At 74.6% G+C, this 225,727-nt stretch carries 197 protein-coding genes and 3 pseudogenes (1 of these 200 cut by a window edge); 85 read left to right on the forward strand and 115 right to left on the reverse strand.

The window, feature by feature from the left end; translation table 11 throughout:
- The first annotated feature begins 108 nt into the window (after nt 1-108).
- The 4 genes from CP977_RS02130 to CP977_RS02145 all read left to right on the forward strand — a co-directional run bounded on the left by CP977_RS02130 (nt 109) and on the right by CP977_RS02145 (nt 3,349).
- Nucleotides 109-1,365: an extracellular solute-binding protein gene (locus CP977_RS02130; protein ID WP_109186265.1), complete on the forward strand. Its 1,257-nt coding sequence runs from the start codon at nt 109-111 to the stop codon at nt 1,363-1,365.
- Nucleotides 1,366-1,414: 49 nt separating this feature from the next.
- Nucleotides 1,415-1,816 carry a PIN domain-containing protein gene (locus tag CP977_RS02135; protein WP_062761072.1) on the forward strand — a complete coding sequence of 134 codons (402 nt, stop codon included), beginning with the start codon at nt 1,415-1,417 and terminating at the stop codon, nt 1,814-1,816.
- A 118-nt stretch (nt 1,817-1,934) separates the two neighbouring features.
- Nucleotides 1,935-3,128: a cytochrome P450 gene (locus CP977_RS02140; protein WP_152369505.1), complete on the forward strand. Its 1,194-nt coding sequence runs from the start codon at nt 1,935-1,937 to the stop codon at nt 3,126-3,128.
- A gap of 5 nt (nt 3,129-3,133) precedes the next feature.
- Nucleotides 3,134-3,349, forward strand: a complete 216-nt coding sequence (locus tag CP977_RS02145) for a ferredoxin (RefSeq protein WP_183953300.1) — start codon at nt 3,134-3,136, stop codon at nt 3,347-3,349.
- A gap of 176 nt (nt 3,350-3,525) precedes the next feature.
- On the opposite strand, the gene CP977_RS02150 is transcribed toward CP977_RS02145, so the two are convergent.
- From CP977_RS02150 to CP977_RS02160, 3 genes are all read right to left on the reverse strand, one after another.
- On the reverse strand, nt 3,526-3,900 hold the full coding sequence (locus CP977_RS02150; RefSeq protein WP_062761078.1) for a hypothetical protein: 375 nt from the start codon (nt 3,898-3,900) through the stop codon (nt 3,526-3,528).
- Nucleotides 3,901-4,071: 171 nt separating this feature from the next.
- Nucleotides 4,072-4,407, reverse strand: a complete 336-nt coding sequence (locus CP977_RS02155; protein ID WP_053643944.1) for an ArsR/SmtB family transcription factor — start codon at nt 4,405-4,407, stop codon at nt 4,072-4,074.
- Between the two features lie 245 nt (nt 4,408-4,652).
- On the reverse strand, nt 4,653-5,198 hold the full coding sequence (locus CP977_RS02160) for an EF-hand domain-containing protein (protein WP_109186268.1): 546 nt from the start codon (nt 5,196-5,198) through the stop codon (nt 4,653-4,655).
- A 277-nt stretch (nt 5,199-5,475) separates the two neighbouring features.
- On the opposite strand from CP977_RS02160, the gene CP977_RS02165 reads away from it, so the two are divergent.
- The 4 genes from CP977_RS02165 to CP977_RS02180 all read left to right on the forward strand — a co-directional run bounded on the left by CP977_RS02165 (nt 5,476) and on the right by CP977_RS02180 (nt 10,266).
- Complete coding sequence (locus CP977_RS02165; RefSeq protein ID WP_152369506.1) at nt 5,476-6,984, forward strand: hypothetical protein; 1,509 nt, start codon at nt 5,476-5,478, stop codon at nt 6,982-6,984.
- A gap of 107 nt (nt 6,985-7,091) precedes the next feature.
- Entirely contained in the window at nt 7,092-8,369 is a 1,278-nt protein-coding gene (locus tag CP977_RS02170; RefSeq protein ID WP_152369507.1) for an AAA family ATPase, read from the forward strand.
- Between the two features lie 176 nt (nt 8,370-8,545).
- Nucleotides 8,546-9,751 (forward strand): vWA domain-containing protein, encoded by a 1,206-nt coding sequence (locus CP977_RS02175; RefSeq protein WP_062761087.1) that lies wholly within the window; start codon nt 8,546-8,548, stop codon nt 9,749-9,751.
- A gap of 143 nt (nt 9,752-9,894) precedes the next feature.
- Complete coding sequence (locus tag CP977_RS02180; protein ID WP_221331370.1) at nt 9,895-10,266, forward strand: ClpX C4-type zinc finger protein; 372 nt, start codon at nt 9,895-9,897, stop codon at nt 10,264-10,266.
- Nucleotides 10,267-10,302: 36 nt separating this feature from the next.
- On the opposite strand, the gene CP977_RS02185 is transcribed toward CP977_RS02180, so the two are convergent.
- The 11 genes from CP977_RS02185 to CP977_RS02235 form a co-directional block, all read right to left on the reverse strand.
- Complete coding sequence (locus tag CP977_RS02185) at nt 10,303-10,911, reverse strand: hypothetical protein (RefSeq protein WP_152369508.1); 609 nt, start codon at nt 10,909-10,911, stop codon at nt 10,303-10,305.
- Nucleotides 10,912-10,987: 76 nt separating this feature from the next.
- The gene (locus CP977_RS02190; protein ID WP_062761091.1) at nt 10,988-11,749 is read right to left on the reverse strand and encodes a bestrophin-like domain; all 762 of its coding nucleotides are present in this window, start codon (nt 11,747-11,749) and stop codon (nt 10,988-10,990) included.
- A 1,012-nt stretch (nt 11,750-12,761) separates the two neighbouring features.
- Nucleotides 12,762-13,574 (reverse strand): universal stress protein, encoded by an 813-nt coding sequence (locus CP977_RS02195; protein ID WP_079131649.1) that lies wholly within the window; start codon nt 13,572-13,574, stop codon nt 12,762-12,764.
- A 109-nt stretch (nt 13,575-13,683) separates the two neighbouring features.
- Complete coding sequence (abc-f, locus tag CP977_RS02200; protein WP_152369509.1) at nt 13,684-15,342, reverse strand: ribosomal protection-like ABC-F family protein; 1,659 nt, start codon at nt 15,340-15,342, stop codon at nt 13,684-13,686.
- Between the two features lie 186 nt (nt 15,343-15,528).
- The gene (locus CP977_RS02205; protein WP_152369510.1) at nt 15,529-16,743 is read right to left on the reverse strand and encodes a serine hydrolase domain-containing protein; all 1,215 of its coding nucleotides are present in this window, start codon (nt 16,741-16,743) and stop codon (nt 15,529-15,531) included.
- 211 nt (nt 16,744-16,954) lie between these two features.
- The gene (locus CP977_RS02210) at nt 16,955-17,383 is read right to left on the reverse strand and encodes a subtilase-type protease inhibitor (protein WP_062761099.1); all 429 of its coding nucleotides are present in this window, start codon (nt 17,381-17,383) and stop codon (nt 16,955-16,957) included.
- A 481-nt stretch (nt 17,384-17,864) separates the two neighbouring features.
- Complete coding sequence (locus CP977_RS02215; protein WP_152369511.1) at nt 17,865-18,956, reverse strand: serine hydrolase domain-containing protein; 1,092 nt, start codon at nt 18,954-18,956, stop codon at nt 17,865-17,867.
- On the reverse strand, nt 18,953-19,852 hold the full coding sequence (locus CP977_RS02220) for a DUF6895 family protein (protein WP_062761280.1): 900 nt from the start codon (nt 19,850-19,852) through the stop codon (nt 18,953-18,955). Before CP977_RS02220 ends, CP977_RS02215 begins: the two co-directional genes overlap by 4 nt.
- Nucleotides 19,853-19,947: 95 nt before the next feature.
- On the reverse strand, nt 19,948-21,042 hold the full coding sequence (locus tag CP977_RS02225) for a DUF6895 family protein (protein ID WP_183953294.1): 1,095 nt from the start codon (nt 21,040-21,042) through the stop codon (nt 19,948-19,950).
- Entirely contained in the window at nt 21,039-21,854 is an 816-nt protein-coding gene (locus CP977_RS02230; protein ID WP_109186277.1) for a hypothetical protein, read from the reverse strand. Before CP977_RS02230 ends, CP977_RS02225 begins: the two co-directional genes overlap by 4 nt.
- A complete protein-coding gene (locus tag CP977_RS02235; RefSeq protein WP_062761103.1) occupies nt 21,854-22,039 on the reverse strand; it encodes a hypothetical protein in 186 nt (61 codons plus the stop codon). The genes CP977_RS02230 and CP977_RS02235 overlap by 1 nt, the downstream gene beginning before the upstream one ends.
- 85 nt (nt 22,040-22,124) lie before the next feature.
- Here CP977_RS02235 and CP977_RS02240 point away from each other — a divergent pair.
- Nucleotides 22,125-22,558 (forward strand): annotated as a pseudogene (locus tag CP977_RS02240) (SRPBCC family protein).
- Nucleotides 22,559-22,738: 180 nt separating this feature from the next.
- On the opposite strand, the gene CP977_RS02245 reads toward CP977_RS02240, so the two are convergent.
- The gene (locus CP977_RS02245; protein WP_167309047.1) at nt 22,739-22,996 is read right to left on the reverse strand and encodes a DUF5133 domain-containing protein; all 258 of its coding nucleotides are present in this window, start codon (nt 22,994-22,996) and stop codon (nt 22,739-22,741) included.
- A 145-nt stretch (nt 22,997-23,141) separates the two neighbouring features.
- Between CP977_RS02245 and CP977_RS02250 the strand changes: the two genes are divergently transcribed.
- The gene (locus CP977_RS02250; RefSeq protein ID WP_109186279.1) at nt 23,142-24,383 is read left to right on the forward strand and encodes a glycosyltransferase; all 1,242 of its coding nucleotides are present in this window, start codon (nt 23,142-23,144) and stop codon (nt 24,381-24,383) included.
- Between the two features lie 250 nt (nt 24,384-24,633).
- Nucleotides 24,634-25,293: a DedA family protein gene (locus CP977_RS02255; RefSeq protein WP_062761108.1), complete on the forward strand. Its 660-nt coding sequence runs from the start codon at nt 24,634-24,636 to the stop codon at nt 25,291-25,293.
- A 125-nt stretch (nt 25,294-25,418) separates the two neighbouring features.
- Here CP977_RS02255 and CP977_RS02260 read toward each other — a convergent pair whose 3' ends face one another.
- The 7 genes from CP977_RS02260 to CP977_RS02290 form a co-directional block, all read right to left on the reverse strand.
- Complete coding sequence (locus CP977_RS02260; RefSeq protein ID WP_152369513.1) at nt 25,419-27,284, reverse strand: glycoside hydrolase family 18 chitinase; 1,866 nt, start codon at nt 27,282-27,284, stop codon at nt 25,419-25,421.
- A 267-nt stretch (nt 27,285-27,551) separates the two neighbouring features.
- On the reverse strand, nt 27,552-28,346 hold the full coding sequence (locus CP977_RS02265; RefSeq protein WP_152369514.1) for a helix-turn-helix transcriptional regulator: 795 nt from the start codon (nt 28,344-28,346) through the stop codon (nt 27,552-27,554).
- A gap of 305 nt (nt 28,347-28,651) precedes the next feature.
- Nucleotides 28,652-29,050, reverse strand: a complete 399-nt coding sequence (locus CP977_RS02270; RefSeq protein ID WP_079131652.1) for a WhiB family transcriptional regulator — start codon at nt 29,048-29,050, stop codon at nt 28,652-28,654.
- Between the two features lie 53 nt (nt 29,051-29,103).
- On the reverse strand, nt 29,104-29,448 hold the full coding sequence (locus tag CP977_RS02275; RefSeq protein ID WP_062761118.1) for a DUF3140 domain-containing protein: 345 nt from the start codon (nt 29,446-29,448) through the stop codon (nt 29,104-29,106).
- Complete coding sequence (locus CP977_RS02280; RefSeq protein ID WP_062761120.1) at nt 29,448-29,675, reverse strand: hypervirulence associated TUDOR domain-containing protein; 228 nt, start codon at nt 29,673-29,675, stop codon at nt 29,448-29,450. The genes CP977_RS02275 and CP977_RS02280 overlap by 1 nt, the downstream gene beginning before the upstream one ends.
- A 217-nt stretch (nt 29,676-29,892) precedes the next feature.
- On the reverse strand, nt 29,893-30,345 hold the full coding sequence (locus tag CP977_RS02285) for an SRPBCC family protein (protein WP_062761123.1): 453 nt from the start codon (nt 30,343-30,345) through the stop codon (nt 29,893-29,895).
- Nucleotides 30,346-30,470: 125 nt separating this feature from the next.
- Nucleotides 30,471-31,076, reverse strand: coding sequence for a hypothetical protein (locus CP977_RS02290; RefSeq protein WP_062761125.1), 606 nt, complete (start codon nt 31,074-31,076; stop codon nt 30,471-30,473).
- 190 nt (nt 31,077-31,266) lie between these two features.
- Here CP977_RS02290 and CP977_RS02295 point away from each other — a divergent pair, with 190 nt between their 5' ends.
- Together CP977_RS02295 and CP977_RS02300 are read left to right on the forward strand one after the other, a co-directional pair.
- Nucleotides 31,267-31,779 (forward strand): TspO/MBR family protein, encoded by a 513-nt coding sequence (locus tag CP977_RS02295; RefSeq protein WP_062761127.1) that lies wholly within the window; start codon nt 31,267-31,269, stop codon nt 31,777-31,779.
- Between the two features lie 153 nt (nt 31,780-31,932).
- Nucleotides 31,933-32,157: an EF-hand domain-containing protein gene (locus tag CP977_RS02300; RefSeq protein ID WP_062761129.1), complete on the forward strand. Its 225-nt coding sequence runs from the start codon at nt 31,933-31,935 to the stop codon at nt 32,155-32,157.
- 28 nt (nt 32,158-32,185) lie between these two features.
- Here CP977_RS02300 and CP977_RS02305 read toward each other — a convergent pair whose 3' ends face one another.
- Both CP977_RS02305 and CP977_RS02310 read right to left on the reverse strand, forming a co-directional pair.
- Complete coding sequence (locus tag CP977_RS02305; RefSeq protein ID WP_062761131.1) at nt 32,186-32,494, reverse strand: hypothetical protein; 309 nt, start codon at nt 32,492-32,494, stop codon at nt 32,186-32,188.
- Nucleotides 32,495-32,612: 118 nt separating this feature from the next.
- Nucleotides 32,613-32,906 (reverse strand): hypothetical protein, encoded by a 294-nt coding sequence (locus CP977_RS02310; RefSeq protein ID WP_062761133.1) that lies wholly within the window; start codon nt 32,904-32,906, stop codon nt 32,613-32,615.
- A gap of 200 nt (nt 32,907-33,106) precedes the next feature.
- Here CP977_RS02310 and CP977_RS02315 point away from each other — a divergent pair, with 200 nt between their 5' ends.
- From CP977_RS02315 to CP977_RS02325, 3 genes are all read left to right on the forward strand, one after another.
- A complete protein-coding gene (locus CP977_RS02315; protein ID WP_062761135.1) occupies nt 33,107-33,418 on the forward strand; it encodes a hypothetical protein in 312 nt (103 codons plus the stop codon).
- Between the two features lie 137 nt (nt 33,419-33,555).
- Nucleotides 33,556-34,596 (forward strand): vWA domain-containing protein, encoded by a 1,041-nt coding sequence (locus CP977_RS02320; RefSeq protein WP_062761137.1) that lies wholly within the window; start codon nt 33,556-33,558, stop codon nt 34,594-34,596.
- 232 nt (nt 34,597-34,828) lie between these two features.
- Nucleotides 34,829-36,016, forward strand: coding sequence for a phospholipase D-like domain-containing protein (locus CP977_RS02325; RefSeq protein WP_152369515.1), 1,188 nt, complete (start codon nt 34,829-34,831; stop codon nt 36,014-36,016).
- Nucleotides 36,017-36,181: 165 nt separating this feature from the next.
- Here the strand turns inward: CP977_RS02325 and CP977_RS02330 are convergent, their stop codons facing one another.
- From CP977_RS02330 to CP977_RS02345, 4 genes are all read right to left on the reverse strand, one after another.
- Nucleotides 36,182-36,664 carry an ATP-binding protein gene (locus tag CP977_RS02330; protein WP_229991502.1) on the reverse strand — a complete coding sequence of 161 codons (483 nt, stop codon included), beginning with the start codon at nt 36,662-36,664 and terminating at the stop codon, nt 36,182-36,184.
- A 210-nt stretch (nt 36,665-36,874) separates the two neighbouring features.
- Nucleotides 36,875-37,288: an STAS domain-containing protein gene (locus tag CP977_RS02335; RefSeq protein ID WP_152369516.1), complete on the reverse strand. Its 414-nt coding sequence runs from the start codon at nt 37,286-37,288 to the stop codon at nt 36,875-36,877.
- Between the two features lie 326 nt (nt 37,289-37,614).
- Nucleotides 37,615-38,628: a polyphosphate kinase 2 gene (gene ppk2 / locus CP977_RS02340; protein WP_152369517.1), complete on the reverse strand. Its 1,014-nt coding sequence runs from the start codon at nt 38,626-38,628 to the stop codon at nt 37,615-37,617.
- A 128-nt stretch (nt 38,629-38,756) separates the two neighbouring features.
- Nucleotides 38,757-39,611, reverse strand: a complete 855-nt coding sequence (locus CP977_RS02345) for a DMT family transporter (RefSeq protein WP_152369518.1) — start codon at nt 39,609-39,611, stop codon at nt 38,757-38,759.
- A gap of 166 nt (nt 39,612-39,777) precedes the next feature.
- On the opposite strand from CP977_RS02345, the gene CP977_RS02350 reads away from it, so the two are divergent.
- The 5 genes from CP977_RS02350 (at nt 39,778) to CP977_RS02370 (ending at nt 45,621) form a co-directional block, all read left to right on the forward strand.
- A complete protein-coding gene (locus CP977_RS02350) occupies nt 39,778-40,926 on the forward strand; it encodes an AI-2E family transporter (protein ID WP_152369519.1) in 1,149 nt (382 codons plus the stop codon).
- A gap of 288 nt (nt 40,927-41,214) precedes the next feature.
- Nucleotides 41,215-41,967 (forward strand): D-Ala-D-Ala carboxypeptidase family metallohydrolase, encoded by a 753-nt coding sequence (locus CP977_RS02355; RefSeq protein ID WP_062761151.1) that lies wholly within the window; start codon nt 41,215-41,217, stop codon nt 41,965-41,967.
- Between the two features lie 116 nt (nt 41,968-42,083).
- Nucleotides 42,084-43,820 (forward strand): bifunctional phosphatase PAP2/diacylglycerol kinase family protein, encoded by a 1,737-nt coding sequence (locus CP977_RS02360; RefSeq protein WP_152369520.1) that lies wholly within the window; start codon nt 42,084-42,086, stop codon nt 43,818-43,820.
- A complete protein-coding gene (locus CP977_RS02365; RefSeq protein ID WP_062761153.1) occupies nt 43,786-44,763 on the forward strand; it encodes a YihY/virulence factor BrkB family protein in 978 nt (325 codons plus the stop codon). Before CP977_RS02360 ends, CP977_RS02365 begins: the two co-directional genes overlap by 35 nt.
- Before the next feature lie 51 nt (nt 44,764-44,814).
- Nucleotides 44,815-45,621, forward strand: a complete 807-nt coding sequence (locus CP977_RS02370; protein ID WP_062761155.1) for a phosphatase PAP2 family protein — start codon at nt 44,815-44,817, stop codon at nt 45,619-45,621.
- 70 nt (nt 45,622-45,691) lie between these two features.
- Here the strand turns inward: CP977_RS02370 and CP977_RS02375 are convergent, their stop codons facing one another.
- Together CP977_RS02375 and CP977_RS02380 are read right to left on the reverse strand one after the other, a co-directional pair.
- Nucleotides 45,692-45,916 (reverse strand): hypothetical protein, encoded by a 225-nt coding sequence (locus CP977_RS02375; RefSeq protein ID WP_062761157.1) that lies wholly within the window; start codon nt 45,914-45,916, stop codon nt 45,692-45,694.
- A 94-nt stretch (nt 45,917-46,010) separates the two neighbouring features.
- Entirely contained in the window at nt 46,011-46,412 is a 402-nt protein-coding gene (locus CP977_RS02380) for a hypothetical protein (protein ID WP_109186287.1), read from the reverse strand.
- A gap of 99 nt (nt 46,413-46,511) precedes the next feature.
- Here CP977_RS02380 and CP977_RS02385 point away from each other — a divergent pair, with 99 nt between their 5' ends.
- Nucleotides 46,512-47,495 carry a GlxA family transcriptional regulator gene (locus tag CP977_RS02385; RefSeq protein WP_183953295.1) on the forward strand — a complete coding sequence of 328 codons (984 nt, stop codon included), beginning with the start codon at nt 46,512-46,514 and terminating at the stop codon, nt 47,493-47,495.
- A gap of 41 nt (nt 47,496-47,536) precedes the next feature.
- Here the strand turns inward: CP977_RS02385 and CP977_RS02390 are convergent, their stop codons facing one another.
- From CP977_RS02390 to CP977_RS02400, 3 genes are all read right to left on the reverse strand, one after another.
- Nucleotides 47,537-48,040 (reverse strand): hypothetical protein, encoded by a 504-nt coding sequence (locus tag CP977_RS02390; RefSeq protein WP_062761161.1) that lies wholly within the window; start codon nt 48,038-48,040, stop codon nt 47,537-47,539.
- Nucleotides 48,037-48,858 (reverse strand): alpha/beta fold hydrolase, encoded by an 822-nt coding sequence (locus tag CP977_RS02395; protein WP_062761163.1) that lies wholly within the window; start codon nt 48,856-48,858, stop codon nt 48,037-48,039. The genes CP977_RS02390 and CP977_RS02395 overlap by 4 nt, the downstream gene beginning before the upstream one ends.
- A 94-nt stretch (nt 48,859-48,952) precedes the next feature.
- The gene (locus CP977_RS02400; protein WP_063915327.1) at nt 48,953-50,050 is read right to left on the reverse strand and encodes a DUF1152 domain-containing protein; all 1,098 of its coding nucleotides are present in this window, start codon (nt 50,048-50,050) and stop codon (nt 48,953-48,955) included.
- Between the two features lie 264 nt (nt 50,051-50,314).
- On the opposite strand from CP977_RS02400, the gene CP977_RS02405 reads away from it, so the two are divergent.
- Nucleotides 50,315-51,700, forward strand: coding sequence for an STM4012 family radical SAM protein (locus CP977_RS02405; protein WP_062761165.1), 1,386 nt, complete (start codon nt 50,315-50,317; stop codon nt 51,698-51,700).
- Nucleotides 51,701-51,715: 15 nt separating this feature from the next.
- Here CP977_RS02405 and CP977_RS02410 read toward each other — a convergent pair whose 3' ends face one another.
- Nucleotides 51,716-52,612: a DMT family transporter gene (locus CP977_RS02410; protein ID WP_063915315.1), complete on the reverse strand. Its 897-nt coding sequence runs from the start codon at nt 52,610-52,612 to the stop codon at nt 51,716-51,718.
- 175 nt (nt 52,613-52,787) lie between these two features.
- Nucleotides 52,788-53,555 carry an SDR family NAD(P)-dependent oxidoreductase gene (locus CP977_RS02415; protein WP_062761169.1) on the reverse strand — a complete coding sequence of 256 codons (768 nt, stop codon included), beginning with the start codon at nt 53,553-53,555 and terminating at the stop codon, nt 52,788-52,790.
- Between the two features lie 291 nt (nt 53,556-53,846).
- Between CP977_RS02415 and CP977_RS02420 the strand changes: the two genes are divergently transcribed.
- Nucleotides 53,847-54,404 carry a hypothetical protein gene (locus CP977_RS02420; RefSeq protein WP_062761172.1) on the forward strand — a complete coding sequence of 186 codons (558 nt, stop codon included), beginning with the start codon at nt 53,847-53,849 and terminating at the stop codon, nt 54,402-54,404.
- A gap of 16 nt (nt 54,405-54,420) precedes the next feature.
- Nucleotides 54,421-54,963, forward strand: a complete 543-nt coding sequence (locus CP977_RS34420; RefSeq protein WP_183953296.1) for a hypothetical protein — start codon at nt 54,421-54,423, stop codon at nt 54,961-54,963.
- Between the two features lie 42 nt (nt 54,964-55,005).
- On the opposite strand, the gene CP977_RS02430 is transcribed toward CP977_RS34420, so the two are convergent.
- Genes CP977_RS02430 through CP977_RS02440 form a run of 3 tightly spaced genes read right to left on the reverse strand, consistent with a single transcriptional unit; the run spans nt 55,006 to nt 56,831 of the window.
- Nucleotides 55,006-56,136, reverse strand: coding sequence for an ABC-2 transporter permease (locus tag CP977_RS02430; RefSeq protein WP_062761293.1), 1,131 nt, complete (start codon nt 56,134-56,136; stop codon nt 55,006-55,008).
- Between the two features lie 14 nt (nt 56,137-56,150).
- Nucleotides 56,151-56,561, reverse strand: coding sequence for an SRPBCC family protein (locus CP977_RS02435; RefSeq protein WP_167308999.1), 411 nt, complete (start codon nt 56,559-56,561; stop codon nt 56,151-56,153).
- A 15-nt stretch (nt 56,562-56,576) separates the two neighbouring features.
- A complete protein-coding gene (locus CP977_RS02440) occupies nt 56,577-56,831 on the reverse strand; it encodes an HU family DNA-binding protein (protein ID WP_062761176.1) in 255 nt (84 codons plus the stop codon).
- A gap of 135 nt (nt 56,832-56,966) precedes the next feature.
- Between CP977_RS02440 and CP977_RS02445 the strand changes: the two genes are divergently transcribed.
- Nucleotides 56,967-57,482 (forward strand): 2'-5' RNA ligase family protein, encoded by a 516-nt coding sequence (locus tag CP977_RS02445; protein ID WP_152369521.1) that lies wholly within the window; start codon nt 56,967-56,969, stop codon nt 57,480-57,482.
- Between the two features lie 43 nt (nt 57,483-57,525).
- Here CP977_RS02445 and CP977_RS02450 read toward each other — a convergent pair whose 3' ends face one another.
- The 3 genes from CP977_RS02450 to CP977_RS02460 form a co-directional block, all read right to left on the reverse strand.
- Nucleotides 57,526-65,067 carry a non-ribosomal peptide synthetase gene (locus CP977_RS02450; protein ID WP_152369522.1) on the reverse strand — a complete coding sequence of 2,514 codons (7,542 nt, stop codon included), beginning with the start codon at nt 65,065-65,067 and terminating at the stop codon, nt 57,526-57,528.
- Nucleotides 65,064-79,664: a non-ribosomal peptide synthetase gene (locus CP977_RS02455; protein WP_152369523.1), complete on the reverse strand. Its 14,601-nt coding sequence runs from the start codon at nt 79,662-79,664 to the stop codon at nt 65,064-65,066. Before CP977_RS02455 ends, CP977_RS02450 begins: the two co-directional genes overlap by 4 nt.
- Before the next feature lie 423 nt (nt 79,665-80,087).
- Nucleotides 80,088-80,306: an MbtH family protein gene (locus CP977_RS02460; RefSeq protein ID WP_062757166.1), complete on the reverse strand. Its 219-nt coding sequence runs from the start codon at nt 80,304-80,306 to the stop codon at nt 80,088-80,090.
- A gap of 743 nt (nt 80,307-81,049) precedes the next feature.
- On the opposite strand from CP977_RS02460, the gene CP977_RS02465 reads away from it, so the two are divergent.
- Nucleotides 81,050-81,472 (forward strand): SsgA family sporulation/cell division regulator, encoded by a 423-nt coding sequence (locus CP977_RS02465; RefSeq protein ID WP_062757167.1) that lies wholly within the window; start codon nt 81,050-81,052, stop codon nt 81,470-81,472.
- Between the two features lie 46 nt (nt 81,473-81,518).
- The gene (locus CP977_RS02470) at nt 81,519-82,475 is read left to right on the forward strand and encodes an oxygenase MpaB family protein (protein WP_104860618.1); all 957 of its coding nucleotides are present in this window, start codon (nt 81,519-81,521) and stop codon (nt 82,473-82,475) included.
- Here the strand turns inward: CP977_RS02470 and CP977_RS02475 are convergent.
- A complete protein-coding gene (locus CP977_RS02475; protein WP_062757168.1) occupies nt 82,444-82,794 on the reverse strand; it encodes a hypothetical protein in 351 nt (116 codons plus the stop codon). The genes CP977_RS02470 and CP977_RS02475 overlap by 32 nt on opposite strands.
- Before the next feature lie 101 nt (nt 82,795-82,895).
- On the reverse strand, nt 82,896-83,999 hold the full coding sequence (locus CP977_RS02480; RefSeq protein ID WP_079131355.1) for a serine/threonine-protein kinase: 1,104 nt from the start codon (nt 83,997-83,999) through the stop codon (nt 82,896-82,898).
- A gap of 362 nt (nt 84,000-84,361) precedes the next feature.
- Here CP977_RS02480 and CP977_RS02485 point away from each other — a divergent pair, with 362 nt between their 5' ends.
- Nucleotides 84,362-85,597 (forward strand): NAD(P)/FAD-dependent oxidoreductase, encoded by a 1,236-nt coding sequence (locus CP977_RS02485; RefSeq protein WP_152369524.1) that lies wholly within the window; start codon nt 84,362-84,364, stop codon nt 85,595-85,597.
- A gap of 87 nt (nt 85,598-85,684) precedes the next feature.
- Here the strand turns inward: CP977_RS02485 and CP977_RS02490 are convergent, their stop codons facing one another.
- Nucleotides 85,685-86,275, reverse strand: coding sequence for a lytic polysaccharide monooxygenase auxiliary activity family 9 protein (locus CP977_RS02490; RefSeq protein WP_062757170.1), 591 nt, complete (start codon nt 86,273-86,275; stop codon nt 85,685-85,687).
- Between the two features lie 375 nt (nt 86,276-86,650).
- Between CP977_RS02490 and CP977_RS02495 the strand changes: the two genes are divergently transcribed.
- Nucleotides 86,651-90,931 (forward strand): DEAD/DEAH box helicase, encoded by a 4,281-nt coding sequence (locus CP977_RS02495; protein WP_152369525.1) that lies wholly within the window; start codon nt 86,651-86,653, stop codon nt 90,929-90,931.
- Nucleotides 90,932-91,027: 96 nt separating this feature from the next.
- Nucleotides 91,028-91,294: a DUF4235 domain-containing protein gene (locus CP977_RS02500; RefSeq protein WP_062757172.1), complete on the forward strand. Its 267-nt coding sequence runs from the start codon at nt 91,028-91,030 to the stop codon at nt 91,292-91,294.
- Nucleotides 91,295-91,369: 75 nt separating this feature from the next.
- Here the strand turns inward: CP977_RS02500 and CP977_RS02505 are convergent, their stop codons facing one another.
- Nucleotides 91,370-92,467: a glutamate--cysteine ligase gene (locus CP977_RS02505; RefSeq protein WP_109186301.1), complete on the reverse strand. Its 1,098-nt coding sequence runs from the start codon at nt 92,465-92,467 to the stop codon at nt 91,370-91,372.
- A 246-nt stretch (nt 92,468-92,713) separates the two neighbouring features.
- Between CP977_RS02505 and CP977_RS02510 the strand changes: the two genes are divergently transcribed.
- The gene (locus CP977_RS02510; RefSeq protein WP_152369526.1) at nt 92,714-93,742 is read left to right on the forward strand and encodes a S66 family peptidase; all 1,029 of its coding nucleotides are present in this window, start codon (nt 92,714-92,716) and stop codon (nt 93,740-93,742) included.
- 25 nt (nt 93,743-93,767) lie between these two features.
- On the opposite strand, the gene CP977_RS02515 is transcribed toward CP977_RS02510, so the two are convergent.
- Nucleotides 93,768-94,448 carry a DUF4230 domain-containing protein gene (locus CP977_RS02515; protein WP_062757175.1) on the reverse strand — a complete coding sequence of 227 codons (681 nt, stop codon included), beginning with the start codon at nt 94,446-94,448 and terminating at the stop codon, nt 93,768-93,770.
- 175 nt (nt 94,449-94,623) lie between these two features.
- Here CP977_RS02515 and CP977_RS02520 point away from each other — a divergent pair, with 175 nt between their 5' ends.
- A complete protein-coding gene (locus CP977_RS02520) occupies nt 94,624-95,235 on the forward strand; it encodes a VanZ family protein (RefSeq protein WP_229991501.1) in 612 nt (203 codons plus the stop codon).
- A gap of 10 nt (nt 95,236-95,245) precedes the next feature.
- Nucleotides 95,246-95,725: an HIT family protein gene (locus CP977_RS02525; protein WP_062757176.1), complete on the forward strand. Its 480-nt coding sequence runs from the start codon at nt 95,246-95,248 to the stop codon at nt 95,723-95,725.
- Between the two features lie 52 nt (nt 95,726-95,777).
- On the opposite strand, the gene CP977_RS02530 is transcribed toward CP977_RS02525, so the two are convergent.
- Nucleotides 95,778-96,635 (reverse strand): maleylpyruvate isomerase N-terminal domain-containing protein, encoded by an 858-nt coding sequence (locus tag CP977_RS02530; protein ID WP_152369527.1) that lies wholly within the window; start codon nt 96,633-96,635, stop codon nt 95,778-95,780.
- A 249-nt stretch (nt 96,636-96,884) separates the two neighbouring features.
- Here CP977_RS02530 and CP977_RS02535 point away from each other — a divergent pair, with 249 nt between their 5' ends.
- Both CP977_RS02535 and CP977_RS02540 read left to right on the forward strand, forming a co-directional pair.
- Nucleotides 96,885-97,955 carry a hypothetical protein gene (locus CP977_RS02535; RefSeq protein WP_152369528.1) on the forward strand — a complete coding sequence of 357 codons (1,071 nt, stop codon included), beginning with the start codon at nt 96,885-96,887 and terminating at the stop codon, nt 97,953-97,955.
- Nucleotides 97,956-98,183: 228 nt separating this feature from the next.
- The gene (locus CP977_RS02540) at nt 98,184-100,574 is read left to right on the forward strand and encodes a SpoIIE family protein phosphatase (protein WP_229991500.1); all 2,391 of its coding nucleotides are present in this window, start codon (nt 98,184-98,186) and stop codon (nt 100,572-100,574) included.
- A 21-nt stretch (nt 100,575-100,595) separates the two neighbouring features.
- On the opposite strand, the gene CP977_RS02545 is transcribed toward CP977_RS02540, so the two are convergent.
- The 6 genes from CP977_RS02545 to CP977_RS02570 all read right to left on the reverse strand — a co-directional run bounded on the left by CP977_RS02545 (nt 100,596) and on the right by CP977_RS02570 (nt 107,819).
- On the reverse strand, nt 100,596-101,690 hold the full coding sequence (locus CP977_RS02545; RefSeq protein ID WP_079131357.1) for an FUSC family protein: 1,095 nt from the start codon (nt 101,688-101,690) through the stop codon (nt 100,596-100,598).
- A gap of 51 nt (nt 101,691-101,741) precedes the next feature.
- Nucleotides 101,742-103,172 (reverse strand): glucose-6-phosphate dehydrogenase, encoded by a 1,431-nt coding sequence (gene zwf, locus CP977_RS02550; RefSeq protein WP_152369530.1) that lies wholly within the window; start codon nt 103,170-103,172, stop codon nt 101,742-101,744.
- Nucleotides 103,169-104,659, reverse strand: coding sequence for a sugar porter family MFS transporter (locus CP977_RS02555; RefSeq protein ID WP_062757181.1), 1,491 nt, complete (start codon nt 104,657-104,659; stop codon nt 103,169-103,171). Before CP977_RS02555 ends, zwf begins: the two co-directional genes overlap by 4 nt.
- A 153-nt stretch (nt 104,660-104,812) precedes the next feature.
- The gene (locus CP977_RS02560; RefSeq protein ID WP_062757182.1) at nt 104,813-105,184 is read right to left on the reverse strand and encodes a serine protease inhibitor; all 372 of its coding nucleotides are present in this window, start codon (nt 105,182-105,184) and stop codon (nt 104,813-104,815) included.
- 119 nt (nt 105,185-105,303) lie between these two features.
- Nucleotides 105,304-106,323: a metallophosphoesterase family protein gene (locus CP977_RS02565; RefSeq protein ID WP_062757183.1), complete on the reverse strand. Its 1,020-nt coding sequence runs from the start codon at nt 106,321-106,323 to the stop codon at nt 105,304-105,306.
- 215 nt (nt 106,324-106,538) lie between these two features.
- Entirely contained in the window at nt 106,539-107,819 is a 1,281-nt protein-coding gene (locus tag CP977_RS02570; RefSeq protein ID WP_152369531.1) for an MFS transporter, read from the reverse strand.
- Nucleotides 107,820-107,857: 38 nt separating this feature from the next.
- Here CP977_RS02570 and CP977_RS02575 point away from each other — a divergent pair, with 38 nt between their 5' ends.
- The gene (locus CP977_RS02575; RefSeq protein ID WP_152369532.1) at nt 107,858-108,457 is read left to right on the forward strand and encodes a CGNR zinc finger domain-containing protein; all 600 of its coding nucleotides are present in this window, start codon (nt 107,858-107,860) and stop codon (nt 108,455-108,457) included.
- 44 nt (nt 108,458-108,501) lie between these two features.
- Here CP977_RS02575 and CP977_RS02580 read toward each other — a convergent pair whose 3' ends face one another.
- Complete coding sequence (locus CP977_RS02580; protein WP_109186312.1) at nt 108,502-108,774, reverse strand: hypothetical protein; 273 nt, start codon at nt 108,772-108,774, stop codon at nt 108,502-108,504.
- A 264-nt stretch (nt 108,775-109,038) separates the two neighbouring features.
- Here CP977_RS02580 and CP977_RS02585 point away from each other — a divergent pair, with 264 nt between their 5' ends.
- Both CP977_RS02585 and CP977_RS02590 read left to right on the forward strand, forming a co-directional pair.
- The gene (locus CP977_RS02585; RefSeq protein WP_062757187.1) at nt 109,039-110,094 is read left to right on the forward strand and encodes a mechanosensitive ion channel family protein; all 1,056 of its coding nucleotides are present in this window, start codon (nt 109,039-109,041) and stop codon (nt 110,092-110,094) included.
- A 128-nt stretch (nt 110,095-110,222) separates the two neighbouring features.
- Complete coding sequence (locus tag CP977_RS02590) at nt 110,223-110,510, forward strand: hypothetical protein (protein WP_152369533.1); 288 nt, start codon at nt 110,223-110,225, stop codon at nt 110,508-110,510.
- On the opposite strand, the gene CP977_RS02595 is transcribed toward CP977_RS02590, so the two are convergent.
- From CP977_RS02595 to CP977_RS35645, 4 genes and pseudogenes are all read right to left on the reverse strand, one after another.
- On the reverse strand, nt 110,507-112,462 hold the full coding sequence (locus CP977_RS02595) for a bifunctional serine/threonine protein kinase/MFS transporter (protein WP_222987485.1): 1,956 nt from the start codon (nt 112,460-112,462) through the stop codon (nt 110,507-110,509). The two genes, CP977_RS02590 and CP977_RS02595, sit on opposite strands and share 4 nt — an antisense overlap.
- Nucleotides 112,463-112,726: 264 nt before the next feature.
- On the reverse strand, nt 112,727-115,393 hold the full coding sequence (gene alaS, locus CP977_RS02600) for an alanine--tRNA ligase (RefSeq protein WP_152369535.1): 2,667 nt from the start codon (nt 115,391-115,393) through the stop codon (nt 112,727-112,729).
- A gap of 114 nt (nt 115,394-115,507) precedes the next feature.
- On the reverse strand, nt 115,508-115,672 hold the full coding sequence (locus CP977_RS35640) for a hypothetical protein (RefSeq protein WP_443728937.1): 165 nt from the start codon (nt 115,670-115,672) through the stop codon (nt 115,508-115,510).
- A gap of 20 nt (nt 115,673-115,692) precedes the next feature.
- A pseudogene (locus CP977_RS35645) lies at nt 115,693-115,980 on the reverse strand (tRNA (adenosine(37)-N6)-threonylcarbamoyltransferase complex transferase subunit TsaD); the annotation flags it as partial.
- Between the two features lie 252 nt (nt 115,981-116,232).
- Between CP977_RS35645 and CP977_RS02610 the strand changes: the two are divergent.
- Together CP977_RS02610 and CP977_RS02615 are read left to right on the forward strand one after the other, a co-directional pair.
- Nucleotides 116,233-117,222, forward strand: coding sequence for an MBL fold metallo-hydrolase (locus tag CP977_RS02610; protein WP_152369536.1), 990 nt, complete (start codon nt 116,233-116,235; stop codon nt 117,220-117,222).
- A gap of 334 nt (nt 117,223-117,556) precedes the next feature.
- A complete protein-coding gene (locus CP977_RS02615) occupies nt 117,557-118,393 on the forward strand; it encodes a YqjF family protein (RefSeq protein ID WP_062757193.1) in 837 nt (278 codons plus the stop codon).
- 156 nt (nt 118,394-118,549) lie between these two features.
- On the opposite strand, the gene ligA is transcribed toward CP977_RS02615, so the two are convergent.
- Entirely contained in the window at nt 118,550-120,616 is a 2,067-nt protein-coding gene (gene ligA / locus CP977_RS02620) for an NAD-dependent DNA ligase LigA (RefSeq protein WP_152369537.1), read from the reverse strand.
- Nucleotides 120,617-120,906: 290 nt separating this feature from the next.
- On the opposite strand from ligA, the gene CP977_RS02625 reads away from it, so the two are divergent.
- The 3 genes from CP977_RS02625 to thpR all read left to right on the forward strand — a co-directional run bounded on the left by CP977_RS02625 (nt 120,907) and on the right by thpR (nt 124,125).
- On the forward strand, nt 120,907-121,785 hold the full coding sequence (locus tag CP977_RS02625) for a peptidoglycan-binding domain-containing protein (protein WP_152369538.1): 879 nt from the start codon (nt 120,907-120,909) through the stop codon (nt 121,783-121,785).
- Between the two features lie 55 nt (nt 121,786-121,840).
- Nucleotides 121,841-123,271: a choice-of-anchor A family protein gene (locus CP977_RS02630; RefSeq protein WP_152369539.1), complete on the forward strand. Its 1,431-nt coding sequence runs from the start codon at nt 121,841-121,843 to the stop codon at nt 123,269-123,271.
- 299 nt (nt 123,272-123,570) lie between these two features.
- Complete coding sequence (gene thpR / locus CP977_RS02635) at nt 123,571-124,125, forward strand: RNA 2',3'-cyclic phosphodiesterase (protein ID WP_062759107.1); 555 nt, start codon at nt 123,571-123,573, stop codon at nt 124,123-124,125.
- 10 nt (nt 124,126-124,135) lie between these two features.
- Here the strand turns inward: thpR and CP977_RS34425 are convergent, their stop codons facing one another.
- The 6 genes from CP977_RS34425 to CP977_RS02665 all read right to left on the reverse strand — a co-directional run bounded on the left by CP977_RS34425 (nt 124,136) and on the right by CP977_RS02665 (nt 132,217).
- A complete protein-coding gene (locus CP977_RS34425) occupies nt 124,136-124,630 on the reverse strand; it encodes a hypothetical protein (protein ID WP_104860617.1) in 495 nt (164 codons plus the stop codon).
- A 139-nt stretch (nt 124,631-124,769) separates the two neighbouring features.
- Entirely contained in the window at nt 124,770-127,742 is a 2,973-nt protein-coding gene (locus CP977_RS02645) for a DUF5682 family protein (protein ID WP_152369540.1), read from the reverse strand.
- Nucleotides 127,739-128,860, reverse strand: coding sequence for an ATP-binding protein (locus CP977_RS02650; RefSeq protein WP_152369541.1), 1,122 nt, complete (start codon nt 128,858-128,860; stop codon nt 127,739-127,741). The genes CP977_RS02645 and CP977_RS02650 overlap by 4 nt, the downstream gene beginning before the upstream one ends.
- Nucleotides 128,861-128,919: 59 nt before the next feature.
- Complete coding sequence (locus CP977_RS02655) at nt 128,920-130,314, reverse strand: VWA domain-containing protein (RefSeq protein WP_152369542.1); 1,395 nt, start codon at nt 130,312-130,314, stop codon at nt 128,920-128,922.
- Nucleotides 130,311-131,744 carry a hypothetical protein gene (locus CP977_RS02660; RefSeq protein WP_152371483.1) on the reverse strand — a complete coding sequence of 478 codons (1,434 nt, stop codon included), beginning with the start codon at nt 131,742-131,744 and terminating at the stop codon, nt 130,311-130,313. Before CP977_RS02660 ends, CP977_RS02655 begins: the two co-directional genes overlap by 4 nt.
- Nucleotides 131,714-132,217, reverse strand: coding sequence for a hypothetical protein (locus CP977_RS02665; protein ID WP_079131361.1), 504 nt, complete (start codon nt 132,215-132,217; stop codon nt 131,714-131,716). Before CP977_RS02665 ends, CP977_RS02660 begins: the two co-directional genes overlap by 31 nt.
- Before the next feature lie 230 nt (nt 132,218-132,447).
- Between CP977_RS02665 and CP977_RS02670 the strand changes: the two genes are divergently transcribed.
- On the forward strand, nt 132,448-132,750 hold the full coding sequence (locus CP977_RS02670; protein WP_062757200.1) for a hypothetical protein: 303 nt from the start codon (nt 132,448-132,450) through the stop codon (nt 132,748-132,750).
- 63 nt (nt 132,751-132,813) lie between these two features.
- Here CP977_RS02670 and CP977_RS02675 read toward each other — a convergent pair whose 3' ends face one another.
- Genes CP977_RS02675 through CP977_RS02695 form a run of 5 tightly spaced genes read right to left on the reverse strand, consistent with a single transcriptional unit; the run spans nt 132,814 to nt 135,202 of the window.
- Nucleotides 132,814-133,320, reverse strand: a complete 507-nt coding sequence (locus tag CP977_RS02675) for a GNAT family N-acetyltransferase (protein ID WP_062757201.1) — start codon at nt 133,318-133,320, stop codon at nt 132,814-132,816.
- A gap of 14 nt (nt 133,321-133,334) precedes the next feature.
- A complete protein-coding gene (locus CP977_RS02680; RefSeq protein WP_229991499.1) occupies nt 133,335-133,688 on the reverse strand; it encodes a DUF3817 domain-containing protein in 354 nt (117 codons plus the stop codon).
- Nucleotides 133,689-133,690: 2 nt separating this feature from the next.
- Entirely contained in the window at nt 133,691-134,155 is a 465-nt protein-coding gene (locus CP977_RS02685; protein ID WP_062757202.1) for a hypothetical protein, read from the reverse strand.
- Nucleotides 134,152-134,469 (reverse strand): hypothetical protein, encoded by a 318-nt coding sequence (locus CP977_RS02690; protein WP_062757203.1) that lies wholly within the window; start codon nt 134,467-134,469, stop codon nt 134,152-134,154. The genes CP977_RS02685 and CP977_RS02690 overlap by 4 nt, the downstream gene beginning before the upstream one ends.
- A 43-nt stretch (nt 134,470-134,512) precedes the next feature.
- Nucleotides 134,513-135,202, reverse strand: a complete 690-nt coding sequence (locus tag CP977_RS02695; RefSeq protein ID WP_152369543.1) for a DJ-1/PfpI family protein — start codon at nt 135,200-135,202, stop codon at nt 134,513-134,515.
- Between the two features lie 207 nt (nt 135,203-135,409).
- Between CP977_RS02695 and CP977_RS02700 the strand changes: the two genes are divergently transcribed.
- Entirely contained in the window at nt 135,410-136,348 is a 939-nt protein-coding gene (locus tag CP977_RS02700; RefSeq protein WP_152369544.1) for a GlxA family transcriptional regulator, read from the forward strand.
- A 66-nt stretch (nt 136,349-136,414) separates the two neighbouring features.
- Here the strand turns inward: CP977_RS02700 and CP977_RS02705 are convergent, their stop codons facing one another.
- Nucleotides 136,415-136,948, reverse strand: a complete 534-nt coding sequence (locus CP977_RS02705) for a GNAT family N-acetyltransferase (protein WP_062757206.1) — start codon at nt 136,946-136,948, stop codon at nt 136,415-136,417.
- A gap of 118 nt (nt 136,949-137,066) precedes the next feature.
- Between CP977_RS02705 and CP977_RS02710 the strand changes: the two genes are divergently transcribed.
- From CP977_RS02710 to CP977_RS02730, 5 genes are all read left to right on the forward strand, one after another.
- Nucleotides 137,067-137,405 (forward strand): thioredoxin family protein, encoded by a 339-nt coding sequence (locus tag CP977_RS02710; protein ID WP_109186331.1) that lies wholly within the window; start codon nt 137,067-137,069, stop codon nt 137,403-137,405.
- Between the two features lie 559 nt (nt 137,406-137,964).
- Nucleotides 137,965-139,173, forward strand: a complete 1,209-nt coding sequence (locus CP977_RS02715) for an MFS transporter (RefSeq protein ID WP_062757208.1) — start codon at nt 137,965-137,967, stop codon at nt 139,171-139,173.
- Between the two features lie 38 nt (nt 139,174-139,211).
- A complete protein-coding gene (locus CP977_RS02720; RefSeq protein WP_152369545.1) occupies nt 139,212-140,042 on the forward strand; it encodes an aldo/keto reductase in 831 nt (276 codons plus the stop codon).
- Between the two features lie 214 nt (nt 140,043-140,256).
- Nucleotides 140,257-141,135, forward strand: coding sequence for a bis(hydroxyethyl) terephthalate hydrolase (bdeA, locus tag CP977_RS02725; RefSeq protein ID WP_062757210.1), 879 nt, complete (start codon nt 140,257-140,259; stop codon nt 141,133-141,135).
- 115 nt (nt 141,136-141,250) lie between these two features.
- Nucleotides 141,251-143,926, forward strand: coding sequence for a helix-turn-helix transcriptional regulator (locus tag CP977_RS02730; protein WP_109186333.1), 2,676 nt, complete (start codon nt 141,251-141,253; stop codon nt 143,924-143,926).
- On the opposite strand, the gene CP977_RS02735 is transcribed toward CP977_RS02730, so the two are convergent.
- Nucleotides 143,857-144,534 (reverse strand): HAD family hydrolase, encoded by a 678-nt coding sequence (locus CP977_RS02735; protein ID WP_062757212.1) that lies wholly within the window; start codon nt 144,532-144,534, stop codon nt 143,857-143,859. The two genes, CP977_RS02730 and CP977_RS02735, sit on opposite strands and share 70 nt — an antisense overlap.
- Before the next feature lie 317 nt (nt 144,535-144,851).
- Here CP977_RS02735 and CP977_RS02740 point away from each other — a divergent pair, with 317 nt between their 5' ends.
- The gene (locus tag CP977_RS02740; protein ID WP_062757213.1) at nt 144,852-146,126 is read left to right on the forward strand and encodes an FUSC family protein; all 1,275 of its coding nucleotides are present in this window, start codon (nt 144,852-144,854) and stop codon (nt 146,124-146,126) included.
- 19 nt (nt 146,127-146,145) lie between these two features.
- Here the strand turns inward: CP977_RS02740 and CP977_RS02745 are convergent, their stop codons facing one another.
- Entirely contained in the window at nt 146,146-147,321 is a 1,176-nt protein-coding gene (locus CP977_RS02745) for an alpha-hydroxy-acid oxidizing protein (RefSeq protein ID WP_062757214.1), read from the reverse strand.
- 152 nt (nt 147,322-147,473) lie between these two features.
- Here CP977_RS02745 and CP977_RS02750 point away from each other — a divergent pair, with 152 nt between their 5' ends.
- Nucleotides 147,474-148,235, forward strand: a complete 762-nt coding sequence (locus CP977_RS02750) for a class I SAM-dependent methyltransferase (protein WP_152369546.1) — start codon at nt 147,474-147,476, stop codon at nt 148,233-148,235.
- 16 nt (nt 148,236-148,251) lie between these two features.
- Here CP977_RS02750 and CP977_RS02755 read toward each other — a convergent pair whose 3' ends face one another.
- Together CP977_RS02755 and CP977_RS02760 are read right to left on the reverse strand one after the other, a co-directional pair.
- Nucleotides 148,252-149,454 carry a PP2C family protein-serine/threonine phosphatase gene (locus CP977_RS02755; RefSeq protein ID WP_062757216.1) on the reverse strand — a complete coding sequence of 401 codons (1,203 nt, stop codon included), beginning with the start codon at nt 149,452-149,454 and terminating at the stop codon, nt 148,252-148,254.
- The gene (locus tag CP977_RS02760; RefSeq protein WP_152369547.1) at nt 149,451-151,046 is read right to left on the reverse strand and encodes a sensor histidine kinase; all 1,596 of its coding nucleotides are present in this window, start codon (nt 151,044-151,046) and stop codon (nt 149,451-149,453) included. Before CP977_RS02760 ends, CP977_RS02755 begins: the two co-directional genes overlap by 4 nt.
- A 106-nt stretch (nt 151,047-151,152) precedes the next feature.
- Between CP977_RS02760 and CP977_RS02765 the strand changes: the two genes are divergently transcribed.
- The gene (locus CP977_RS02765) at nt 151,153-151,923 is read left to right on the forward strand and encodes a response regulator (RefSeq protein WP_079131363.1); all 771 of its coding nucleotides are present in this window, start codon (nt 151,153-151,155) and stop codon (nt 151,921-151,923) included.
- A 38-nt stretch (nt 151,924-151,961) separates the two neighbouring features.
- On the opposite strand, the gene CP977_RS02770 is transcribed toward CP977_RS02765, so the two are convergent.
- The 3 genes from CP977_RS02770 to CP977_RS02780 form a co-directional block, all read right to left on the reverse strand.
- Nucleotides 151,962-152,402 carry an ATP-binding protein gene (locus CP977_RS02770; RefSeq protein ID WP_062759119.1) on the reverse strand — a complete coding sequence of 147 codons (441 nt, stop codon included), beginning with the start codon at nt 152,400-152,402 and terminating at the stop codon, nt 151,962-151,964.
- A gap of 92 nt (nt 152,403-152,494) precedes the next feature.
- The gene (locus CP977_RS02775; RefSeq protein WP_229991498.1) at nt 152,495-154,480 is read right to left on the reverse strand and encodes a CASTOR/POLLUX-related putative ion channel; all 1,986 of its coding nucleotides are present in this window, start codon (nt 154,478-154,480) and stop codon (nt 152,495-152,497) included.
- A gap of 84 nt (nt 154,481-154,564) precedes the next feature.
- Nucleotides 154,565-155,332 (reverse strand): NPP1 family protein, encoded by a 768-nt coding sequence (locus CP977_RS02780; RefSeq protein WP_062757218.1) that lies wholly within the window; start codon nt 155,330-155,332, stop codon nt 154,565-154,567.
- 300 nt (nt 155,333-155,632) lie between these two features.
- Here CP977_RS02780 and mgt point away from each other — a divergent pair, with 300 nt between their 5' ends.
- A complete protein-coding gene (mgt, locus tag CP977_RS02785; protein WP_229991497.1) occupies nt 155,633-156,829 on the forward strand; it encodes a macrolide-inactivating glycosyltransferase in 1,197 nt (398 codons plus the stop codon).
- 7 nt (nt 156,830-156,836) lie between these two features.
- Here the strand turns inward: mgt and CP977_RS02790 are convergent, their stop codons facing one another.
- The 3 genes from CP977_RS02790 to CP977_RS02800 form a co-directional block, all read right to left on the reverse strand.
- The gene (locus CP977_RS02790) at nt 156,837-157,235 is read right to left on the reverse strand and encodes a DUF6193 family natural product biosynthesis protein (RefSeq protein WP_221331371.1); all 399 of its coding nucleotides are present in this window, start codon (nt 157,233-157,235) and stop codon (nt 156,837-156,839) included.
- Nucleotides 157,236-157,289: 54 nt separating this feature from the next.
- Nucleotides 157,290-159,581, reverse strand: a complete 2,292-nt coding sequence (gene secD / locus CP977_RS02795) for a protein translocase subunit SecD (protein ID WP_109186337.1) — start codon at nt 159,579-159,581, stop codon at nt 157,290-157,292.
- Nucleotides 159,582-159,725: 144 nt separating this feature from the next.
- Nucleotides 159,726-160,139: a hypothetical protein gene (locus CP977_RS02800; RefSeq protein WP_109186338.1), complete on the reverse strand. Its 414-nt coding sequence runs from the start codon at nt 160,137-160,139 to the stop codon at nt 159,726-159,728.
- 208 nt (nt 160,140-160,347) lie between these two features.
- Between CP977_RS02800 and CP977_RS02805 the strand changes: the two genes are divergently transcribed.
- Nucleotides 160,348-161,004, forward strand: coding sequence for a lysophospholipid acyltransferase family protein (locus CP977_RS02805; protein WP_152369548.1), 657 nt, complete (start codon nt 160,348-160,350; stop codon nt 161,002-161,004).
- A gap of 328 nt (nt 161,005-161,332) precedes the next feature.
- On the opposite strand, the gene CP977_RS02815 is transcribed toward CP977_RS02805, so the two are convergent.
- The 6 genes from CP977_RS02815 to CP977_RS02840 form a co-directional block, all read right to left on the reverse strand.
- A complete protein-coding gene (locus tag CP977_RS02815) occupies nt 161,333-162,256 on the reverse strand; it encodes a glutaminase (RefSeq protein ID WP_062757223.1) in 924 nt (307 codons plus the stop codon).
- Nucleotides 162,253-163,338, reverse strand: a complete 1,086-nt coding sequence (locus CP977_RS02820) for an enoyl-CoA hydratase/isomerase family protein (RefSeq protein ID WP_062757224.1) — start codon at nt 163,336-163,338, stop codon at nt 162,253-162,255. Before CP977_RS02820 ends, CP977_RS02815 begins: the two co-directional genes overlap by 4 nt.
- 102 nt (nt 163,339-163,440) lie before the next feature.
- Nucleotides 163,441-164,124, reverse strand: coding sequence for a GNAT family N-acetyltransferase (locus CP977_RS02825; protein ID WP_152369550.1), 684 nt, complete (start codon nt 164,122-164,124; stop codon nt 163,441-163,443).
- A gap of 287 nt (nt 164,125-164,411) precedes the next feature.
- Entirely contained in the window at nt 164,412-165,116 is a 705-nt protein-coding gene (locus tag CP977_RS02830; protein ID WP_062757226.1) for a ribonuclease H family protein, read from the reverse strand.
- Nucleotides 165,117-165,170: 54 nt separating this feature from the next.
- On the reverse strand, nt 165,171-166,088 hold the full coding sequence (locus tag CP977_RS02835) for a phosphatase domain-containing protein (protein WP_229991496.1): 918 nt from the start codon (nt 166,086-166,088) through the stop codon (nt 165,171-165,173).
- Between the two features lie 2 nt (nt 166,089-166,090).
- Nucleotides 166,091-167,299 (reverse strand): RNA ligase, encoded by a 1,209-nt coding sequence (locus tag CP977_RS02840; RefSeq protein WP_062757227.1) that lies wholly within the window; start codon nt 167,297-167,299, stop codon nt 166,091-166,093.
- 193 nt (nt 167,300-167,492) lie between these two features.
- Between CP977_RS02840 and CP977_RS02845 the strand changes: the two genes are divergently transcribed.
- Together CP977_RS02845 and CP977_RS02850 are read left to right on the forward strand one after the other, a co-directional pair.
- Complete coding sequence (locus CP977_RS02845; RefSeq protein ID WP_062757228.1) at nt 167,493-167,810, forward strand: hypothetical protein; 318 nt, start codon at nt 167,493-167,495, stop codon at nt 167,808-167,810.
- Nucleotides 167,811-167,964: 154 nt separating this feature from the next.
- Nucleotides 167,965-168,546 (forward strand): dienelactone hydrolase family protein, encoded by a 582-nt coding sequence (locus tag CP977_RS02850; protein ID WP_062757229.1) that lies wholly within the window; start codon nt 167,965-167,967, stop codon nt 168,544-168,546.
- Between the two features lie 21 nt (nt 168,547-168,567).
- Here the strand turns inward: CP977_RS02850 and CP977_RS02855 are convergent, their stop codons facing one another.
- Nucleotides 168,568-168,999, reverse strand: a complete 432-nt coding sequence (locus CP977_RS02855) for a protein-tyrosine phosphatase family protein (protein ID WP_062759128.1) — start codon at nt 168,997-168,999, stop codon at nt 168,568-168,570.
- Between the two features lie 232 nt (nt 169,000-169,231).
- Here CP977_RS02855 and CP977_RS02860 point away from each other — a divergent pair, with 232 nt between their 5' ends.
- Both CP977_RS02860 and CP977_RS02865 read left to right on the forward strand, forming a co-directional pair.
- The gene (locus CP977_RS02860) at nt 169,232-170,386 is read left to right on the forward strand and encodes a YncE family protein (RefSeq protein WP_152369551.1); all 1,155 of its coding nucleotides are present in this window, start codon (nt 169,232-169,234) and stop codon (nt 170,384-170,386) included.
- A gap of 258 nt (nt 170,387-170,644) precedes the next feature.
- Entirely contained in the window at nt 170,645-172,024 is a 1,380-nt protein-coding gene (locus CP977_RS02865) for an NAD(P)/FAD-dependent oxidoreductase (protein ID WP_062757231.1), read from the forward strand.
- 75 nt (nt 172,025-172,099) lie between these two features.
- Here CP977_RS02865 and CP977_RS02870 read toward each other — a convergent pair whose 3' ends face one another.
- Complete coding sequence (locus tag CP977_RS02870; RefSeq protein WP_109186345.1) at nt 172,100-172,870, reverse strand: L,D-transpeptidase family protein; 771 nt, start codon at nt 172,868-172,870, stop codon at nt 172,100-172,102.
- 194 nt (nt 172,871-173,064) lie between these two features.
- On the opposite strand from CP977_RS02870, the gene CP977_RS02875 reads away from it, so the two are divergent.
- Nucleotides 173,065-173,505 carry a GNAT family N-acetyltransferase gene (locus tag CP977_RS02875; RefSeq protein ID WP_062757233.1) on the forward strand — a complete coding sequence of 147 codons (441 nt, stop codon included), beginning with the start codon at nt 173,065-173,067 and terminating at the stop codon, nt 173,503-173,505.
- A gap of 85 nt (nt 173,506-173,590) precedes the next feature.
- Here the strand turns inward: CP977_RS02875 and CP977_RS02880 are convergent, their stop codons facing one another.
- A complete protein-coding gene (locus CP977_RS02880; protein ID WP_062757234.1) occupies nt 173,591-174,691 on the reverse strand; it encodes an asparaginase in 1,101 nt (366 codons plus the stop codon).
- 165 nt (nt 174,692-174,856) lie between these two features.
- Between CP977_RS02880 and CP977_RS02885 the strand changes: the two genes are divergently transcribed.
- The 6 genes from CP977_RS02885 to thpD all read left to right on the forward strand — a co-directional run bounded on the left by CP977_RS02885 (nt 174,857) and on the right by thpD (nt 179,962).
- Entirely contained in the window at nt 174,857-175,321 is a 465-nt protein-coding gene (locus tag CP977_RS02885) for an Lrp/AsnC family transcriptional regulator (RefSeq protein WP_062757235.1), read from the forward strand.
- A gap of 199 nt (nt 175,322-175,520) precedes the next feature.
- A complete protein-coding gene (locus CP977_RS02890; RefSeq protein WP_062757236.1) occupies nt 175,521-176,324 on the forward strand; it encodes an endonuclease I family protein in 804 nt (267 codons plus the stop codon).
- A gap of 310 nt (nt 176,325-176,634) precedes the next feature.
- On the forward strand, nt 176,635-177,177 hold the full coding sequence (ectA, locus tag CP977_RS02895) for a diaminobutyrate acetyltransferase (protein WP_062757237.1): 543 nt from the start codon (nt 176,635-176,637) through the stop codon (nt 177,175-177,177).
- Nucleotides 177,178-177,268: 91 nt separating this feature from the next.
- The gene (gene ectB, locus CP977_RS02900) at nt 177,269-178,540 is read left to right on the forward strand and encodes a diaminobutyrate--2-oxoglutarate transaminase (protein WP_152369552.1); all 1,272 of its coding nucleotides are present in this window, start codon (nt 177,269-177,271) and stop codon (nt 178,538-178,540) included.
- 36 nt (nt 178,541-178,576) lie between these two features.
- Complete coding sequence (locus CP977_RS02905) at nt 178,577-179,014, forward strand: ectoine synthase (RefSeq protein WP_062757239.1); 438 nt, start codon at nt 178,577-178,579, stop codon at nt 179,012-179,014.
- Nucleotides 179,015-179,077: 63 nt separating this feature from the next.
- Complete coding sequence (thpD, locus tag CP977_RS02910; RefSeq protein ID WP_062757240.1) at nt 179,078-179,962, forward strand: ectoine hydroxylase; 885 nt, start codon at nt 179,078-179,080, stop codon at nt 179,960-179,962.
- A gap of 80 nt (nt 179,963-180,042) precedes the next feature.
- On the opposite strand, the gene CP977_RS02915 is transcribed toward thpD, so the two are convergent.
- Complete coding sequence (locus CP977_RS02915; RefSeq protein ID WP_109186646.1) at nt 180,043-180,891, reverse strand: RNA polymerase sigma factor SigF; 849 nt, start codon at nt 180,889-180,891, stop codon at nt 180,043-180,045.
- 204 nt (nt 180,892-181,095) lie between these two features.
- On the opposite strand from CP977_RS02915, the gene CP977_RS02920 reads away from it, so the two are divergent.
- A complete protein-coding gene (locus CP977_RS02920; RefSeq protein ID WP_152369553.1) occupies nt 181,096-181,527 on the forward strand; it encodes an ATP-binding protein in 432 nt (143 codons plus the stop codon).
- A 120-nt stretch (nt 181,528-181,647) separates the two neighbouring features.
- Here the strand turns inward: CP977_RS02920 and CP977_RS02925 are convergent, their stop codons facing one another.
- From CP977_RS02925 to CP977_RS02935, 3 genes are all read right to left on the reverse strand, one after another.
- Entirely contained in the window at nt 181,648-181,872 is a 225-nt protein-coding gene (locus tag CP977_RS02925) for a DUF6458 family protein (protein ID WP_030208016.1), read from the reverse strand.
- Nucleotides 181,873-181,965: 93 nt separating this feature from the next.
- Nucleotides 181,966-183,495, reverse strand: coding sequence for a SulP family inorganic anion transporter (locus tag CP977_RS02930; protein ID WP_152369554.1), 1,530 nt, complete (start codon nt 183,493-183,495; stop codon nt 181,966-181,968).
- A 622-nt stretch (nt 183,496-184,117) separates the two neighbouring features.
- Complete coding sequence (locus tag CP977_RS02935) at nt 184,118-184,741, reverse strand: HPP family protein (protein ID WP_079131365.1); 624 nt, start codon at nt 184,739-184,741, stop codon at nt 184,118-184,120.
- 185 nt (nt 184,742-184,926) lie between these two features.
- Between CP977_RS02935 and CP977_RS02940 the strand changes: the two genes are divergently transcribed.
- From CP977_RS02940 to CP977_RS34700, 6 genes and pseudogenes are all read left to right on the forward strand, one after another.
- Nucleotides 184,927-185,769: an N-formylglutamate amidohydrolase gene (locus tag CP977_RS02940; protein ID WP_062757243.1), complete on the forward strand. Its 843-nt coding sequence runs from the start codon at nt 184,927-184,929 to the stop codon at nt 185,767-185,769.
- Nucleotides 185,770-185,841: 72 nt separating this feature from the next.
- On the forward strand, nt 185,842-186,144 hold the full coding sequence (locus CP977_RS34695; RefSeq protein ID WP_221331372.1) for a DUF6296 family protein: 303 nt from the start codon (nt 185,842-185,844) through the stop codon (nt 186,142-186,144).
- Between the two features lie 86 nt (nt 186,145-186,230).
- Nucleotides 186,231-187,505, forward strand: a complete 1,275-nt coding sequence (locus CP977_RS02950; RefSeq protein WP_062757244.1) for a VWA domain-containing protein — start codon at nt 186,231-186,233, stop codon at nt 187,503-187,505.
- Nucleotides 187,505-188,338: a hypothetical protein gene (locus CP977_RS02955; protein ID WP_109186353.1), complete on the forward strand. Its 834-nt coding sequence runs from the start codon at nt 187,505-187,507 to the stop codon at nt 188,336-188,338. The genes CP977_RS02950 and CP977_RS02955 overlap by 1 nt, the downstream gene beginning before the upstream one ends.
- 184 nt (nt 188,339-188,522) lie before the next feature.
- On the forward strand, nt 188,523-189,422 hold the full coding sequence (locus CP977_RS02960) for a DUF2382 domain-containing protein (RefSeq protein WP_062757246.1): 900 nt from the start codon (nt 188,523-188,525) through the stop codon (nt 189,420-189,422).
- Between the two features lie 340 nt (nt 189,423-189,762).
- A pseudogene (locus tag CP977_RS34700) lies at nt 189,763-189,894 on the forward strand (SAM-dependent methyltransferase); the annotation flags it as partial.
- 141 nt (nt 189,895-190,035) lie between these two features.
- Here the strand turns inward: CP977_RS34700 and CP977_RS33970 are convergent.
- Both CP977_RS33970 and CP977_RS33975 read right to left on the reverse strand, forming a co-directional pair.
- The gene (locus tag CP977_RS33970; protein WP_063915219.1) at nt 190,036-190,509 is read right to left on the reverse strand and encodes a hypothetical protein; all 474 of its coding nucleotides are present in this window, start codon (nt 190,507-190,509) and stop codon (nt 190,036-190,038) included.
- Between the two features lie 70 nt (nt 190,510-190,579).
- Complete coding sequence (locus tag CP977_RS33975; protein WP_167308988.1) at nt 190,580-191,038, reverse strand: hypothetical protein; 459 nt, start codon at nt 191,036-191,038, stop codon at nt 190,580-190,582.
- A 145-nt stretch (nt 191,039-191,183) separates the two neighbouring features.
- On the opposite strand from CP977_RS33975, the gene CP977_RS02970 reads away from it, so the two are divergent.
- Nucleotides 191,184-191,621: an OsmC family protein gene (locus CP977_RS02970; RefSeq protein ID WP_062757248.1), complete on the forward strand. Its 438-nt coding sequence runs from the start codon at nt 191,184-191,186 to the stop codon at nt 191,619-191,621.
- A gap of 82 nt (nt 191,622-191,703) precedes the next feature.
- Here CP977_RS02970 and CP977_RS02975 read toward each other — a convergent pair whose 3' ends face one another.
- A complete protein-coding gene (locus tag CP977_RS02975; protein WP_152369555.1) occupies nt 191,704-192,405 on the reverse strand; it encodes an RraA family protein in 702 nt (233 codons plus the stop codon).
- A gap of 209 nt (nt 192,406-192,614) precedes the next feature.
- Here CP977_RS02975 and CP977_RS02980 point away from each other — a divergent pair, with 209 nt between their 5' ends.
- Both CP977_RS02980 and CP977_RS02985 read left to right on the forward strand, forming a co-directional pair.
- Nucleotides 192,615-194,120 (forward strand): APC family permease, encoded by a 1,506-nt coding sequence (locus CP977_RS02980; RefSeq protein WP_152369556.1) that lies wholly within the window; start codon nt 192,615-192,617, stop codon nt 194,118-194,120.
- A 1-nt stretch (nt 194,121) separates the two neighbouring features.
- Entirely contained in the window at nt 194,122-194,538 is a 417-nt protein-coding gene (locus CP977_RS02985) for a universal stress protein (RefSeq protein WP_152369557.1), read from the forward strand.
- 42 nt (nt 194,539-194,580) lie between these two features.
- Here the strand turns inward: CP977_RS02985 and CP977_RS02990 are convergent, their stop codons facing one another.
- Nucleotides 194,581-195,828 carry an MFS transporter gene (locus tag CP977_RS02990; RefSeq protein WP_062757252.1) on the reverse strand — a complete coding sequence of 416 codons (1,248 nt, stop codon included), beginning with the start codon at nt 195,826-195,828 and terminating at the stop codon, nt 194,581-194,583.
- 147 nt (nt 195,829-195,975) lie between these two features.
- Between CP977_RS02990 and CP977_RS02995 the strand changes: the two genes are divergently transcribed.
- Entirely contained in the window at nt 195,976-196,344 is a 369-nt protein-coding gene (locus CP977_RS02995) for a hypothetical protein (RefSeq protein ID WP_062757253.1), read from the forward strand.
- Between the two features lie 25 nt (nt 196,345-196,369).
- On the opposite strand, the gene CP977_RS03000 is transcribed toward CP977_RS02995, so the two are convergent.
- The 8 genes from CP977_RS03000 to CP977_RS03030 form a co-directional block, all read right to left on the reverse strand.
- Nucleotides 196,370-198,706: an arylsulfatase gene (locus CP977_RS03000; protein WP_152369558.1), complete on the reverse strand. Its 2,337-nt coding sequence runs from the start codon at nt 198,704-198,706 to the stop codon at nt 196,370-196,372.
- Nucleotides 198,703-199,638: a formylglycine-generating enzyme family protein gene (locus CP977_RS03005; protein WP_229991495.1), complete on the reverse strand. Its 936-nt coding sequence runs from the start codon at nt 199,636-199,638 to the stop codon at nt 198,703-198,705. The genes CP977_RS03000 and CP977_RS03005 overlap by 4 nt, the downstream gene beginning before the upstream one ends.
- Entirely contained in the window at nt 199,635-201,557 is a 1,923-nt protein-coding gene (locus CP977_RS03010) for an ABC transporter ATP-binding protein (RefSeq protein ID WP_104860615.1), read from the reverse strand. Before CP977_RS03010 ends, CP977_RS03005 begins: the two co-directional genes overlap by 4 nt.
- A complete protein-coding gene (locus tag CP977_RS03015) occupies nt 201,554-202,411 on the reverse strand; it encodes an ABC transporter permease (protein WP_062759136.1) in 858 nt (285 codons plus the stop codon). Before CP977_RS03015 ends, CP977_RS03010 begins: the two co-directional genes overlap by 4 nt.
- Nucleotides 202,412-202,416: 5 nt before the next feature.
- Complete coding sequence (locus tag CP977_RS03020; protein WP_152369559.1) at nt 202,417-203,361, reverse strand: ABC transporter permease; 945 nt, start codon at nt 203,359-203,361, stop codon at nt 202,417-202,419.
- Between the two features lies 1 nt (nt 203,362).
- Nucleotides 203,363-204,961: an ABC transporter substrate-binding protein gene (locus CP977_RS03025; protein WP_152369560.1), complete on the reverse strand. Its 1,599-nt coding sequence runs from the start codon at nt 204,959-204,961 to the stop codon at nt 203,363-203,365.
- 372 nt (nt 204,962-205,333) lie between these two features.
- On the reverse strand, nt 205,334-205,405 hold the full coding sequence (locus tag CP977_RS35460; RefSeq protein WP_313896399.1) for a putative leader peptide: 72 nt from the start codon (nt 205,403-205,405) through the stop codon (nt 205,334-205,336).
- A 76-nt stretch (nt 205,406-205,481) separates the two neighbouring features.
- The gene (locus CP977_RS03030) at nt 205,482-206,714 is read right to left on the reverse strand and encodes an ROK family transcriptional regulator (RefSeq protein ID WP_152369561.1); all 1,233 of its coding nucleotides are present in this window, start codon (nt 206,712-206,714) and stop codon (nt 205,482-205,484) included.
- A gap of 523 nt (nt 206,715-207,237) precedes the next feature.
- On the opposite strand from CP977_RS03030, the gene CP977_RS03035 reads away from it, so the two are divergent.
- Entirely contained in the window at nt 207,238-208,221 is a 984-nt protein-coding gene (locus CP977_RS03035) for a TauD/TfdA dioxygenase family protein (protein WP_152369562.1), read from the forward strand.
- Between the two features lie 85 nt (nt 208,222-208,306).
- Here the strand turns inward: CP977_RS03035 and CP977_RS03040 are convergent, their stop codons facing one another.
- The gene (locus CP977_RS03040) at nt 208,307-208,672 is read right to left on the reverse strand and encodes a cupin domain-containing protein (RefSeq protein WP_062757259.1); all 366 of its coding nucleotides are present in this window, start codon (nt 208,670-208,672) and stop codon (nt 208,307-208,309) included.
- Nucleotides 208,673-209,012: 340 nt separating this feature from the next.
- Between CP977_RS03040 and CP977_RS03045 the strand changes: the two genes are divergently transcribed.
- Both CP977_RS03045 and CP977_RS03050 read left to right on the forward strand, forming a co-directional pair.
- Complete coding sequence (locus tag CP977_RS03045; RefSeq protein ID WP_229991494.1) at nt 209,013-209,378, forward strand: SPW repeat protein; 366 nt, start codon at nt 209,013-209,015, stop codon at nt 209,376-209,378.
- Between the two features lie 211 nt (nt 209,379-209,589).
- Entirely contained in the window at nt 209,590-209,946 is a 357-nt protein-coding gene (locus CP977_RS03050; RefSeq protein ID WP_062757261.1) for a DUF805 domain-containing protein, read from the forward strand.
- Between the two features lie 70 nt (nt 209,947-210,016).
- Here the strand turns inward: CP977_RS03050 and CP977_RS03055 are convergent, their stop codons facing one another.
- The 3 genes from CP977_RS03055 to CP977_RS03065 form a co-directional block, all read right to left on the reverse strand.
- Nucleotides 210,017-210,940: a carbohydrate kinase family protein gene (locus CP977_RS03055; RefSeq protein WP_152369563.1), complete on the reverse strand. Its 924-nt coding sequence runs from the start codon at nt 210,938-210,940 to the stop codon at nt 210,017-210,019.
- 129 nt (nt 210,941-211,069) lie between these two features.
- Nucleotides 211,070-211,597, reverse strand: a complete 528-nt coding sequence (locus CP977_RS03060; protein ID WP_062757263.1) for a GNAT family N-acetyltransferase — start codon at nt 211,595-211,597, stop codon at nt 211,070-211,072.
- A gap of 55 nt (nt 211,598-211,652) precedes the next feature.
- Complete coding sequence (locus tag CP977_RS03065) at nt 211,653-213,419, reverse strand: NlpC/P60 family protein (RefSeq protein WP_152369564.1); 1,767 nt, start codon at nt 213,417-213,419, stop codon at nt 211,653-211,655.
- 355 nt (nt 213,420-213,774) lie between these two features.
- Here CP977_RS03065 and CP977_RS03070 point away from each other — a divergent pair, with 355 nt between their 5' ends.
- A complete protein-coding gene (locus tag CP977_RS03070; protein WP_109186365.1) occupies nt 213,775-215,253 on the forward strand; it encodes a PP2C family protein-serine/threonine phosphatase in 1,479 nt (492 codons plus the stop codon).
- 52 nt (nt 215,254-215,305) lie between these two features.
- Here CP977_RS03070 and CP977_RS03075 read toward each other — a convergent pair whose 3' ends face one another.
- A complete protein-coding gene (locus tag CP977_RS03075; protein ID WP_062757265.1) occupies nt 215,306-216,799 on the reverse strand; it encodes a DNA-binding protein NsdB in 1,494 nt (497 codons plus the stop codon).
- Between the two features lie 235 nt (nt 216,800-217,034).
- Here CP977_RS03075 and CP977_RS03080 point away from each other — a divergent pair, with 235 nt between their 5' ends.
- The 3 genes from CP977_RS03080 (at nt 217,035) to CP977_RS03090 (ending at nt 222,787) form a co-directional block, all read left to right on the forward strand.
- Nucleotides 217,035-218,162 carry an aminoglycoside phosphotransferase family protein gene (locus tag CP977_RS03080; RefSeq protein WP_062757266.1) on the forward strand — a complete coding sequence of 376 codons (1,128 nt, stop codon included), beginning with the start codon at nt 217,035-217,037 and terminating at the stop codon, nt 218,160-218,162.
- A 348-nt stretch (nt 218,163-218,510) separates the two neighbouring features.
- Entirely contained in the window at nt 218,511-220,430 is a 1,920-nt protein-coding gene (locus CP977_RS03085; RefSeq protein WP_152369565.1) for an N-acetylmuramoyl-L-alanine amidase, read from the forward strand.
- 161 nt (nt 220,431-220,591) lie between these two features.
- Complete coding sequence (locus CP977_RS03090; protein ID WP_152369566.1) at nt 220,592-222,787, forward strand: terpene synthase family protein; 2,196 nt, start codon at nt 220,592-220,594, stop codon at nt 222,785-222,787.
- A 50-nt stretch (nt 222,788-222,837) separates the two neighbouring features.
- Here CP977_RS03090 and CP977_RS03095 read toward each other — a convergent pair whose 3' ends face one another.
- The 4 genes from CP977_RS03095 to CP977_RS03110 all read right to left on the reverse strand — a co-directional run.
- Complete coding sequence (locus tag CP977_RS03095) at nt 222,838-223,203, reverse strand: RNA-binding S4 domain-containing protein (protein WP_152369567.1); 366 nt, start codon at nt 223,201-223,203, stop codon at nt 222,838-222,840.
- Between the two features lie 19 nt (nt 223,204-223,222).
- A complete protein-coding gene (locus tag CP977_RS03100; protein ID WP_062757270.1) occupies nt 223,223-223,723 on the reverse strand; it encodes a hypothetical protein in 501 nt (166 codons plus the stop codon).
- Between the two features lie 324 nt (nt 223,724-224,047).
- Entirely contained in the window at nt 224,048-224,458 is a 411-nt protein-coding gene (locus tag CP977_RS03105) for an ACT domain-containing protein (protein WP_062757271.1), read from the reverse strand.
- Nucleotides 224,459-224,592: 134 nt separating this feature from the next.
- A protein-coding gene (locus CP977_RS03110; protein WP_152369568.1) for an alpha/beta fold hydrolase crosses the window boundary here: on the reverse strand, nt 224,593-225,727 show its 3' portion. The gene runs 389 nt beyond the window's last position; 1,135 of the gene's 1,524 nt are visible here — the last part of the coding sequence; its start codon lies beyond the right edge, outside the window; its stop codon occupies nt 224,593-224,595.

The following is a 225,727-nucleotide window of genomic DNA, read 5'->3' on the forward strand; positions in this document are numbered from 1 at the left end:
ACAACCGTCCGGTAGGGGGCGCGATTTACCGCATGACCGGGAGAGAATTCCGGGCGCACCACCCAAAGGATCCAAAGGAAAGATTTCGTGCGACCAAGACTCTTCGGCATGACCGCTTCCGCGGCCGCGTTCGGACTACTGGGCTCCCTCGTCACCGCCTGCGGCTCGTCCGGGAGCGACGGGACGACACTGCGCCTGGTGGTCCCCGAGTACGGCAACGGCCCGGCGACCGGTTCCAAGGCGTACTGGGACAAGCTGACGGCCGCCTTCACCGCCGCCCATCCCGGCAAGAAGGTCGAGGTCACGCTCTACCCGTGGACCGAGGTCGACCGCGAGGTCAGCCGCATGGTCGAGGAGGGCGACGTCCCGGACGTGGCCCTGCTGGGCGCGTACTCCGACTTCGCCGCGCAGGGCCGCCTCCACCCCGCCAGTGAGGTGCTGTCGATCAGGGCGGAGGCGAACTTCCTGCCGCCGCTCGTGGAGGCGGGCTCGGTCGGCAACACCCTCTACGGTCTGCCCTTCGTGGCCAGCAGCCGGCTGCTCTTCTACAACCAGGAGCTGTTCGAGAAGGCCGGGGCGAAGCCGCCGAAGACCTGGTCGGGCCTGAAGGGTGCGGCCGAGGCGCTGAAGGCGGAGGGCGTGCCGTATCCGTACGCGCTGCCGCTCGGCCCCGAGGAGGCGCATGCCGAGGCCCTGATCTGGGAGCTCAGCAACGGCGGCGGGTACACCGACATCCGCGGGGAGTACAGCCTCGACTCCGAGCGGAACACGCAGACGTTCCGCTGGGTCAAGGACAACCTGGTCAAGCCGGCCCTGACCGGCCCGGTGCCGCCGGCCGAGCTCAACCGGCAGGACGCCTTCGACGCCTTCCTGCGCGGCGACGTCGGCATGGTCAACGGCTACCCCTCGCTCCTCCACGAGGCGCGGGAGAAGGGCATGAAGGTCGGCACGCTCCGCATGCCTGTGTCGGACACGCTGGAGGACGAGGAGGTCCCGCCGGCGGTGGGCGTCGCGGACTGGATGATGGCCTTCAAGCGGGACGGCAACCGCGAACTGGTCAGCTCGTTCCTGAACTTCGTCTACGAGGACAAGAACCTCAACGAGTTCGCCGCGCGCTACCACCTGCTGCCGTCGACGGTGTCCGCCACCCAGGCGTCCCGGGGCACGGCGGCGGACCCCAGCGCCGAGCAGTTCCTGATCGCGCTGCGCAACGCCCGGCTCTATCCGGTCAACGACCCGTCCTGGCTGCAGGTCAGCAACACCATCAAGCGGAACATCGGCAAGGCGGTCGCGCCGTCCGCCGACCCGGGAGCCGTGCTGGAGCAGATGGCCCGGCAGGCCGAGGAGGCGGCGCGGCCGGAGTGACGGTCTCCGGCGGTCCGCGAGGAGAGCCGCGGCCTGACATCCTGGGGTCATGAATCCCGAAGATCCGCTTCTCCGTCCGCTGCTGGTGGTGGACGGAGCCAATGTCGTGGGGTCGGTGCCCGACGGGTGGTGGCGCGACCGGCGCGGGGCCGCCGAGCGGTTGCGCGATCGCCTCGCCGCCACCGGTGGTCCGGCCGACGGCCCGTACCCGGGTCCGTACGAGGTGGTCCTGGTCGTCGAGGGGCGCGCCCGGGGCGTCGCTCCCGTGCCCGGTGTGCGGATCGAGGAGGCTCCGGGCAGCGGGGACGACCTGATCGTCGCCCTGGTCCGGAGCGCGAGCGGGCGGCCGTGTCTGGTCGTCACGGCCGACCGGGAACTGCGCCGGCGCGTCCAGGAGGAAGGCGCCCGCTGCGTGGGCCCCCGCACCCTTCCCCAGGCGCCCGCTCCCTGACGGTTCCACGGGAAGTACGGCCGGTTCCGTCACCGATACGGCGCGAACGGCCCCGTTGACCGCCTCCGGCGACCGTCCTAGCTTCGGTGAGCACCCGCCCACACAACGGAGGCGCCCCATGACCGCGACGGCGGACCCCGCTCCCCTGCCCTATCCGTTCAACGAACCCGAAGGGCTCGGCCTCGCCGAGACGTACACCGAAGCGCTGGAACGGCCCGGGCTGTTACGCGTCCGGATGGCGTACGGCGAACCCGCCTGGCTCGCCACCCGCTACGCCGACGCCCGTCTGGTCCTCGGCGACCGGCGCTTCAGCCGTGCCGAGGCGCTCAAGCACGACGAGCCCCGCCAGTCCGAGGCGCAACAGGACACCGGCATCCTCGGCATGGACCCGCCCGGCCACACCCGGCTGCGCACGCTGGTCGCCAAGGCGTTCACGGTCCACCGGGTCGAGAAGCTGCGGCCCCAGGTGCGGGAGCTGGCCCACGGGCTCCTGGACGAGATGGAGGCCGCGGGACCGCCGGCCGACCTCGTGGAGTCGTACGCGCTGCCCATCCCGGTCGCGGTCATCTGCCGCATGCTCGGCGTGCCGGAGGGGGACCGTCCGAAGTTCCGGGTGTGGAGCGACGCGGCCCTGTCCACGAGTTCGCTGACCGCCGAGGAGTTCCGGCGCAGCCGCGAGGAGCTGCGCGCCTACATGGCGGAGCTCATCGAGGACCACCGGGCCCGTCCGCGCCCCGACCTGATGACCGGTCTGATCGAGGCCCGCGACACCGATGACCGGCTCACCGAGCTGGAGCTGATCGACCTGTGCGTGGGCATCCTCGTCGCGGGACACGAGACGACGGCCAGTCAGATCCCGAACTTCGTCCACGCCCTGCTCGACCACCCCGACCAGCTCGCCCTGCTGCGCGAGAGGCCGGATCTGGTCAAGGGGGCCGTCGAGGAGCTGCTGCGGTTCGTCCCGCTCGGCAGCGCCGCCGCCTTCCCCCGGTACGCCACCGAGGACGTCGAGGTGGGCGGCACCCTGGTCCGGGCGGGCGAGCCGGTGCTCGTGGCGATCGGCGCCGCCAACCGCGACGCCCTGAAGTTCACGGGCCCAGGGCGGCTCGACGTGACCCGCACCGGTGTGCAGCACCTCGGCTTCGGGCACGGCGTGCACCACTGTCTGGGGGCGCCGCTCGCCCGTCTGGAGCTCCAGGAGGCGGTCCTGGCGCTCCTCACCCGCTTCCCGGGCCTGCGTCTGGCGGGGGACGTCCGCTGGAAGGACCAGATGCTGGTGCGCGGTCCGCGCGAGATGCCGGTGGGCTGGTGAGCGCGATGGGCTGGACCACCGAGGTCGACCGGGAGATGTGCATGGGCTCGGGCATGTGCGCCGGGCTCGCCCCGGACCTGTACCGGCTGGAGGGCGACACCGCGGAGCCGGTGCGTCCGGAGATCGCCGAGGACGAACGGGCCCTGGACGCCGCCGACTCCTGTCCGGCGCTCGCCATCACCGTCCGCGCGGGCGCCCGGACGGTGGGCCCCCGCCACTGACGGACCCGGCGGCGGGCGGGCCGGCGGGGCCGCCCGCCGCCGTGGGCGGCCCCGCGCCCGCCCGGGGCCCTCGCGCCCGTCCAGGGCCAGGGCCAGGGCCTTCAGACTTCAGCAAATCCCTTCGTAGGGAATTTCAAATTTCTGCAAGTCTTGGGCACGCGTGTGACGGGAGGGGATCAGACCTCCATCTCCTCTTCGACGCGGCGCAGCTGGTGCCGGGCCATGGCCAGGTTGGCCTTGTGCTTGTCGAGGACGAGGTAGAGGAAGAGGTTGGTCTTGCCGCGCCCCTTCCCGAGGGTGATGAGGTGGTACTGGTTGCCCAGGGTGATGAGGATGTCGTCGATCTGCTCCTGGAGGCCGAGGAGCTCCATGGTGTGGAGCTTGGCCCGGATCACGTCGGTGTTCCCCGCGACCGCGACGTGGACGTCGAAGTCGCGTCCGCCGCCGAGGGATCCCAGAGCCATGCCGCTGGTGTAGTCGCCCACCGCGGCGGCGAGACTGCCCTCCACCCGGGTCATGATCTCCTTGAGGGAGATTTCCACGTTCGCCATGGGCTGCCGCCTTCCGTAGTGGATATGCCGGGCGCCTTTGCGCACCCGCCGAGGCGACGCTACCCATCCCGCCCGTTCGGCGGGGGCGCTTTGCCCGAACATGTGGCGCGGCCGACCGTCATTGGCCGATCCGCGACCGCTCCCGTACGGCCCGACGGCCCGGCCCGGCGGTCAGCGGCGGGCCGAGGCGTCGAGGTCCGCGAGGAGCGCGGCCTGTCCCTGGAGCACTCCGGTGAGGATGCCGCGCGCGACCCGGAGGAGCTCCGCGACCTCGTCGTTCACCAGGCGGTAGTACACGCTGACGCCCTCGCGCCGCGTCAGGACGAGGTTCGACCTCCGCAGTACGGCCAACTGCTGCGACAGCGCCGCCGGTTCCACGCCCACCTCCGGCAGCAGTTCGGAGACGGCGTGCTCACGGACGCTGAGCAGCTCCAGGACCCGGATGCGGACCGGATGGCCGAGGGTCTTGAAGAACTCGGCCTTCAGTTGGTAGAGCGGTGTGCTCACCTCGGTGGCCGGTTCGCCGCCCGCCGCCCTGGGTGCGCGTATTGGCACGGTGGGCCCCTCCCTGGCTACGGGCGGCCGCCGTCGATCCGCCGATGCTGTGGGGACCCACGATCCCAGACTCCCGCACCACGGCACACCCGTCTTCGCACATCGGAGCCGTTCTCCTCCCTTCGGAGCGACCCGCGCTCCCGCATCCCGCGCTCCCGCACCCCGCCTCCTCCGGCGTTCCGTGCCGGGCACGGCCTTCAGGTACGGGTCGGTACGGGCCCGCACAGGTGGTTGCCCGGTTCGGCCGGGTCGTCGCTGATCCAGAACTGGATCCACAGCTCGGTGAACTCGGGGCGGTCGAGGTAGCCGTCCCCGTCCCGGTCGAGGCGGTCGAAGACGCCGGCGACGTCGACGCTCGCGCCGTGCCACGTGTCGACCAGCCTCCGGTGCTCGACGGGGGAGATGCGCCCGTCCCCGTTCTCGTCGACGGCGTCGAAGACGGTCTCGGCGGTCGCGGCGACGACCTCGCGCATCGTGGGCAGCAGGTCCACCATGGCGAGGATCTCGTCCAGATCGACCCTGCCGTCCCCGTCCGCGTCCACGTGGGTCGCGAGGAGGTCCCACCAGCCCAGCATGACCGCGTCCACGCGCGCGGCCAGTTCGGATCCCGGTCGCACGCGGGGCAGGGCCCGCCAGCGTTCCGCGAGGGCCTGGAAGTCGCTCCGGTCGAGGTAGCCGTTGTCGTCGGCGTCGAACGCGCGGAACATGCCGGTGAGCTTGTCGCGCTGGAACCCACTTGCCACGGGCGGCCTTTCTGTCGATGTCCTCGGTGATCCTGCCCGGGGACGGCCGCGCCCCAACGGCGCCCGGTGTCGCGGCGGGGCGCGTCCGCGGCCCCGTCCGTACGCCCGGCGCTCCGCGCGCCCCGTTTGACCGCCCGGGGCCACCCGCAGGAGTGACGGACGGCTTCACCCCGGCCGGAAAACCCCTGGAGATCGAACAACAGCGCGTTATGATGGCCGAGATGATGAACTTCTCCTCGTACCGATTGGGGGACTCGTTCGCACAAGGTGAGTGCTGATGGCACATCACCTCGCGAACGAGATTCCGACCCGTCTGCTGATGTGGCGGCGCGTACGCCAGTACGCCGTGCCACCGTCCATGATCGATACCGCGACCGCACGCCGTGCGGTCGGTGACTGGGCGGGGGCCTGCGCCGCCGCCCGGGTCGATGTCGATGTCGATCTGCGCGCCGTGGCCGTCCGCCACGGCACCGGGCCGGCCGCCCGGATCCGTGCCGACCTGCGTCGGCTGGCCCCGGATCTGCTCCGCTGGCACATGCCCCGCGTCGCCCCCGACGGGCGCCTCCGCCCCGGACTCACCCTGGCCCTGGCCCGTTACGGGGAGCCCGGCGCCGTACCGTTGAGCCTGGTGGTGCAGACACCGCCGGCCTGGGCGGACGCCGGGCAGCGGATGTCGCTCGCCGTGTGGGAGGGGTCCGGGAACGACGTTCCCGGCCGCTCTCCGCGCGTCCACCCGCATCCGCATCCCGACCGGCGTTTCCGGCTCGACCTGCACCGGCACCTCTGGGACGCGGAGCGGGCCGGCGACCTGGCACGGCGGTGCGGTGCGGACGGGCCGCCGCCCGCGGCACCGTCCGAACGGCTCGGCGCCTCCCTCCCCCGGGACGGCTCGTGGGCGGTCGCCCGGTGGGCGGCCGAGGCGGAGTCGCTGCTGCGGTCCGAGGGGCTTCCCCCTCGCGGCGCCTTCACCGTACGGCTCGGTGCGGGGCGGCGGGCCGTGTACGAGCTCGTCGCGCCCGACGACAACCACGCCCCGGCCCTCGGACCGCTACGGGAGCCGCTGCCGCCGCAGGAGGCCGCGGCGCTCCCGGTGCTGCCGGAAGCGGCGGCCCGGGCCCTTCCCGACCTGGAGCTGCTGCGCGCCGGGCTGATCGCGGCCGAGCGGCTGCACCCCCTCGTCGCCGGGGCCCTGGCGGGGTCCGTCCCCGCCGCCCCTCCGGTGGCGTCCGGCGTCTTCCACGAGCCCGGTGATCCGCACCGGGTGGAGTGCCGGGGCGAGGTCCACCGGATCGCGCTGAGGGACGGGGTGCTGTCGGCGGTCGACCACGATCCGGTCACCCTGCGCCGGGAGGAGCTCCTTGTGGCCCTCGGCGGGCCGGCGCTGCCCTGCCTGCGGGCGATCGACGGGGTGCACCGCAGTCCGGAGGCGCTGCCCGCGGTCCGGGAACGGCTCGGGCACGGTGACGTCGCGGGGGCGCTGGACGTCGTGGTGGGGCTCCTCGGTCCCGGCGCGGTCCTGCGCGACGGCCCGCTCCGGGAGGAGCTGGTGTCCGCCGCGGCCCGCCGCGTCGACCACGGGCTCTTCCGCGCGGGTCTGGTCCCCGAGCATCCCGCCGCCGGTGCGCGCGCCGGTGCGGCGGGGGCGGGGGACGCGCGGGGCACCAGGTCCGCGGAGGCGGACCACCGTCCCCGGCTCGACCGCCGTGCGCCTCTGTCGATGCGCCGCAAGCGGAACGGCGTGTCCAGACCCCGGGTCGGCCTGCCCGTGGCACTCCCGGTCTTCTGAGCCCCTTCGCCCTCCGAGCCCTCTCCGCTCGTACCGCGCCGAACGCTCCCACGTCCCACGACACCCCGGACGGGTCTCCCCCGTCCCCTCGTTCCCAGGTGATGCCCATGACGTCCCGTACCCCCGTGTCCGCCTCCGCCGCCTCCCCTACGGTCGGCACCCGCCTCGCCGTCGCCGACGACCTCCTCGGGCTCCTGCGGACGACGACCACCGAGCCGCGCCCCGACGAACAGCTCGAAGCGCTCACCCTGGCCGTCGCCGCCGACCTGCCCGTACTGCTCTGGGGCGAACCGGGCATCGGCAAGACCGCGGCCCTGACCCAGCTCGCCGACTCCCTCGGCCTGCCGCTGACGACGGTCATCGCCAGCGTCCACGAGCCCTCCGACTTCTCCGGGCTGCCGATCGTGGGCGACGACCCGGAGGTACGGGGAGTGCCGATGGCCCCGCCGCAGTGGGCCGTGGAACTCGTGCGCGCCGGGCGGGGCCTGCTCTTCCTGGACGAGCTCTCCACCGCCACGCCCGCCGTGCAGGCCGCGCTGCTCCGGGTCGTCCTGGAGCGGCGGGTCGGCGCGCTGCGGCTGCCGCCGGGCGTACGGATCGTGGCCGCCGCCAACCCCCGGGCGTCGGCGGCGGACGGGTGGGAGCTGAGCCCTCCGCTGGCCAACCGGTTCGTGCACCTGTACTGGGTCCACGACCGGGAGGTGGTGGTGCGCGGCCTCGGCGGGGTCTGGCCCCGGGCGGAGCTGCCCCGGCTGGACCCGGAGAGGCTGCCGGAGGCGGTGGCCCTCGCCCGGCGCGCGGTCTGCGGCTTCCTGAAGGCCCGGCCGACGATGATCCACCGGCTGCCGACCACCGAGACCCGGCGCGGGGGCGCCTGGCCCTCGCCCCGGAGCTGGGAGACCGCGCTGACCCTCCTCGCCTTCGGGACGGCGGCCTCCGTCTCGCGGGAGGTGCTGGCGCTGCTGGTGCGGGGAGCGGTGGGGGACGGGCCGGGGCTCGAACTCCTCGCCCACCTGGACCGGATGGACCTGCCTGACCCGGAGTCGCTGCTGGCCGATCCGGCCTCCGCCGCACTGCCGGAGCGCGGCGACCTGCGCCAGGCGGCCCTCGAAGCGGTGGTGGCCGCCGTCGGGGCGCGCCCGGAACGGGAACGGTGGGAGGCGGGCTGGGCCGTACTGGTCCGGGCCCTGGAGACCGGCGCCCCGGACCTGCTCGTCGCCCCGGCGACGACGCTGGCCGCGCTGCGCCGGGACGACTGGGAGCTCCCCGAGTCGGTGGAGCGGCTGGCCGGGGTGATCGGGCTCGCCCGGCGCGCGGACCGGTCGGTGGGACGCGCCACCGCCCCGGCGGCCGGCGCCGGGCGTGCGGCGGGGGCGCGGCGATGACGGGGGCCGCGCGGCCCCGGCCGCCGCACCGGAAGCCCCCGGCCCCGCTCCCCCGCCCGATGGCCCCTCCCCCGCTCCCCCGCCCGGTGGGGGCCACCGGGCCGACGCCGTCGGCCGGTTCCGGCGCATCGCGTGACCGCAGGGGCTCGGCCGGGGCGTACGGACTCCCCCTGGACATGGACAAGTTGCTGGCCGCCCGGCTGCACGCGGTCAAGGTGCGGCCCTATCTGGCGGGCGCGCTCTTCGCCCTGCACGTGGTGGAGGACCGGTCGGTGCCGACGATGGCGGTGGACGCGTACTGGCGCTGCTACGTCTCCCCGGGGTTCGTCGCGTCCACTCCGGTGGAGGAGCTGGCGGGCGTCTGGGTGCACGAGGTCTCCCATCTGCTCCGGGACCACCACGGGCGGGGCGAGCGGTACGCGAAGGAGCACGACGAGCACGGGCCGGGAGAGCGGCTGCGGCGCAACATCGCCGCCGACTTCGAGATCAACGACGACATCTACGGCGACGGCCTCCCCCGGCCGGCCGGGGCGGTGCTCCCTTCGCTGCTGCGGCTGCCCGAGGGGCAGTTGATGGAGGAGTACCTGCGGACGGCGTCGATGTCCGGGCTCGCCGCCGGTCTGGCCTGGCTGGACTGCGGCAGCGGCGCGGACGGTCACGCCCGGCCGTGGGAGCTGGGGCCCGACGGGGCCCACGGGCTGAGCAGGCAGCAGCGGGACGCGGTGCGCTTCCGGGTCGCGGAGGGCATCAAGGGCCGGCCGGGCGACGCGCCGGAGGGGTGGCGCCGGTGGGCGGAGGAGGCGTTCCATCCGCCGCAGCCGTGGCGGCGCCTGCTGGGGGCCGCGATCCGTTCGGCGGCGGGGGCGCCGGGGGTGGGCGAGAACCACAGCTACCGGCGTCCGTCCCGGCGCTCGGCCGGTGTTCCGGGGGTGGTGCTGCCGAGTCTGCGCCGTACGCCGCCCAGCGTCTGCGTGGTCATCGACACCTCGGGGTCGGTGAGCGACGCCGAGCTGGGCAGCGCGCTCCTGGAGGTGGCGGCGATCTCGCGGGCGGTGGGCGGACGGCGCGACCTGGTCTCGGTGATCTCGTGCGACGCGGCGGCCGGGATCGCCGTGCCGCTGTGCCGTGCGGAGGACATCGAGCTGGTCGGCGGCGGTGGAACGGACCTGCGTTCCGGTTTCGCCCGGGCCCTGCGCGCCCGGCCGCGCCCGGACGTCATCGTCGCCCTGACGGACGGCCAGACGCCCTGGCCCTCCGCCCAGCCGCCCTGCCGCACCGTCGTCGGCCTCTTCCCTCGCCCCGCCCGTTCCGTGAACGAGGAGAACCCCGACTACACCCCCGACGCGCCGCCCTCCTGGGCGCGCGTCGTCACCATCGCCTGACGCCCGGGACGGTCTCCGCGCCGGGTGGCGCTCCGTCGGCCGTGACCCTGGCGCCGCCTCGGCTTGTCAGGCTGTCCCTGACGTTCCTAAGCTGTTCGTCAGGGGCGGCCTGACAAGTGGGCCGCCGGTGGGGAAGGGGTGCCGTGTTCGCCGAGAAGACGGACGACGACGGCCGGATGTGCTCGTTCTGCGCCAGGCCCGAGGCTGAGGTGACCAAGCTGGTCGCCGGCCCCGGGGTGAACATCTGCACCGAGTGCGTGGACTTGGCCGCCTCGATCGTGGCCGAATACCGGCCGGGTCCCACCGAGTTGCGGATGCCGATGTGGGGCGGGCTGACCGACGCCGAGATGCTGGAGCGGCTGCCCCGGGTCGCGGCGGTCGCCGACCGGATCGAGGCCGATCTGCGCATGTGGGTCACGGAGCTCCGGCGGCGCGGCGTGACCTGGGCCAGGATCGGCCGGGCACTGGGCATCACCCGCCAGTCGGCCTGGGAGCGGTTCTCCGGGGAGGAGTGACCCGGGACCGTCGCCCGTCCGCCGCGGGTGCGACGGTCAGGCCCCCCGGTGCGCCGGTCGCACCAGACCGCGGAACGGGCGGAACCAGGGTCCGGCGCCGCCGGGTTCGTCCTCGAACCCGGTGAGTACGAGGAGCTGCCGTCCGTCCGCGGCGACGAAGGAGCACTCCGCCACCGCGGCCGGGTCGGCGGGCTCGCGCCCGGCCAGGGCGTCGGCGAGGGACCGGGCCGCCCCGGCGTCCTCGGTGTCGTACCACGTCGCGGTGAAGCAGCGGGCGGTCCCGCCGTGCCGGCCCGTGAGGCGGTGGGGCGCGTAACGGCCCGGCGGAGCGGCCGAGTAGAGCGCCTGGACGGCGCTGCCGAGGGTCTGCTGGTTGCGGGGGTCGGCGGCGAAGGCCCGGTGGGCTTCGGGGGTCGTCCACTGGGCGAAGTTGAGGACGGTCCGGCCGTCGGACCCCGCCAGGCAGTGCCGTGCGAGGTACGCGGCCGGCAGCCGGGCCTCCTCCCAGGCGTCCATGACGCCGGACATGACCTTCCGCTGCTGTTCGGGCCCCTCGGTGTGCCACAGGGACGCCAGGACGAGGCCCGCGTCCGGGCGGGTGGGGTCGGATGGTGCGATCGGCCGGAGGCCGGTGGTGTCGGTCATGCCACCAGCCTCCGACCTCGACCGCGGTTGAGGTCAACTCCCTTGGCCGAACCCGGCCTTCGCTCCGGACGGGGGGTCAGGCGGTCGGGGTGATCAGGTCGGTCAGGGGCTGGGCTGAGTCGGTGCCGGAGTGGCCGAAGGGGGCGTCGAAGCTCCAGACGAGGAAGAGCAGGAAGACCACCAGGGAGCTGAAGGTGGTGGCCAGCAGCAGTTCGCGGGCGGAGCGGCGGATCTGCAGGGTGTAGAGCAGACCGAGGGTGACCACGGCGCCGGCGACGAGGCCGAACCAGACCGCGCCGGGCAGGGTGGTGCCGGCGCTGTCCAGGCGCTGGTGGCGGGCGTCGTCAGCGGCGGCGACCTGGTCGAGGAGGGGCTGGTAGGCCTGGGCCTGCAGCTCGTCGGCCGGGGTGTGGTGGGCGATGTCGCTGCGGATGCGGCCGAGCAGGTCGGCACCGGTGGAGCCGACGGGGACGTCGTCCTTCATGGCGGGCCACTCGGTGGTGACGGCGTGCCGGGCGTAGGCGTCGATGTGCTCCTTGACCTGGGCGCGGAAGGCGGCCGGGTAGACGTCGAGCCGCTGGTCGATCTCGTAGAGGGCCTGGGCCTCGCGCTGGACGGTGTCCTCGGCCGCGCCACGGGCCTCCCACACGCCCGCGATCGCCAGGCCGAGCACGATGGCGTAGACGACGCCGACCATCATGACCATGTACTCCAGCACGTCCGGGGTCTCGGAGGTGTCCTCGTCCGCGGCCACCCTGCGGTGCCGCATGACGGTGGTCACGATGACGAGCAGGCAGACCAGGACCGAGGCGAGGGTGTAGACGAGCCATTCCGGCACGGCGCAACTCCAGGGCGGGTGAGGTGGGAGGGGAAGGAAGGGAAGCGGGTACGAGTACGGGTGCGGTCGCGGGTCGTCAGCCGCGGCCGCGGCGGCGGGAACCCGGCCGTAGGGCGACCGCGGCCAGAACGCCCGGGAGGGTGACGACGACCGTGGACATGGTCGTCGACATCCCGGCCGGGAGCGGGCGGGTGGGACCGCCGGTGTAGTGCGGGCGCGGCACCCACCGGAAGGCCTGCTGGGCCTTCGACGGGGCCGGGGGCGCGGCAGCGGTCGGGGGCGGGGCGGGGTCGGCGCCGGGTGCCGGGGCGGCCGGGGGCCCGGATTCGGCTGGGGCCTCGGCGGGCTTCGGTGCGGTGGGCCCGGGTGCCGCGTGGCGGGCGGTCGGCGGGGCCGGCCGAGGAGGGGGCGAGGTCACGGTCGGCTCGAACGCCGGCGGTACCGAGGGTTGTGGTGCGGGCGGGGGCGCGACCGGCGCCGGCGGTCGCGGTGCGGAGGGTGTCGGGGCCGGCGGTCGCGGTGCGGGCGGAGGCGTGGACGGTGCCGGTGCCGGGGGGCGGCACGCGGGCGGGGGCGCGGTCGCGGGCCGTGGGGCGTCCGGTCGGGGTTCCGGGTGGTCGTGGCCCATGTCGATCCACACGTCCGGGGCGCACACCACCAGGTGGTCGCCGGTCGGGGTGTGGTCCATGACGACCACGGCGTCACCGTACTGAGGGAGCGGACACAGGGCCGCCGCGGCCCCCAGACCGACACTGATCCAGCTGCCCACCGAACCGCCCCTTCCGCGCTACGACCCGTTCCCGATGCGACCTGTTCTCGTACGCCCCCCGATCGTCCGGAGCGGGCGCCACAGCGGGTAACGATCATGGACGGGGCAGGTCACGGGGTGCGCGCCCCGGAGGAGGTCTCCGTCGCGGTCTTTCACCGGGGTGGAGGAATCATCCAGTTGTCCGGTCCGCGGTCCGCTGTTCCCACGGTCGTGGTTCCGGCGGGCCGGGCGTGGTCGGGCCGCTCATGCCGCCCTGCGGACGGTGACGACGGGGCAGTGCGCGTACGTCATCGCGGCCTGGCTGACCGAGCCCAGGAGCAGTCCGGCGATGCCGCTGCGGCCGCGGGCGCCGACGACCAGCAGTTGGGCCGTTCGGCTCGCCTCGATCAGGACCTCGTGCGCCTTGCCCTCCACCAGGTCGCGCCGGACGGTGACGTCCGGATGGGTGTCCGCGCGGCCGGCGAGCGCCCGGGCCAGCGCTCGCGCCTCGGACTCGGGGGTCGTGCCGGGCGGGGCCTTGTCGGGCTGCCAGGCGTGCACCGCCACGAGTCCGGTCCGGCGCCGGGCGGCCTCGGCGAACGCGACGTCGACGGCCTCTTCGCTGTCCGGGGAGCCGTCGATCCCCAGGACGACGGGCTCCCCGTCGGCGGACGTCCCGTGTTCCTCCCGGACGGTCATCACGGGGCAGTGGCTGCGGGCGGCCAGGGAGACGGGGGTGGATCCCAGCAGCAGGCCCGTGATGCCGCCCATCCCCCTGGAGCCGACGACGATCAGGTCCGCCGCCCGTGACTCGGCCTCCAGCACGTGCACCACGTCGCCGGTCACCACGGCCTTGGTCACCACGAGCTCGGGCTCGACGCCGAGGGCGTGCACCGCCGCCTCCTGGACGAGGGTGGCGGACGCCGGGTCCGGCACCACGTACCTGGGTTTGATCGGCACCTCGACGTGGACCACGCGCAGCCTCGCGCCGCGCCGTGCCGCCGCCGTGGCGGCTGCCGCCACGGCGGTGAGACTCATGTCCGAGCCGTCCACCCCGACCACGACGAGATTGCTCATAGCTGGCTGCTCCACTTCACGCGCGGGTTCCCAGCCTCACCCCGTCGGCAGGACGCTGCAATTCCTGCGCCGCCGGGGAGAGGGCGGGGTCCGCGGTTCGGGGCCGGGGTCAGACCCTGCGGCCGGCGCGCAGCTCGAGCCGCTCGCCTTCGAAGCGGGCGCGGAAGTCCCGGTCGTGCGAGACCGCGACCACCGCCCCCGGGTACGCCACGAGCGCGGTCTGGAGGTCCTCGACCAGGTCGAGGGCGAGGTGGTTGGTCGGCTCGTCGAGGACGAGGAGGTCGGCGGGCCGGGTCACCAGGGTCGCGATCCGCAGCCGTCGCCGCTGTCCCACGGACAGGTCGGCGACCGGGACGCTCAGGTCCTCCTCGCGGAACAGGCCCAGGGACAGGAGTCGTTCGGCGTGCTCGTCCGACGGTCCGGGCAGCCCGGCGGCGAACGCGGCGAGCAGCGGGAGCCGGGTGGAGCGCACGGGCAGTTCCTGCGCGAGGTAGCCGATCCGGGCGGGGCGGCGCACCGTGCCCGCGTCCGGCTCCAGGTCGCCCGCCAGGACGCGCAGCAGGGTCGTCTTGCCCGCGCCGTTCTCGCCCGTGACGAGGAGCCGCTGCCCGGGCTCGACCGTCAGGAGGCCGTCCAGGCGCAGCCGCTCCCCGACCCGTACGCCGTCGAGTGCGGCGAGGGGGCCCCGCGCCGGGCCGTCTTCGGTGGTGGGCGGCGCCGTCGCGAAGCGGAGCGGTGCCGGTGGCTTCGGCACCGGGTGGCGCCGCAGCCGGGCCAGGTGCTCCCGGACCGAGCGCACCTGGCCGCCGAGCTTGGCCTCGCTGGAGCGGCGGTGCTTGCCGAAGCCCTGCTTCGGGTCGCGGCCGGTGGTGGAGAGCCGCCTCGTCGCGGCGTCGAGCAGTTCCTCCGTGCGGGTCACCTCCGCGGTCCAGTCCGCGTACCGCTGCTCCGCGCCGCGTCGGGCGGCGGCCTTGGCGGCGCGGTAGCCGGCCCAGCCGTCGCCGTACCGGCGGACGGTGCGCTCGTCGCGGTCGACCTCCAGGATCGTGGTGGCGACGCGCTCCAGGAAGCCGCGGTCGTGGGTGACCGCGACGACGGTGCCGCGGTGGGCGCGCAGCTGCTCCGCCAGCCAGTGCGCGGACGCGGCGTCGAGGTGGTTCGTCGGTTCGTCCAGGAGGAGCAGTTCGGGGGCGGCGGCCAGGACGCAGGCGAGTGCGAGCCGTGCCTGTTCACCGCCTGAGAGGGAGCCGAGCGGGCGGTCGCGGGTGACGTGGGCGAGGCCGAGGGAGTGCGTCGCGGCGTCCACCCGGGCGTCGGCCTCGTACCCGCCGCGTTCCTCGTAGGCGATCAGCAGTTCGCCGTAGGCGGCGAGCTGTTCGTCCGACGCGTCGGCGAGGGTCTCCTCCGCCGCGCGGAGCCCCCGCTCCATGGCGCGCAGTTCGGTCAGGGCGAGGTCGACGGCGTCCTGCACGGTGCGGGACGCGTCGAGGTCGAGGGTCTGGGCGAGGTGGCCGACGCCGCCGGGGAAGACGACGGTGACCTCCCCGGCGTCCGGCGTCTCGGCCGCGGCGAGCAGCCGCAGCAGGGTGGACTTGCCGGAGCCGTTCTCGCCGACGACGGCGGCCCTCTCGCCCGGTCGGACGGTGAGGGACACCTGGTCGAGGACGATCCGGGTGCCGTAGGACTTGGTGGCGTTGCGGACGGACAGCTGTGCCGCGGCGGGGGCGGTGGCGAGGGTGGGCAGGACGGTGCGGGCGCGGTCGCGCATGGGCTTTCCCGGGCGTACGAAGGGTCTACGGGCGGCGGAGACGGCGGCGTCGGCCGTGCCCGGACTCAGACGAAGAAGAGGAAAGCCATGCCCCCACCGTAACAAGACGCGCCGTCTCGCCTCCAGTCGTTTGTTTCGCCTCCGGTCGTTCGCTTCGTACGCCCGGAGCCCGGGCGGGGCCGGGGCTCAGCGGCGGAGCAGGGCGCAGACGAAGTCCTCCTGGACGGCGCGGACCCGGGCCAGCAGTTCCGGCTTGAGGGTCTTGCTGGTCTGGGTGTTGATCGAGAACGTCAGGGAGCGCTTACCGTCCGCCGTGGCGGCGGCCAGCTGGGTGTAGCCGGGGTAGTTGCCGGTGTGGCCGTAGACGGTGCCGCACCGGGTCTCGTACCGGAAGATCGCCAGTCCGCCCGCGTTGGTCCCGGGTCCCGCGGGCTCCGAGGCGGCGCCGGGGATGAAGCGGCGCTGCTCCTTCCTGACCTCCTCGGAGAGGTAGCCGCGGCCGCCCGCCCAGGCCCGGACGAAGGCGTTCAGGTCCTTGGGCGTGGCCACGATGCCGCCGGAGGCCCATACGCCGGAGGCGCTGATGGCCTCGCTGATGTCCTCGGGCGGGGCGGGCGGCGTGACGTCGTAGCCGTGCAGGTAGGGCCTCGGCATCCGGTAGCCCTGCGGGAGGACGGTCCGCCGCAGGTCGAGGGGCCGGTACACGAGCTGTTCGAGCAACTGCTCGTACGGTCGGCCGGTCGCCGCCTCGGCCATCAGCGCGACGGCGATGTTGTCGGAGTTCGAGTACGCGTACCGCGATCCGGGCGGGAACAGCAGCTTCCGGTCGGCGACGAAGTCGAGGAGTTCGCGCGAGTCGAAGCGGTGTCGCGGGTCCGCGACCAGGATCTCCAGGAACGAGGGGGCGGTGGAGAAGTCGGGCAGTCCGCTGGTGTGGTTGAGCAGCTGTCGGAGGGTCACCTTGTGCCAGGCCCGGGGCAGGGCGGGGAGGCGGCGGCCGATCGTGTCGTCCAGGTCCAGGCGGTGCCGGTCGACCAGGCGCAGGGCGACCGCCCCGCTGTACGCCTTGGCGACGCTCGCGAGGCGCATGTACGCGTCCGCCCGGGGCGGTCTGCCGGTCCTGGTGTCGGCCACGCCGGCCCGGTGGACCGTCGTCCGGTCGCCCACCTGCATGAGGGCGATCACGCCGGGCGGGCCGCCGGCCGTCCGGACGAGGTCGTCCAGCCGCTTCTGCAGGGCCTTGTCCGAGGGCGGGGGCGAGGACGGGGGCGTTCCGGTCGCCTGCGCGGGCCCGCCGGCGCCGCCCAGCACGAGGGCGCCGGAGAGGGCGCCCGCGAGGGCGGCGACGGACAGGCGCAGACGTGCGCGCGGACGGAAGCGGACTCCGGGGCGTGCCGACACGGAAGCTCCTTCGGGGTGCGACGGCGGGCGGGCGAGGGCCCGGCAGGGTGGGGATCCGGCGGAGGGAGGCCCGGCGGAGGAGGATTCACCTCAGCATCGGACGCTTTGCCGTTCCCCGCCTTTGCGCTGCTCCATCCGGCCGAGATCCCCCGCCCCGCCCCCGCCTCCCGGTCCCCGCCGTGCGTCACGGGCCGGCGGGCCGGTGGGCCGCTCAGAACGCGAAGGCCTCCCCGCCGTTCAGGGTGGTGCCCATGACGCAGGCATTGGAGAAGGTGTGCTGCCAGGAGGTGCGGGTCCCCTCCCAGACGCCGTCCAGGGTGACGGTGACGGGGTCGAAGTGCTGCGGGCAGGCCCGGTCGGGGTCCGGAGAGGCGAGGAGTCCGTCGAACCCGCCGCCCGCGAACCCTCCCTCGAGTTCGGCGCAGGCGGCCTCCGGGGCGGGGTGCGTCCCGCCCGGGACGGGCGCGCAGCTGAGCGTGGTGGCGCGCAGGACGGTGACCGGGCCGGAGGCGTCGCCCTTGCCGACCGAGAGCACGAGGGCGGAGGGGGCGTACAGGCTGGTGGAACCGGCTTCCGCGGCACCGGCGCCGACGAGGCAGAGAAGGACGGCGGCGGAAACTGCGACAGAACGACGAAGCACGGGAAGATTCTCTTTCGATCGAGAGGAGTGGGGGGATTTTCTCCTGCGATTCCCACCCACCTTGCGCTTCGGAGTGTGTCCGACACGCTGCGCCACCGCACCTTCATGACCGTTATTCGGACATGGAGGTGCTCTCAGCGGTGTTCGCAGTGCGTCGAGGCTGCTCAGGAGCGGCACGAGGGGCCCCGACGCGGTCCCGTGCCGCGCCGCTCCCCTCCCCCCACGGGCAGCCGACCTGCTCGAAGACGCGTGCGCTTTACCGAACGGCCATTCAGTACGGCCGGTTAGCGACGCCCCGGCGCCACCGCGCCCGAGGAAGCGGCCGCCCTCGCGTTCGTGACGGGCGGTCGGGCATCCGTGAGGTGATGCGACGTTCGCGCAGCCGGGCCGTGCCGTGGACGCACGGCTCCTCTCCCGTCCGCCGCACCCGTGGAACGCCGGCGAGCGGGGGACGGCGGCTGCCGGCCGCGAGGGGCGGCTGCTACGGACCCTCGCACAAGAGGGTGAGTGCCTCGGCGGAGAAGGGGTCGGCGGGGCGGTACCGGCGGGTGGAGACCGCGGCCAGGGCGAAGCCCGTGGCCGGGCAGAAACCGAGGAACGCCTGCTGCCCCGGGGTGGCCCCGCAGTGGAAGTAGGCCGGTCCGCGCGGGGTCGGCTGCTGGAACCAGGTCAGCGTGTGCGTCTGGCGGTGCTCCCCGCGGCCGTGGCTCAGTACCGGTCGGCGCACCTCGCGCAGGGCGTCGGCCAGGGGCCCGCTCGGCTCCAGGTGGGCCTCCAGGAAGGCGAGCAGGTCGTGCGGGGTGGCGCGCACGGCTCCCGCCGCGGCGAACCCCGCGATGTCCAGGGGCGGCAGGGGCGTGGTGCCGTCCTTGGCGTGGCCGGTCGCGTCCCGCCCGCCCTCGGCGCCGGGCCGCAGGGCGGTGCCGGACAGGCCGAGCGGGGCCAGGACGTGCTCACGCAGGAGGTCGTCCCAGGGCGTCGCGGTGCGGGCCGCGAGGGCGTGACCCAGGACGGCCACGCCGAAGTTCGAGTAGCGCCAGCGGGTGCCGGGGCGGCGGGGGCGGGCGCGGGCGAACGCCTCGACGACGCGCCGGGCGTCGTATCCGGCGTAGGGGTTGGTGTTCCGGCGCGGCAGTGCCCGCAGGTAGAGGTCGCGGGGCAGTCCGGGCAGTCCGGAGGTGTGCGTGATCAGGTGGTGGAGGGTGACGGGATCGCGGCCGGGCGGCCGGTCCGGAAACAGGGCGGCGTCCACCGGGTGTCCGAGGGGGGTGTGTCCGGAGGTGGCGAGGCAGGCCAGGAGCAGGCCGGCGAAGGTCTTGGAGGCCGAGCCGATCTCGTAGCGCAGCTCCTGGCGGTCGGTGGCCGTCGCGTCGGCCGTGCCGCCGTCGCACAGCGTCCTGCGGCCCCGTACGGAAGCGGCGAAGACGACGTCGGGGGCGTCGGCGGAGGCGACGGCGGCGGCCAGTCGGTCGGCCAGGGGCGCGGTCGTTCCCGTTCCGGGCGGACCGGCGACCCGTGCCGGGGCCTCGCCCCCGCCGTCCTCGGGACCCGTTTCGTCCGTGTACGGCTTCACGCGGTCGCTCCCGGGGAAGGCGGCGCGCCCGCGAGGCGGGAGAAGGCGCGGGAGGTGGCCAGGGTGGCGGCGAAGGCGGCGACGACGGTGGAGTGGTAGACCACGTCGAACACCGCGTCCTCGTCGCCCTCCTCCGGCATGTCCCGTACGGCCGGCATGGCTCCGTCGGGCTGCTGCGCGGCGGCGAAGGCCCGCCAGGCGCGGGCGTCCAGCGTGGGGTGCTCCAGGCAGGCGTCGACGACGAGGAGTTCGCCGAGCAGGTCCCAGCGTCGCAGGTCCAGCCAGTCGTCCAGCCACACGGGGAGCCAGGTGGCGAGGTAGTCGGCGGTGGCGGGCGGCAGGTCGGCGGGGCGCGCGCCCCAGTCCGTGAGGTGGAAGACGGTGTGGGTGACGTCGTAGGCGGCGTACCCCTCGACCGTCCACGGCTCCGGCGCGCGGGCCAGCCAGGTGCGTGCCGCGGCCTCCTCCACCGGGATGCGCGGGGTCAGCCCGAAGCGGTGCTCGAAGGCGCTCAGGCCCAGGCGCCGCACCGGCCTCATCTCCATCGCGGCCCAGCTGTCGAGGCGTTGGTTGAGCCGGACCGCGCGGTCGACGTACGGCCGGCGGTAGCCCATCTCCCAGAACGGCAGGTAGACGTCGAAGGGGACGGGGGAGATCGGCTCGCGGCGCTGGCCCTCCTCCAGCATCCGGCCGCCGTCGAGGACGTCGCGCCACAGGTGGTCCAGGAGCCGGCGGGCCAGGTCGACCTGGTGGGAGCCGGCGACGCCCTCGCGGAAGAGGACCTTGCAGATCATGGCGACTTCGCCGACGGGTTTGAAGCGGTCGAGGAAGCCCGTCTCGGGGTCGGCGTCCGGCTCCAGGCGGAATCCCTCCCGGTGCTCGTACAGCCACTCCATGGCCCGCAGGCCGATGTGGTGGAAGAGCGCGGTGTCCACGGCGTCCGGTCCGTCCTGCGCGGAGGGGCCGGAGGGCGCGGGCGGCTGGTGGAGGGTCATGGGGCATCACCCGGCGGCGCGGTCTCGGGGCCCGGGAGGACCGTGGCGGTGAGGGACACGGGGGGAACCCCGTACAGACGGGCGGTGGTGAGGGTCGCCGCGTAGGCGGCCACCAGCGTCGAGTGGTAGCAGTGGGCGAAGCCCGGCTCGACGGTGTCGCCGCGGCGGCTCGGTCCGACCTCGCACAGTCCGCCCGCCGCGTCCTGCGCGGCCGCGAGCCGGGCCCACGCCGGTTCCACGGTCCGCGCCGGGACGGGGGTGGGGAGGCCGGCGGCCACGGCCAGCAGTTCCCCGGCGAGGTCCCAGAGCTCCTCCTCCAGGCACGAGTCCAGCCAGGCGGGCAGCCAGTGGTGGAGGTAGCGCGCGAGCCGGGGCGGCATGCGGTGCGGCGCGTTGCCCCAGTCGGTGAGGTGGAAGACGACGTGGGTGAGGGCGTAGCCGGCGGAGCGTTCGAACATCCACGGTTCGGGCAGGCTGCCCAGCCAGGTGCGGTGCAGGGCGGTGAGCGGCGGGGCGTGCAGGGGCAGGCCGGTGCGGTGCTCGGCGTTGAGGATGCCCAGGCGGCGGGTCGGGTCCTGTTCCGTGTGCGCCCAGCTCCGGGTGCGGGCCAGCGTGCGGGCCAGTTCCTCGAAGGCCGGGTGCCGGAAGCCCGCCGACCGGAAGGCGGCGTAGATCTCCAGTGGGTAGGTGGACATCGGTTCCGCGCGGAGCTGTTCGAGGAGCAGGGAGCCCCGGCGCGTCTGTCCCCAGGCGAACTCCAGGAGTTCGGCGGCGCGTCGGCGGGCCGGGCCGGAGGTGGTGTGGCGGCGGATGCCGTCGCCGAGCTGGGCGAGTTCGCCGAGCGGTTTCCAGGTGCGGTCGACGAGCACGTCGGGCGCCAGCACGTCCTCGGGCAGCGCGAAGCACGGGAGGTGGTCGTACACCCAGTCCAGGGCGGTGCGTGCCACCTCCGCGGCCTGCGGGGCCGCGGAGGGGCGCGGGGCGCCGCCGGCGGGGGGCCGCGCGGTGTCGCCGACGGGCGGCCGGGGACCTTCGCCGGCCGGTCCGACCGTCTGCGCGCCGAATTCCCGGTCCGGTACCGCCGCCGTCATGCGCGCACCCCCGTGCCGTCCTCCCGCTCGACGCCTGCCGACCGGATCGCGCGGAAGTGCTGCGCGGCGTGCACGTGCAGGTCCACCCGGGGGTCGGAACCGCCCATCAGCAGGACGAAGTCCAGACCGGAGTCCAGGCCCAGGGTCTTCGGCACGTCGTCGACGACCGCCAGCCAGCGGCCCGCGGCGGCGGCCTGGAGCCAGTCCCGTCGGCGCACCGCCCGGACGAAACCGCGCGCGAGGTCGACGGGTCGCTGCCGGGCGACCCGCGCGACGGCGGACTCCGCGAGCACCGTGTGCCCGCAGGCGGCGGCCGTCGCCGTGTCGCCGGGAACGGCGAGCGGGGCGAGGAGCGCGAGCTGGTGGGTGAGCTGCTGCCAGGGGACGGCGGCCGGCCACGCGTCCCGTGCCCCGCCGGACCCGGCGTCGTGGTCGGGGCCGTGCTCCGCCGGGAGTCCGTCGGGCGCTCCGAAGGTGACGGACCGCGCGTCGGAGTGGTCCGACATCCGTGTCAGGGCCCAGTGGCTCCAGACGGTCACCGGGGAGGAGTCGGCGCGGGGCGGGAAGGTGTCGGCGGCGCGTCGGCACGCGGCGACGTCCTGCGGGTGCGGCGGCCTGCCGTGCACGAGGGCGGGGAGCAGGAGGTCCGGTCCGAGCATGCGCACGGCCGCGAGCCACGGGCCGTCGCCTTCCGCGCCGGTCGTCCCGCTCCGGGCAGAGGAGTGGTCCCCGCCCTTGAGGGCGGAGACCACGTCCGAGGCGAGGTCATGGACCGCTTCCGCCACACGGGCAGCCGCCTCTGACCGCTCCATCAGCCCTTCTTGGGGCGGGGCGTCGGCGGCGACAGCAGGAGGCCGTACTGGCCGCCGGAGAGCGCCAGCGCCGCGCATTCCCTGGTGTCACGGGCCGTGCCGCCCGGCTCGCACGGGTTCAGGGCCTCTTCGATGTCGATGTCGTTCCACGTGGTGTCGTGGACGATTCGCTCGGTGGAAGCCATGCCACCATCCCTTTCCACAAACTCAAACCCGGCAAAGCGGGACTTTTTGGGTGTAATTTCCCTTCCAGTAGAACGCCACACCCGTATAGACGCAAGCGCACGGTCGTCACCGAAGCTCGACATCACGGCACCGGTGGCCGTGAGCCGGCCCCTCTGGGCCGACGTCGAGCGCCGGCCCGCCTCTCTCCGTCACGTCGGACGCGCCGGCCCCATCGACGCCCGGACGTTCGCGTGGCAGCTCTCCCTGCCGGGCGTCGACGAGGTCTTCGTGGCCGAACTGACCGAAGTGGTACCGGAGGAGCGGATCGCCTGGCGGACGACGGAGGGGTCCGCCACGCGGGGGTGGTCACCTTCCACCGGCTGAGCGACCCGGAGAGTCGGGTGACGCTCCGGGTCGAGTACGAACCGAAGGGTCTCGTCGAGCACTTGGGTGCCCTGACGAACCTCGACGCGACCCTGGCCAACTACGACCTGGGCGAGTTCCGGCGGATGGCCGAGCACGAGGCCGGCCACCGCTGAGGACGGTCGCCCGACGCGCGGGAGCGCCGGACGCCGGCCCGAAGGCCATGCCGGGGACCGGTGGGAGGCGGGAGGGGCACGGCGCACCGTCTCCGGGCGGGAGGCGGGCCGGTCCCGCCGTACGCGGATGGCCACCACTCCGCGGGGCATCCCGCCGGGAGGGGGCGGGGCGGACTGCGCTCAGGCGGCCAGCTCCGGTGCCGTCCGGGCGGCCCCGGACGGCACCGGGCGGGTACCCCGTCCGCGGGAAGCGGCCAGCAGGGCGTCAGCGGTTGCCAGGGCGTCCTCGACGCAGGTCGTACCGGTGGCCGCGCACAGGGCGCGGGAGACGTCTTCCAGGAGTTGTCCCTCCCTCCTCTCGCCACGCGCCTCGGCGATGCGCAGGTCCGCGTAACGGGTGAGCAGGGAACGGAGGGTGCGGGAGTCGGGAATCAGCACGGGCCGGCCTTTCACGGTCCAACAAGTGGTGCCCGTGTGCCCCGCATCCGCCGGAACATGCCCGTCCCGGACGAAAACACGTACCGATCGGACCGGAAGTCCTCCGGCGGGGCGCGCCGGACGCCCTCTGCCGTGTCCCCGCCGGATGGGTCACACTGGCGGCGTGCGCATCGTGATGATGACGGCGGGGTCGCGGGGCGACGTCGCGCCGTACACGGGTCTGGGTGCCGGTCTCGTGCGGGCGGGCCACGAGGTGACGCTGGCCGCGCACGCGATGTTCGAACCGCTGGTGGCCGGTTCCGGGGTGCGGTTCCGTCCGCTGCCGGTGGACCCCCGGGCCGAACTGCGTTCCGAGCGGGGCCGACGGCTCCACGACGCGAGGACCGGTGCGGGCAAGCTCGTGCGGCTGGTGTCCATGGCCCGCCGGGCGGCCGACGAACTGACGGCCGCCCTGGTGGAGGCGGCGCGGGAGGGTGACGTCCTGCTGGTCGGCGGGGCGCTGGGGCCGCTCGGGTACGCGATCGCCGGAAGGCTGTCGCTGCCCGCTGTGGGGCTGCACCTCCAACCCCTCCACCCCACGCGGGAGTTCCCCGCTCCGGTACTGGGAACGCGGTCGCTGGGCACGGTGGGGAACAGGTGGAGCGGGCTCGCCGTCACGACCGGGCTGGAACTCGTGCTCGCGGGCTCCGTCCGGTCGCTGCGCCGGCACGGACTCGCGTCGGCGGGCCGGTCCGGGAGCCGCGCGGCACCGCCCGTGCTGCACGGTTACAGCGAACTCGTCGTCCCCCGCCCCCGGGACTGGCCCGCGCACCTGGAGGTGGCCGGGTACTGGTGGCCGCACGAGACCGGACGGCTCGCTCCGGAACTGGAGGACTTCCTCGCCGCCGGACCGGCGCCCGTCTTCGTGGGTCTGGGCAGCGCCACCGTTCCCGATCCGGAGCGGGTGAGCCGCGCGGTCGTCGCCGCACTGCGCGCGGCGGGCGTGCGCGGCGTCGTCCAGCGGGGGTGGGCGGGCCTCGAGGGCTCGGGCGACGACATCCTGACCGTCGGCGAGGTGCCGCACGCGCTGCTGTTCCCGCGGACGGCCGCCGTCGTCCACCACGCGGGGGCCGGCACGACCGGCGCCGTCCTGCGGGCCGGAGTGCCCGCCGTTCCGGTGCCCGTCCAGTTCGACGCGGCCTTCTGGGCGTCCCGGCTGACCGCGCTGGGCACCGCTCCCCCGGCGGTGCCGTTGCGCCGCCTCACCTCCGGCGCGCTGGCCGCCGCCGTGCGCCGGGTGACGACGGACCGTTCCTACCGGGATCACGCCCGGGCGGTGGCCGGGCGTCTGGCCGGGGAGGACGGCGTCGCACCGGTGCTCGCCGCGCTCGACCGGGCGACGCGCTGATCCGAGCGGTGTCATGCGCGGGCGGCGGTGTGCCGTCACCCGCCCGCCCGGCCGCCCGCCTCCAACGCCCGCCGGGAGACCGCCGCCGTCGTCGATTCCGGACCCGCGCGTGCGGATCGCGGCGGAGCGGGTAGCAGGGAAGGCACTCCCGGGTTGCGGGCCTTCACCGGCCCGTGCGAGGCCTGCCGAAGTGGTGACAGGAACGCGGCCCCGGGGCGTCCGATCGGCCCGGCGGCTTGGAGAGACCACCATGCACCTCACGTACTCGGCGGCACGGCAGCCCTCGGACGGCCTCGCGGGCTGGGCGACCGGCCTCGTCGAGACCCTGGGCGGCCCCGGGGCGGGCCTGGCCGTGGCACTGGAGAACCTCTTCCCGCCCCTGCCGAGCGAGGTGATCCTGCCGCTGACCGGGTTCGCGGCCGGTCAGGGTGTGCTCACGCTGTTCTCGGCGGTGTTCTGGACCACGCTCGGCTCGGTCGTGGGCGCCCTGGTCCTCTACTGGATCGGGATGCTGCTCGGACGGGAACGCCTGCACGCCCTCTGGGCGAAACTGCCGCTGGTGAAGACCTCCGACCTGGAGCGTGCGGAGGAGTGGTTCTCCCGGCACGGCACCAAGGCGGTCTTCCTCGGCCGCATGGTGCCCGTCGTCCGCAGCCTGGTCTCCGCTCCGGCCGGGGTGGAGCGCATGCCGCTGCCCCGGTTCGTCGCGTTGACCGCACTCGGCAGCCTGATCTGGAACGCCGCCCTGATCCTGGCGGGCTACTGGCTGGGGGACCGGTGGGACGCGGTGGAGGGGTACGTCGGTCTCGTCTCCAAGGCCGTCCTGGTCCTGGGCGCCCTCGCCCTCGTGGCTTACGTGACCGTTCGGCTCCGGGACCGCGACCGGGACGGCGAGCGCCGCACCCGCTGACCGGGGGTTCGTCGGGCGCATCGGGTCCCGGAGGAGCGTCCTCGACGGAAAACGTCCCGCCCGCCCCCTCTTCGGGGCGGGCGGGACCGGTGTGGCGGTGCGGCGCGAGGACGGCCGCAGGGGCCCTACTTCAGGCCGTTGCTGATCGCGCCGACCAGTTCGCCGTCGACGGTGTCGCCGTTGAACTCCCAGAAGAAGGCTCCGCCCAGGCCCTGGCTCTTGGCCCAGCCCATCTTGGACGTGACCGTGGCCGGGGTGTCGTAGCTCCACCAGTCGGTGCCGCAGTGGGCGTAGGCCGTGCCGGCGATGGTGCCGGTGGCCGGGCAGGTGTTCTTGAGGACCTTGTAGTACTGGTTGCCCGGCTCGACGCCGGCCGCCGGGCCGGTGGCCGTGCCGCCGGGGGCGGACTGGGTGACGCCGGTCCAGCCGCGTCCGTAGAAGCCGATGCCGAGCAGCAGCTTGTTGGCGGGCACGCCCTTGGCCTTCAGCTTGGCGATCGCGTCCGCCGAGGTGAAGCCCTGGGCGGGGATGCCGGGGTACGAGGTCAGCGGGGAGTGCGGGGCGGTCGGGCCCTGCGCCGCCCAGGCGCCGAAGAAGTCGTACGTCATCACGTCGTACCAGTTGATGTACTGAGCGGCGCCGCCGTAGTCGGCCGCGTCGAGCTTGCCGCCGTTGGAGCCGTCGGCGGTGATGGCCGCGGTGATCAGGTTGTCGGCGCCGAACTTGGCGCGCATGGCCTGCATCATGTTCCTGAAGGCCGCCGGACCGCTGGTGTCGCAGGTCAGACCGCAGGCGTTGGGGTACTCCCAGTCCAGGTCGATGCCGTCGAAGACGTCGGCCCAGCGCGGGTCCTCGACCAGGTCGTAGCAGGACTGGGCGAAGGCGGTCGGGTTCTGCACGGCCTGGCCGAAGCCGCCGGACCAGGTCCAGCCGCCGAAGGACCAGAGGACCTTGATGTGCGGGTACTGCGCCTTCAGCTTGCGCAGCTGGTTGAAGTGGCCGCGCAGCGGCTGGTCCCACGCGTCGGCCTTGCCGTCCACCGACTGGTCGGCGGTGAAGGACTTCTCGTAGTCGGCGTAGGCGTCGCCGACGGTGCACTTGCCGTTCTGCACGTTGCCGAAGGCGTAGTTGATGTGCGTGATCTTCGACGCGGAGCCGGAGGTCACCAGGTTCTTCACCGTGTAGGGGCCCCAGTTGGTGAAGTAGCCGAGGTTGATCTTCCCGTTGCCGCCGGGGTTCCCGCCGCCACCGCCGCCGGTGGTGCGGACCGCCGTGGCGGCGGAGGCCGGGCCGGTCTGGTCGGCGGTGTCGCGGGCGACCACGGTGTAGCTGTAGTCGGTGCCGGCGGTCAGGCCGGTGTTCGTGTAGGTGGTGCCGGTGACGGTGGCGACGGTGGCCCCGTCGCGCTTGACGTCGTAGTTCTTGACGCCCTTGTCGTCGGTGGCGGCCGCCCAGGTGAGCTTCACCGAGGTGTCGGTGATGTCGCTCGCGGTGGGCTTGCCGGGCGCGGAGGGCGCGTTGTCACCGGGGTTGGTGGAGCCGCCGTCGCAGGGGGCGCCGTTGAGCTTGCAGCCGCTGGGGGCGCCGGTGCCGCTGCCGTTGAACCCGAAGGAGAGGGAGGCGCCGGGGGCGAGGGTGCCGTTCCAGCCGAGGTTCTTGGCGGTCCAGTGGTTCGCGGAGTTGGTGACGGTGGCGTCCCACGCGGAGGTGACCTTGGTGCCGGCGGGGAAGTCCCACTCGACGGTCCAGGAGGTCAGGGTGGTGGTGCCGGTGTTCTTGATGGTCCAGTTGGCTCCGAAGCCGGAGCCCCAGTCCTGGGTCTTGGTGTACGTCGCGGTGGCGGAGGCGGCGGCCTCTGCGGGGGCCGCGAGCCCGACCATGGCGGCCAGGGGGAGGACCAGCGCGGTGACGCCCGCGACGGCCTTCGCCCGGCCGGACCGGGTGACGCTCCGCGGCGACCGGAGTCGGCGGCGGGGTGTTTCGGTGCTCAACGATGCTCCTCGGATGGGATCCGGCGCGCAGGGGGATTCGTGACCCGCACGCCCTGCATGGCCCTGAGTACGTGGTGCCCTGCCCTGCGCTCACCGCAGTGCGTTGCGGCGACACTAAGAAGGTCTGGACCAATCGTCAAGAGGTCTGGACCGCTTCGCTCGTACGAGGGGAATGACCAAGTCCTCTTCCGGCACCGCCGTTTGGGTTCCGGAGCCCAGGTCAGGAAGCTCCCGGGTGCGAAGCGTCCGGGTCACTGAACTTCCGGGTCACGAAGCTCCCGGGTCCCCCTCGAGCAGACCGGCGCGCTGGGCGCGCAGCACCGCGCCGAGCCGGTCCGCGGCTCCCAGCTTCCGGTAGAGCGCGTGCAGGTGCTTGTGCACGGTGCGCGGTGAGATCCCGAGACGACGGGCCATGGAGTCGGCCGGCAGGCCGGTGGCGAGCAGGTGCAGGACGTTCAGTTCGCGTGGGGTCAGCGGCGCCGCCAGGGAGCGATTGGCCTCCCGCCCCCGGTCGGCGCCCGCCGCCTCCCGTAGCGCGTTCAGGAGGGACCGGTGGTTCGTCGCCGCCTTGAGCAGCGGCTGTACGCGCGCGGCGTACCGCACGTCGTGCGGGGAGAAGTCGCCGCCCGGGCGGTGCACCATGAAACCGCTGACGTGCGGCCCTGCACCGGGGAACGGTATGCCGAGCACGTGGCGCGTCCCGAACGCCCGGTGGAGGGCGTCGGCCGTCGCGCTGTGCCGCCAGACCCGTGCCCCCGTGATGCCCGCGGCGCTTCGCGGAGCCCGGTCCTCGCCGGCCCCGTAGTGGTCGGCGAAGGGGTAGCCCTCCCGGATGCGGCGCCGGACCGACTCGTCGTGGTGCCGCTCTTCCGCCTCCGGCCGGCCCGACCAGAACGCCACGCTGCCCCGCTCCCGCGTCCAGGGCTCTTCCTTCACGACGACCAGCGCCGCGTCGAGCGCGGTGAGCAGTTCCTCGGCGAGCAGGGGCCAGACGCGGTCCGGGTCCTCGGTGCTCATCACCTCGACCGCCAGGTCCAGCATCCGCGCATGCCGTTCCCGCATGACCGCTTCCCCCGGAAGACCTTGTGGACCGTGCCGTTCCACGGTAACCGACCGCCGTCCATACGTACTTCTCCCCATGGCCTGGTTGTCCGGTTCACGCCATGATCGGACACCGGCGCATTCACCGCCACAGCCCCGGAGCGTTGCGGAGCGGCTCGGAGCCGCTCCGGGCCGCCCGGAGGCGCGACGCGCTGCGTCACCGTGCTGAACGGGGTTGAGCACGGTGGGCAGGGGGTCGACGGTCCGCTCGCGCGCCTGCTCCGCCGGGCAGGACGCGAGCGGCCGCGCCGGACGGACGGCGCCGGTCAGCGGGCCGCGTACCGACGCGGGGCGGCCGCGCCGCGCACCCGTCGTTCGTGTTCCGTCCGCGCCGATTCCAGGAGGCGCCGCCAGGACACCACGGTGGGACGCCGCCGAAGCAGGGCGCGCCGTTCCCTGTCGGTCATGCCGCCCCACACACCGTGCTCGATGCGCCGGTCGAGGGCGTGGGCCAGGCATTCGGTGCGCACCGGGCAGGCCACGCAGAGCGCTTTGGCCTGGTTCTGGGCGGCGCCGTCGGCGAAGAGTTCGTCGGGGTCGGCGGTCCGGCACGCCGCTCGCTCGCTCCAGTCCTCCCGGTCGTGTCGGTCCACCCCGTCCTCGCCCTCCCCCTGTTCGGCACGTCTCGCCCTCCGGCACCGTCCGTATGCCCGGCGTTCGGACATAGATGCGGACGGACGGCACCGGGAAAGGGGTTCGGCCCGGGCGAACCGGTGGGTCACTTCTCGGGGTCGTGGCCCCAGTTCATGAGGGAGTGGCGCCACCTGGTGTCGGTGACGTCGCCCTCCGGACGCTGCTCGACGTGGCGGTGGACATAGCCGGTCACCTTGCGCATGTGCGCCAGGTCGTCGTCGTCGAGATCGGCCTTCCGGGTGCGGAGGAGCTCGACGATGCGCCTGCCGGACGCGTGGCCGACGCTCTCGCCGCCCCCGTCGCTCTGCCCGGCGCTCTTCGACTCCTCCGTGTCCAGCCACTTCTCCATCTGCGAGGCGGTCATGTTGACCGCCTCGTCGAACGCGGAGACGATCTCGTCCCGGTCCTGGTCGCGCTGCTCGGAGGGCATCAGGAGTTCCCGCCCTTCTTGCGCAGGGCTCCGGGCTTGTGCACGGCGGAACGGCCGGTCCTGTCGCTCTCCACCTCGTACTGCGGCTCCTCCTTCGAGGCGTCGACGGTCCGGCCCGCCGCCCGGGTCCGGCCGGTGATCTTCTTCTTGACCTTTCCCTCGACGGTCCGGCCGTGGCTCTTCCAGGAGACGTCGTCGCCCGTGCCCAGGTCGTCCTTCTTCGTCATCGTGCTCTCCTCACGGCCCCCGGTCGGTCTTGTCCCCCGAGGACCAGGGTCCTCCCCCGCGCCCTCGTCCGCACGGGAGGACGGGCATACGCGCGGGCCCGTGCCGGCGCGTGGTCCGGAGCACGGCGGAGCCCGGCCGTCGGGGGACGGCCGGGCTCCGGGGCCGGCGGGCGGTGTCCGGGCCGTGGGCCGGGTGCCGCCAGGGGGGTGATCCCCGTCAGACCTCGCCGCGCCAGCCGCCGGTCTCGGCCCCGCCACGGGACTCGATGAACTTCTTGAACCGCTTCAGGTCGCCGACGGCCTGTCGCTTGACGACCCCGAGCTTGTCGCCGACGGTCTCGGCCAGCCCCTCGGGGTCGTGGTCGAGCTGGAGCATCACCTTGGTGGTGCGGTCGTCGATGCGGTGGAACGTCACCACGCCCGCCTGCCTGACCTCGCCGCCGACGGTGGTCCAGGCGACGCGCTCGTCGGGGATCTGCTCGGTGATCTCCGCGTCGAACTCCCGCCGGACGCCGTCGATCCTGGTCACCCAGTGGGTGAGGGTGTCGGTGCGCTGCTCGATCCGCTCGACGCCCTCCATGAACTCGGGGAACTCCTCGAACTGGGTCCACTGGTTGTAGGCGGTGGTGACCGGGACGTCGACCTCGACGGACTCTTCGACCTGCGACATGCTGTCCTCCTCGTTCCGCCCGGGCCGGGTGGGCCACTGCGCGGCGGTGGGTCCGATGAACGGCTTTCGCTCTCGTATGCCTCGTCCGAGGCGGTTCATGCGGCCGGTCGGGGTCCTCCACGGCTTCAAGGTCGGCCGGCGGTGCTGCCGTACGGTTCGCGGTGGTCCGCCAGGATCTCGGCCGCCCTGCGCCGGTGGTCGCGGAAGCGGCGCAGGTACGAGCGCGCCATGGGGCCGGGCGGTACGCCCCGGGCGAAGAGGCGCATGTTGCGCGCGCCCGTGTTGTAGCCGAGGGCGAGCAGTTCGTCGCGGGTGTAGCGGCGCGCGTGGCGCTCCGGAAGGCACCGGTCGAGGTCCTTCAGGTGCAGGGCGGCCGCGTGGACGGCGAAGGCGGGGTCGTCGCGGAGGTCCTGCCACCGCTCCGCCAGGCCGTGCGTCCGGCGGACCCGTTCGAAGGCCGCGCGGTGCATGTTGGCGAGGCCGAAGGACGCCCCGGGCTTCCACCACTGCCAGAGCCGCTCCAGGAGGGGGTGGTGCGGCTTGTACGCCTCGTTGTGGAGCACGGTCAGCACCAGCAGGGGGGAGACACCGGCCTCCTCCGCGCTGCGCAGGACGCACGGGGCGTAGTCGGCCGGATCGTATCCGCCGGGCCTCAGGGGCGGTGTCGGAACGTCGCCGCGGTCCACCAGTCGCAGCCGTCGTCCCGGTCCCGGCACGGTCCGCCCGGTCATACGCACTCTCCCTCGTTCCCTGTTCTCCGTACTCGGCCGCGCCCGGGAGGCCGGGCGCGTGCCGTCACGGGGTTCACGTGCCCTACGGATCCGCGCCCATTCCCGCACGTACGACGCGCCGGACGGGCCCACCGGCGGGAACCCGCCGGAAAGGGCGTCGGCGGAGGAGAACGCGGGCACACGCGACGGTGTGAGGATCACCGGTGAGAACACGAAGCCCGTCGTCGGCGGATGGAAGCCCTACGCGGCCGCGGCCGCGGCGGTCGTCGCGACCGCCGTGGCCGGAGCCCGCGCGGTGGACGCGGACAGCCCGTGGTACGCGTCGCTCGACAAACCGCCGTGGCAGCCGCCCCCCTGGGCGTTCGGGGCCGTCTGGACCCCCTTGTACGCGTCGCTCGCCTGGGCCGGCGGACGGGGGCTCGCCCGGGCACGCGGCTCGCGGCGCACCGCGCTGGCCGCTTCCCTGGGGACGGACCTGGTGCTGAACGCGGCCTGGAACCACCTGTTCTTCCGGATGCGCAGCCCGTGGGCGGGTGTGGTCGGCACCGCGTTGCTGGACGTCGCCAACGTCGAGTTCCTCCGGAGGACGTCCGCGGTGGACCGCGCCGCCGGTCGCGCGCTCCTCCCTTACACGGCCTGGTGTCTGTTCGCCACCGCCCTGAACCTGTCCCTGGCGCGGCGCAACCCCTCCCCCGGGCGGTGAGCGTGCCGACCGACGACGCGGCGCACCCGTCGGGGCCCGGGTACCGGATCACCCGGTCGCCGGCCCCGAGGCCTGCACCGTTTGCGGCCCGGCGGGAGGGGCAGCCGGACATCACTCGTGGCGGAGGGCCCGGGAACGACGAGGGGGGTTCACATGATCGAGGCGGACGCGCCGGACGGTACCAGGGCGGTGTTCGGGGAGTTCGACACCGACGACGACTGGCTGCTGAACGTCCGCGAGTTCGGCGGCGCCGTGGAACGGCTGACGGGACGGTCGCTCGACGACGAAGCGCTGCGGCGCCTCTTCCGCAGGGCGGACGTCGACGGCGACGGTCTGGTCTCCCTCCCCGAGTTCGAGGGATGCCTGAAGGAACTGTGACCCGTCGGGGAGGGCGGGCCGGCGCGGATCAGAGGTCGCTGTCGATGCCGGTGACGGTCGGCGGTCCGAGAGGGGCGTCGGCCTGCGCCACACCCGCCTTCCCCAAGGCTTCCGAGACGATCCTGACGGCGTCCAGTTCGGCCTCGTACCGGTCCGGGGCCTCCACCTCGAGGCGGACCGAGAAGGTGCCCCCCTCGTTCAGCGTGAGGAGGTCCAGGCCCTCGCTCTCGCTCACGTCGGTGTGCTGGGGGGACAGTTCCCTTTCGAGGGCCGAACGTTCGGAGTCGGTGATGCCCGAGGTGAACGTACCGGGGACGGTGATGACGAACGTGGTCATGGCTGCTCCTCAACGGGGCCCGGCCCGACCGTCGGGCCGGGCCCCCTCGGTTCTCCTGACGAAGCCCTACCGGAAGGTTCCCGCGACGCACCGGAAGGCGATCCCGCGCGGGTCGGCCTCAGGCGTTCGCGTGGCGGGGGGCGGACGCCCGTCGCGGTGCGGCGTGGTGCGCCGGACGGCGTCCGGCGGCGGTCCGGAGACCGCGCAGCCAGACGGCGACGGTGCCCAGCAGGGCGACGAAGACCGCCAGCAGGCCCACGGAGACCCACATCTGCCGGGACCCCGGATGGGTCCACGCCGTCCAGGCCGCCGCGACGGCCCACAACAGGGCGGCGGTCGCGTAGAAGGTACGGATCCGGCGCAGCTGGCGCGTGGTCCGCACGGGGGTGAGGTGATCGGTCTTCGCTGCCATGCCGACCCGTGTACCCCGCGCCGTGCGATTCACCGGGGGCCGCACGGCCCTTTTCGGGCCCTGAGGAGAAGCGGGGGCGCGGCTCCTGTCGCAGAATGGCGGAGAGGCCGCCCCGGATCCCGGTGCGCCACCGCGGGAGCCGGCCGGCGGATTCGTTCCGGGCGTGCCCCGGAAGGCGGAACCGAAGGGAGCCGGTGCCGATGACGTCGGGGTCCCACCCGGAGCACACGCCCGACGGGCGCTACGTCGTCGTCGGCGGCCGTCGGTGGCGCGCCACCGACCCCGACGTCCCCCCGGAGGCGGCCGCGAGGCTGCGCTCCCTCCTGATGGCGGCCCGTCGTGCCGTGGCGGCGGCTCTGCGGGAGCACGACGCCGAGGCCGAACGCGCCGCGCGGGCGCGCGTGCACACGGCGAAGGTGGCCCTCGGGGAGCGCGGGGAGCCGTGGTGGGAGCAGAGCCCGGCGGAGCGGAGGGCCCGTTGGAGCCGGGGGCTGGAAGCCCTGGGCGGGTGACGGGGACCGTGCTGTTCACGCCCCGGTCGCAGGGGGGCGCGGGACCGGACGGAGCCGAGGCCGATTGTCAGTGGTGGATGGGACGGTAGGAGCATCCAGTCGGAAGCTCGGAGACTCGGAAACGAGGGGGAGCCGTCATGTCCGGAAACCAGAACTACATCAATCACGTCGCGCTCGTGCTGGACGCCAGCTCGTCGATGTGCCACCTGAGCGGCAAGGTCGTGGAGGTCGCCGACCGGCAGATCGCGTACCTCGCCCGTCGGTCGAAGGAGTTGGACCAGGAGACCCGGGTCACGGTGTACGTCTTCGCCGACGAGGTGAAGTGCGTCATCTACGACAAGGACGTGCTCCGGATGCCGTCTCTGAGGCAGTTGTACCGGGTCGGGGGGATGACGTCCCTGCTGGCGGCCGCGCTGAAGTCGCAGCGGGAGCTGGCGCAGACGGCCCAGCTGTACGGCGACCACAGCTTCCTGACGTTCGTGCTGACGGACGGCCAGGAGAACGCGAGCCACCGCTGCCCGGACGCCCCGTCCAGGGAGCCGCGCGAGCTGGTGGGGGCCGTGGCCGGGATGATCGAGACGCAGCAGGACAACTGGACGCTGGCCGTCCTGGTGCCGGACCAGGTGGGGAAGCGCGAGGCCGTGCAGTGCGGCTTCCCGAAGGAGAACGTCGCCGTCTGGGACGCGACGAGCACACAGGGCCTGGAGGAGGCCGGTCTGGTCATCCAGGAGGCCACGGAGAAGTTCATGGTGGGCCGCACCAAGGGCATCCGGGGGTCGCGGACGGTGTTCTCCACGGGCGCGGAGGCCGTCAACAAGGACACGGTCGCGGCGGCCGGTCTCACCCCTGCGGACCCGTCGGTGTACCGGCTGGTGCCGGTGGGCCACGCCACGGCGATCCGGGACCGGGTCGTCGAGTCCGGACACGCCTACCGCACCGGTTGCGCGTTCTACCAGTTGAGCAAGTCGGAGAAGGTCCAGGCGCGGAAGCAGATCGCGGTGCTGGAGAAGGGGACGGACCGGGTGTACACGGGGCCCGAGGCACGGGCCCTGCTCGGCCTGCCGGACGTGGAGGTGCGCGTGAAGCCGGACCACAACGACGACTTCACCATCTTCGTGCAGAGCACCAGCGTGAACCGGAAGCTCGTGCCGAACACGCGGCTCCTGGTGATGGTCTGACGCCGTCCACGCGTTCCCCCTTTTCGTCCCGTGACGTGACGGGCGCGCGACAGCCTTCCACGCGGACCGGTGGGCCGGCCGGTGAGATCTTGTTCGCACAGCCGGATACGGTTCCGGCGGCCGGGCATGCGGGCACCATGGAAACGAAAGTCAGTTCGGCATCGAAGGTCGGACGTCCCGCCGGTCGGGGCGCGCCCCGCAAGCTTCCCGAACGGTTCGAAGGGGGAACTGAATGACTTCCGTGGAACAGCGTCCCAGACCCGCCGAGATCCGTATCCGGCGCCTGCGCCGACGGCTGGAGCGACTGATGGGTGTCGCCGCGACCGAGGGGAACGAGCTGATCGCGCTGCGCAACGGAGATCAGATCTTTCCGGCCATGCTGGACGCCATCAAGACGGCCGAGCACACCATCGACATGATGACCTTCGTCTACTGGCGCGGACAGATCGCCCGGGACTTCGCCGTGGCCCTCGCCGAACGGGCCGCCGCCGGCGTACGGGTGCGTCTGCTCCTCGACGGCTTCGGCGCCATGCGGATCGAACGGGACCTCCTCGACCGGATGGGCGAGGCCGGCGTGAGGGTCGCCTGGTTCCGCAAGCCGCTGTGGCTCTCGCCGCTCAAGCAGAACCACCGCTGCCACCGCAAGGCGTTGATCGTCGACGAGCACACGGCGTTCACGGGTGGCGTGGGCATAGCCGAGGAATGGTGCGGCGACGCCCGGAATCCCGGTGAGTGGCGCGACACCCACGTCAAGGTTCGCGGTCCGGCGGTGGACGGCATCGCCGCGGCCTTCTCGCAGAACTGGGCCGAGTGCCACGACGAGCTGTACGACGACCGGGACCGGTTCACCGAGCACGAGCAGCCCGGGGACTGCGTCGTGCAGGTGATCCGCGGCTCGGCGAGCATCGGCTGGCAGGACATGCAGACCCTGATCCGGGTCATGCTCACGAGCGCCGAGCAGCGCTTCCGGCTGGCCACTGCCTACTTCGCGCCGGACACCTACTTCGTGGACCTGCTGTGCGCGGCCGCACGGCGTGGTGTCACCGTGGAAATCCTGCTGCCCGGCCCCTACACCGATCAGCGGGCCTGTCGATTGGCGGGCCAGTACCACTACGAACGGTTGCTGGAGGCGGGGGTGGCCATCCACCAGTTCCAGCCGACGATGATGCACGCCAAGATCATGACGGTCGACGGCGTGGCCTCGCTGATCGGCTCGACCAACTTCAACCGCCGTTCCATGAGCCATGACGAGGAGGTGATGCTGGCCGTCCTCGACGAGGAGTTCACCGCCGGTCTGGACCGGGACTTCGAGGAGGACCTGCGGCGCAGCGCCCCCGTCGATCCCGCTCGTTGGCGACGCCGTGCCGCCCTCCAGAGGATGCGAGAGGCGGCCGTTCTGCCCATCCGCCGGTTCCTTTAGCCGCGGTCGGCTTCTTCGGGCCCCGGGGATCCGGCCCGTCGTCCCGGCCGTTCATGTGGACCGTGTCCCCCTCGGCCTTCCGCGATGCGTCGCGTACGGGGACCGTGTTCGACATGGGGACGGAGGGCCGTGCCTCGCTCCGTCCGGAGCCCCGTCCCGATCGGATCAGGCCCGGGACGGGGCGGGCAGGGCGGCGGCCTCGGAGCGGTCGGCGCCGGGGTCCGCCGGGAGCGCGAAATGGGCGACGATCCGCTTCCCCACGCCGTACGGTGCCGCCACGACCCTGTCGCTGACCGTGTGGACCAGGCGCAGTCCGTGGCCGCCCACGCGCGCCGGGTCGGCCTCCCTCACCTTCGGCACCTCCGTGGAGGTGTCCCACACGGCGATCGTGAGTTCCCCGTCGGAAAGCCGCAGGACGAGGCCGCAGGGGCCGGGGGCATGGCGGGCGGCGTTGGTGACGAGTTCGCTGACGGCGAGTTCCGCGTCCAGGCGGAGCGGGACGGGCACCGCGGCGCGTCCGGTTCGCGGGACCTCGTCGAGGAGAGCGCGCAGGGCGTGACGCGCTTCCGCGGCACGGACCGCACCGTCCTCCCAGACCACTTCGTGCCGCAGCGTGGCACGGCCGTCCGGGGCCGGCTCGCCTGCCACCTGCTTTCCTGGCGGGATGACCATGCGGGAATCTTTCGTCGTGTCCGTCGCTCTTCGGTGCTTGTGTGCTCCTGCGCCTACCCCCGGCACCGGACGCACACACCGCGGTCGGCTCCGAGTGCCGCCGAACAGAGTACGCGGTCGCGTCGGGACGGCACACCCACGGCCATGGGCCGCCCCCGACCCCGGCCATGATCCGCCGGACACGCCCTAGCAGGCGGCGGCTTCCTCCACCGTCTCCCGCACCTTGAGGACGGTGTCGGCCCCGGTGAGCTCCAGGATCCGTCGTACCGGTGTTCTCGGCCCGGCCAGGCGCAGGTCGGTCGTCCGGTGGGTGAGGATCAGCAGGTTCAGGAAGGCCGAGTCCGCGAAGGTGACGCCGGAGACGTCCAGGACCACGCTCGGGTACTCCTCGGCCGCGGCGCGCAGGGCGGCCGCCAGGGGCGCGATCGTCTGCATGTCGTAGTCGCCGCTCGCGACGACGACCCGAGTGCCGTGCGCCTCGTACTGCGCCTCCCCGGACCGGTCCGGGACGCGCGGCGCGCAGAGCGGTCCGGCCGCTCCTCCCCCGCTCCCGCCGGCACCGACCGCGTGCCCCGTCGTGACGACCTCGTTCAAGGACATCTGCGGATCCTTCCTGTGACCTTCACGGGATCACGTCACCCGTGACACGAAAATTACGTCACGTATTCGGTATCCGGCAATGACGGCCATCCAATGCCACGCACGGTGGGAGTGCCCGAATCACGCAGCGGCTGGACGCTCGTCACCAACCACGCACGCGTGCCGGCGGCGAATCCGGCAGAGGCGGGACTGCCCGTGGCCTCCCCGCTCTCCCCGCTCGTGCAGGACGAGACCGATCGCGCCCGGAGGCCGCGGGAGCCGCCGCGTCCGGCGGACGGCGACGTCCCGGCATGGATCCGCGTCGGCCGGCACGGGCGGGCCCGGGGTCAGTGGGCCGGAGGATGGTCCCCCGGGCCCTGCCGGGAGGGGGCCAGGGGGGTGGGAGAGAGGTCGGTGGTCTCCTCCCCCGGTTCCAGGAGGGTGTCCGCCGCTCCGACGATGAGCGGGTCGGGCGTGCCGACCGCCTCCTCGTCCTTGTTCGCGTAGTCGACGCGGGACAGGAGGCTGCGCATCGCTTCGAGGCGGCCCCGTCGCTTGTCGTTGTTCTTGACCACGGTCCAGGGCGCGTGCTCGGTGTCCGTCGCCCTGAACATGGCGACCTTCGCGGTGGTGTAGTCGTCCCAGCGGTCGAGGGAGGAGAGGTCGGTGGGCGAGAGCTTCCACTGCCGCACCGGGTCGACCTGGCGGATGGCGAACCGGGTGCGCTGCTCGGCCCGGGAGACGGAGAACCAGAACTTCACGAGGTGGATCCCGTCCTCGACCAGCATGCGTTCGAACAGCGGGCACTGGTGGAGGAACAGCTCGTACTCCTCCTCGGTGCAGAAGCCCATCACCCGCTCGACGCCGGCCCGGTTGTACCAGGAGCGGTCGAAGAAGACGATCTCGCCAGGGCCCGGGAGGTGGGCCACGTAGCGCTGGAAGTACCACTGTCCGGCTTCGCGCTCGGTCGGTTTGTCGAGTGCGACGATCCGGGCGCCGCGCGGGTTGAGCCGTTCGGTGAACCGCTGGATGGTGCCGCCCTTGCCCGCGGCGTCCCGTCCCTCGCACAGCACCGTGATCCGGGCGCCGGTTTCCTTTGCCCAGCGTTGCAGCTTGAGGAGTTCGATCTGCAGGATCCGCTTCTGCCGCTCGTACGCGGCGCGGCGCACCTTGCGGGGGTACGGGTAGTTCTCCCGCCACGTGCGGATGGGCTCGCCCCCGGCGTCGAGCAGGAGCGGCTGCTCCGGCCGGCTGGTGTCCACGCTGAGCCCTTCGAGCAGGTCCGGTGCGGCGTCCCGGCCCTCCCGGCTCTCCCTGCTCTCCCGGTCGTCCCCGTCGCCCGTACCGTCCGCGCCGGTCATCGGCACCCCGCTTCCTTCGTACGTTCTTTTCGCAAGTTCTTTCGGAACTTGGTGTGTACCCGGTGGTCGCGATCTCACCGGCCCTCCTGCCGCCGGTGTCACCCGGTCGGTCGGTGGCGTGCCCGGGGTCAGGACGCGCTGACCCCGCTGCGGGCCAGGGCGAACACGCCGAGGACGATCAGCGCGACGCCCGCCAGTTGGGGCAGCAGCCACCAGCCGGTGCGGATGTGCTCCTCGTACAGCAGGACGCCCAGGCTCAGGCTCACCGTGGCGTCGCCGAGGGTCAGGGCGGGCTGCGAGGCGACGAGCGGGCCGCCCTGCATGGCGTGTTCGAGCAGCAGGAGGGCCGCGATGCCCGCCGCGCAGAAGGCGTAGGTCTGCCAGGCCGTCAGGAAGGCGCCGATCCCGCCGCCGTCGAGGATGTGCATGGACGTCTTCATGAGGGCGGCGGTGAGCGCGTAGCAGATCGCGGTGGCGGCGCCCAGGCAGCCGGCCCTGGCGCGGCCGGGCGGGCGGCGCAGTCCGGCGGCGGTGAGCACCACCACGGCGACGGCGCAGGCCACCAGGACCGGCAGCCAGCGGTCCAGGGCGATGTGGGTGCGGTTGCCGGTGGGCGAGGCGGCGACGAGGGCCGCCCCGAGTCCGGCCACGACCGCCGCGACGGCCGCCCAGAGGCGGGCGGGCAGCCGTTCGCGCGCCACGAGGGAGGCGATGAGGAGGGCGAGGGGCAGTTCGAGGACGAACAGGGGCTGGACGAGGGCCAGCGGCCCGGTCGCGAGGGCCGCCGCCTGTCCGACTCCGGCGGCGACCACGGCGAGGATGCCGGCCACCCAGAGCGGGCGGCGCAGCAGGTCGAGGACGAGTCCGGGCCGGAAGGAGTCGGACTGGGGGACGGTGAGCGCGGCACGCCGCTGGAGCACCGTGGCCAGCGCGTTGCTGAACGCGGCGAAGAGGGAGAAGAGGACCGGCAGGACGACGCCCATGCACCGATCCTGACCGGGCGGCGGCCGTCCGGGGGCGGCGACACCGGCGGGGCGCCCGTACGGGGGAACGGGCCGGGGACCCGGTCGGGTCAATGCCGGGTCCTGGTCGGGCGAATGCGGGGCCCGCCGGGATGCCCGGCGCCGCCGCGGTGGTACGTCGTCGGGCATGCAGCCAGGCTCCCCACCCCAGGTGGCCCCGTTCCTCCGCACGGCCGCCGCGTACGCGTGGCGGCTGCTCGTCGTCGGCACCTTCGTGTACGCCCTGTTCGCGCTGCTCGGGCGGTTCCACGAGATCGGGGTGGCGGTGTTCCTCGGGCTGGTGGTCACCGCGCTGCTGCGGCCGGTCGTGGGCGTCGTCGCCCGGGGGCTGCCCCGGTCGGCGGCGGTCGCGCTCACCCTGTTGGGCGGCATCGCGCTGGTCCTGGGGGTGCTCACGCTGGTCGGCGAGGCGGTGGCGGGGCAGCGGACGACGCTGGTGCGGGAGTTCCGGGACGGTGTCGGGCGGATCGAGCGGCGGCTGGAGGAACCGCCGTTCCGGCTGGACCCCGGGGCGCTGTCGGACGTGCAGGAGCGGATCGGGCAGTTCCTCTCCGACCACCGCTCGGCGCTGGTCAGCGACGCGGTGAGCGGGGCGCACCATCTGGTGGCGGTGCTGACCACGCTGGCGCTCGCGCTGTTCTCCTCGGTGTTCTTCCTCCATTCGGGCGGCCGTCAGTGGGCGTGGTTCCGGGAGCAGTTGCCGGTGTCCCTGCGGGGGCGGGTGGAGGTCGGCGGGCGGGCGGCGTGGCGCACGTTCACCGGCTACACGCACGGGATCGTGCTGGTGGCCGTGGTGAACGCGGTGCTCGTGGGGATCGCGTTGTGGCTGCTCGGGGTGCCGCTCGCGGTGCCGCTGGCGCTGCTGGAGTTCGTGGCGGCGTTCGTGCCGCTGATCGGTTCGCCGGTCGCCCTCGCGGTCGCCGCGGTCGTCGCCCTGGCGGCGAAGGGCCCGTTCGTCGCGGCGGTCGTGATCGCGCTGATCGTGGTGATCGGTCAGATCGAGGGGCATCTGCTGCATCCGCTGGTGATGAGCTGGGCCGTGCGGCTGCATCCGCTGGTGGTGGCGGTCTCGGTCGTCGCGGGTTCGATCGCGGCCGGCATCGTGGGCGCGGTGGTGGCGGTGCCGCTGGTGTCGGTGGTGTGGTCGGTGATCACGGCGCTGCGGGAGGCCCGCGCGGCGGAACGGCTCACGGGCGGGGACGGTCCGGGACCGACTCCCGGGGGCGGGGGCGGGGACGGTACTGGACCGGGGTCCGGTTCCGGAGCCAGGGCCTGAGCCGGGGCCGGCTCCGGAGCCTGAACCGGTTCCAAGGGGCAGGGCCGGTCCTGAGGCCGAGTCCGGTTCCGGGGTGGGGCCGGTGCCGGGTGAAGGCGGAGGGCCGGCCGCGTGAAGCGGGGGTGTCGTTCCGCTGCCGTCATTGGGCGGACAAATGGCGGCGGCCCCGGCGGGTTGACGCGCGTCGACCGGGCCGCCAGTCTCTGAGTGCCCGCGCCGTGGATCACGTCCTCCACGCGCGCGTCCTGGACCGCGTCCGCATCCGATTCGTGAGGCATTGGAGGCCCGATGGCCGACCGCACCGCACGCTCCCTTCCCCTGCGCTTCCTCCTCTCCATTGTCATGCTCATGGCGGCATCGTTGACCGGGGTGGTGGCCACCGCGGGCACCGCGCAGGCCGACGGCTGCTACACCTGGTCGCGCACCCTCTCCCAGGGGGCGTCCGGCGCCGACGTCACGGCGCTCCAGATCCGAGTGGCCGGCTACCCCGGTCACGGCGCGGTGCTCGGCATCGACGGCTCCTACGGGCCGGCGACCGCCGCAGCGGTCAAGCGCTTCCAGGCCGCCTACGGGCTGGCCGCCGACGGCGTCGCGGGGCCCGCGACGTTCAACAAGATCTACGCCCTCCAGGACGACGACTGCACCCCCGTCCACTTCTCCTACGCGGAGCTGAACAACTGCAACAGCACCTGGGCCGGGGGCGCGGTGAGCGCGGCCACCGCCAGGTCCAACGCCCTGCGCACCATGTGGAAGCTGGAGGCCCTGCGGCACGCCCTCGGCGACCAGCCCATCCGCGTCACCAGCGGCTTCCGGAGCCAGGCCTGCAACAGCGCGGTCGGCGGGGCCTCCTCCAGCCGCCATCTGTACGGTGACGCGGCCGACCTGGGCGCCGGGCCCCACTCGCTGTGCCGACTCGCGCAGCAGGCCCGCAACCACGGCTTCAACGGCATCCTCGGGCCCGGCTACCCGGGCCACGGCGACCACGCCCACGTCGACCACCGCCCCAGCCGCTTCTGGTCCGCCTCCAGCTGCGGCATCTGACGTACGGACGGCCCGCGTTCCGGGGGGACGCGGGCCGTCGCGTCCGTGAACGGCCCCGCCGGGAGCGGCGCTGACGGCCCGCGCATGACCCGCTCCCGGCGGGTAACACGGCGGCAATGACGAACGCACACGACGCGGGGGCCAGACCGGGGCGCGCGCTCCTGCTGCTGCCCGTGCAGGCGGTCCTGGTCGCCGCGCTGGGACTTCTGGTCACCGGGCCCCTGGCGCACCACTGGCCGCTGTCCGCGGAGGACGACGTCAACCGCGCCCTGGCCGACCGCCGGGCCCCCTCCGCGACCTCGCTCACCGACTGGCTGTCCCTGGTGGCCGACACGCAGACCGTGATCGGCCTGACGCTGCTGTGCGTCCTGGGCCTGCTCCTCGTCCCCCGGGCGCCCCGGTGGTGGGAGGCCGGGTTCCTGGCCGTGTCCGTGGCCGCGCAGTCCGCGGTCTTCCTGCTCGTCACCCTCGTCGTGAACCGCGACCGTCCCGACGTGCCCCACCTGGACGGGGCGCCACCGACCTCCAGTTTCCCCTCCGGCCACGTCGGGGCCTCCGCGGCGCTCTACGGGGGCCTCGCCGTGCTCGCGGCCCGGCGCCTGCGGGGCGCGTGGCGGAACCTCGTGGTGGGGCTCCTCCTGCTGGTCCCCCTCGCGGTGGCGTTCTCCCGGCTGTACCGGGGCATGCACCACCCCTCCGACGTGGTGGCGGGACTCCTGAACGGCGCCTGCACGCTGCTGGTCGTCGGGGCCGCGCTGCTGCCGGACGCCCGGAAGGGCGAGGCGGAAACGGAGCCGGCCGCCCCCGGCACGCGGCGGGCCGTCGTGGTGCGCCACCCGCACGCGTGCGACGACGCGACCGCCGCCCGGGTGCGGACCGCACTGCGCCGGCACGGGTACCCGGAGCAGCGGTGGACCGACACGACGCCCGAGGACCCTTCCGGCGGCCTCGTCCCGCACCTGACCGGAGCGGACGCGGATCCGGCCGGACCGGCTGAACCGGTCGGGCCGGTCGACCTGGTCGTCGTCTGCGGCGGGGACGGCACCGTGCGCGCCTGCGCCGATCTGGTGGCCGGGACCGGGATCCCCCTCGCGATCGTCCCCTGCGGTACGGGGAACCTCCTCGCCCGCAACCTGGGCCTGCCGGTCGAACCGGTGGCCGCGCTGCGGGAGGCCCTGTCCGGGCGGGCCGTCGGCCTCGACGTGGGCCGGATACGGGGCGACGGCCTCGCGCCGACCCGGTTCGCGGTCATGGCGGGCGCCGGGTTCGACGCCGCCATGGTCCGGGACGCCTCGCCGCGGCTCAAGGAGCGCCTGGGCTGGGCCGCGTACGTCCTCTCGGCCGCGCGGCACCTGCGGGACCCCCGGATGCGCCTCTCGCTCCGGCTCGACGGGGGCGCCCCGCTGGAACGGCGGGCCCGCATGGTCGTCATCGGCAACGTCGGCTCCCTGCAGGGCGGGCTGCCGCTGCTGCCGGAGGCCCGGCCCGACAGCGGCCGGCTCGAAGTCGTCCTGCTCGACCCGCGCGGGGTGACCGGATGGCTCGCCGCCGCCGGATACCTCGCCTCCCGGGCGCCGGGCCGTTCCCGCGCGTCCGGGACCCGGGAGCGGACCGCGGCGCACGGCGCGCTGGAGTACTTCGGCGCGACCCGCGTCGACCTCCGCTTCTCCCGTCCCCAGCCGCGCGAACTCGACGGCGACGTCCTCCCGGCGGGCACCCGGCTGACGGCGGAGGTCGAGCCGGGAGCGCTGCGGGTGTGCCTGCCCGCGCCGACGCGGATCGGCGCGCAGGGCCGGACCGGAGGGGAGGTGGCGGAGCATGGGCACCGCGACGCGCGTACCGCGGCTCGGTGAGATCAGGGCCGTGGAGGCCGAACTGCGGCTGCAGGGCGAGACCCTGTCCGGGGAGGACGCCTGGGCCACGCTCCGCCGCTACGGGGGCTGGGCCCTCGTACGGGACTCCTTCGTGCGGTTCCGGTACGCCGACGGGTTCAGCCACTCCCGGGCCCTCGCCCTGCAGACCGTCCTGGCGATCCTCCCCTTCGCCATCGCGGTCATAGGGCTGTCGGGGGTGCTGCACACCGAGGACGTCGGGCGGATCGCCGAGCTGCTGATCCGCCGGATCAGCGGCCCCAGCCAGGACGTCGTGGACGACGCCCTGCGGGCGAGCCGGCGGCACGCCGGGGACGGCGGCGCGCTCGCCCTCTGGTTCGGCCTGCTGTTCTCGATCTCCAACGTCACCACCGGCATGTGCCAGGTGGAGCGCGGCGCCAACCGCATCTACGGCGTCGAGCGCGACCGCCCGTTCCTCCACAAGTACGCCCGCGGGCTCGTGATGTCCCTGCTGGCCGGGCTGCCCCTCGGGCTGAGCTTCTGCGTCACCGTCCTGGGCTCCGACCTGAGCCACGCCCTGATCGAGGTCTACCACCTCGGCCCCGGCACCCGCCTCGCGTGGGACCTGCTGCGCTGGCCCGTCGGGATCCTGCTGGCCGTCCTCGCCACCAGCGTCGTCTTCCGCCGCTCGCCCCGGCGCCCCCAGCCGGGCCACACCTGGCTGGCCTTCGGCGCCGCCGTCCACCTGCTGCTGTGGCTGGGCGCGACCTGGGGCCTGAGCCTGTACGTCGGCTCCGGCGGCTCCTTCACCACCGTGTACGGCCCGCTGAGCGCGTTCGTGGCGCTGCTGCTGTGGTCGTACCTCACGTCGCTCTCGCTCTTCCTGGGCCTGTCCTTCGCGGCCCAACTGGAGGCCGTACGGGCAGGGGTGGACGCCCCGATCAGCGAGGACCCCGGGGTCTGACCCGCTCCCCCACCCTCCGCCCGCGTACCACGGAAAGGAACCGTACCGACCATGACAGAGCGTTCCCCCCGGCCCCGGCGCGGCCGTCTCGCACGGCTCGCGGCCCGACACGGCGGGCCCGACGCCCGGTTCGGCGCGCGGCTGCTCGCGGGCACGGTCCTCACCGCCCTGGCGGCCGTCCCGTTCTCCCTCGCGCTGGTCCTGGTGGAGTCGCACTGGGCCCCGCTGCACCGGCTCGACCAGGGCGTGGCCGAGCGGCTGCACCGCTCCGCGCTCGAACACCCCGCCTGGGTGCGGGTGCTCGACTTCCTCACGCACGTGGCGTGGGGTCCCGCGACGATGCGGATCCTGGTGGCCGGGGTGGTGGTGTGGCTCCTGTGGCGGCGGGCCTTCCGGCTGGCCGCGTGGGCGGCCGTCACGGCGACCGCCGGCGGGCTCGTGGGCCTGCTGGTGAAGAACGTGGTCGAGCGCGCCCGGCCGCACCTGCCGGATCCCGTCTCCCACGCGCCCGGCTTCTCCTTCCCCTCCGGGCACTCCATGACGGCCGTGACCTCCTGCGCCGTCCTGCTGCTCGTCCTGCTGCCGCTGGTGCCGCGCGCGTGGCGGCCGCTGCCGTGGGTCCTGGCCGCGGTGGCGGTGCTCGGGGTGGGCTACACGCGCGTCGCGCTCGGCGTGCACTGGGTGAGCGACGTGGTCGGCGGCTGGCTGCTCGGCGTCGCCGTGGTCACGGCGACCACGCTCGCCTTCGAGGCGTGGCGCGGCGACGTCGGCCGGTCCCGCACGACCCCCGCCGAGGGCCTGGAGCCCGAGATCACGACGGACGACCCGGAGCCGGCGGGCCGGCCCGGGTCCCGGTGAGCGCGGACGCCCCCGCGCCGGCCGGGGTCCGGCGGCGCGGGGGCGTCGTGGGTGTTGCGGGGGGGGCGGGTTACTCGTCGTCCCCCGACCCGGCCCCCCGGTCCCCGCCCGCGCGCCGCCGGGCGTCCTCCTGCGCGCTCCGGCTGGGCGTGAGGGCGTCGGCGGCCTCGCCGTCCTCGCCGGGGCGCGGCTCCTCCCGTACGTCCGTCTCGGCCTCCTCGAACTCCTTCAGGACCTCCTCGGCGGCGGTCCTCGGGTGGTCGGCGTTCCCCTCGGTGGCGCGGTGCTGCGACATGCGTCCCTCTTCCTCGCGGTTCGTTGTCGTACGACCTCTTTTGTACGCGTTCCGGTACCCGGTGTCGTGCGCTTCAAGCCCGCCGGCCGGTCGCTCAGGCCAGCAGGAGGATCGCGAGCGCGCCCGAGACGTCGACGACGCCGCACCACTCCGACCAGGCCCGGGGCACGACGCGGCCCGAGCGGTGGTGGACGAGGTCCCACAGGCCGTGGGCCAGCCAGCCGGCGGCCAGGACGTACAGGGCGGCCCGGCCGTCCAGGGAGAGGACGAGTGCGGCCGCCGCGCAGAAGGCGACGAGACCGGCGAGCTGGAGGGCGAGCGTCCGCCGGTCGCGGAGCTCTCCCCGGGCCGCCCCGAAGCCCAGGTAGCAGAGGGGCATGACCACGAGCAGCGCGGCGAGGAAGCCGGTCGGCGGGGCACCGTCGACGAAGGTGACGAGGGTCAGGGCGAGGGCGAGCAGGGTCGGCCGACGGTGGGCGAGGAAGCGGATCGTCATGGCGTCCACTGTCCGGGGCGGCGGGCGGGCCGGGGCGGTTGCCGGCTCCGTACGTCCGTCCGCTTGGGGTGGATGTCCGTGCGGGATAGGGTCGTTCGCATGGGGGGACGCGCTGAGCGCCTGGTGGCCGTCGTCGGTTTCGAGGCGGCCGAGCTGCTCGACATCGCCTGTGTGACGACGGGGCTCGCCATGGCGAACGGGCTCGGGGACGTCGACGTGCCGTACCGGGTGCGGGTGGTCGGGCCCGGCGGGGGCGCCATCCGCTGCGGCACCGGGCTCACGCTGGGCAGCGACGAGTCGCTGGAGCGTACGAGGGGGCCGCTGGACACGCTCGTCGTCTCGGGCGGCCTGGGCGTCGACCGGTTCGCCGCGGACGCACGTCTCGTCGGGCACGTCAGGCGCCTCGCCCGGGAGAGCCGCCGGGTGGCCTCCGTGTGCACGGGCGCGGGCGTCCTGGCCGCGGCGGGGCTCCTCGACGGCCGGCGGGCCACCACGCACTGGCAGTTCGCTCCCCGGCTGGCCGCGCGGCATCCGGGCGTCTCGGTCGACCCGGCGCCGCTGTGGATCCGCGACGGGAACGTGTACACGTCGGCGGGCGTCACCAGCGCGCTCGACCTGACCCTGGCGTTCGTCGAGGAGGACCACGGCTCCGACCTGGCGCGCCGGGTCGCCCGGCACCTCGTCGTCTACATGCAGCGGCCCGGCAACCAGACCCAGATGAGCCTCTTCACGGCAGCGCCCCCGCCCCGGGACGACACGGTCCGCGCCCTCGTCGCACACATCGCCGCCCGTCCCCACGACGACCTCAGTACACCGGTCCTGGCCGCCCGGGCGGGGATGACGCCCCGCCACCTCACCCGGCTGTTCACGGAGCACCTGGGGCAGTCGCCCGGCCGGTACGTCCGCGCCGTCCGTACCGAGGCGGCCGCGCAGCTCCTGGTGACCACCGCGCTCCCCCTGTCCTCGGTGGCCGTGCGCTGCGGCTTCGGCACGTCGGAGTCACTGCGCAAGGCGTTCGCCGACCACTACGGGGTCTCGCCCTCGCGGTACCGCGAGAACATGCGCTCCACGGGCGGGCGGTAGGCCCTCGACAGCCGGGGCCGGTTCGGCGGCGTCGGACCGTTTCAGTCGTCGCCCCGGTCCCGCGCCGGGGGCCGTCGCCCCCGCGTCGACGCCAGCACCCCTCCCACGACGGCGATCACCGCGAGGGCCAGGGCGATGCTCACCCAGCCCTCGGTGTCCCAGTAGACGTCCTCCAGGCTGATCAGCAGTGCCGCCTCGTCGACGATCAGGGCCATGCCGACGCCGTAGGCGAGACCCATCCAGGCACGCGCGCGTGCCGAGCGTTCCACGAGGCCCGCCGCGCCCACCACGGCGAGCAGCAGGATCCCCCACACGTAGTGGTGGATGTGCACTCCCCCGGCCTGCACGTCGCCGATGCCGGCCACGTCGATGTGGATCAGCCAGGTGAGCAGGCGCATTCCGCCGAAGGTGAGGGCGAAGCCCCACCACGCCAGGACGAAGCCGCGGCGCTCGGAGGAGATGCCGGGCAGGAGGCGCAGCCACGGCGACCGGCGGGGCGTGGACGGCCGGCGGTCGGGTGACCGCGGGATGTGCGAGGGCGTCATGCGTTCTCCGTCTCTTCCGTCTCTTCCGCCGCGAATTCCTCGATCAGCCCGGCCACGGCCTCCGGCGCGCTGTAGTGCGCCGCGTGCGCGGCGCCCGGGAGGTCGGCCGCGCGCCCGTCGGGGACCAGCCGGGCCGCGCGCCGGATCCAGGCGTGGGAGGCGATGGTGTCACCGGCGCCGCGGATCACGAGCGTCGGCACGGCGACCCGGGCCAGATGCCCCTCGAATGCCCCGGCCGCGTCCCGCAGGGCGTGCCGCAGGGACGCGGCGAAGCGGAGGGGGCCGGTGAGCAGGTAGTCCGTCGCGGCCGTCACGAGCAGGGAGAGCGGTTCCCGGGGCGCGTCCGCGAGGAGCCGGCCGCAGTGGCGGAGGCCCGACACGCCCGGTTCGAGCGCCGGACCGAGCAGTACGAGCCGCCGGACCAGCCGGGGGTGGCGGACGGCGAGGGCCGCGGCCACCTGGCAGCCGACCGAGTTGGCCACCAGCAGGCTCGGCCCCGGGGAGAGCCGCCGGTGCCAGCGGGCCAGGGCGTCGGCGGCCCGTTCCACGTCGGGCATCCGGCGGGCGGCGGCCCGTGACCGCGCGTTGCCCGGCAGGTCCGGCACGAGCACGGGGGTTCCGTCCGCCGCGAGACGCCGTGCCAGCGGAGCGAAGTACCGCCCGGAGAGGCCGAGTCCGTGCACCAGGACCACGGTCGTCCCGTCCGCCCGTGGCGGAGGGCCGTAGGAGCGGGTGAAGAGACCGGCGCGGACCCCCTCCTCCTCCCTCCGTCCGGCTCCGTCGGGCCGGGCGGTGCCGGGGGCGATCTGCTCGGTCATGTCGGCTCCCTCTCGGTGGTACGGCGCGTGAGCGCGGCTGCCCCGAAGGAGTTCCGGGAAACGGCGTGCGCGAAGCACGCGACCGGGGGGAGGGTCAGGCGCCCGCCAGGCGCCAGAGCGGGGGTACGCGGCGCTGTGGCGCCTCCGCCCGCAGGGTCCGGTGGAGGCCGGCGGCCTCCGGAGGGGTGAGGGCGAGTTCCTCGGTGATCCTGCGGGTGGTGACGTAGTCGAGGCCCTCGGCCAGTCGGGACCGCTCCCAGGCGGTGAACCGGGCGAGGAGGGTGTCGGGGTCCGCCGGCGGGCGCGGGGACGGCACGGCGGGTGCCGCCGCGGCCCGTCGCCGTTCGCGCGCGATCTCGGAGAAGCCGCAGACCTCGTACGACACCTCCTCGGCGGCTTCCAGGCCGGAGCAGCGGTCGAGCGCCCTCGCCAGCGGGTTGAGCCGGAGCGCCTCCTCGCGGGTGAGCCGGTGCACCTGGCGCGCGGAGTCGTCGAGGACCAGGGGGCGGGGGGCGTCGCGGGTGCCGCAGACACCGCGCACGCCCCGGGCCGCCGCGACGAGCACGGCGCCGGCCTCGGACGGGTGCCAGTCGAAGACGGCGAGGACGCCCTCGGTGTCCTCGGGGGCGAGGGTGAGGGCCGGTGCGCCCAGACGGGGCATCAGGAGGGGCAGGGGCACTTCGTTGTCCAGGCCGGGCCCCGCGACGTACACGGTCGTGGGGATGCCCGTCGCGGCGCAGGCCGCCAGGGCCAGCGCGTCGCCGAGGGGGCTGCGCAGGGTCGGTTCGTCCCCCCGCGCCACGATGTCCCCGCCCACGTCCACGAGGTCGATCCGGTCGGCTCCGCACCAGCGGGCCGCCGCGTCGATCTGGCGGGCGAGGCCGAGCGTGCCGCCGTGGGGGTCGAGGAGCCCCAGGGCGGGGCGCAGTTGCGCGGCCAGACGGGGCAGCAGCGAGCCGGCCGGTGCCTTCGGCGCGGTCCGCGGGGTGATGAGGGTCAGGTCCGGCGCGGGCGTGAGGGTGCCGGTGAAGTCCGCGGCGCCGCGCGGGCCGGGGACGGGGTCGACGACCAGCCTCTCCCAGGCGTAGGTGAGCACCAGTGCCGGGGTGTCCGGCCCGTACAGCGCCGCGTGCACCATGGCCGCCGTGATGGCGTCACCGCCACCGCCGGCGGCGACGAGAAGTCGCTTCATGGCGGACACCCAACTCCACAAGCCGCCTCTCCCGCCACCCGGACCGGGCGGTTCCGCCGCCCCGACCGCCGGACAAACGAAGGCATTTGGAAGGAAAGAACCTTCTTCACGAAAAGTGCATACGAAAATCCATGCGGCGAAACCGATTTTGTGGCGTTCGCACTACAGATGCCGACACGACGGTCGCCCTAGGGTCCCGAGCTGTCACCCAAAGTGACGTCGTCGTCCGAGAGTGAGTCACTTCGCGCCATGGGCAAGCCAGTCATGCTTCCGTCGCCGTCCACCCGGCCCTCCCTCCCCGCCGCCTCCGAGGAGGAGAGCCCCTACCAGCAGTACGTGTACGCCTATCCGCACCAGAAGGCCTACCGCCTTCTCGACGACGGTCCGCTCCTGAGCGACCTGTGGGCGGGCGAGCGCCTCGACGCCCTCTCCTTCTACGCGCACATACCGTTCTGCGAGATGCGGTGCGGCTTCTGCAACCTCTTCACCCGCACCGGCGCCCCCGAGGAGGTGACCGGCGCCTTCCTCGACACCCTGGAGCGGCAGGCACGGGTCACCCGGGAGGCCCTCGACGCCCAGGGCCGGCCGTTACGGTTCACCCTCGCGGCCTTCGGCGGCGGCACGCCGACCTACCTGACGGCCGACGAACTCGTCCGGCTCTGCGACATCTCCGAGGACGTCATGGGCGTCGACCTGCGGGCGGTGTCCTGGTCGGTGGAGACCTCGCCGGCCACCGCGACCGCCGACCGCCTCGCCGTGCTCGCGGAGCGGGGCGCCACCCGGCTGAGCATCGGCGTGCAGAGCTTCCTCGACGAGGAGGCGCGGGCCGCCGTCCGTCCGCAGAAGCGGGAGGAGGCCGAGGCAGCCCTGGGCCGCCTCAGGGACGCGCGGTTCCCCGTGCTCAACATCGACCTCATCTACGGCATCGACGGCCAGACCGAACGCACCTTCAAGGTCTCGCTCGACGCCGCCCTCGCCTGGGAGCCCGAGGAGATCTACCTCTACCCCCTCTACGTGCGCCCGCTGACCGGGCTGAGCACCCGGCACGCGGCCGGCCCCGCCGAGTGGGACGACCAGCGGCTGCGCCTTTACCGCTTCGGCCGCGACCACCTCCTCTCGGCCGGTTACGAGCAGACCTCGATGCGGGTCTTCCGCCGGATCGGCACCGCCGCCGTCGAGGACACCGACGGCAGCAGCATCAGCGAGTACAACCAGCAGGCCGGGATGGTCGGGCTCGGCGTCGGCGCCCGCTCCTTCACGACGGACCTGCACTACACGACCGACTACGCCGTCGCGGTCCCCGAGGTGCGCCGCATCATCGACGACTACATCGCGACCCCGAGCGACCGGTTCCGGCGGGCGCAGTGGGCGTTCCGCATGGACGGGGACGAGCGGCGCAGGATGTACGTCCTCCAGCACCTGCTCGAATCGTCGGGGCTGGACACCGCCGGCTACGAGCGGCGGTTCGGCAGCCGCTTCGAGGACGACTTCGCCCCGCAGCTCGACGCCCTCCTGGGGCGCCACTGGCTGCGGGACGGCGGCGGCGTCCTCCGGCTGACGCCGGAGGGGATGGCCAGGGCCGACGGGATCGGTCCGATGTTCTTCTCCGCGACCGTACGGGAGAACATGCGCGCCTACCGGGACCGGTGACACCGCCCGTCGCGGTCAGCGCCCGGCCGGCTCCGGCAGGTGATCCTCCGGAGTCCGGCGGCGCTCCGGCACGGAGACCGTGACCAGGCCGCCGAGGAGCAGCGCGGCGCCGGCGGCGGCGAGGGGCCCCGGCCTCTCGCCGAGCAACGCCACGCCGAGCACCGTGGCGACCAGCGGTTCCGTCAGGCTCAGCGTCCCCACCGTGGCGGCGCCGAGCCCACCGACCCCCCGGGTGAAGAGCAGATAGCCGAGCGCGGTGGTGCCGAGCCCCAGCCAGCCCACCAGGGCGGCGCCGCGCGCCGTGGCCAGGCCCTCGGGGGCGATCAGGAGGTACGGGGAGACGAGCAGCCCGGCGCACAGGACGCTGACCGGGGCCGCCGCGTCCAGGTCGGCCCCGTGCGCGCCCAGTTCCTTGGTGGCGGCGATGTAGACGCCGAAGCTCGCCCCGGCCGCCGCCCCGTACGCGACGCCGAGCGCGTCCGCGCGTCCTCCGCCCCCCGGGAGGAGCAGCAGCCCGATGCCCGCGACGGCGCAGACCGTGCCCGCCGCCCAGCGCGACGACGGCCGCTCACGGGAGAGCAGGAGCCCGCAGGCCCCGCCGACCACGGGCACGGTCCCGAAGGCGACCGCCGTCGCAAGGGCCGCCCCGGAGCGCTCGACCGCCTGGAGGAAGCAGACCTGGAAGGAGGCCGTGACGAGCACGCTCACCACCAGCCACCGGCGCGTCCCGGGCAGCCGTAAGGTGCGCAGTCCGGCCGGCCGCGCCATGAGGGCCGTGAGGACGAGCCCGCCCAGGAGCATCCGGGCGGCGCCGAGCGACACCGGGTGCGCCCCGGTGTCGGCCCAGATCTGCGCCGGTCCCACGGTGCCCCACAGGACCGCCGCCACCAGTACGGACGCCACAGCCTTCACGCCGACTCCCCTCCCACCACGCACGGACGGCGCGAACGTATCCGGGCCCGCCGGGTGGTGGCCCCTGGTGAAAACCATGAGATCCGCGCCCCGTGCGCCGCCGATCCCGTGTCTTCGCACCACACCCCCTCCCCCGATTCCTCCGGATCGGTGTTCCGGCGTGGGTCGCGGGTGGTCAACTCCGCAGGTGAGAGGCGCCGTTCAGGTCGAGGATCGAACCGGACGCCCATTCCGCGTCGGGGGAGGCGAGCCACAGGACGGCCGCCGCGACCTCGGCGGGGGCGGCCACGCGCCCGAAGGGGCTCTGGGCGCGGATCGCGGCCCCCTCGGGTCCCTCCAGGCGCGGTGAGACGCGCTCGGTGGCGAAGAATCCGGGCGCCACCGAGGCGACGGCGATCCCGTGGGGGGCGAGGGAGACGGCGAGCGACTGGCCGAGCGCGTGGACGGCCGCCTTGGTCGCCCCGTACGCCGGGTGGTCGGGTTCGCCGCGGAAGGCTCCCCGGGAGCCGATGTTGACGATCCGTCCGCCCGTCCCCCGGTCGATCATGCGCCGGGCCGCGAGGTGGCTCAGGTGCGCGGTCGCGAGCAGGTTCACGGAGACGTGCTGCCGCCAGACCTCCACCCACTCCTCGTAGGGGGTCTCGGGGAGGGGGTGGCGGAGGTTCACCGCCGCGTTGTTGACCAGCACGTCGATCCCGCCGAGCGCCTCGGCCGCCGTGTCGGCCACGGTCGCGGCCGTCCCCGGGTCCGCGAGGTCGCCCCCGACGAGGACGTGGCCCGTCCCTTCGAGGGAGTCGAGGGTCGCCCGGGCCTCCTCGGCGCGCGAGGCGAAGTGGACGGCGACCCGGTCGCCGTTGGCCGCGAACGCCCGGGCCACCTCCCTGCCGAGGCCCCGGGAGGCGCCGGTGACGAGGACGCGGCGGCCTGTTGCGGGCAGGTTCATGGGGTGCCTTCCGGTCGGGGACGTGCCGTCCGGCATTCTGCACGCCGGGCTCGCCCGTTCCCGACCGTCACCCCCCGTTCCCGACCCTTGTCCCGTTCTCGCCCGTCGGAGGGTCGGGCGGGCGTCAGGAGACCGTCAGGACGGGCTCGCCCGTGGTGCGGCCCTCCTCGCCGATCGGGTGAGCCTTCGGCGCCGGGGGCCGGGCCGGGACGTGACGTCGCGTCCGTTTGGAGTACGGGGCTCAGGGCACCCGAGGCGCTACGGACAAGACACAGCGAGAGGTGCGAGTCGATGTCGACCGGAATCGTCCTGGCCATCGTCATTGCCGCCGTCGTGGTGGTCGCGCTCGTGGCCGTCGCCGCGGTGAACCACAGGCGACGGGCACGTCTGCGCGACCGGTTCGGGCCCGAGTACGACCGGGCCGTCGAGGAGACGGGCAGCAGGCGGGCCGCCGAGCAGGACCTCGGCGCCCGCGAGCGGCGCTACCAGGAACTGGACATCAAGCCGCTGTCGAGCGGCACGAGGGAGCAGTACGCGCAGCGGTGGAAGGAGCTCCAGGAGGAGTTCGTCGACGCGCCCGAGGGCGCGGTGCACGAGGCCGACCGGCTGGTGACGGCCCTGATGCACGAACGCGGCTACCCCACCGAGGAGTACGAGCAGCGGATGCGCGACCTGTCCGTGCGGCACGGCCGCACGCTGGAGCACTACCGGGCCGCCCAGGAGGTGCACGCCCTGAGCTCCTCGCGGTCGGCCACCACCGAACAGCTGCGGGAGGCGATGGTGCACTACCGGGCCCTCTTCGACGACCTGCTCACCGACGGCGAACCGACCGGCTCCCGCCGGTCCTGACGCGGAGGCGGAACACATGCGCGACCACGACACGGCCGAACGGGCGGCGCAGGCCGCTCCGTACGGGACGGACAAGCAGACGGCCAAGCAGACGGACACGCGGCCCGGAACGGCCGACCGGGGCGAAGCCGACGACCGGCGCGAGACGGACGGCCGACCCCCCGCCCCCGTGGAGCGGGACCCGGGACCGGCGGAGAAGTCCGCCCCTCCCGGGCCATCGGACGTCCGGCCCGCCCCGTTGGCGAAGGCCACCGGGCACGGGGACGACGAGCACGTTCCGGATCTGCTCGGCAAGGCGGACGGCGACGCGTACCGCGAGCGCTGGCGCGAGATCCAGGGGCGGTTCGTCGACGACCCGCGCGAGGCGGTCCACTCGGCCGACGAGCTCGTCGCCGACGTGATGAAGACGCTGGCGGAGGCCTTCGCCGACCACAAGCACACCCTCGAAGGGCAGTGGAGCGAGGGCCGGGACGCGGACACGGAGGACCTGCGGGTGGCGCTGCGCGAGTACCGCTCCTTCTTCAACCGGCTCCTGACCACTTCGGCCCCGCAGCGGTAGGGAGCCGGCGCCGCCGGGAGCGGGGCGGGGCGGAACGGGGCGTCACGGCGCCGCGTGCGCCCCGCCCCGCTCCCGGCCGCCCGGATGGCGGTGCCGCCAGACCCAGAACACCGCGGAGGACACCAGCGCCCACCCCGCGAGCACCACGAAGGGGAAGAGGTGCTGGTGGCCGCCGAAGTACACCGCGGTGTGCTGCGCGTTCACCGAGGCACCCGGCGGCAGCCACTGGCCGATGTGCCCGAGCGGCGACGGCAGCAGCGGCCAGGACACCGCGCCGCCCGAGGAGGGGTTGCCGAGGAGCACCATCAGCCCCCAGGTCGGGAGCATGGCCCACCGCCCGATGAGGGTGTTGAACATCGAGAAGACCATGCCGGAGGCGAACATGGTCAGGGCGAGGATCAGCCACGACTCGACGAACGGCAGGTCGAGCGCGCCGAGCAGCCAGTCCACGGTCGCCGCGATCGCGAATCCGCCCAGCAGGGCGTAGAGCGCGGTGAAGGCGATCCGCTCGGCGGGGTTCAGCGGCCTCGCGTGCACGCTGAGCTGGATGGCGCCCACGAAGCCGATGATCACGGCGGCGAGCGAGATGTAGAACAGCGCGAGGCCGCGCGGGTCGCCCTTCTGCAGCGGTTTGACGTCCGCGACCGTGACCGGCACTCCGGTCGCCCGGCCCACCTCCACCGCCGACTCCACGAGGAGCTGGGCCACCGAGGCGCCCGAGGCGCCGGCGACGTCGAGGGCCACGCGGCCGTCCCGCAGGGACACGACGGCGAAGACCTCCTGTTCGTTCACCGCCTCCAGCGCCTCGGCGCGCGTCCGGTAGGGCCGCAGTTCGAGCGAGGAGTCGAGCGCCCGTTCCATCCCCCCGGTGAAGGTCCTGCCGGTCGGCGAGTCCGCCGCCCCGAGGACGGCCGTCGGGATGTGACGGGGGGTCGGGTTCGCCATCGCGTACGTGTACGAGCCGGCGAACAGCGCGGCCGCCGCGGCCAGGATCAGGACGAGCACGGTCGCCGGGAAGAAGGGCGAGCGGGTGAACGCCGTCCAGCGCTCGGAACGGCTCGGCGGCCGGCCGTGGGCGCCGTGCGACGGCGCGGTCCGCTCCTCCTCCCGCCCCGCGTCGTCTCCCGTGGGGCCGTCCTGGGGCGGCGGGCTGTCCTCGTGCGTGTCGGCCATGATCTCCACACTAATCATGACGAACCGGATGCATGTCTCCATTCGCCCACCAGGCGCCCCATGGCCCACCGGGCCGGGCCCGCGTACGCCGCGAGGGCGAGGGCCGGGCCCTCGATCCGCAGCGTCGTGGCCGATCCGGCCGGCCGGTCGAGGACCGCGTGCCGCAGCCGCAGGCGCACCGGCCCGAGGCGGACCCGCCACGTCCACCGCCGCCGCTCCTCGTCGACGGACTCCACGACGAACCGCGCGGAGACGCCGAGGAACGAGACGACCTCGCCCCTCATGCCGGGCGCGATCCGCCCGCCGTCCACACGTACCGCCCTGATCTGCGGCGACCACGTCGGCCAGAGGGCGGGCACGGCGTACCGCGTCCAGACGTCCTCGGCGGGGGCCGGGCCCTCGGCCCGCAGCGTCAGGGACGTCATCGGCCCGCTCGGCCCTCAGCCGACTCGACCGTGGACGAACTCGTCGAGGGCCTTGCCCGGTCGCAGCCCCACCTCGCCGTCCTCGTCGTGGAAGCTGCCGAAGCCGAGCAGGGTGACCGTCACGCCCTCCTTGAGCGCCTCGGCGATCGCCCCCGCGTCCTCGACCGTGCCGAACACGGCGTCGACGATGCGGCCGATCTGCTCGGCGGACGGGGCGTCCCCGTCCGCCACCTTGCGCGTGACCGCCTCGATCAGTCCGGACCTGTCCATGCGACGCACCCACTCCTCGACGGGAAGACCGGCGGAGCGGCGACCTCTTCACCTGCCGGTCACCGCCGTCCGGGGCCACCATCGTCACATCGCCACCGCTCTTCCGCACGCGGCGCGCGGCCGTAGGCTGCCCGTGTGCACAGTGTGGAACTCCTGCCCGACGCGGCGACCGAGCGGGCCGTCCGGGAGGCGTGGCGGCTTCTGGCGGACGTCGGTCTGCCCAGTCTGGCCGGGCACCGCCATCCGACGAACCGGCCCCACCTCACCCTCGCCTCGGCCGACGCCCTGTCCGGCGAGGTGCGCGCCCGGCTGCTCCACGTGCTCGCGGAGGCGCTGCCGGTGCCCCTGCGCCTTGACGGGCTCGTGCGGTTCTCCGGCCGGACCCGCGTCCTGGCGTGGGCCGTACGGCCCGACGACGCCCTGCTCCGGCTGCACGAGGAGGTGGGACGGATCCTGCGCGAGGCGCCGGGGAGCGGCAGGCCGAACCCCCTCCTCGATCCGGCCCGCTGGGTCCCCCACGTCACGCTCGCCCGGGGGCGCGGGGCCTTCCCCGACCCGCCCGCCGGTGCGCCGGGAGCCCTGGCCGGGGAGTGGACGACCGCCCGGCACTACGACTCGGTCACCCGTACGGTCGCGTACCTGGCCTCCTGACCGGGGCGGAGGGGGCGCGCGTCCGCCCCCTCCGTCCCGGCCGTCACTCCGCGTCCGGGGCCGGCAGGAAGCCCGTCCCCCGGAAGTAGGCCAGGTAGCGCACGAGGACCTTCTCCGTCAGGGCCGGTGGCCGTACGCCGAGTTCCGCCGCCGCGGCGGCCGTGCGGCGGGAATCGAAGCGGCGTCCGTCGACCGCCTCCCCGGTGCTGCCTCCCTCGCCGAGGAACAGCTGGGCGGCGTTGTCGGGGCGGGCCGCGACGAGCGTCCGCCACTCCTCGGCGGGCACCCTGCGCAGCTCGTAACCGAGCTTCTCGGCGACGGCGAACACCCTTTCGAGGTCCGGCGCGTCCGGATGGGTGTACTGGAAGGTGTCCGTGCCGCCGGGCGCGGCCGTGGCGAGCGCCACCACCGCCGCGCTGACGTAGTCGACGGGCACCCAGCCCGTCGAGCCGTGCGGCAGGTCGGGGACCGCCTTCGCCTGGAGGCAACCCTTGATGAGCTGCCACAGCAGGTCGCGGTCCTGGCAGGCGCCGGTGGCGGTGTCGCCGCTGATGCGGCCGGGCCGGTGGACGGTGACCGGGAGGCCGCGTTCGCGCGCCAGGCCGATCAGGCCCTCCGCGACCCACTTGCTCCGCGCGTAGCCGTCGGGCAGGGCGTCGGCCGGGCCGGTCGGCGTGGTCTCCGTGACCGTCACGGGACCGGCCGACGGGGCGTGGACGCTCGTCGTGGACACGTGGTGCATGCCGGGCGAGTCGGAGTCGGCGAGCATCCGCAGCAGTTCCTCGGTCCCGGCGACGTTCGCGGCGCGCAGGTCGCCGTAGCCGGCCGCGAAGTTGACCCGGGCGCCGTTGTGCAGCACGGGGCCGAGCCGGCGGACGAGCGCGGCGCGGGCCTCCGGGGTGAGGCCGAGGCGCGGGGCGGCGAGGTCGCCGGGCACGGGCCGGATCAGGTCCGTGTAGCGGTCGCGCCACAGGCCGTACCGCCGCAGGTTCTCCCGCAGGCGGTGCGCGCCGTCCCGCTCGTCCGCGGCGCGGACCAGGCAGTCGACCGGTTCGCCGGTCGTCTCGATCAGGTCGCGCAGCAGGAACGCGCCGAGGAAGCCGGAGGCGCCGGTCAGGAGGGGCCTGGGCGAGGGGCGGGAGCGGTGCCGCCGTGCCGGGTCCGCCGGTGCGGGCGTGCGTCCGGCGCCGGTGACGTCGTCGGCGAGGCGGACCTCCGCCGTCCAGTCCACCGGTCCGGGCCCGTGCGGCGGGGCGGTGCCGTCCTCCGGGTCGGCCAGGAGGCGGGCGACGCCCTCGACCGTCGGGGCGGCGAACAGGGCGCGCAGCGACAGGCGTCGGCCGCACTCCTCCTCGATGCGGCGGGCCAGCGTCACGGCGAGCAGGGAGTGTCCGCCGAGGGCGAAGAAGTCGTCCGTGACGCCGACCCGGGGCACCCCGAGGGTCCGCGCGAACACCTCGCACAGGGCCCGTTCCCGGTCCGTGCGCGGCTCGCGTCCGCCGCCGCGCGGCTCCTCGGGTGCCGGCAGGGCCTTGCGGTCCGTCTTGCCGTTGGGCGTGAGGGGGAGCGCGTCGAGGCGTACGTGGGCGGAGGGGACCATGTGGTCGGGCAGGACGTCCGCCAGGCGGGCCCGCACCTCGGCCGCGTCGGGGCCGGCCGTCCCCTCGGCGGGCACGGTGTAGGCGACCAGGCGGCGGTCGCCGGGGCGGTCCTCCCGTACGACGGCGCAGGCGGCGGCGACGCCGGGAAGGGCGGTGAGCGCCGCCTCGACCTCGCCCAGCTCGATGCGGAAGCCGCGCAGCTTGACCTGGTCGTCCACGCGGCCGACGTATTCGAGCTGTCCGCGGTGGTTCCAGCGGGCCAGGTCTCCGGTGCGGTACATGCGCCCGCCCGCCCGGTCGAACGGGTCGGCCACGAACCGGGCGGCGGTGAGCCCCGGCCGGTCGTGGTAGCCGCGGGCCAGGCCCTCGCCGGAGACGTACAACTCCCCCACCACTCCGGGCGGTACGGGTGCGAGGCGGGCGTCGAGGACCCGGACCCGGGTGCCGTCGACGGGGGCGCCGATCGGCACCGTGCGGTCCGGGGCGAACGGCCCGTCCGCCTGCTGGAAGCCGCTCATGGTGGCGCAGACGGTGGTCTCCGTGGGGCCGTACGCGTTGACGAGGTGCCGTTCGCGCGCCCAGGTCCGGGCGAGGGCGGGCGGGCAGGCCTCGCCGGCGAGGACGATCGTGGTCCCGGCGGGGAGCGAGTCCGGCGGCGTCACCGCGAGGGCGGCCGGCGGGAGCGTCAGATGGGTGATGCCGTGGTCGCGGACGCGGGCGGCGAGGGCCGGTCCGGGCAGCAGGGCGTCGCGCGCGTCGATCTCCAGGCAGGCGCCGGAGAGCAGGGCCATGCACAGCTCCCAGAAGGCGGCGTCGAAGCTCACCGACGCCAGGTGCAGGACGCGGCTGTCCGGGGTGAGCCGCAGCCGTTCCCGCTGGGTGGCGGCCATCGCCCCGATCCCCCGGTGGGTGACGACCACGCCCTTGGGGCGGCCGGTGGAGCCTGAGGTGTAGATGACGTACGCCGGGTGGGCCGGGTGCGGGACGGGCAGGGGGGCGGACGGGTCCGGGGCCGGTTCGCCGTCTCCCGGGTGGAGGTGCGGGACCGCTGTGTGCGGGAGGCGGGGGTGCAGTTCGGGGGTGGTGAGCAGCAGGCGGGGGGCCGCGTCGTCGAGCATGTGCGCGAGCCGGGCGGCCGGGTAGCCGGTGTCGAGGGGCAGGTAGGCCGCGCCGGCCTTGAGGACGGCGAGCAGGGCGACCACCAGGCCGGCGTCGCGGGGCAGGGCCACGGCGACCCGGTCCTCCGGGCCGATGCCCCGCGCGGCGAGCCGCCGGGCGAGGGCGTCGGCGCGCGCGTCGAGCTCGCGGTAGGTCAGGGTGGTGTGCGCGTCGCGGACGGCCGGGGCGTCCGGGGTGCGCCGCACCCAGGGGGCGAGGAGTTCGGGGAAGGTCTCCCCGGGCAGGTCCCGGTGGGGGCCGGTCCCCCACCGGGCGAGGCGGGCGTGTTCGGCGTCGCCGAGGACGTCGTAGGCGTGCAGGGGCAGGCCGGGGTCCTCGGTGACGGCGCCGAGCAGGCGGACGAGCCGGTCGGCCAGGCCGCGCACCGTGTCCGCGTCGAAGAGTTCGGTGGCGTAGTCGACGGAGGCCCGCAGACCGCCGGACGCGTCCTCGTCTCCGGGCGCCCGGGTGAAGGTGAACGACAGGTCGAACTTGCTGGCGCCGAGGTCGACCGGCACGCCGTGGACGGTGAGGCCGGGGAGGTCGACGGGGTCGGCGGGAGCGTGGTTCTGGAGCACCAGCATCGTCTGGAACAGCGGGTGGTGGGGTGCGCGCGCCGGGTTGAGGAGTTCCACGAGGCGTTCGAAGGGGACGTCCTGGTGGGCGTGGGCGGACAGGTCGAACTCCTTGACCCGGTCGAGGAGTTCGCGGAAGGTCGGGTCGCCGCTCAGGTCGGTGCGCAGGACGAGGGTGTTCACGAAGAAGCCGACGAGATCGGTGGTGGCCTCGTCGGTGCGTCCGGCGACGGCCGTGCCCAGGGGGACGTCCTCGCCTGCGCCGTGCCGGGAGAGCAGGAGGGCCAGGGCCGCCCGGAGCACCATGAAGTCGCTGCACCCGTTGGCGCGGGCGAGGGCGGAGATCCGCCGGGCCGTGGTGGCGCCGACGGCGAAGTGGTGGGTGGCGCCCCGGTGCCGGGGCGCGGGGGGACGCGGGCGGTCCCGGGGCAGTTCGACGCATTCGGGCAGTCCGGCCAGGGCGCCCTGCCAGAAGGCGAGTTGGCGCGAGAGCGGGCTGTCGGGGTCCTCCTCGTCGCCGAGGAGCTCCCGCTGCCACAGCGTGTAGTCGGCGTAGTCGACGGGCGGCGGGGTCCACCGCGGGGCCGTTCCGCCGAGGCGGGCGCGGTAGGCGGCGCCGAGGTCGCGGACGAGGGGGGCCAGGGACGAGCCGTCGGCGGCGATGTGGTGGATCACGAGGACGAGGACGTGGGTCTCGTCCGCGAGCCGCAGCAGGGTGGCCCGCAGGGGCAGTTCGCGTGCGATGTCGATCGGTTCGGCCACGGCCGCGGCGATCCGGTCGGCGCACTTGTCCTCGTCCACGGGGTCGAGGAGGAGCGCCGGGCGGGCGTCCTCGGGCGCGAGGACGTGCTGCACCGGGTCCCCCTCCCGCTCGGGGAAGACGGTGCGCAGGGAGGCGTGGCGGGCGACGGTGTCGTGGAGGGCCCGGCGCAGGGCGTCCACGTCGAGCGCGCCCTCCAGGCGTACGGCGAAGGGGATGTTGTACGTGGCCGAGGGGCCGTCGAGCCGGTGGAGGAACCACAGCCTCCGCTGGGCGTGCGACAGGGGGAGCGCGTCGGGCCGGGGCCGGGCCGTCAGGGCCGGGCGGGCCGGGCGGCCGGCGTCCTCCAGGGCGGCGGCGAGCGAGGCGACGGTGGGGTGCTCGAAGAGCGTGCGGATCTCGGTCTCGGCGTCGAGCGCGGTACGGATGCGGCCCACGAGCAGGGTCGCGAGGAGCGAGTGCCCGCCGAGCGCGAAGAAGTTGGCGTCGGCGGCGACCTCCGGCAGGCCGAGCACGTCGGCGAAGAGCCCCGCGAGGATCTCCTCGCGGGCGCCGCGCGGGGCCCGCCCGGTCGTGTCCGGGACGGTGGCGGGCGCCGGGAGGGCGGCCCGGTCGAGCTTGCCGTTGGGGGTCAGCGGCAGCGCGTCCAGGGTCTGCACGGCCGAGGGCACCATGTACGCGGGCAGGCGGCTGCCCACGTGGGCGGTGAGGGCGGCCGGGTCGGGCGTGCGGCCGGGGGCGGGGACGACGTAGGCGGTCAGGGTGCGGTCGCCGGGCAGGTCCTCGCGGACGACGACGCACGCGGCGCGCACCGCCGGGTGGGCGCGCAGGGCGGCCTCGATCTCGGCGGGCTCGATGCGGTGGCCGCGCAGTTTGACCTGCTGGTCGGCGCGGCCCGCGTAGACGACGTCTCCGTCGGGGGTGCGGCGGACGAGGTCGCCGGTGCGGTACATGCGGCCGCCGGCCGGGTCCGAGAGGTCGGCGACGAACCGGGCGGCCGTCGCCCCCGGCTGCCCGAGGTAGCCGCGCGCCACCCCGGGCCCCGCGAGGTACAGCTCGCCCTCGGCGCCGTCCGGCACGGGGCGCAGCGCGGCGTCCAGGACGAGGGCGCGCACCCCGTCGAGGGGCCGTCCGACGGGCGGCACGCCGTCCGGGTCCGCGTCGGCGGCGACCCGGTGCAGGAGGGCGAAGGTGGTGGCCTCGGTGGGGCCGTAGGCGTTGAGGACGCGGGTGCCGGGGTGGGCGGCGGCGAGCCGCTGGAGCACGCCGGGGGCGGCGGCCTCCCCGCCGGCGGCGGCGAGGCGGAGCAGGCCGAGGGCGCCGGGGTCGGTCTCGGCGAAGACGTTGAACAGGGCGGTGGTGAGGAACGCCGCGGTGACGCCGTGGCGGGCGGCGAGCTCCCTGAGCCGTTCCGGCTGGAGCACTCCGTCCGGTGCCACCACGATCCGGCCGCCGCGCAGCAGCGGCACCCAGATCTCGAAGGTGGCGGCGTCGAAGACGTAGGCGGAGTGCAGCAGGACCGCGTCGGCCGCGCCGTCGTCCCAGGTGCGGTCGGCGGCGAGCGCGGCGATGTCGGCGTGGGTGACGCCGACGGCCTTGGGCAGGCCGGTGGAGCCGGAGGTGAACATGGTGTACGCGAGCCGGGCGCCGCCGACGCCGTCGGGCAGCGGGCCGGGGGCGGCGGGCCGACCGTCCCGTACGCGGCCGGCGGCGTCCACGGTCACGATCCGCGCGTCGGGGCCGAGGGTCCGCACCCAGGGGTGCGTACGGTTCGCCTCGTCGACGATCAGGAGCCTCGGGGCGGCGGCCCCGGTCACCCGGGTGAGCCGGTCCGCGGGCCAGCGGGGGTCCAGGGGTACGTAGGAGGCGCCCGCGCGCAGGACTCCGAGCGGGGCGGTGACCTGGGCGGACGAGCGGCCGAGGAGGAGGCCGACGCCTTCTTCGGCGGTCGCGCCGAGGCCGGTCAGGGTCCCGGCCAGGTCGTCGGCGAGGGCGCGCAGCTCCCCGTACGTGAGCCGTTCGCCGGCCCCGGTGACCGCGGTCGCGTCCGGGTGGGCGGCGGCGTGCCGGGCGACGGCGGCCGGGAGGCCGGTGGCGAGGGCGGCGGCGGGGAGGGCGGCTCCCTCGCCCTTGGCGAGCAGCGTCTCGCGCTCGCCGTCGAGGAGGACGGACACGGTGTCGGCCGGTCGGTCGAGGCCGTCGGCCAGGGCCGTCAGGAGGGTGCGCATCCGGGCGACGGTGCGGGCCGTCTCCTCGCGGTCCAGGGCGGTGGGCCGGAAGGCGAAGGTGATCCGCAGGGCGTCGCCGGGGGCGATGGTGAGGGTGAGGGGGTAGTGGGCGGCGTCCGTGCCTTCGAACCCGGTGACGGTCAGGCCGGGCAGGCCCTGCCGGGCGGTGCGCAGGGTCTCCTCGTCCAGCGGGTAGTTCTCGAAGACGGCCAGGGTGTCGAAGAGGGTGTCGAGACCGGTCGTCGCGCGTATCTCGGTCAGTCCCACGTGCTGGCTGCCGAGGAGGCGGCCCTGCTCGTCCTGGAGGCGGGTGAGGAGTGCGGCGAGGGTCTCGCCGGGGCGGAGGGTCAGACGTACCGGCACGGTGTTGATGAAGAGGCCGATCATCGACTCGACGCCGGGCAGCTCCGGCGGGCGGCCGGACACGGTGGTGCCGAAGAGGACGTCGTCGCGGCCGGTGAGCCGGGCGAGCAGCAGGCCCCAGGCGCCCTGGACGAGGGTGTTGAGGGTGAGCCGGTGGGCGCGGGCGGTCTCCCGCAACCGCTCGCTGGTCGCCGCGTCGAGTTCCAGGACCAGGGTCTCGGGCAGTTCGCCCGCGCGGGCCGCCTCCGTCGCGCCGCGCCCGGCGAGGAGCGTCGGCGCCTCGACGCCCGCCAGGGCGGTGCGCCAGGCGTCGAGGGCGGCCGGCTCGTCCTGTCCGGCCAGCCAGGCGAGGTAGGTGCGGTACGGAGTGACGCGCGGCAGGGTGGCGTCGTCGCCCCGGTGCGCGTACAGCTCGAACAGCTCGCGCACGAGGAGCGGCGTCGACCAGCCGTCGAGCAGGATGTGGTGGCTCGTCATCACCAGGCGGTGGCGGTCGGTGCCGGTGCGCAGCAGGGAGAACCGCATCAGCGGCGGGGTGGCGAGGTCGAAGCGCCGGGTGCGGTCGGCGGCGAGGAAGGCGCGGACCCGCTCCTCGACCGTCCGTCCGTCGTCCGGCGCCGTGAGGTCGTGCCGTTCGAGCGGCACCGGGACCTCGGCGGCCACGGCCTGCACCGGTTCGTCCAGGTCCTCGTGGAGGAAGCCCACGCGCAGGTTGGCGTGTCGGCGCAGGAGGGTGCCGACGGCGGCGTGCAGCGCGGCCGTGTCGACGGGGCCTTCGAGGGTGAAGACGAACTGCGCGGTGTAGACGTCGACGGCGTCGGAGTCGTACAGCGCGTGGAAGAGCATGCCTGACTGCAGCGGCGTCAGCGGCAGTACGTCTTCGAGCTGGAACCCGGTCACTTGCGTCCACCCCACTTGTTCTTCAGTCGGTCGAGCTGGTTCTGGTCGAGGGAGACCAGGGGAAGGTCGGACGGCGTCCAGCCGCCCGCGTCGGGCCGTCCGGCGTGTTCGGCGATCGCGTTCAGGGCCCGGTCGAAGGCGTCGGCAAGGTCCGTCACGTCCTCCTCGGCGAGCAGGTCGGCGGGCCAGGTCCAGCGGGTCACGAGGCGGGGCCCGCCGGGCCGGTCCTCGGTGTGGGCGTTGACGTCCAGGACGTGGTGGACGGGCATGTCCGGGTCCTGGGCGGCCGGGCCGCCGCCGTCGAGCACCACCTGCCAGTCGGCTTCCCCGCCGCCCGCCGGGTCCTCCGCCGCGTACCGGCCGAGGTAGTTGAAGCCGATCCGGGGCTCGGCCGCGCCTTCGCGGCGGGCCCGCGCGCCCGGGTCGAGGCGGTACAGCACGCCGTGGCCGATGCCGTGGTCCGGTACGGCCCGCAGCTGCTCCTTGACGCGTTTGACGGCCCGGTCCACGAGGTCGGCGCCGAAGCGGCCGGGGTCGCGCGGGTCGAGGGGGCCGGGGTCGAGCAGGACTGGGTAGAGGCTGGTGAACCAGCCGACCGTACGGGACAGGTCGAGGTGCGGGGCGATCTGTTCGCGGCCATGGCTCTCCAGGTCGAGCAGCACGCCGGTGCCCTCCGGGCGCGGCGCGCCGGTCCGGTCGGCGCGTTCCGCGCGCCAGGAGCGGACGGCGAGGGAGAGGGCCGTGAGCAGGACGTCGTCCACGCCGGCGTGGAAGGCGGCCGGAGCGGTGGTGAGCAGGGCCCCGGTGCGGGCGGCCGCCGGGTGGGTGGTCAGGGTCCGGGTCCGGCCCGCCGTGTCCCGTACGGGGTCGAGGGGCCGGTCGGCGAGCGGCGGGTCGGACGCGCGCGCCACGCTCTCCCACAGCGGGAGTTCGGCCGCCCGGGTGCCCTCCCGGGCCTGGGCGGCGAGGAGCCGCGCCCAGGAGCGGTAGGAGGTGGTGACGGGGGGCAGGACGGGGGTGCCCGGCGCGGAGTCGGGAGTGCCCGGTACGGAGCAGGGGTCGCCCGGCCTGGGGGCGGCGGTGGTCACGGCGTGCCAGGCCGTCGTCAGGTCCTCGGCCAGGATCCGCCAGGACACCGCGTCGACCGCCAGGTGGTGCACGACGAGCAGCAGGCGTCCGCGCGTCCGGGGGCCGGCGTCGCACCACACCGCCTCGAACACCTCGCCGTGCGCGGGCCGCAGCCGTTCCCTGGCCCGCTCGCCCGCCTCGGCGAGGGCGGTGCGGACCCCGTCCGCGTCCCGTCCCGCGACGTCGATCCGGGTGAGACGGGGGCGGACCGGCACGGTCCCCCGGGGCAGGGTCTCCAGGGCCGGTTCTCCCCCGGCGGTGCGGACGACCCGTACCCGCAGCATGTCGTGGTGGTCGACCAGGAGCTGGAGCGCGGCGGCGAGGCGCTCCTCGTCGGCGTCGGCGGGGGTCCGCAGCACGGCGGACTGGTTGTAGCCGTCCGTGGGTCCCGGGCGGTCCAGGAACCAGGCCGCGATGGGGGTGGGCGGCATGGTGCCGACGCCGTCGTCGGCCGGGGCCGGGGTGCGTCCGTCGAGTTCCTCGGCGGCCGCCGCGATCGCCTCGGGCGTGCGGTGCAGGAAGACGTCCCGGGGCGTGACGCCGAGCCGGTTCTCGCGGGCCCGGCTGACCAGTTGGATGGAGAGGATGCTGTCGCCTCCCAGGGCGAAGAAGTCGTCGTCGGTGCGGACCTCGGGCACGCGCAGCACCGTGGCGAACACCTCGCACAGGATCCGCTCCCGCTCGGTGCGCGGCTTCCCGCCGTCCCGCCGTCCGGCCTCCGGGGCGGGGCGGGCTGGGGCCGGGAGCGCGCGCCGGTCCGTCTTGCCGTTGGGCAGCAGCGGCAGTGCGTCGAGGGGGACGAAGTCGGCGGGGACCATGTACGGCGGGAGGGACGCGGCGAGCCGTTCCCGCAGCGTACGGGCGTCGGGGACGCCGGGACCGCCGGGTTCGGGGACGGTGTAGGCGACGAGGCGCTGCTCGCCGGGCCGGTCCTCGCGGACGAGCACGCAGGCGGTGCCGACGCCGGGGAGCGCGGCGAGGGCGGCCTCGATCTCGCCGGGCTCGATGCGCAGGCCGTGCAGTTTGACCTGGTCGTCGGCGCGGGACACGTAGGTGAGGAGGCCGTCCGCGGCACGGCGGACGAGGTCGCCCGTGCGGTACATGCGCGTCCCCGGGGGCCCGAACGGGTCGGCGACGAACCGTTCGGCGGTCGCGCCGGGGCGGCCGAGGTAGCCGCGCGCCAGTCCCTCGCCGGCGAGGTACAGCTCACCCACGACGCCCGGCGGGACCGGGGCGAGCGTGTCGTCCAGGACGTACGCGCGGGTGTTGTCGACGGGGCGGCCGAGCGGCACCGTGCCCGTGTCCCGCGTGCCGGACGCCGTCGCGTCGGCGGGCCGGTGGCGGTGGGCGGTGGCGTCGATGGTCGCCTCGGTCGGCCCGTACAGGTTGTGCACCTCGGCGCCCCAGGCCCGTCCGGCGCGTTCGGCCAGGGACGCGGTCAGCGGTTCGCCGCCGCACAGGACGGCCCGGAGGGCGGCCGGGGGTTCCTCGTGCTCGGTCTCGCCGAGGACGAGGGAGAGGAGCGAGGGCACGAACTGGGCCACCGTCACCCCTTCCCGGCGCATCCGGGCGAGGAGTCCGGCCGGGTCGTGGTTGAGGGACGGCGGTACGGGGCAGGTGGCGCCGCCGTGCAGGAGCGGCAGCCAGGTCTCCCACACCGAGGCGTCGAAGCTCGGCGAGGTGCGGGCGAGGACGCGGTCGGCGTCGGTGAGGGACAGGTGGCCGGCCATCCAGGCCATGTGGTTGGTGAGCGCGGCGTGGGTGACGACGACGCCCTTGGGGCGGCCGGTCGAGCCGGAGGTGTGGATGACGTAGGCGGCGTCCCGCGGGTCCGGTACGGCGTCCGGGGCGGGTACGGGTACGGGCTCCGCCGCCTCCGGGCCGTCGACCGCGAGGACCGGCACCGGCAGGTCCGGCAGCGTCCGCAGGGTCGCCGTGGTGGTCACGAGGAGGACGGGCCGGGCGTCCTCGACCACGAGGCCGAGCCGGGCGGCGGGGTACTCCGGGTCCACCGGCAGCCACGCGGCGCCCGCCTTGGCGACCGCGAGCATGGCCACCACCTGGTGGGTGGTGCCGGGCATCGCGAGCGCCACCACGTCCCCGCGGCCGACCCCGCGCCCGCGCAGCAGGCGCGCCATCGCGTCGGACAGCGCGTCGAGTTCGGCGAAGGTGGTGTTCCGTTCGCCGTCCCGTACGGCGACCGCCCCGGGGGTGCGGTCGCGCTGGGCGCGGAACGCCTCGGGCACGGTCCGGGCCCGCACCGTCCGGGCGGGGCCGTGTCCGCTCCGTACGAGCGCGGTCCGCTCGTCCGCCGTCAGGACGTCCACCGTGCGGACGGGCCGGTCCGGGGCGGCGGCGAGCGTGCCGAGGAGCCGGGTCAGGCGGGCGGCGAGGGCGTGCGCGGTGGCGGGCGCGAAGAGGTCGGTGGCGAACTCCAGGTTCCCGTCGAGGCCGGCGGGGCGGCCCTCCTCGTCCCGGCGCTCGGTGAACGTGAACGTGAGGTCGAATTTGCTGATGCCGGTGCGGACCGGCTGCTCCGTCACCGTGAGGCCGGGCAGGTCCACGCTCGCCCCGGCGTGGTTCTGGAGCACCAGCATGGTCTGGAACAGCGGGTGGCGGTTCTGGGCCCGCTCGGGGTCGAGCGCGTCCACGAGGCGTTCGAAGGGCACGTCCTGGTGGGCGTAGGCCGCGAGGTCGAACTCCCTCACCCGGTCGAGGACTTCGGCGAAGGTGGGGTCGCCGCTCAGGTCGGTGCGCAGGACCAGGGTGTTGACGAAGAAGCCGACCAGGTCGTCGAGGGCCTCGTCGGTGCGGCCCGCGACGGGCGTGCCCAGCGGGACGTCCTCGCCGGCGCCGTGCCCGCGCAGCAGCACCGCGAGCGCGGCCTGGAGGACCATGAAGAGGCTGCATCCCCGGGACCGGGCGAGGTCGGCGAGGGCGCGGTGCGTGGCGGCGTCCACCGGGAAGGCGAACGCGTCGCCCCGGTGGGTGGCGACGGCCGGACGCGGCCGGTCGAGCGGCAGGTCGAGGAGGTCGGGCAGTCCGGCGAGCGCGGTCCGCCAGAACTCCAGCTGCCGGGCGGCCGTGCCGGACGGGTCCTCCTCGTCGCCGAGGAGTTCCCGCTGCCAGAGGGTGTAGTCGGCGTACTGGACGGGGAGTCCGCTCCAGGTCGGCCCCTCTCCCGCGACGCGGGCGCGGTAGGCCGTGCCGAGGTCGCGGGCGAGCGGGGCGAGGGACCAGCCGTCGCCCGCGATGTGGTGGACGAGGAGCACCAGGACGTGGGAGTCGGTCCCGAGGCGGAGCATCCGGGCCCGTACCGGCCGTTCGGAGCCCACGTCGAAGGCGTACGCGGTCTCGGCGGCGAGGACCGCGTCGAGCAGGTGCGGTGCGACGTCGCGGGGCGTCAGGTCGAGGTCGGCGCCGGCGGCGTCGAGGACCCGCTGGCTCGGCACGCCCCCGGTGTCGGGGAAGACGGTGCGCAGGCTCTCGTGCCGTTCGACCACGTCCGTGAGGGCGCGGGTCAGGGCGTCCGTGTCCAGCGGGCCGTCGAGGCGCAGGACGAGCGGCACGTTGTACGTGGGGCTCGGGCCCTCGAAGCGGTGGAGGAACCACAGGCGCTGCTGGGCGTAGGACAGCGGCATCGGGTCGGGTCGGCGGGCGACCCGTTCGAGCCGTGCCCTGGCCGTGCCCGCGCCGTCGAGGACGGCGGCGAGCGCAGCGGGTGTCGGGTGCTCGAAGACGGTCCTGACCTCGGTCTCCACGTCGAGGACGGTGCGCAGCCGGGCGGCGAGGCGGGTGGCGAGCAGGGAGTGGCCGCCGAGGGCGAAGAAGTCGTCGTCGGCGCCCACGGTCCGCAGGCCGAGCAGGTCGGCGAAGAGGCCGCAGACGATCTCCTCGCGGGCGGTGCGCGGGGCCCGGCCGTGGGCCGGGGCGTCGTGCTCGGGCGCCGGGAGGGCGGCGCGATCGACCTTGCCGTTGGGGGTGAGCGGGAGCGCGTCCAGCGGGACGATCGCGGCGGGCACCATGTAGGCGGGGAGGGCGCGGCCGACCTCGCGGGCCAGTTCGGCGGGGTCGGGCCGGGCGCCGACGGCCGGGACGACGTAGGCGACGAGGCGGCGGTCGCCGGGTACGTCCTCGCGGACCAGGACGAAGGCGTCGGCGACCTCGGGACGTCCGGCGAGGACGTTCTCGATCTCGCCGGGTTCGACGCGGTGGCCGCGCAGCTTGACCTGGCCGTCGGCGCGGGCGACGTACGCGACGTGCCCGTCCGGGGTCCAGCGCACGAGGTCGCCGGTGCGGTACATGCGGCCGCCGTCGCCCGCGAAGGGGTCGGCGACGAACCGGGTGGCGGTCGCGCCGGGGCGCCCGGTGTAGCCGCGCGCCACGCCGCGCCCCGCGAGGTACAGCTCGCCGAGGACACCCGGCGGGACCGGCCGGAGGGCGTCGTCCAGGACGTACAGGCGCATGCCGTCCAGCGGGCGGCCGATGGGCGGCGGCCCGGCGGGGAGGTCGGCGGGGACGGCGTACCGGGTCGCGAAGGTGGTGGTCTCGGTGGGGCCGTAGACGTGCAGGACCCGGGTGTCCGGGGCGAGCGAGGCGACCCTCTGCATCGCGTCGGGGGAGGCGAGTTCGCCGCCCGCGCAGACCGTCCGGAGCCCGGCGAAGGCCCCGGGGTCGGTCTCGGCCATGACGTTGAACAGGGCGGTCGTCAGGAAGACGGCCGTCACCCCGTGCTCGTGGACGGCCGCGTCGAGGGTCCGGGCCTCCAGGAGTCCTTCCGGTGCCACGACGACCCGGCCGCCGTTGAGGAGCGGGGTCCAGATCTCGAAGGTGGAGGCGTCGAAGACGTACGCGGAGTGCATCAGGACCGCGTCGGCGGCGCCGTCCGCCCAGGCCGTGTCGTGCGCGAGGGCGGCGACGTCCGCGTGGCTGACGCCGACGCCCTTGGGCAGGCCGGTGGAGCCGGAGGTGAACATGGTGTAGGCGAGGGCGGTCGGGGCGGGTACGGGCGCCGGGGTGCCGGGCCGGTCCGGCGAGCCGCGCAGCACGCGCCCGAGCCGGTCCACGACGAGGACCGGCAGGCGGCCGGCGCGTGCGGTCACCCAGGGGGAGGCGGCGTTCTCCTCGTCGACGACCAGGACGCGGGGCTCCGCCACGGCGGCGACCCGGTCGAGCCGCTCGCCGGGCCAGCGCGCGTCCAGGGGCACGTAGGCGCCGGCCGCGCGGACCGTGCCGAGGGAGACGGCGACGACGGCGGGCGACCGGTTCAGGAGCACGCCGACGGACTCCTCGGGTCCGACGCCGAGGCCGGCGAGGGCGGCGGCGAGGTCGGTGGAGATCCGGTCGAGTGCCGCGTAGGAGAGGGTGGTGGTGCCGTCCACGACGGCCGGGGCGCCGGGGGTGCGGCGCGCCCACCGGGCGAAGAGCGCGGGCAGGGTGCCGTTCCTGGCGTCGACTCCGGTGTCGGCTCCGGCGGGGAGGGCCCGGCCGGTGCCCCAGCGGGTGACGCGGAGGCGTTCCTCCGGGGTGAGCGGGTCGTGTCCGGACAGGCGCCGGTCCGGGTCGGCGACCACCTGTGCGAGCAGTCGGACCAGCCGGGTCGCGAGCGCCTCGACGGTGGCGCGGTCGAAGAGCGCGGTGGCGTACTCGATGCCGCCGGACAGACCGCCGCCGCCCCCGTTCCCGTCCCCGTTCTCTTTCTCGTTCTCCTCGAACGCGAAGGTGAGGTCGAACTTGCTCAGTCCGTTGTGGACGAGGCGGTGCTCGACGGTGAGGCCGGGCAGGTCGGGGCGGACGGGCCGCTGGTTCTGCAGGACCAGCATGGTCTGGAAGAGGGGGTGGTGGTCCCGGGCGCGGACGGGGTTGAGGCTCTCGACGAGCCGTTCGAACGGCACGTCCTGGTGGGCGTGGGCCGTGAGGTCGAACTCCCTGACTCGGTGGAGCAGTTCGCGGAAGGTCGGGTCGCCGGACAGGTCGGTGCGCAGGACGAGGGTGTTGACGAAGAAGCCGACCAGGTCCTCCAGGGCCTCGTCGGTGCGGCCGGCGACCGGCGTCCCGAGCGGGATGTCGTCGCCCGCGCCGTGCTGCCGCAGCAGTGCGGCCACGGCCGCCCGGAGCACCATGAAGAGGGTGCTGCCGGAGGCGCGGGCCAGGTCGAGGAGGCCCGCGTGCAGGGCGGGCGGCACGTCGAGGGCGACCACGGCTCCCCGGGGGTCCGCGACGGCGGGACGGGGCCGGTCGAGGGGCAGTTCGAGCAGTTCGGGCAGGCCCGCGAGCGCACCGCGCCAGTGGTCGAGCTGCCGTTCGAGGACGTCGCCGCCCTCCTGGAGGAGGTCGTGCTGCCAGAGGGCGTAGTCGGCGTACTGGAGCGGGGTGCCGGTCGCGGGTTCGGGCGTCCGGCCGGCGAGGCGGGCGCGGTAGGCGTCGCCCAGGTCGCGGGTCAGCGGTCCCAGGGACCAGCCGTCGCCCGCGATGTGGTGGAGGACCAGGACCAGGACGTGGTGTCCGGGGGCGGCGCGCAGCAGCCGGGCGCGCAGCGGCGGGTCGGTGAGCACGTCGAACGGTTCGCGGACGGCGGCCAGGACGGCGGCCTCCAGGTCCGCCGGGGCCGTGCTCTCGACGGGCGGCCGGGGCGCGGCGCCGGCGGCGGGCAGCACCACCTGGTGGGGCACCCCGTCCCGTTCGGGGAAGACCGTGCGCAGCGCCTCGTGGCGCTCCACGACGTCGCGCAGGGCGGCGCGCAGGGCGTCCGCGTCCAGCTCGCCGCGCAGCTCCAGGACGAGGGGGACGTTGTAGGTGGAGCCGGGGCCCTCCAGGCGGCCGAGGAACCACAGCCGGCTCTGCGCGAAGGAGAGCGGCAGGGGGTCGGGGCGGTGTCGGACGGGCGTCACCGCGGGCCGGGCCGGGCCGGTGGGTTCCAGGACGCGGGCGAGGGCGGCGGCCGTCGGGTGCTCGAAGAGGGTGCGGACGGACAGGTCGGCGCCGAGGAGGCCGCGGATCCGGCTGACGACGCGCATCGCGAGGAGGGAGTGCCCGCCGACGGCGAAGAAGCTGTCGTGCGGTCCGACGGACGGGCGTTCCAGGACGTCGGCGAAGATCCCCGCGACCAGGTCCTCGCGGAGGGTCCGCGGGCCCGGTCCTGTCCGGTCCGGCTCCTCGTCGGGGGCGGGCAGGGCGGCGCGGTCCACCTTGCCGTTGGGCAGCAGCGGCAGGGCGTCGAGGACGACGACCGCCTCGGGCACCAGGTGGTGCGGCAGGGCCTCGGCGAGCGCGTCCCGCAGGGCGGTGACGCCCGGTGCCGGGTCGGCGGTGACGGCGTACGCGACGAGCCGGGGGCGCCCCGGGGCGTCCTCGCGGACCACGGCGCAGGCGGCCGTGACGCCGGGCAGGGCGAGCAGGGTGGCGGCGACCTCGCCCGGTTCGATCCGGAAGCCGCGCAGCTTGACCTGGTCGTCGGTGCGGCCGACGTACGCGAGCCGCCCTTCGCGGTCCCACCGGACCAGGTCGCCGGTCCGGTACATGCGGGTGCCGGGGGCGTCGAACGGGTCGGCGACGAAACGGGAGGCGGTGAGCCCCGGGCGGTCGAGGTAGCCGCGGGCGAGGTGGGAGCCCGACAGGTACAGCTCCCCGGTGACGCCGGGCGGCACGGGGCGCAGCCGTCCGTCGAGGACGTAGGCGCGCGTCCCGTCGACGGGCCGCCCGATGGGCACGGACCCGCCGGGCGCCGGCGGGGCGGGCTCCGCCGGGTCCGCCCGGTGGGCGGTGGCGTCGATGGTCGCCTCGGTCGGCCCGTACAGGTTGTGCGGTTCCGCCTGCCAGCGGGCGGCGACGGCGTCGGCGAGGGCGCGCGGCAGGGGTTCGCCGCCGCAGAGGACGGCCCGCAGGGCGGGCAGCGGCCCGGCCTCGATCTCGCTCTCTGTCTCGGCCTCGGTCTCGGCCTCCTCGGCGAGGACGAGCGCGAGGTGGGAGGGGACGAACTGGGCCACGGTGACGTCGGACCGGCGCATCCAGGAGAGCAGTTCGCGCGGTTCGCGGTTGGCGCCCGGGGGTGCCACGCAGACCTGGGCGCCGTGCGCGAGCGGCAGCCACAGTTCCCAGACGGAGGCGTCGAAGCTGGTGGAGGTGCGGGCGAGGACCCGGTCCTCCGGGCTGAGGTCGAGGTGGCGCGCCATCCAGGCCATGTGGTTGGCGAGGGCCTGGTGGGGGACGACGACGCCCTTGGGGCGGCCGGTCGATCCGGAGGTGTAGATGACGTAGGCGGCGTCGGCCGGGTGGGGCGGGGCCTGGTCCCCGGGCCCGGCGGCCGGTACGACCGAATCGTCGGTCTGTGCGACTCGTACGGCCGGGTCGTCCAGGGAGAGCCGGGGTATGCCGCCCGTGGGTATGCCGGCGGGGACGTCCGTCCCGGTGAGGAGCAGGACGGGGCGCGCGTCGTCCAGCATCTGGCGGATGCGGGCGTGGGGGTACTCGGGGTCGACGGGCACGTAGGCGGCCCCGGCCCGCAGGACGGCCAGCATGGCGACCGCGGTGTCCACCGAGGCCGGGACCGCGAGCGCCACCAGGGTGCCGCGGCGGACACCGCGCTCGCGCAGCACGCGGGCGAGGGCGTCGGCCCGCGCGTGCAGTCCGGCGTACGTGAGGGTGGTGCGGGGGTCGCGGACGGCGGGCGCGTCCGGGGTGCGGGCGGCCCACTCCCCCACCGCCTCGGGCACGGTGAGGGACGGCAGCGGGCGCCGTTCGCCGCGGCCCCGCTCCAGGAGGTCCGCGCGCTCGTCCGGGGTGAGAGGGTCGAAGTCGTCCACGGCGCGGTCGGGTTCGGCCGCGGCGTCGGCGAGGACGCGGGCGAACCGGTCGGCGAGGGCGCGGGCGGTGGCGCGGTCGAAGAGCTCCGTGGCGTATTCCAGGTGACCGCCGAGCCGCACGGGCTCAGGGCTCTCCGGGATCCCCGAAGCCTCCGGGACCCCTGGGCTCTCCGGGACCTCCACGAGGGAGAACGTCAGGTCGAACTTGCTGATGCCGGTGTGCCGGGACCTGTCCCGTACGGTGACGCCGGGCAGGTCGAGCGTGGCGGCCCGCTGGTTCTGGAGCACCAGCATGGTCTGGAAGAGCGGGTGGTGGCCGCCGGAGCGGTCCGGGTTGAGCTCCTCGACCAGCCGCTCGAACGGCAGGTCGGCGCGGTCGAAGGCCGCGAGGTCGAACGCGGCCACGCGGCGGAGGAGTTCGCGGAAGGTCGGGTTGCCGGACAGGTCCGTGCGCAGGACGACGGTGTTGACGAAGAAGCCCACCAGCTCGTCCAGGGCCTCGTCGGTCCGACCCGCCACCGCGGTGCCCAGCGGAATGTCGGTGCCCGCGCCGTGGGCGCGGAGCGTCACCGCGAGCGCGGCGTGGAGGACCATGAAGGGCGTGCAGCCGGTGTCGCGGGCGAGTGCGCCGAGCCGGGCGTACGCGTCGGCGGGCAGGTCGAACGGCACCGCGTCGCCCCGGTGGTCCGGGGCCGTGGGGCGGGGCCGGTCCAGGGGCAGTTCGAGGAGGTCGGGGGCGCCGCACAGGGCGTCGCGCCAGAAGGCGAGCCGACGTGCCACCGGGCTCTCCGGGTCGGTGTCGTCGCCGAGGAGTTCCCGCTGCCAGAGGGTGTAGTCGGCGTACTGGACGCGCAGTTCGGGCCAGTCGGGGGCGGTGCCCGTGGTGCGGGCGCGGTAGGCGGCCCCGAGGTCGCGGCAGAGCGGGGCGAGGGACCAGCCGTCGGCGCCGACGTGGTGGAGCACGAGCACCAGGACGTGCCGGTCGGGGCCGGTGGCGAGGAGCCGGGCGCGTACGGGCAGGTCGGTGGTGAGGTCGAAGGGCTCCGAGGCCAGGCGCCGTACCGTCCGTTCGGCCCAGTCCCCGGCCGGTTCTCCCGCCGGGGGCGTCTCGACGTCGAGGGGGACGAGGGACGCGGCGGTCCGCGCGTCGGTGACGGTCTGGCGGGCCGAGCCGTCGTGTTCGGCGAGCACGGTCCGCAGGCTCTCGTGCCGGGCGACGACGTCGGCGAGGGCGCCGCGCAGCGCCCCGGTGTCGAGGGGTCCTTCGAGGTCGAGGACGAGCGGCACGTTGTAGGTGTCGCCCGTGTCCTCGGCGCGGTTGAGGAACCACAGCCGCTGCTGGGCGAAGGACGGCGGGAGGGGGTCGGGCCGGTCCCTGGGGACGAGGGCGGGCCGGGCCTCCCCTGCCGTGCCGAGGGTGGCGGCGAGGGAGGCCACCGTGGGGTGTGCGAAGAGGTCGCGCAGTTCGGTGCCGGCGCCCGTCGCGGCCCTCACCCGCGAGACGAGCCGGGTGGCGAGCAGGGAGTGGCCGCCCAGGGAGAAGAAGTTGTCGTCGACGCCCACGGCGGGCACCCCGAGGACGTCGGCGAACAGGCCGGCCAGGACCTCTTCGTGCGGGGTGCGCGGCGCGGACCCCTGGGTGGCGGGGGCCTGGGGTGCGGGGAGGGCCTTCCGGTCGACCTTGCCGTTGGCGTTCAGGGGCAGCGCGTCGAGGAGGACGAACGCGGAGGGCACCGTGTACGCGGGCAGGACGCGGCCGAGGGCGCGCGCGAGTTCCGGGCCGTCCGGGCGGGCCCCGGGGGCCGGTACGACGTAGGCGACGAGCCGGCGGTCGCCCGGCGCGTCCTCGCGGACCAGGACGCGGGCGTCGCGGACGCCGGGGCGGGCGAGGAGGGCGTTCTCGATCTCGGCGGGTTCGATCCGGAACCCGCGGAGCTTGATCTGTCCGTCGGTGCGTCCGGCGTACTCGACGTCCCCGCGGGCCGTCCAGCGCGCCAGGTCGCCGGTGCGGTACATGCGGCCGCCGTTCCCGTCGTACGGGTCGGGGACGAACCGGGTGGCCGTGAGGCCGGGCCGGCCCAGGTAGCCGCGGGCGACGCCGGCACCGCTCACGTACAGCTCGCCCACGACGCCGGGCGGCACGGGGCGCAGGGAGGCGTCGAGCACGTACAGGCGCGTTCCGTCGAGGGCGCGGCCGATCGGCGGGACACCGGGGGCGCCGGGCCCGACCCGGTGCCGGGTGGCGAACGTGGTGGTCTCGGTGGGCCCGTACACGTGCAGGACGCGGGTCGCGGGCGCCGCGGCGGCCATCCGGCCCATCAGGTCGGGGGCGGCGGCCTCGCCGCCCGCGGCGACCAGGCGCAGGCCCGTGAAGGCCGTCGGGTCGGTCTCGGCGACGACGTTGCAGAGGGCCGTGGTCAGGAAGACGGCGGTGACGCCGTCGCGGGCGGTCGCGTCCTTGAGCCTGCGGGCGTCCAGGAGGCCTTCGGGGGCGACGACGACCCGGCCTCCGTTGAGGAGCGGCACCCAGATCTCGAAGGTGGACGCGTCGAAGACGTACGCCGAGTGCAGGAGGACCGCGTCGCAGGTGCCGGCCCAGGCGGAGTCGGCGGCGAGGGCGAGGACGTCGGCGTGGGCGACGCCGACGCCCTTGGGCAGACCGGTGGAACCGGAGGTGAACATGACGTAGGCGAGCCGGTCGCCGCGGACGGGCCCCGGCGGCGGGCCGGGCCGTTCCGGGCCGCCCCGGAGGACGGTGCCCGTGCGGTCGGTCACGAGGACGGGCAGCCGGGTGGCGGCCACCTTCACCCAGTCGCGTCCGGCGGCCTCCTCGTCGACGACCAGGGCGCGGACGCGGGCGGTCCCGGCGACGCGGTCGAGGCGTTCGGCCGGCCAGTCGGCGTCCATCGGCACGTACGCGGCTCCGGCCTCCACCGCGCCGAGCGAGGCGGTCACGACGGCGGCCGAGCGGCCCGCGAGGACGCCGACGCCGTCCTCGGCGCCGAGGCCCCAGCCGGTGAGGGCGCGGGCCAGGTCCGTGGCCCGCTCCGCGAGTTCTCCGTACGAGAGGGTGGTGGCGCCGTCCACGACGGCGGGGGCGCCGGGGGTGGCGCGGACGCGGGCGGCGAACGCCTCCGGGAGGCTCGTGGCCGTGGTCCCGGGCGGCAGGGCCGCTCCGCGCCCGTGGTCGAGGAGCGTCCGGGCGGCCTCCGCGTCGAGCAGCGGGAGGTCGCGCACGGGCGTGTCGGAGTCCGCGTCGGCGAGCGCGGCGAGGAAGCCGACCACGGCCTGCTGGTGGAGCCGGACGTCGTCGGGGTGGTGGAGCTCCGGGTTGGTGTCGAAGCCGATCTGCGGGCCGGTTCCCTCGGGCCGTTCGGAGACGAACAGGGACACGTCGTCTACGGGGCCGAGGGAGAGCAGGCGGGAGGCGGCGGGGCTGCCGGCGAAGTCCAGGTCGTAGCCGTATCCCATGATGTTCACGACGAGGTCCGTGAGACGGGCCGCGCCTTCGGCGAGGTTCAGTTCGCGGGCGAGCTGTTCCCGCGAGAAGCGGCGGTGGCGCAGGGCGCCGCGCATCTCGGCGGCGACGCTCCGGACGAGTTCCCCGACCGGCGTACCGGGGTCGACGGTCAGCCTCAGGGGCAGGACGGTGGAGGTCATCCCGACCACGTGCCGGAGGGCGCCGTGGCGGCCGTGGGAGGCGAGGCCCACGCAGACCTCCCGGCGTCCGGTGACCCGTGCCGTGTAGGCGGCGACCGCCGCGACGAGGACCGCGCTCCAGGTGGTGCGGTGGCCGGCCGCGAGCCGCCGCAGGCCGTCGAACACGGGCAGGGGCAGGGTCTCGCCGGTGTGCAGGGCGGCGGGGCCGGGGCCGGACTGGTCGTCGTTCCCGGGCCGCTCGCCGTCTCCCGGCCGGTCCGTCCCGGATCGCTCGCCGTCTCCGGGCCGGTCCGTGCGTCTCCTGAGGAGGGGGGCGCCGTCCGTGCCGCCGTCCTCGGGGCCGGTGCCGTCCGCGGCCCGGTCGGCGAACCTGCCGGTCCAGTAGGCGCGGTCCGCCTCCAGCCCGCCGGAGGCGCGGTGGGCGGCCTCGTCGGCGACCAGGGCGTGCAGGGGGCCGGTGGGCGGCTCCAGCGCCGTGAGGTCCTCGCCGCGCACGGCCCGCGTGTAGAAGTCGGCCACGGCCCGGGTGAAGAGCGCGCCGCCGAGGCCGTCCACGGCGATGTGGTGGAAGCGGACGTACCAGTAGTGGAGGCGCGGGCCGAGCCGCAGCAGTGCGAAGTGGTGGGTCGGTGCTTCGAGGCGGTCGACGGTGGCCATGTCGTCGGCCATGTACCGCTCCGCCTCCGCGACGGGGTCGTCGGCTCCGGTGAGGTCCACCCGGTGCAGCCGGTCGGTTTCGGCCACCGGGCGGACCACCCGCTGGCGGACGGGCCCGTCCCCGGCGACGAACACGGTGTTCAGGCTGTCGCAGAGGTGGGCCACCCGGTTGAGAACGGCGGAGAATAATCTCTCGTCGATCCCTCCGCGAATCTCCAGGCATTCCCCGATGTTGTATTTGGGGCTGCCCGGGTCGACCAGTTGGCCGTACCACACACCCTGCTGGGCCGTAGTCAGTTCGAGGAATTCGGGGGTGGACTCGTCCGACGGAAAGGAGTGGTCTTCAGGCATGCCGACGACACCTTCGGTGAGGGTTTTCAGGGGACGGTTGAGCGGAGTGGGGGCATTCGGCACGACGGGATCGCGACGGATTTCCTCCGCGTGGCGGCACACGCGGGAAGTCGCCGTCCGGTCTTCACCGCCGGCGCCGGGGAGATCTCGTACGGGGATGTGCCCGCCCCGCGCGGAACCGTGCGGTCCACGTGGTCCGCGGGGGCCGCGTGGTTCCGCACGGGGGAGAGAGGGAGGCCGCAGGACACCCCTGTCGATGTCTTCCGCAGGGGAGTCCCGGGCGCCATGAACGACCGGCCGTCACGGATGACCGGCCGGGGACTACTCGTGAGCGAAATCGCTCACAAGGTGAACGAAATTGACAGCCGAACCTTCGGAAGCACCGCCTGACCTGCGCAATGCCTCCGGCGACCCGACGAGGCGTCAGCCGGCTTCGGCCTCCATCGCCGCCACCAGTCCGGCGGGACGCATGTCGGTCCAGACGTTCTCGATCCGCTCCAGACACTCCTGGCGCGACCCTTCGGTCCCCTCGCGGTCCCAGCCGCCGGGAACGTCCAGATGCGCGGGCCAGAGGGAGTACTGGGCTTCGCCGTTCACCAGCACGACGAAGCGCCCCGACTCGTCATCGAAGGGATTGCTCACGTTCCCACCCGTTCTCGATATCTCGTTCCGGTCTTTTTCACGCGCGGTTCACCCGGCACCACCGGGCGGCCGGAGCGGGATTTCCCCCGCACTCCGCCACGCGCGCACCGCTCCCCCGGAGGGACTTCGCCACGACCGCGGAGGCCGGCGGTCCACCCGCTCCGGATCGGGACGACGAGCGCCCCCGGCCAAGACTTCCCCCCAAAGCGGAACTCACTCCAATCACATTAAAGGATCCACCTCGGCCAAGGACGCGGACCCACATGTTACTTTCCAGTAATTCATCGGAGGGAAAGCTCGGAAAGAGTGACGGTCATATGCCAAACGGCGCCCCCGGCGGGATATCCGGCCATCGAAAGCCCGTTTTACGTTCACTTGTCCGCCTATCACCCACGCCATTCCGGCTGCCCGCCCGACGCACCCGCCGGCCCCTCGTCACACCCCTCACCGACGTGCCACGCTCCCGTGCGCCGGGCATGCGCCCCGCCCGAACGGCGACCTCAAGCCGGAAAAGCGTCCCCTCCGGCCATCGCGGCGCACTCCGGGCGGCCGGTTGACGCCCCTCCGGGACCATCCGCCCCCGGCCTCGACAGGAGCGACCGTCAAGGACGGTTGACAGCCGCCACAAGTTCTCGACACATCCCTCTCCGTCACCACACACTTCCGTGGAGTGATCACGGCTCACGGGGTATCCGGACCGGGAAACGCCACCGCCCCGGGTGGCGTCCGAAGTTGGAGCCCCCGTGTCCCGTCCCAGTTCCCCCGTCCCGCCGGCCTGCCGCGAGATCAAGTGGAGGACGACCGCCTTCCTGATCACCGACTCCTGCCGCGTCCCCCTGGAGGCCACCGTCCGCTACCGGTCCCGCTCCCCCTTCGTCATCGCCCTCACCCTCCACACCCCGACGGGCGACACGGTGTGGCACCTGGACCGCGACATGTTCCTCGCCGGCACCGAGAAGCCCGTCGGCATCGGCGAGGTGCGCATCAGCCCCGCCCCCTACGACCGGCTCGTGCTGCGCCTGGGCGACCCCGCGCACGCCGCCCTGATCAGCCTCGGACGCGGGCCCGCGCTGCGCTGGCTGAACACGACGTACACCGTCGTGCCCGCGGGGACCGAGAGCTCCCACATCGACTGGCGACCGCTCCTCGACGTCCTCACCGACTGACCGCCGTGCCCGGAGGGCTTCGCCGCGGCGGGCGCATACTGGCCCTGTGGAGTGGTCGCCCCCGTTCGTGGACGACCTGAGGGAACGGCTCGGGAGCGAGCTCTTCCGACGCGTCGCCGGGCCCTCGGGCGAGAAGACGCGCGCCCGCGTCCACGAGACCCCGGGGCCGCGGTGGTTCGGTCCGGACCGGCCGATCCGCACGGTCCACGGCGACGCGGCGATGTTCGCCGGGGGCCTGACGGCGCTGCTGCTGCAGTCGCTGCACCCCTCGGCCATGGCGGCGGTGGCGGCGCATTCGGGGTTCCGGGGCGATCCGTGGGGGCGGTTGCAGCGGACCAGCACGTTCCTCGCGGTCACGACGTTCGGTACGGCCGAGGACGCGCGGGACGCGGTGGAGCGCGTGCGCGCGGTCCACGAGCGGGTGCGGGGCACCACGCCCGGAGGGCTGCCGTACCGGGCCTCCGACCCGCACCTCCTGGGCTGGGTGCACGTGGCGGAGGTCCACAGCTTCCTGCGGGCCCACCTGCGCTACGGGGCGGCGCCGCTCAGCCGTTCGGACTGCGACGGCTACGTGGCGGACACGGCCCGGATCGCCGAGGAGCTGGGGGCGGAGCGGCCGCCCCGGGACCTGGCCGAGCTGGCGCGGCGCCTGGAGTCGTACCGCGGTGAACTCGGCGGCACCCGCGAGGCCCGGGAGGCCGCCCGGTTCCTGCTGCGGGACCCGCCGATCCCCCGGCGGGCCCGGGTGCCGTACGCGCTGCTCGCGGCGGGGGCGGTGGAGCTGCTGCCGCCGTGGGCGCTCGGGGAGCTGGGGCTCCCGTCGCTCCCCCGGCCCGCGCGGGCGGCGGCGCGTACGGGCGGACGGCTGGCGGTCGGCGGCATCCGCTGGGCGATGACCCCGCCCCGCCCGTCCGGCCCTCCTCGTACACCTCGGCCGTCCCGTACTCCTCGTGCGCGGGCCGGCGGAGCGCCTACCGGAAGAACGCCAGGTAGTAGTCCGTGAACGTCATGCGGTGCCGTCCGTCCGCGTCGGCGCTCTCGGGGACGAACTCCGGGGCCTTCTCGATCTGTTCCCTGGTGCAGCCGACGAAGACCGTCTCCGCCTCCCGGTCCACGGCGGTGACGATCCCCGCGGGGACCACGACCTGCCGACCGAGGATCCAGGGGCCGGTGTCCACGACCAGGTGGTACCGACCGGCCTCGGCGGAGTGCTTGTCGATCTTCCCGATCCCGCCGTCCGTCGCTTCGACCGCGTAACCGGTCAGGTCCGTGCCGGTCGCGTGGAGGGCGGTCCCGGGGAAGGTCCATATGTCGTGGTGCAAGGGTGTTTCCTCTCTTTCGGGTGCGCAGGGTTCTCTCGGGTATGCAGGGTTCTTTCGGGTGCGCAGGGTGGGCGGGACGCGCGGTCGGCGTCGGCCGCCCTTCACCGGCCGCTCGACGGGCCCTCCGGCGTACGGGGGTCGGCGGTGGTCCGGTAGGACGGCCCGGGAGGCGCCTCCTCCGCCGCGGCCGGGGCGCCGATCGACCCGGTCAGCGTCGCGCCGAGCACGGCCAGCGCCGCACAGGCGGCGAGTGCGCGGCCGGAGCGGTGGGGAACGGGACGCGGGGGCGGCGTGGTGTCCGCCGTCTCCGCGTCGCCGTACGGGGTCCGGGCCCCTTCCGTGGCACCGGGGCCGGTGGCGAGGAGCGGCGCGCCGTCCCCGCCCGGCATGGCCGTCAGTGCGCGGAAGCAGGCGTCGGCGTCGGGCCTGCCGGTCTCGTCCGGGTCCGTCATGGCCTCCAGCAGTCCGGCGAGGTCCACCGGGAGGCCCTCGGGGACGACGGGCGGCCGGTGCAGCCTGGCGATCGCGGACTCCAGGGGGGCTCCCCCGTACTCCCGTTCGCCCTTGAGGGATTCGAGGAGCACCAGGCCGAGGCTGTAGACGTCCGCCGCCGGTCCGGTTCCCCTGCCCAGGACCTGCTCGGGGGCCATGTAGGCGGCGGTTCCCACGAGGGGGCCGGTCTCGGTGCGGGCGGCGGGGTCGAGCAGCCGGGATATGCCGAAGTCGGTCAGGTACGGGAGGCCCGTGCCGTCCAGGAGGACGTTCGACGGCTTGACGTCGCGGTGTACGACGCCGGTCGCGTGCACGTGGGCGAGCGCGGAGGCGAGCGCGGCTCCGGTCCGGGCGGTCTCGCGGGCGGTGAGGGGGGACGCGGCGATGCGCCGGCGCAGGGTCGTTCCCCTGACGAGCTGCATCACGAGGTAGGGCCGGCCCTCCTCCTGTCCGGAGTCGTACAGGGTCACGAGTCCGGGGTGCCGCATCCGGGCCAGCAGGCGCCCCTCGTCCTCGATGTGGTCGCCCGTCGGGAGTTCGCCGCCCGGCCGGAAGAACTTGACCGCCACCGGTCGCCGCAGGCGCAGGTCCAGCGCCTCGTACACGTCGGCCGCGCCTCCGCGTCCCAGCAGACCGTCGAGCCGGTACCGTCCGGCGACCGCGTGGGCCGTGAGCCGGAGGTCCGGTCGGACCGACCATGGACGGGCCATCATCGACGCTCCTTGCGTTGCGTTGCCGTCTTCCGCCGTTCGCCCGTCCGCGGGTACGCCGGCCGTCCCGGACCGGCGCGCGGTCCGGGCCGCGGGCGCCACTCGTGCGCGGGTACGGAGTACGCGTGCCCCGGGAGCGCCGGGGCATCCCCGTACGGGGGCGGGGAATTCGGCGGAGGGGCGCCGGGCGGCGGGGCGGCCGGGCACCCGGAAGAGCGGCGTGCCCTCCCCCTGCGGACCGCGCGCCCGCCGTAACGTGACGGCCCGGGGCCGGGGAGCCGGGTGGTCCGGCAGTCCAGCGGTCCGACGGCTCGGCAGTCCAGTGGTTCGGCGGTTCGGCGGTTCGGCGAAAAGTGAGGGCGTTCATGGGGCAGAGGGACGACGGCGTCGACGTGGTGGTCGTCGGAGCGGGGGTCGCCGGTCTGGCCTGCGCGGCCGACCTGGTCGCCGGCGGGCTCCGGGTGCGCCTGTTCGAGGCGTCCGACGCCGTGGGCGGCCGGATGCGCACCGACCGGGTCGCGGGTTTCACCGTCGACCGCGGCTTCCAGGTGTTCAACACCTCCTATCCGCAGGTGAAGAGGCGCCTCGACCTGCGGGCCCTGCGGCTGAGGCCGTTCACGCCGGGCGTCCTCGTGCACACCGACGACGGGTTCCGGCGCTTCGTCGATCCCACCCGCCGCCCCCGCGAGGGCCGGGACCTGCTGCCCGGACGGCTCGCCTCGGCCCGGGACCTGGCCGCCCTGGGCGTGCTGTCGGCCCGGGACGTCCTGGCGCCGGTCCGGTACCTGCGGAGCCGGCCCGACGCCACCACCCTCACCGCCCTGGCCGACGCCGGCGTCTCGGCGGACCTGGTGGAGACCTTCTTCCGGCCGTTCCTGTCGGGGATCTTCCTGGAGGACGAGCTGGAGACCTCCGCCCGTTTCTTCCACCTCGTCTGGCGCACGATGCTGCGCGGCACCCTGTGCCTGCCGGCCGACGGCATCGGAGCCGTACCCGCGCAGCTGGCGTCCGGGCTTCCGGCCGGCGTGCCGCGCACCGGGGAGCCGGTCGCGTCGCTGACCGACCGGGGCGTGGCCCTGGCCGACGGCGGCGAGGTGGCCGCCCGCGCGGTCGTGGTCGCCACCGGCCAGGGTGCCGCCGCCCGGCTTCTCCCCGGCCTGGAGGTGCCGGACGGACGGGTCGTCACGACCCTGTACCACGCGGCGGGACGCTCCCCGCTGTCCGAACCGACGCTGGTGGTCGACGCGCGGCGCCGCTTCCTCAACACCTGTGTCCTGACCGAGGTGCACCGGGGCTTCTCGCCGGACGGCCGGGCGCTGGTCTCGACCTCCGTCCTCGGGGACCCGGACGAGAAGGGGGAGGCGGCGGTCCTGACCGCCCTCTCCGAGGTGTACGGCACGGACGCCCGGTCCTGGGAGCCGGTGCACCGCGTCGTGGTGCGCGACGCCCTCCCGGCCATGCCTCCGCCCCTCGCGCTGTCGCGCACCAGCCGCTTCGCGCCCGGCCGGTACGTGTGCGGGGACCACCGCGCGACGGGCTCGGTGCAGGGCGCCCTGGCCTCGGGCGCCCGTGCGGCCCGGGAGGTCCTGGCCGATCTGTGACCGCGCTCCTCCGTTCCCGTCCGGTGCGGGGACGCGGCGGCGGGCCGGGGGACGGCCGTGCGGTCCCCCGGCCCGTGGCCCCGGGCGTCAGAACTTCACGTCGGAGCAGGCGTAGAAGGCGTTGCCGGTGTCGGCGACGGACCAGACCCCGAGGATGAGGTGGCGGCCGCTCTTCTGGGGCAGGACGCCCGTGTGGGTGACCGTGGAGCCGGGCCGCTGTCCGCCGAAGGGCACCGTCAGGAACGGCTGCGGGTCCAGATCGGCCCTGGTCAGCGGCTTGGTCGGGTCCCAGCCGTCCTTGGTGACGTAGTAGCGGAAGTCGGTGGTGGCGTGGCGTGCGGTGATCCGCCAGACGAAGGTGTGGTTCCGGCCCGCGGTGAGGGCGGTGGCCGGCCAGTTCCCGCCGCGCGGGTCGTCCAGCTCGGAGAAGCGGCCGTTGCCGCCCGCGCAGATGGTCCCGTCGACCGGCCCGCGCGCGGGGAAGCCCTTGGGGCCCTCGACGCTCGGCGGCTCCCACTGGATCTGCCCGCATCCGCGGACGGTTCCGTTGCCGCACAGCTGCTGACGGCTGACGGGCGAGTCGGTGTAGCCGTGGCCCTGGGCGCTGCCGGTGGCGGCGAGGAGGGTTCCGCCGACGACGCCGAGGCCGAGGAGTAAGGAGGTGATCTTCCTGCGCATGACGTGCTCCCGTTGTCCTGGAAGGCGAGTGGGGGACGGACGCGCGCCTCCGGTGTGCCGCCGGTTCGGAGAACGGGGACGGGTCGGGGCACGGGGAACAACCGGAAGACACGCGTCCGATGCGGTCTAGACCAAGTGAAAGGCTAGCCCCGCCACTTGGACATGTCCATACCAATGGAGGCACGGGCGCCGCCGCCGTGAGCGGCGCGCCCACGCGCCACCGGAACGGGTGACGGGTCCTCAGGGCCTTGACGGGCGCGGGGGATCGGCACCCTTCGACCGACGCATCCGGGCGAGCGAAGGAGCGGACGAAGGGACGGGGGTTCCTATCCTGTACGTGTTCGTTCCGTCACTCTTCGCGCAGGGAGCCTCTTGTTGGGTACGCAGTCTCAGACGGTCGGGGTCGGGGTCGGGTCCGAGGTCGGTGCGTCGTGGCACGAGCGGGCGCGGGGCGTCGTCGCGTCCGGCGGCTTCGACCCGCGCCTCGCGGCCGAGGCGGAGGAGCTGGCGCTCGCGGGCGGATTGACCCCGCGGGACCTTCGGCTCCTGCTCCTCGTGGCGGGTGACCACCCCGGATGGCTCCCCGCCCGGAGACGCGCGCTCGCGGCCCTGGACACCTCCCCGGAGGGGCCGTGGCAGGTGCTGGCCCTGCACACGCGGACGGAGGCCTGGGCGCCGCCCGCGTACACGGAGTCCTGCGAGCGGCTGCCGAACGGGGAGGTCCTCCACCGGGCGGAGCTCCGGATCGGCCCGGCCGACGCGGTCGTGAACGGCCCCGCCCGGACGGCCCCTTCGCCGGAGCGGGCGCGCCGGGCGGCGGCCGACGCCGCGCTCAGGGCCCTGGCCGGCGTCGGTACGGAGCGGCTGCGGCTCCCGGCGATGGCGGCGGAGGCGTTCGACTCGCTGCTGAGCACGCGGCTGGCCGGTGCGGAGCACCCGGGCGAGGAGCTCGGCGCCGAGCTCGTGCGACGGACGGCCGCCTCGCGCCTGCGGCACCGCGACGCCCTGCGGCTGCTCTTCGACACGACGGCCCCCGGGTGGCGGGAGGTCCGGCTGCTCGCCCTCGACCACACGGCGCGGATGCCGCCGTCGGCCGCGACCCTGCTGCAGTGGCGGGCCGAGGCGTGCCGTGCCGAACTCCGCCACACGACGGTGGAGCGCCCCGGGGGCTCCGCCTCGGCGTGGAGCTGGACCGGGCCCGACGGCCGGGTCCGCACGGGCCCCGAGCGGTTCTCCGGCGACCGGCGCACGTCCCTGCACGCCGCCGCGGTCGCCCTCCTCGCCCTGCTGTGCGGGCTGCCCGAACCACGGGACCGGGCGGCGGAGAAGCCCCGGAAGGCCCCGCCCCGGATCCAGCCGGCGCCCCGGGGCGAGGACCCGGTGAAGTACCTGAACAAGTACACCCAGCTGGAGGTGATCACGAAGCCGGAGCCGACCGTCACCTCCAGGCCCAGGAGCATCACCTGCACGTACACGTGCCGGCACGTGGCGACGGGCACGACGGTGCGGGCCACGGGCACGGCGCGCGCGAAGGGGGACGCGCGCCGGGAGGCGGCCGCGGCGCTCCTCAACGAGCTGGCCCGGCTGGACGCGCGGACCGCCCCCCGGCCGGAACGGCCCGGGCCTCCGCCGCCGTCTCCTCCCGCCCCCGTTCCCGCCCCCGTCGTGATCCCGAGGCCCCGGCCCGCACGGCCGGCGGTCGTCCTGCCCGGGCCTCGGACGGAAACGGCCCCTGCGGCCCCTGAAGCACCGAAGGCGCCGGGGACTCCGGGAGTGCCCGGGCCCCCGGAAGTGACCCCGATGGACGGGCTGTCGGCCGGTGCCGTGGCCGGTGAGGCGCTCGCGGCCGGGTGCGCGCTCTCCCTCGTCCCGCCGACCGGCGGCGAGCCGGTGGCCGGGATGCTGCTGTACCGGGCCGACGGCACGCCGATGCCCGAGGCGCCGCTGCCCGCCCCGCTCACCGCGACCGTCCGCCGGGTTCTCGTGTCCGCGGCCGACGGGCCCGTGCCGGTGGCCGGTTGGCTGCTGCCCCTCGCCGAGGCCGTGCCGCTGCTGCTCGGGCGGTCCCGGTTCACCGCGTGGCACTCCACGGCCGTGGAGTGGGAGCAGGCGGTGCGCCTAGGCGTACGGCTCGTGGCCGCCGGGCTCGTCCGCCCGGCGCTCGGCCCCGAGGGGGCCGGCCGGTGGCGGATCGGCCCCCTTCCGGACACCGCCTTACGGGCCGTGGACGAGCTGGCACACCGCCTGTCGCCCCACGCGCACGCCGTCACCGCCGACGGGCCCGTCCCGTCGGCGCGGGAAGCCGTCCTCGTCTTCCTGGACTCCGTGGCCGACGGCCTGGTGCGTACTCCCCCGGCCCCGGCGGTCACGTCCGGCCCCGGCCCGTTCACCGGCCCCGCCGGCGTCCGCGTCCCGCCCGCGGAGGCCGAGGCGGTACGGCCGTGGCTCGACGCGGCCGAGGACCGGACGGACGACGGACCGCCGCCCGGTCTCGTCCTGGAGATGCGGGAACCCCCCGAACGGGAGGCTCAGGAGGGGCGCCTGACCGGCCGTCTCCTGCTCGCCGGCGGGACCGGGCGGGAGGAGGGGTACGAGGTCGCGGCCGATCTGCTCTGGTCGGGGCGCGCCTCCCTCCACGGCGCCGACCGGAACCGGTCGCGCGAGCGGGTCGGGCGCCGTCTGGAACGGCTGGAGCGGCTGTGCCCCGGCCTGTCGGGACTGACCTCACGGCCCGGGGCGTTCACGGTGGACGCGACGGGGATCGCGCGGCTCCTCGCGGCGGAGGAGGAGCTGGCCGCCGCCGGCCTGCGGCTGCGCTGGCCCGACAGCCTGCGCCGGGGCCTCTCCTCGTACGCGGTCGTCGGCGCCGCGACGGCCGCCCGTGGCGGGGCCCCCGGGTTCGGTCTCCAGGCGCTGCTGGACTTCCGGTGGCAGGTCGCGCTCGGCGACGACATCCTCGACGAGGCCGAGATGGACGCGCTGGCCGAGGCCGCCCGCCCCCTGGTCCGGGTGCGCGGCCGGTGGGTCCTGCTCGACCCCGCCGTGCGCGCCCGCGCGCGGCGGCGGGAGATCGGCCGGCTGACCGGCACCGCCGCCCTCACCGCCGCGCTCACCGGCACCGTCGACGTCGACGGCCGGCGGGTCGCCTGCCGGGCGGCCGGTGACCTGGCCGGTGTCGTCGCCACGCTGCGCCGGGGCGAGCGCGTCTCCCCCGTCGCCGTCCCGTCCCTGCTGAGGGCCGTCCCGCGCGGCTACCAGGAGCGCGCCCTGGCGTGGCTCGCCCACACCGGCGGCATCGGGTTCGGTGCAGTCCTCGCCGACGACATGGGCCTCGGCAAGACCCTCACCGCGATCGCCTACGTCCTCCACCGCCACGAGACCGGGCGCACCGGGCCCGTCCTGGTGGTGTGCCCGTCCTCCCTGGTCACCAACTGGCGGCGGGAGATCGACCGGTTCGCCCCGCACCTGGACGTGGTCCGCTACCACGGCGCCGGCCGGAGCCTCGCGTCCGTCGGCGGGCGCACGGTCGTGCTCACCACCTACGGCGTCCTGCGCAGGGACGCGGAACTGGCGGCCGTCTCCTGGGACCTGGTGGTCGCCGACGAGGCCCAGCACGCCAAGAACCACGCCTCCGCGACCGCCCGCGCCCTTCGGTCGCTCGCCTCCACGGCCCGGCTCGCCCTGACCGGGACCCCCGTGGAGAACAACCTCTCCGAACTGTGGTCGCTGATCGACTGGGCCAACCCCGGCCTGTTCGGCACGCTGGAGGCGTTCCGGTCCCGCTACGCGGCCGCCGCCGAACGCGAACCCGACGGCCCCGCCGCCCAGGCCCTCGCCCGTCTCGTCGCGCCGTTCGTCCTGCGCCGCACCAAGAGCGACCCCGGCATCGCGCCGGAGCTGCCCGCCAAGGTCGAGACGCGCAGGATCGTGGAGCTCACCCCCGAGCAGGTCGCCCTGTACGAGGCCGTGGTCCGGGAGACCCTCGACCGGATCGCCGGTGCATCCGCCACCACCCGATCGGGCCTGGTCCTGAAGCTGATCACCGCGCTCAAGCAGATCACGAACCATCCCGCCCACTACCTCCGCGAGGCGCACCCCGGCGCCGCGCACGTACGGAGGTTCGGCCGGCGGTCGGCCAAGCTGGAGGCGCTGGCCGACCTCGTCGGGACGATCGTCCGGAACGGCGAGGCCGCCCTCGTCTTCACCGGCTACGTCGCCATGGGCCGGCTCCTGGAGGAACACCTCGCGCACCTGGGCCACCGCCCGCTGTTCCTGCACGGCGGTCTGGACGCCCGGCGGCGGCAGGAGCTGGTCGACGCCTTCCAGGGTGGTGGGGCGCCCCTGCTCCTGCTCTCCCTCAAGGCCGGCGGCACCGGCCTCAACCTGACCCGGGCCAGCCACGTCGTCCACTTCGACCGCAGCTGGAACGCGGCGGTCGAGGACCAGGCGTCCGACCGCGCCCACCGGATCGGCCAGCGGCGGACCGTCACCGTCCACCGGCTCGTCACCCGGGGCACGATCGAGGACCGGATCGACCGGCTCCTCGCCCACAAACGCGCCCTGCAGAACACCGTCCTGGCCTCCGGCGGCACCGGTTTCGCCCGCCTCACCGACCGTGAACTCGCCGAACTCGTCCGTCTGGGGGCACCCGGATGAACGCGGCCCCGCCCCGCGGCGCCGCTGGTCACGGGGCGCATGCGGGTCGGCCACCGGGGTAGCCGGGGCAGTGACCGGAGGAAAGGAAGAAACACCATGAAACCGTCACGCCTCGTGTTCAAGCCGCTCTCGCTCGCCGTGAGCGCCGGAACCGGTGTGCTCGCGGGAGCCGCGTTCAAGAAGGCGTGGCAGATCCTGGGGCACGAAGACGACGCTCCCGACGCCACCGACGAGCACCGGCGCTGGCGCGAGATCCTGATCGCCGCGGCGCTGCACGGCGCCATCTTCGCCGTGGTGAAGGCCGCGGTCGACCGCGGCGGGGCCACGGCGGTGCGCCGGATCACGGGTACCTGGCCCGCCTGACCCGTCCCGCTCGCCGGACGACGGCCCGGAGCGCCGCCCCCGTGGAAAGGGGCGGCGCTCCGGGCCGTTCGGGTCTCACTCGGCGGCGGTCGTGATCCGGGCGCAGGCCTTCACGACCTCGTGGAGGTCCAGGCCCTCGTCGCGCAGGGCGCGCTGGCGGTCCGCCCCGCCGCCGTGGGCCAGGTGCGCGGCGATCCCCTTCCGGGCCGCGTCGAGGTCGCCGGTGTCCGCCAGGGCCTCCTCGACGTGGTCGAGGAGGGCTTCGTACGCCGTCTCGACGGAGGTCTCCTCCAGAGTGACGGGGTGGAGGAGCGGTCCCCGGAGCCCGGACCGGGCGGCGCGCCAGGACGCGAGCCGCAGCAGCCCGGCGGAGACGGGGGCGGGGGGTTCGCCGTCGCGCCAGGCGCGGGCGGCGGTCTCCACGAGGCCCCGGGCGAGGGTGGCGATGAGGACGGTGGTGTCGGGCTCCAGGCAGACGTCGGCGACCCGGATCTCCACGGTCGGGTAGTTCGCGGAGAGGCGGGCGTCGAAGTAGATCATGCCGGAGTCGCGCAGGACGCCGGTCTCCACCATGGCCTCGACCTGCTGGTGGTACACGTCCGGGGTGCCGAAGAGCTCGTACGGGCCGGCCGACGGCCAGCGGTTCCAGACGCGGCTGCGGTAGCTGCTGTACCCGCTGTCCTCGCCCTGCCAGAAGGGGGAGTTCGCGCTGAGCGCGTTCAGGAGGTAGAGCCAGGGCCTGATCCGGTCCAGGACGGCGACGCCTTCCTCGTCGGAGTCCACGGCGACGTGGACGTGGCAGCCGCACGTCAGCTGCTCCTTGGTGGTGAGGGCGAACTGCTCGGCCATCCACCGGTACCTCTCGCCCCGGTGGCGGGACGGCTCGACGGGGACGGGCGAGGTGGCGAGGGCGGCGACGACCGCGTCGGACTCCCGGGCGTACCGCAGCGCCTCGCCCCGCCACCGTACGATCTCCTTACGCATCTCCCCCATGTCCGTCAGCGGCTGGGTGGAGAACTCCAGCTGCTCCTGGTGCAGCTCCTTCTCGAAGACCTCCCCCGCCTCACCGCCGCGCAGGGCCGCCGACGCCAGCACCGCCGACGACACGGCGAACGGCTCGCCCGTCCTGGCGTTGACGAGCATCAGCTCTTCCTCGACTCCTACCGTGCGCATCGGCCTCTCCCCTACGACAGCGAACGCCCCGCGCCACCGGCCGCCGGAAGGGGCCGCGAGCGGTGCGAGACAGTGACTTTCTCCCGCGTATGCCCACTTCCGCGTCCGCGACGCACTTCGCACCCCCTCTCTCAACAGGCGTTTTCAACTCCCCCGCCACGCAGCAGAGTCCGGGGAGGGCCGGTCCGTCCGCGCACGCCGGAAACCGATGTCGGGGCGCCGCAGGGCCGTGCCACAATCCCGCGCATGACCGTTCGATACCCCCGTCCCCTGCGCCCCGGCGACCGCATCGGCGTCACCTCCCCGTCGAGCGGAGTCCCGAAGGAGTTGCGGGCGCGCCTCGACGTGGCGGTCCGCGAGGTGGAGGCGCGGGGGTACGAGGTGGTCGTCGGCCGCTGCATGGACGGCGCCGGCCACGTCAGCGCCCCCGCCGCCGAGCGCGCGGACGAGCTGATGTCGATGCTGACGGATCCCGGCATCGCGGCGGTGGTGCCGCCGTGGGGCGGGGAGACGGGGATCGACCTGCTGCCGCTGCTCGACCTCGACCGGCTGCGGGACGCCGAGCCGACCTGGCTCGTCGGGTTCTCCGACCTGTCGACCCTGCTCGCGCCGCTGACCCTCCTCACCGGGGTGGCGACCGTGCACGGGAACAACCTGATGGACACCCCCTACCGCGTGCCCGAGGGGCTCCTGTCCTGGCTCGACGTCGTCGCCGCCCCTCGGGGGCACCGGTTCACGCAGGTCCCGCCGAACCGCTTCCGGGCCGGGGGGTGGGACGACTACCGCACCGACCCCGAGGTGCGCGAGTTCACGCTGGACGCGTCCGGCGGGTGGACCAGGCTCGACGCGGACGGGGACGTGGAGGCCGAGGGGCGCCTGATCGGCGGCTGCGTCGAGATGCTGTGCAACCTCGCGGGGACGCCCTGGCTCGACGTCCGGGAGTTCGCGCGGGCCGAGTCCCCGGAAGGGCTCCTGGTGTACGTGGAGGCGGGGGGCGACGACGCGTTCGCCATCTGCCGGAACCTGCACGGGATGCGGCTGGCCGGCTTCTTCGACCCGGCGAACGCGGTGCTCGTCGGCCGGACCTCGGCGCCCGGCACCGCCTCGCTCACCCAGCACGAGGCCGTGCTCGACGCGCTCGGGCCGCTGGGCGTGCCGATCGTCGCCGACGTCGAGTGCGGGCACGTCCCGCCGTACCTGCCCCTGGTCAACGGGGCGCGGGGGCGGGTCGTGCACACCTCGGCGCGCAGCGAGCTGACCCAGACGCTGGACTGACGCGCCGGGCCCCGGGTGCACGGGCTCAGCCGTAGGTGACGGTGACCTTCTCGAAGCCGAGGGCGCGCAGGAGGCCCTGGAGCATGGCGGTGGTGTTGCGTTCCGCCCGGGTGGTGAGGTCGCTCTCCTTCGCGGCCTCGCCGATGCGCTGGGCGGCCAGGACGTTGACGGCCTGCTCGCCCGCCGGGTTGTCGGAGAAGAGGTCGCCGAGCCGGTCGAGGAGTCCCCGCTGCTTGGAGACCGCGTAGGACCGCTCGGGGTCGAGGTACGGCCGGTCGAGCCGGGCGTGCGGCAGGCGGAGAGTGGCGGTGGTGCGCTCCTCGTCCACGGTGACGGCGTCCTCGGCGAGGCCCGAGAAGTCGACGTGGGCGCCGACGCTGCCGTTGGCCACGTACAGCGTGCGGGTGCCGCGGATCGCGTCGGGCAGGAACCGGGCGTCCTTCTCCAGGTCGACCACGACCTGGTAGGTGCCGACGGCCCCCTCGTGGCGGTTCATGTCCTGGATCGACTTCAGAACGGCGGGCCCGGAGCGGTCCTTGGTCTCGGTCCCGAACAGGTCGCCCAGGCCCGGCGGCTGGAAGAACCGGCCCAGCAGGACCAGCACCAGGATCAGGGCGAGGAGTCCGGCTGCGAGGGGCCATCCGCGGGCGGCGCGCCCGGGCCGCCGGGGCTCGCGCGGGGGTCTGCTCTCCGTGTCGTCTGCCATGCGCGTCTCGTGCCCGCCGTGCTCCCGTACATGCGCAACACCGCGGTATCCGCGGCTCGTTGGTGCTCGTGTGCCGGTTGTGGCCGTTGTCGCGCCGGGCCGGGGCGCGTGGGTTGCGGCCTCGCTTCCCGGGTAGCCGCATCCCCTCGGAGAGGCCTGACGATGGGGGCGGAACATGAGGATGTGGAGACGGGACCGGAGGACGGACGAAACGGCGGGGACGGGGGCGGACGGTCCCGTACCTCCCGAGCCGCCCCGGGAGGCGCCGCGCCGGCCGGGCCGGGCGGTGCGGGCGCTGGTGGCGCTGGTCGCCCTCGCGGGAATGGTGGCGTTCGCGATCGTCCTGGCCAGGCTCACCCTGAACGCGTCGCCCGCGTCCGTACCCCTCACCCACAGCAACCTGACGCCGGGCAGCTCGATCCGCGCGTACCTGGGGCAGCCCGAGTTCGTGGAGACGGTCAAGCAGTTGGGCGGCAACGTGCTGCTCGGCGTGCCGTTCGGCATCCTGCTGCCGCTGCTCTCGCGCAGGACCCGGGGCCTGGTGCGCGTGGCCCTGCTCACGATCGTGACGATGCTGTTCGTCGAGCTGGTCCAGGGCGCCCTCATCACGGGGCGCGCCTTCGACATCGACGACGTCATGCTCAACACCGCCGGCGCGCTGCTCGGCTACCTGCTCGTCGGGCGGCGCCTGGGGCGCGCGGTGCACCCCCGCGTCCGGCGCCGGTGGTGGCAGCGGCGCACCGTCCGGCGGAAGGGCTCCGAAAGGGCGTTGACGGCCGACAGGTAGCGTCACGGGCATGACGGACGACTGGCGGAAAGACCGGATCGGGACCGCGCTGCGGGGCGAGAACCCCACGGTGCTGCGGCGCCTCGACGCCTCCTTCGCGGTGATCGGCGACGTGCAGTTCCTGCCGGGCTACTCGGTGCTCCTCGTGGACGACCCGGACGTGCGGCGGCTGTCCGAGCTGCCGAGGGCGAGGCGCCTGACGTTCCTCACCGAGATGGACCGGCTCGGCGAGGCGGTCGAGCGGGCCTGCCGCCGTCTGGATCCGGCCTTCCGCCGGGTCAACCTGGAAATCCTGGGGAACACCGATCCGTTCCTGCACGCGCACGTGTGGCCGCGGTTCGACTGGGAGCCGGCCGACCTCGTGGGCAAGCCGGTGTGGCTGTACCCGCCCGACCGGTGGAGCGACGAGCGGTTCCGGCTCGGCCCGCGGCACGGCGCCCTGCGGGACGCGATCGGCGAGGAGCTGGACCGGCTGCGGACGACGGCCTGACGAACGGAAACTGGACCTGGAACGGCGGCAGTCGGGTCGCCGGGTCGCCGGATCAGGGGCCGGCGATGAGTCGGCCGAGTCGCATCGCCAGCCACGGCTTGCGGCCGCCGGCCCGCATCCGCCCGCTCGCGACCGCCTTCCAGATCGGCGTGCGCCGGAAGGCGACCAGGAGGAAGGTGGTCGGCGCCGCGACGATCCGGCAGTCGTAGGCGCGCGGCGGGGCGTCGCGGGTCACCGTCGCCGTCCCGTCGTCGATGACGACGGCAAGGCGCGGTCCCCCCTCGATCACCAGGTCGAACGCGATGCTCACGCCCCGCGCCCGCGCCGGGTCCAGGGCCGCCGCCATCATCGTCGGCATCGACTGCCCGACGACGAGGCTCGCCTCGTCGTCGCCGATCGGCCACGGCAGACGGGCGCCGCGCGCGATGTCCAGGCCGTGCACGAGGGTCTCGCTGAGCATCAGACCGGTCACCGTCGCCAGGGTGAACGGCACGTCCCCGTACCAGGGCGCGGAGACGGGGGCGTCCGGGGCGAGTCCCTCGGTGACGCGCAGGAACGTCTCGCCCCGTTCGGCGACGAAGTCGGCCGCCTTCGCGCGCTCCGCGCCGCCGAACAGCTCCACGGACCGGGCGTTCATGGCCGTGATCCGTTCGACGAAGGTCCCCCCGCCGGACGGCAGGACGCCGTCCCAGTCCACCGCCTCGTCGGGCGAGACGAGGGAGGTGTACGCGAGGTACACGGCCGCCAGGTGCGCGCCGACGTCGCCGACCGACCACGCGGGGACCCCCGATCCCGCGTCCGGGTCGGGCACGGCGCGCAGCAGCCCGACCAGGCGCGGGATCGCGGCGGCCAGCGCGGCGCGGGCCCTCTCGTGCTCGGTGACGGGATCGAACGTCGTGACGGTGCCCATACCGCTCCCCCGGGTCGCTGACGGAGCCGCAGATTACCGTCGAGTAGCCATCCTGCGACAGCCCTCGCGCCGCGCGGTTTCCCCGTCCGGGCCGGACAAGCTCAGAAGTGCCTCAACTCCCTTGTCGGGCGGTGTCCGTGCGGGCAGTGTCGGCCTCACCACCGACCAGTGGCCCGGGGAGACGCACACGGAGACCGAGAAGAGCCCGGTCGGACGACAGGTACACCGACAGGTACACAGGGGGTTGTCGTGAAGGACGTGCTCTACGGCGAACAGTCGTGGAATCCGCTGGCGCGGATCGTCGGACTGACCGAGGACGGTCTGCGCAGGGGCGGCAGGACCACGCCCCTGGAGGAGCTGAACCTCACCGCCATGGCCGAGGCCTTCCTGCGCGGCCGGTGGCTCGGCGGCGGCGGGTCGGAGCGTCCGCTGGAAGGGCTGCCGGAGGGGGCCGGCGTCGTCCCGGTGACCCGTGTCACCGGGACGAGCACGCCGTTGAAGGTGCGGCGGGCCGCCGAGTTCGCCCGCGCCCTGGGCGAGTTGGCGGTACGGCGGAGCGGCGGGCCGGAGCGGGTGGCCGAGTCGGCGGCCCGGGCGCGGGCCGAGGACGTGCCGCTGTGGATGGCGCGGCGGTACGCGGAGGGGCCCGCCGGGCCGGTCGCCGTCGCCGTGGACCGGCGTCTGGTGCGCGTGGACGTGTTCGGCGCGCACGCCCCCGTCGTACGGCTCCGGGCGCCCCACGGTTTCCGTGCCGAGTCCTCCGACCCGTCCAAGGGCCTGGTCCTGACCGTCGGCGACACCCCGGCGAGGCTCGTCCTCACGAAGAGGCTGCGCAAGTCGAAGAGCTCGGTGGAGGTGTGGCTGTCCGGGCAGCACTGGGTGCTGCGGCGGGAGAACTCGGGGAGTTCGTGGCTGCTGCGCGACGAGCGGCGCGTCGCCCTGCTGTCCCGGCTCCCGTCCCGGCCGGCGCTCGAACCGGGCACGGTCCTGCTGCCGCTCGGCCCCGTGCGGTACGAGACCTCCGATCCGCTCGACGCCGCCATGGCGCACGCCTTCGCCACCGCCTTCGGCCTCGGGGACACCACGGGTTCGGCCCGTTTCCGGTCGCAGCGGGTTTCGGCGGACGGGGGCGGGCCGATCGTCGTCGACCACTCGTGGGACCGCCCCTGGTACAGCAACCTCGGCGGCGGGGGCGAGGACAACGAACCCGGCGGCAACGACGGCTGGGGCTCGGACGGCGGCGACGGCGGCAGCGGGGGCTCCGGCGGGAGCGACGGCGGCGGTGGTGACGGCGGGGGCGGTGGCGGGGGCGGCGACTAGGGCCTGTCCGGCGGATCATGGCCGGGGCCGGGGCCACACGGAGCCCTGGGTCCGCACGGATCCCGGTCCGCCGTGAAAGACTCCTGGGCTCCCTTTCGGCCCAGTGGCGGCCGGTCGACTGGCGGGCGGGGCTCGCGGAGAGATGATGGAGATCCGGCCTCGTGCAGCAGGGGGCCCGTGTGACATGGAGGAGACGCCCAAGGCGAGCCCGCGGGGATGCCGTGTCGTGTGAGGGAGGCAGAGCACGAGGTGGACGACGAGATCCCGCCCTTCGCACCGGAATACCGGGGGCTGCCCTTCGCCGGTGAGGCCGCGGGGGCGCTGCTCGACGCCGAGGGCCGGATCGTCGGGTGGACGCGCGCGGCGGAGGAGCTGCTCTCCCTGCCCGCCGACCGGGCCTGCGGGCGGCACATCGGGGACCTGCTCAAGGACCCGGACACCCGGCGCGTACCCTCGCCCGACGAGTGGCCGGAGGCCTGGTCCGGGGTGTCCGTGGTGCTCACGGGCACCGGCGAGGAGCTGCGGGTCGACTTCCAGGTCCTGCCGCTCACGGACGCCGGCGCGTGCGCCGGGGCCTCCCGGTACTTCGTCCTCGCGGCCCCGGAGGGGACGGCGGCCCGGTGGCGGCAGGACCAGGCGTTCACCACGGAGCTGTTCCTCCAGGACCGGCTCGGCCTGGCCGTCTTCGACCTGGACCTGCGGCTGGTCAGGACCAACACCCACCTCCTCCCGTACACCGGGCTCGCGCCGGACCTGCGCGGCCTGCGCCTGATGGACTTCCTGTACGCCGAGGACGCCGCGTCCATCGAGCGGCAGTTGCGCGAGGTGCTGCGGACGGGGCTGCCGCTGGTGCGGGCGGAGGAGACGGTCCGCACCCTCCAGGAGCCCGGGGGCGGGGCGGTGATGACCATCTCGGCGTTCCGGCTGCAGGCGCCCGACGGGCAGGTGTTCGGGGTGACCGCGCTGTTCACGGACGTCACCGAGCTGCGCCGGACCAGTGAGCGGCTGTCCGTGCTGCACCGCGTGACCGCGGCCGTCGGCGGCTCCCTCTCGGTGGTCGGCACCGCCGAGGACCTGGCGGCGGCGCTCGTCCCGGCGGTGGGCGACCTGGCCGTGGTGGAGATCGCGGAGGAGGTGTTCACCGGCGAGGAGCCGACCCCCGGCCCGGACGGCAGCATGCCGCTGCGCCGGACCGCCGTGGCCGGGCACAGGACGGCGGAGCCCCCGCTCGACCACATCGTCCTGGCCAGGCCCGACGCCCCCGCGCAGCCGGCCGACCCGCTCACCTCGATGACCGTCGCGCTGCGCGCCCGGGGCAGCGTCCTCGGGCGCATGACGGTCCACCGGGACGCCGGGAAACCGCCGTACGAGGCGGCCGACCTGCACCTGCTGCACGAGATCGCCGGCCATGCCGCGCTCGCCCTGGACAACGCCCGCCGCTACACCCGCGAGCACCGCGCCTCGGTGGGGCTCCAGCGCAGTCTGCTGCCGCCCTCGGAGGCCGAGAACGTGGCCGTGACCACCGCCGGGGTCTATCTGCCGGCCGACACCGGGACCGGCGTCGGCGGCGACTGGTTCGACGTCATCCCGCTCTCGTCCGCCCGGGTCGCGCTGGTCGCCGGCGACGTCGTCGGCCACGGCCTGGCGGCGACGGCGATGATGGGGCGGCTGCGGACCGCGGTCCGCACCCTCGCCGACCTCGACCTGGAGCCGGACGAGCTGCTCGTGCACCTGGACGACCTGGTCTCCCAGCTGGGCGTGGAGACCGACGGGAGCGACGAGTCCGACGACGCGACGGGGCCCGCCCGGCCCCGCACCGATCCGATCGGCGCGACCTGTCTGTACGCGATCTACGACCCGGTGTCCCGGCGGCTCGTCATGGCCTCCGCAGGGCATCCGCCGCCGGCCGTGGCGGCCCCGGACGGGACGGTCTCCTTCATCCCGCTGAACCCCGGGCCGCCGCTGGGGGTGAGCGGGCTGCCGTTCGAGATCGCCGAGGTCGACGTGGAGCCGGGGAGCATCCTCGCCCTCTACACGGACGGCCTGATCGAGAGCCGGGAGCGCGACGTCGACGAGGGCATGGCCGACCTCGCCCGCCGGCTCGCGGCGCCGGGCGTCTTCGACGCGCCGCTGCGGAGGCTCGGCCGGGAGATCGTCGCCGCCCGTCCGGCCGACCACCTCACCGACGACATCACCCTGCTGCTGGCCCGTACGCGCGCGGTGCCGTCGTACGACCACGTCGTCTGGCCGGTGGCCGCCGATCCGGCCGCGGTGGCCGAGGTGCGCGGGGCCGCGGCCCGGCAGCTGGACGACTGGGGCCTCGCGGAGCTGGCCTTCACCACCGAGCTCGTCCTGAGCGAGCTGGTGACCAACGCCATCCGGTACGCCGGCGGTCCGGTCGAGGTGCGGCTGATCCGGGCGGGCCGCCTGGTCTGCGAGGTCTCCGACCCGAGCGCCACCCAGCCGCGCATGCGCCGCGCCCTGCTCACCGACGAGGGCGGCCGGGGCCTGTACCTGGTGGCCCAGCTCACCACCCGGTGGGGCTGCCGCTACACGCGGTACGGCAAGACGATCTGGGCGGAGCAGGAGTTCCCGGACGGGGCGGACGCGTCCCGGTAGCGGGCGGGCGGTTCTTCCTGGTCAGGGGTGGTGCCGGAGCTTCGGCAGGGTCCGTCCCCGGCGCGGCGGGTCCGGGACGGGGACCTCCGTGGCGCCGTCGTGGACGGCCCGCTCGGCCGTCTCGGCGTCGACCCCCGTGAAGACCAGGACGTCCTGGGCGACGAGGCGCACGCTCTCCCACACGGTGACCGTGGGGGCGGGTCCGGCGTCCGGGGCGTCCCGGACGGCGTCGAGGACCCGGCGGGTGGCGTGCCGGCGGACCGCGCGGCTGCCGGGCGCCGCCGCGAGGGCGTCCAGGGCGCCCGAGAGGGCCCGCAGCGTGGGGGCGAGGGCCTGGCGGTGCCGGGTGTCCAGGGCGAGGGCGCGGCGGACGAGGGTGAAGCAGCTGTTGCCGAGCAGGTCCAGGTGCAGCGCGGTGGCCGTCTCCCGGGTGAGGTGCTCCCTGTCGCCGCGCCGGTGGAGGGTGCGGCCGGCGACGGCGACGCTGTCGGCGCGCGCCCGGCCCAGCTCGTCGAGGAGCGTGTAGACCGCGCGGACCTCGTCCCAGGTGCGGGAGGCCCGTTCGTCGTCCTCGGCGTCCATCTCGCGCGCCGTGAGGCCGAGGGCGTCCGCCAGGCCGGACAGGGTGGTGGACTCGGCCTTCCGCAGCAGGGTGAGGGGGTGTACGGGGAAGAGGAGCTGGCTGAAGACGAGGGCGACGGCGCCGCCGACGAGCGCGTCCAGGACGCGGTCGGTGCCGGCCTGCTGTCCGGCGGCGACGCAGATGACGGCGCCGACGGCCGCCTGGGCCATGGTGATGCGCCGGCCGTCGATGAGGAGGGCGACGAGGAGCGCGCCCAGCACGGCGACGCCGACGGTGACGGTGCCGTGGCCGAGGAGGGTGAAGGCGAGCTGGCCGACGACGACGCCGCTGATGACGCCGACCAGGACCCTTACGGTGTTGGTGCCGCGTCCGCCCAGGGGGGTGTTGAGGGCCACGAGCGTGGCGATCGGGGCGAACAGGGGGACGTGGTGGTCGATGAGGTCGTCCGCGATCCACCAGGACAGGGCGGCGGCCACGGCCTGCTGGAGCACCGGCCACAGGTTGTCCCCCACGCGCCTCCAGACCTTGGCCATCGTCCCCTTCCCGTCCGTTTCCCGCCGGCCTCCCCGTGGGGTGGCGGTCCGTCAGCCGAGGTCCTCGAAGAGGCGGCGGCCCGGCTGGTGCCAGTGCGTCAGGTCGGGGAGCCGGTCGGCGGCTTCCGGGCCCCAGGTGCCGGGGGCGTACGGCAGGGGCGGCTCGGCGGGGTCGAGGACGGGCCCGACGATCCGCCAGCACTCCAGGATCGTGGGGAAGAAGGCGAAGGTCTCGGGGTCGCCGACGACGGCGCCCCGGAGGATGTTCTCGTACGGCAGCTCCTGCCGCCCGAGGACCTTCGCGAAGTCGACGCCGATGGGCACGGTCACCGGGCGTTCCACGCCCTCCTCGGGCTTGCGGAGCATCAGGTCGGCCCGGATGCCGGTGTCGCCGTCGATGCGGAAGCGGATGAGGTTGGGCGGGGTCTCCGTCGCGTCGCCGCCGAAGAGTTCGAGCGGCGGGGTGCGGAGCTGGACGATCACCTCGGTGGCGGTGACGGCCAGCGCCTTGCCGCTGCGCAGGTGGAAGGGGACGCCGGCCCAGCGCCAGTTGTCGATGAACAGGCGGGTGGCGAAGTACGTCTCGGTGGTGGAGTCCGGCTTGACGCCCTCGACGCCGAGGTAGCCCTCGTACTGGCCGCGGACGGTGGCGGCGGACTCCATGGTGCGGGCGGCGTGCAGGACCCGCCACTTCTCCAGGCCCTGGGCGCGGGCGTTGGAGGCGCTGGGCGGGTCCATCGCGAGGAAGGCGAGGACCTGGAGCAGGTGGTTCTGGACGACGTCGCGCAGGCAGCCGACGGCGTCGTAGAAGGAGCCGCGGTCGGCGACGTCGAAGTCCTCGGCGAGGGTGATCTGGACGTTGTCGACGTAGGCGCGGTGCCAGATGGGGGCGAGGAGGGTGTTGGCGAAGCGGGCGACCATCAGGCTCTCCACGGCGGCGTTGCCGAGGAAGTGGTCGACCCGCAGCAGGTGGTGGTCGTCGAAGCAGGTGTTCAGTTCCTCCTGGAGCTTCCGCGCGGAGTCCAGGTCGTGGCCGAACGGCTTCTCGACCACCAGACGGGCGTCGCGGTTCAGGCCGGCGGCGGCGAGGGCGCGGGCGACGGTGGTGAACAGGGAGGGCGGGATCGCCAGGTAGTGGGTGACGAACCCGTGTCCGGCGACGGCCTCGCGGAGCCGTTCGAAGGTGGCCTTGTCGGTGAAGTCGCCGGTGACGATGGACAGGTTCGCCGCGAGCCGGGCGAAGACCTCCTCGTCGAGGTCGGGTACGGCGGCGGCGACCGCCTCCCGGGCGTGCCGGCGCAGTGCCTCGTCGTCCCAGTCCCCGGCGGCCACGCCGATGACGGGGACGGTGAGCCGGTCGTCCTCGGTGAGCCGGTACAGGGCGGGGAGCAGCATCTTCTTGGCGAGGTCGCCGGTGATGCCGAAGAGGACGAGGGCGTCTGCCGTCTCGAGGTCGTCGGGACCGAGGAGGGTGTCGCTCATCGCGAGCGTCCTTTCTGCGGGGATGCCGTCTTCCCGGGGCCGCCGGGGCGGTCCGGGTGGTCGGGCCGGTGCTTGAAGCGGGCGTCGAGGGCCTCTTCGATCTGCTCGGGGTCGCGGCCGCGGGTCTCGGGCAGGTAGCGGCCGACGAAGAGGAACGCGAACAGGCAGATTCCCGCGAAGATCCAGAAGGTCTCGCCCTGGCCGATGAGGTTGGCCAGGGGCAGGAAGGCGAGGCTGACGACGAAGTTGGACACCCAGTTGACGGCGGTGGAGAGGCTCGATCCCTCGGCCCGGACGGACGGCGGGAAGATCTCGCCGATCAGCGTCCAGAAGACGGGGCCGAGGCCACCCGCGAAGGCGGCGATGTAGATCACCATGAACACCAGGGTCAGTTCCGAGTTCATGCCGACGACGAACGCGAGTCCCAGCATGAAGATCGAGACCGTCATCAGGGCGAGCGAGACGAGGACCATGGGCCGTCGTCCCACCCGGTCCACGAGTCGGATCGCCACCAGGGTCATGACGAGGTTGATCAGGCCGATGAAGACGGAGTAGAGGATGGCGTTCGAGGCGTCGAGGCCGGTCTGCTGGATGATGGTCGGCGCGTAGTAGATGATCGTGTTGATGCCGGCGAACTGCTGGACGGCGGCGAGGGTGAGTCCGACGACCAGGGCGGGCCGCACGTCGGGGGCGAGCAGCCGCCGGGTGCCCTTTCCGCCCGCCGCCTCGTTCCGCCTCTGCTTCTCGCGGTCCTCGGCCATGCGCTGCCGGCCCCGTCTGATCAGCTCGTCGGCGGTCGCCTCGTCGGTCAGCTCGGCGATGCCCCGGCGGGCCACGTCCTCCTGGCCGTGGGCGATCAGCCACTGCGGCGACTCGGGCAGCAGCCACAGCGTGGCGGCGATCATGAGGAGGGCGGGGATCGCGCCGACGGCGAACATCGCCCGCCAGGCCTCGCTGCTCGCGAAGGCGAGGTTGACGAGGTACGCGACGAGGATGCCGATCGTGATCATGAGCTGGTTCATGGTGAGCAGCCGGCCGCGGATCTTCGTCGGCGAGATCTCCGAGAGGTAGACCGGCACCGTGGCGGAGGCGGCGCCGACGGAGAGGCCGAGGACGATCCGGCCCGCCATGAGCGTCAGGTAGCCGTTCGCCAGGGCGGCGATCGCGGTGCCCACGACGAACACGACGCCGATGAGGCGCAGGGCCTTGCGTCTGCCGAGCCGGTCGGCGAGGCGGCCCGCCGAGGTGGCGCCGACGACGGCGCCGATGAGCAGGACGCTGACCACGCTGCCCTGCTCGAAGGAGTTGAGGTCGAAGTCCTCCTTGATGTACAGCAGCGCGCCGGAGACGACGCCGGTGTCGAAGCCGAACAGGAACCCGCCCAGCGCGATCGCGGCCGCCCAGAGGGTGATCCTCCGGATCCCCTCCGGCGCGACCTCGGTGAGCGGACCGTGGGTCCCCGGTTCCCTGGAGAAGCCCTGAACCATGCGACGCCCTCGTCTCCCGGACGCACGCCTTCTCGGCGCCGTCCTCTCGATGACCTTCGCGATCATCGTCACCGCACGGCGGCGGTGACGACATCTGTGCGGGCGATCGGGTGAAAGGGGGCGGGCGCGACCTTGATCCGGGAGGGGCGGGTCCTAGCCGATGGCGGGAACCTGGGAGACGAGGCCGAGGGCGTTGTGGACGATCCGGACGCGGTCCTCCCTGTAGTCCATGGTGACCAGCGCGCCCTCGGGGATGTGCTCGATCTCCAGGTCGGGCCGGTCCCGCAGGATCACCTTCTCGGCCCAGGCCTTCGGCAGCCCGAGGGTCTCGGGCCACTGGGTCCTCGTCCCCGCGTGGTCCGCCGCGGGGGCGCCGGGCAGGGCGGCCGCGGCGAGGGCGGCGGGGACCGCGGTGGCGGTGGTGGCGGCGACGTCGGCGGGCTCCGGGGCCGCGGTGGCGACGGCCGGGGCGATCAGGGCGGTGGCGGAGGCGGCCGCGAGGGCCGCCAGAAGCGTCTTCTTCACGTCCGGAAGAACGATTCGCCGCTCCGGCGGTCACCACGGACGGACTGCCGGTCACCGGTACGGCCCACCGGGCGGGCGCCGGTACGGCCCACCCGGCGGTCACCGGGCGGGCCGGGGCGTCAGATCCACGTCGACAGCGGGACCGTGATCCGCTTCAGCCAGCGCCCTGCGGCGAAGTCGCGCGCCCTGACGACGACGCGGTCGTGGAAGACCTCGACCTGGAGCCCCTGGTTGAACGTGCCGGGGACGGCGACCTCGCCGCCCTTGCCGTCGTCCGTGAAGCCCGTCTGCACGGCGCCCGTGTTGACGACGGAGAAGCCGTCGAGGTTGGCGGTGCCGGGGACGACCCTGCGGACGTACCAGTCCGACAGGGCGAGGTCCCAGTGGGTGTGCCCGCAGAAGAGGAAGACGTCGCGGTGCCGGCCGAGGATCCCGAGGAGCCGGTCGGCCTGGAGGTAGTCGCGGGAGTAGAGCCGGTTGTGGCTGCCGGAGACGGTGTTCGGGAGCGGGTGGTGCGTGACGACCATGACGGGCCTGCGGCGGCGCGCCCAGTACGCGAGCCGCTGTTCGAGCCAGCTGAACTGCGCCTCGCTCAGCCACACCTCGTCCCAGAGCTTCGGGTCGTGGTAGTGCATGTACTTCTCGGTGCCGAGGCTCAGGACCGGTATGCCGCCGAAGGAGTGCTCGGCGTGGACCGTGTTGCGCCCGGCGAAGCGGTGGAAGCTCCGGAACAGGGAGTCCTCGGTGGTGCCGTTGGGCCAGGTGTCCTGCGCGAGGGTCGAGGGGTCGCGCCACTTGGGGACGTAGAACTCGTGGTTGCCGATGGCCCAGGCGACCGTACGGGCGTGGGGGTGGCGCGCGAGTTCGGCGGAGACCTCGGCGTACTCGGCGTCGTACCCGCGCGGGGTGATGTCCCCGGCGACGGCGAGGCCCGAGCTCCGGGGGTTGGTGCGGTGCATGTCCTCCAGGGCGACTCCGAGGTCCCGGAGGTCGCCCTGGATGTCGCTGATGACGTTGAAGGCGGTGACGGGCCGTCCCGGGCCGGTGTGCGCGGGGGTCGCCGCGCCCGCCGGCACCTGGGAGGCGGCGACGGCGCCCACCGCGCCCGTCGCGGCGGTGAGGAGAGACCTGCGGTCCACTGGGGGTTCCTTCCGGTCGCGGCGGTGCCTCCGGCGGCCCCGTCCGGGCGCCGCCGCCCGCTCGGGCGCCGCCGCCCGCTCGGGCGCCGCGCACGCGCGTCCGGGGCACCGCGCTTCGAACTAGACCCGTTACATGTACGCGACCTTGTTGGATCGCCGTCCGGTTCCGGGTGTCCGGGGCGTGAACGCGTTCCGACGGGGAGTCGCCGGCGCGCTCACGCGGGGGCCGCCCGGCCCCGGGCGGCGGGAACGGCGAAGAAGGCGAGGGCCGCGAGGACCGCCGTGCCCGTGGCGAGCAGCAGGGCGCCGGTCAGGGAGCGGGCCGCGACCGGCCCCGCGACCACGGCCCCCAGGGCGAAGCCGGTGATCTTCAGGCCGGCGCCGGTGGTGAAGATCTGGCTCCGCAGACGCTCCGGGGCCTCCCGGTGGCGGACGGCGAACAGCGCGGTCAACTGCGGTCCTTCGCCGATTCCGGCGACGAACGCGGCCGCGACGAGGACGGTCGGGTGGCCGGGGACGGCCGCGGCCGGCGCCGCGGCCTGGAGGAGGGCGCCGGTCCAGAGGAGCGTGTCCGGGGCGATCGCGCGGGGGAACCGGGCGAGTACGGCGTTGGCCGCCAGGGCGGAGACCGCCGCGCAGGAGAGGAGCATCGCGCCGCGTCCGGCCCCGCCCAGGACCCGCTCCCCCAGGAGGGCGAGACAGGCCGTCAGCATGCCCTGGGCGGTGCAGGAGACGACCGAGGTCAGGGTCGCCCGGGCCAGGGCGGGGCTGCGGACGACGGCCCGGAGCCCGGCGGCGATATCGACGGCGAGGCCGACGGCGAGTCCGACAGCCGGGCCGACCAACGGGCCGGAGGGAACGGGAACGGACGGCGCGGGGCCGGGCGGTACGGGCCTCGGCCGGCCGCCCCGCGTGGGGCTCTTCGGCGTCGGGTCCGTGCGGGCGGGCAGCGCCCACGCGGCGGGGAGGGCGAGGGCGACGAGCGCCGCGGAGACCACCACGGCCGTCGGGGCACCCAGTGCCTCGGCCGTGCCTCCGGCGAGGGCCGGGCCGGCCAGTCCGGCCGCGCCGAACGTCATGGCGTCGAGCGCGTTCGCCCGGTCCAGGCGGTCGTCCCGTACGACGGCGCGGAGTTGGGCCGTCCAGCCGCCCGACAGGGCCGGCCCGAGCAGCCCCGTCAGGACGGCGGCGGCGAGGGTGAGCGCGAACGGCAGCCGGCCGAGGCCCACGAGGACCGCCGTCAGGCCCGCCGCGTACAGGGCGAGGGCCGCCGCGAGGAGGCGGCCGGGCCGTTCCGCCCGGTCGAGGAGCGAGCCGAGGACCGGGCCGCCCAGCACGGAGGAGACCGTGACGCCCGCGAGCAGCAGCGACGCGTCGGCGGCCGAGCCGGTCAGGGCGAGCCCGGCCAGTACGAGGGCCGGGCCCGCCATCTCGTCCCCGGTGCGGGCCACCGCCGCTCCGGTGAGGTGGACGGGAAAGGAGTAACGCCTCTTCATCGGCGGGACGTTACGGAGGTAACCCGAAACTCGGCAAGGTGCGTTACATTCTCCCGGTGTCCTTCCCCCTCGACGACCGGTCCGCCCGGCACTCCGTACAGACCACCGCGCGACGGACCGTCGACCTGGTCAACGCGCTCTCCGGCGACTCCTCCGATCCGGCCGAGGTCGCCGCGGTGCTCCGCGCGTACGGCGAGGCGGAGCCCCTCGACCTCACCGCCCATGACGTCGCCGGGATGCGCGCGGCCGCCGCGCTGCTTCGGGAGGTCTTCGCCGCCGAGGACGTCGACGGGGCCGCCGCCGCCCTCAACCGCCTCCTGCGGGAGCACACGGGGCCGCTGCGGCTCTCCTCGCACGGCGGCGGCTCGCCCTGGCACCCCCACCTGGACTCCGACGACGACGCGCCCTGGGACGAGTGGCTGCTCGCCTCGTCGTGCATGGCCCTGACCGTCCTGCTCTGGGACCGCCGACGGGCGCCGGGCGGGGTCTGCGCCTCGTCCGGCTGCCGGAACGTCTTCCTCGCCCAGGGCGCCGGGCAGGAGCGCCGCTACTGCTCCCGCCGGTGCGCCACCCGGGAACGGGTCGCGGCGCACCGGCGCTCACGCGCCGCCGGACGGGAGGGCGGGGTTCCGCGCTGAGCCCTCCCGGCGCCGGGGCGCGCCCGCGCGCCGGCGCCGGTGGGTCAGGTCCGCTCCCGGGCGCGGTACCAGAGAACCCCCTTCGCCGCGTAGACCGCCCCCACGCACACCAGGCCGCTCAGCACGAGGGCGGGGTGGTCGAGGGCGAAGCCGGCGAGGAACGTCACGCTGCCGGCCGCGTCGAGGAGGCGCAGCCGGGCCTCGGTCCGCCGTTCCGGCGCGGGGTCGCGCAGCCGGCGCAGGACGGGAACGAGGGCGACGAGCTGCAGGACCACGAGGGCCGCGAAGACCCAGCGGAACGTCAGGGGGATGTCCACACGCCGAAATGTACGCCCGGACCGATCGCCCCGGATGGACGGCGGGTCAACTCCCTCCCAACTCCCGACGTCTCGGGCCGGTTTCGGCCGAGGTCGCCGCCCGGCTCGCTCCCGACGACCCCACCCACCGGGCCGCGCGGCCAGGCGTGGCCGGCTGTCTTCCGATCCCACCGGGCCCCCGGCGGGCCGGACGGCATGTTTGGGGGGACGGTCGGCGGTCAGGCGTAATCGACGAACCTGTTCGACTCATCGACTGGGGAGTACATGGAGAGCGTTCTTCGGCTGGTGGCCTCCGTCGGCGGCTCGGCCCTCGTGGCCTTCGTCGTGGTCCGCGCGGTGGACCTGCTGGCCCGTCACGCGGACGCGCGCCACCACGAGACACCGCTGTGGGGGCTGCTGCGCCGCTGCCGTACGCCGCTGTTCGTCGTCCTGCTGACCGCCCTGCTCCGCTGGACCTACCCGGCCTCGGCCTTCTCCGTCCTGGAGGAGCACGCCGACGTGGTGGGGCACGTCCTGCTGCTGTGCCTGATCGGCGGCGGCGCCTGGCTGGCGATCCGGGCGACCTCGGCCGTCGTGGAGTCCTCGTACGCGCGGTACGCGGGGCGGGCGCGGGACGCCGCGCGGCTGCGCCGGGTCCGTACGCAGGTCACGCTGATCATGCGGGTGGTGTCGGCCGCGGTCGGGGTGCTCGCCGGTGCCGCGGCCCTCGTCACCTTCCCCTCCTTCCGCACTCTCGGCACGTCCCTGCTCGCCTCGGCCGGGATCATCGGCATCGTGGCCGGCGTGGCGGCGCAGTCGACGCTCGGCAACCTCTTCGCCGGTTTCCAGATCGCCTTCGGCGACATGGTCCGCATCGGGGACACGGTCGTCGTCGACGGCGAATGGGGCACGGTGGAGGAGGTGACGCTGACCTTCCTGACGGTCAGGACCTGGGACGAGCGCCGGGTGACGCTGCCCGTCTCGTACTTCACCTCGCGGCCGTTCGAGAACTGGTCCCGGGGCGGCGTCCAGATGACGGGATCGGTCTTCGTCCACTGCGACCACTCCACGCCCGTCGCGCTGATGCGGGCGCACCTGCGCGAGTTCCTCGCCGACTGCCCGACCTGGGACGGGCGGGGCTGGGACCTCGCCGTCACCGACACGTCGCCGACCTCCATCACGGTCCGCGCGATCGTGACGGCCAAGGACCCCGACGACCTGTGGACGACCCGCTGCGCCGTACGGGAGGAGCTCGTGCGCTGGATCGCGCGGGAGCATCCCGGCGCCCTCCCCCGGGTCGTCACCGCCTCCGCGCCCGGCGAGTCCGACAAGGCGGCCTGACCCCGGACGTCCGGGCGGGGCGCCGGGCGGCGCCGGAGGAGGGCGGGGGCGGCACCCTCGTACGGTCCGTGAGAACCGGACGGTGCACTATGGGGCCGTCCCTTCCTGTGCGCCTCCGGAGAATCCCGATGCTCTCGCTCGCCCTCGTCGTCCTCGCGGTCGTCGCCGTGTTCGGCTCGTTCGTCCTGTGCGTCGTGACCGTCGCGCGGATGCGGGAGCTGCCGGCGTGGCGGCGCTTCCTCCCCCTGACGCTCCTCCTGATCGCGCTGTCCGCGAGCCTCCTGCGCGCCGCCGACATCCGCTGGGTCGCCGAGGCGATCGCCTTCCCCCTGAACCTGGCGGTCGTCCTCCTCTCCACGTACGAGATCCGCGCCCGGCGGCTCCGGAACCGCCGGGAGGCTGCCAAGGCCGCCTAGAAGTGGAGGAATCCCACGGCCATGAGCAGGACGGCGGCGAGGGCGTTGGCCAGGGCCGCGGCGAGGAAGGAGCCGCGCGGCGCCCCGGGGCCGGGCGGTGTGGCCAGGGCGGCGGCCGTCCTGGTCTGTCGCCACACGAAGGCCGCGAGCAGGACGCCGGCGACCGGGACCAGGAGGAGGTGGCCCTCGAAGTACGGGACGGCCCCGCCGATTCCGATGATCCCGGCGGCGCCGAGCAGAACCCACGGCCCGTCGAAGCGGAGGCCGACGCGGCCCGGCCGGTCGTGCACCAGGACCGCCACCGCGATCACGACGGCCAGGGCGAGGGGGACGGCGCCGAACAGGCACCACCGCCAGTTCGGGCCGATGGGGAACAGCCAGAACGCCAGCAGGCCGAGCGCCGGGGCACCGCCCGCGATCGCGGTGTGGATCCCGAACGCCTTGCGGCGTTCCCGCGGGTCGGTGAACGACGTGGACAGCAGGGCCGGTACGGACGAGGAGATGAGCGCGGCGAAGGCGCCCTGCAGGGCGCGGCCCGTGATCCACACGGTGGAGGAGGTGGCCGCGCCGCCGAGGGCGGCGGCCACCGCGAACCCCAGGAGGCCGATCACCAGCATCCTCTTGCGGCCCACGAGGTCCGCGACGCGGGTGCCGAACAGCAGTACTCCGGCGAAGGCCAGCGCATGGGCGACGGGCATCACGTCCAGGTAGACGGTGGACGTCACCTTCATGCCGGCGGCGAGCCCCAGGTCGCTGCCGGCGCCCCACCACAGCATCGCCCGGCTGGAGAACGCCGCGTCGGCCAGGACGAGCGCCTGGGCCAGTGCGAGCGCCACCAGGCCCCACCAGCGCCGGGGAAGGGGGGCCTCCGGGGCCGCCGCCGGGGTCGTGGACGCGTTCCAGGACCCGGGCGGCGGGTCCGCGGGCGCGCCGAAGCCGGGGGCGGCGGACTGGGCGGGGACCGTCGGGACGTACGCGGGCGGCGGAGGCGTCGGGGCCGCGGGGTGGGGGCGGGGAGTCGGCCGTACGGCGACGTCGGCTCCGGCGGGCACGGCGGGCGCGTAGTCCAGCAGATGGGCGGCGCGGCGGCCGAGCTGGGCGAGCACCGGCCCCGGCAGCCACTCGCCGTCCTGGTCGGCCGCCGTGCGCGAGGCCACTTCGCGAGGGGTCGGCCGCCGGGCCGGATCCTTGTGCAGACACGCGCGTACGAGATCGACGAGCGCGTCCGGCACGCCGGCCAGGTCCGGCTCCTCCTCCGCGATCCGGAAGAGGTGGGCGTTCAGACCGCTGTCCGTGGCGCCGAAGAGGAGGCGTCCGGTGGCGGCGTAGACGAGGAGCGCGCCCAGGCAGAACACGTCCGAGGCCGGGGTGAGTTCGAGGCCGCGCACCTGCTCCGGCGACATGAAGCCGGGCGAGCCGATCAGCATGCCGGTGCGGGTGTGCAGGCTGTCCCCGGCCAGGCCGTCCATGGCCCGCGCGATGCCGAAGTCGATGACGCGCGGCCCGTCCACGGTGACCAGGACGTTGGACGGCTTGAGGTCCCGGTGGATCAGACCGGCCTCGTGCACGGCCTGCAGGGCGAGGGCGAGGCGGTTGGCGAGGGTGCGGACCGACGCCTCGGGCAGCGGCCCGAAGTCCTCGGCCACGACGGTGGTCAGGTCGGGGCCCGGTATGTACTGGGTCGCCACCCAGGGCACCTCGGCCTCGGTGTCGGCGTCCAGGACGTCGGCGGTCCAGGCGCCGCCCACCCGCCGGGCGGCGGCCACCTCGCGGGCGAACCGCCTGCGGAACTCGGTGTGCTGGGCGTGTTCGGCCTGGACGACCTTGACCGCGACCGTGCGGCCCAGGTCGGAACGGCCCAGGTAGACCAGGCCCATGCCGCCCGCGCCGAGGCGGGCGATCAGGCGGTACGGGCCTATGTGCGCGGGGTCCGTCCCCGTCAGTTGTTCCACGGTGGAGGTCAGCCCTTCGGGTTCCGGTCGTCCGGGTCTCGCCGCGTGGCGGGCGCGGCGGAGGCGAGCGGTCGCTCTGAGAGGAGTTCGTCGTGGTCCATGCGGCGGTCCCCCTGGATGGATACGGAGGTCTCAAGGTAGAGCAAGATCGAAGGCGTCGGCGGGGATTGCGGGGAGAGGCCGGGGGCTCGGGCCGCACGACCGGATCGCGGACCCGCCGTCAGCTGTCCGTCAGCCGCCTTTCGGCCGTCTTCCGGCCGTCCGTCAGCCACCCTCCGACTGTCCGTGGCCACCGGGTACGACCCGGGGGAGGTCCGCGAGGATCGCGGCCAGGTCCCCGGCGGGTACGCCGCCGCCCTGGGCGATCTCCGGGGAGCCGCCGCCCCGGCCGCCGAGGAGTTGTTTGACGGTCTCGGAGGCGTTCCGGCCGGCCTCGCGGGCCGGGGCGTTGACGGTCAGGACGAGTCCGCCCGAGGAGGTGGCGGCGGCGACCACGCCGGGGCGGGCGGGAGGGAGGCGGTCGCGGACCGCGAGGGCGAGGGCGCGGGCCTCGTCGGCGGCGCCGTCGACGGTCGCGGTGACGACCAGGGTGTCCCCCGCCTCGACGGCCTGCCCGGCGAGTTCGGCGGCGCGGCCCGCCGTCGCCTTGGCCTTGAGGCGGGCGTTCTCGCGGTCGGCGGCCTTGAGCCGGTCGAGGAGGCCGGCGATCTTCTCGGGGAGTTCGGTACGGGGCGCGTTCAGCTGCTCGGCGATCCGGCCCACGAGGTCGCGCTCGCGGGCGAGGTAGCCGAAGCCCTCGATGCCGACGGCCGCCTCCAGGCGGCGCATGCCGGCGCCGACGGAGGACTCGGCGGTGAGGGCGACCGTGCCGATCTGGGAGGCGTGGTCGACGTGGGTGCCGCCGCACAGCTCGCGCGACCAGGGGCCGCCGATCTCCACGACCCGGACCTTCTCCCCGTACGTCTCGTCGAAGAGGGCGAGCGCGCCGAGCTCCTTGGCCTCGGGCAGGGTCGTCCAGCGGACGCCGACGGGCAGGTCGCGGCGCAGGGCGCGGTTGGCGGCCTCCTCGACCTCGCTCCGGACGGCCGGGGAGAGGGTGCCGCGCCAGGGGAAGTCGAGGCGGAGGTAGCCGGGCCGGTTGTAGGAGCCGGACTGGAGGGCGGTGGGGCCGAGGACCTCGCGGAGGGCGGCGTGCAGGACGTGGGTGCCGGAGTGGGCCTGGCGGGCGCCGAGGCGCCACTCGGGGTCGACGGCGGCGTGCACGGTGTCGTCCACGGCCAGTTCGCCCGCCGTGATCCTGACCCGGTGGACGACGAGGCCGGGCAGGGGCCGCTGGACGTCCACGACCCCGGCCTCGACCGAGGCCCCGGAGAGCAGGCCCGCGTCGCTGTCCTGGCCTCCGGACTCGGCGTAGAAGGGGGTACGGTCGAGGACGACGGTGACGAGGTCGCCGGTACGGGCCACCGGGACGGGGCCCTCGGCGCCGAGGAGGGCGAGGACGCGGGACTCGGTGGTGAGGGTGTCCCACGCACGCCAGTCGGTGGGGCCGTGGGCGTCCAGGACGGTGCGGAGGGCGGCGGTGTCCGCGGTGCCGCCGGACTTGCGGGCGCGGGCGTCGGTGCGGGTCCGTTCGCGCTGCTCGTTCATGAGGGCGGTGAAGCCCTCGCGGTCGACCTCGACGCCCTGTTCGGCGGCCATCTCCAGGGTGAGGTCGATGGGGAAGCCGTAGGTGTCGTGGAGGAGGAAGGCCTGCGCACCGGGCAGCGAGCGGCCGCCGTCCGCCTTCACCCCGGTGACGGCGGTGTCCAGGACGGTGGTCCCCTGCTTGAGGGTGGCGCGGAAGGCGTCCTCCTCGCCGTACGCCTGGTCGGAGATCCGGGCGTAGGACGCGACGACCTCGGGGTAGCTGGGGGCCATGCAGTCGCGGGCGACGGGCAGCAGTTCGGGCAGGGCGGGGGCCTGGAAGCCGAGCTGGCGCATGGAGCGGACCGAGCGGCGCAGGATGCGGCGCAGGACGTAGCCGCGGCCCTCGTTGCCGGGGGCGGTGCCGTCGGCGAGGAGCATGAGGGCGGTGCGGACGTGGTCGGCGACCACGCGGAGCCGTACGTCGGACTCCGCATCGGCCCCGTACCGTACGCCCGCCAGGTCGGCGGCCCGGTCGAGGACGGGGCGGGTCTCGTCGATCTCGTAGAGGTTGTCGACGCCCTGGAGGAGGGTGGCCATCCGCTCCAGGCCCATGCCGGTGTCGATGTTGCGGCGGGGCAGGTCGCCGAGGATCGGGTAGCCGGTCTTGCCGGGGCCCTCACCGCGCTCGTACTGCATGAAGACGAGGTTCCAGAACTCCATGTACCGGTCCTCGTCGACGGCGGGCCCGCCCTCGCGGCCGAGGGCCGGGCCGCGGTCGTAGTACAGCTCGGAGCAGGGTCCGCAGGGACCGGGGACGCCCATGGACCAGAAGTTGTCCTCGTCGCCGCGCGCCACGATCCGCTCGTCGGGCAGGCCGGCGACCTCGCGCCAGATGCCGCGGGCGTCGGTGTCGGAGTGGTGGACGGTCACCCAGATCCTCTCCGGGTCGAGCCCGTAGCCGCCCTCGGTCCACGGCTTGGTGGAGAGGTCCCAGGCGAAGGCGACGGCCTCCTCCTTGAAGTAGTCCCCGAAGGAGAAGTTGCCGTTCATCTGGAAGAAGGAGCCGTGCCGGGTGGTCTTCCCGACCTCCTCGATGTCCAGGGTCCGCACGCACTTCTGCACGCTCGTGGCCCGCTGCCACAGGGGGGCCGCCTCGCCGGTGAAGTACGGCTTGAAGGGGACCATGCCGGCGTTGACCAACAGCAGGGTGGGGTCGGGGGTGGGCAGCGGCGCGCTGGGCACGACGGTGTGTCCCCGGGCGGCGAAGTAGTCGAGGAAGCGCTGGCGGATGTCGGCGGTACGCAAGGTTCTCACTGCTTCCGGTGGGGGACGGTCGGGTTCCGGTGGAGGGTGGTCGGATCCCGCCGGGGCAGTCGGGTTCCGGTGGGAGCGGTCGGGTTCGCGTGGGGGGGGCGGTGGTCAGGCGGCTCGGGCGGAGGGGGCGGGGAGCGGGGTCAGGGAGGCGTACTCCAGGGGCGCGGACGGGTCGATGGACACGTCCAGCGGGGCGGGCTCCGCTCCCGAGCGGACGAGGAGGTCGCCGACGGCGGCGATCATGGCGCCGTTGTCGGTGCACAGGGTCATCGGCGGGACGCGCAGCTCGACCCCGGCGGCAGCGCACCGCCGCTCGGTGAGGGCGCGGACGCGGTGGTGACGGCGACCGCGTCGATCCGGTTCAGCCGCAGCCCCGCCTGATCGAGCGCTTCCCGGACGACCGGGTTGAAGGAGTGCAGGTGCGCCCGGGCGGCGATCTCGGGCACGACCCCGCCGAACCGCGCGTGCTCGTCCATGCTGGTCGCCACGACGTGCGCGAGCAGCTTCCCGTCCCGCACGATCCCCGCCCCGGTCTCGTCGCACGAGGACTCGATCCCGAGGACTACTGGTCCGCTCACCGCCGCGCTCCTTCTGCACTCTTCCTGCGGTCTTTCCGCAACTGCAATATATGTGCAACAAGAGGGGTGGGGGCGAACGGAGCGGGGTTTCCGAAGGCCCGGAGCCCGGTGGCGTCCGATGACATGATGATCGTCACGGGCGGGTGGCGGCGGCCGGTGGACCCGTGCCGCCGCCCGCCGCCCGTGACGTCCGTCGGCCGCCATCGGAGGAGAGCACGTGGAATACCGGATACGACCGGAAGAGGCCGGACGGTGAGCACGCGGCAGGCCCCGCCCCCGCTGCCCTCCTGGGCGACCTGGTGGCAGCGCCCCTTCCCCGACGCCAACACGCTGCTGCTCCACGGGCGGCGGCCGGCCCTGGTCGACTCCGGTTTCACGGGGCACGCCGAGGAGACCGCCGCCTGGGTCCGGGAGCGGGCCGGTCGGGTCGAGCTCGTCGTGAACACCCACTGGCACTCCGACCACGTGGGCGGCAACGCCCTCCTCCAGGCGCGGGGCGCGGGCGTCGCCGCCGGGGCGCCGGAGGCCGAGGCGATCGCGCGCCGGGACCCCGGCTGCTGCGCCGCGGAGTACCTGGACCAGCCGGTGGCCCCGTACACCGTCGACGTGTCGCTCGACGACGGGCAGGTGCTCCGGCTCGGCGACGCCGACTGGGAGGTCGTCCGCACCCCCGGGCACACGCCGGGCCACCTGGCCCTGTGGCAGCCGGACGAGGGGCTGCTCGTGGTCGGGGACGCGCTGTCGGACTACGACGTCGGCTGGGTGAACCTCGCCCTCGACGGCCCCGAGGCGGCCGCCACCGCGCTGGCCTCCCTCAAGCGGATGGCCGACCTCGGTCCGCGCGTGGTCCTGCCGTCCCACGGCCGGGTGCCCGCCGACCCGGCCGCCGCCTTCGCCGCCGCCCTGCGCCGGGCGCAGCGCCTCGTCGACGACCCCGCCGGGGCCGTCTGGTACGGCGCCCGCCGGATCTTCGCGTTCGCCCTGATGATCCGTGACGGCATCCCGGCCGGCGAGGTCGAGCCCTATCTGCTCGCCAGGGCCTGGCTGACCGACGCGGCCCGGCTCCTGGGCCTCGCGCCGGAGGCGCTGGCCGGCGAACTGGTCACGTCCATGCTCGGCAGCGGCGCCGTCGTCCTGCGGGACGGGCGCCTGTGCGCGGGCGTCCCGCACACCCCCGTACCGGCCGGGTCGCTGCGGGTGCCGTATCCGCGCGCGTGGCCGGGCCGTCGGGCCGGCCAGTGACGGTGACGAGGATCCGGTGCCGTACCGGCGCGCGTGGCCGGGTCGCCGGACGACGAGCCCGAGGACGAGCCGGACGAGTGCCGTACCCGCGCGCGTGGCCGGGTCCGGTGCCGCGCTGACGGTCGCCGTACGCCCCGGGCCCTGGTTCGGGCGGTCGTCCAGCGCAGCACCGTGTCCCCGTCGTGGGTGAGCCACGTGCCGTCGCCGAGCGGTAGGACGGAGACTCCCGGTGCCCACGGGCGGTCGAGCGCGGCGAGGGGTTCGGGCGTGCGGGCGTCGCGCGCCTCGGGGCCCGCCGCTTCCCCGGCCGCCCGTGCTGCCGGATACTTCTGCGATGCCGCCGACGCAGACCGCCCCGGAGCCCGAGCCCGTATCGGCCGATCCCCCGTCCCGTACGGGCCGCACCCTGCTCACCCAGTCCTGGCTGGACCTGGCGTTCCTGCACTGGCCGGTGGAGCCCGCCGAGGTGGCTCCGCTGCTGCCGGCCGGGACCGCGCCCGACACCCTCGACGGGGTCACGTACGTGGGGCTCGTCGCCTTCCGGATGCACCGCGTCGGATGGTTCCGGCTGCCGGGGCTGCCCTATCTCGGGTCCTTCCCGGAGACCAACGTGCGCCTGTACTCGGTGGACGCCCACGGGCGCCGGGGCGTCGTCTTCCGGTCCCTCGACGCGTCCCGGCTGGTCCCCGTGGCCGTGGGGCGGTGGGCCTTCCGCATCCCGTACGTGTGGTCGCGGATGTCCGTCCGGTACGACGGTTCCACCGTCGCGTACGAGAGCAGCCGGCGGTGGCCCGGGCCGCGCGGGGCGCGGAGCGCGATCGCCGTGGAGGTCGGGGAGCCGGTCGAGGAGCCCACGGCGCTCGAACACTTCCTGACCGCCCGCTGGGGCATGCACAGTGCGTTCCGCGGGCGTCCGCTCTACCTGCCCAACACGCATCCCCGCTGGCCGCTGCACCGGGCCCGGCTGCTGCGCTGCGACGAGACGCTGGTCGAGGCCGCCGGTCTGCACCGGCCGCTCGGGGAGCCCGTCAGCGTGCTGTACTCGCCGGGCGTGCCCGTACGGTTCGGCGGACCGCCCCGGCTCCCGGCCGGGGTCTCCGTACCGCGCCCCCGGTCGGGCGGGGACCGGGCCGTCGGCGGGGAGGGGTCGCCGCCTCGGCCGCGGCCCTGATCAGGGCGCCGAAGGCGTCGGCGTCCTCCCGGACGGCGGCGAGCACGAGGCCGGCGGCGAGTCTGTCGGGCCCGTGGCCCTCCAGGGCGTCGAAGACGTGGAACTCCGGGCCGTCCGCGCGGTGATCGGAGGCGCACGGCCGGCCGTGTCTCCGGACTACTCCAGGTGGTCGGCGACCAGGGCGGCGAAGTCCTCCGGGGTCAGGACCTCGACGCCCGCCTCCTGCGCCTTGACCGCCTTGGAGCTCGGCTTGCCGCCGGCCGTCGGGGCGGCGACCAGGAAGGCGGTACGGGAGTTGACGGAGCCGCCCATGCGGCCGCCGGCCCTCTCGATGAGGGCGCCCATCTCGGAGCGTCCCCAGCCGTCGAGGGGGCCGGTCATCTTCCCGGTCACGACGACGGTCTTACCGCTCAGCGGCCCCTCGGCGGCGTCCTCCGCCCGCTCCGGTCGCGGCTCGGTCATGGTGACGCCGGCCGCGATCAGCTTGTCGATCACGGGGGCCAGCACGGCGACCTGCTCCACGACGACCGGGGCCTTCTCCGGGCCTATGCCCTCGACGTCCTGGAGGGTGTCGGCGTCGGCCGCGCGGATGGCCTCCATGGTGCCGAAGTGGGCGGCGATGCGCCGGGACATGCTGCGGCCGGTGCCGGGGACGCCGAGGGCGCAGAAGACGCGGCTGAGGGGTCGGGTCTTGGCGAGCCGGATCTGCTCGGCCAGTCTGGCGCCGCGCTTGGCGCTGCCGGAGGCGGCGGTGAGCTGCTCCTCGGTGAGGGTGAACAGATCTGCGACGTCGCCGACGTCACCGGAGGCGATCAGCGCGTCGACGTACTTCCTGCCGAGGCCGTCGATGTCGAGGATGTCGCGCCCTGCGGCGTACTCGATGAGCGGGGCGAGCGCGCAGGCGGTGCCCTTCGCGCAGCGCCACCGCTCCTGGCTCTTGTCGATCCCGCCGCCGCAGTGGGGGCACTCGTGGGGCAGCGGGACGGGGACGGCGTCCTGCGGGCGGAGTTCGACGACGGCGGCCTGGACGCGGGGGATGATGTCGCCCGCCTTGTAGACGGTGACGGTGTCGCCGATGTGGAGGTCGCGGCGGAGGATGTCGGCCGGGTTGTGGAGGGTGGCGCGGGTGACCGTGGAGCCGTCGAGCTCCACCGGGGCGAGCACCGCGGTGGGGGCGAGCACGCCCGTGCGGCCGACCTCCCAGAACACGTCCTGGAGGACGGTCTGCCGTTCGACGGCGGGGAGCTTGTAGGCGACGGCCCAGTAGGGGAAGCGGGTGCCGAAGCCGGCCGTGGCCTGCTCGGTGGCGCTGTCGGCCTTGACGACGACGCCGTCGATGCCGAACGGCAGGCTCGCGCGCAGCGCGGCGATCGCGTCGACCTTCTCCTGCGCCTCGTCGAGCGTGGCGACCGTGTGCAGCCCGGCCGGGGTGTCCGCCGTGGTCCGCACCCCGGCCCGCGCGACGGCGGCGAGGGTCTCGGCGTGGCCGGCGCCGGCGGGCAGGAAGGGCACGCCGTCCAGTTCGACGGCGCCGTACGCCCAGAAGGTCATGGCGAGCCGGTAGGGGCGGTCCTTGGCCCGCAGGGTGCCGGCCGTTCCGTTGCGCGGGTTGGCGAAGACTCCGGCGCCGTGCGCGGCCCGTGTCTCGTTGGCGGCCTCGAACTGCTCCTGGGTGAAGAGGACTTCACCCCGGGCCTCGAAGGTGGCGGGCACGGGCAGTTGCTCGGGGAGGCCCACGACGGTGCCGATGACGTGGCTGGCGTCCTCGCCGTGGGTGCCGTCGCCGCGCGTGATGATCTGCGTGAGGCGGCCGTCGCGGTAGCGGGCGGCGACGGCCGCGCCGTCCATCTTGGGCTCGACGGTGAACCCGCCCGCCGGTTCGTGTCCCAGGCGGCGCCGGAGCGACGCGCCCCAGGCGGTGAGCTGTTCGGGGGTGAAGACGTTGTCGAGGCTGAGGAGGCGCGCGGTGTGGGCGACGTCTCCGGCGGGGGCCGCGCCGTCGGCGACCCGGCCCGTGGGCGAGTCCGGGGCGGTCTCGTCGGGGTGCTCCGCCTCCCAGTCCAGCACGGCCAGGCGCAGCCGGTCGTACGCGGCGTCGTCCATGAGGCTGTAGCCCGCCCCGTAGTAGGTGCGGGAGGCGTCGCGCAGACGCTGGACGGCGGCCTCGTACTCGGCGCGGCCGGACATGCTGAAAGGCGCCTCAACGGCGGAAACGTTCGTCATGGGAACATCCTTGCCCACGGGTCTGACAATGCCTCGGGCCGACGCCGCCCCGGCGGCGTCGCGCTCGGACTCCCCCTCGGGCCCATCGCGGTCCGCCTTCGCGTCGCGGTACTACCGGCGCCGCTTTTTCCTGTGACCTGCGTCACGCATTAAAAGTCCTTTAAGAAACAAGGTCTCGGAAAGCCCAATTTGTGGCGTTCTGTCAACAGTTGACGCTTGCTTTGAACAACGGTCAATATCTCCACGACTTCGTCACACCCCCCTCGGCTTCACCTCATCTGGAGCACTTGATGCGCAACAGGGCTGCCCCGACCACAGCTGCCGCTTCCGTCACCCGCGAGTCGGCGGGCGCGGAGCGCCGGGGCGAGCGGGTCTTCGGGAAGGTCGCGGAGCCGCGCCCGGACGGCACGGGGGCGCGGGGGCAGGACATCGAGCTCTTCGACGCGACCGTCCGGCTCCCGAAGGTCCCCTCCGGGGCCGCGGAGGCGCCCGCCCCCGGGCCGCGCCGGTCCCGGCGCGCCCGGGCGGCGGCTCCGGCGTGGCGGTCCATGCCGCTTCCCCTGATGCTCGCGGGCGCGCTCTCCGCGGGGTTCGGCGCCGCGGTGGCGGTGTGGGTCTCCGCCGAGCCCGACTCCGTACCGGCGTCTCACCCGTCCGTCTCGCTCCCCGTCCTCGCGACGCGGGCCCCGTCCCCCGCCCCGGAGGCCGCCTCCGACGCGTCCCCGTCCCCCGCGGCGAGCACCGCGCGGACGACGCCGTCCGCCCCGCCCGCGCCCGGCCCCTCCGACTCCTCCTCCAAGACCCCCTCCCCCAGCGCCACCCCGCCCACCTCCTCCCCGAGCACCACTGCCGCTTCCTCCCCCGCGACCACCCCGACGCCCACACCGTCCTCGTCGCACCGCCACCGCCCCTCGCACCCCGACCGGGACGAGGAGGAGCGGCACGAAGGGAAGCGGGGCGGGATCGCACGGGGAAGCACCGGACCCGAGGTCGCCGACCTCCAACGGCGGCTCCAAGAGGTCGAGTCGTACGCCGGCCCGGCCGACGGGATCTTCGACGAGACCCTGGAAACGGCCCTGCGCCGCTACCAGGCGTCCCGGTACATCCCGCAGGAGGACGGGGTCTACGGACCGCTCACCCGCGCCGTCCTGCGCGCCGAGACCGACTGAACCCGCCTCCCTCCCCACCACCCCCCTCACAGGAAAACCAGAAAGGTCCACGCACATGAGCAACACCGGAAGAGCACGCGCACGGCTGAGCAGCGCCGTGGCCGTCGCGCTCGTCCTCGGCCTCACCACCGCGGGCAACGCCCTGGCCGTGCCCTCCGCCCCCGCCCCGGGGACCACCCGGACCTGCCCGGCCCCCGGCCAGGAGCCCGGGATCGGTCACGAGCCGCGGTTCCTCGACGCCAACGTGGCCCTCTACGCCGGCGGCGACTACACCGCCGACGGCGCGACCGCCGAGGCCGAGGGCCTGCTCGTCATCGGCGGGGACGCCACCTTCGCCAAGGGGTCCGGCGGCACCTTCAACGTGGGCCGGGTCGGCGCCGGTTCCGGCATCCTGCCCGACTCCGGAGCGGTCATGCTCTCCGTGGGCGGGAACCTGACGATCGCCGAGGACACGCGGGTCGACGTCGGCCACGGCCTCACGGCCGGTCCCCGCTACGGCGGCGCGGTCCGCGTCGGCGGCGAGATAGACGAGAAGGGCGCCCTGGAGACCAACGGCGGCAGCCGCGCCTCGGGCCTGGGCGCGCGGGGCGCCCTCGCCCCGTACGACACCTTCGGCGACACCGTACGGGGCGAGTCTGCCTCTCTGGGCGCGCTGAAGACCACGGGCACGAGCGTGCGCTCGGGCGGCACGGTCACCTTCACGGGCGGCGGTTCCGGCGGGCCGCAGGTGTTCGAGATCTCCGCCGAGGAGCTCGACGGCGCCTCGTCCTTCGACTTCCGGTCGATCCCCGAGGGGGCGTCGGTCGTGGTGAACGTGACGGGTGGCGGTTCGGTCGGCATCTCCCCGCTGTCCGTCGCGTTCAACGGCGAGCGCGTGGACGTGTACGGCTCCGCGCGCTTCGGCGAGGCCGCGTCCCGGATCCTCTACAACTTCGTGGCGGCCCCGTCGATCGCCCTCGGCGGCGGCGGGAACTTCATGGGCTCGATCCTCGCGCCCAAGGCGTCCGCCGACCTGACGGCCAGCACGAACGGCCGTGTCTACGTCGGCGGCGACCTGCGGACCCACGGCTCGGGCAACGAGACCCACAACTACCCGTGGAACGGCTCCTCGACCTTCTCCTGCAAGACGACGCCGGGCGGCCCGGGCACCACGCCCGCGCCGACGCCGACGAAGCCCGGGACCGAGCCCTCCGCCCCGGCGCCCTCCGCCACGCCGTCCGCGGGCGAACCCACCCCGCCCGGCACCCCGGAGACGACGGCGCCGGGGACCTCCGAGCCCTCCGCGCCGCCCACGGAGGACGCCTCCGCCCCCGCCGTGCCCGGTACGACGGCACCCTCGCCGTCCGCCACCGACGACGGTGACGGGTCGCTCGCGACCACGGGAGCGCAGTTCACCCCGTACGCGGTGGCCGCCGGGGTCCTCGCCGCCGCCGGCGCCGGGATCCTGGTGCTCACCCGTCGCCGCCGGGCCCTCGGCCGGCACTGACCCCGAACCCTCGCGATGCCCCGGAGACGACGACCGCCTCCGGGGCATCGCCCTGCCCGCGTCCGGGGCATCCGGGGCGTCCGGTGCCGGTGCCGGTGCCGGTGCCGGTCGCGGGGCGTCGGCCGCGTACCCTCGCCTCGGAACGGCGCGACGGACGGTGCGCGGGAAACGGGGAACGGAAGATGGGCGAGGGGCCGGGACGGGTTGCGCGGTCCGACGGACGCGCCGGAGCCGGTGAGGTCGGCGAGGTCGGTGGGACCGACGGGGTCGGCGGGGATGAGCAGGCGCGGTCCGCGACCGTGCGCGTGTTCATCGCGCTCGCGCCGCCCGACGACGCGAAGGGCGAGCTGGCCGAGGCGCTGGGCCCGGCCTACGAGGCGTATCCGCGCATGCGGTGGAACCGCATCGAGGACTGGCACATCACGCTGGCGTTCCTCGGCGAGCTGCCGGTCGCGACCGTTCCGCTCCTCCGGGCGCCGCTCGCGGACCTCGCGGCCTCGCGCCGGCCGGTCGAACTGGCGCTGCGCGGCGGCGGGCACTTCGACGATCGGGTGCTGTGGAGCGGGATCGACGGGGACCTGGAGGGGCTGCACGGGCTCGCGACCGAGGTGCGCGCGGTGGTCGGGGAGTGCGGCATCCCCTTCGAGGGCCGGCCGCTGCGCCCGCACCTGACGCTGGCCCGCGCCCGCCGCGACGATCCGTCCTCCGTACTGGAGGCGGCCGCCGGGCTCGCCGGGTTCAGCGGGCGGCGGTGGCGGGCCGCGCGCCTGCACCTGGTCGGCAGCGACTTCGGGCGCGGCCCGGGGCCGATCCGCTACCGCGACGTCGAGTCCTGGCCCTTCGGCGGGGCCTGAAGGGCTTGGTTCAAGGGCCGTACACGCGACGGCAGAGGTCGGCCGCGCCCATGGGGGCGTCGATCCGTTCGGCCTGCCGGCAGAGCCGGCGCAGCTCGGGCTGCCCGGCGGCGGGGGCGGACGGGCGGCTGCGGGGCCGGTCCTTCTTCGGGGGCTGGTTCTTCTTCGGGGGCCGGAGGACGGCCCGCGTCCGGTTCTTCTTCGTCGGCTCCTTCTTCCTTCCCGTCTCCTTCCTCGTCCTCTCCGGGGGCGGGGCCGCCGCCGGCCGGGGGGAGGCGGGTGCCGGGGCGGGTGCGGTGCGGGGCTCCGTCGTGGCGAGCGCCTCGCGCGGGGCCGCCGGTGTGGGATCCGGCCAGGTCGGCAGCGGTGCGGGGGCGCGTTCGGCCGCCGGGGCGAGGGCGGCGGGGCGGTCCGTCGGGTCCGGGGCGGGGCCGTGCGGGACGGCCACGCAACCGGCCGTGAGGAGCACGGCGGTCAGGAGGTACGCGGTGCGGCGGGCGTGCATGGGGCCACGCTGCCCGAGCCCGTACGGGACGGGGAGGCCGCGCGGCCCGTATCACCGTGACGAGTGAACCGGCCCCGTGGGTGGACGGGGCCGGTCCGTGTCGTCGGCCCCTGTCGCGGGTCCGTGTCGTCGGCCCTCGTCACCGGTCCGCGAGGAGGGCCGCCACCGCGTGGGCGGTGTCCGGGTGGCGGCCCGTCAGGGACGGCGGGCGGGGGGCCGTACCGGCCGGGGCCCACGGTTCGTCGCAGCCGAGGAGCCGTGCCAGCGCGTCGCAGGTGTCCGGGTGGACGGGTAGGAGCACGGCGCCGGTCGCGGCCGGGGGCGGCCCGCCGGCCGGGGCCCACTCCCCCGCGCAGCCCAGGAGTTCCGCGAGGGCGTCGCAGGTCGCCGGGTGCGCGGGCAGGAGCGCCGCGCCGCGCGGGGCGCCCACCGCCGGGCCGGGGCGGGCGGCGCGGGGTGCGGCCGGGGGCCGGCGCCACGGCGGGATCCAGTCGTCCAGGGCGGGAAGCCGGGCCGGGAAGATCCGTCCCGCCTCGCGGATGAGCAGCGGGGCGAGGTCCCCGGCGTTCGAGCGGAGGGTCGTGATGAGGACCGGCAGCCAGGGCAGCAGGACGGCGTCCGGCAGCCGCCCGAAGGCGTTCGACACGGCCTCCACCACGACGTCCGCGAGGCCCGGCACCGGTTCGAGGGCGTGCACGAAGCCGCTGAGGTAGCGCGGGTAGGAGGGCACGACCAGGGGACTGGCGAGCAGTTCGTCGCAGCGGGCCCGCAGTTCCTGCCGGGAGAGGGTGCCGAGCTGCACCTGTGCCGCCCAGAGCAGCGCCGTCTTCGCGGGGTCCTTCGGGTGCGACTGGGCGACGGCCAGCTCCAGCTGGGTCCTGTCGCAGCCCAGGGACAGGGCCAGGCCCTCCATGCTGAAGAGGAAGCCCAGCATGGCCGCCACCTGTCCCGTGGTCGCGTCCTCGTCCTGGAAGGCCGTGGGCAGCAGGGTGCAGTAGTGGGCGTAGCCGGTGCGGACGAAGGACTCGATCCACGGGGGCAGCACCGGTTCGGCGGTGCGGTAGTACGCGAGGAGGCCGCGCACCCGGCGCAGCACCTCCGGCGCCCCGTCCACCGTGCGCTCGCCCGCGAGGACCTCCAGGGCGCGGTGGCCCAGCTCGTCGGCGAGCCGTCGGCCGCCGAGGTACAGGGTGGCGTCCTCGACGGCCGCGAGGACCTCGGCCGTCGTGGCCCGCGCTCCGTGGGCGGTGCGGCGCAGGCGCTGCTCCAGGACCTGTTCGAGGCTGACGCCCTCGTAGCCCAGCTCGATGAGGGCCCGCTGGTGGGTGCCGAGGGCGAGGTCCCAGGACTCCTGGACGGACCGCTCGCCCAGTCTCCGCTCCCCCATGACGGGCCGCGCCGCGCCGTGGGGCATCAGGCGGCGCAGCATCCACAGGACGTCGGAGCAGGACCGCAGTTCCGGCCGGGAGGCCATGTCGAGCAGGGCCCGGCGCACACCGCGCTGCTGGAGGTTCAGCTCCAGCGGGGCGAGCCGGTCGTGGACGTCGCGGGCGAGGGGTGGCAGCGCCTCGTAGCCGACCCGGCCGATCCGGTCGCCGCCCATCATGATCTCGACGATCCTGCGCACGTCCCGCCGGCCGGGCACGCCGTCCTTCTCGATGCAGGTGACCGCCGCGTCCTGGAAGTCGTACGGGGTGGGCTTGGCCCGGTCCCGCATGCCGGCGAGCAGGATCGAGGTCTCGAAGACGGCGATGGCGTCGGCGGTGGAGGCGAGGTAGCCGTTGCGACGGGCGGCGCGGACGACGTCCACGGACCAGCCGAGCAGTTCGGCCTCGTCGAGGGTGTCGAGGACGGGCGGCCGCCGGAGGAACCCGGAGAGGCGATCCTCGGCGGGGGCGGGGGCGGGGGCCGGGCCCAGGTCCGGGATCGCGGCGGGCGCCGCCGCCCTCTCCGCCGGGGTCTTCTTCTCGGGGGTCTTCTTCGTGCCGGCCTGTCCCTCCAGGCGGTACGGCTTCACGCGGGTGCGCCTGAGGTTCTTCGCCCACTGCGCCGCGGCGATCGACACGGAGCCGGAGGCCAGGCCGAACTGCGCCTCGATGGCGGCGTGGCTGGACGGGATCAGGCCGTACTGCCAGGTCGTGGTGGTGCGCGGGGAGATCTCGAAGCCGTCGGCGCCGTGCACGCCGAACTCCTCGACGCGGCTGGCCGCGTGGAAGGCACCGCAGACGTACAGGCAGTCCGCCGGGTCGGTGCCGGTCGCGGCCAGGTGCTCGCGCATCCGGGTCCACATGTGGCGCTCGCGGTCCTCGTCCACGCGGACGCGGTCCCCGTCGCCGGGGGCGAGCCGCCGGAAGAGGCTGCCTATGAGGAACATGACCTGGCGGTAGGTGTCGTGGTCGCCGTCGCCGAGCGGGACCTCGACGTACTGGTGCCACCACTCCGACCAGTGCCGCACCCTGCCGTGGCGCAGCAGGTGCTCCTCCAGTTCGGCGAAGCGGGGGCGCAGGTCGCCGATCTCGACGCCGACGGCCTCGCCGTGCAACGCGGCCCCGTCCTCCCGGGTCTCCTCCTCCTGGTCGTCGCCCGCCGGACGGCGGGCGTCCCACTGGAAGACGTGGTCGGAGGAGCGGTCGACGAGGACGAGTTCCACGCCGGGGGTGTCGAGGGCGTACGCGACGGCCTGGTACTCGGCGGAGGCCTCCGTGATCGGGGCGACGACGGACAGCGGGGCCCAGTCGGGCGGGAAGCCGTCGATGTCGCTCGCGAACGCCTGCACCGCGACCGGCAGCCGGCAGTTGCGCAGCTCGGTCAGGAGCGGGGCCATGTCCTCGCACAGCTCCAGGTAGACGACCTTGGGCCGCTTCTCGCGCAGTCGGCGGGCCATGGCGAGGGCGGAGGCGGGCGAGTGGTGGCAGACGGGGAAGATCTCCAGCGGTTCGCGGACCGCCCGGTCGACGTCGTCGACCATGCCGAGGAGGATGCCCTCCAGGGCGTCCGGTCCGCCCGCGAACTCCTCCGCCGCGGCGTGCAGTTGCGCGCGCAGGGAGGCGAAGACGCGGCCGGGACCCGTCCCGGCACCGGGGGCCGTACGGGGGTCGGGGGCCGCGCTCATGCCAGCTTCGCGATCGCCTCGCGACCGCCCTCCAGGAACTCGGGCCAGGACCCGCCCTCCTCCTTGCCCCGGGGCTCGACGACGCCGTGGAGGTACTTGTTGAGGATGGCGAGGTCCTCGGGCTCGCGGCGGGCGAGGGTGCCGACGAGCGAGGCGGCGAGGGTGCGGGCGGTGAGGGTGCGCTCGCCGAAGAAGTTGCCGTGCAGGATCGAGTCCTCCAGGACGCCGATCTGTTCGGCGGTGGAGAGCGCGGACTCCAGCTTCTCGTCGTCGCCGCCGGCCGCGGCGGCGGAGGCGCGCAGGTCGGCGAAGCTCTGGAGGAGGACGTCGAGGAGGGTGGGCGGCACGTCCAGTTCGATCCGGTGGCGGCGCAGCAGCTCCTCGGTGCGGAAGCGGACGATCTCGGCCTCGCTCTTCTTGTTCGTCACGACGGGGATGCGGACGAAGTTGAACCGGCGCTTGAGCGCGGAGGAGAGGTCGTTGACGCCCCGGTCGCGGCTGTTGGCGGTGGCGATGACCGAGAAGCCGGGCTTGGCGAAGACGATGTTCTCGCCGTCGGCGCCGTCGAGTTCGGGGACGGAGATGTACTTCTCGGAGAGGATCGAGATCAGGGCGTCCTGGACGTCGCTGGTGGAGCGGGTCAGCTCCTCGAAACGGCCGATGGTGCCGGTCTCCATGGCGGTCATGATCGGCGAGGGGATCATCGACTCGCGGGACTGGCCCTTGGCGATGACCATGGAGACGTTCCAGGAGTACTTGATGTGGTCCTCGGTGGTGCCGGCCGTCCCCTGGACCACCTGCGTGGAGTTGCGGCTGATGGCGGCCGCGAGGAGTTCCGCGAGCCAGCTCTTGCCGGTGCCGGGGTCGCCGATGAGGAGGAGGCCCCGGTCGGAGGCGAGGGTGACGATGGAGCGCTCGACGAAGCTGCGGTCGCCGAACCACTTCTGCGCCACCTCGCGGTCCAGGCCGTCGGCGCGCTCGGAGCCCAGGACGAACAAGCGGACCATCTTCGGGGAGAGGCGCCAGGAGAACGGCTTGGGGCTGTCGTCGATCGACTCCAGCCAGTCGAGTTCCTCGGCGTACTTGATCTCGGCGGGAGCGCGGAGCAGGTCGGACATGCGAGGGGCCTTTCGGGTCTTCGGGGCTTCAGGTCATCGGGGCTCGGGGGCCCGGGTGCTCAGGTGAGGAAGGTCTTGAGTTCGTGCACGAGCTTGTCGACGCGGCCGGAGACCACCGGGGTGCCGAGCGCCTTGAACCGCTCCCGGAACCAGGGGTTGACCTCCTGCCGTCCCGAGCTGGTCACCGAGCCGACGGGGATGAACCGCACGCCGGAGCGGTGGACCGCCTCGATGCCCTCGTACAGCGGCTGCGAGCGGTCGAACTCGTAGAAGTCGGAGATCCAGACCATGACGGTGTTCTTCGGTTCGGCGATCTTCGGCCGGGCCATGGCCATCGCCACGGGTCCGTCGTTGCCGCCGCCGAGGTTGGTGCGCAGCAGCACGTCGAACGGGTCGCGCACCCAGGGGGTGAGGTCGATCGCGCGGGTGTCGTACGCGACGAGGTGGACGTCCACCTTGGGGAGCCCGGCGAAGATCGAGGCGAGGATGGTGCAGTTGACCATCGAGTCGACCATGGAGCCGGACTGGTCCACGACCACGATCAGCCGCTGGGGCGTGGTCCTGCGGGTCGTGTGCCGGTAGTAGAGGCGGTCGACGTAGAGCCGTTCCTCCTCCGGGCTCCAGTTGGTGAGGTTCTTCCAGATGGTGCGGTCGAGGTCCAGGTTGCGGAAGACCCGCTTGGGCGGGACCGAGCGGTCCAGCTCGCCGGCGGTGGCCTTCTCCACCTGGGTGCGGAGGACTTCGGCGACCTGGTCGACGTAACGCCGGATGAGGGACTTGGCGTTGGCGAGGGCGACGCCGGAGAGGTTGCCCTTGTCGCGGAGGAGCTGCTCGATCAGGGACATGCTGGGGGTGAGCCGGGCGGCCAGCTTCGGGTCGGCGAGGACCTCGCGCAGGCGCATGCGGCTGACCAGGTCGGCTTCGAGGGAGCCGAGTTCGGGCCCGAGGCCGCCGACCGGGCCGGTCGCCCGTCCGCCGCGCAGTCCGCCGGGCGGGCAGCCGAGGGCGCGTTCCAGCCAGCCGGTGTCGGACTGCCAGCGCGCCAGCTGTCCGGCGGAGACGGCGCCCGAGCCGGTGGAGAAGACGTTGAGCAGGAGTTTCGAGGCGAGGGCGGCGCGCCGGACCTCGGCGGCCCGGTCGCGATCCCCGTCCGGTTCGGCCTCCGGGGTCATCAGGCCGTCGAACTCGTCGGCCAGGTCCGGGTGGCGCTGGACGACGGAGTCGACGGAGGCGCCCGGGTCGAGCAGGGCGGGCGGCAGGCCGATGTCCTCGACGACGGCGAGGCTCGCCGACTCCAGGGCGGGCTGCTCCTCGGGGTCGAAGAGCCGGGCGAGGAGGCGCCAGTAGAGGACCTGGCGGCGGTTGTCGTCGGGATCGGGGACGGGGGCCGGGGCGGTGGAGGCCGTACCCGTGGAGCTCGTACCGGCGGAGGCCGGGGCGGTGGGGCCGGTCATGTGCGCAGCAGCTTTCCGGCTCGTTCGCGCAGGACGGCGACCGCGTCCGTGGCCGCCTTCTCCGCGCGGACCCCGGCCTTGTCGGTGGTCCCTCCGGCCCACGCGCCCGCGTGGACGGCGGTGGTCTTCTTCCGGACGGTCGTCTCGACGGCGAGCGGCTGGAGGACGAACTCCCCGGCGTCCCAGCGGAGCAGCCCCAGGCAGGCGCCGGACGCGGCGACCGCCTCCGGGGTGAGGGGCCCGGCGTCCGGGATCCGGTCGGTGTCGACGGCCAGCCGGTGTCCCGCGACGGTGAGGACCGTCGGCCCGTCGTCCGTGCGCTCCGCCGCGTACCCCTCCAGGAGGACGGGCACGGCGATGCGGGACGGGTGGCGGTCCAGCGGGGCGGTCACGGGGTCGGTCGCGGTGGAGAGGATCACCCGGGCCGTTGCGAAGGGGTCGGCGGGCTCTCCCGTACGGGCCCGTCCGTCGTCCCAGAGGAGGTCGCCCCCGGCGGTGAGGGGCATGGCGTCGAGCTCCACGGAGCGGCCCTCGCCCGCGGCGGCGAGCAGCGACATGCGGGGCCGGAGCAGCTGCCACAGGCCGGCGCCGACGACGGTGTCCGGCTTGGGCGCGGACACGGCGGCCCGGACCAGGCGCGGCGCGGTGCCGTCGGCGGGCTCGAACACGGCGTGGACCTGGGCCTGTACGGCGGTGGCGTGCTCCTGGAGGTCGATGCCGAGCGGCAGGAGGCGGCCGGTCGCCGTGGAGACGGCGGCGGGACGGGTGGCGCCGGGCAGGGTGAGGAGCAGGGCGCGCGTCCACAGGTCGGCCCAGCGGCGCACCGGGACGCGTTCCAGGGCGGTTCCCGGGCAGGAGGCGGCGAGTTCGGCCGCGAATCCGTCGAGGAGCGTGGCCTGCCGGCGCAGCGCCGGGTCCGGGAGCAGGGCGGAGACGACGGGCGCGGCGCCGCCGACGAGGTCGTGGTCGATGCCCCGCCAGCCGGCGCGGGCGAGGTCGCACAGCCAGGCGCGGGCGGCGGCGAGCACGTGTGCGGCGGGCTCCTCCTCCACGGCACCCACGGACCCCGGGGGTGTCGGCTCGGCGGGCGGGCGGCCGGTGGCGTCCGCGACGCGGGCCGTCAGGGCGTCGTGCGCGGAGCCCATGAGGGCGGTGCGGGCGGCGGCGAGCGCGACGAAGTGGTCCTCGCCGGCGGCACCGGCCGCGGCCTTGTCGGCCGCCTCGGCGACCCGCGTCGCCAGCGGGGTGCCGGCGACGGCGTCCACCAGGGCGGCGAGTCCGTCGGCCTGCTCGGGCCCGGGGCGGAGCAGGCCGGCGACGAGCACCCGGTCGAAGGCGTCGACGGCGTCCAGGGCCTCGTCGAGGCCGTCGAGGGGGTCGGTGAGCAGGTCCACGCGCATCAGGCCACCGCCCTCGTCGGCGGGAACCAGTGCATCTCGGGCACCGGCAGGGTGGTCGGCTCCAGTTCGAGGTAGGCCAGGTGGCGCAGGAACCGGCTGAACACCGGGGCGGCGGCCGAGGTGTCGCCCTGCGCGGGGCGCGTGGCGGTCATCGCCGAGACGAGCGCGGCGGCGCCGGGCTCCGCGTCGGGCGTGTCGGCCTTCAGGTAGCGGGCGACGCGCCCGGCGCCGTACTGGAGGACGGCCTCGGTGACGAGCGCGCGGAGGTGGTTGCAGAAGCTGCCGCGCGCGCCGCCGCAGGGGCGGTTGTTGTTGGTGCTGCACGCGAACGCGTACGTCCCGGCGGCGATGGAGGACACGTACACGCGTCCCGTGTCGGATCCGCTGGACACGACGCCCTGCAACCGTCCGTCGGCCAGCTCGACGAACGGCACCTTGGCGAGTTTCCGCGGTCGCGCGGGCGGTACCACCCGCGCCGTACTCGACCTCTCCCAGACCGGCAACGACCTCTCCCATGCACGTCGAAGGGGGTGTTCACACCTGATCGGCGGAACGTCGACGAACCTATCCCCGGCCACTGACAACGGCTTCGGAGGCGGCGGTCCCCCGGATCGCGGCCGCTTCTACGCCTGGCGGGTGAAACCCGGCGGGTGGGTTGGATCTTGGAGGCGCCCGCGCGATACCTGTGGGGCGGGCCCGCGTCGAGGCGGGACATTCCACAGTGAGGACACCCATGCGTGCACGAACGGTTCTGATCTCCCTGGTCGCGGCGGGTTCGCTGCTGGGTCCGGCCGCGCCCGCCCAGGCCGACGCCGTCGGCGACGTCGTCGTCTTCTCCACCGAGGCGCAGGCGCTGGACGTCTACAGCGACCCGTCCGGCTGCCAACGGCTGCCCGCGGTCGCGCACGTGCTGACGAACCGGACGGACAAGCCGGTGAGGATCTACGGCAACCCGTTCTGCCTCGGTCCCTCGGTGGCCGTCCAGCCCGGGTACGGAACCCATGTCCCGGGCGGCGCGGGGTCGTTCTCGGCCTGACGCCGGCGCCGAGGGCACGCCGGAGGGGTTGGGGTCCCCCCTCCCCCGACATCGGCGATCACCTCATCGCGGCAACGCGCGCGTGAGCCAGGCCACTTCGCCGTTCTCCTCCGTGGAGACGCGGTCCCGTTCGAACCCGAGCTTCTCGAGGACGCGGAGCGACGGCGCGTTCCACGTGCCGACGGTCGACCAGAGCCGCTTCCGGCCGGTCGCCGCGGCGGCGTCGAGGACCGCGGCGGCGGCCTCGGTGGCGTAACCGCGTCCGTGCACGCGCCGGAACAGCTCGTACGCGATCTCGGGCTCCTCCAGGGTGGTGCGGCCGACGATCAACCCGCAGTATCCGATGAAGTCGCCCTCGTCGCGGCGCAGGATGGGCAACAGGGCGATGCCCGTCTCCTCCGTCGCGGTGAGGAACCCGGCGATGGCCGCCCGAATGCGTTCGACCGGGGGCGTTCCCTTGCCGCGTTCGGCGAGGAGGGCGCAGAACTCGGGGGCGTCCGACTCGGCCCACGGCCGCATGACGAGCCGCTCGGTCTCCAGGTGGAACGCCATCTTCTCGTACGTGCTCATGCCCCCACCCTTCCTCACGGGTCGTCACGGACCGCGGCCGGGAGCCCGGCCGTGCGAACGGGCCGAGGGGTACGGCCGTGTGACCGCCCGCCCGTCCCCGCCCCGGACGCGGCGGCCCGGTCGGTCCGTCGTAGCGCGAGCAGCCCGCCGACGCCCGGAACGAGTGCCAGGGCCTTGGCGGCGGCCGGGGCCCGCCGGAGGCGCCAGGTCGCGATCACGACGAACAGGTAGGCGCAGCCGTGGGTGGGGCCCGCCAGGGACGAAACGGGTTCGAGGTGGACGGTGAGCACGTTGACCAGCATCACGATCAGGGAGATCAGCTCGGTCCGGGCCGCGACGCGCAGGGAGCGGGGGTGGCGCGGGTCCATGGTCACACCCCCGTCGTGGAGCCGGGGCGGATGATCATCAGGACGGTGACGGTGGCCCACAGCAGGTTGAAGACGCCGGTGAGCGCGGCCAGTCGGCCCGGGTTCAGGGGGGCCGGCGTGGTGGGGCCCGTCGTCTCCGTCAGGGCGCGGTCCTGGGCGGGCAGGACGAGGAGGGCCAGGACGCCCGCGGCGGCCGCGGTCAGCAGGATCGAGGTGATCAGCCAGGCGTCGCCGAGGACGTCGAGGCTGCCGGCCGTGGCGAGGCCGAAGAGGGGGACGGCGATGCCGATGCCCGCGTAGACCCGGCAGATGCGGTGCAGCGTCCGCAGGGTCGTCCGGGCGTCGCCGTCGCCGGGGTCGCCCAGGGCGCGGCGCAGCGTCGGAGGGAACATGCTCGCGGCAACGGTGACGGGGCCGACGGTGACGAGGGCGGCCAGTACGTGCAGGGACAGGAGGACCTTGGTCACGCCCGGCGCTCCGGGGCGGTGCGGCGCTCGCCGACGACCGTGGAGGCCGGGAGGCGGCCGGCCCTGGAGGTGCCCCGGAGGGAGTCGCCGTCGACCGTGACGTCGAACGCCAGGTTCAGCCGCAGGGGCTTGGTGACGGCCTGCTTCCAGGTGAGCCGGTCGCCGTCGAGGACGACGTCGACGAGCGGTACTCGCTCGCCGGCCCCGTGGGCGACCCCGGTCAGGACGGCGTCCTGCTCGTGGAGTTCGACCACGGCCGTCATCCTGCCGATGGGGGTGGAGAGGGACAGGTCCCAGGTGCCTTCGACGGACATGCGATGTTCTTCCTGACGGTGCGGTGCGGAGGGGTGGGGGGTTTCAGAGGGCGGCGGGGACCGGGCCCCGGGCGCGCCAGACGGTGCCGCGCCGCTCGTGGGCGAACAGTTCCTCGACGGCGTGGGCGATGCGGGGGCCCTGTTCGCGTTCGAGGAGGTACAGGCCCAGGTCGAGCCCGGAGGTGACGCCGGCGCCGGTGATCAGGTCGCCGTCGTCGACGACACGGGCGCGGACCGCGCGGGCACCGGCGGCGTCCAGCATGTCCAGGCCCAGGTGGTGGGTGGTGGCGTGGCGTCCTTCGAGGAGGCCCGCCATCGCCAGGACGAGGGAGCCGCCGCAGACGGTGGCGACCGTGACGTCCGGGTCGTCCATCGCCCGCCCGAGGAGCGCGGGGAGTTCGGTGGTCAGCGTGCGGCCCAGCAGCACCGGGACGAAGTCGTCCTGCTTCCGTTCGCCGGCGCCCGCCTCGTCCTCCGGGAGCTCGCCGGGCTCGCCCACGCGGCCGGAGGCGCCGGGCACCAGGATCACGTCCGCCCGCTCCGGATCGAGTGCGCCGGTGGCGCGCAGCGCCAGCCCTCCGGTGCCGCTGGTCACCTCGCGGGGGCCCTCCGCGGAGACCAGCTCGACGGTCACCGCGCCTCCCGACGCCGTACCGCCGGCGTACAGCACCTCGTAGGGGGCGACGACGTCGAGCGGGTCGAAGCCGTCGAACAGGACGATCTGGATGTGCATGGGGCGTTCCTTCGGGGGCGTTCCTTCTCCGACGCGTCGAAGTCAACCGCTCGCCGGCCCGGCGTCCCAGTGGCAGGAGTGACAGGTTTCGACGGGAAAGTGCCATCGGCCTCCGAGGGCTCCCGGGCCGCTATGACATGGGGAGATCCGGGTGCCCATCCGCACACCGGCTCGATTCGCCGTACGTCGGAGAGGTAGGTTCCGGACATGCACACAGTCGCCGTTCTCGCCCTGGACCGGGTGATCCCGTTCGACCTGTCCACCCCGATCGAGGTCTTCTCGCGGACCCGTCTGCCGGACGGGCGGCCCGGCTATCAGGTCCGCGTGTGCGCCGAACGCGACGAGGTCGACGCCGGGACCTTCGCCCTGCGCGCACCCCGGCGGCTGGAGGGCCTGCGGGACGCGGACACGATCATCGTGCCGGGCGTCGCCGACCCCGCGGCTCCGCTCTCCCCCGCCGTACGCGACGCGCTGCGGTCGGCCGCCGCCGACGGCACCCGGATCGCCTCCCTCTGCGTGGGCACCTTCCCCCTGGCCGCCACGGGGCTCCTCGGCGGGCTGCGCGTCACGACCCACTGGCAGGCGGCCGGGCTGCTGGCCGCCCTCCACCCGGACCTCGACGTCGACCCGGACGTCCTCTACGTCGACAACGGCCAGTTCCTCACCTCGGCCGGCGCGGCCGCGGGCCTGGACCTGTGCCTGCACATGATCCGTCGGGACTACGGGTCGGCGGTCGCCGCCGACGCCGCCCGCCTGTCGGTGATGCCGCTCGAACGCGAGGGCGGCCAGGCGCAGTTCATCGTCCACGACCACGCTCCCGTGCCGCAGGGCTCCGAACTGGAGGCGCTGCTCGCCTGGCTGCGGGAGAACCTGGCCCGCGACCTCACCCTGGCCGACATCGCCGCGCGCGCCGGGACCAGCACCCGGACCCTGATCCGGCGGTTCCGCGACCAGACCGGCACCACTCCGCTCCAGTGGCTCCACCGGGCCCGCATCCGCCAGGCGCAGCACCTCCTGGAGACCACGGAGCACTCCGTGGAGCGCATCGGCGGCCAGGTCGGCTTCGGCTCTCCCACCACGTTCCGCGACCGCTTCAAACGCACCACCGGTGTCAGCCCGCAGGCCTACCGGCGCACTTTCGGCTGAGGCCGGACCGGCGCGCCGGAGCCGGCGGCCGGGCGGCGGCCCGTGGGCCCGCGCCGTCGAGCGGGTTCAGCCGGTCGACGCGGCCGGGGACCACACGCCGGACCACTGCTCGGCGCCGTACTCCTCGTACCGTTCCACCTCGGCGAAGCCCAGCTTCGCCGCGAGGCGCATCGCGCGGTCGTTGGCGGTGCAGGTGCGGAGCGTCACCGGCTCGCCGGGGAACGCGTCCGCGAACCAGTCGAGCGCCACCGCGCACGCCTCCGTGGCGTACCCGTGTCCCCACGCCTCCGGCAGGAGCAGGTAGCCGAGTTCGGCCCCTCCGGTGTCCGGGGGCTCCGCGTCGCGCCGGTCGAGCGTGACCGTGCCGATCATCGCTCCGTCGCGTTCGACCACGAACAGGCCGGGGCGCCGTCCGGGCACCTCGGGCATCGCGCGTTCGAGTTCGTCGCGCGGCCGGGACCCGCCGATGTGGGTGCCCACCTCGGGCGACGAGAACAGCGCGACGAACGCCGCGCGGTCCCGGGCCTCGGACGCGCGGAGCACGAGCCGCGCGGTCGCGATCGGGGCGGGCGGCCAGACGGCGGGTCCCGGTCCTGTCATGGCGGGCAACCTATCGCACGCCCGCCGTACGGCACCCGGGCGAGGCCGCAGTCCGGCCCGTCGCGCCGTACGGGGGATGATGGGGGCGGAACGCCGGAACACGAGATCAGGAGCTTCCATGGTGAAGCGGGTCCACCAGCCCCGCGAGGACGCGGAGTTCGACTTCGTCCTCCGGGTGAGCGGGGCTCCGGTCCTCGCGTACTTCGTCGGGACGTGGCCCAAGGCGATCGAGGACTGCCGGGCGATGGACCTGGTCGTGGGCGGCGTCGCCGAGGAGTACGCGGACCGCCTGACGGTCGTCCGTACCGACATGACGCGCTGTCCGGCCGCGACCGGGCGGTACGGGGTGACCGGAGCACCGTCCCTCGTCCTCCTGGAGGAGGGGGAGGCGGTGGCGCACGGCACGGGGCGCATGACCACCGCCGAGGTCCGGGCGCTCCTGGACGGCCGCCTCTGAGCCCCGGCGCCCTCCCCGGGCGCACCACGGCGCGGCCCCGTCCGGGCCCCGCAGGCGGCGGGCGGCGCGGCCGGGTCGCCGGGGGCCCGCCGCCCCGGGATTCCCGCCGGGCCACTCGCCCGGCCGACGGCCGCCGTCCCTCCGCGCGCCCGCGTCTCCCTGCCGTGGCCCGCTTCCGTGCGCCTGAGTCCTTCCCCTGCCGCGATCTGCTTCCGCGCGCCCGAGTCTTCCTGCCTCAACCGGCTCCCCCGCGTCTGAATCCTCCTGCCCTGGCCTGCTCCCCATACCTGAGCCTCCCGGCCCCCGGCCCGCTTCCCCTCTCCTGAGCCTGCCTGCCCCGGCCCCGCTCCCCCCACCTGAGCCGCCGCAGGCCGCAGCCCGCTCCGTACTCTCCGCCCCGCATCCCCGCGCCCGACCTCCGGCGCCCGTGCGGCGCTTTCGCATGCAATCACCGCCTTCCCGATTCAACCGGGTACCCGCGTTTGCGCTTATCGCGCGTCTGCAATTATTGTCGAGGCACGTAAAGCGCTCACTCAAGCAATCACGGAAGGGCTGAGCCATGCCGCTCGCACTCCTCGCCCTGGCAGTCGGGGCCTTCGGGATCGGGACGACCGAATTCGTCGTCATGGGGCTGCTGCCCGGGATCGCCGCCGAATACGGCGTCTCCATCCCCACCGCGGGCCTGCTGGTCACCGGCTACGCGCTCGGCGTCGTCGTCGGCGCGCCGCTGCTGACCGTCCTCGGCGGCAGGGTGAGCCGCAAGCGGATGCTCATGCTGCTGATGGGCCTGTTCGTGGTCGGCAACGTGCTCTCCGCCGTCGCCCCGAGCTTCGGACTGATGCTGACCGGTCGCGTCGTCGCCTCGCTCGCCCACGGATCGTTCTTCGGCATCGGGTCGGTCGTGGCCGCAGAGCTGGTCGCGCCGGACAAGAAGGCCGGCGCCATCGCCACCATGTTCACCGGACTGACCGTCGCCAACATCGTCGGCGTGCCGCTCGGCACCTTCATCGGACAGGCCGTGGGCTGGCGCGCCACCTTCGCCGTCGTCGCCGCGCTCGGTGTGGTCGGGCTGCTCGGCATCGCCAGGCTCGTGCCCGCCGCGCCCCGCCCCGAGGGCGCCCGCCTGCGCGGCGAGCTCAAGGCCTTCCGCAACCCCCAGGTCCTGCTCGCGATGGCCATGACCGTGCTCGGCTTCGGCGGCGTCTTCGCCGCGATCACCTACATCGCGCCGATGATGACCGAGGTCGCCGGCTACTCCGAGGGCGCGGTCACCTGGCTCCTCGTCCTCTTCGGCACCGGCATGTTCCTCGGCAACCTGCTCGGCGGCCGGTACGCGGACCGCGCGCTGATGCCCCTGCTGTACGTCACCCTCGGCGGCCTGGCGATCGTCCTCGCGCTGTTCACCGTGGCCGCCCACGACAAGGTCCTCTCGGCGATCGCCGTCCTCCTCGTCGGCGCGCTCGGCTTCGCCACCGTGCCGCCGCTCCAGAAGCGCGTCCTCGACCAGGCGCACGGCGCGCCGACCCTGGCCTCCGCCGTCAACATCGGCGCCTTCAACCTCGGCAACGCGCTCGCCGCCTGGCTCGGCGGCACGGTCATCGCCGCCGGCTTCGGCTACACCGCCCCGAACTGGGTCGGCGCGATCCTCGCCGCCGCCGCGCTCGGCCTCGCGCTGTGGTCCGCCGCGCTGGAGCGCCGGACCCCGGCGGTCGAGGCCGACGCTCCCGAGGCCGTCGACGCCGGTGCCCGCGTCCCCGTACACCACTGACCCCCGTCCCACCCTTCTCGAGAGAAAGCCGCACTCCCATGTCCCTCCCCCACATCCCCACCGTCGTCCTCAACGACGGCACCGAGATCCCCCAGCTCGGCTTCGGCGTCTTCCAGGTCCCCGACGACGAGACCACCACCGCCGTCACCCACGCCCTGGAGGCCGGATACCGCTCCATGGACACCGCCGCCGTCTACGGCAACGAGGCCGGAGTCGGCCGGGCGCTCGCCGCCTCCGGCATCGCCCGCGACGAGCTGTACGTCACCACCAAGCTGTGGAACGCCGACCAGGGGTACGACGCCACCCTGCGGGCCTTCGACGACAGCCTCGCCAAGCTCGGTCTCGACCACGTCGACCTGTACCTGATCCACTGGCCCGCCCCGGCCCGCGACCTGTACGTCGACACCTGGCGCGCCATCGGGACGCTGGTCGCGGACGGCCGGGTCCGCACCGCCGGCGTCTCCAACTTCAAGGCCGCGCACCTGGAGCGGCTGCTCGACAGAAGCGACCTCGTGCCCGCCGTCAACCAGATCGAGCTGCACCCCGGCCTCCAGCAGCGCGAGCTCCGCGAGCTGCACGCCGTCCACGGGATCGCCACCGAGGCGTGGAGCCCGCTCGCCCAGGGTGCCGTCCTCGCCGACCCGGTCGTCGCCGGCATCGCGGCCCGGCACGGGAAGTCCCCCGCCCAGGTGGTGCTGCGCTGGCACCTCCAGCTCGGGAACGTCGTCATCCCGAAGTCCGTCACCCCCGCCCGCATCCGCGAGAACCTCGACGTCTTCGACTTCGACCTCGGCGCGGAGGAGATGGCGGCGATGGCCGGCCTCGACCGCGGCCTGCGCACCGGACCGGACCCCGACGTCCTCGACTGAGTCCGGTGGAACCGGCGTCCGGGCCCGGTGGAACCGGCGGCGAAGACCGGTGGTTCCACCGATGCCGGCCGGACGCCGGACGCGGAGAGTGGCCGGGCCAGTCCAAGGCACGGCCGCTCTCCGTTCCCGTTCGCGTTCCTGCTTCCGGTTCCCGTTCCGGTTTCGGTTCCCGTCGGAGAGCGGCCGCCGCACGACACGAGAGGACGACTCCGTCGTGAGACGACACCTTGCCGCAGCCGCCACCGCCACCGCCGCCTCCCTCACCCTGCTCCTCGCCCCCGGCGTCCGGGCCGCCGACGCCTCGGCGGCCAATCCGTACGAGCGCGGCCCCGCGCCGACCCAGGCGAGCGTGGAGGCCCTGCGGGGCCCCTACGCCGTCTCGCAGACCACCGTCTCCTCCCTCGCCGCCACCGGCTTCGGAGGCGGGACCATCTACTACCCGACGTCCACCGCCGACGGCACCTTCGGCGCGGTGGTGATCTCACCGGGGTTCACCGCGTACGAGTCCTCCATCGCATGGCTCGGGCCCCGCCTCGCCTCGCAGGGGTTCGTGGTGTTCACCATCGACACCCTCACCACGCTCGACCAGCCCGACAGCCGGGGCCGGCAGCTCCTCGCCGCGCTCGACCACCTGACGCAGCGCAGCGCCGTGCGGGGCCGGGTCGACGCGAGCCGCCTCGGGGTGATGGGGCACTCCATGGGCGGCGGAGGGAGCCTCGAAGCCGCCAAGAGCCGGCCCTCCCTCAAGGCGGCCGTTCCCCTGACCGGCTGGAACACGGACAAGACCTGGCCCGAGATCAAGACCCCCACCCTGGTCATCGGCGCGGACGGCGACACGGTCGCGCCCGTCGCCACCCACTCGGAGCCCTTCTACGAGAGCCTGCCGAACTCGCTCGACAAGGCGTACCTGGAGCTGAACGGCGCCACGCACTTCACGCCGAACACGTCGAACACGACGATCGCGAAGTACAGCATCGCGTGGCTGAAGCGGTTCATCGACGACGACACCCGCTACGAGCAGTTCCTCTGTCCGCTGCCGCGACCGAGCCTCACCATCGAGGAGTACCGGGGCAGCTGCCCGCTCGGTTCCTGACGGTCCGCACACCCTCTGTGCGCCGCCACAGAGGGGGGCTCCCGGCTCTGGGCCGCCGCCCAGAACCGGGAGCCTTCCACCGCCCCGTACCGTACGGATCGGTAACCTGACCGGCGTGAGCGGAGCGACCCACGTCACCGCCCCCGGCCCCCGGCTGTACGACCGCGCGGCCGAACTCGCCGCGGTGGCCCGTCTGACGGCCCCCGCCGGGGACGGCGGCGTCCTGTTCGTCACCGGAGGCCCCGGCGAGGGCCGCTCCGTCCTGCTCGCCCGGGCGGCCGACGACTTCCCCGGCCCGGCGCACCGGGTCGCCGCGCCAGGCCACCGGGTGCCGTGGAGCGGCGCGCGGGCCCTGTTCGCCGCCCTCGCGCCCGGCGCCCCTGAGGCGCGCCGGGCCCTGCGGACCGCGCGGGGCGAGGACGGTCTCGCCGCCGCCGTGTCCGGGCTCCTCGGGGTCCTTCCGGTCCTGGTCTGCCTGGACGACCTGCACCTCTGGGACGCCCATTCGCGCGCCGCGCTCGCCGCGGCGTGGCGGCGGGACCGCGCGCCGGGCCGCCCCGGGCCCCGCTGGCTCGTGTCGGCCGCCCGCCACCACCGGCTGCCCGACGTGCCGGGGGCGGAGACCGTACGGCTCGGGCGCCTCGGCCCGGAAGGCGCGCGGGCCCTCCTGCTCAACCTGTGCGCCCCTCCCCCGGCGCCGCCGGTCGTGCGGCGCCTCGTCGAGGAGGCGGCCGGGCACCCCGGCGTCCTCGTCTCGGCGGTACGGCGCCTCGGCACCGCCCGGCTCGCGGGGGGCTCGCCCCTCCCGGAGCAGCCGGTCGACGGGGCGGTCCTCACCGAGGTGTACGGCGGTTTCCTGAAGCACCTGCCCGCGGACGCCCGGCGGCTGCTCACGGTCGTGGCACTCGCCGGCCGTACCGAAGCGAATCGCACCGAGGCGAGCCGTACCGAGGAGGGTCGCACCGACGCGGGAGGACGGGAGGCCGCACACCGCCTGCCCGGTGTCGCCGTCGACGCCGTCCTCGGCGGCGCGCGGGCCGCGGGCGTCCCCGTCGAGCCGCTGGACGGTCTGGTCGCGGACGGGCTGCTGTGCCGCGCCGACGGACTGCTCCGCTTCGAGGACCCGTTCCTCGGGCGGGCCGTCCTCGCGTCCGCCCCGGCCTCCCGGCACCACGGGGTCCGGCGGGCGGGCGCGCCCCGGCCGGTCCGTACGGCGGTGGCGCTCGCGCGGGGCGAGCGCCACCGCGCCGACCGGCTCGGACCGCCCGCCGCCGTCCGCGCCCTCGCCCCTGCGGCCCGGGGCCGCTCGCACCTCGTGCGCGGTCTGGCGGCGCTGGCGGGCGGGCCGGTCATGGACGCGCACGAGGCCCTTCTGCGGGCGGCGGAGCTGCTGCGGGACCGGGCGCCGGCGGAGGCGTCCGACGCCCGGTTCCTCGCGATGGAGGCCGCCTGGGCCGGGGGTGACGTCGCCGCGTGCCTGGCGGCCCTCGACTGCGGCGGGGACGCCGGGGGGACGGAGCGCGACTTCCTCGACGGGCTCGGCGCCGCCCTGACCGTACGGCTCGGCGAGGCGCGCCCGGCCCTGGCGCGGGTGGTCGCGCGGGACGGCGCCGAGGACGATCCCCGGCTGCTGCTGCGGGCGGGGTCGGCCGCCCTGGTGCTCGGGGACACCGCGGCGGCGGCCCGGATCCACGCCCGCGCGCTGGCCCGCGCCCGGGCGGAGCACCGTACGGCCCTGCTGCCGCGCGTCCTGGAACACCTCGCGTACGCCGAGCTGCGGGCCGGGCGGTACAGCCGGGCCGCGCGCACCGCCCGGGAAGGGCTGCGGGCGGCGGAGCCGGTGGAGCAGCCGAACACCGCCGCCCACCAGCACGCCGTCCTGGCCCTGGTGGCCTCGGTGACGGGCGACGGGCCGGCGGTGGCGGAGCACGCGGGGCTCGCCCTCGGCACGGCGCGCCCGCACGGCCTCGTCCAGGCGGCGACGCTCGCGGAGTGGGCGCTGGCCCGGGACGAGCTGGGGCGCGGTCTGGCGGCGCAGGCGGCGGCGCGGCTCGTTCCGCTCGTCCGTCCCGGCCCCCGGGGCGGTCACTTCGCGCTGCGGATGCTGGTGGTGCCCTGCTTCGTGGAGGCGGCCGTCGCGTCGGGGCGGACGGCCGAGGCCCGGTCGGCGGCCGGGGAGTACGCGGTGTGGGCGGCGCAGGGCCTCGACGGTCCGGCACCGGCGCTGCTGGCCCGCTGCCGGGCCCTCCTCGCCCAGGGCGAGGAGGGCGAGGAGGCGGCGTACTGGTTCGGCGAGGCCGTCCGCCGTCACGAGGGCTGCGGCAACGACTTCGAGCGGGCCCGGACCCTCCTCGCGTACGGGACGTGGCTGCGGCGCAGGCGGCGGCCGGGCGCGGCCCGGGAGCCGCTGCGGGACGCGCTCGTCACCTTCGAGCGGGCGGCGGCGGACGGCTGGGCCGACCACGCCCGGTCCGAGCTGCGCGCCACGGGCGGCGCGGTCGGCGGGACCGCCGACCGGACGGCGTGGGGTCTGCTCACGCCGCAGCAGCAGCGGATCGCCCGGTTCGCCGCGCGGGGCGCCACCAACCGGGAGATCGCCGACCGGCTCGCGCTGAGCCCGCGGACGGTCGACCACCACCTGCGGGGGGTCTTCGCCCGGCTGGGCATCCGCTCCCGGGTCGAGCTCCCGGGGGTGGCCGGCCCCGATCCGCGGGCGCCGGGTCAGGACGGCGGTACGGAGGCGAAGGGGCTGGTGTCGAGCCGGGCGAGGAGGTCGGCCGGGTCATCGTAGACGTCGGCGGCGCCCGCGCCGGTCAGGTCGGCCCCGGGGATGCCGCCGCACAGCAGTCCGACGACGGGGACCCCGGCGCGGCGGGCGGCCTTCATGTCCCAGACGCTGTCGCCGACGAACACGGCCCGGTCGGCCGGCACGTCCACGAGGGAGAGGGCGTGCTCGACGGGGTCGGGGGCGGGCTTGCCCTCGTCGACGTCGTCGGAGGTGGCGGTGTCCGTGAGCGCGTCGTCCGCGTCGATCGCCCGGCGCAGGGCCGTCAGCTCGCGGCTCTTGGCCGAGGTCACCAGGACCACCTTCCAGCCGTCGCCCGCGAGCTTCCGCAGCAGGTCGGCTGCGCCGTCGAAGGCCTGGAGCCGCTCGAAGTACGCCCCGTAGAGGGTGTCGTGCGCGGTGCTGAGGCGTTCGTCGTCCGACCGGTCGCGGTCCTGTCCGAGCAGGTGGTCGAGGAGCCGTCCGCCCGGCAGGCCGATGGCCCGGTGCACGGCGTGCGTGGTGACCCGGTGGCCGCCCTGGCGGAGCGCCTCCCACCAGGCGACGGCGTGCAGGTGGTTGGTGTCGGCCAGGGTTCCGTCGACGTCGAAGAGCGCTGCGCGGTCGCGGTCCATGGTCGGGATCTCCTCACGGGTGCGCGGGTGTGGTGCGGGGCGGGCACCCGGCGGCTACCCGGAACGCCTCCTTTCAGTCGCCGCCCCGGCCGCCTCCCCACCTGCCGGATTCCTCGGGGCTCGTCGGCGCGTCGGCGCGCCTTCGCGGGGCGGCACCACGGAGCATCGCGGTGCGAAGGCGACGGGCGGGTAGGCGCGCACGGGATCGCGCCCGGCCCGGGACGCGTCACACCCGGCCCCGGCGCGCTGCCCCGCGACCGAACAGGACGGCGCCCGTCCCGGGGCGCGTCCCCCGCCGACAGGAGGAGGAGTACTTCATGCCCCACCGCTCCGTATCGCTCGCCTCGCTGCGCCGAGGGCGCCTGTGGCAGTGGTGGGAGCGCCAGCGGCGGGACCCGTTCGTGGTCCAGACCCTGCGTTCCACTGCGGCGGCGACGATCTCGTACGTCGTCGCCCTCCAGCTCAGCTCCGAGGCGGCGCCGCTGACCGCGCCGCTGACGGCGCTGCTCGTGGTGCAGGTGACGCTGTACTCGACGCTGGTGACGAGTCTGCGGCGGGTGAACTCCGTCGTGGTCGGGGTGCTGATCGCCATCGCGTTCAGCGTGCTCGTCGGTCTGACGTGGTGGAGCCTCGCGCTGGTCATCTTCGCGGCCCTCGTGGTCGGGCGGTTCGTGCGGGTGGAGGAGTTCGTCGCCGAGGTGGCGATCAGCGCGATGCTGGTCCTCGGGGTCACCCAGGTCGCGGACACGGCCTGGGACCGCGTCCTGGAGACCCTGATCGGCGCGATCGTGGGCATGGTGTTCAACATGGTGCTCGTGCCGCCGGTCTGGGTGGACACCGCCGGGGACTCGATCGTGGACCTGGCCCGGCGGATGCGGCAGCTGCTCCTGGGGCTCGGCGAGGAGCTCACGGACCCGGCCGTCCCCGCCGAGCCCGATCCGTTCGGCGACTTCGACGGGCCGTCGTCCGTGGACCTGGCGGCGGCGCGGCTCTACGAGGCGCGGCGCCTCGACAACGACGTCGCCGACGTGGACGCGGCCCTGCGGCAGGCGGAGGACAGCCTGCGCCTGAACCCGCGCGTGAAGGAGGGGCTGCTGCACCGGATCGTGCTGCGGACGGGGCTCGACACCCTGGAGATCTCCGCCGTGGTGCTGCGGGTCCTCACCCGTACCCTGACCGACCTGGCGCGGGAGCGGGACGGTGCGGTGCTCTTCCGCCCGGAGACGTCCCACACCCTCCAGGAGGTGGTGCGGCACCTCGGGGACACCCTGGTGAGCTTCGCGGTCCTCGTCACCTCGCACTCCAGTTCCGGCGCGGAGACGGCGGAGAACCGGCTCGCCGAGCAGTTGGAGGCGGCCCGCGAGGCCCGCGACCGGGTCGCCGGGATGCTGAGGTCGGAGGCGGTGGACGACCCGGGTCGCTGGCAGCTGTACGGCGCGCTCCTCGCCGAGATCGACCGCGTCCTGAACGAGCTGGACCCGGGTCACCGGGGCCGCCGGCTCATGGAGGAGCTGGACCGGCACACGCGCCTGCGCGAGGAGCGGCGGCGCAAGGTCGCCTCCCTGGCGGGCCGTGCGCGCCGCTCCTCCTGACGCCCTTTCCGAAAGAGGTTCAGACGGGCCGGACGGGTCGCAGGGCTCCGTCGGCCCGCAGGTCGGCGAGGGTGGGGTAGCCGTCGACGGCCATGATCAGGTCGGCCTCGGCGAGGAGCGAGCGCAGGACGTGGACGACGCCGTCCGTGCCGCCGAGGGCGAGTCCGTACGCGTACGGGCGGCCGACGCCGACCGCCGTGGCGCCGAGGGCCAGGGCCTTGACGACGTCGGCCCCGGTGCGGACGCCGGAGTCGAAGAGGACGGGCAGGCCGTCGGCGGCCTCGACCACCCCGGGCAGGGCGTCGAGGGCGGGCAGGCCGCCGTTGGCCTGGCGTCCGCCGTGGTTGGAGCAGTAGACGCCGTCGACGCCGCCGTCCCGGGCGCGGCGGACGTCCTCGGGGTGGCAGATGCCCTTGAGGAGGATCGGCAGGCCGGTGAGGGAGCGCAGCCAGGCGAGGTCGTCCCAGACCAGCGGCTTGCCGAAGATCCCGGCCCACTCCACGACGGCGGCGCGCGGGTCCTCCTCGGGGGGCTTGGGGAGCCGGGCCCGGAAGACGGGGTCGGAGGTGTAGTTGGCCAGGCAGTGGCCGCGCAGCTGGGGGAAGTTGCTGGTGGCGAGGTCGCGGGGGCGCCAGCCGGTGATCCAGGTGTCGAGGGTGACGACGATGCCCCGGAAGCCGGCCGCCTCGGCGCGGTGCACCAGGCTCTCCGCGAGGTCCCGGTCGGTGGGCGTGTAGAGCTGGAAGAAGCCGGGGGTGTCGCCGAGTTCGGCGGCGACCTCCTCCAGGGGGTCGACGGTGAGCGTGGAGGCGATCATGGGCACGCCGGTGCGGGCGGCGGCGCGGGCGGTCGCCAGGTCGCCGTGCCCGTCCTGGGCGCAGAGTCCTATGACGCCGACGGGCGCCATGAACAGCGGCGAGGGCAGGGTGGTGCCGAAGAGGTCGACCGACAGGTCGCGGTGCGCGGCGCCCACCATCATGCGCGGGACGAGTCCCCAGGCGCGGAAGGCCGCGGCGTTGGCCTCCTGGGTGTACTCGTCGCCCGCGCCGCCGGCCACGTACGACCACAGCGAGGGCGGCAGTGCGGACCGTGCCTTCGACTCCAGTTCGGCGAAGGTCATCGGCAGTGCGGGGACGGTGCCGAAGAGGCCCTCGAAGTAGATCTCGTTCTGGTAGTCGCCGAAGTGCGGGGGCATGGGGCCCGTCCCTTCCCGTCGTGGGCGGGGCGCTCGGGCCGTCCGCCGCGGTGCCGTCCAGGGTGCCCGTCGCGGGCCTCCGTGACCACGGTCCGGTCGCGGGTCCCTCGTCCGGGGGCCGTCGGCGGGCGGCCGTGTCGGATGATGAGGGGATGACGCGAACCTTCGAAGAACTCGTCGCGGAGGCCCGCGAGGCCCCGGTCGACGGCTGGGACTTCTCCTGGCTCGACGGGCGGGCGACCGAGCAGCGCCCCTCCTGGGGCTACCACCGGCTCCTGGCCGAACGCCTCGCCACCGCCTCGGCCGGGCTCGACGTCCAGACGGGCGGCGGCGAGGTCCTGGCCGGGGTGCCGGTGCTGCCGCCGACGATGGCTGCCACCGAGTCGTGGCCCCCGAACGTCGCCCGCGCCACAGAGCTCCTCCACCCGCGCGGGGTGGTGCTCGTCGCCGACCCCGACGAGCCGCCGCTGCCCTTCGGCGACGCCGCCTTCGACCTCGTCACCAGCCAGCACCCGGCGACCGTGTGGTGGTCGGAGATCGCCCGCGTCCTGCGGCCCGGCGGCACCTACCTGGCCCAGCACGTCGGGCCCTCCAGCGTCTGGGAGGTGGTGGAGTACTTCCTCGGGCCGCAACCTGAGGCGGCCCGGCACCGCCACCCCGACGACGAGGCCGCGGCGGCGCGGGCGGCCGGGCTCGACGTCGTGGACCTGCGCACCGAACGGCTGCGGATGGAGTTCCACGACGTCGGCGCGGTCGTCTGGTTCCTGCGCAAGGTGGTCTGGATCGTGCCCGGGTTCACGGTCGACGCCCATCTGCCCCGGCTGCGCGAGCTCGACGCGCTGATCCGGGCGGAGGGGCCGTTCGTCGCCCACTCCGCCCGGACCCTGATCGAGGCGCGTAGACCCGCCGTGTGACGGGCGCGGGTCCCGCTCAGGAGCGCGCCGTCGGGCTCCCCCAGTCGAGGCGCAGGACGGCGAGGTCGTCGGAGTGCCGGCCGGCGTTCAGCTCGTGGGTCTCCTTGATGAGGAGGTCGACGTGGACGGCCGGGTCCTCCGCCGGCAGGGTCGCGATCAGGTCGAGCAGCCCCTCGACGCCGAGCCGTTCGTTCGCCGTTCCGCTGTGGCCCTCGGTGAGTCCGTCGGTGTAGAGGGTCAGGGCGCCGGTGGCGGGGAGCGGGACGACCGTGGCGGGCCAGCGGTGCGGCCCGGGGAAGATGCCCAGGGCGATGCCGTGGGCGGCCTCCAGTTCCCGGGTCCCCTCGGGCGTGGTGAGGAGGGGTTCGTGGTGGCCGGCGAGGTGGAGGGTGGCGGTGGAGGCGTTCTGGTCGAGGGTGAGCAGGGTGCAGGTGGCGAACATCTGCTGGCCGCCCCGCTCGGCGAGCAGGATGCGTTCCATCAGGTGCAGCAGGTCGTCGCCGCGGTGTCCGCCGAGGACGAGGGAGCGCCAGGCGATCCGCAGGCAGACGCCGAGCGCGGCGGCGTCGGGCCCGTGGCCGCTGACGTCGCCGACGACGGCGTGCAGCAGCCCGTCGTCCCCCTCCACCACGTCGAGGAAGTCCCCGCCGAGCAGGGCCAGGGAGGCGCCCGGCAGGTAGCGGGAGGTCACCCGCACCGTGGAGGTGTCCAGGATCGGCTGGGGCAGCAGGCCGCGCTCCAGGCGCGCGTTCTCCTCGGCCCGCAGCCGGGCGGCCTGGGCCTCGGAGCTGGCGCGCTCGGTCCCGCTGCGGTAGACGGCGTAACGGACCGTCCGGTGCAGCAGGTCCGCCTCGACCTTGCCCTTGACCAGGTAGTCCTGGGCGCCAGCGGCCATGGCGTCGGGGCCGGCCTGCGCCTCGGCGAGTCCGGTCAGGACGATGACCGCGGTGTGCGGGGCCACGGCCCGTACCGCGGTGACCGCGTCGGTGCCCGACACGTCGGGCAGGTGCAGGTCGAGGAGGATGCAGTCGATCGGCGCGCCGGCCAGTTCGGCGCGGGCCTCGGCCAGGGTGGTGCGGGTGGTCAGCTCGAACCGCAGCCCCGTGTCGTGGAGGAGTTCCTCGACGAGGAGGGCGTCGCCCAGGTCGTCCTCGATCAGGAGGATGCGGTACGTCGGCTCGTGGGGCGCCGCGGCCCGGCCGGTCGTGGTGACGGTCATCCTGTCCGCTCCGTACCGGGGTCGGCGGCGGCCGGGAGGGGGGTCTCCGGGGGTTCGGGCGCCAGGGTGAAGGTGATGCGGGCCCCGTCGCGGTACTCGGTGTCGACGGCGATGGTGCCGCCGTGGAACTCGACGATCTTCTTGCACATGGCGAGGCCGATGCCGCTGCCGGAGTAGACGTCCTTGGTGTGCAGCCGCTGGAAGATCACGAAGACCTTGTCGGCGTACTCCGGGGCGATGCCGATGCCGTTGTCGGTGACGGTGAACCGCCACAGGCCGCCCTCCCGGGCCGCCGTGACGTGGATCCGCGGGGCCTCGTCCGGGCGGCGGAACTTCACGGCGTTGCCGATCAGGTTCTGCCAGAGCATCCCCATCTGGGTGGGGTCGGCGACCAGGGTCGGCAGCGGGTCGTGGGTGATCACCGCCCCGGCCTCCTCGATGCCGACGCTCAGCGCGGACAGGGTCCGCTCCAGGACGTCGTCCAGGTCGACGCTCTGGTGGGCGTTGTGCAGGCGCCCGACGCGGGAGAAGTCGAGGAGGTCGTTGATGAGGACCTGCATGCGGTTCGCCCCGTCGACGGCGAAGTCGATGTACTGGTCGGCCCGGCTGTCGAGCTGCCCTCCGTAACGCCGCTGGAGGAGCTGGGTGAAGCTGGAGACCTTGCGCAGCGGCTCCTGGAGGTCGTGGGAGGCCACGTACGCGAACTGCTCCAGTTCGGCGTTGGAGCGCTGGAGGTCGGCGGCCTGCGCGTCGAGGCGCAGGCGCGCCTCCTCGGTGAAGGCCAGTTCCCGCACCAGGCGTCGGCGCATGGAGTCGATCTCCTCGCCGAGGCGGCGCAGGTCGGCGGGGCCGGAGGGGGTGATGGGGTGGTCGAAGTCACCGCCGGCGATGGTCCGGGCGTCCGCGCCGAGCCGGTCGAGGGGTTCGTTGATGCCCCGGCGCAGTCCTTCGAAGATCAGGGCCGTCAGGGCGACGATGAGCACCGCGATGGCGCCGAAGACCCAGTTCCGGACCTCCATCGTGGTCATCAGGTCGTCCCTGGTCCGGACGCGCTCCGCGCGCAGCCGCTCCTGCTGCCCGTCCAGGGCGGCGCGCACGGCGTCGAAGGTCGTCTTGCCCTCCGCCGCCCGCTCGACGGCCAGCGGCGAGGGCGAGCCGGGCGGCGTGGCGGCGATCGGGCGCGCGATCCGCTCCTGCCACCTGGTGACGGCGTCCCGCACGGTCCCGAGGTCGGCAAGGGCGGCCCGGTCGCCGGCGAGGAGCGCGGAGAGCTGCGCGGTCCGCGACTCCTGCTCGGCGGCCCCCTCCCGGTAGGGGGTGAGGAAGTCCGGGGTGCCGGTCAGGCCGTAGCCGCGGATGCCGGTCTCCTGGTTGAGGACCGCCGATTCCAGGCGGGTCGCCGTGGTCAGGGCGGGCGACCGCACGTCCACGAGCTCCTTGCTGAGCGACTCGGTGCGGGAAAGGATCCAGGCACCCGTCGTTCCGAGCAGGGCCAGGACGATCAGTGATACGGCCGTGCCCACGCGAAGCCACCGCCGGGTCGTCCATCCGGACGGTCCCCGCTCGCGCAGTCGCTTCCCCTCGCCGGTCATGGTGCGGACTCCTCTGCTGCGACGGCCGCGGAGATGCGGCGCGATCACTGTAATGGGCGACAACGGTTGTTGTCGCCGGGCCACCCGGGGACCTAGAGTGCCGGGTGTGCCAGGCAAGAACTTCGTGTTGCGGACCACTCCGCAGGAAACGGCCGCCGCCGCGGAGGCAGCGGTCGGCGATCTCGCGCGGCGTCTCGTCCAGCGGCTCCTGGACGATCCCTCGCAACCGGCACCGGACGACCGCGCGCAGGCCCTGGCCCTGCTCCACGTCCTGGACCACGTCCAGAAGGCCGCCGAACGGCTCCAGCAGGAAGCGGTCGTGGCCGGCGCCCGCGCGGGGGCCGGCTATCCGCAGCTCGGCGCGGCCTGCGGCATGACCCGGCAGGGGGCCCGCCGCCGCTGGCCGGGGCTCTTCGACCACTCACACGACAAACCCACGGAGCAACCGATCATGACCACCCCCGCCCGCCCCTTCGACGTCCTGCTCGTCGAGGACGACGTCGCCGACGCCATGCTCATCGAGGAGGCGCTCTCCGAGCGCGGGGCCCGCAACCTGGTCCAGGTCACCGACGGGGTCGCCGCTCTGGAGCACCTGCGCGCCCCGGAGACCGCCCGGCCCGACCTCATCGTCCTCGACCTGAACATGCCCCGGATGAACGGCCGGGAGCTGCTGAAGGTCCTCAAGTCCGACGAGGACCTCCAGACCATTCCCGTGGTGGTCCTGACCACGTCGACGGCGCCCGACGACGTGACCGGCGCGTACAGCAGCCACGCCAACGCCTATGTGACCAAGCCGGTCAACCTGGAGGAGTTCGAGCAGGCCGTGCAGAGCATCGACGCCTTCTACCTGGACACCGCCGCCCGGCCGCGCCCCTGACGTCCGGGGCGTCCGGACGGGAGAGCCCGGGGGCGGGTTCAGTCCAGGTCGATGCGGGCGGTGATGCGCTTGCCGACCGGTTCCCGCCGGACGCGGAGGTCCAGGGCGACGGCCTCGACGATCTCCAGACCGTGCTGACCGACCCTGTCCGGGTCGGCGGCGTGGGCCGCCGGGACCGTGGGCTCGCTGTCCCAGACCGCGACGACCACGGTCCCGGCGTCGATGCGCAGCTGGAGCAGGACCGGGCCCGGGGCGTGCCTGCGGGCGTTCGTGACCAGTTCGCTGACGACCAGCTTCGTCAGTTCCGTCGCGCGCGTGGAGACGGGCACGCCCCAGACGGCGCGGGCCTTCTCCAGGAAGGCGGCGGCGTGGTCGCGGGCCTCCGCCACGAGTCCGTCGCCCTCGTTCCACGCGTATCCGACCTGCATGAGCCCGTCCTCGGGCACGGCACAGTCGTCGGCGTCGGCCTTCGTCGTCATCGTCTCCCCCGTGTTCACGCGCGCGTCCACTCGCCATGAAGTCGTGTCCACCATAGGTGTTCCCCGGCGCGGACGAGGGGGCGGTCCGGGTGTCAGTCGCCCGGGGCGATGAGGACGACCTGGTCCCGGGCGTGCCAGTACCGTACGTGGGCCTTGGGCGGGTTGAGGCGCATCCCGTGGTCGGCGGCGGTGGCGGAGCGGTATCCGATGGCGCATTCGCCGCGGCGGGCGGCCGACGCTGCGACGGCGGCGAAGGAGGTCGTCCGGCCGGTGGTGACGTAGTGGGCGGCCGGGCGGAGGTGGAGGGTGTTGCCCGCCGGGGCGAGCAGTTCCTCGAACACGGCGGTCAGATGGGGGTTCTGGGAGATCTGGGTCATGAGGAGCCCGACGAGCCTGCCGCTGACGACGAAGTCGGATCCGGGGGCCCGGGGTGCGATCAGCCGGTTGCGGTCGTCGGCCATCTCGGTGACGACGGGCACCCGCCTGCCGCTCTCCTCCTCCGCGGCCCGCAGGTGGAGGAGGGTGAGGAGGGTCCGGTCGTCCGGGTCGCCGCGGCCGGGGCGGGGGTCGGGACCGAGCACGATCACGACGTCGTAGCCGGTGGGGTCGAGGGCGTCCGTCGTGGACCGCAGCGCGGGGTCGCCGGGGTGGTGGCGCACGGGCATGCGGGGGGCGAGGGCTTCTGCGGCGGTACGGACGGCGGCGGTCGTCGCGGCGCGCGGCCCGGCCACGACGTCGAGGGTCGAGCCGGGCGGTGTGCGCCGTGACAGCTGGTCCACGATCCGGGGCGCCCTGCGGTTCCAGCCGAGGAGGAGGACGCGTTCGGCCGGGGCGGGGGCCGGGGGCGGCGCGTGGGTGAGGGCCTTCGGGTCGTGGGGCACGGGGAGGTCGGACAGCCGGGTGGAGTGCTCGTCCCGCGCGATCACGAGCAGGCGGTCGTCGTCCCGGAACCGGGCGGACAGGGGCGGGTTGAGCGTCACGGTGCCGTCGTCGTGGGCGATGCCGACCGCGATGGACTCCGGGCAGGCCCCGGCCGCCTCCTCGAAGGTCAGGCCGGGCAGGCGGGGGTCGCGCAGGGTGTGGAACTCGTGTCCGGCGAAGTCGAGGAGCTCCTGGTGGACGAGGGAGAGTCCGGGCTGCCGGGCGCAGTCGACGACGAGCCTGGCCGAGAGGTCGTCCACGTCCAGGACGGTGGTCCGGGGGCCGCCGGCCAGCCGGGCGGCGGCGAGGTGCCGGCCGTCGCGCACGGCGGCGACGACGCGGACCCGCCGGTCCTCCCCCAGGGCGGCCGAGAGGGAGAGCAGGGTCTTGACGGTCTCGGCGTCGTCCCGGGGGTCGTCGCGGGGCAGGACGAGGACGCAGTCCGCGGTGGCCGGGCTCACGCGGGCGAGGGCGGCGGGGTCGGCGGGCCGGCCGGTGCGGCACAGGACGCGGGTGCGGCCCGTGGCGCGGGCCGTGTCGGGAAGACCCTCCTCCATGGCGGACTTGTCCTTGTCGGCGAGGACCGCGATCACCCGGCGACGCCGGCCGGTGCGGGCGGCGACCAGTTCGGAGACGACGGTCGGGATCTGCTCGGACCAGCCGAGGACGACGGTGTGGCCGCGCTCCAGGATCGCGGCCCGGCCCCGGTCGAGGGCCATCAGCCGGTCGGTGAGGCCGGTGGTGATGAGGCTGACCAGGGTGGAGACGTAGAGGAGGGCGATGAGGGCGAGGAGCACGGACAGGACGACGCGCAGGGGCGGTCCGACCTCGCCGCCCAGGCGCATGGTCTGCCCGGTGCTGCGCCAGACCGCCGCGATCCTCGCCCCGAGGGAGGCGGGGGCGCGCTGGTCGGTCCACACGAGGAGGGCGCTGACGGGGACGACGAGGGCCAGGCAGCCCAGGGCGAGCCAGCCGCAGAGGGCCGGTATCCCGCGGGTGAGGGTGGTGTCGAACCAGTACCGGATGCGTGCCTCCGCGGAGGGGGTGGGGTACGGCGGCCGGGGCCGGGCGGTCGTGGTGGCCGCGGTCCGGTCCGGGCCGGGTCCCCGTGCGGCGTTCCGCTGCCCGGGAACGGCCCTGTTGCCTTCTTTGCGCACGTCGGCAGCGTGGCGCCCCGCCGTGTCCGGCGGGGCGCCATCGGCGTGGATTCATCCCTTCGTGATCACCCGGAGGGGGCCGGGTCAGCCGTTCGGGTCGAAGGTGATCCCGGCAGGTTTGGCCTTGGCGAGGTGGGCGGCGAAGCTGCCGTCCTTGAGGCCGAAGTGCGCGCTGCCGAAGTCGGCGGCGACGAGCTTCTCGCGGAGGCCGGCGGGGTAGCCGTTCCAGCCGACCAGGGTCGGGAACTGCCAGGTGCCCCGGTGGTTCTCGGGCGGTTCGTCGTTGCCGTTGGCGGGGCGGAAGCAGTGGGTGCCGATGCCGTCCTTGTGGTAGACGACCTTGGGGTGGTCGCCGTCCCAGCGGATCCGGTCGCGGGCGTAGGTGTCGAAGTCCCCGTGGGCGGAGGTGGAGACGTACTCCGCCCGGCCGTCGCGCACCCAGACCACGACGTGCTCCCAGTCGTGGCGGTGTCCGCCGAGGCCGCTGCCGGGCACCGCCTGGTCCTTCTCGAAGTAGAGGCCGTAGAGGATCGCGCACCAGCCGTTGTCGCACTTCGCGCGGGAGTAGCCGTTGACGGCGGCGAGGTCGGAGGCGTCGCGGCACTGGCCGTTGAGGGCGCCGGACGGCTTGAGGCCGCCGTTGAGCGTGCCGTCGGGGCCGATCGCGGCGGTGGGGTAGCAGCCGTCCTTGTCGTAGTCGAAGGCCGGCTGGAAGGTGCGCTCCAGGGCGTCGGCGCTGCCGGGCAGGGCGGGGGGCGGCGCGGCGAGCGCGCTGCCCGGAAGGGCGATGATCAGCGCGAGGGCGCCGGTGAGGGCGAGGGCGCCCCGGGCGGCGTACGCGGATGTCTTCAACTGCGTCCTCCTCGGGTCGGACGACGGCGGGCGGCGGCTTGCGCGTGCGTGTGTGCCTGCTTGCGAGGACGTACGGGCGCGCGTGAGGACGTACGGGCGCGCGTGAGGACGTGCGGCGCCACGAGGCGTCGCACGGTACGCGTCATCGTGGCATGGGCACATCAATATGGGGAGTCGTCGGCCGCACCCGGCGGTGAACGCCGCCTCGACGGGAGGTGCCGCCCCGGCGGAACGGCCGGCACCCGGAGCGGCTTCCGAAATAATCTAGACGAGACGTATCGTCTCGTCTAAGGTGGAGGAATGCTCACCGCCTCCCCCGCCCACATCGCCATGTTCTCCATCGCCGCCCACGGCCACGTGAACCCCAGTCTGGAGGTCATCCGCGAGCTGGTCGCCCGGGGCCACCGCGTCAGCTACGCCGTCCCGGCCTCCTTCGCCGAGAAGGTCGCGGCGACCGGGGCCACCCCCGTCGTCTACACCTCGACGCTGCCGACCGACGAGGACCCGGACGCCTGGGGCACCGAACTGATCGACAACATCGAACCGTTCCTGGCCGACGCCGTACAGGCGCTCCCGCAGCTCGCACGGGCCTTCGACGGGGACCGCCCGGACCTGGTGCTCCACGACATCACCTCGTACCCGGCCCCCGTCCTCGCCCACACGTGGGGCGTCCCCGCCGTCTCCCTCTGGCCGAACCTCGTGCCGTGGGAGGGGTACGAGGAGGAGGTCGCCGAGCCGATGTACGCCGAGCTCAAGGCCTCGCCGCGCGGCAAGGCGTACTACGCCCGGTTCGAGAAGTGGCTCGCCGAGCACGGCGTCGACACCCCGCCCGACCGGTTCGTCGCCCGCCCGCGCCGCGCGCTCGTCCTCATCCCGCGCGCCCTCCAGCCGCAGGCCGACCGGATCGACGAGTCCGTCTACACCTTCGTCGGCGCCTGCCAGGGCGACCGCGCCGACCAGGGCGCATGGCAGCGGCCGGCCGGTGCGGAGAAGGTGCTCCTGATCTCCCTGGGCTCCGCCTTCACCAAGCAGCCCGGCTTCTACCGGGCCTGCGTCGAGGCGTTCGGCGGCCTGCCGGGCTGGCACGTCGTCCTCCAGATCGGCAAGTTCGTCGACCCGGCCGAGCTCGGCGCCCTGCCGGACAACGTGGAGGTGCACTCCTGGGTGCCGCAGCTGGCGATCCTGCGGCAGGCCGACGCCTTCGTCACCCACGCGGGCGCGGGCGGCAGCCAGGAGGGCCTGGCCACCGGCACCCCCATGGTGGCCGTGCCCCTGGCCACCGACCAGTTCGGCAACGCCGACATGCTCCGATCCCTGGGCGTGGCACGGCACCTGCCGCTGGAGGAGGTGACCCCCGAACGGCTGCGGGAGGCCGTCCTCGCACTCGTGGACGACCCCGAGGTGGCCCGCCGGGCGCGCGAGATCCAGGAGTCGATGGCCCGCGAGGGCGGCACGCGGCGGGCCGCCGACCTGATCGAGGCCGAGCTGCCCGGCTGACGGGCGGTCAGGTCCCCCGCCCGCTCTCGTACGCGGCGAGTTCCCCGGGCGTACCGACGAACGCCGGGCCGCAGCCGGGCGGGAGGCGCTCGACCACCATGGCGACCGCCTCCCGCGCCGTGCCGGCCACGCCGATCCTCTGAGCCCGCGAGGGGCCCTCGACGTAGTACGGCCCGGTGTGGTCCGGGCCGGCCGCCGTCGGGCCGATGTAGGGCACGTCCCAGGTCCAGCGCTGCTCGGTGCAGCGGCTGAAGTGCAGTTCCCACATGCCGGTCCAGGGGAAGAGCCGGCGCAGCCGCGGCTCGGCGTACGCCGCCGCGACCAGGTCGGCGCTCACCCGGTCGGAGGCGAGCAGTTCGCGCCACGCCGCCTCCACGACGGAGGGGCCGGGGATGTTCGTCGTCATCCCCGGATTCTCCCCCGTCGCCCCGCCACGGACGGCGGAGCGACGGGGAACGGGTCAGACGACGGCGCCCGTGCGGCGGCGCTTCGTCGGGGTCGGCGCCGGGGCGGGGGCCGGGTGGCGGGTCTCCAGGGTCACCGCCAGCGGGATCGCGGTGAAGACCGTGGACGCCATGCCCAGGACGACACCGGCGAGCAGCGCGACCGAGAAGTCCGTGAGCGAGTCCCCGCCCAGGACCGCGAGCGCCACCAGGACGAAGAGCGCGCCCATGCCCGTGTTGACCGTGCGCGGAAGGGTCTGGGCGACCGCCCGGTCGGCCAGGTCGGTCAGCGGTACGCCGCCGCCGCGCCGCCGCAGTTCCCGCAGCCGGTCCAGAACCACGACCGAGTCGTTGACCGAGTAGCCGACGACGGTCAGCAGGGCGGCCAGGAAGACGCTGTCCACCGGCTTGCCCAGCCAGGCGAACAGGCCGATCACCAGGAGGACGTCCTGGGTCATGGCGGCGACGGCGGCCGTCGCGTACGTCCAGCGGAACCGCACCGTCAGATAGAGGAGCTGGGCCGCCACCGCCAGGCCGAGCGCGAGCAGGGCGTGGGTCCGCAGCTCGCTGCCCAGGCTCGGGCCGATCAGGTCGTCGCGTTCCACCGTCACCGGCCCGGCGACCCCGGTGAGCGCCTCCCTGATCTCCCTCTGCTCGCCGTCGCCGGTCTCCTTCACCCGTACCGACACGTCCCCCTCGCCGGTGGTCTGGACGACGGCGTCGGGGAAGCCGGCGGCCGTGACGGCCGCGCGGGCCGCGTCGGCGTCCACCGGGCGGTCGGCCGCGTACTGGACGACCCGGCCGCCGGTGAACTCGACGCCGAACTCCATGCCCCGGACGCCGATCCCGGCGAGGGCCACGAGGAGGAGTCCGGCGCAGCCGGTCAGCCAGCGGCGGCGACGGGCCGTCAGGCGCGGGACGCGGCGGGTGAGCCGGGTCCGCAGCCGGCCGAGTTCCGCGATGCCGGTCACCGCGGGCCGCCTGCGCACGGCGGGCAGCCGGAGCGCCAGGTCGGCGAGGAGACGGGTGACCACCATGGCGGTGAGGAGCGAGGTCACGACGCCGATGGCGAGCGTCACGCCGAAGCCCTTGACCGGCCCGGTGGCGAAGACGAACAGCAGTCCGGCGGCGAGCAGGGTGGTGATGTGGGAGTCCGCGACCGCGCTCCACACCTTGCCGAACGCCGTCGTCACCGGCCGCCGCAGATCGCGCGCGGCGGTCCTGCCCAGGGCGGCGTACTCCTCCCTGGCCCGTTCGAAGACCAGGACGTTGGCGTCGACGGCGATGCCGACGGCCAGGACGAAGCCGGCGAGCCCCGGCAGGGTGAGGGTGGCGCCCAGGGCGACCACGGCGGCGTACGAGATCAGGCCGTACAGGAGGAGGGCGACGGTGGCGAGGAGGCCGAGGAGCCGGTAGACGACGATGACGAAGAGGCCGGTGCAGGCGAGGCCGATCACCGCCGCCAGGGCGCTGGCCCGGATCGCCTCCGCGCCGAGCGTCGGACCCACGGTGCTCTGCTCGACCGTCGTCACGGGGACGGGCAGCGCGCCGCCCTGGACGAGCGCGGCCAGGTCGCGGGCCTCCTGGCCGGAGAAGCCGCCGGTGATCTGCGCGGAGCCGCCGCCGATGCCCGCCCCGCAGGGGACGCCGTTCTGCATGCCGGGCGCGGAGACGATCCGGTCGTCGAGGACGATGGCGACCCTGCGGGCCGGGTCGCCGGGGGCCGCGCAGGCGGCGGCGCCGGTGATCCGCGCCCAGTCGCCCGCGGCCCGGTCGCGGAAGGAGAGGTCGACGGTCCAGCCCCGGGCGTTCGTGGTGTCGAGGGCGGCCTCGGCGTTCTCGACGCCGTCGCCGGTGAGGGCGGGGGCGGCCAGGGCGAGGAAGCGGCCGGGCGCGTCGGGGTCGGCGAGGACGCGGGTGCCGTCGGCGGCGGCCGGTCCGGCCGGTCCCTTCGCCTCGCCGGTGACGGCGTGGAAGGTGAGCTGGGCGGTGCGGCCGATGGTCTCGGCGGCCCGGCGCGGATCGCGCAGGCCGGGGAGTTCGACGATGATGCGGCGCTCGCCGGAGCGGGCGAGGGAGGGCTCCGCGACGCCGAGGCCGTCGACGCGCTTGCGGAGCACCTCCAGGGCGCGGTCGGTGGCCGCGGCGTCGGCGCGGGTGATGGGGCCGTCCTCGGTCTGGAGGACGATGCGGGTGCCGCCGCGCAGGTCGAGTCCGAGGCGGGGCGGGGTGGTCAGGGTGATCCAGAGGGAGAGCGCGACGACGGCGAGCGCGAGGAGCGCGCGCCACAGCACGGCACGAGAGGACATGGGTACTCCACAGGCAGCGCACGGGCCGGCGGGCGTCGCCCCGGAGGGCGCGCGGGCCGTTCCCGTGCCGGACGTACGGTCGGACGCGCGCCGGCGACCGGTCCGTGGGCATGCCGATGGCCCGGACGGCGACGCGGGGGAACGTCAGCTGTGCCGGGTGGAGGGAGGGCCCCTGGGGTCCCTCGGGACGTGGGGGCCGCCGGGCGGCGCCCGCTCCCGGCGGGGGTCGCCGGCGAGGAGGCCGCGGAGGGGGAGGGAGAGGTCGAGGGGCGCGGCCGCGGGGGCGGCGGGCACCGCCGGGAACCGCACAGAGTGCTCGACGGCGGCCGGAAGCCCCACGACGGCGGCGGGCGCGAGGTGCGGCTCGGGCGGCGCGAGGTGGTGGGCGGGGGCGGACGCCGGGACAGGGACGGTACGGGGTGCGGAGAGCGGGGCCGCGTGGGCCGCACGGGGTGCGGTCGGGTCCGGGGCGGCGGCCGCCGGCGTGAGGATCAGGGACCAGATCGCGCAGAGCAGCGCGGGGACGAGGGCCGCGAGACGCCGTGCGGAACGTTCCACCGCCCGGCACCTCCCCCGTCCGTGTCGGCCCGCCGTACCGGACCGTCCGGGCTCAGCGTAGACCGGCGGGGAGCGTACCGGGGCACCGGCTCCCGTCCTGAGTACACCGGGGTACGGCGGCTGAGTACGTCCGCCCATGCCGGGGCCGCCCCGGCCCCGCGACGATGACGGGGTCAGCCCGTCGTCCTCGGCTCCAGGGGGCCCGCCCGTGCTCAGCCGCATCGCCGCCCGCGTCGTCCCGTTCTTGGGGCGACTGACCGTCACCACCGACCCGGGGGCGCGTCTCGCGCCCGGCAGCATCCTGGTCGTGAACCACACCTCGCTCGCGGACCCGGCGCTCGTGCTCGCCGCGCTCCGCCGGCGGCTCGCGGTCGAGCCCGTCCTGATGGCCACCTCGGGGCTCTGGCGGGTCCCGGTCCTCGGCCGGGTCCTGACCCGCGAGGGGCACGTGCCCGTGCACCGGGGCACGGCCCACGCGGCGGCGGCCCTCGACCTGGCGGCGGTCGCGCTCGCGTCCGGGCGGCACGTGATGCTGTACGCGGAGGGGCGCATCCCGCCGCGCCGGGACTCCGCCGAGAACCCGCCCGAGGCGTTCCGGACCGGGCTGGCCCGGCTCGCCCTGACCACCGGGGCGCAGGTCGTGCCGATCGGTCAGGCGGGGGCCCGGCGGATCACCTCCGGGGGGCGGGCGAAGCAGCTCGCCGGGGTGCTCACGGCCCCCGTCCGGAGGCCCGGCCTCCACGTCCACATCGGGGCGCCGCTGACGCTGCCCGCCGACGTGACCGAGGCGACGGCCCTCGCGCACGGAGCGGTCACCGAGGCCTGGCGGACGGCGGCCGGGGCCCTGGGGGTGCCTGCCACATGAGCGCGGGAGAAGGAGCGGCGTCCGGTGCGTGCGATCGCAAGGCGCCGGAGTGCCCTCGTGGCGGAGCCACGTGGGTGCTTCGGCAACGCCGCGGGGGGCACCCCCGTGCCCGAAGGGCCACGGGGGAGTGCGTGCCGGGCGCCGCGACGCCGCGGGCACGTGGCAGACACCCCCAGGGGGAGCCGGCGGCCCTGGAGGGAGTCTGCGGGCGGCCCGTCGAGGCGCCGCGGGCGCGGCGGCGCCGGGGCTGAGGCCCCGTCGTACGGTCGGGCCCGGGATCCCGTCGTACCGTCGCGTCCGGGATCCTTCCGTACCGTCCGGCCCCGGGTCAGAAGACGGACAGGCCGGTGATGGTGGTGAACCGGTCGAGGGCGGCGACGCCCGCCACCGAGTTGCCCCGGCTGTCCAGGCCGGGGCTCCAGACGCACAGGGTGCAGCGGCCGGGGACGACCGCGACGACGGCCCCGCCGACGCCGCTCTTGCCGGGGAGGCCGACGCGGTAGGCGAAGTCGCCGGCCGCGTCGTAGGTGCCGCAGGTGAGCATGACGGCGTTGACCTGCTTGGCCTGGCTGCGGGTGAGCAGGCGGGTGCCGTCGGAGCGGAGGCCGTGCCGGGCGAGGAAGCCGGTGGCGAGCGCCAGGTCGGCGCAGGAGGCTTCGAGGGAGCACTGCCGGAAGTACTCGCGCAGCAGGTCGGGGACGGGGCCCGTGATGTTGCCGTAGGAGGCCATGAAGTGGGCGAGGGCCGCGTTGCGGTCGCCGTGGGCGGCCTCGGAGGCGGCCACGTCCGGGTCGAAGGCGAGGTCCGGGTTGCCGCTCTCGGCGCGCAGGAAGGCGAGGAGGCTTCCGGAGGCGTCGCCGGTGAGGCGGTGCAGCCGGTCGGTGACGACTAGGGCGCCGGCGTTGATGAAGGGGTTGCGCGGGATGCCGTTCTCGTACTCCAGCTGGACGAGGGAGTTGAACGGGTCGCCGGAGGGTTCCCGGCCGACGTGGGTCCAGAGGGTGTCGCCCTCTCCGGCGAGGGCGAGCGCGAGGGTGAAGACCTTGGTGACGGACTGGGTGGAGAAGGGGCGCCGCCAGTCCCCCACTCCGTAGACGGTGCCGTCGAGTTCGGCGACGGCCATGCCGAAGTCGGCCGGGTCGCCGGCGGCGAGGGCGGGGATGTAGTCGGCGGGGGTGCCCCGCTCGGCGAGTTCCGCGATCTCCTCGGCGATGCGGTCGAGCACCGGCTGGAAGGAGGTGGTCGTGGTCACGTGCGGGCCCCGGGGCCCCGTCCGGTCTCCTCCTCGGCGGCGGCGAGGCCCAGGTCTCCGCCGGGCGGCGGTGCGAAGTAGCGGGCGACGTCCGTGTCCGTGACCGCTTCGAGGGCGGCGGGGGTCCAGTGCGGGTCTCGGTCCTTGTCGACGACCTGGGCGCGGATGCCCTCGACGAGGTCGGGGGTGGTCAGGGCGGCGCAGGAGGCGCGGTACTCCAGGTCCAGGACCTCCTCCAGGGTGGCGAGGGTACGGGAGCGGCGGAGGACGGTCAGGGTGGCCTTGAGGGCGGTCGGGGACTTCGCGAGGAGGGTGGCGGCCGTCTCCTTGGCGGCGGGGAGACCGGTGTCGAAGAGGCGCTCGACGATCTCCTCGACGGTCGGGGCGGCGTAGCAGGCGTCGATCCACTCCCGCTGCCCGGCGAGGACGCCGGCCGGGGGCTCGGCGGCGTGGCGTGCGAGGGCCTCGTCGGCGGGCAGCCGCGCCAGGTCGTCGGCCAGGGCGGGGAGTTCGGCGGCGGGGACGTACCGGTCGGCGAGGCCGGTGAGGAGCGCGTCGGCGGCGCCGACGGGGCTGCCGGTGAGGGCGAGGTGGGTGCCGAGTTCGCCGGGGGCGCGCCCGAGGAGGTACGTGCCGCCGACGTCGGGCACGAACCCGATCCCGGTCTCGGGCATGGCGACCCCGGAGCGTTCGGTGACGACGCGGTGGGAGCCGTGGGCGGAGACTCCGACGCCGCCGCCCATGACGATGCCGTCCATGAGGGCCACGTACGGCTTGGGGTAGCGGGCGATCCGGGCGTTCAGCCGGTACTCGTCCCGCCAGAAGGCGGCGGAGGCGGTCCCGCCGGCGCGGGCGTCCTCGTGGATGGCCCGGATGTCGCCCCCGGCGCACAGGCCGCGCTCGCCCGATCCTTGGATCACGACCGTCTCCACGGCCGGGTCGTGCTCCCAGGCGGTCAGGGCCTCGTCGATGCGGAGCACCATCGCGTGGGTGAGCGCGTTGAGCGCCTTCGGACGGTTCAGGGTGACGAACCCGGCGCGGCCCTCCGTCCGGAGGAGTACGTCGGTGGTTCCGGTCGGCACGGTCGCTCGGTCCCTTCGGGCGGTACGGCTCGCTGTCCCGGCCACCGTACCGGGGCGCGTGCGACCGCCGCCCCGGGGGAGCCGGGGCGGCGGTCGGGGACCTCAGGCCGGGAGCAGGTCCTGGGGGACGCGGACCTGGCGCGGGGCGGACATGCGGAGTTCGACGATGTCGCGGACGGTGGGCCACTCGTCGTCGAGGACCGAGTAGAAGGCCGTGTCGCGGACGGCGCCGTCGAGGCCGCGGGAGTGGGCGCGCCGGACGCCCTCGCAGGTCGCGCCGAGGCGTTCGATCGCGATCCTGGAGCGGGTGTTGCGGGCGTCGGCGCGCAGGGTGATGCGCCGGACCCCCCAGACCTCGAAGGCGTGCCGGAACATGAGGTACTTGGCCTCGGTGTTGATGCCGGTGCCCCGGGCGGCTCCCGCGATCCAGGTGTTGCCGATCTCGGCGGCGTCCGGGACGGCGGTCAGCGGATCGCCGTGGGGCATGCCGGGGACCGGCGGCCAGACCAGCGGGCCCCGCCAGTAGTCGAGTTCGAGGAAGCGGGTGGAGCCGACGACCCGTTCGTCGGCCGTACCGACCACGGCGAAGGGCAGGCAGCGGCCCGCCGCCTGGTCCGCGAGGGCGCGGGCGATGTAGTCGAGGGCCGATTCGAGGCCGTCGGGCACGGGGGTGAAGGCGTAGGCCGATCGGTCCGCCCCGCCGGCCCGGGCGAGGGCTTCGGCGTGCCGCATCGCCAGCGGCTCCAGGCGCACGGAGCGCCCGGTCAGGAGAACAGGTACTGGCACGGAACCTCGGGTCTTTCACGGGCAGGGGAGGCTACCGTCGCGGAGGGTCCGCGGCGGTGGCTGGAGGGAGGTTCTCGCCGGTGCCGACCATGTCGTGAGAACGACGAATGAGCAGGTGAGAGCGGTTCGTCACCGGTGCGAGGAGGACAGTATGCAGCCCCGGCCGCCCGGAGAACAGAACCCCGGACGAACCCGCGTACACGGGTGGGTGAAGCCTCTCGCGCGCCCCGGACGCGCCGGTCTCACGCAACGGACGGGGCCGCCCGCCAGTCGGACGGCCCGGCCGTTCAGACGCAGGTGGGATGGCCCCAGCCGTCGGGGTTCTTGCTGATGGTCTCGCCCTTGTCGTAGGCCTTGCCGCAGCGGCAGCGGCCCGCGAATCTCGCCTTGAGCGTGCCTCCGGACGGGCGTGTCCGGCGGGCGGAGGAGGCGCCCGCGGCGCCGGTCCGGGAGCCGGAGGGCGCGGAGGAGCGCGAGCGGGGCGCGGAGGCCCGGGCGGGCGCCTCCGGCGGGGGCAGCGGGCTGCCGGAGTCGGAGCTCGCGGCCTCCTGGGTGCGGGCGCTGTGGCTGGCCGCGCGGTCGGCGGCGTCGTTGAGGGGGTCGCCGTCGACCTGGTGCGCGGGGGTGTGGACGAAGTCGACGTCGCGGCCGGTGAGGAGCGCGTCGATGCGGACCACCAGGTCCTTGTTGGCGACGGGGCTGCCGGAGGCGGTCTTCCAGCCCTTGCGGCGCCAGCCGGGCAGCCAGGTCGTGACGGCCTTCATGGCGTACTGCGAGTCCATGCGGACCTCGACGGGCACGTCGGGGTCGAGGACCTCCAGGAGCCTTTCCAGGGCCGTGAGTTCGGCCACGTTGTTGGTCGCCCGGCCGAGCGGGCCCGCCTCCCAGCGGTCGACCGACCCGTCGGCCCGGCCGATGACCCATGCCCAGGCCGCGGGGCCGGGGTTTCCCTTCGACGCGCCGTCGCACGCCGCGATGATCTTTTCCACCATCCCACGATCCTGACACGGCGCCGGGGGCGGCCGGTGCCGCCCCCGGGCCGCCGGTCAGAAGGCGCCGTAGTTGACCTGCCAGGTGGGCAGGCCCATGCGGCGCCAGAGGGCCACGACGCGGTCGCGGTCGTCGAGGGAGACACGGACGGCGTAGCGGTGGCGCACGTGGGCGTCGAAGAGCTCCGCCTTGACCAGGTCGTCGCCCCGGCCGTCGCCGGAGGCCCGCATCCACAGCTCGTCGTACGGCACCTCGTGGCGGGCGAGCCACTCCTCGGTGAGGGCCCGGTGGTCCTCGCTGCGTCCGGAGAGGAGGACGATCCGGTCGCGCTCGGCGCCCCGGAAGGCCCGCAGGGCGTCGCGGACGGAGATGTTGAGGGCGTCGCGGTCGCAGCGGGAGAAGTCGTACGGGCCGCGGTCCACGCGCAGGGCGAGGGTGCCGTCGATGTCGCACATGACGGCGGTGGGGAGCGCCGGGTCCGCGACGTAGGGCTCGACGGCCGGGCGGTCGTTGAACCAGTCGGCGGTGAGGCGCCAGCCGCCCCGGGTGGCCTTGGCGTGCTTGTCGGCGAGGATGCGGATGATCTCCTCGCCGACGGGCCGCTCGCGGGCGGCGTCGCGGCGGACGCACTCCTCGACGGGCACGCCGGTGAAGTCGTGGACGGCGAAGGTGACGTCCAGGCCCGCGACGGCGGCCTTGAGCCGCTTGGGGATGTGCGGGGTCAGGTGGGTGTTGTCGACGACGACGTCGAAGCCGCCGTCGACGGCCGCGCGGACGGCGGCGTCCTGGACGGCGAGGACGGTCTGCTCGTGGGTGTGCGAGCGGCCGCGCTCCGGGTCGGGCAGGTCGAGCATGGCGCGCAGGTCGTCGAGGTTGACGCGGCGCACGCGGCCCTCGGCGTCGGCCTGGAGGGCGCGGGCGGCCGTGGTCTTTCCCGAGGCGGGGAGGCCGGTCATGACGTGAACGACGGGCACGGTCAGTTCTCCTGGTCGTGGGCGAAGGGGTCGGTGGCCTCGGGGCGGACCTGCCGCCAGACGAGGAGGTCGGTCGGACGCCCGTCGAGGCGCTGGAAGAGGGCGCCGCGCAGGGCCTTGTCGGGCAGCCCGGCGGCGGCACGGGCGAAGGCGGCCCGGTCGCCGGCGAGGTGGGCCAGGCGGGCGTACGCCTCGTCCACGGCCCGCTCGCGCTCGGCGGCGGCCGCCTCCAGGCCGGCGATCACCCCGCGCACCCACTGGTCGAACTCGTCGGGGACCTGTTCGAGGAGGGCGTCGAGGGGCTTGCCGCCGGAGGCCTCGACGTCGGCGACGGAGCAGCCGAGGCCCTTGGCGACCTGGCCGGCGGGCAGGCCGGCGAAGCGCTGGATGCCGTGGCCGCGCCAGATGTCCCGCTCGGTGACGCCGGTGAGCACCTTGTGGAGGCGGACGTACTCGCTGAGCTTGGCCTTGGCGCGCAGCCCGGAGGCGAAGCGCAGCACGAAGCCCTCGGCGTCGGTGCCGGTGGCCCGGTGGCCGCCCGGCAGGGTGTTGGACTCGGTGAGGGCGACGAGTTCGTCGAGGGTGGCGACGGACCAGGTGCGGACGACGCTGCCGAGGGGCGCCCAGGAGGCGGCGGCCTCGGCGAGGGGCACCTCGGCGCCGTCCGGGCCGAAGGCGGCGAGCAGGACGAGGTCGCGGCGCTCGCCGTAGTTCACGACGATCCGGTTGCCCGGGTAGAGCATCTCGGCGAGGTAGGTGGTGCCGGGCACCAGGCCCGTGGTGTCGGCTGCGTCGAGGCGGCGCTGCGCCCAGACGGCCTGGGAGCTGGTGAAGGAGCCCTTGGAGGCGGCGTGCCAGCGGCCGGCGTAGTGGAAGACCACGGCGAGGCTGCCGTCGACCTTGTCGTACACCTCGAAGGGCTCGTCGGGCAGCGGGGGCGCGTAGGGGCTGCCGGTGGCGTGCTCGGCGAGGTTGAAGAACTTGGGGAGGGGCAGTCCGACGATCCGCCCGGTGGTGTCGTCGGCGACGAGGCCGCGGCAGCGCAGGGTGGCCCGGTTCCAGTGCTGGGCGTACTGGCACGCGCGCGTGTACGTGTAGATCGACAGCGGCAGCTCGGGGTGCGGTTTCCGCGTCACGTGGCCCTCGGCGAGGGCGGCGGTGAGCTCGTCGGGCGTCATCAGGTCGTGCAGAGTCAGGGTGTCCTGGCTCATGGGGTCCCCTCCCGTGGTGTTCGATGATCCATTCTCGGACGGAAGGGACACGGAGAACAGTGATTATCGGATCGGGGGGCGTCCGTCGGGGTGACGACCGGGCTCCCGGGCCCGGTCGTGTCGGCGGCGCCCCGTAGACTCGCCGTCGCCCTGTCGGTGACGGACGCCGGCGCAGACGAAGGAAGCGAGCCCCATGAACCACTCGGACGGCACGGCACCGATCTATGCCGAGCTCATACGGGAACGGGGGGATGTTCCCGGTGACGTCCGCCAGACCGCGGAGGAGGTCCTGCGGGACCTGAGCCGGGTCATCCAGGTTCCGCCGCAGGGCGCTCCCGCGCCGCACCCCGGGGCCGGTGCCCCGATGGGTCCCGGCGGTCCCATGGGTCCGGGGGCTCCGATGGGCCCGGGCGGTCCCGGTGGCGCCGGCGGCCCGATGGGCGTCACGGGCCCCATGGGCATCGTGGGCCAGGCCGCGGGCGCGGTCGTCGCGCACCGGCCGCAGCGGTAGCGGCTCCCCGGCCGCAGGACCTCCCCGGCGACGACGGCTCCCCCCTCCTTCCCCTCCGGACCGGGGCGTTGTCAGTGCCGTGCGCCATGCTGCCTCCCGGGACGGCCCGTACCACGAGGGGGCGGGCCGCGCACGGCGACCAGGGGACGACGACATGGCCGAGGTTCTGCTCTTCCACCACGCGCTCGGGCTGACGGAGGGCGTCCGCGCGTTCGCCGGCGTGCTGCGGCGCGCCGGGCACACGGTCCACGTGCCCGATCTGTACGAGGGGCGCGTGTTCGAGGACCTGGAGGCCGGGTCCGCCCACGCCCAGGAGATCGGTTTCGGCACGCTCGTGGAGCGCGGCGAGCGGGCGGCCGAGGGCCTGCCGGAAGGCCTCGTGTACGCCGGTTTCTCGCTCGGCGTGCTGCCCGCGCAGAAGCTGGCGCAGACCCGGCCCGGGGCGCGCGGCGCCCTGCTGTTCAGCGCCTGTGTGCCGGTGGACGCCTTCGGCGGGGCCTGGCCGGAGGGCGTGCCCGCGCAGGTGCACGGGATGGACGCGGACCCGTACTTCGCCGGCGAGGGGGACCTGGAGGCGGCGCGCGAGCTGGTGGCGGGCGCGGCGGACCGCAGGCTCTTCCTGTACCCGGGGACCGCGCACCTGTTCGCGGAGCCCGGCGCGCCGTCCCACGTGCCGGAGGCGGCGGCGCTGTGCGCCGAGCGGGCGCTGTGCCTCCTGGGCGGCGTCAGGCCCTGAGCCCCGGCCGGTGCCTTCCCCTCACGGCGTGAACCGGCGGACGTAGCGGCGCTGCCAGGGGGTCTCCACGGCGTGCCGGTCGTAGTGGCGGCGCACGTACGCGACCGCCTCCCCGGCCGGGACCCCGTCGAGGACGGCGAGGACCGCCAGGGCCGTGCCGGTACGGCCCCGGCCGCCGCCGCAGGCGACCTCGACGCGCTCCCCGGCGGCGCGCTCCCGGGCCTCGGCGAGGACGGTACGGGCCGTGTCCCGGTCGGCGGGGAGCCGGAAGTCCGGCCAGCGCAGCCAGACGGACTCCCAGGGCACCTCGGGGGGCGTCCGGCCGAGGAGGTGGACGGCGTACGTCGGGACGGGGCCCTCGGGCAGCGGACGGCGCAGGCCCCGGCCGCGCACCAGGCGCCCGGAGGGCAGTCGCAGGACACCCGGGGCGGACTCGGTCCAGAGCTCGGTCATCGCGCCACCGTAACCGCCGGGGCGCCCCTCCCGCGGCGGGAACGGGATCATCCGTTCGGCCGACCCCGGTGTCGTCCGTCCCGCCACGGGACGGGGGCCGCCCGGCGGACCGTACGGGGGCGGGGCGGACGGAGGATCGGTGCAGGGCGCGGAACCGTCTCCCCCTCGGCCACGATCCGCCGGACAGGCCTCCGGGAGCCGCCCGCGCGGTCGCCGCACCGAGGAGTCCGTCATGCCGAAGTCCCGCCGTCCGTCCCGTGCCGCCCGGACGCTGCTGCCCGGCGCGGTGGCCGCCGTCCTGCTCACGGGGTGCGCCCCGGGCTCCGGGGGAGCGGCCGAGGCGGACCCGTCGGCGTCCGGCAAGGCGAATCCCTCCCCCACGGCCGTGACCCCCTCCCCCGAGAGCGGCGGGCCGGCTCCCGGCACCCTGCTCGTCGCCGACTTCGGCTCCGACACGGTCACCTTCGTGGACCCCGCGCGAGGGGCCGTCGGGTCCGTGGAGGTGGGCACCGCGCCGTACGGTCTGGCGCTCGGCGCCGACGGGCGCGCCTGGGTGGCGACCGCCGAGGGGGTGGCGGTCGTGGACACGGCGGCCCGGGAGCGGCTCGCCCTGATCCCGTACCGGACGGACACCGGGCCCGTGACCACCGGCGAGTACCGGGGCGGCGGGATGGGCATCGCTCTGGCGCCGGACGGGCGTCGGGCGTACGTGGGGGTCAACGTGCCCGGCGGGAACGGCGCCCTGGAGGTGATCGACACGGCGGCGCTGCGGGTCACGGACGCGGTGCCGGTCGGCCGGCGCCCGTTCGACGTGGACGTGTCGGAGGACGGTGCCGAGGTGTACGCGACGAACCACGACTCCTTCGACGTCACGGTCGTCGCGGCGGGGACGCCGGAGGCCCGGCGGGTGGAGGTCGCCCCGTACGGCACGGAGGGCGGGCTCGGCTCCTGGCTCAAGCCGCACTACGCGGCGGTGCGGCCCTCGGACGGGAGGCTGCTGCTTCCGTTCGAGGGCGAGCGGCTGGCCGTGGTGGATCCCCGGACGGGCCGGACGGAGATCGAGCCGATGACCGCGAACACCCATCAGCACGGGGTCGCCGTGACGGCCGACGGGACCCTCCTCGCCGTGGGCACGGGGCCGGTCGACCCGGACGAGGACCGGGGGCCGTCCCTGACGGTGCGCGCGCCGGACGGGAAGGAGCGGGTGTACCCGCTGGAGGGCCCGCACGAGGACGTGGCCGTGTCCCGGGACGGGCGCACGGCCTATGTGACCGGCGGGTTCACCCGGGACGGGTACTGGGACGGCCTGACCGTCGTGGACCTGGAATCGGGCGACACCCGCCGGCTGGCGGCCGGGTCGCGGCCCCTGGGGATCGCGGTCCTCTGACGGGCCGGCGCGGGGCCGGGTGGCGGAGGAGGGCGGTGAGAACGGCCGGAGGGGGTAGCCGAGGGCACGACCGGCGGTGCCGGGGCGCGCCCGGGGCCGGGCGGGCCCCACCCGGAGTCGGCGGCCCCGCCGAAGAGCGATTCATCAGCAATGACGATAAAAAGGATGAACAAGGGGTAGTCGGCAAAAAGTTGCCATGTGGTCGCACCCGACCACAGCCAATGGCTCCTTGCACGCTCCTACGGAAGGGCGGACAGCGTGACGCGACCGAGGATTCTCGTGGTGGGCGCCGGCTTCGCCGGAGTGGCCTGCGTACGGCGGCTCGAACGGCGGCTGGCGGAGCGGGAGGCGGTCATCACGCTCCTTTCGCCGTTCTCGTACCAGCTCTACCTGCCGTTGCTCCCCCAGGTGGCGGCGGGCGTGCTGACCCCGCAGTCGGTCGCCCTGTCGCTGCGGCGCAGCGAACGGCACCGGACCCGGATCGTCCCCGGCGGAGTCGTCGGCGTCGACACGGCGGCGAAGGTCTGCGTGGTGCGGACGATCTCAGGGGAGTACGTGAACGAACCGTACGACCATCTCGTGCTCGCGCCCGGCAGCGTGACCCGGACCTTCGACATCCCGGGCCTCACCGAGCACGCGCGCGGGATGAAGACGCTCGCGGAGGCCGTGTACATCCGCGACCACGTCATCGCCCAGCTGGACCTGGCGGACGCGAGCAACGACGACGCGGAGCGGGCGGCGCGGCTGCAGTTCGTGGTGGTCGGCGGCGGCTACGCCGGCACGGAGACGGCGGCCTGCCTCCAGCTGCTCACCCACAACGCGGTCAAGCGGTATCCGCGGCTCGACCCGGACCTCATCAAGTGGCACCTGGTGGACATCGCGCCGAGGCTCATGCCCGAGCTGGGCGAGAAGCTGGGCAGGGCCGCGATGGACATCCTGACCCGGCGCGGCATCGAGGTGTCGCTCGGAGTGTCGGTCGCCTCGGTGGACGAGAAGACGGTGACGCTCACGGACGGGCGGGTGCTGCCGAGCCGGACCCTCATCTGGACGGCCGGCGTGGCCGCGAGTCCCCTCATCGGGACGCTCGGCACCGAGACGCTCAAGGGCCGGGCCGTCGTCACGCCCGAGATGTGCGTGCCGGGGCTCGACGGGGTGTGGGCGCTCGGGGACGCGGCGGCGGTGCCGGACCTCGCCAAGGGCGAGAAGGGAGCGATCTGCCCGCCGACGGCCCAGCACGCGATGCGGCAGGGCAAGGCGGTCGCCGACAACCTGGTCTCGACGCTGCGCGGCGAGCCGCTGCACCCGTACCGGCACAAGGACCTGGGACTCGTGGTGGATCTGGGCGGGATGGACGGCGTGTCGAAGCCGCTCGGCGTGGAGCTGCACGGGATGCCGGCGCAGGCCGTGGCCCGCGCCTACCACTGGGGCGCGCTGCGGACCAACGTGGCGAAGACCCGGGTGATGACGAACTGGGTGCTCAACGCCCTGGCCGGGGACGACTACGTGCGGACCGGGTTCCTGGCCTCGAAGGCGGGGACGCTGAAGGACTTCGAGTACACCGACGCCTATCTGTCGGCGGATCAGGTGCGCAGCCACACGGCGTCGTTCCGCGGGGCGATCGCGTCCGGCGGGAGCTGAGGGACGGGAGACGACGCCACGGGGCGCCCGGCGGAGAGCCGGGCGCCCCGTGGCGTTCGTGCCGGACGGGCGGTGTCAGCGGGCCAGTTCGGTGGCCGGGCCCATGACGACGACGGGCTCCCGGGCCGGGTCGAGGGCGCGGAGCAGTTCGCGCAGGTCCTCGCGCTCCAGGGTGACGCAGGCCTGGGTGGGGCCGCCGTGGTCGACGTGGATCCAGACGCCGCCGCCCTTCTCGGCGCCGAGGGGACGCTCCTTGTCGAGCGGGCTGCGGCCGGGCACCCGGTTGTAGTCGATGGCGATGACGTGGTCGAAGGAGCCTTCGAGGGGCTCGCCCGCGAAGCCGGTGCCGCTGATCGCGAACTGCTCGTCCCGGTCGTACGGCAGGAGGGCGCCGGGGTCGGGCAGCCGGCCGCCCGCGTCGCCGAGCCGGAAGACCCCGATGGGAGTGCGCAGGTCGCCCGCGGTGTGGTCGGCGGTCCAGCCCCGGAGTGCGTTGTGGGTGGGCCAGGGACCGGCCTGGGCCTTCCAGCCGGTGGCCGGGTCGCGGGAGTAGAGCGTCGCGGTGGACCGGGGGGAGTCGGCGGAGGCGCCGGTGACCACGAGGGCCTGGGAGGTGCCGTCGGGGACGGCGGAGTGGGTGACGGGGCCGATGCCGGGGAGCCGGGTCACGGGGGCCGGGGCGGAGGGCCGGGCCGGTGGGCCCGGGTGGGGGCGGGCGTCGCCGGCGGGCGCGGACGTGGGGGCGGGGGCGGGCGGGGCGGCGGGACTCCCGCAGCCGGTGAGCAGCAGGGCGGCACACAGCGTGCCGGCGCCCAGCAGCGCGGGGGCGCCCTTGCGGACGGACATGGGACGGCATTCCTCCTGACCGGGGGCGGTGCGGCGATCTGACCCGGGGGACAGTGCAGCGATCCGTACCCGTTCGGCGGGCGGGGCTGCCGTCGACCCCGCGCCCTCACCCGTACGGACGCGGCCTCCCGGGGTCCGCGGGCGGGCTCCGAAAGCGGTTGACCGGCCGGGCGGGGAGGCGGTTGGCTGCCCGGATGAACGATCTTCGCATCGAGCGGGCGCGGACCGGGGCGCCGCTCGCGGACTGGCGCGCCGTCCACAACACGGTCGTCCCCACGGCCGTCCTCTCTCCCGAGGAGGTGCGGGAGCGCGCGGGGCGCAACCGGCTGGACGTGGCCTACCTCGGGGACGTGCCGGTGGGCTGCTCGACGGTGCGCCCGCCGGACGGGGAGACGGCGGCGGCGACCGTCATCGCCCGGACGCTGCCCGGGTTCCGGGGGCGGGGCTTCGGGACGGCGCTGTACGAGCGGGGGCTCGCGCACGCGCGGTCGCTGGGCGGCGAGGGCGTGGAGACGGTGGTCCTGGCCTCCAACGAGGAGGGGCTGCGGTTCGCCCTGGCACGGGGCTTCACGGAGGTGGAGCGGTACGTCCTGCCGGGCGACACCGTCCCGTTCGTGACCCTGCGACTGGGGTGACGGGCGCGACGCCGGCTTGATTCCGGCTCGCGGACGGGCTGGGGGGCGCCGTCCGCGAGCCGGGGTTCTGGGGGCGGCCCGCCGGTCAGGCGCGGGCGGCGACGGCCGAGCGGGAGCCGCCCGTGGCGAGGGCCGGTTCGGCGCGGACCGGGCCGTCGAGGAGTCGGCGCAGGAGCGCGGTGGCGCGGGCGCCCGTGCCGCCCTCCTCGGAGAGGAGCGTGGCGAGGAGGGCGATCCGGGCCTGGGCGGCCCGGAGGGTGCCGGTGAGGACGGCCCCGGCGGCGACGAGGTCGACGGCGCCTCCGCCGGTGTAGATCTCGGCGAGCGGTCCCGAGGGGACGCGGGTGGTGACGGCGACGAGGACGCCCCGGGCGACCGCGTCCGCGACGGCGGCGGCGATCTCCGGGGTGGCGTTGCCCGCGCCGGTGGCGACGAGGACGATGCCCCGGGCACCGGCGGCGACGGCCGCGTTCAGGAGGAACGGGTCGCCGTCGGAGTGGTGGGTCACGATGTCGACGCGGGGCAGCGGGGCGGCGCCGGTGGCGCCGGGCTCCGCCGTGCGCGCGGCGGCGGGAAGGGGCAGCGGGGCCGGACGCTCGGGCTGCCGCTCGATGTCGACGCGGGAGAAGCCGACGCGGCCGAGGCGCTCGGCCGTCGGGTCGGAGAAGGCGTCGGCGGCGAGGGTCCGGTACTTCACGGTGCCGCGCGCCGCGTGGACGCGTCCGTCGAAGACGACGAGGACGCCGAGGTCGCGGACGGTGGAGGCGACCTGGAGGGCGTCATAGAGGTTGCCGGGGCCGTCCCCGTCGCCGGTGCCGAAGGGGCGCTGGGCGCCGGTGAGGACGACCGGGCGGGCGTCGGTGTGGTGCAGGTCCAGGAGGAAGGCCGTCTCCTCCAGGGTGTCGGTGCCGTGGGTGATCACGATGCCGTCGACGCCGGGGTCTGCGAACGTCTCGTGGACGGTGCGCAGGAGGGCGAGCTGGTGGGCCGCGGTCATGCGGGAGCTGTTGACGTTGAAGAGGTCGACGACCTCGACGGCGACGCCCTCGGGGAGGGGGGCGGTGGCCAGGACGTCGCTGCCCGAGGCGTCGGCCGCGTAGCCGGTGCCCTGCCAGCGGCTGGCGATCGTGCCGCCGGTGCTGATGACGACGATCCTGCGCGTCTCCCCGTCGTGCGTCCGCTTCATGGCTGCCGTCCTCGACTCCGTACCGAAAGGGGTTCCGCCCCGTGGCGAAGGGGCTCGTGGAAGACCCTCCAGAGGTCTCCGGGCCCGCAAGGATAGGACAAACGGCGCGCAATGCGATTGCCGAACAAGCCGCTGAAATGTTTCTTCGTGGGAGAAGATTGCGCCATGGACCGAATTGACCTCCACATCTTGCGCGAGCTCCAGAACGACGGCCGGCTGAGCAACCAGGAGCTGGCCCATCGGGTGGGCCTGAGCCCCTCCCCGTGCCTGCGGCGGGTGCGCCAGCTGGAGCAGGACGGGGTGATCCGGGGCTACCGGGCGATCATCGACCCGGAGGCGGTGGGGCGGGGCTTCGAGGTGCTCGTCTCGGTGGAGGTGCGGCGGGACCGGGAGACGGTGGAGGCCTTCGAGGAGGCGCTCCAGGACGTGCCGGACGTGATCGAGGCGTACCGGCTCTTCGGGAGCCCGGGCTGTCTGCTGCGGATCGCGGTGGCGGACCTCGCCGCGTACGAGCGGCTGTGGATCGAGCGGCTGACGACGCTGGCCGGGGTCACCGAGGTGAACTCCCAGATCATCATGAAGCGGGTCAAGGAACCGAAGGGGCTTCCGGTGGACATCCGGGGTGCCTGAGGAGGTACCGGACGGGCGCGGCGGGCCCGGCGCCCGTGTACGCGAGAACGTCACGGAAACTCCCCCTCCCGGTTACACGGCGGGCCGCTCCCCCGTGCCACGCTCCCGCCTGACAAGAAGTCAACACGCGTAGAGCGCGGTGTCCTCGAGTCGGCGCCGTGCCCGTCGCGTGCCCCCCCACCGGGAAAGGGCACCCCCCATGTCCGTCGCACAGCCCCGCCGTCGGAAGGCCTGGGCGGCTTCCATAGCCGCCGTCCTCGTCACCCTCACCCTCCCCGCGGTCACCGCTCCCCCCGCGAGCGCCACGACCTCCCCGTACGACAGCACGTACTACAAGGACGCGGTCGGCAAGACCGGTCCGGCCCTCAAGTCCTCGCTGCACACCATCATCAGCAGCCAGCGCAAGATCTCGTACGACGCGGTCTGGAACGCCCTGAAGACCCTCGACCAGGACCCGAACAACCCGAACAACGTGATCCTGCTCTACAGCGGGACCTCGCGCGCCAAGTCCCTCAACGGCGGCGCGGTGGGCGACTGGAACCGCGAGCACACCTGGGCCCAGTCCCACGGCGGCTTCGGCACCTCGGCCGGCCCCGGCACCGACCTGCACCACCTGCGCGCTACGGACGTCCAGGTCAACAGCATCCGCGGCAACAAGGACTTCGACCACGGCGGCAGTCCGGTCAACGGCGCGCCCGGCAGCTACACGGACAGCAACTCCTTCGAGCCGCGCGACGCGGACAAGGGCGACGTGGCGCGGATGCTCCTCTACATGACCGTCCGCTACGAGGGCGGCGACTCCTGGGCGGACCTGGAGCCCAACGAGTCCACCTCCAACGGCAGCGTCCCGTACCACGGCCGCCTCTCGGTCCTGAAGCAGTGGAACGAGCAGGATCCGCCGAGCGCCTTCGAGAAGCGCCGCAACGACATCGTCTTCGGCACCTACCAGGGCAACCGGAACCCGTTCGTCGACCACCCGGAGTGGGTCGAGGCGATCTGGTAGACCGGCCGGGTCGCTCCGTGCCGCTCCCCGAGGGCGGTACGGAGCGACCCCTACACCTCACCGTTCTCCGCGACTTCAAACGCGAAACTCGGAATGTTCTCACGCTTTTCGAGGAAGCGAATCCTTCACTTCCGAGCAGTTATCCATTCGTTATAAATGGGCATTTTGTCCGCGTCCAGCATGGTTTTTCGTAGCGGGAAAGAGGGATTCCCCTCACCGGTGCCGCAAGTGCACCTATCACGTTTCTCCCGCCTCCAACAACCCCCTGGGTCCAGGAAGTTCCGAGATCCGCTGGGTACCTTCGGCGCCCATGACCACTGCCCAGACCACTGCCCCCACGACCCCCCTGACCGGCGGCGTCCGTGTCGGCCCGGCCGAGATCGAGGACGGCGCCGACCTCTGGCGGATCGCCCGCGGCTCGGGAGAGCTGGACCTCAACTCGCCGTACAGCTATCTGCTGTGGTGCCGCGACTTCGCCGACACGACCGCCGTCGCCCGTGACGCCACCGGGCGCCCGGTGGGCTTCGTCACCGGCTACCTGCGGCCCGACGCGCCGGGCACGCTCTTCGTCTGGCAGGTCGCCGTGGAGGATTCGCACCGCGGAAGCGGGGTAGCCGGGGCCCTGCTCGACGCTCTGTCCGCCCGGGTGGCGGCCGAGCACGGACTCGACCGCGTGGAGGCGACCGTCACGCCGGGGAACCTGGCGTCCGACCGGATGTTCCGGTCCTACGCGCGCCGTCACGGCGCCGAGGTGACGCGGGAGGTCCTCTTCCCGGCCGCCTCCTTCCCCACGGCGGGACACGAGGCCGAAGTGCTGTACCGCATCGGCCCCCTGGACTCCGCGGCCCTCTGAGCCGCCCGGCGGCCCCCGGCCGCCCCACCCCCGCACGCACACACACCCGCACCCGCACCCGCACCCGCACCACATTGGGAGAAGAGACTCCGTGACCCTGACCGAACTCGCCCCCACCTCCGTCTTCGAGACCGTCGAGTCGGAGGTCCGCAGCTACTGCCGCGCCTGGCCCGTCGTCTTCGAGCGCGCCTCCGGCAGCAGGCTGTACGACGAGCAGGGGCGGCCGTACCTCGACTTCTTCGCCGGAGCCGGCTCGCTGAACTACGGGCACAACAACCCCGTCCTCAAGCGCGCCCTCCTCGACTACCTCGCCGACGACGGCGTCACCCACGGCCTCGACATGTCGACGACCGCCAAACGCGACTTCCTGGAGGCGTTCCGCTCGGCGGTCCTGGAGCCCCGCGCCCTGCCCTACAAGGTGATGTTCCCCGGCCCCACCGGCACCAACGCGGTGGAGGCGGCCCTCAAGCTCGCCCGCAAGGTCACCGGACGCGAGACGGTCGTCTCCTTCACCAACGCCTTCCACGGGATGTCGCTCGGCTCGCTCGCCGTCACCGGCAACTCCGCCAAGCGCGCCGGGGCGGGCGTGACGCTGCCCAACGCCACCCGGATGCCCTTCGACCACTACTTCGACGGGCAGGTCCCCGACTTCCTGTGGTTCGAACGGCTCCTGGAGGACCCGGGCTCCGGTCTCGACCACCCGGCGGCCGTCATCGTCGAGACCGTCCAGGGCGAGGGCGGGATCAACGTCGCCCGCGCCGAGTGGCTGCGCGCCCTCGCGGACCTGTGCCGCCGGCACGACATGCTCCTGATCGTGGACGACGTCCAGATGGGCTGCGGGCGCACCGGCGACTTCTTCTCCTTCGAGGAGGCGGGCATCACGCCCGACATCGTCACCCTGTCCAAGTCCATCAGCGGCTACGGCCTGCCCATGGCCCTGTGCCTGTTCCGCCCGGAGCTCGACCTGTGGGAGCCCGGCGAGCACAACGGCACCTTCCGCGGCAACAACCCCGCCTTCGTCACCGCCACCGCCGCCCTCGACGCCTACTGGCGCGACGACGCCCTGCGCGAGCGCACCCTGGGCCGGGCCGGGCGGGTGGAGCGCGCCCTGCTCGACCTGCGCGGGGACGACGGGCGCTCGGGCCTCGCGGTGCGCGGACGCGGCCTCGTGTGGGGCCTGGAGTTCGCCGACGGGGAGCGCGCCGAGGCCGTGTGCCGTCGCGCCTTCGAGACCGGCCTGCTCCTGGAGACCTCGGGACCGCACGGCGAGGTGGTCAAGCTGCTCCCGCCGCTGACCGCGACGGACGACGAACTCGACGAGGGCCTCGGCATCCTGGCCCGCTCCGTCCGTCACACCGCCTGATCCGCCACCCCGCGGATCCCCCGAAAGGAGACCCCTGTGATCGTCCGCTCCTTCGCCGAGCTGGAGAACACCGAGCGGCACGTGAAGGCCGCCTCGGGCACCTGGGAGAGCAAGCGCATCGTCCTGGCCCGCGAGCGGGTCGGCTTCTCCCTCCACGAGACGGTGCTGTACGCCGGGACCGAGACCTCCATGTGGTACGCGCACCACGTCGAGGCCGTGGTCTGCACGGAGGGCGAGGCCGAGCTCACCGACCACGAGACGGGCCTCACGCACACGATCGTGCCCGGGACGATGTACCTGCTCGACGGGCACGAGCGCCACACCCTCAAGGTCAAGCGGGACTTCCGCTGCCTGTGCGTCTTCAACCCGCCCGTCACCGGGCGCGAGGACCACGACGAGAACGGCGTCTACCCCCTGCTCACCGAGCCCGAGTCCGAGCCGACCGACGCCGGCGCCGCGGACGACGCCGCCTGACCCGGCGCCCGCACTCCCCCGTACCCGACGTACCCGACGCATGAAAGGAAGGCGTACCGCCTCATGGTCTCCGCACCCACCCGTCCCGTCGACCTCTACCCCACCCGCGGTCCCAAGGAGGAGCTGATCGGCCGCAAGGACCCCGTCGTGTGGTCCGAGCCCGGCACGCCCGGCCCCTTCTGGGCGCGCGAACTGGAGGAGTACGACCGCGACGGGTTCGTCACGGTGGACGAACTCGTCACCCCCGACGAGGTCGACGAACTCCGGGCGGAGCTGGACCGGCTCGTGACCGACCCGGCCGTCCGGGCCGACGAGCGGGCGATCGTCGAGCCCCGCTCCCAGGAGATCCGCTCCGTCTTCGAGGTGCACCGGATCAGCGAGGTCTTCGGCCGCCTCGCCCAGGACCCGCGCGTCGTCGGCCGCGCCCGCCAGATCCTCGGCTCCGACGTCTACATCCACCAGTCCCGGGTCAACGTCAAGCCCGGCTTCGGCGCCAGCGGCTTCTACTGGCACTCCGACTTCGAGACCTGGCACGCCGAGGACGGCCTGCCGCAGATGCGGACGGTCTCGGTGTCGATCGCGCTCACGCCGAACCACACCACCAACGGCAGTCTGATGATCATGCCCGGTTCGCACCGCACCTTCCTGGGCTGTGCCGGGGAGACCCCCCGGGACAACTACAAGAGGTCGCTCCAGATGCAGGACGCGGGGACGCCTTCGAACGAGGCGCTCACCACCTTCGCCGAGGCCTGCGGCATCCGGCACTTCACCGGCCCCGCCGGCTCCGCCACCTGGTTCGACTGCAACGCCCTGCACGGCTCGGGGGACAACATCACCCCCTACCCCCGCAGCAACGTCTTCCTGGTCTTCAACAGCGTGGAGAACCTGCCGGAGGCGCCCTTCGCCGCCCCGGTCCGGCGCCCCTCCTTCATCGCCGCGCGTCCGTAACCCGGCACGCGCGTACGGAAAAGGGCTCGTGCCCCGGTCACCCGGGGGCGCGAGCCCTTCCCGTGCGTGCCGCCGGTCGCTCACCCGGTGGCGCGCGGCTGCCCGAGCATGCCCTCGCGCAGCCGGTTGAGGCTGCGGGCCAGGAGCCGCGAGACGTGCATCTGGGAGACGCCGAGCCGCTCGCCGATCTGCGCCTGCGTCAGCTCCTCGACGAAGCGGAGGTGGAGCAGCAGCCGGTCGCGCTCGTCGAGGGCCACCACCAGCGGAGCGAGGGTGTGGAAGTCCTCGAAGAGTTCGAGCGCCGGGTCCTCCTCGCCGATGAAGTCGGCCAGGGCGGCCTCGTCCTCCTCGTCGCCGCCGTTGATCGCGGCGTCCAGCGAGGTCGAGTTGTAGCCGTTCGAGGCGATCTGGGCCTCGACCACCTCCTCCTCGGGAAGCCCCATCAGCATCGCCAGCTCCGCGACCCGGGGGGCCCGGCCGAGCCGCGAACTCAGCTCGTCGGTCGCCTTCGCCAGCTCCACCCGCGCCTCCTGGAGCCGGCGGGGGACGTGCACCGCCCAGGTGGTGTCCCGGAAGAAGCGCTTGATCTCGCCCACGATGTACGGCACCGCGAAGGTGGCGAACTCCACCTCGCGCGAGAGGTCGAAGCGGTCGATCGCCTTGATCAGGCCGATCATGCCGACCTGGACGATGTCCTCCATCTCGTCGGCCCGCGCGCGGAACCGCCCCGCGGCGTACCGCACGAGCGACATGTTGATCTCGATCAGGGTGTTCCGGACGTACTGGTAGGCCTCGGTGCCCTCCTCCCGTTCCGCCAGCTCGCGGAGGAACACCTTCGTCAGGGCGCGGGCGTCCTGGGGCGCGACCTCGTGGGGAGCCTCCAGAACGGGCAGGTCCTCACACGTTCCGCTCGTCACGTACGTCGCCATCGCCTCGGCCGTCTCGGTCCGCACGCGACAACCTCCTCTTCTTCGCGGTCGGTTCAGCAGTTCCGGTCCTCGTACCCCCGCTTTCGGAACACACTCCCCCGAACGGGGCATCCGCTCCGCCCGGAGTGGCGCGCATCACTTCTGTACGAACGGGCAGGCGAATTCCGTCACCTGTTGAGAAATCAGGAAGAAAGGGACCCCGCGATGAACACTCGGAGCGACACCCGGTCCCGTACGCCGGCGGCCCCGACGGCCCGCCCCGGCGCAGGGGCGTACGGGCCGTCGCCGATCGGCACGCCCGCGCAGGCGCGGCAGCTGGTCTGCCACACGCTCGCGGCGCTCGGTCCGCTGCCGCCGGACCAGGTGGACGACCTGCTGCTGGTCACCTCGGAGCTGGTCACGAACGCGCACCGGCACGGGGGCGGGGTCACCGACTTCGGCATCGCCGTCGGCCCCGACCGCGTGACCGTGTCCGTGGCGGACGCCAGCGGGGAGGCGCCGCGCTACGACCTGCGCGAGGAGCTGTGCCCCGGGGGCTTCGGCTGGCCGATCGTGCTGCGGCTGTGCCGGGAGGTCACCGTGGACACCCGGCCGGACGGCAAGACCATCCACGCGGCGGTGACGGTGGACCGGTGAACGGCGTCCGCGCCCCCGGGGCGCGCGGCGGAGGACGGAGAGACGAGAGGGGTGACCACGCCCGAAGCGTGGTCACCCCTCTCGCGCACCCCTTTCCGGGGACGATGACGGAACGTTCGTTCAGAGCAGGTCCCGCCGGTCGTCCTCGGTGACCGTGGGGGCGACCGGGGGGACGACCATCCGGCGGCGGCGCAGCACGCTGACGTAGGCCGCCGTTCCGATGATGCCGACGGCCATGAGGATCAGGCCGACCAGATCGAGGTTGACCCCCTCCATCTGCCAGTCCGACGCGAACGTGAGAATGGCCCCCACCGCGATCAGAATGATGAAAGCTCCCAGACCCATGATTCCTCCCTAGTGGGTTGGACGGTCATCGGGTACCCCGGACTGCCGTCCTCATCCCCGACACCCGTGCACGGGAGGTGGGATGACCCCGGGTCAGGAGCCCGTCCGCGCGGGTTCGCCCTCCTTCGACGGGCCGGGCGCGTGCTCCGGCGGGCCGTGCAGGCGTACGGAGTCGGGGCCGGCGGCCGAGTGGCGTTCGGCCCAGGCCTCCAGGGCGGCGCGGCAGGCGTGGTCGAGGTGCTGGAGTCCGGAGAGGTCCAGTTCGACCGGCCGGTCCCCGGGCAGGGCTTCGAGCGTGTCGAGTATCTTCGGCAGCCGCAGGAAGGTGACGTTCCCCGACAGGCTGACGCGCACCGGTCCGTGGCCGTCGTCGGTCCGCTCGACGCGGAGGTGGGAGGCGTCCCAGGCCGCCTTGGCGACGGAGAGGGCGAGTCCGATCAGGACCCCCTCGAACATGTTGACGGTGACGATCGCGAGGGCCGTCACGACGAGGACGAGCGCCTCGCCCCGGTGGCCGCGCCACAGTGCGACCAGCCCCTTGAAGGGGATCAGCTTCCAGCCCGCGTGGACCAGGATCCCGGCGAGCGCGGCGAGCGGCACGTACTCCAGGGTGGCGGGCAGCAGGGCGGCGAAGAGCAGCAGCCACACGCCGTGGAGCACCCGGGAGGCCTTGGTCCTGGCTCCCGCCCGGACGTTGGCCGAGCTCCGTACGATCACGGCGGTCATGGGCAGGGCGCCGAGCACGCCGCAGAGCGTGTTGCCGACGCCCTGGGCGAGCAGTTCCCGGTCGTACTGGGTGCGCGGTCCGTCGTGCAGCCGGTCCACGGCGGCCGCGCTGAACAGCGACTCCGCCGAGGCGATCAGCGCGAAGGCGAGGACGGTGCCGAGCAGGGCGAGGTCGGCCAGGCCCGCGAAGGCGTCCGCGCCGGGCACGCGCACGGCGTCCAGGACGCCGCTCACCTCCACGGTGGCGACCGGCAGGTCGAGGAGGGCGGTGGCGAGGGCCGCGAGGAGGACCGCGACGAGCGCGCCGGGCACGGCCCGTGCCCTCGGCGGCAGGTGTCTCCAACCCACGACCACGAGGATCGTGCCGGCCGCGACGACGAGCGGCACCAGGTTGGCGGGGGCGGTCAGCGCGCCCACCAGGGCGGCCGGAAGTCCGGCGAGCCGGGCGAGGCCGGAGTCGGGGGCGTCGAGGCCGGCTGCCGCGTAGAGCTGGCCGGCCACGATGACGAGGCCGATGCCGGCGAGCATGCCCTCGACGACCGAGAGGGAGATGGCCCGGAACCAGCGGCCCCATCTCAACAGGCCCATGAGGACCTGGAGCAGTCCGGCGAGGAGCACGATGATCCCGAGCGCGGCGAGACCGAAGGCCTTGACCGCCTCGAAGACGAGGACGGTGAGGCCGGCGGCGGGCCCGGAGACCTGGAGGCTGCTGCCTCTCATGAGGCCGGTGACGATTCCGCCGACGATGCCGGTGATCAGGCCGAGTTCGGCCGGTACGCCGGAGGCGACGGCCACGCCGATGCAGAGCGGCAGTGCGACGAGGAAGACGACGAGCGAGGCCGCGAAGTCCTGCCGGAGGTGGGGGAACTGCCGGAGAAGGGGCAAGGAGGGTGGCATGCGGATCTCCCCTCATGGGCTCCGAGGAGCGGGGACGGGCCGGTGGTCACGCGGACGGACGGGGCGGGCCGGGACGGCCCGTGGCCGGGCACGGCACGTCCCTCGCCGGGGTCTCACCGGCATCAGAGTTCACCAAGACAAGGTCAAGTGATGGCCAACGAAGGGTAATACGCACTGGTGGGCCGGACCGTGAACAACCCGGCCCCCGACGGGGGTTTCCGACCGGAACCGGACGGAAGTTGACGCGATCACCCCTGCGGAGGGCGTGCGGGGGCGCGGAGCGCCGGGGCGCATCGGGCCACAGGCGCCCGCACACGCGCACGATGGGAGGGCGTACGGGCGCCCGGCCGAGGGTCACGAGGGCGCCGGGCCGGGGATCGCGCGGAGCGGGCGGGACCTGCGCGGGTGTCGGGCCGGGGCTTACACGGGCGCCGGGCCAAGGCTGTACGGGTGCCGGGCCGGGAGGCGCGCGGGCGTCGGGTCGGGGATCGCTCGGAGGCGGCCGGGACTTGCGCAGGCGCCGGGCCGAGACCGTACGGGCACCCGGCCGAGGTTCACACGCGCGCCGGACCGAGACCGTACGGGCGCCCGGCCGGGAGGCGCGCGGGCGTCGGGCCCGGGGTCACCACCAGTAGGCGGGATACTTCGGTGCCGCGCGCCGGACGCGGGAGGCGGCGAACGCGGTCAGGACGAGCAGGACCGTGGAGCCGAGGAGGAGGGGGACGAAGCGGCCGGGGGCGGGCGCCTGGAGCACGACCACGACGGCGGTCGCGCAGGCCGGCGAGTGCGGGGTCCGGGCCAGGGTGGTGAGCGCGAGGGTGACGCCGGCGGCGACCGCGGCGGCCCAGGCGCTGCCGCTCGCGGCGGCGGCCACCGCGTATCCGGCGGCGGCCCCGAGCAGATGGCCGACGACCACGCTCCGGGGCTGGGCGAGGGGCAGCGCGGGCGCGCAGTGCACCAGGGCGGCGCTGGCGGCCAGCGGGGGTATCAGGACGGGTTCGTGGAGGAGGGCGCCGAGGCCGACGAGTCCGAGGAGGGCGGCCGTGGCGGCGCTGACGCTGTGGACGGCGGCCGCGGGCGCGGGCCGGGCCGGGGCCCGCCCGGCCATCCTCGGCCGCCGGGGGCCCTCCGGGGCGGGGCCGGAGCCGGACCTCGGGGCCGGGACGGCGGAACCGGGGGTCGGGCCGGGTCCCGGAGCGGGAGCGGCGGGGGCGGCGTCGGGGCTCAGCGTGGTGTCGGTACTCATGCGATGCGGCGTTTCCGGGGCAGGCGGCCGTGGGCCGGGCGAAGCGGGGACGGGTGGTCGTACGGGTCCCTGTGGTCGACAGTCGGCCCGGTCTCGCGCCCGGTCCTGGTGCGGCGGCGCAACCTCCCACCACTCTAACCAGCGGTTTCGTGACGCCGCGGGCGGGGTCGGGGGAGGATCCCGGCATGAACGAGACTCCACGCGCCGACACGGCGGGCACGAACGGCACGCCCGGCGCCTCCTCCTTCCACCTCCTTCCCGGCGCCCCGGACTCCCCCGTCCTCCTCCACGTGCCGCACTCCTCCCGCGCGGTGCCCGCGGACGTGCGGGCCGGGATCCTGCTCGGCGACGACGCACTGGAGCGGGAGCTGGACCACATCACCGACGCGCACACGGCGGAGATCGCCGCCGCGGCGACCGCGGCGGCGGGCACGGCCCCCTGGCGGTTCGTCAACCGGCTCTCCCGCCTCGTGGTCGACCCCGAGCGCTTCCCGGACGAACGGGAGGAGATGGCGGCCGCCGGAATGGGCGCGGTGTACACGCGCACCACGCACCGGGCCGCGCTGCGGCCGGCCGGGTTCGATCCGGCGCCGCTGATCGACCGGTACTTCGCCCCGTACGCCGCGGGCATGGCCGGGGCCGTGGCCGACCGGCTGGCGGCGACGGGCCGGGCGGTGGTGATCGACGTCCACTCGTACCCGAGCGCGCCGCTGCCGTACGAGCTGCACGGCGACGGCCCCCGGCCCCCGGTCTGCCTCGGCACCGACGCCTTCCACACGCCTCCCGCGCTCCTCGACGCGGCGCGGGAGGCCCTCGGCGGGTTCGGTGGGGTGGGGACGGACAGTCCCTTCGCCGGGACCTACGTACCGCTGGCGTACTACGGCCGGGAGCCGCGGGTCCACGCGCTGATGGTGGAGATGCGCCGGGACCTGTACATGCGCGAACCGGGCGGGGCGGCGGGGCCGGGGGCGGCGGCCCTCGGGGCGGCCCTGGCGGAGCTGGTGGACGCCGTGTCCCGTACGGCCTGAGAGGCGCCCCGCCCGACCCGGGCCGTACGGCTTCGATACCTACGGTTTCCATATCGGCGTAAAATAGGGCAAATGAGCATATCCAGATACGAGCTGGTGTTCACCGACGTCACGGGTGCCACCCAGGACGTCGTGGTCGTGGAGCGCACCCTCTACAAGGGCTCCGGGGGCCATCCCGTCTACACCGACCCGACCGGGATCATCCGCGCGGAGATCAGCGACCGGGGCGAGGTCCGCGTCATGCCCTCGGGAGGCCATCAGGACCCCGCGCACGCCGTGCGGGCCCGGGCCCTGCCCGAGAACGACACCGAGGGCGACACAGGGGGCGACGCCGAGGGTCCCGCCGGTTCCGGCCCCGCCGCGCCCTCCGCCTGACATCGCGCGCTCGAACACCGCGCCCCCGGGCCCCGGGCCGCCACCCCCGTTTTGGTTTGTCGGACGATCATCAATACGATCCGGCGATGATCACGAGAAAACGGCTGGCGACCGGGGCCTGCGCGCTGCTCGCCCTGGGCGCCGCGCTCCTGCCGACGCACGCGGTCGCCGACGCGCCGACGGCGAAGGAACCCCCCAAGGTCGAGCTGGTGCTCGACGTCAGCGGTTCCATGCGCGCCCAGGACATCGACGGCAAGTCCCGCATGGCCGCCGCGAAGCAGGCCTTCAACGAGGTCCTCGACGCGGTGCCCCAGGAGGTGCAGCTGGGCATCCGGACCCTGGGCGCCGACTATCCGGGGCAGGACCGCAAGCAGGGCTGCAAGGACACCCGCCAGCTCTATCCGGTGGGCCCCCTCGACCGGACCGAGGCCAAGACGGCGGTCGCCACCCTGGCCCCCACCGGCTGGACCCCGATCGGTCCCGCGCTGCTCGGCGCGGCGAAGGACCTGGAGGGCGGTGACGCCACCCGCCGGATCGTGCTCATCACGGACGGCGAGGACACCTGCGCCCCGCTCGACCCCTGCCAGGTGGCACGGGAGATCGCGGCGAAGGGCATCCACCTCGTCATCGACACCCTTGGCCTGGTGCCGGACGCCAAGACCCGGCAGCAGCTCACCTGCATCGCGGAGGCCACCGGAGGCACGTACACCTCGGTCCACCGCACCGAGGAACTCTCGCGCCGGGTGCGGCAGTTGGTCGACCGCGCGGCCGACCCGGTCGTCACGCCCGTCGCCACCCGGGGCGCCGCGCGGTGCGCCGACGCGCCGGAGCTGAAGCCCGGCCTGTACACGGACCGCGAGTCCTTCGGCGAGCACCGCTGGTACCGGGTGGACCTGCTGCCCGGCCAGGAACTGCGCGCCTCCGTCAGCGTGTCGGCCGACCGCGCGGTCAACAACGACTACGGGGTGCTGCTGCGCGCCGTCACCCGCCACGGCCGGGAGATCACGCGCGGCTCCGAGGCCGGCGACGGGCGCACGGACGTGATGTCCACCGGGCTGCGCTACCCGAAGCCGGAGCTGGACGGCACCGACTCCGACGACGCCAAGCCGGCCGCCGAGACGGTCTGCCTCCAGGTCAGCAACTCCTTCTCCGCTCCCCCGTCGGTCAAGACGACGCCCGGCATGCCGATCGAGCTGACCGTGGACGTCGTCGACGGCCCCGCGACCGCCTCCGACGCGGCCTCGTTCGGTCTCGGCCGGGGCTGGTGGCTGCTCGGCGCGCTGGTGCTCACCGGCTTCCTGGCCGGTCTGATCTGGGGCTGGCTGTCCCGCTGGCGCGTCGCCGTCTGGAGGACCCACTGATGCGTACCGCACGCACGCTCGCCGCGGCCGCCCTCGCGGGCGCGGCCCTGCTCGGGCTCGCGGCCCCGGCCGCCGTCGCCGACTCGCCCTCCGCCACGGCGACCCCGGACACCCGTACCACCACCGGGCCGACGGAGGCGGGCACCTCCTTCCGCACCGCCACGCGGTTCCTCCCGGGGCAGCACGCCACCGCGCGGGCCGCCACCGGCGACTACCTGTACTGGGTGTTCCCGGCGGACACCGGGCAGCGGCCGACGGTGAACGCCACCGTCACCCTGCCGGAGGCGGCCCTGCGGCACGGGCCCTCCACCTGGCGGATCGACGTGTACGACGGGCTGCGGCGCCGTCAGTCCTGCATGTACGGGACGCAGTCCCGCACGGCGGGCAAGGACGCCGCGAAGGTCGAACTCGCCTGCGTGCTGCGGCCGGTCCGCGCCTCGGCCGACGCCTGGGCGAACGACCCGCTGCCCGGCAGCTACTACGTGCGCCTGACCGTCACCGGTCTGCCGGACGAGGACCTCGGCCAGTCGTTCGACGCCCGGCTCGGGGTGGACCTCAAGGACGAGGGCGGCGCCCACGCCACGGACGGGGCGCTCGCCGTGCCGCTCGTGCCGGGGGCGACCACCGCCGACCGGGCGGAGGCGGATGCCGACGCGGGCCGCCCGTCCGCCGTCGAGGCGGCGGCGCCGGAGGACGGCTGGTCCTCCGGCTGGTGGTCCGACCGCTGGCTCTGGACCCTGGCGGGCGGCGTCCTCGCGGCGCTCGCGGGCGTCGGCGGCTACGTCCTGACGCGCGGCGCGGGCCGCCCGTCCCGGGTCCCGCCGGCCGCCTGACCCTCCTGGAAGCCGCGAAGGCCCCCACCGCTCCGACGCGGTGGGGGCCTTCGGCCGTCCCGGGCCGTCGCCACGCCCCAGACGGTTGACCATTAAACATAATTAGATGGATTTGCCCCGTTTTCTCACGACAGGTCTGGTAAGAGGCGTGGATAACGAGCCGAGAGAGAGCAGGAGGGTCGACATGATCGCCCGAGAGCAGATCCACGCCGTGCTGGACCACCCCGTCTACGACGCGGAGGGCAAGAAGGTCGGCGACGCGAAGCACATCTTCGTCGACGACGCGACCGGCCTGCCGGAGTGGGTGACGGTGAAGACCGGCATGTTCGGCACCAGTGAATCCTTCGTCCCGATCAAGGACGCGGCTCTGGTCGACGACCACCTGGAGGTCCCGTACCCCAAGTCCACCATCAAGGACGCGCCCAACGTGGACGTCGACGCCGGCGGACACCTCTCCGAGAGCGAGGAGCACCGTCTCTTCGAGCACTACGGCATCGCCTGGGACGACGCCTGGCAGCAGGCCAACCAGCCCGGTGAGGGCGGCTGGGCCCACGGTGGCACGGGCACCGGGACGGGCACCGGGACGGCGATGGGCGCCGGAGCCGCCGCCGGGACCGCGTCCGGCCCGATGGGCACCGAGGAGGGGTTCAGGGCCGGCACCACCGGGCGCGCCGCGGACACGGGCGACGACGCGATGACCCGCTCCGAGGAGCAGATGCACGTCGGCGTCGAGCGCACGGAGGCCGGACGGGTCAGGCTGCGCAAGTACGTGGTGACGGAAGAGGTCCAGCAGACCGTGCCCGTCTCCCACGAGGAGGTGCGGATCGAGCGGGAGCCGATCACGGAGGCCAACCGTGACGAGGCCCTGTCCGGCCCGGAGATCAGCGAGGCCGAGCACGAGGTCATCCTCCACGAGGAGCGCCCCGTCGTGGAGACCCGGACCGTTCCGGTGGAGCGGGTGAGCCTCAAGGCCGACGAGGTCGTGGAGGAGCAGACCGTCTCGGGCGAGGTCCGCAAGGAGGAGATCGAGGTCGAGGGTCTGGAGGACCCGGACGACCCCGACGCCCGCGGCCGGAGGTACTGACCGGCCGACGACCGGTCGCCCGGCGACCGGACCGGTGCCGCCCCGCGAGCCGGGGCGGCACCCCCCGTACGGGAGTCGACGCTCCCGGGCGCGAAGGCGAAGTCGCGCCGCGCCGGTGGCCCGCCCCCTCCACGGGGCGGGCCACCGGCCTGTCGTGGCACGGGGCGTCCGTCACGGCATCCGGCGGACGGGCCGCGGGGCGCGTCCGGAAGACCCGGCCGTGTGGCGCGCGGGCCGGCGGGCCCCGGACGATCGGGGACCTCGGCTGCGGGACGGGCCGGGTCACGTCCCACCTGCGGGACATCGGCGCCGAGGCGTTCGGGTGGGCCTGTCGCCGGGCATGGTCGAGATCGCCCGCGCGACCTGTCCGGGGCCGCGCTTCGAGGTGGGGTCGATGACGGCGCCCGACCTGCCGGGCGACTCGCTGGGCGGGGTCCTCTCCCGGTACTCGACGGTGCACATGCCGAAGGACGAACTCACGGCCTCCTTCGCGGAGTTCCACCGGGTCCTCGCACCGGGCGGCCGGTTCCTGACCGCCTTCGAGATGGGCGACGAGCGGGTACGGCTGGAGCGGGCGTACGGGCACGAGGTCGCCCTCGACGTCTGCCGCCGGTCACCCGACCGCGTCGCGGAACTCCTGGCCGCGGCCGGTCTCGTCGAGTCGGCCCGCCCGGTGCGGGAGCCGGATCCCGAGGAGAAGACGCCGCAGGGCTTCCTCCTGGCGCGCAAGCCGCGCGACCGAACCGGGCCGGGGGCGCGCGCCGCACCGGGCCTCCGCCCCGCCCGGGAGCCCGGCGCCCTTCCGAAGCCCCGGACCCTTCCGGGGGCCGACGCCCTTCCGGAGCCCGGACGCGGCCCGAAGAGCGGCCCTCTTCCGGAGTCCCGTCCCGCTCCCGAGCCGGGCGCGGGAGAGCCGGGCGCGCTGGCCGCCGCCCGCGATCAGGGCGTTGACGGAGGCCATCGGGTCCGCGCCGACCGACCGGGCGATCAGGGCGCCGACGAGCACCGGCCCGAGGGCCACGGCGAGGGCCGTGCCGGTGGCGGTGACGTGCTGGAGGGGGCGGGTGCGCCGGTCTTCGGAGGTCATGCCCCCAGTCCAGCAGGGGGTCGGCGCCGCCGTATCGGTCGGCGTACTCAGACGTCCGTACTCGCGCTACTCAGGTGGGGGCGGGGTCCGGCGCGTCCTGGAAGGGGAGCCCGTTCGAACCGGGGTGCGACAGGGGGCGGTTCCGCTTCTCGTCCCGTGCCTCCGCCGGCCGGCGCCGGTCGATCACGGCCGCGGCCTCCTCGCAGTCCGGGCAGGCACTGCTCCACCCCGGCACCCAGGGGTACGGAGAGGCGGTGAGGCCGTCGTACCCCGCACCGCACAGCGTCGTGCCGAGGTGCCCGTAGGCGTGCGCCGTGCCCCCGGGCGGTCCCGGGGTCTCCGCGCGTTCCCAGCGCCGGTCCGGGGGCTCGTACCGCGCCCGTGCGAGCTCGTGTCCGCCGTGGTCCAGCTCGGTCCACGCGTAGCACCAGGGGCAGACCCACAGCTCCGCCACCGGCGGACCCCACTCCGGCGGGGGCTGCGTCACCGGTCCCCCTCGCATCGCGTGCCCGCAGACGTCACAGGTCACGCCCGGATCCTTTCACCCGGGGCGGGGCTCCAGCCCTCCGGGCCCGGCCCGGGACGGGCGCGCCCGGTCTCCGCGCGAGCCCGCCGGCCCGCCCCGGCGTACCGTGGGCGGGCCGATCGTACGCGCACGAAGGAGCCCCGCCATCATGGCCGACTACCGGATCGAGACCGTCCGCACCGGGTACCGGAACTGGACCGCCCGCAACGACCGGGGCGCCGAGGTGCGGATGGCCGCCGCCGACGACGACGGCGCGCAGCCCTCCTTCACCCCGGTCGAGCTGCTGCTCGCCGCGATGGGCGGCTGCGGCGGCCTTGTGATCGACCGGACCGCGCGGGCGGTGGACCACGACGACCTGCGGATCGTGGTGGAGTCGGTGCCGGGTCCCGAGGACGACGGCCGGGTGGGCCGGATCCGGGTCAGCTACGAGTTCGACCTGCCGGACAACAACCCGAAGGCGGCGGAGGTGTTCGCGCGCGGAGTGCGCCTGACGCACGAGAAGTTCTGCACGGTCAGCCGGACCGTGGAGCACGGCGCGCGGGTGGAGGCGGTCCTGCCGGACGGCACGATCGGCTTCGAGGGCTGACGCCCCGTCGGGCCGGGCCCGTCCCCGCTCACCACCCTCCCGGACACCGTGCCGAGGCTGACGCCCCGTCGGGCCGGGCCCGTCACTCCTCGATCGCGCCGCCGATCCGGCGCAGGTGCCGCCGGAAGGTGTACGAGGGGTCCTCGGCCCGGCCCGCCAGATAGGCGTCGAAGCGGGTCTGGTCGCGCAGGGTCTCCCCCGCCGCGATGCGCCGGGCCTGCTCCCGCTCGGTGCGGAAGAGGGACCGCGCGGTCTCCAGGACGGCCGCGGCCCGGTCGGCCGCCACGAACAGCACCCCGTCGTCGTCGCCGAACACCACGTCGTCCGAGGTGACCTCGTGCTCCCCGAAGCGCGCGGAGCGCAGCGCGTCCGGCTCCCGGGGGTCGAGGCGCACGGGGCCGGGGGCGTGCCGCCCGTACGAGAAGACGGGCAGTCCGATCCGGACGAGGTCCGGGGTGTCGCGGTGCATCCCCCACACGACGATCCCGGCGACGCCCGCCGCCCCGGCCTCCAGGACGGCGAGGTCCCCGATGCAGGCCTCGTCGCGGCGGCCGGCGTTGTCGACGACGAGGACGTCCCCGGGCTCCGCGTGCGCGAAGGCCTCCAGGAAGACGTCGACGCTTCCGTAGTGCCGGACGGGGAGCGCCCGTCCGGCGATCCGCTGCCCGTCGGCGACGGGCAGCACTCCGGCGGGCGCGGCGCGCAGCGGCGCCCCGAGGCGTACGCAGGCGTCGGCGACCAGGGGTGTGGAGAGCTCGGCGAAAGCGGCGAGGTCCTTCTGCATCGGACGTTCCGTTCCATTCCGTGATGTGACGGGGCGGGGCGAGGCGGGGACGGCGGGCCCGCGTGATGCTAGCGGCCCGCTCCCCGGACGGACGAGGGCCCGGCCGCCCGGCATGCGGGCGGAACCGCCCCTTCCTACGATCGGTGGAGGGACACGTCTCTCTGCTCTGTCCGAGCGGATCTGTCCGAGCGGAACGGGAGCGAGGGAACATGGCAACCGAGGACGCCGCACCCGAGGGCCGGCCCGCGGATCTGAAGCACAACGCGATCGGCTTCGTGGACGCCCTCGTCATCGGGCTCAACTCCACCTCCCCCGCGTACTCCATCGCCGCCGTCATCGGCCCGATCGTCGCGCTCGCGGGGATCTACGCGCCCGGGGTGATGGTCGCGTCCTTCGTCCCGATGCTGCTGATCGCGTCGGCGTTCTACTACCTGAACAAGGTCGACCAGGACTGCGGCACGACCTTCTCGTGGGTCACGCGCGCGATGGGCCCCTGGGCGGGCTGGCTGGGCGGCTGGGCCATCGCGATGACCGGCGTCCTGGTCGTCGGCTCGCTCGCCGACGTGGCCGTGAGCTTCGGGCTGCTCGCCGTCGGCCTCGACGGCTGGGTGGAGAACTCGTTCGTGCGCCAGCTCCTCACCGTGCTGCTCATCCTCGTGATGACGGCCGTGTGCGTCATCGGCACCGAGCTGTCGGCCAAGGTGCAGAACGTGCTGATCCTGGCCCAGGTCGTCTTCCTGCTCGTCTTCGTGTGCGTGGCGCTCGCCGAGGTGTACGCCGGGACCAGCGCGTACGACTCGGTGGAGCCGGCCTTCGACTGGCTGAACCCGTTCGGCGCGGGCGGGGCGGCCCTCACCGGCGGGCTGCTGCTCGGCGTCTTCATCTACTGGGGCTGGGAGTCGGCGGTCAACCTCACCGAGGAGGTCGAGGACTCGGCGACCGCCCCCGGCAAGGCGGGCCTGTGGTCGACCGTGATCCTGCTCGTGACCTACGTGTCCGTGGGGTTCGCGGTGGTGGCCTACGCCGGTCCCGCGTTCCTCGCCGAGAACGCCGGCGAGGAGGAGTTCGTCTTCGCCCAGCTCGCCGGGGACGTCCTGGGCGGCTGGGACTGGGTGCTGCTGCTCGCCGTGTGCACGTCGGCGATCGCCTCCACCCAGACCACGATCATCCCGGCCTCCCGGACGGCCCTGTCGATGGCCCGCCGCCGGGCGCTGCCCGCGCACTACGGGCACATCAGCCCGCGTTTCCGCACCCCCGACGTGAGCACGTGGTGGGTCGCCGGGATCGCGATCGTCTGGTACCTGACGGTGAACCAGATCAGCACCAATGCCCTCCTGGACTCGCTCACCGCGCTCTCGCTGCTCATCGCCTTCTACTACGCGCTCACCGGGGTGGCCTGCGCGGTGTACTACCGCCGCCACCTCTTCGAGAGCCTGCACAACTTCCTGCTGATCGGGCTCGGCCCGCTGGTGGGCGCGGGGCTGCTGACCTGGCTGCTCGTGCGGTCGGTCGCCGACATGGCCGACCCGGCGAACTCGTACACCGGCAGTTCGTGGCTCGGCCTCGGCCCGCCGCTCGTCATCGGCCTGGGCATCGCCGCCGTCGGGGCGGTCGTCATGCTCGTGTGGAGACTGCGGGCGCCCGCGTTCTGGGACGAGCGCCCGGGGGTGGCCGACCCGGACGTGGTCCGGGGCATCCGCAGCGGGAGGGGCTGAGATGTCGATCGTGCTCGGGTACGACGAGTCGCCCGGGGCCGCCCGCGCGCTGCGGATCGCGGTCGAGGTGGCGGCCGCCTTCGAGGAGACCCTCGTCCTGGTCTACGGCGCGGCGGCCCCCGGCCCCACCGGGGAGGAGTACCGCTCCCACCGCGACGCGATCCGGCAGGCCGGCCGCACCGGTCTCGAACACGCGGTCGCGGAGGCCGACCGGGCGGGCGTGCCGACCGTCGTGGAGGTGATCGACGAGAGGCCGGCCCAGGCCCTCGTCGACGCGGCGACCCGGCACGCGGCCCGGGTCATCGTGGTGGGCAGCTGGAGCGAGAGCCCGATCCGGGGCGCCCTCCTCGGCTCCACCCCGCACAAGCTCCTCCACATGTCGACGGTTCCGGTGCTCTGCGTGCCGCCGGAGGAGTGACGGCCGTCCGGGCGGCGGGCGCCGGCGGGCGCCGCGGGTCCGTCAGGGGGCGGACGCGGGCTCCGGTTCCTCCCGGGGCTCCCGGCGCGGGAGCAGCAGCGGGGTCGCGAGCAGCAGGACGCCCGCCAGGGCGATGGCGGTCCGGGGCCCGGCGGCCACGGCGAGGAGGCCCCACAGGGCGGTCAGGGCCGCGATGGAGATCTTGCCGGTGACCGACCAGGCGGTCAGGACGCGGGCGACCCGGTCGGGGGCCGTCAGGGTGAGGCGCTGGGCGGCGAACACCGGGTTGAACACGCCCGTGCAGGTGATCAGCGCGCACTCGACCGCCATGACGAGCAGGAGTCCGGTGACGCCGGGGTGCACGAAGGCGAGGCCGATCGACCAGAGGGCGCGCAGCGTGCCCGCGGTGCGCAGGACCCGGTGCCGGCCGAACCGGGTGACGAGCCGTCCGGCCAGGCGGGCCCCGAGGAGGCCGCCGAGGCAGGGAACGGCGAAGGCGAGGCCGTACTGCCAGGGCGGGAAGCCCAGCGGTCCCAGCATGAGGACGGCGAGCAGCGGTGCGACGGCCATGATCAGGCCGTTGACGAGGACGGTGTGGAGGAAGAGGGGGCGCAGGACGGGGTGGGCGAGGATGTGGCGCCAGCCGGCGAGCAGGTCCCCGGCGCCCGGCCGGGACCCCCGCCCGGCGGGGTGCTTGCACGGCGGTGGTGGTTCCTCCGCGCGGATCGCCCGGAGGCCCGCCGCCGAGAGGACGTAGCTCGCCGCGTCGGCCACCACCGTCGCCACCGGGCCGAGGAGGGCGATCAGGCCTCCGCCGAGCGGCGGCCCCAGGACGGTGGCGGTCCAGTTCGTGGATTCGAGGCGCCCCTGGGCGGTGACCAGGTCGTCTGGGCGTACGAGCCACTTCAGGAAGGCGCCGGAGGCCGCGCCGAAGGCGATGTCGGAGGCCGCCACGACGACGGCGGCGACCAGGAGGTGGGGGAAGCCGAGCCGGCCGAGCGCGTACGCGGCGACGACGCTCAGCAGGGCCGCGCAGCGGACGAGGTCCGCCGCGACCATCACGGGCCGTTTGCGGCGGGACTCCATCCAGGGGCCGAGCGGGATCGCGGCCGCCGCGCCCACGGCGGCCCCGAGCGCGGCCAGGGCCGACACTTCGGCGGCGCCCCGGTGCAGCACCGTGATCGCGATCAGCGGGAAGGCGTCGAACGCGAGCCGGGTTCCCACGGCGCTGGCCGCGTACGCCGCCCACAGGCGTCCGAAGTCCCGCCCGAGCGTCACCCCGCCCGCCATGCGCCCGTGTCCCTCCCGCCGTCCCGGCGCGCGGTCGCGCACCGGCCGCCGCCAGCAAAGCAGGACCGGGCGCCACGGCCAAATGCGCGCTCGTGGACGAGGACGGCGGCCCCTAAAATCGGGGGGCGATGCGGGAGGGGGCCGGTGATGGGGTGGGACGCCAGTGCCGTGGTGGGGGCGATGCTCCTCGTCCTGCCCGCCGTGGGGCTCATCGCGTTCGGCCTGCTGCACAAGGGGCGGGCCGCGCGTCCGTTCGCCGCCTCACGCGCGCGTGCGTTCGCCCAGCGGGAGTACGCCCGGAACCTCCAGCGGGCGGCGGACCTGGTGATCGCGGCGGCCCGCCGGGCCGCCGGCGAGGGCGAACCGGCGATCGTCACCGTGGCGGCCGTGGTGCGGACGGCCGAGGAGCGCTACGGCTACGACGGGGTGGAGCGGCGGCACGCGGCGGCGGCGCTGCGTCGCCGTTTCGAGCACGGGCGGTGCGCCGCCGACTGCGTGACGGACGCCTACGGCTGACCGTCCTCCCCCCGGGCCCGGGCTCCTATTCGAAGGCCGCGGCGGCCTCCTTCAGCGCGGCGGCGACGGCCTCGGGCGCGTCGGGGCCCGGGGCGCCGGGCCGGTAGGTGACGGAGCGGAGGCGGCCGGTGAAGCGGAAGGAGCGGTGACGTTCGTAGAGGGGCCAGGAGACCGGGGACTTGCGGTCGACGCCGACGCTGATGCCCTGGAAGGGAGCCATGCCGATCAGCTGGTGGACGCTGTCGGGCGCGGCCCGGTACTCGCCGTCGACGGTGACGGCGAACCGCCAGCGCAGGCCCTCCTCGGCGGTGGCGGTGACGAGGATCTCGTGCGGGCCGGGGCCGAGGGGTCCGGCGTCGGTCTCGTGGAGGGTGCCGTACTCGTTGTACGCGAGGACCAGGCGCCCGTCCTCCACGTACAGGCTGTAGCCGCCGCCCTGGTCGCCGTGGGAGACGAGGACCCCGTCGCCGGTCTCCTCGACGGCGACGGCGATCTCGAAGGAGCGCAGGGAGACGAGCCGGGAGGAGCGGTAGCGCTCCAGCTCGGGGGTGCCGGGGAGCAGGGTGAGGGGGCGGGAGAGGCGCTGTTCGGCGGGGTTGCGGCGGGCGAGGGCGCCGCTGTGGTCGGGCAGCGGGAAGACGCCGTAGCGCCAGGCGGCGTCCTCCCAGGCGGCCGACAGCTCCTTGACGAGCTCGGGGTGGTCGGCGGCGAGGTCGTGGATCTCGGTGGGGTCGGTCCTGATGTCGTAGAGGGCCCACTCGGAGTCGTCGTAGGGCGCGCCGGGGCGGTGCAGGGTGACGAGCTTGTGGCCGTCGCGGTAGTGGCTGCGGTTTCCGGTCATCTCGCAGTACTGCTCGGGATGGGTGGAGTCGTGGGCGGGGTCGGCGAGGACGGGGGTGAAGCTGACGCCGTCCGGCTCCTGGAGGGGGACGCCCCGGCGGCTCTCCGGCCGGGCGAGACCGGCGAGTTCGAGGAGGGTGGGGGCGATGTCGGTGACGTACTGGTACTGGGGGCGGAGCCCGGCGGCGAGCCGCCCGTCGCGGACGCCGTCCGGCCAGGACAGGACGAAGGGGACGCGGACGCCGCCGGCGTAGGTGTGGCCCTTGTAGAGGCGGAAGGGGGTGTTGGAGGCCATGCCCCAGCCGCGCGGGTAGTGGACGAGGCTGCGGGGGCCGCCGATCAGCTCGGGGTCGCGGTCGACGTCGGGGTCCCAGTCGCCGGGGAGGCGCGGGTGGTGGACGAACCGGCTGAAGTAGGAGCGGGTGCCCTCCGCGCCGCCCTCGCCGGTGCCGCCGTTGTCGGAGGTGAAGACGACGACGGTGTTGTCGAGTTCGCCGAGCGCGTCGAGGGTGGCGGTGAGCCGGCCGAGGTTCTGGTCGATGTTGTCGACGAGGGCCGCGTACACCTCCATGTAGCGGGCGTAGAGCCGCTGTTGCTCCTCGGTGAGGGAGTCCCAGGCGGGCACGTCGAGTCCGGCCTCGCTGTTGCGGGCGGGGAGTTCGGTGCCGGGCGGGAAGAGTCCGGCGGCGAGCTGGGCGGCGAAGCGGCGCTCGCGCAGGACGTCCCAGCCCTCGTCGTAGCGGCCCCGGTGGCGGGCGATGTCCTCGGCCCTGGCCTGGAGGGGGCCGTGGACGGCGTTGTGGGCGAGGTAGAGGAAGAAGGGCTTGTCGGGGTCGTGGGCGCGCAGCGACTTCACCATGGAGATCGCCTGGTCGGTGATGTCGTCGGTGTAGTAGTAGTCGTCGGGGAACTCGTCGATGTCGAGCGGGCTGTTGTCCCGGACGAGCTGGTGCGGGTGGAAGAGGCTGGTGAGACCCTCCAGGACGCCGTAGTACTGGTCGAAGCCCTTCTGGAGCGGCCAGTTGCCCCGGTGGTCGGCGGCGTTGGAGGCGGAGTCGCGGACCAGGTGCCACTTGCCGACGGCGTAGGTGGCGTACCCGGCGTCGTGGAGGAGTTCGGCGAGGGTGGGGATGTCGTCGGCGATCTCCATGCCGTAGCCGGGGAAGCCGGGGTCGGAGTTGGCGACCATGGCGTAGCCGACGCGGTGCGGGTTGAGGCCGGTGAGCAGGGCGGCGCGGGCCGGCGAGCAGAGCGGCATGGTGTGGTAGTTGGTGAGCCGCACGCCGTCGTCGGCGAGGGCGTCCAGGACCGGGGTGGGGATCTCGGAGCCGAAGGGGCCGATGTCGCTGAAGCCCATGTCGTCGACGAGGACGACGACGATGTTGGGGGCCTTGGCGGGCGGTGCGGTGCGGGCGGGCCAGGCGGGTTCGGACTCGGCGAAGGTGCGGCCGACGCGTCCGGCGAAGCCCTCGTAGGGGTCGCGGCGGGAGGCTGCGGGGTCGTGCGGGGTGCCGGTGGTCATGCGGGGGCGGGTCCTTCCGGGGTGAGCGAGCGGGCGACGCGGAAGCCGCCGTGGCCGGTCGAGGAGTCGGGCGTGTTGTGGGAGCGGGCGGCGACCCGGTAGCGGTTGCAGTGGGAGGAGTGGCAGAGGTAGGAGCCGCCGCGGATGACGCGCTCCCCGGGGGAGGCGGGCCCGAAGGCGTCGGCGCACCACTCCCAGACGTTGCCGGAGGTGTTGTACAGGCCGTGGCCGTTGGGTTCGTACGCGGCGACGGGGACGGTCCCGACGTGTCCGCCGGGCCGGTCGGAGCGGTGCGGGAAGTCCCCGAGCCAGGTGTTGCACCGCTCCCGGCCGCCGGGGGTGAGGTCGTCGCCCCACGGGTAGCGGGCGCCGTCGAGGCCGCCGCGCGCCGCGTACTCCCACTCGGCCTCGGTGGGCAGCCGGACGTCCGCCCAGGCGCAGTAGGCGAGGGCGTCGGCGTACGAGACGTGGACGACGGGGTGGTCGGCGCGGCCTTCGAGGTCGGAGCCGGGGCCCTCCGGGGCGTGCCAGGAGGCGCCTTCGACGCCGAGCCACCAGGGGGCCTGCGGGACCCGGCCGAGGACGTGGCGGGCGGCGGAGGGGCGGAGCAGGAGGTGGAAGACGAAGGAGGAGCCGAAGCGTTCGGCGTCGGTGCGGTGTCCGGTGGCCTCGACGAACCGCGCGTACCGCTCGTTGGTGACGGCGGTGGCGCCGATCGCGAAGGGCGCGACGGTCGCCTCCCGCACGGGCCCCTCGTGGTCGGCGGGATAGCCCTCGCCGAAGGAGTCGCCCATGCGGAAGGTGCCGCCGGCCAGTTCGAGCAGGGACTGGTCCGGCGGTGCGGTCCGCACGGTCGGCGGCGGGAGCAGCGCGACGGACGCCGGGGAGCCCCCGCCCGTACGGCTGCGGCCCGGGGTGCAGCAGGCGTTCACGCGGACACCGCCCCGGCAGTGGCGGGCACGGGCGCGGCCGTGACCGGTACGGGTTCGGGCGCGGCGGCGAGCAGCGCGCGGGTGTAGGGGTCGCGGGGCCGCTCGCACAGCTCGTCGGCGGCGCCGGTCTCCACGATCCGGCCCTCGTGCATCACGGCGATGCGGTGGCTGACCTGGCGGACCACGGCCAGGTCGTGGGCGATGAAGACGAGGGCGAGGCCCAGGTCGCGCTGGAGGTCGGTGAGGAGGCCGACGATCTGCGCCTGCACGGAGACGTCGAGCGCCGAGACGGGTTCGTCGCAGATGAGGACGGACGGCTCCGGGGCGAGCGCGCGGGCGATGCCGACGCGCTGGCGCTGGCCGCCGGAGAAGGAGCGCGGGTGCCGGTCGGCGGCGGCCGGGTCGAGGCCGACGAGGCGCAGCAGCTCCGCGACGCGCCCGGCCCGCTCGGCCGGGGCGACGGTCCCGAAGGCCCGCAGCGGCTCGGCGACGATCTCCCCCACGGTCATGCGCGGGTTGAGGGAGGCGTACGGGTCCTGGAAGACCATCTGGACGCGGCGGCGCACGGCGTGCAGCTCGGCGCGGCCGGGGCGGGTGACGTCCTGTCCGTCGAGGAGGATCCGGCCGCCGTCGGAGGGGTGGGCGTGGGCGAGGACCCGGGCGAGGGTGGACTTGCCGGAGCCGGACTCGCCGACGACGCCCAGGGTCTCCCCCGCCGCGAGGGTGAGGGAGACGCCGTCGAGGGCGGTGAAGGTGCGGCGGCCCCGGCCCCGGTACGTCTTGCGGAGCCCTTCGGCGGCCAGGACGACGGCGCCGGGCGCGGGCCGGTCGATCCGGGCGGGCGGCGGGGGCGGCGGCAGCGGCTCGGCGCGTTCGGCGGCGGGCAGGCAGGCCGCGCGGACGGTGTCGGTGAGGGCGGTGAGCGGCGGCGCGGTCGTGTGGCACCGGTCCTCGGCGAGGGCGCAGCGGGCGGCGAACGCGCAGCCGGCGAGGGGCAGGGAGAGGTCGGGCGGGGTGCCGGGGATGCCGGTGAGGCGGGTGCCGGAGGGCGCGGAGAGCCGGGGCACGGCGGCGAGGAGGCCGGCGGTGTAGGGGTGCCGGGGGCGGGTGAGGACCTCGGCGGTGGGGCCGTCCTCCACGACGGTGCCGCCGTACATGACGAGGACCCGTTCGCAGGCGCGGGCGACCACGCCCATGTTGTGGGTGATGAGGACGAGGGCGGTGCCGGTGGTGCGGGTGAGGTCGCCGAGGAGGGTGAGGATCTGGTCCTGGACGGTGGCGTCGAGGGCGGTGGTGGGCTCGTCGGCGAGGAGGACGTCGGGCTCGCCGGCGAGGGCCATGGCGATGAGGATGCGCTGGCGCTGGCCGCCGGAGAACTGGTGCGGGTGGTCGTCGAGGCGGCGCTCGGGGTCGGGGATGCCGACGAGGTGCAGGAGTTCGAGGGCGCGGGCGCGGCGGGCGGCCTTGTCGCGACGGGAACCTCCGGGGCGCCGGGCCGATGTGCCGGCGCCGGTACCGGCGTCGTTCGCGGTCGTGCGGTCCCGGTCGCCGTGCGCCCTGAGCACCTCGTCGAGGTGGCGGCCGATGGTGAGGACGGGGTTCAGGGCCGTCATCGGGTCCTGGAAGATCATGCCGATCCGTGCGCCGCGCACCTCCCGCAGTCGGTCCTCCGTGGCCGTGGCGAGGTCCTCCCCGTCGAGGAGGACGGAGCCGCCGGTGATCCGGCCGGTGCCGGGGAGCATCCGGAGCAGGGCCAGGGCGGTGGTGGACTTCCCCGATCCGGACTCGCCGACGACGGCGAGGGTCTCGCCCCTGCGGAGGGTGAAGGAGACGTCCCGGACGGCGTGCAGGGGCCGGCCGTCGGGGGTGGTGAACCCCACGTCCAAGCCCTGGACCTCGAGGAGCGGAGGGGTGGTCATCGGCGTATCTCCCGGTTCAGTGCCTCGGCGGTCAGGGAGAGGCCGAGGACGAGCGCGGTCACGGTCACGAGCGGTCCGACGGCGAAGTGCGGGGCCTGGGCCAGATAGGGCATGGACTGGCTGAGGACGGCGCCGAGGGTGGGGTCGGGCGGCCGGACGCCGACGCCGAGGAAGCTCATGGCGCCCTCGATGAAGACGGCGACGGTGAGGGAGACGGTGATCTGGACGACGAGCGGGTCGGCGGCGTTGGGCAGGATGTGCCGGGTGAGGATCCGGCCGCCGGAGGTGCCGCCGACGCGGGCGGCCGTCACGTACTCCCGGCCGCGCTGGACGAGGATCCCGGTGCGCAGCAGCCGTCCGAAGACGGGGATCTCGGCCAGGGCGATCACCGTGATCACGGGCAGCCGGCCGGGGCCGAGGATCGCCGTGATCGCGAGCGCCAGGATCAGTCCGGGGAAGGCCAGGATCAGGTCGAAGGCGCGCTGGACGACGGTGTCGGCGAGCGGGTGGGCGGCGGCGGCCAGGGCGGAGAGGCAGCCGAGGACGGCGCCGAGCGGCACGGCGATCGCGATGATGCCGAGGTCGGCGCGGATGCCGTGGAGCAGCCGGGACAGCAGGTCGCGGCCGAGGTCGTCGGTGCCGAGCGGGTGCCCGGGGGTGCCGGGCCCGGCGAGCGTCAGGGCGCTCTGGTCGGTGGGGCCGTGTCCGGAGAGCAGCGGGGCGAGGAGTCCGGCGAGGACGACCAGGCCGACGAGGGCGAGTCCGGTGCGGCCCCGGCCGGTGGCGAGGGCGGCCCGGTACGGGTGGCGGGGCCGGCGCGTGAGGGGCGGTGCGGTCTTCGTGAGGGTGGTCATGGCGGTCACTCCCACCTGATCCGGGGGTCGAGCCGGGCGTGGACGAAGTCGGTGAGCAGTTGGACGAGGACGAAGACGGTGACGAGGAGGAGCAGGAGGTCCTGGACGACGGGGTAGTCCCGGCGGACCAGGGCCTGTTCGGCGAGCTGGCCGAGGCCGGGCCAGGCGAAGATCGCCTCGACGAGGACGGCGCCGCCGAGGAGGTTGCCGGTCTGCATGCCGAGGAGGGTGACGACGGGCGGGAGCGCGTTCGGCAGGACGTGGCGCCACAGCAGCCGGCGGGGGGCGATGCCGGCGGCGGTGGCGGTGCGGACGTAGTCCTCGCCGAGGGCGCGTTCGATGCCGTCCTTGAGGTAGCGGCCGAGGACGGCGGCGCTGGGCAGGGCGAGGCAGAGGGCGGGCAGCAGCAGGTACTGGACGCCGAGGTCGGGTGCGGTGAGGAGGGGGATGCGGCCGCCCGGGGGCAGGACGCCGAGGAGGACGGAGAAGAGGAGGACGAGGAGGACGCCGGTGACGAAGGGCGGTACGGAGAGGGCGCCGGTGGTGAGGATCCGTACGGCGCCGCTCACCCAGCGGTTGCGGGAGGTGGCGCCGAGGATGCCGAAGGTGCCGCCGAGGACGACGACGAACAGCAGGGCGCCGAGGGTGAGTTCGGCGGTGGCGCCGAGTCCGTCGCCGATGAGGTCGGCGGTCTGTCCGCCGATGGCGTAGGACGGTCCGAGGTCGCCGGTGAGGAGGTCGCCGAGCCAGCGGAGGTACTGGGCGGGCAGGGGTTCGTCGAGGCCGAGGCGGGCCCGGATGGCGGCCTCGGTCTCGGCGCTCGCGTCGGGTCCGGCGAGGACGGCCGCCGGGTCGCCGGGGACGAGCCGGAGGACGGCGAAGACGACGAAGGAGGCGACGAGGAGGACGAGGAGCGCGGAGGGGAGCCTCCGCAGGAGGTAGCCGCGCACGTCAGCCCGCCAGGTAGGCGTTGTCGAGGTTGAGGTAGGAGAACTTGTTGAGGGTGACGCCGTGCAGCTTCTCGGCGGCGACCTGGACGGAGCCCCGGATGACGAGGTCGATGATGAACGCCTCGTCGAGGAGGGTGTCGGTGATCTGTTGCCGCAGGGCGTTGGCGCGGGCGCCGGCCCCGAGGGTGGTCCAGGCCTCGCGGACGACCTTGGTGTAGTGGGCGGAGCGGAACCTGGAGGTGTTCTTGGCCTCGTTGAAGGGATAGGCGCTGACGGCGAGGGTGGACGGCTGGACCTGGGCGAAGCCGTGGCTCATGGTCCAGAGGGCGGGCATGGACTGGGAGATGAGGTTCTTCTGGGCGGTGGCCGGGTCGGTGGGTTCGAGGGTGACGTGGACGCCGATCTGCTTGAGGTCGTACTGGACGGCCTCGGCCACGGCGGTGTCGCCGGGCAGGTTGATGTGGAGGAGCGGCAGGTCGAGCCTGGTGTGGCCGGCGGACTTGAGGAGTTCGCGGGCCTTGCCGGGGTCGTAGGTGTAGTGGGTGCGGGCGGCCTCGCTGAAGGCGGGCGAGGACTTGGGCCAGGGGGTGGCGGAGGCGAGTCCGTAGCCGCCGAGGACCTGCTTGAGGATGCGCTCGCGGTCGATGCCCCAGGCGAGGGCCTGTCGGACGGTCTTGTCGTTCAGCGGGGCGACGGTGGTGTTGACGCCGAGGTAGTGGGCGCCGCCGCCGGTGGAGTACTCGCTGATGACGAGGTCGGGGTGGGCGGCGAGGACGGCGAGGTTCCGGCCGGGGACGCCGTAGGAGAGCTGGGTCTGGCCGGTGCGCAGGGAGGAGAGGAGGGCGTCGGCCTGGGCGATGACGCGGAACTCGACGGCGTCCAGGTAGGGGCGGTCGGGCTGCCAGTACTTCTCGTTGCGGGTGAGGCTCAGTCCGGTGCCGGGGCTCCACTTGGTGAGCTCGAAGGGGCCGGTGCCGTTGAGCTTCCTGCCGGCGACGGCGTCCTCGACGCTGTGCCGGTCGGTGATGATCATGAACTCGAAGAGGTCGAACAGGTTGTTGACCGGGTGGGCGAGCTTGAGGACGAGTTCGTGGTCGCCGCGCTTCTCGAAGCCGGTGATCGCGGCGGCGGTGGCCCTCAACTGGGCGGCGCGGAGGGGGTTCTGGAGGTTCTTCACGGCGAAGATCACGTCGTCGGCGGTGAAGGGCCGGCCGTCGTGGTAGGTGACGCCGGTGCGCAGCTTGAGGGTGAGGGAGCGGCCGTCCTGCGCGTACTCCCAGGAGGTGGCGAGCTCCGGCTGCGGCTTGAGCCGGTCGTCGTAGCGGACGAGGGTGTTGTAGACCAGGCGCTGCTGGAGGGACTGGCCGCTCTGGGCGAAGAGCAGGCTGGGCGTGAAGTCCGAGTTGACGGCGACGGTGAGGGTGCCGCCGCGTCGGGGCGCCGCGGTCGCCTTGGCGCCGGGCTGCTCGGACTCGCCCTCGGCGACCGCCGAGCGGCAGCCCGCCAGACCGAGCCCGAGCAGCAGGGTGCCGCCGCCCGCGGCGCGCAGGGTGGTGCGCCGGGAGAGGGCGGTGGGCGTGGTGGGGTACAGCTCGGTCATCGATGCCTGCCTGTGAAAGGGGTGGGGTCCGCAGGGCGCGCGGAATTCTTTCCGCTGCGGAAGGAATGGGCCGCTAGGGGAGGGAGGAGGGTGCGCGGAGCCGAGTACGGGGGTACGCGGAACCGGACGCGGGGCACGGAGGGGTACGGCGACGGGGAACCGGAAGTCCACCGAACCGGCCAGGACTTGGGGACCGTCCGGCGGATCGGGGCCCGGGGCCCCTCATGTCACGGGGTCGTGGTGGCGCGACCGGTCGGCGGCCGGAGCGTCGGGGCGCTTGCCAGCCGTCGGCGACGGGGGTGCGGCGGGCGGCCCGGTCCGGGCGGGGCCGGTACGGGAGCGGTGCGGCCGGTGCGACGGCCGGCGCCGGGATCAGGCGCGGACGGCACAGACCGCGCTGGCCTGTCGACAGAGGTCGACGTGCCTGCGGGAGATGAGGCGCATGTCCGGATTCACGGGAGCAATATGGCAGTGGCTTCGCGGAGTGGTCAACCGGAGTTGACCGCATGCCGAGACGGCCTCACCCTCCCACCCCTGCGGGCAGGAGCTCTTCAAGGGTCTCAAGAGGCCTTCTGAACAGGTGATTCAGCAGAACCGTGCCCGCCGCTACGGGCAGCGTGGCCGGTCCGGCATGTGGACTGACGATGCGTCCGGGGTCGTCGCAGACGTGCGAGAGGTCGATCGCGGCGCCCCTGATCTCCTCCAGGTAGTCCGGTTCGATGACGCTGGCCTGCTCGGTCACGACGACCAGATCGGGGTTGAGGACGTCGAGCAGGAGGGCGACCGCGCGCCCGACGGCGCGGGCCCGTTCGCGCAGCAGCCGGTCGGCGCGCCGGTCCCCGGCCGCCGCCGCGTCCACCACGAGGGAGGTGTCCGGCTCGGGCACGATGCCGCGGCGCACTGCGGTCCGCCCGAGGGCGGTGTTCGAGGCGGTCGCCTCCAGGCAGCCCGAACGCCCGCACGGGCAGGGGACCGTGGAGTCCGGGACGGGCAGGTGCGCCACGTCGCCGGCCGCCGCCCCCGGTCCCTGGTGCACGACCCCGGCGAGTCCGACGGCCGCGTCCACGACGTTGCCGACGAAGAGGTGCACGAGGCTGCGGCGGGCGGCGGGCCGGCCGAAGAGGATCTCCGACTGGGCGATGGAACGGGCGTGGTTGTCCAGGCGCACGGTGCGCCCGCCGAGACCGGCGGCGAGTTCGGCGGCGAGCGGCCGGCGGCGCCAGCCGAGGGCGTCGTGGCGGACCACCACTCCTTCGGCGGGGTCCACCCGGCCGCCGATCGCGGCGCCGACCCCGAGCAGGGGGCGGCCCCGGGCGTGCGCGTCGAGGAAGCCGCCCAGCTCGCGGGCGAGTTCCCCGGGCAGGGCGTCGGGCGCGATGCCCTCGTGCGCGTGGGTGTGCCGGGCCAGGACCCGGCCGCGCAGGTCGACCAGGGCGAAGGTCGAGCCGGGGACGCCGAGGTGGACGCCGCCGACGACGGGCCCTCCGGTGGCGCCGACGTGCAGGTCGACGGGGATCCGGGGCCGCCCCACTCCCCCGCCCCCGGCGAGTTCGGGCAGCTCGCGCAGGAGGCCGAGCCGGGTGAGGTCGGTGGTCTGCCGGGAGACGGCGGCGGGGCTGAGGCCACAGAGCCGGGCGACGGCGCCGCGGGCGACGGGCCCGTGGTCGAGGACGGTCCGCAGGACGGTGGCGGCGTTCGCCTCGCGCCTGCCGTCCCCCGCCATCCGGGAGCCGTGCGGGGTGGTCGCGGTCATGGGTGCCTCTCTGCTCACTGTTGCGGCGGTGTGAAATCCCGGACGGCCGCCGAACGGGCCGCCGCTCGCCGCCGGGTACCGGCCGCGCCCCCCCGGGCGGAAGGGGATAGCCGCTGGTCGAAGGGGGTGCGCCGAGGTGCGGGAGGTCAGGCGGGCGGCACCGGGCAGGCGCCGATTCAACCACCGGGGGCGGCGGTTCGGGGAGCGGGCGGGCGCTTGACGCGTGGCGGCGGCCGCTGCGAGGCTCCGGGACATGTTCGCGACCTCCTCCTGTCCCGCCGCTCACGGCGCCTGACCTTCGCGACCCTCCGCGCGACCGGTGCGCCGGTCCCGCTCCCGTGACCCGGCCGCCGCCGGACCCGCCCCGTACCGCACCGGGGTCTTCACCCCGCTCCCGGTCCCGGCATCCGTACTCCTCCGGTCAACGGCGTACGCCTCCGGTCCGGCCGCTTCGTCGGCTCATTGCTTCCGCTCCGAGATTAATTCCTCCGGGCCCGCTCCCGGACTCCCGAAAGGACTCGTCATGTCGACCGCCACCACCGCCCCCGAGGTCCAGAAGATCACCGTCCGGAAGGTCGGCGGCCGCTTGGGCGCCGTCATCTCCGGCGTGCGGCTCGGCGGCGACCTGCCCGCCGAGACCGTCGCCGAGATCCGCGCGGCGCTCCTGGCCCACAAGGTCGTCTTCTTCCGCGGCCAGGACCACCTGGACGAGGAGGCCCACGAGGCCTTCGGCCGGCTTCTCGGCACGCCCGTCGCCCACCCCACCGTCCCCTCCGCCGACGGCCGCTACTCGCTGCCGATCGACTCGGACTTCGGCGGCCGGGCCAACCAGTGGCACACCGACGTCACCTTCGTCCCGGCCTACCCGGCCTTCTCGATCCTGCGCGCGGTCGTCGTCCCGCCGTACGGCGGCAACACCCTGTGGGCGAACACGGCGACCGCGTACGAGAGCCTCCCCGAGCCGCTGCGGGTCCTGGCCGACAGCCTGCGCGCGGTGCACTCCAACGACTACGACTACGCGGCCCTGCGTCCCGGCGCCCTGCCCGAGCAGATCGCGCGCTTCCGCGAGATCTTCTCCTCCACGAAGTTCCTGACCGAGCACCCGGTCGTGCGGGTCCACCCGGAGACCGGCGAGCGGACGCTGCTGCTCGGCAACTTCGTCCAGCGGATCAGCGGTCTGACGGGCGCCGACTCCCGTGACCTGTTCTCCCTCTTCCAGCGGCACGTCGAGCGTCCGGAGAACACCGTCCGCTGGCAGTGGCAGGTCGGCGACGTCGCCATCTGGGACAACCGCGCCACTCAGCACTACGGCGTGGACGACTCCGACGAGCACGACCGCAAGCTGCGCCGGGTGACCATCGACGGCGACGTGCCGGTCGGCGTGGACGGGCACTCCTCGACGCTGCTCGCGCCCGAGTCCGTGCCGGACCCGGCGTTCGGCATCCCCTCCGGCGCCTCGACGGCGGACGCGGCGGCGCCCCCGGCCACCGGTGCGGCCGGGGAGTGAGGGACGGGGCCGGTCGGGTCCTCCCGGGGGCGGGCGTGCCTCCGGGGGCCGAGCCGGCCCCCGGCAGTCGGGCGGGCTCCGGATGTCAGGCGGGTTTGGCGTAGTCGCCGAAGCCCGCCCAGTCGAGGACCACGCACGGCTCGTCGTCGAGGACCCACGCGTCATGACCGGGCTCGACCTGCATGAAGTCGCCCGGTCCGAACTCCTCGGTCTCCCCGTCGTCCATGACGACCTTCATCCGGCCGCTGACGACGTACCCGACGTGCGCGGCCCGGCAGCTGTCGGTGCCCGCGATCGGTTTGACGTGCTTGGTCCACTGCCAGCCCGGCTCGAACACGGCGCGCCCGACCGGGCCGCGCACGCCGGTCAGCAGGTCGAGCCTGCCCTTGCCGTCCTCGAAGGGACGGGTCTCGTCCGCCGAATCGAAGCTTCTCCGTACGATGCCGGCCATCTTCCGCTCCCGGCGCTCAAAGGTCGATTCCCCGAGTTCCCTTCCAGGCTACGCCGGTCCCCGGTGATCGGGCAGCCCTCTCCAATGGCCCGCTTCGGTGGCCCTCTTTGGTGGAACCCGGCACATCGGAACCATGAATTCTGTGCACATTCCCCAGGGGACAGAACTACACATAAAGGCCAGATAAGAGCACAATGAAACAGCGGCGCAATTCGCCGCAAGAGCGGCCTGACACGCATGACGCCAGAAGGAGGCGAGTCACATGGCCGACGTCTCTCATCGCCACGGTGACATCTCGGGTCACCCCGACGCACCGGAAATGCGGGACCGATACGCCCGAATGCTCCAGACCCGAGGCGTGGCGGCGGTCGAGGAACTCGTGATCCTCGCCGGGGTCTACGCCGCGATCTCGGCGTGGACGGTCCACTTCGCCGCGGCCCGACCGGAACTCGCCATCAGCAACCTGGTCGTGGGCATCGGCATCGCGGTCCTCGGCCTGTGCATGTCGATGGTCCCGGAGCGCTCGCAGGACCTGAACTTCGTCGTCCTGCTGCTCGGCGCGTGGCTGATCGTCTCGCCGTGGGTGGTCACACGGGGCCCCGACACGGGCATGATCCTCAGCAACGTCATCACCGGCGCGTGCGTCTGCCTGTTCGCCCTCACCGCGGGCGGACTGCTCATGAGCAAGAACAAGGGGAGGACATGACGTCCCACTCCTCTCCGTCCCCCCGCTGACCTCGTCCGCAACGGCGGCACCTCAACTCCCGTGAGGTGCCGCCGTTCGCTGTCCCCCACAGGTGAACCGCAATCGCACGGTAACGAATTGACCCACATGCTTTCGGCCACATAAGTTCTGCGTAAAGCTTGCTCCACAGGGACAGGCTCCCGCTCGCATACCCAGTCCTTGGGGGGACAAAGTGAACTGGTACCTCGACGTTCTCAAGAAGTACGCGGTGTTCAGCGGCCGGGCGCGCCGCAAGGAATTCTGGATGTTCCAGCTGTTCAACATGATCGCGGCCATCATCCTCATCACCGTCGACATGCTGCTCGGCACCTATCCGCTGCTGTACGGCATCTACGCCCTTGGCATCTTCCTGCCCTCCCTCGGCCTGTCCGTCCGCCGCCTCCACGACACCGGCCGTTCCGGCTGGTGGCTCCTCATCGGCCTGGTCCCGTTCGTCGGCGGCATCGTCCTGTTCGTCTTCACCGTCCTCGAGGGCGAGCAGCAGCAGAACGCGTACGGCCCGAACCCGAAGCTGGCCCCGGCCTACTGACGGTCCCCGCACCGACGCACCACACCGTGCCCGTGGCCCCCGGAGGATTCCTCCGGGGGCCACGGCCGTGTCACGGCCCGGCCGGGTCCGCGCGGGCCGCGTCGAGTTCGGCCCGGTCGGGCGGCTGCGCCCCGGCCCGGGAGACGGTGACGGCCGCCGCCGCCCCGGCCCGGGCGAGCAGTCCGGCCAACTCCCCGGCGGAGAGCGCGCCGAGGGCCGCCCGGTCCCGCGCGGCCGTCGCGTCCAGGACGGCGGACATGAACGAGTCGCCCGCGCCGACGGTGTCGACGACGTCCACCGGGGGCGCCCCGGCGGCGACCGTGTGGTACCGGGTGACGGCGAAGGAGCCGGCCGCGCCCCGGGTGACCAGGACGACCGCGGGGCCGAGATCCAGCCAGCGGGCGGCGACGGCCTCCGGGGCCTCCCCCGGGTACAGCCAGGCCAGGTCCTCGTCGCTCGCCTTGACCAGGTCCGCGAGGGCGACGCAGCCTTCGACCCGGGCGACGGCCGGGCCGTGCTCCCCCATCAGTTCGGGCCGCACGTTGGGGTCGTAGCTGACCGTGGCCCGGTCGCGGAACCGCTCGGCCCCGGCGAGGACGGCCGCCGCGCCGGGGTCGGTGACGGCCGCGATCGAGCCGATGTGCACGTGGCCGGGCGCCTCCGACGACAGCGCCCCCGCCTCCAGCGTCCAGGCGATGTCGAAGGCGTAGGCCGCCCGGCCCTCCGCGTCGAGGCCCACGACCGCCGACGGGGTCCGCTCCGGGAGGCCGCCGACCTCCACCCGTACGCCCGCGCCCCTCAGATGAGCCCCGATCAGGTGCCCGTGGGGGTCGTCGGCGAGCTGGGTGAGCAGGGTGACGTCCCGGCCGAGGCGGGCCAGTCCGTACGCGACGTTGGCGGGGCTGCCGCCGGGGTGGACGCGGTCGGCGGCGCCGGAGCCCGCGGGCGCGCGGACGACGTCGGCGACGCACTCGCCGATCACCAGGAAGGACATGGGGCAGAGCTCCTCGGCGTAGGGGTTCCGGTGGCCGGGCCCGTCGCCGGCGGACCGGCCGTTTCCCGGCTGCCGACCGTATCCCGGTCACCGTCCGCGTTCCGGCACGGGGGAAGGGCCTCGTGGACCTCAGGCCGCCCGGCTGTCCCGTCGCCGCCGGTACAGCACCTGGTGGGCGTCCCACTCCACGAAGGACTCGACGTGCTCCAGGCCGACGGCCTCCAGGAGCCGGCGGGAACGGTGGTTGGCCTCCTGGGTGACCGCGACGACGCTCGGCGCGGTCTCCAGGACCCGCGCGACGGCCGCACCGACCGCCTCGCGCGCGTAACCGTGTCCCCAGTGCTCGGGCAGGAACTGGTACGAGACCTCCGTCTCCCCGTCCCGTCCGCCGTCCTCCACCGTGACGAGTCCGAGGAGGACGCCGTCCTCGGCGCGGACCACGGCGTGGAAGCCGGGCGCCCCGACGATCCGCCGCTGCCGGATGCGGATGACGGGCGCGGTGACCGGGCCGCCGAGGTGGCGCCGTACGTCGGGATCGGTCCACAGCCGCGTCACGGCCGGGACGTCGCCGCCGCGGACGGGCCGCAGCAGCAGCCGCTCGGTGCGGAGCGGCGGCCACGGCGCCGGGGCCTGGGCCGCGCTCGGTGAGGTGGACACCGTTCCATCCTCTCAGCCCGTCGCGGAGCGGGGACCCGGGCCCTGGTGCCGGACGTCAGACGCGGTGCACGGTGTGGAGCTTCACCGCGTACGTGCCCGTGCCGTCCAGGGTGGAGGCTCCTCCCAGGTCCGCCATGGTGGGTCCGTTGCAGGTCTTGCGGCTGGAGAGGAAGCGGCGCTTCCCGGTCGTGTCCCCGCCCAGGTAGATGCCGACGTGGTCGACCGTGGCGGTCTGGCCGTCGTCGCCCGAGTCCGCGTTGAAGAGGACCAGGTCGCCCGGCTGGAGCCGGGCCGCGGCCGGCGGGGCGCCGCCGGCCGTCCGGTCGACGCGGACGCCCGGCGCGTGCTCCGCCATGTCGCGGGACTTGCGGGGCAGCCGGGTCCCGGAGGTGTCCGCCCCGGCCGCCAGGGGGACGCCGTGGTGGTGGCCGAAGACCATCCGGGTGTAGCCGGAGCAGTCCAGGTTGCCGACCTGCTTGGTCGACGGGCCGGTGTACGTGCCGTCCGGGAAGGTCCAGCCGAGGTTCATGTACTCGTGGAAGTCGGCGCCCTCGTAGCGGTTGCCCTGCGGGTCGAGGTGGCCGTAGCCGGCGCGGCCGAGGACCTGCCGGCCCGCCGCCGGGCCGGTCCCCGCGGTCACGGCCGGGCCGCCCGGCAGGAACATCGCCGCGCAGGCGAGCACGTCGGGCGCGGTGGAACCGGCCCAGGACCGGATCCGGGCCTCCAGCTCCGGCGTCCAGGTGCCGTCGAACGGGTGGTCCAGGACGCGCACCCAGTCGGTGTGGGTGACGGTCGGCGGGGCCTCCCAGGTCGCGTCGGTCACCTCGAAGCGGCTCACGGTCAGCTTGACCGGCAGGTTGGTGCAGCCGTCGTTGGCGAGGGCGCGCAGCCCCACCCGCCCCTTGCCGAAGGCGGCGTCGTTCGTCTCGACGGTCCAGGCGGCGGGCTCGGCGGCGGCCGTGCGCCAGGCCTTGGCCCTGATGGCGGTGCCCTCGCGGCGGACCCGTATGGTCCACGCGGTGCCGGCGGCGACTCCGGTGGCCAGGGGGACGGCCGGCGCCAGTTGCGTGACGGTGTCGGCGACCTCCTTCTCGACGCGGAGCTCGACCGCGCCCGAGGTCGTGAACGACAGCCGGGCCCGGTAGTTGTTGTGCGTGTCCTGGTAGCCGAAGGACAGGGCGTACGAACACGCCTGGCCGGTGGGGACCTTGTCGAAGGAGGCCGTCGCGCGCACGTCGACGTCGGTGATCTCGCCGTCGCGGACGCTGGCGTGGCGGCTCGCGTAGTCCGTGGTCAGCTTGATGACGCCGGCGCCGGGGGTGACCGCGTAGTCGCCGGCCGGGCCGCCGAGGGTGGTCCAGCCGCCACCGCCGGGCGCGGTGCCCCAGTACACGCGGTCGGCCTCGGGGAGCGCCGGGTCCGGCAGGGTGCGCTGGAAATCGTCGGCGAAGGGCCGCTTGTCCTCGGTGAAGGTGCGCTCGGGGCCGGGGAGGAGCACCGTGCGGGCGCCGTGCGTCAGGAGCGCGACGCGTCTGCCGCCGGAGGTGACCTCGGTGCGGGCCGGGGTGCCGGGCAGTACGGCGGTGTCGAGCGCGCCGAGGGCCGTGGCGGCGAACCAGTCGGCGCCGAGGGGGGCGACCGTCACGGAGGAGCGGGGGCCGCCGAGGCCGGCCGGGAGGGCGACGCCCGCGGGGGCGGCCGCCTGCGCGGCGCGGGCCGGGGAGGCGGCCAGCGGGACGAGGGGAACGGCTGCCGCGGTGGCGGTCAGCGCGGTGAGCAGGGTGCGCCGGGAGGTGCCGCCGCTGGGGGAAGTACGAGTCATGGGGTCATCATCCGGACCGTCCGGCGGCGGCGTTCGACCGGGGGACCGAACACCGGGGGTGGTGCCGGCGGATCCTCCGCGCAGCGGACCTCGCACACGCTTCCGCGAGCGTCGAACTGTCGTCCACGCCCCTCCCGCCCTCGCGCCCCCGCCCCGCCGATTCGGCGTCCGCGCACCGCCTTTCACCGGGTTCCGCCCCTCGGCGAGAGGCGACCACCGGGCCTTTGGCATATGTCAGGAGCACCACCGGATCGAGTGTTGCCAAACCTCTTACGAGCCGTCGCGGGCTGTGCAACAGTCGTACACGGGCCCCTTCTTGACCTGTGGCCGCGCCGCGCCTGTATCGGAGTACGACATGCCGTCCCCTCTGTTCGCGGACCGTCCCGCCCAGCCGCCGGAGCCGGGCGCGGTGGACGCGCTGATCTCGCAGACCCGCCGCCTGCGCGGCGAGGTCGACGCCGTCCGCCGGGACGCCGCGGCGGACGAGGACGACCCGCGGCAGCGGTGGCAGCGCGCCCTGTGCGACCTCGCCGTGCACCAGCTCGACGACCTCGGCGCCCAGCTGGGGCAGTTGCGGGCGGGCGTCCCGGTGGAGGTCCAATCGGGGACGGAGACCGGCGGAGAGGCCGTCCGGGACGCGGACTTCGCGACCGATCCCGGCACCGCGTACGGCGCGGCCGCACCGGCGCGCACCGGCGCGCTGCTCTCCCGGGTCGGCAGCGCCGAGTGGAACCTGCTCACCGACGAGGTCAGCTGGTCCGAGGAGCTGTACCAGATCTTCGGCCGCACCCGCGAGACCGGCCCGATGTCGCTCGACGAGATGCCCACGATGGTCTTCGCCGAGGACCAGCCCCTCCTCCAGGGGATGGTGACGGACTGCCTGATCGACGGGAAGCCGATCGACGGCGAGTTCCGGATCGTACGGACCGACGGCCGGGTGCGCACCGTCCACATGACCGGCGAGCCCGTCCTCGACGCCGACGGCTGCACCGCCTCCATGTGGGCCGTCCTGCGCGACGTCAGCGAACTGCGGCGCAGCGAGCGGGCGGTCAGGGAGAGCCGGGCGGGCCTGGAGCGCAGCCGGGACATCGAGCGCACCGAGCGCCGGATCGCCGTCGAGCTCCAGGAAGCCGTCCTGCCGCCCTGGCGCGGCTCGCTGCACTTCGCCCACGACGGGCCGGCCCCGCTCGACGTGGCCGCGCACTACCTCCCGGCCGCCAGCACCGGACTGATCGGCGGCGACTGGTACGACGCACTCGCGCTGCCGGACGGGAACGCCCTGCTGACCGTCGGCGACCTGACCGGCCACGGGGTCGCCGCGACCTCCTCGATGGCGATGCTCCTCGGCGCGCTGCGCGGCATGGCCGTCGCCGGGATCCGGCCGGCCGCCCTGATGGGCCACCTCAACCAGCTCCTGGAGACCTCCGTACAGCCCGCGCTCGGCAGCGCCATGTGCTGCCGGTACGACCCCGTCGCCCAGACCCTGACCTGGGCGCAGGCCGGCCACCCCGCCCCGCTGCTCTTCCGCGACGGGACGGGGCGTGCCCTCCGGCGGCCCGAGGGCGTCCTCCTCGGGGCGACGGGCGGCACCGCGTACGACGAGGCCGAGACCCGGCTGCTCCCCGGCGACCTGCTCGTCCTGCACACCGACGGGCTGACCCGGGGCAGCGGCGCGCACGACGACGACACGGGCGCGCGGCGGCTGCTCGCCCTCGGCCCCCGGCTCGCCGGGGCGCGGGACGCGCGGGAGGGCGTGCGGACGGTGGTCGAGGAGTTCGGCGAGGAGTCGCGCGAGGACGACGCCTGCGTGATGGTGGTCCGGGTCGGCCACTGAGCCGGACCCGTGAACGGCGGCCCCGGTCCCCGGTCCCTTCGGGGGCCGGGGATCAGGCCTGTCCGGGCCTCGGGTGGTTCACCGGCGACCGGGACAGGGCCAGCTCGATCTCCTCCCGCAGGACGTCGGTCCTGGCGTAGTCGGCGTACTGGCCGGTGAGCCGGTACATCTCCCGCAGCCGGTCCCAGGTCCGGTGGGAGGAGGTCTCCCCCATGGACGTGAGGGCGAGCCGGGCGTACCGGTCGGCCTGCTCCGGGTCGTCGGCGATGAAGCAGGCCGAGGCCAGGGAAATGTGGTCGAAGAGCTTGGACCGCTCGTGTCCCTTGCTCCGCAGTTCGAGCGCCAGCTTGGCGTGGCGCTGCGCGGGGATCGCGGCGGTCGGGTCGTGGTCGGCGAGGGTGCGGTAGGCGAGGGCCTCCATGCCGTGCATGTCGGCCTCGTCGAAGTTCTGCATCCAGTCCGGCGTCGCCTCGTCGCGCCGGTCCGACACGAACAGGTCCTCGGCCTCGCCGAGGGTGCGGCGCATGGCCTGCCCCCGGCCCATCGACGCCTGCGCCCAGGCCTCGATGGTGTGGAACATGGCGCGGGTCCTGGGCAGCAGCCGGTCGCCCGAGCCCGTCTTGGCGAGCTTCATCAGGTCGAGGGCGTCGTCGGGGCGGCCCAGGTGCACCATCTGGCGGGCGGCGCGGGACAGCGCCTCGCCGGCCCGGGGCCGGTCGCCGCTCTCGCGGGCCGCGTGGGCGGCGATGACGAAGTACTTCTGCGCCGTGGGTTCGAGGCCGACGTCGTGGGACATCCAGCCCGCGAGGACGGCCAGGTTGGCGGCGACGCCCCACAGGCGCCGCTGGAGGTGGTCGGCGTGGCGGTAGGCGAGCATGCCGCCCACCTCGTTGAGCTGGCCCACCACGGCCTTGCGCTGGAGACCGCCGCCCCGGGAGGCGTCCCAGGCGCGGAAGACCTGCACCGAGTGCTCCAGGGCCTCGATCTCCTCCGACCCGATGGGGGCGGCCTCGTAGCGGTCGAACCCGGCGGGGTCGGCGTGGAGGGGATCGACGGCACGCGGAACGGCGCCCGGGCGGGCGGGGTCGGTCTGCAGCCAGTCGTGCATGGCGTTGCTGAGTACGGAGCCGGCGGCGAGCGCGGCACCCGCGCCCACCAGGCCGCGTCGGTTGAGCATGAGGTCCATTCCCGTGAATTCGGTGAGGACCGCCGCCGTACGATCGGGTGGCCAGGGCAGTTGGTCAGGGTTCTCCGTCTTGCCGACGTCCTGCCGTTTCCCGGCGCGCCCGTGTCGTACGAACCCGAGGTCCTCGATGGTCACGACACGGCCGAGTCGCTCGGTGAACAGTGCTGCCAGCACCCGGGGGACGGGATCGCGCGGGGTCTCGCCCCGGTCGATCCACCGCCGCACCCGCGAGGTGTCGGTCGCCAGCTGGGGGTGGCCCATGGCCGCCGCCTGCCGGTTGACGAGCCTCGCGAGTTCGCCCTTGGACCAGCCGGCCAGGCCGAACAGGTCTGCCAGGCGGGTGTTGGTTTCTCCGGTCACGTCTAAGCCCCCAGGTTCTCGGCTGAGTTGACAGTAACCCCCTGTCAGGGGGGGTGGCGACTATTCGCCAGGGTTCGCCAGGGTGCGCCCGATGTTCCGCCACCCGCGCCCGGGTGTCAGGTAGGAACGCGCCACCCCGCCCCGTCGACCGGCCCTCATTCCCCAGGGTGCGGACCGGGGGGCGGGCGGGGCGACGCACGCAACTCGTCGGCGCACGAAGGGATCTGTCACCTCCATGTACACAGCATCGTCCTCCGTGTCCGCCCCGCCCCGGCCGCAGCACCGCATCGTCCCGGCCGGCGCCGGACCGTACCTCGCCCCCGCGCCCCAGGTCGTCCGGCCGCGGCGCTGGGCGGGCGGCACCGGTACCCAGCCGGTCAGCGGGAGAATCGATCTGTCCGGCCCCCAGGGCGCGCAGCTGAAGATGGCGATCGCCTCGGTCCACCGCATCTGCCCGGAGTTCAAGCCGGTGCAGGTCCTGCGGCGCAGCGGTCGTTCCGTACTGATCGTCGGAACGACCGGACGGGCCACGGCGGTCGCGAAGTGTTTACTGGACCACTCGCCGGCCTGGGTCGAGCGGTTCCGGCACGAGATAGCTTCCTACCGCGCCTTCGTCCGGCACCGTCCGCCGGTGCGGGCGCCCCGGCTGATCGCGGCGGATCCGGAGAACTGCACGCTGGTGATCGAGCGGATGCCGGGACGGGCCGCGGCGCTCTCGCGCCACCCCGTCGAGGCCCCGCCGCGCGCCGACGTGCGGGCCGCGCTCGGCGCGATCGCCCGGCTCAACGCCTGGCGACCGCCGGCCGGGACGTTCGACGCCCCGCTGGACTACGGCGTCCGGATCGCCCGGTACCACGAGCTCGGGCTCTTCACCGACCGGGACCGGGACGACCTGCAGAAGCTGCTGCACGGTCTGGCGCACGCGGGCGGCCGCCAGGGCATGGGCCAGTTCTGCCACGGCGACGCGCTGCTCTCCAACGTCCTGCTCTCCCCCACCGGTCCGGTCCTGGTCGACTGGGAGCACGCGGGCTGGTACCTGCCCGGCTACGACCTGGCGACCCTGTGGGCGGTGCTCGGTGACGCGCCGCTGGCCCGGCGGCAGATCAGCCAGCTCGCCCAGCAGGCGGGCCCGGCCTCCCGGGACGCCTTCCTGGTGAACCTGATGATCGTGCTCACGCGGGAGATCCGCACCTACGAGACGGCGGTGCAGCGCACCATGAAGGAGGCCCCGCCGGCCGGTTCCGTGCCGGTGCCCTCGGGGGCGCTCGCTCCCGGGGAGGAACAGCGGCTGCTCCTGAGGCGGCTGCACGACGACTGCGCCATGGCACGGCGGGCCGTGCGCGCGGCGGTCGGGACGCGCTGAGAGGCGGGTCCTGCCGACCACGGGGGTGGTGCGCCGCGTCCCGGTGCCGACACACCGGGACGCGGCGCACCGGCTTTTCCGCCTGTGCCTTCCCCGCGGGCACCCCTCCAGTGGTCCACTCCAGTGACGCGTCCCAGGCCCGGGGCCCGTCGCCGCGAAACTCCGCCTTCCGGCCTCCATTCCCGCTCTGACGTGGGAACTTCCTTCATCGCGTGGGTGATTGACGGATCGTTCGGGAGCCGATACCCCTGTACGGGTTCGGCCCCGCACGCCCCCTCCGTGCCACCCCCACGCCCCCTGGAGGCCGCCTTGCTCCGTTCCGGGTCCCCCCGACGCACACCGAGGGCGGTGGGCGTCCTGGCGTCCGCCGCCCTGCTGCTCCCCCTGCTTTCCGCCGCGCCGCCGGCCGGTGCCGACGCGCCCGAGGCGGGCTCCCTCCAGGGGCAGTTCGCCCGGGCCGCCGCGCGCCACGGCGTGCCCGAGAGCGTGCTGCTCGCCGTCTCGTACCTGCAGTCGCGGTGGGACGGCCACGGCGGCGCGCCGAGCGTGACCGGCGGATACGGACCGATGCACCTGACGGACGCGGTGACGGCCCTGACGCGGTCCGCCCCGCACCACTCGGACGGCGAGGAGGACCCGCGCGGCGACTCCTCGCGCCCGGCGCGCACGGAGGCGCCCGCGCCGGTGCCGTCCGCCGACCGGCTGCCGGAGCGGCTGCGGACCCTGGAGCGGGCGTCCGCGCTGTCCGGCATCCCGGCCGGGGAGCTGCGGACCCGGACGGGCGCCAACATCGAGGGCGGCGCGGCCCTGCTCGCCGCCGCGCAGCGGGAGGCGGGGCTGCCCGCGAGCACGGACCCGGCCGACTGGTACGGGGCGGTGGCGCGGTACTCCGGCGCGGACGACACGGCGACGGCGACCGCGTACGCGAACGACGTGTTCGACGTGATCCGGACCGGGGAGACGCGGACGACGGACAGCGGGCAGGTGGTGGCGCTCCGGGCCGACCCGTCGGTCGCGCCCGCCACCGGGCAGGTGGCGGCGCTCGGTCTGCGCGCGCCGGTCGCCGGCCCCGTGGAGTGCCCCCGGACGGTGGCCTGCGAGTGGATCCCCGCGCCGTACGAGGAGTTCGGCGACGGCGACTACGGCAACCACGACAAGGCGGACCGGCCCGCCTCCCAGTCGATCGACTACATCGTCGTCCACGACACCGAGGCCACCTGGGACGTCACCCTGGGCCTGGTGCAGAACCCGGAGTACGTGTCGTGGCAGTACTCGCTGCGCTCCTCCGACGGGCACGTCGCGCAGCACCTGCCGCTGAAGGACGTCGGCTGGCACGCGGGCAACTGGTTCGTGAACGCCAAGTCCGTGGGCCTGGAGCACGAGGGCTTCCTGACCGCGCCGGACTCCTGGTACACGGAGGCGATGTACCGGGCGTCGGCGCGCCTGGTGCGGTACCTCGCCGCCCGGTACGACATCCCGCTGGACCGGCAGCACGTCCTGGGGCACGACAACGTGCCGGGCACGGTGACGTCCACGATCCGGGGCATGCACACGGACCCGGGCCCGTACTGGGACTGGGCGCACTACTTCCGGCTGCTCGGCCGCCCGATCGTCCCGAGCAGCGGTCCGCACGCGGGCGTGGTGACGATCCGGCCGGACTACGACACCCACCGGCCGGTCCACACGGGCTGCGAGACGGCCGGGACGGCGTGCGCGCCGCACGGCAGCGGGGCGGTGCGCCTGCACACCGCCCCGAGCGGTGACGCGCCCCTGGTGAAGGACGTCGGGCTGCGGCCGGGCAGGGAGGACTCCACCACCGGCGTCAACGACACGGGCGCACGTGCCTCGACGGGGCAGAGCTTCGCGGTGGCGGAGCGCCGGGGCGACTGGACGGCGGTCTGGTACCTCGGGCAGAAGGCGTGGTTCCACAACCCGCGCAAACGGCCGACGGCGGTGAACGGACGGGGGCTCGTCCTGACGCCACGCGAGGGCCTGGCGGAGGTGCCGGTGTACGGGCGGGCCTATCCGGAGGCCTCGGCCTATCCGGCGGGCGTGCCGGTGCAGGCGGTGTCGCCGCTGCCGTACAAGCTGCTCGCCGGTCAGCGGTACGTGGTGGGCGACCGCACCCCGGGCGAGTACCTCTTCGCACCGACGTTCGACACGACCGGGCACACGGTCGTCCGGGGCCAGGAGGAGTACTACGAGATTCAGTTCGGCCACCGGGTGGCCTTCGTGAAGGCCGCCGACGTGCGGGTTTCCCGGATCTGACGGAGGGGCGGCCGAAAGGCGCGGGGTGGTGCCGGACGTGCGGTCCGGCACCACCCCGTCGGCGTTCATACGACTATTCGGGAGATCGTGTGCGCCGTACGGGCGAGGGGTAAGGCTGGGCCGGTCAGACGCCCCTCGCGCACCGGAAGGCCCCCCAGCACATGCCGCAGCCCTTCGTCATGCCGGATTTCTACGTCCCGTATCCGGCACGTCTCAACCCCCACGTGGAGGCCGCCCGCACGCACACGCGTGCGTGGGCGCGGGAGAGGGGGATGCTGGAGGGCTCGGGGATCTGGGAGGAGCACGACCTCGACTCCCACGACTACGCGCTGCTCTGCGCCTACACCCACCCCGACTGCGGCGAGGACGCCCTGAACCTCGTCACCGACTGGTACACCTGGGTCTTCTTCTTCGACGACCACTTCCTGGAGGTCTTCAAGCGCACCCAGGACCGGTCGGGCGGCAAGGCCTACCTGGACCGGCTGCCGCTGTTCATGCCGGCGGACCCGGCGGACCTGCCCGAGCCGTCCAATCCGGTCGAGGCGGGCCTCGCGGACCTCTGGCGGCGGACCGTGCCCGCGATGTCCGAGGGCTGGCGCAAGCGGTTCGCGGAGGCCACGGAGCATTTGCTGTACGAGTCGCTCTGGGAGCTCGACAACATCAACGAGGGGCGCGTCGCCAACCCCGTCGAGTACATCGAGATGCGCCGCAAGGTGGGCGGGGCGCCCTGGTCGGCGGGGCTCGTCGAGTACGCGGCGGGGGCCGAGGTCCCGGACCGGGTGGCGCGCTCCCGGCCGCTGTGCGTGCTGCGGGACACCTTCTCGGACGCGGTGCACCTGCGCAACGACCTCTTCTCGTACCAGCGCGAGGTGGAGGAGGAGGGCGAGAACAGCAACGGCGTCCTCGTCCTGGAGCGGTTCCTGGGCTGCACGACGCAGGAGGCGGCGAACGCCGTCAACGACCTGCTGACCTCGCGGCTCCAGCAGTTCGAGAACACCGCCCTCACCGAAGTGCCGCCGCTGGCCGTCGAGAAGGGGCTCACGCCGGAGGAGTGCGCGGCCGTCGCGGCGTACGCGAAGGGGCTCCAGGACTGGCAGTCCGGCGGGCACGAGTGGCACATGCGCTCCAGCCGGTACATGAACGAGGGCATGGTCGGCGGCCCCTCGCACCTGGACGGGATCGTCGGCACCTCGGCCCTGGACGTGCGGAACCTCTTCGGGCGGCCGGCGGCCTCGCGGCTGCGGGCGCTCACCCACGTCCCGCACCAGCACGTGGGGCCGTCGCTGCTGCCCGAGTTCGACCTGCCGTACCCGCTGACGCTCAGCCCGCACCACGCGGAGGCGAAGCGGCGCTCCGAGGACTGGGCCGAGCGGATGGGGCTCCTGGACGGCATCTGGGACCGGCCGCTGCTGGAGGGCTTCGACCTGGCGCTGTGCGCGGCGGGGCTCGACCCGGACGCCACCCCGGAGGAGCTGGAGCTCAGCGCCGAGTGGCTGACCTGGGGCACGTACGGGGACGACCACTACCCGCTGGTCTTCGGCCGGCCGCGCGACCTCACCGGCGCGAAGGAGCAGACCGAGCGGTTCAAGGCCTGCATGCCGCTGGAGGACCCGGCCCTGGGGGCGGCGTCCGCCGTGAACCCGATGGAGCGCTCGCTCGCCGACCTCTGGGCGCGGACGGCGGGCCCGATGTCGCCGGAGGCGCGCGGGCAGTTGCGGGACGCGCTCGACGCCATGCTGGAGAGCTGGCTGTGGGAGCTGCACAACCAGGCGCAGCACCGGGTGCCCGACCCGGTCGACTACATCGAGATGCGGCGCTCCACCTTCGGCTCGGAGCTGACCACCCTGCTGTGCCGGCTGCGGCACGCCGACGCGCTGCCGGCCGCGCTCCACCGCACGGGCACGGTGCGCGCCCTGGAGCGGTCGGTCATGGACTACGCGACGCTCCTCAACGACCTCTTCTCGTACCAGAAGGAGATCGAGGTCGAGGGCGAGGTGCACAACGGCGTGCTCGTGCTCCAGAAGTTCTTCGACTGCGACTATCCGACGGCGGTCGCGATGGTCGACGACCTGATGCGGGGCCGGCTGCGCCAGTACGAGCACGTGAAGAAGCACGAAGTGCCGCTGCTCTACGAGGACTTCGCGCTGGACGAGGAGGGCAGGGCGGCCTTCGGGGCGTATCTGCGGGAGCTGGAGGACTGGCTCGCCGGAATCCTCAACTGGCACCGGAACGTACGGCGTTACCGGGCCGAGGACGTGCGCTCGGGCGCCGGGACGCCGCTGCTGCGGCACGCCCCGAAGGGGCTCGGCACCTCGGCGGCTCGGGTGGTGGAACTGCTCGGGTCCGCACCGCGCTGACGTACGGGTGAGCCCCCGGGGATTCCCGGGGGCTCACCCGTACAGAGGTCTCAGGGGCGGCGGCCGCGCAGTTCGTCGATCTCCCGGCGCTCGCGCTTGGTGGGGCGGCCGGCGCCCCGGTCGCGGACGGCGGCGACCGCGACGCGCTCGCGGGGCGGCGGGGGCGGGCTGTTGTCCACGTACGCCTCGGCGGCGACCGGCGGGCCGATCCGCTTGGTGTGCAGCACCTTGACCTCGACGATCCGCTCCCGGCCGCCGTGGAAGACCCGGACCTCGTCGCCGGGCTTCACCGGCTGGGCGGGCTTGACCCGCTCGCCGTTGACCTTGACGTGTCCGGCCCGGCAGGCCGCCGCGGCCTGGGAGCGGGTCTTGGTCAGGCGGACCGCCCAGATCCAGCTGTCGACGCGCGCGCTCATCGCGACCCCCGCTCCCCCGTCAGCCCTGCTGGAACAGCTCGGCGGGCAGCGGCTTGAGCAGCGCGTACAGGTCGTCGGTGATCGGCCGGTCCCAACTGGCGATCGTCACGAGGACGTTGTCGCTGCGGTCGAACTGGACGCAGGAGATGCGGCTCTCGGAGAGCTTGAGGCGGCGGACGATGAGGAGGTTGTCGCCCTGCATCACGGGGACGTCCTCGGTGTCGAGCACCTCGACCGGCTCGTCGTTGTCCAGGGCGTCGAGGAGCTGCGCCACCTCGAAGGGGATCTGGCCGTCCGCGAGCTCGCGGGCCGGGGAGCCCTCCGGCAGGTTGCCGATGATCATCGCGGGGCCGCGGCCGCCGAACAGGTCGTACCGGAGGAACACCCCCTGGCAGGAGCCGTCGGGCGCGGGCAGGAGGCCGGCGCCGAGATTGCCGGGCCAGTCCCCCGGGTCCATGGCCAGGACGTCGAAGTCCGGGCCCGCGGGTGTGGCGGCGCTGCGGCGGCGGAGGAAGGACATACGGCCATGGTACGTGCCCCGGGGCGGGGCGCGACGCGCCGGGCGGCCCCGGACCGGCGGCCCGCCCGCGCGGGGGTGGCGCGGCTCCCGCCCGGCGTCCCGAGGGTTTCCCGACCGGGTCCGGACGGGCGCCCGGCGGCCCCTTCCGGGGCCTTGCGCGGGGAGCGCCCGAGGACGGGTCGACGGCCAGGACGCCGGCCCGCTCCGGGCCGCGCGGGCGGGGGGCGCCCGGCCGCCCCGGCGGTCACGCGAGGTGCCCGGGCGGTCGCTCCGGGTACGCCGTACGGGTGAAGGCGCCGGGGCGGCCGGAGCCGTGCGCACGTCTCACCCGGCCCGGCCGCCCGACCGCTCCGCGAGCCGGTTCAGGAGACCCAACGCCTCCTCGGCGCGGGCGTGTTCGACGAAGAGGTGGTCGTGGTGGAAGCCGGCCACCACGTTGCAGCTCAGTCCGGCGTCGGCGAGTTCGCGTGCGACGGCGGCCGTGAGCCCGACGGCGTCGAGCGCGGAGTGCACCCGCAGGGTGATCCGGCCCGCCACGTAGTCGTACGGCAGGGAGGCCGCGTCCGCCTCCTCCTGCCGTACGACGAGGGTGAGCCCCTCGGGCTCGGCGACGGTGACCACCGGGGCGAGCCCGGTCGGGGCGGGGCCGTCCACCGTGGTGAAGACGTACCGGCCGGGGTCGAGTTCCGGCCGCAGGCCGGCGAGGAGCCGGGTCAGATCACGTTCCGCGTTCATGCGCGCCAGGGTAGGCGGACGCGGCCCCGGGTGCGACGGCCGCCTCCAGGAGGCCGGCGAGGGGCCGTCCGCACGGGGGAGCCGGCCGGGCGCCCTCCGGCACGTGGCTTCCGACGGGCGCGGGAGCGGTGACCCTACAGTCCGAACTCCCTTACCAAGGAGAGGAATTCGTCCGGTCTGGCGGTGTGGACGAGGTGTCCCGCGTCGATGGTGGCGAGGCGGGCGCCGGGGATCCGGGCGGCCAGCCAGGACAGCCGGTCCTGGGGTACGTGGCTGGTCGGGCCGCCGGCCAGGATCAGGGTGGGGGCGGTGATCGACGCGAGCCGGTCGCGCCAGTCGGGGTCGGGGTCGTTCAGCTGGGCGTCGGTGGCCGGGACGATCTCCCAGTCGAAGCCGAGGGGGCCCTCGGGGCGTTCGGCGGCGGGGCGGGGCGGGTCGAGCGGGAAGAAGACCGGGGGCTCCTCCAGGACGAGGCGGCCGACGAGTCCGGGCTCGTCCCGGGCGAGGAGGTACGCGGCGGCGGCTCCCATGGAGTGGGCGACGACGGTGGCGCCGGTGAGGCCGAGGGCCTTGAGGAAGCCGCCGATCTCGTCGCGGAAGGCGTCGAAGCCGTAGCCGCCGGGCCGTCGGTCGCTGAACCCGTGGCCGCGCAGGTCGAGCGCGTACACCCGGTGGTCGGCGGCGAGGTCGGCAGCCACCTCCGCCCAGGTGGTGCTGTTCTCGCCGCGCCCGTGGACCAGGACGACGGGCGGGGCGTCCTCCGGTCCCGTGACCCGGTGGGCGAGGCGGACGCCGTCCACGGTGACCGTGCGGACGGCGGGATCGAGGAAGGCGGCGACCGTGCGGGCGAAGGCGTCCGGGTCGTCCATCCAGGGGTGGTGTCCGGCGCCCGGCTGGACGGCGAGTTCGGCGGACGGGAAGAGGGCAGCCGCCTCGGCGGCCTTCGCGGGGGTCGGTCCGGGGTCGTGCTCGCCCGCCAGGACCAGGACCGGGGCGGCGAGGGCGGCGAGGGCGCGGCGGGTCGCCGCCGGGTCGTAGGCGCCTTCGCCGTGGTAGGCGCCTGCGGCCTCCCAGCGGGTCCGCCGGTGAGAGGTGGCCGCGTGTTCCCGGGCCGCCTCGTCCCAGCGGCCGTAGGCGAAGGGCGCGGCGACCTCGCAGACGCGGGACAGCGGGGTGTCGGGGCCGGTCGCGTCGAGCGCGACCCTGGCCTCCGGGTACCAGGGCCGGTCGGCGAAGACCTCGGCGGCCGCGTCCCACTCCTCGTCGGTG

The organism is Streptomyces cinereoruber (assembly GCF_009299385.1).
Taxonomy (GTDB): domain Bacteria; phylum Actinomycetota; class Actinomycetes; order Streptomycetales; family Streptomycetaceae; genus Streptomyces; species Streptomyces bikiniensis.

What these genes read in the sequence shown, in the direction of transcription:
- CP977_RS02130 (WP_109186265.1), top strand. Translation starts at nt 109, where the DNA reads ATGACCGCTTCCGCGGCCGCGTTCGGACTACTGGGCTCCCTCGTCACC.
- CP977_RS02135 (WP_062761072.1), top strand. Translation starts at nt 1,415, where the DNA reads ATGAATCCCGAAGATCCGCTTCTCCGTCCGCTGCTGGTGGTGGACGGA.
- CP977_RS02140 (WP_152369505.1), top strand. Translation starts at nt 1,935, where the DNA reads ATGACCGCGACGGCGGACCCCGCTCCCCTGCCCTATCCGTTCAACGAA.
- CP977_RS02145 (WP_183953300.1), top strand. Translation starts at nt 3,134, where the DNA reads ATGGGCTGGACCACCGAGGTCGACCGGGAGATGTGCATGGGCTCGGGC.
- CP977_RS02150 (WP_062761078.1), bottom strand. Translation starts at nt 3,900, where the DNA reads ATGGCGAACGTGGAAATCTCCCTCAAGGAGATCATGACCCGGGTGGAG.
- CP977_RS02165 (WP_152369506.1), top strand. Translation starts at nt 5,476, where the DNA reads ATGGCACATCACCTCGCGAACGAGATTCCGACCCGTCTGCTGATGTGG.
- CP977_RS02170 (WP_152369507.1), top strand. Translation starts at nt 7,092, where the DNA reads ATGACGTCCCGTACCCCCGTGTCCGCCTCCGCCGCCTCCCCTACGGTC.
- CP977_RS02175 (WP_062761087.1), top strand. Translation starts at nt 8,546, where the DNA reads ATGGACAAGTTGCTGGCCGCCCGGCTGCACGCGGTCAAGGTGCGGCCC.
- CP977_RS02185 (WP_152369508.1), bottom strand. Translation starts at nt 10,911, where the DNA reads ATGACCGACACCACCGGCCTCCGGCCGATCGCACCATCCGACCCCACC.
- CP977_RS02195 (WP_079131649.1), bottom strand. Translation starts at nt 13,574, where the DNA reads ATGAGCAATCTCGTCGTGGTCGGGGTGGACGGCTCGGACATGAGTCTC.
- abc-f (WP_152369509.1), bottom strand. Translation starts at nt 15,342, where the DNA reads ATGCGCGACCGCGCCCGCACCGTCCTGCCCACCCTCGCCACCGCCCCC.
- CP977_RS02220 (WP_062761280.1), bottom strand. Translation starts at nt 19,852, where the DNA reads ATGGAGTGGCTGTACGAGCACCGGGAGGGATTCCGCCTGGAGCCGGAC.
- CP977_RS02225 (WP_183953294.1), bottom strand. Translation starts at nt 21,042, where the DNA reads ATGACGGCGGCGGTACCGGACCGGGAATTCGGCGCGCAGACGGTCGGA.
- CP977_RS02230 (WP_109186277.1), bottom strand. Translation starts at nt 21,854, where the DNA reads ATGGAGCGGTCAGAGGCGGCTGCCCGTGTGGCGGAAGCGGTCCATGAC.
- CP977_RS02235 (WP_062761103.1), bottom strand. Translation starts at nt 22,039, where the DNA reads ATGGCTTCCACCGAGCGAATCGTCCACGACACCACGTGGAACGACATC.
- CP977_RS02250 (WP_109186279.1), top strand. Translation starts at nt 23,142, where the DNA reads ATGGGTCACACTGGCGGCGTGCGCATCGTGATGATGACGGCGGGGTCG.
- CP977_RS02255 (WP_062761108.1), top strand. Translation starts at nt 24,634, where the DNA reads ATGCACCTCACGTACTCGGCGGCACGGCAGCCCTCGGACGGCCTCGCG.
- CP977_RS02265 (WP_152369514.1), bottom strand. Translation starts at nt 28,346, where the DNA reads ATGCGGGAACGGCATGCGCGGATGCTGGACCTGGCGGTCGAGGTGATG.
- CP977_RS02270 (WP_079131652.1), bottom strand. Translation starts at nt 29,050, where the DNA reads ATGTCCGAACGCCGGGCATACGGACGGTGCCGGAGGGCGAGACGTGCC.
- CP977_RS02275 (WP_062761118.1), bottom strand. Translation starts at nt 29,448, where the DNA reads ATGCCCTCCGAGCAGCGCGACCAGGACCGGGACGAGATCGTCTCCGCG.
- CP977_RS02280 (WP_062761120.1), bottom strand. Translation starts at nt 29,675, where the DNA reads ATGACGAAGAAGGACGACCTGGGCACGGGCGACGACGTCTCCTGGAAG.
- CP977_RS02285 (WP_062761123.1), bottom strand. Translation starts at nt 30,345, where the DNA reads ATGTCGCAGGTCGAAGAGTCCGTCGAGGTCGACGTCCCGGTCACCACC.
- CP977_RS02290 (WP_062761125.1), bottom strand. Translation starts at nt 31,076, where the DNA reads ATGACCGGGCGGACCGTGCCGGGACCGGGACGACGGCTGCGACTGGTG.
- CP977_RS02300 (WP_062761129.1), top strand. Translation starts at nt 31,933, where the DNA reads ATGATCGAGGCGGACGCGCCGGACGGTACCAGGGCGGTGTTCGGGGAG.
- CP977_RS02305 (WP_062761131.1), bottom strand. Translation starts at nt 32,494, where the DNA reads ATGACCACGTTCGTCATCACCGTCCCCGGTACGTTCACCTCGGGCATC.
- CP977_RS02310 (WP_062761133.1), bottom strand. Translation starts at nt 32,906, where the DNA reads ATGGCAGCGAAGACCGATCACCTCACCCCCGTGCGGACCACGCGCCAG.
- CP977_RS02315 (WP_062761135.1), top strand. Translation starts at nt 33,107, where the DNA reads ATGACGTCGGGGTCCCACCCGGAGCACACGCCCGACGGGCGCTACGTC.
- CP977_RS02320 (WP_062761137.1), top strand. Translation starts at nt 33,556, where the DNA reads ATGTCCGGAAACCAGAACTACATCAATCACGTCGCGCTCGTGCTGGAC.
- CP977_RS02325 (WP_152369515.1), top strand. Translation starts at nt 34,829, where the DNA reads ATGACTTCCGTGGAACAGCGTCCCAGACCCGCCGAGATCCGTATCCGG.
- CP977_RS02335 (WP_152369516.1), bottom strand. Translation starts at nt 37,288, where the DNA reads ATGTCCTTGAACGAGGTCGTCACGACGGGGCACGCGGTCGGTGCCGGC.
- ppk2 (WP_152369517.1), bottom strand. Translation starts at nt 38,628, where the DNA reads ATGACCGGCGCGGACGGTACGGGCGACGGGGACGACCGGGAGAGCAGG.
- CP977_RS02345 (WP_152369518.1), bottom strand. Translation starts at nt 39,611, where the DNA reads ATGGGCGTCGTCCTGCCGGTCCTCTTCTCCCTCTTCGCCGCGTTCAGC.
- CP977_RS02350 (WP_152369519.1), top strand. Translation starts at nt 39,778, where the DNA reads ATGCAGCCAGGCTCCCCACCCCAGGTGGCCCCGTTCCTCCGCACGGCC.
- CP977_RS02355 (WP_062761151.1), top strand. Translation starts at nt 41,215, where the DNA reads ATGGCCGACCGCACCGCACGCTCCCTTCCCCTGCGCTTCCTCCTCTCC.
- CP977_RS02360 (WP_152369520.1), top strand. Translation starts at nt 42,084, where the DNA reads ATGACGAACGCACACGACGCGGGGGCCAGACCGGGGCGCGCGCTCCTG.
- CP977_RS02365 (WP_062761153.1), top strand. Translation starts at nt 43,786, where the DNA reads ATGGGCACCGCGACGCGCGTACCGCGGCTCGGTGAGATCAGGGCCGTG.
- CP977_RS02370 (WP_062761155.1), top strand. Translation starts at nt 44,815, where the DNA reads ATGACAGAGCGTTCCCCCCGGCCCCGGCGCGGCCGTCTCGCACGGCTC.
- CP977_RS02375 (WP_062761157.1), bottom strand. Translation starts at nt 45,916, where the DNA reads ATGTCGCAGCACCGCGCCACCGAGGGGAACGCCGACCACCCGAGGACC.
- CP977_RS02380 (WP_109186287.1), bottom strand. Translation starts at nt 46,412, where the DNA reads ATGACGATCCGCTTCCTCGCCCACCGTCGGCCGACCCTGCTCGCCCTC.
- CP977_RS02385 (WP_183953295.1), top strand. Translation starts at nt 46,512, where the DNA reads ATGGGGGGACGCGCTGAGCGCCTGGTGGCCGTCGTCGGTTTCGAGGCG.
- CP977_RS02390 (WP_062761161.1), bottom strand. Translation starts at nt 48,040, where the DNA reads ATGACGCCCTCGCACATCCCGCGGTCACCCGACCGCCGGCCGTCCACG.
- CP977_RS02395 (WP_062761163.1), bottom strand. Translation starts at nt 48,858, where the DNA reads ATGACCGAGCAGATCGCCCCCGGCACCGCCCGGCCCGACGGAGCCGGA.
- CP977_RS02400 (WP_063915327.1), bottom strand. Translation starts at nt 50,050, where the DNA reads ATGAAGCGACTTCTCGTCGCCGCCGGCGGTGGCGGTGACGCCATCACG.
- CP977_RS02405 (WP_062761165.1), top strand. Translation starts at nt 50,315, where the DNA reads ATGCTTCCGTCGCCGTCCACCCGGCCCTCCCTCCCCGCCGCCTCCGAG.
- CP977_RS02415 (WP_062761169.1), bottom strand. Translation starts at nt 53,555, where the DNA reads ATGAACCTGCCCGCAACAGGCCGCCGCGTCCTCGTCACCGGCGCCTCC.
- CP977_RS02420 (WP_062761172.1), top strand. Translation starts at nt 53,847, where the DNA reads ATGTCGACCGGAATCGTCCTGGCCATCGTCATTGCCGCCGTCGTGGTG.
- CP977_RS34420 (WP_183953296.1), top strand. Translation starts at nt 54,421, where the DNA reads ATGCGCGACCACGACACGGCCGAACGGGCGGCGCAGGCCGCTCCGTAC.
- CP977_RS02430 (WP_062761293.1), bottom strand. Translation starts at nt 56,136, where the DNA reads ATGGCCGACACGCACGAGGACAGCCCGCCGCCCCAGGACGGCCCCACG.
- CP977_RS02435 (WP_167308999.1), bottom strand. Translation starts at nt 56,561, where the DNA reads ATGACGTCCCTGACGCTGCGGGCCGAGGGCCCGGCCCCCGCCGAGGAC.
- CP977_RS02440 (WP_062761176.1), bottom strand. Translation starts at nt 56,831, where the DNA reads ATGGACAGGTCCGGACTGATCGAGGCGGTCACGCGCAAGGTGGCGGAC.
- CP977_RS02455 (WP_152369523.1), bottom strand. Translation starts at nt 79,664, where the DNA reads ATGCCTGAAGACCACTCCTTTCCGTCGGACGAGTCCACCCCCGAATTC.
- CP977_RS02480 (WP_079131355.1), bottom strand. Translation starts at nt 83,999, where the DNA reads ATGATGGCCCGTCCATGGTCGGTCCGACCGGACCTCCGGCTCACGGCC.
- CP977_RS02485 (WP_152369524.1), top strand. Translation starts at nt 84,362, where the DNA reads ATGGGGCAGAGGGACGACGGCGTCGACGTGGTGGTCGTCGGAGCGGGG.
- CP977_RS02490 (WP_062757170.1), bottom strand. Translation starts at nt 86,275, where the DNA reads ATGCGCAGGAAGATCACCTCCTTACTCCTCGGCCTCGGCGTCGTCGGC.
- CP977_RS02500 (WP_062757172.1), top strand. Translation starts at nt 91,028, where the DNA reads ATGAAACCGTCACGCCTCGTGTTCAAGCCGCTCTCGCTCGCCGTGAGC.
- CP977_RS02505 (WP_109186301.1), bottom strand. Translation starts at nt 92,467, where the DNA reads ATGCGCACGGTAGGAGTCGAGGAAGAGCTGATGCTCGTCAACGCCAGG.
- CP977_RS02510 (WP_152369526.1), top strand. Translation starts at nt 92,714, where the DNA reads ATGACCGTTCGATACCCCCGTCCCCTGCGCCCCGGCGACCGCATCGGC.
- CP977_RS02515 (WP_062757175.1), bottom strand. Translation starts at nt 94,448, where the DNA reads ATGGCAGACGACACGGAGAGCAGACCCCCGCGCGAGCCCCGGCGGCCC.
- CP977_RS02520 (WP_229991501.1), top strand. Translation starts at nt 94,624, where the DNA reads ATGAGGATGTGGAGACGGGACCGGAGGACGGACGAAACGGCGGGGACG.
- CP977_RS02525 (WP_062757176.1), top strand. Translation starts at nt 95,246, where the DNA reads ATGACGGACGACTGGCGGAAAGACCGGATCGGGACCGCGCTGCGGGGC.
- CP977_RS02530 (WP_152369527.1), bottom strand. Translation starts at nt 96,635, where the DNA reads ATGGGCACCGTCACGACGTTCGATCCCGTCACCGAGCACGAGAGGGCC.
- CP977_RS02545 (WP_079131357.1), bottom strand. Translation starts at nt 101,690, where the DNA reads ATGGCCAAGGTCTGGAGGCGCGTGGGGGACAACCTGTGGCCGGTGCTC.
- zwf (WP_152369530.1), bottom strand. Translation starts at nt 103,172, where the DNA reads ATGAGCGACACCCTCCTCGGTCCCGACGACCTCGAGACGGCAGACGCC.
- CP977_RS02555 (WP_062757181.1), bottom strand. Translation starts at nt 104,659, where the DNA reads ATGGTTCAGGGCTTCTCCAGGGAACCGGGGACCCACGGTCCGCTCACC.
- CP977_RS02570 (WP_152369531.1), bottom strand. Translation starts at nt 107,819, where the DNA reads ATGAAGAGGCGTTACTCCTTTCCCGTCCACCTCACCGGAGCGGCGGTG.
- CP977_RS02585 (WP_062757187.1), top strand. Translation starts at nt 109,039, where the DNA reads ATGGAGAGCGTTCTTCGGCTGGTGGCCTCCGTCGGCGGCTCGGCCCTC.
- CP977_RS02590 (WP_152369533.1), top strand. Translation starts at nt 110,223, where the DNA reads ATGCTCTCGCTCGCCCTCGTCGTCCTCGCGGTCGTCGCCGTGTTCGGC.
- CP977_RS35640 (WP_443728937.1), bottom strand. Translation starts at nt 115,672, where the DNA reads ATGACCCTGTGCACCGACAACGGCGCCATGATCGCCGCCGTCGGCGAC.
- CP977_RS02615 (WP_062757193.1), top strand. Translation starts at nt 117,557, where the DNA reads ATGCCGCCGACGCAGACCGCCCCGGAGCCCGAGCCCGTATCGGCCGAT.
- ligA (WP_152369537.1), bottom strand. Translation starts at nt 120,616, where the DNA reads ATGACGAACGTTTCCGCCGTTGAGGCGCCTTTCAGCATGTCCGGCCGC.
- CP977_RS02625 (WP_152369538.1), top strand. Translation starts at nt 120,907, where the DNA reads ATGCGCAACAGGGCTGCCCCGACCACAGCTGCCGCTTCCGTCACCCGC.
- CP977_RS02630 (WP_152369539.1), top strand. Translation starts at nt 121,841, where the DNA reads ATGAGCAACACCGGAAGAGCACGCGCACGGCTGAGCAGCGCCGTGGCC.
- CP977_RS34425 (WP_104860617.1), bottom strand. Translation starts at nt 124,630, where the DNA reads ATGCACGCCCGCCGCACCGCGTACCTCCTGACCGCCGTGCTCCTCACG.
- CP977_RS02645 (WP_152369540.1), bottom strand. Translation starts at nt 127,742, where the DNA reads ATGAGCGCGGCCCCCGACCCCCGTACGGCCCCCGGTGCCGGGACGGGT.
- CP977_RS02650 (WP_152369541.1), bottom strand. Translation starts at nt 128,860, where the DNA reads ATGTCCGACCTGCTCCGCGCTCCCGCCGAGATCAAGTACGCCGAGGAA.
- CP977_RS02655 (WP_152369542.1), bottom strand. Translation starts at nt 130,314, where the DNA reads ATGACCGGCCCCACCGCCCCGGCCTCCGCCGGTACGAGCTCCACGGGT.
- CP977_RS02670 (WP_062757200.1), top strand. Translation starts at nt 132,448, where the DNA reads ATGCGTGCACGAACGGTTCTGATCTCCCTGGTCGCGGCGGGTTCGCTG.
- CP977_RS02675 (WP_062757201.1), bottom strand. Translation starts at nt 133,320, where the DNA reads ATGAGCACGTACGAGAAGATGGCGTTCCACCTGGAGACCGAGCGGCTC.
- CP977_RS02680 (WP_229991499.1), bottom strand. Translation starts at nt 133,688, where the DNA reads ATGGACCCGCGCCACCCCCGCTCCCTGCGCGTCGCGGCCCGGACCGAG.
- CP977_RS02690 (WP_062757203.1), bottom strand. Translation starts at nt 134,469, where the DNA reads ATGTCCGTCGAAGGCACCTGGGACCTGTCCCTCTCCACCCCCATCGGC.
- CP977_RS02695 (WP_152369543.1), bottom strand. Translation starts at nt 135,202, where the DNA reads ATGCACATCCAGATCGTCCTGTTCGACGGCTTCGACCCGCTCGACGTC.
- CP977_RS02700 (WP_152369544.1), top strand. Translation starts at nt 135,410, where the DNA reads ATGCACACAGTCGCCGTTCTCGCCCTGGACCGGGTGATCCCGTTCGAC.
- CP977_RS02705 (WP_062757206.1), bottom strand. Translation starts at nt 136,948, where the DNA reads ATGACAGGACCGGGACCCGCCGTCTGGCCGCCCGCCCCGATCGCGACC.
- CP977_RS02710 (WP_109186331.1), top strand. Translation starts at nt 137,067, where the DNA reads ATGGTGAAGCGGGTCCACCAGCCCCGCGAGGACGCGGAGTTCGACTTC.
- CP977_RS02715 (WP_062757208.1), top strand. Translation starts at nt 137,965, where the DNA reads ATGCCGCTCGCACTCCTCGCCCTGGCAGTCGGGGCCTTCGGGATCGGG.
- CP977_RS02720 (WP_152369545.1), top strand. Translation starts at nt 139,212, where the DNA reads ATGTCCCTCCCCCACATCCCCACCGTCGTCCTCAACGACGGCACCGAG.
- CP977_RS02735 (WP_062757212.1), bottom strand. Translation starts at nt 144,534, where the DNA reads ATGGACCGCGACCGCGCAGCGCTCTTCGACGTCGACGGAACCCTGGCC.
- CP977_RS02740 (WP_062757213.1), top strand. Translation starts at nt 144,852, where the DNA reads ATGCCCCACCGCTCCGTATCGCTCGCCTCGCTGCGCCGAGGGCGCCTG.
- CP977_RS02745 (WP_062757214.1), bottom strand. Translation starts at nt 147,321, where the DNA reads ATGCCCCCGCACTTCGGCGACTACCAGAACGAGATCTACTTCGAGGGC.
- CP977_RS02750 (WP_152369546.1), top strand. Translation starts at nt 147,474, where the DNA reads ATGACGCGAACCTTCGAAGAACTCGTCGCGGAGGCCCGCGAGGCCCCG.
- CP977_RS02755 (WP_062757216.1), bottom strand. Translation starts at nt 149,454, where the DNA reads ATGACCGTCACCACGACCGGCCGGGCCGCGGCGCCCCACGAGCCGACG.
- CP977_RS02760 (WP_152369547.1), bottom strand. Translation starts at nt 151,046, where the DNA reads ATGACCGGCGAGGGGAAGCGACTGCGCGAGCGGGGACCGTCCGGATGG.
- CP977_RS02770 (WP_062759119.1), bottom strand. Translation starts at nt 152,402, where the DNA reads ATGACGACGAAGGCCGACGCCGACGACTGTGCCGTGCCCGAGGACGGG.
- mgt (WP_229991497.1), top strand. Translation starts at nt 155,633, where the DNA reads ATGCTCACCGCCTCCCCCGCCCACATCGCCATGTTCTCCATCGCCGCC.
- CP977_RS02790 (WP_221331371.1), bottom strand. Translation starts at nt 157,235, where the DNA reads ATGACGACGAACATCCCCGGCCCCTCCGTCGTGGAGGCGGCGTGGCGC.
- secD (WP_109186337.1), bottom strand. Translation starts at nt 159,581, where the DNA reads ATGTCCTCTCGTGCCGTGCTGTGGCGCGCGCTCCTCGCGCTCGCCGTC.
- CP977_RS02830 (WP_062757226.1), bottom strand. Translation starts at nt 165,116, where the DNA reads ATGGTGGAAAAGATCATCGCGGCGTGCGACGGCGCGTCGAAGGGAAAC.
- CP977_RS02840 (WP_062757227.1), bottom strand. Translation starts at nt 167,299, where the DNA reads ATGAGCCAGGACACCCTGACTCTGCACGACCTGATGACGCCCGACGAG.
- CP977_RS02845 (WP_062757228.1), top strand. Translation starts at nt 167,493, where the DNA reads ATGAACCACTCGGACGGCACGGCACCGATCTATGCCGAGCTCATACGG.
- CP977_RS02850 (WP_062757229.1), top strand. Translation starts at nt 167,965, where the DNA reads ATGGCCGAGGTTCTGCTCTTCCACCACGCGCTCGGGCTGACGGAGGGC.
- CP977_RS02855 (WP_062759128.1), bottom strand. Translation starts at nt 168,999, where the DNA reads ATGACCGAGCTCTGGACCGAGTCCGCCCCGGGTGTCCTGCGACTGCCC.
- CP977_RS02860 (WP_152369551.1), top strand. Translation starts at nt 169,232, where the DNA reads ATGCCGAAGTCCCGCCGTCCGTCCCGTGCCGCCCGGACGCTGCTGCCC.
- CP977_RS02870 (WP_109186345.1), bottom strand. Translation starts at nt 172,870, where the DNA reads ATGTCCGTCCGCAAGGGCGCCCCCGCGCTGCTGGGCGCCGGCACGCTG.
- CP977_RS02875 (WP_062757233.1), top strand. Translation starts at nt 173,065, where the DNA reads ATGAACGATCTTCGCATCGAGCGGGCGCGGACCGGGGCGCCGCTCGCG.
- CP977_RS02880 (WP_062757234.1), bottom strand. Translation starts at nt 174,691, where the DNA reads ATGAAGCGGACGCACGACGGGGAGACGCGCAGGATCGTCGTCATCAGC.
- CP977_RS02885 (WP_062757235.1), top strand. Translation starts at nt 174,857, where the DNA reads ATGGACCGAATTGACCTCCACATCTTGCGCGAGCTCCAGAACGACGGC.
- CP977_RS02890 (WP_062757236.1), top strand. Translation starts at nt 175,521, where the DNA reads ATGTCCGTCGCACAGCCCCGCCGTCGGAAGGCCTGGGCGGCTTCCATA.
- ectA (WP_062757237.1), top strand. Translation starts at nt 176,635, where the DNA reads ATGACCACTGCCCAGACCACTGCCCCCACGACCCCCCTGACCGGCGGC.
- thpD (WP_062757240.1), top strand. Translation starts at nt 179,078, where the DNA reads ATGGTCTCCGCACCCACCCGTCCCGTCGACCTCTACCCCACCCGCGGT.
- CP977_RS02915 (WP_109186646.1), bottom strand. Translation starts at nt 180,891, where the DNA reads ATGGCGACGTACGTGACGAGCGGAACGTGTGAGGACCTGCCCGTTCTG.
- CP977_RS02920 (WP_152369553.1), top strand. Translation starts at nt 181,096, where the DNA reads ATGAACACTCGGAGCGACACCCGGTCCCGTACGCCGGCGGCCCCGACG.
- CP977_RS02925 (WP_030208016.1), bottom strand. Translation starts at nt 181,872, where the DNA reads ATGGGTCTGGGAGCTTTCATCATTCTGATCGCGGTGGGGGCCATTCTC.
- CP977_RS02930 (WP_152369554.1), bottom strand. Translation starts at nt 183,495, where the DNA reads ATGCCACCCTCCTTGCCCCTTCTCCGGCAGTTCCCCCACCTCCGGCAG.
- CP977_RS02935 (WP_079131365.1), bottom strand. Translation starts at nt 184,741, where the DNA reads ATGAGTACCGACACCACGCTGAGCCCCGACGCCGCCCCCGCCGCTCCC.
- CP977_RS02940 (WP_062757243.1), top strand. Translation starts at nt 184,927, where the DNA reads ATGAACGAGACTCCACGCGCCGACACGGCGGGCACGAACGGCACGCCC.
- CP977_RS34695 (WP_221331372.1), top strand. Translation starts at nt 185,842, where the DNA reads ATGAGCATATCCAGATACGAGCTGGTGTTCACCGACGTCACGGGTGCC.
- CP977_RS02950 (WP_062757244.1), top strand. Translation starts at nt 186,231, where the DNA reads ATGATCACGAGAAAACGGCTGGCGACCGGGGCCTGCGCGCTGCTCGCC.
- CP977_RS02955 (WP_109186353.1), top strand. Translation starts at nt 187,505, where the DNA reads ATGCGTACCGCACGCACGCTCGCCGCGGCCGCCCTCGCGGGCGCGGCC.
- CP977_RS02960 (WP_062757246.1), top strand. Translation starts at nt 188,523, where the DNA reads ATGATCGCCCGAGAGCAGATCCACGCCGTGCTGGACCACCCCGTCTAC.
- CP977_RS33970 (WP_063915219.1), bottom strand. Translation starts at nt 190,509, where the DNA reads ATGACCTCCGAAGACCGGCGCACCCGCCCCCTCCAGCACGTCACCGCC.
- CP977_RS02970 (WP_062757248.1), top strand. Translation starts at nt 191,184, where the DNA reads ATGGCCGACTACCGGATCGAGACCGTCCGCACCGGGTACCGGAACTGG.
- CP977_RS02975 (WP_152369555.1), bottom strand. Translation starts at nt 192,405, where the DNA reads ATGCAGAAGGACCTCGCCGCTTTCGCCGAGCTCTCCACACCCCTGGTC.
- CP977_RS02980 (WP_152369556.1), top strand. Translation starts at nt 192,615, where the DNA reads ATGGCAACCGAGGACGCCGCACCCGAGGGCCGGCCCGCGGATCTGAAG.
- CP977_RS02985 (WP_152369557.1), top strand. Translation starts at nt 194,122, where the DNA reads ATGTCGATCGTGCTCGGGTACGACGAGTCGCCCGGGGCCGCCCGCGCG.
- CP977_RS02990 (WP_062757252.1), bottom strand. Translation starts at nt 195,828, where the DNA reads ATGGCGGGCGGGGTGACGCTCGGGCGGGACTTCGGACGCCTGTGGGCG.
- CP977_RS02995 (WP_062757253.1), top strand. Translation starts at nt 195,976, where the DNA reads ATGGGGTGGGACGCCAGTGCCGTGGTGGGGGCGATGCTCCTCGTCCTG.
- CP977_RS03000 (WP_152369558.1), bottom strand. Translation starts at nt 198,706, where the DNA reads ATGACCACCGGCACCCCGCACGACCCCGCAGCCTCCCGCCGCGACCCC.
- CP977_RS03010 (WP_104860615.1), bottom strand. Translation starts at nt 201,557, where the DNA reads ATGACCACCCCTCCGCTCCTCGAGGTCCAGGGCTTGGACGTGGGGTTC.
- CP977_RS03015 (WP_062759136.1), bottom strand. Translation starts at nt 202,411, where the DNA reads ATGACCACCCTCACGAAGACCGCACCGCCCCTCACGCGCCGGCCCCGC.
- CP977_RS03025 (WP_152369560.1), bottom strand. Translation starts at nt 204,961, where the DNA reads ATGACCGAGCTGTACCCCACCACGCCCACCGCCCTCTCCCGGCGCACC.
- CP977_RS03030 (WP_152369561.1), bottom strand. Translation starts at nt 206,714, where the DNA reads ATGACCGCGACCACCCCGCACGGCTCCCGGATGGCGGGGGACGGCAGG.
- CP977_RS03035 (WP_152369562.1), top strand. Translation starts at nt 207,238, where the DNA reads ATGTCGACCGCCACCACCGCCCCCGAGGTCCAGAAGATCACCGTCCGG.
- CP977_RS03040 (WP_062757259.1), bottom strand. Translation starts at nt 208,672, where the DNA reads ATGGCCGGCATCGTACGGAGAAGCTTCGATTCGGCGGACGAGACCCGT.
- CP977_RS03045 (WP_229991494.1), top strand. Translation starts at nt 209,013, where the DNA reads ATGCTCCAGACCCGAGGCGTGGCGGCGGTCGAGGAACTCGTGATCCTC.
- CP977_RS03055 (WP_152369563.1), bottom strand. Translation starts at nt 210,940, where the DNA reads ATGTCCTTCCTGGTGATCGGCGAGTGCGTCGCCGACGTCGTCCGCGCG.
- CP977_RS03065 (WP_152369564.1), bottom strand. Translation starts at nt 213,419, where the DNA reads ATGACTCGTACTTCCCCCAGCGGCGGCACCTCCCGGCGCACCCTGCTC.
- CP977_RS03070 (WP_109186365.1), top strand. Translation starts at nt 213,775, where the DNA reads ATGCCGTCCCCTCTGTTCGCGGACCGTCCCGCCCAGCCGCCGGAGCCG.
- CP977_RS03080 (WP_062757266.1), top strand. Translation starts at nt 217,035, where the DNA reads ATGTACACAGCATCGTCCTCCGTGTCCGCCCCGCCCCGGCCGCAGCAC.
- CP977_RS03090 (WP_152369566.1), top strand. Translation starts at nt 220,592, where the DNA reads ATGCCGCAGCCCTTCGTCATGCCGGATTTCTACGTCCCGTATCCGGCA.
- CP977_RS03095 (WP_152369567.1), bottom strand. Translation starts at nt 223,203, where the DNA reads ATGAGCGCGCGCGTCGACAGCTGGATCTGGGCGGTCCGCCTGACCAAG.
- CP977_RS03100 (WP_062757270.1), bottom strand. Translation starts at nt 223,723, where the DNA reads ATGTCCTTCCTCCGCCGCCGCAGCGCCGCCACACCCGCGGGCCCGGAC.
- CP977_RS03105 (WP_062757271.1), bottom strand. Translation starts at nt 224,458, where the DNA reads ATGAACGCGGAACGTGATCTGACCCGGCTCCTCGCCGGCCTGCGGCCG.